Annotated in this window: 213 protein-coding genes, 3 tRNA genes and 4 pseudogenes (1 of these 220 only partly in view); 114 read left to right on the top strand and 106 right to left on the bottom strand. The window is 62.2% G+C overall.

Translation table 11 applies throughout. The annotated features are described in order from the left end of the window. The 3 genes in view from BM045_RS14800 to BM045_RS14790 are tightly spaced (at most 19 nt apart) and all read left to right on the top strand, a layout consistent with a single transcriptional unit that may run on beyond the window. Positions 1 to 32, top strand: the final stretch of a protein-coding gene (locus tag BM045_RS14800; protein WP_092184583.1) for a putative FMN-dependent luciferase-like monooxygenase. It extends 1,003 nt beyond the left edge of the window; only the last 32 of its 1,035 coding nucleotides appear in the window; the start codon falls outside the window, past its left edge; its stop codon occupies positions 30 to 32. Between the two features lie 19 nt (positions 33 to 51). Next, the gene (locus BM045_RS14795) at positions 52 to 717 is read left to right on the top strand and encodes a CMD domain protein (protein ID WP_092184581.1); all 666 of its coding nucleotides are present in this window, start codon (positions 52 to 54) and stop codon (positions 715 to 717) included. Between the two features lie 10 nt (positions 718 to 727). Next, a complete protein-coding gene (locus BM045_RS14790) occupies positions 728 to 1,333 on the top strand; it encodes an alkylhydroperoxidase domain protein (protein WP_092184579.1) in 606 nt (201 codons plus the stop codon). 58 nt (positions 1,334 to 1,391) lie between these two features. Here the strand turns inward: BM045_RS14790 and BM045_RS14785 are convergent, their stop codons facing one another. Together BM045_RS14785 and BM045_RS14780 are read right to left on the bottom strand one after the other, a co-directional pair. Further along, entirely contained in the window at positions 1,392 to 2,459 is a 1,068-nt protein-coding gene (locus tag BM045_RS14785; protein ID WP_092184577.1) for a helix-turn-helix domain-containing protein, read from the bottom strand. 261 nt (positions 2,460 to 2,720) lie between these two features. After that, positions 2,721 to 3,101 carry a PLDc N-terminal domain-containing protein gene (locus BM045_RS14780; RefSeq protein WP_092184575.1) on the bottom strand — a complete coding sequence of 127 codons (381 nt, stop codon included), beginning with the start codon at positions 3,099 to 3,101 and terminating at the stop codon, positions 2,721 to 2,723. Between the two features lie 226 nt (positions 3,102 to 3,327). On the opposite strand from BM045_RS14780, the gene BM045_RS14775 reads away from it, so the two are divergent. Further along, a complete protein-coding gene (locus BM045_RS14775; protein ID WP_092184573.1) occupies positions 3,328 to 3,984 on the top strand; it encodes an exopolysaccharide biosynthesis protein in 657 nt (218 codons plus the stop codon). A gap of 93 nt (positions 3,985 to 4,077) precedes the next feature. Continuing rightward, the gene (locus tag BM045_RS14770; protein ID WP_170848525.1) at positions 4,078 to 4,542 is read left to right on the top strand and encodes an META domain-containing protein; all 465 of its coding nucleotides are present in this window, start codon (positions 4,078 to 4,080) and stop codon (positions 4,540 to 4,542) included. On the opposite strand, the gene BM045_RS14765 is transcribed toward BM045_RS14770, so the two are convergent. The 6 genes from BM045_RS14765 to BM045_RS14740 form a co-directional block, all read right to left on the bottom strand. Beyond that, positions 4,539 to 5,006, bottom strand: coding sequence for a hypothetical protein (locus tag BM045_RS14765; RefSeq protein WP_139198810.1), 468 nt, complete (start codon positions 5,004 to 5,006; stop codon positions 4,539 to 4,541). The genes BM045_RS14770 and BM045_RS14765 overlap by 4 nt on opposite strands. A gap of 24 nt (positions 5,007 to 5,030) precedes the next feature. Beyond that, entirely contained in the window at positions 5,031 to 5,648 is a 618-nt protein-coding gene (locus BM045_RS14760) for an SH3 domain-containing protein (protein ID WP_092184567.1), read from the bottom strand. A gap of 100 nt (positions 5,649 to 5,748) precedes the next feature. Next, positions 5,749 to 6,312, bottom strand: coding sequence for a DUF308 domain-containing protein (locus tag BM045_RS14755; protein ID WP_092184565.1), 564 nt, complete (start codon positions 6,310 to 6,312; stop codon positions 5,749 to 5,751). Between the two features lie 11 nt (positions 6,313 to 6,323). Further along, positions 6,324 to 7,571, bottom strand: a complete 1,248-nt coding sequence (gene arcA / locus BM045_RS14750; protein WP_092184563.1) for an arginine deiminase — start codon at positions 7,569 to 7,571, stop codon at positions 6,324 to 6,326. 9 nt (positions 7,572 to 7,580) lie between these two features. Then, complete coding sequence (locus BM045_RS14745) at positions 7,581 to 9,014, bottom strand: basic amino acid/polyamine antiporter (protein ID WP_092184561.1); 1,434 nt, start codon at positions 9,012 to 9,014, stop codon at positions 7,581 to 7,583. A gap of 18 nt (positions 9,015 to 9,032) precedes the next feature. After that, positions 9,033 to 10,436, bottom strand: a complete 1,404-nt coding sequence (locus tag BM045_RS14740; RefSeq protein ID WP_092184559.1) for a metal-dependent hydrolase family protein — start codon at positions 10,434 to 10,436, stop codon at positions 9,033 to 9,035. A 287-nt stretch (positions 10,437 to 10,723) separates the two neighbouring features. Here BM045_RS14740 and BM045_RS14735 point away from each other — a divergent pair, with 287 nt between their 5' ends. Genes BM045_RS14735 through BM045_RS14715 form a run of 5 tightly spaced genes read left to right on the top strand, consistent with a single transcriptional unit; the run spans position 10,724 to position 16,615 of the window. Next, on the top strand, positions 10,724 to 11,719 hold the full coding sequence (locus BM045_RS14735) for a BMP family protein (protein ID WP_092184557.1): 996 nt from the start codon (positions 10,724 to 10,726) through the stop codon (positions 11,717 to 11,719). 52 nt (positions 11,720 to 11,771) lie between these two features. Then, positions 11,772 to 13,283 (top strand): ABC transporter ATP-binding protein, encoded by a 1,512-nt coding sequence (locus tag BM045_RS14730; protein WP_092184555.1) that lies wholly within the window; start codon positions 11,772 to 11,774, stop codon positions 13,281 to 13,283. Further along, a complete protein-coding gene (locus BM045_RS14725; protein WP_092184553.1) occupies positions 13,280 to 14,362 on the top strand; it encodes an ABC transporter permease in 1,083 nt (360 codons plus the stop codon). The genes BM045_RS14730 and BM045_RS14725 overlap by 4 nt, the downstream gene beginning before the upstream one ends. Positions 14,363 to 14,365: 3 nt before the next feature. After that, positions 14,366 to 15,313, top strand: coding sequence for an ABC transporter permease (locus BM045_RS14720; RefSeq protein ID WP_092184551.1), 948 nt, complete (start codon positions 14,366 to 14,368; stop codon positions 15,311 to 15,313). A 15-nt stretch (positions 15,314 to 15,328) separates the two neighbouring features. Then, complete coding sequence (locus tag BM045_RS14715) at positions 15,329 to 16,615, top strand: amidohydrolase family protein (protein ID WP_092184549.1); 1,287 nt, start codon at positions 15,329 to 15,331, stop codon at positions 16,613 to 16,615. Between the two features lie 9 nt (positions 16,616 to 16,624). Here the strand turns inward: BM045_RS14715 and BM045_RS14710 are convergent, their stop codons facing one another. Next, positions 16,625 to 17,323: a L,D-transpeptidase family protein gene (locus BM045_RS14710; protein ID WP_092184547.1), complete on the bottom strand. Its 699-nt coding sequence runs from the start codon at positions 17,321 to 17,323 to the stop codon at positions 16,625 to 16,627. Positions 17,324 to 17,590: 267 nt separating this feature from the next. On the opposite strand from BM045_RS14710, the gene BM045_RS14705 reads away from it, so the two are divergent. The 5 genes from BM045_RS14705 to BM045_RS14685 all read left to right on the top strand — a co-directional run bounded on the left by BM045_RS14705 (position 17,591) and on the right by BM045_RS14685 (position 25,812). After that, positions 17,591 to 18,301 carry a GntR family transcriptional regulator gene (locus BM045_RS14705; protein WP_092184545.1) on the top strand — a complete coding sequence of 237 codons (711 nt, stop codon included), beginning with the start codon at positions 17,591 to 17,593 and terminating at the stop codon, positions 18,299 to 18,301. Positions 18,302 to 18,490: 189 nt separating this feature from the next. Beyond that, complete coding sequence (locus tag BM045_RS14700) at positions 18,491 to 19,717, top strand: metal-dependent hydrolase family protein (RefSeq protein ID WP_170848524.1); 1,227 nt, start codon at positions 18,491 to 18,493, stop codon at positions 19,715 to 19,717. Positions 19,718 to 19,733: 16 nt separating this feature from the next. Next, positions 19,734 to 22,016 carry a penicillin acylase family protein gene (locus tag BM045_RS14695; RefSeq protein ID WP_092184541.1) on the top strand — a complete coding sequence of 761 codons (2,283 nt, stop codon included), beginning with the start codon at positions 19,734 to 19,736 and terminating at the stop codon, positions 22,014 to 22,016. Positions 22,017 to 22,060: 44 nt separating this feature from the next. Then, entirely contained in the window at positions 22,061 to 24,106 is a 2,046-nt protein-coding gene (locus BM045_RS14690; RefSeq protein ID WP_092184539.1) for a hydantoinase/oxoprolinase family protein, read from the top strand. Then, positions 24,103 to 25,812, top strand: coding sequence for a hydantoinase B/oxoprolinase family protein (locus tag BM045_RS14685; protein WP_092184537.1), 1,710 nt, complete (start codon positions 24,103 to 24,105; stop codon positions 25,810 to 25,812). The genes BM045_RS14690 and BM045_RS14685 overlap by 4 nt, the downstream gene beginning before the upstream one ends. A 35-nt stretch (positions 25,813 to 25,847) precedes the next feature. Here BM045_RS14685 and BM045_RS14680 read toward each other — a convergent pair whose 3' ends face one another. The 3 genes from BM045_RS14680 to BM045_RS14670 are packed head-to-tail and all read right to left on the bottom strand — an operon-like array spanning position 25,848 to position 27,807. Then, positions 25,848 to 26,984 carry a DegT/DnrJ/EryC1/StrS family aminotransferase gene (locus BM045_RS14680; protein WP_092184535.1) on the bottom strand — a complete coding sequence of 379 codons (1,137 nt, stop codon included), beginning with the start codon at positions 26,982 to 26,984 and terminating at the stop codon, positions 25,848 to 25,850. Next, on the bottom strand, positions 26,984 to 27,382 hold the full coding sequence (locus BM045_RS14675; RefSeq protein WP_092184533.1) for a RidA family protein: 399 nt from the start codon (positions 27,380 to 27,382) through the stop codon (positions 26,984 to 26,986). The genes BM045_RS14680 and BM045_RS14675 overlap by 1 nt, the downstream gene beginning before the upstream one ends. A 2-nt stretch (positions 27,383 to 27,384) precedes the next feature. Then, positions 27,385 to 27,807: a hypothetical protein gene (locus BM045_RS14670; RefSeq protein WP_139198809.1), complete on the bottom strand. Its 423-nt coding sequence runs from the start codon at positions 27,805 to 27,807 to the stop codon at positions 27,385 to 27,387. 28 nt (positions 27,808 to 27,835) lie between these two features. Between BM045_RS14670 and BM045_RS14665 the strand changes: the two genes are divergently transcribed. The 5 genes from BM045_RS14665 (at position 27,836) to BM045_RS14645 (ending at position 33,543) form a co-directional block, all read left to right on the top strand. After that, complete coding sequence (locus BM045_RS14665) at positions 27,836 to 29,434, top strand: GMC family oxidoreductase (RefSeq protein WP_092184529.1); 1,599 nt, start codon at positions 27,836 to 27,838, stop codon at positions 29,432 to 29,434. Positions 29,435 to 29,556: 122 nt separating this feature from the next. Then, the gene (locus tag BM045_RS14660; RefSeq protein WP_139198808.1) at positions 29,557 to 30,306 is read left to right on the top strand and encodes an SDR family NAD(P)-dependent oxidoreductase; all 750 of its coding nucleotides are present in this window, start codon (positions 29,557 to 29,559) and stop codon (positions 30,304 to 30,306) included. Further along, positions 30,303 to 31,034, top strand: coding sequence for an SDR family NAD(P)-dependent oxidoreductase (locus BM045_RS14655; protein WP_092184525.1), 732 nt, complete (start codon positions 30,303 to 30,305; stop codon positions 31,032 to 31,034). Before BM045_RS14660 ends, BM045_RS14655 begins: the two co-directional genes overlap by 4 nt. After that, positions 31,031 to 32,299: a metal-dependent hydrolase family protein gene (locus tag BM045_RS14650; protein ID WP_092184524.1), complete on the top strand. Its 1,269-nt coding sequence runs from the start codon at positions 31,031 to 31,033 to the stop codon at positions 32,297 to 32,299. The genes BM045_RS14655 and BM045_RS14650 overlap by 4 nt, the downstream gene beginning before the upstream one ends. After that, the gene (locus BM045_RS14645) at positions 32,296 to 33,543 is read left to right on the top strand and encodes an amidohydrolase family protein (RefSeq protein ID WP_092184522.1); all 1,248 of its coding nucleotides are present in this window, start codon (positions 32,296 to 32,298) and stop codon (positions 33,541 to 33,543) included. The genes BM045_RS14650 and BM045_RS14645 overlap by 4 nt, the downstream gene beginning before the upstream one ends. Before the next feature lie 92 nt (positions 33,544 to 33,635). Here the strand turns inward: BM045_RS14645 and BM045_RS14640 are convergent, their stop codons facing one another. The 11 genes from BM045_RS14640 to BM045_RS14590 are packed head-to-tail and all read right to left on the bottom strand — an operon-like array spanning position 33,636 to position 46,699. After that, a complete protein-coding gene (locus BM045_RS14640) occupies positions 33,636 to 35,312 on the bottom strand; it encodes a M14 family metallopeptidase (protein ID WP_092184520.1) in 1,677 nt (558 codons plus the stop codon). A gap of 36 nt (positions 35,313 to 35,348) precedes the next feature. Next, the gene (locus BM045_RS14635) at positions 35,349 to 36,368 is read right to left on the bottom strand and encodes an ABC transporter ATP-binding protein (protein WP_280139474.1); all 1,020 of its coding nucleotides are present in this window, start codon (positions 36,366 to 36,368) and stop codon (positions 35,349 to 35,351) included. Further along, positions 36,365 to 37,393: an ABC transporter ATP-binding protein gene (locus tag BM045_RS14630; protein WP_092184516.1), complete on the bottom strand. Its 1,029-nt coding sequence runs from the start codon at positions 37,391 to 37,393 to the stop codon at positions 36,365 to 36,367. The genes BM045_RS14635 and BM045_RS14630 overlap by 4 nt, the downstream gene beginning before the upstream one ends. A 29-nt stretch (positions 37,394 to 37,422) precedes the next feature. Further along, positions 37,423 to 38,832 carry a dihydroorotase gene (locus BM045_RS14625; RefSeq protein ID WP_092184514.1) on the bottom strand — a complete coding sequence of 470 codons (1,410 nt, stop codon included), beginning with the start codon at positions 38,830 to 38,832 and terminating at the stop codon, positions 37,423 to 37,425. Then, positions 38,829 to 40,256, bottom strand: a complete 1,428-nt coding sequence (locus BM045_RS14620) for a glycoside hydrolase family protein (RefSeq protein ID WP_092184512.1) — start codon at positions 40,254 to 40,256, stop codon at positions 38,829 to 38,831. Before BM045_RS14620 ends, BM045_RS14625 begins: the two co-directional genes overlap by 4 nt. Then, positions 40,253 to 41,434 (bottom strand): pyridoxal phosphate-dependent aminotransferase, encoded by a 1,182-nt coding sequence (locus tag BM045_RS14615; RefSeq protein WP_092184510.1) that lies wholly within the window; start codon positions 41,432 to 41,434, stop codon positions 40,253 to 40,255. Before BM045_RS14615 ends, BM045_RS14620 begins: the two co-directional genes overlap by 4 nt. Position 41,435: 1 nt before the next feature. Then, on the bottom strand, positions 41,436 to 42,665 hold the full coding sequence (locus tag BM045_RS14610) for a metal-dependent hydrolase family protein (protein ID WP_092184508.1): 1,230 nt from the start codon (positions 42,663 to 42,665) through the stop codon (positions 41,436 to 41,438). 13 nt (positions 42,666 to 42,678) lie between these two features. Next, on the bottom strand, positions 42,679 to 43,860 hold the full coding sequence (locus tag BM045_RS14605) for a M24 family metallopeptidase (protein WP_092184506.1): 1,182 nt from the start codon (positions 43,858 to 43,860) through the stop codon (positions 42,679 to 42,681). Beyond that, positions 43,857 to 44,939, bottom strand: a complete 1,083-nt coding sequence (locus BM045_RS14600) for an Ldh family oxidoreductase (RefSeq protein WP_092184504.1) — start codon at positions 44,937 to 44,939, stop codon at positions 43,857 to 43,859. The genes BM045_RS14605 and BM045_RS14600 overlap by 4 nt, the downstream gene beginning before the upstream one ends. Positions 44,940 to 44,942: 3 nt before the next feature. Then, positions 44,943 to 45,821 carry a DUF4438 domain-containing protein gene (locus tag BM045_RS14595; protein ID WP_092184502.1) on the bottom strand — a complete coding sequence of 293 codons (879 nt, stop codon included), beginning with the start codon at positions 45,819 to 45,821 and terminating at the stop codon, positions 44,943 to 44,945. Further along, on the bottom strand, positions 45,818 to 46,699 hold the full coding sequence (locus BM045_RS14590; protein WP_092184500.1) for a DUF4438 domain-containing protein: 882 nt from the start codon (positions 46,697 to 46,699) through the stop codon (positions 45,818 to 45,820). Before BM045_RS14590 ends, BM045_RS14595 begins: the two co-directional genes overlap by 4 nt. A gap of 194 nt (positions 46,700 to 46,893) precedes the next feature. On the opposite strand from BM045_RS14590, the gene BM045_RS14585 reads away from it, so the two are divergent. From BM045_RS14585 to BM045_RS14505, 17 genes are all read left to right on the top strand, one after another. Then, complete coding sequence (locus BM045_RS14585) at positions 46,894 to 48,414, top strand: carboxypeptidase M32 (RefSeq protein WP_280139472.1); 1,521 nt, start codon at positions 46,894 to 46,896, stop codon at positions 48,412 to 48,414. 14 nt (positions 48,415 to 48,428) lie between these two features. Then, positions 48,429 to 49,631: a pyridoxal phosphate-dependent aminotransferase gene (locus BM045_RS14580; RefSeq protein WP_092184496.1), complete on the top strand. Its 1,203-nt coding sequence runs from the start codon at positions 48,429 to 48,431 to the stop codon at positions 49,629 to 49,631. Between the two features lie 9 nt (positions 49,632 to 49,640). Next, the gene (locus tag BM045_RS14575; RefSeq protein ID WP_092184494.1) at positions 49,641 to 50,123 is read left to right on the top strand and encodes a VOC family protein; all 483 of its coding nucleotides are present in this window, start codon (positions 49,641 to 49,643) and stop codon (positions 50,121 to 50,123) included. Between the two features lie 5 nt (positions 50,124 to 50,128). Further along, positions 50,129 to 51,130 carry a succinylglutamate desuccinylase/aspartoacylase family protein gene (locus BM045_RS14570; protein WP_092184492.1) on the top strand — a complete coding sequence of 334 codons (1,002 nt, stop codon included), beginning with the start codon at positions 50,129 to 50,131 and terminating at the stop codon, positions 51,128 to 51,130. Between the two features lie 25 nt (positions 51,131 to 51,155). Next, positions 51,156 to 52,067 carry a polysaccharide deacetylase family protein gene (locus BM045_RS14565; protein ID WP_210185027.1) on the top strand — a complete coding sequence of 304 codons (912 nt, stop codon included), beginning with the start codon at positions 51,156 to 51,158 and terminating at the stop codon, positions 52,065 to 52,067. Continuing rightward, positions 52,064 to 52,585 (top strand): ureidoglycolate lyase, encoded by a 522-nt coding sequence (locus BM045_RS14560; RefSeq protein ID WP_092184488.1) that lies wholly within the window; start codon positions 52,064 to 52,066, stop codon positions 52,583 to 52,585. Before BM045_RS14565 ends, BM045_RS14560 begins: the two co-directional genes overlap by 4 nt. A gap of 1 nt (position 52,586) precedes the next feature. Beyond that, entirely contained in the window at positions 52,587 to 53,264 is a 678-nt protein-coding gene (locus BM045_RS14555) for a GntR family transcriptional regulator (RefSeq protein ID WP_092184486.1), read from the top strand. Next, positions 53,261 to 54,175, top strand: a complete 915-nt coding sequence (locus BM045_RS14550; RefSeq protein WP_170848523.1) for an NAD-dependent epimerase/dehydratase family protein — start codon at positions 53,261 to 53,263, stop codon at positions 54,173 to 54,175. The genes BM045_RS14555 and BM045_RS14550 overlap by 4 nt, the downstream gene beginning before the upstream one ends. Further along, positions 54,172 to 55,248, top strand: a complete 1,077-nt coding sequence (locus tag BM045_RS14545; protein ID WP_092184482.1) for a Gfo/Idh/MocA family protein — start codon at positions 54,172 to 54,174, stop codon at positions 55,246 to 55,248. Before BM045_RS14550 ends, BM045_RS14545 begins: the two co-directional genes overlap by 4 nt. After that, complete coding sequence (locus BM045_RS14540; RefSeq protein WP_244523011.1) at positions 55,245 to 56,804, top strand: ABC transporter substrate-binding protein; 1,560 nt, start codon at positions 55,245 to 55,247, stop codon at positions 56,802 to 56,804. Before BM045_RS14545 ends, BM045_RS14540 begins: the two co-directional genes overlap by 4 nt. Before the next feature lie 247 nt (positions 56,805 to 57,051). After that, the gene (locus tag BM045_RS14535) at positions 57,052 to 58,602 is read left to right on the top strand and encodes an ABC transporter substrate-binding protein (protein ID WP_092184480.1); all 1,551 of its coding nucleotides are present in this window, start codon (positions 57,052 to 57,054) and stop codon (positions 58,600 to 58,602) included. A gap of 69 nt (positions 58,603 to 58,671) precedes the next feature. Continuing rightward, positions 58,672 to 59,646 carry an ABC transporter permease gene (locus tag BM045_RS14530; protein ID WP_092184478.1) on the top strand — a complete coding sequence of 325 codons (975 nt, stop codon included), beginning with the start codon at positions 58,672 to 58,674 and terminating at the stop codon, positions 59,644 to 59,646. A 10-nt stretch (positions 59,647 to 59,656) separates the two neighbouring features. Next, positions 59,657 to 60,583, top strand: a complete 927-nt coding sequence (locus BM045_RS14525; RefSeq protein WP_092184476.1) for an ABC transporter permease — start codon at positions 59,657 to 59,659, stop codon at positions 60,581 to 60,583. Between the two features lie 19 nt (positions 60,584 to 60,602). Continuing rightward, positions 60,603 to 61,682 carry a Gfo/Idh/MocA family protein gene (locus BM045_RS14520; protein ID WP_092184474.1) on the top strand — a complete coding sequence of 360 codons (1,080 nt, stop codon included), beginning with the start codon at positions 60,603 to 60,605 and terminating at the stop codon, positions 61,680 to 61,682. Continuing rightward, a complete protein-coding gene (locus BM045_RS14515; RefSeq protein WP_092184472.1) occupies positions 61,679 to 62,404 on the top strand; it encodes an SDR family NAD(P)-dependent oxidoreductase in 726 nt (241 codons plus the stop codon). Before BM045_RS14520 ends, BM045_RS14515 begins: the two co-directional genes overlap by 4 nt. Positions 62,405 to 62,413: 9 nt before the next feature. Continuing rightward, positions 62,414 to 63,457: a Gfo/Idh/MocA family protein gene (locus BM045_RS14510; protein ID WP_092184470.1), complete on the top strand. Its 1,044-nt coding sequence runs from the start codon at positions 62,414 to 62,416 to the stop codon at positions 63,455 to 63,457. Between the two features lie 140 nt (positions 63,458 to 63,597). Beyond that, entirely contained in the window at positions 63,598 to 65,145 is a 1,548-nt protein-coding gene (locus BM045_RS14505; RefSeq protein ID WP_092184468.1) for an ABC transporter substrate-binding protein, read from the top strand. A gap of 77 nt (positions 65,146 to 65,222) precedes the next feature. Here the strand turns inward: BM045_RS14505 and BM045_RS14500 are convergent, their stop codons facing one another. Together BM045_RS14500 and BM045_RS14495 are read right to left on the bottom strand one after the other, a co-directional pair. Continuing rightward, complete coding sequence (locus tag BM045_RS14500; RefSeq protein ID WP_092184466.1) at positions 65,223 to 66,899, bottom strand: M14 family metallopeptidase; 1,677 nt, start codon at positions 66,897 to 66,899, stop codon at positions 65,223 to 65,225. 127 nt (positions 66,900 to 67,026) lie between these two features. Beyond that, the gene (locus tag BM045_RS14495) at positions 67,027 to 67,725 is read right to left on the bottom strand and encodes a phosphoribosyltransferase (RefSeq protein ID WP_092184464.1); all 699 of its coding nucleotides are present in this window, start codon (positions 67,723 to 67,725) and stop codon (positions 67,027 to 67,029) included. Positions 67,726 to 67,800: 75 nt separating this feature from the next. Between BM045_RS14495 and BM045_RS14490 the strand changes: the two genes are divergently transcribed. Next, positions 67,801 to 68,967, top strand: a complete 1,167-nt coding sequence (locus BM045_RS14490) for a M20 aminoacylase family protein (protein ID WP_092184462.1) — start codon at positions 67,801 to 67,803, stop codon at positions 68,965 to 68,967. On the opposite strand, the gene BM045_RS14485 is transcribed toward BM045_RS14490, so the two are convergent. The 8 genes from BM045_RS14485 to BM045_RS14450 form a co-directional block, all read right to left on the bottom strand. After that, a complete protein-coding gene (locus tag BM045_RS14485; RefSeq protein ID WP_092184460.1) occupies positions 68,964 to 69,866 on the bottom strand; it encodes a nucleoside hydrolase in 903 nt (300 codons plus the stop codon). The two genes, BM045_RS14490 and BM045_RS14485, sit on opposite strands and share 4 nt — an antisense overlap. Further along, a complete protein-coding gene (locus BM045_RS14480) occupies positions 69,859 to 71,658 on the bottom strand; it encodes an adenine deaminase C-terminal domain-containing protein (protein ID WP_092184458.1) in 1,800 nt (599 codons plus the stop codon). The genes BM045_RS14485 and BM045_RS14480 overlap by 8 nt, the downstream gene beginning before the upstream one ends. Continuing rightward, positions 71,655 to 73,046 carry a M20/M25/M40 family metallo-hydrolase gene (locus tag BM045_RS14475; RefSeq protein ID WP_092184456.1) on the bottom strand — a complete coding sequence of 464 codons (1,392 nt, stop codon included), beginning with the start codon at positions 73,044 to 73,046 and terminating at the stop codon, positions 71,655 to 71,657. The genes BM045_RS14480 and BM045_RS14475 overlap by 4 nt, the downstream gene beginning before the upstream one ends. Beyond that, the gene (locus tag BM045_RS14470) at positions 73,043 to 74,362 is read right to left on the bottom strand and encodes an amidohydrolase family protein (RefSeq protein ID WP_092184454.1); all 1,320 of its coding nucleotides are present in this window, start codon (positions 74,360 to 74,362) and stop codon (positions 73,043 to 73,045) included. Before BM045_RS14470 ends, BM045_RS14475 begins: the two co-directional genes overlap by 4 nt. After that, positions 74,359 to 75,420, bottom strand: a complete 1,062-nt coding sequence (locus BM045_RS14465; RefSeq protein ID WP_092184452.1) for an ABC transporter ATP-binding protein — start codon at positions 75,418 to 75,420, stop codon at positions 74,359 to 74,361. Before BM045_RS14465 ends, BM045_RS14470 begins: the two co-directional genes overlap by 4 nt. Before the next feature lie 4 nt (positions 75,421 to 75,424). Further along, a complete protein-coding gene (locus BM045_RS14460) occupies positions 75,425 to 76,216 on the bottom strand; it encodes an ABC transporter permease (protein WP_092184450.1) in 792 nt (263 codons plus the stop codon). Beyond that, positions 76,213 to 77,037 carry an ABC transporter permease gene (locus BM045_RS14455; RefSeq protein WP_092184448.1) on the bottom strand — a complete coding sequence of 275 codons (825 nt, stop codon included), beginning with the start codon at positions 77,035 to 77,037 and terminating at the stop codon, positions 76,213 to 76,215. The genes BM045_RS14460 and BM045_RS14455 overlap by 4 nt, the downstream gene beginning before the upstream one ends. 134 nt (positions 77,038 to 77,171) lie before the next feature. Further along, complete coding sequence (locus BM045_RS14450; protein WP_092184446.1) at positions 77,172 to 78,206, bottom strand: ABC transporter substrate-binding protein; 1,035 nt, start codon at positions 78,204 to 78,206, stop codon at positions 77,172 to 77,174. A 208-nt stretch (positions 78,207 to 78,414) separates the two neighbouring features. On the opposite strand from BM045_RS14450, the gene BM045_RS14445 reads away from it, so the two are divergent. Next, positions 78,415 to 80,286 (top strand): adenine deaminase, encoded by a 1,872-nt coding sequence (locus tag BM045_RS14445; RefSeq protein ID WP_092184444.1) that lies wholly within the window; start codon positions 78,415 to 78,417, stop codon positions 80,284 to 80,286. Positions 80,287 to 80,292: 6 nt separating this feature from the next. On the opposite strand, the gene BM045_RS14440 is transcribed toward BM045_RS14445, so the two are convergent. Next, on the bottom strand, positions 80,293 to 80,862 hold the full coding sequence (locus tag BM045_RS14440) for a transglutaminase-like cysteine peptidase (RefSeq protein WP_092184442.1): 570 nt from the start codon (positions 80,860 to 80,862) through the stop codon (positions 80,293 to 80,295). Positions 80,863 to 81,557: 695 nt separating this feature from the next. On the opposite strand from BM045_RS14440, the gene BM045_RS14435 reads away from it, so the two are divergent. Together BM045_RS14435 and BM045_RS14430 are read left to right on the top strand one after the other, a co-directional pair. Next, on the top strand, positions 81,558 to 82,139 hold the full coding sequence (locus tag BM045_RS14435) for a hypothetical protein (protein ID WP_092184440.1): 582 nt from the start codon (positions 81,558 to 81,560) through the stop codon (positions 82,137 to 82,139). 334 nt (positions 82,140 to 82,473) lie between these two features. After that, positions 82,474 to 83,295: a hypothetical protein gene (locus BM045_RS14430; protein ID WP_092184438.1), complete on the top strand. Its 822-nt coding sequence runs from the start codon at positions 82,474 to 82,476 to the stop codon at positions 83,293 to 83,295. 206 nt (positions 83,296 to 83,501) lie between these two features. On the opposite strand, the gene BM045_RS14425 is transcribed toward BM045_RS14430, so the two are convergent. From BM045_RS14425 to BM045_RS14410, 4 genes are all read right to left on the bottom strand, one after another. Next, positions 83,502 to 83,858: a hypothetical protein gene (locus BM045_RS14425; protein WP_092184436.1), complete on the bottom strand. Its 357-nt coding sequence runs from the start codon at positions 83,856 to 83,858 to the stop codon at positions 83,502 to 83,504. Further along, positions 83,855 to 84,481, bottom strand: coding sequence for a DUF5343 domain-containing protein (locus BM045_RS14420; protein ID WP_092184434.1), 627 nt, complete (start codon positions 84,479 to 84,481; stop codon positions 83,855 to 83,857). Before BM045_RS14420 ends, BM045_RS14425 begins: the two co-directional genes overlap by 4 nt. A gap of 94 nt (positions 84,482 to 84,575) precedes the next feature. Continuing rightward, a complete protein-coding gene (locus BM045_RS14415) occupies positions 84,576 to 88,295 on the bottom strand; it encodes a vitamin B12-dependent ribonucleotide reductase (RefSeq protein ID WP_092184432.1) in 3,720 nt (1,239 codons plus the stop codon). A gap of 633 nt (positions 88,296 to 88,928) precedes the next feature. Further along, entirely contained in the window at positions 88,929 to 89,327 is a 399-nt protein-coding gene (locus tag BM045_RS14410; RefSeq protein WP_092184430.1) for a RidA family protein, read from the bottom strand. 133 nt (positions 89,328 to 89,460) lie between these two features. Between BM045_RS14410 and BM045_RS14405 the strand changes: the two genes are divergently transcribed. Further along, the gene (locus BM045_RS14405; protein ID WP_170848521.1) at positions 89,461 to 90,054 is read left to right on the top strand and encodes a TetR/AcrR family transcriptional regulator; all 594 of its coding nucleotides are present in this window, start codon (positions 89,461 to 89,463) and stop codon (positions 90,052 to 90,054) included. Positions 90,055 to 90,058: 4 nt separating this feature from the next. Here BM045_RS14405 and BM045_RS14400 read toward each other — a convergent pair whose 3' ends face one another. Further along, positions 90,059 to 90,838 carry an APH(3') family aminoglycoside O-phosphotransferase gene (locus BM045_RS14400; RefSeq protein ID WP_092184822.1) on the bottom strand — a complete coding sequence of 260 codons (780 nt, stop codon included), beginning with the start codon at positions 90,836 to 90,838 and terminating at the stop codon, positions 90,059 to 90,061. A gap of 139 nt (positions 90,839 to 90,977) precedes the next feature. On the opposite strand from BM045_RS14400, the gene BM045_RS14395 reads away from it, so the two are divergent. From BM045_RS14395 to BM045_RS14385, 3 genes are all read left to right on the top strand, one after another. Beyond that, positions 90,978 to 91,361 (top strand): NADH:ubiquinone oxidoreductase subunit NDUFA12, encoded by a 384-nt coding sequence (locus BM045_RS14395; protein ID WP_092184820.1) that lies wholly within the window; start codon positions 90,978 to 90,980, stop codon positions 91,359 to 91,361. 41 nt (positions 91,362 to 91,402) lie between these two features. Continuing rightward, positions 91,403 to 91,798 (top strand): DUF2155 domain-containing protein, encoded by a 396-nt coding sequence (locus BM045_RS14390; protein WP_092184818.1) that lies wholly within the window; start codon positions 91,403 to 91,405, stop codon positions 91,796 to 91,798. A gap of 99 nt (positions 91,799 to 91,897) precedes the next feature. Then, positions 91,898 to 92,395, top strand: coding sequence for a GyrI-like domain-containing protein (locus tag BM045_RS14385; protein WP_092184428.1), 498 nt, complete (start codon positions 91,898 to 91,900; stop codon positions 92,393 to 92,395). Here the strand turns inward: BM045_RS14385 and aat are convergent. From aat to BM045_RS14360, 5 genes are all read right to left on the bottom strand, one after another. After that, the gene (gene aat, locus BM045_RS14380; protein ID WP_092184426.1) at positions 92,379 to 93,023 is read right to left on the bottom strand and encodes a leucyl/phenylalanyl-tRNA--protein transferase; all 645 of its coding nucleotides are present in this window, start codon (positions 93,021 to 93,023) and stop codon (positions 92,379 to 92,381) included. The two genes, BM045_RS14385 and aat, sit on opposite strands and share 17 nt — an antisense overlap. Before the next feature lie 161 nt (positions 93,024 to 93,184). Beyond that, positions 93,185 to 94,531: an acetyl-CoA carboxylase biotin carboxylase subunit gene (gene accC, locus BM045_RS14375; RefSeq protein WP_092184424.1), complete on the bottom strand. Its 1,347-nt coding sequence runs from the start codon at positions 94,529 to 94,531 to the stop codon at positions 93,185 to 93,187. Between the two features lie 10 nt (positions 94,532 to 94,541). Continuing rightward, the gene (gene accB / locus BM045_RS14370) at positions 94,542 to 95,033 is read right to left on the bottom strand and encodes an acetyl-CoA carboxylase biotin carboxyl carrier protein (RefSeq protein WP_092184422.1); all 492 of its coding nucleotides are present in this window, start codon (positions 95,031 to 95,033) and stop codon (positions 94,542 to 94,544) included. Between the two features lie 33 nt (positions 95,034 to 95,066). Beyond that, entirely contained in the window at positions 95,067 to 95,504 is a 438-nt protein-coding gene (aroQ, locus tag BM045_RS14365) for a type II 3-dehydroquinate dehydratase (protein WP_092184816.1), read from the bottom strand. A gap of 92 nt (positions 95,505 to 95,596) precedes the next feature. After that, positions 95,597 to 96,472 (bottom strand): DsbA family protein, encoded by an 876-nt coding sequence (locus BM045_RS14360; RefSeq protein WP_092184420.1) that lies wholly within the window; start codon positions 96,470 to 96,472, stop codon positions 95,597 to 95,599. Positions 96,473 to 96,617: 145 nt separating this feature from the next. Here BM045_RS14360 and BM045_RS14355 point away from each other — a divergent pair, with 145 nt between their 5' ends. Continuing rightward, positions 96,618 to 97,763, top strand: coding sequence for a pyridoxal phosphate-dependent aminotransferase (locus tag BM045_RS14355; protein WP_210185026.1), 1,146 nt, complete (start codon positions 96,618 to 96,620; stop codon positions 97,761 to 97,763). A 58-nt stretch (positions 97,764 to 97,821) separates the two neighbouring features. Here the strand turns inward: BM045_RS14355 and BM045_RS14350 are convergent, their stop codons facing one another. Next, positions 97,822 to 100,515: an Rne/Rng family ribonuclease gene (locus tag BM045_RS14350; RefSeq protein ID WP_092184812.1), complete on the bottom strand. Its 2,694-nt coding sequence runs from the start codon at positions 100,513 to 100,515 to the stop codon at positions 97,822 to 97,824. A gap of 549 nt (positions 100,516 to 101,064) precedes the next feature. Continuing rightward, the gene (locus BM045_RS14345; protein ID WP_092184418.1) at positions 101,065 to 101,598 is read right to left on the bottom strand and encodes a glyoxalase superfamily protein; all 534 of its coding nucleotides are present in this window, start codon (positions 101,596 to 101,598) and stop codon (positions 101,065 to 101,067) included. A gap of 295 nt (positions 101,599 to 101,893) precedes the next feature. Here BM045_RS14345 and BM045_RS14335 point away from each other — a divergent pair, with 295 nt between their 5' ends. From BM045_RS14335 to prfB, 5 genes and pseudogenes are all read left to right on the top strand, one after another. Next, positions 101,894 to 103,147 (top strand): N-acetylmuramoyl-L-alanine amidase, encoded by a 1,254-nt coding sequence (locus BM045_RS14335; protein WP_092184414.1) that lies wholly within the window; start codon positions 101,894 to 101,896, stop codon positions 103,145 to 103,147. A 167-nt stretch (positions 103,148 to 103,314) separates the two neighbouring features. Beyond that, a pseudogene (locus tag BM045_RS14330) lies at positions 103,315 to 105,660 on the top strand (penicillin-binding protein 1A); the annotation flags it as partial. A 176-nt stretch (positions 105,661 to 105,836) separates the two neighbouring features. Further along, the gene (locus BM045_RS14325) at positions 105,837 to 106,334 is read left to right on the top strand and encodes a peptide deformylase (RefSeq protein ID WP_092184410.1); all 498 of its coding nucleotides are present in this window, start codon (positions 105,837 to 105,839) and stop codon (positions 106,332 to 106,334) included. Between the two features lie 90 nt (positions 106,335 to 106,424). After that, positions 106,425 to 108,200 carry a methyl-accepting chemotaxis protein gene (locus tag BM045_RS14320; RefSeq protein WP_092184408.1) on the top strand — a complete coding sequence of 592 codons (1,776 nt, stop codon included), beginning with the start codon at positions 106,425 to 106,427 and terminating at the stop codon, positions 108,198 to 108,200. Positions 108,201 to 108,290: 90 nt separating this feature from the next. Continuing rightward, positions 108,291 to 109,413 (top strand): peptide chain release factor 2 gene (prfB, locus tag BM045_RS14315; RefSeq protein WP_139198807.1). Its coding sequence is split into 2 segments (ribosomal slippage): positions 108,291 to 108,359 and positions 108,361 to 109,413, totalling 1,122 coding nucleotides; the frame shifts between segments, so codons are not numbered across the junction. Positions 109,414 to 109,475: 62 nt separating this feature from the next. On the opposite strand, the gene BM045_RS14310 is transcribed toward prfB, so the two are convergent. Together BM045_RS14310 and BM045_RS14305 are read right to left on the bottom strand one after the other, a co-directional pair. Then, a complete protein-coding gene (locus BM045_RS14310; protein WP_210185025.1) occupies positions 109,476 to 110,621 on the bottom strand; it encodes a M23 family metallopeptidase in 1,146 nt (381 codons plus the stop codon). A 65-nt stretch (positions 110,622 to 110,686) separates the two neighbouring features. Next, complete coding sequence (locus BM045_RS14305) at positions 110,687 to 111,175, bottom strand: peroxiredoxin (RefSeq protein WP_092184402.1); 489 nt, start codon at positions 111,173 to 111,175, stop codon at positions 110,687 to 110,689. 214 nt (positions 111,176 to 111,389) lie between these two features. Here BM045_RS14305 and BM045_RS14300 point away from each other — a divergent pair, with 214 nt between their 5' ends. Together BM045_RS14300 and BM045_RS14295 are read left to right on the top strand one after the other, a co-directional pair. After that, complete coding sequence (locus tag BM045_RS14300) at positions 111,390 to 114,800, top strand: YhdP family protein (protein WP_170848520.1); 3,411 nt, start codon at positions 111,390 to 111,392, stop codon at positions 114,798 to 114,800. A 56-nt stretch (positions 114,801 to 114,856) separates the two neighbouring features. Next, positions 114,857 to 115,141, top strand: a complete 285-nt coding sequence (locus BM045_RS14295; RefSeq protein ID WP_092184810.1) for a ribbon-helix-helix domain-containing protein — start codon at positions 114,857 to 114,859, stop codon at positions 115,139 to 115,141. Positions 115,142 to 115,457: 316 nt separating this feature from the next. On the opposite strand, the gene tyrS is transcribed toward BM045_RS14295, so the two are convergent. Next, positions 115,458 to 116,702, bottom strand: a complete 1,245-nt coding sequence (tyrS, locus tag BM045_RS14290) for a tyrosine--tRNA ligase (RefSeq protein WP_092184398.1) — start codon at positions 116,700 to 116,702, stop codon at positions 115,458 to 115,460. 120 nt (positions 116,703 to 116,822) lie between these two features. Then, entirely contained in the window at positions 116,823 to 117,485 is a 663-nt protein-coding gene (locus tag BM045_RS14285; RefSeq protein WP_092184808.1) for an alpha/beta hydrolase, read from the bottom strand. A gap of 285 nt (positions 117,486 to 117,770) precedes the next feature. On the opposite strand from BM045_RS14285, the gene BM045_RS14280 reads away from it, so the two are divergent. The 10 genes from BM045_RS14280 to aroA all read left to right on the top strand — a co-directional run bounded on the left by BM045_RS14280 (position 117,771) and on the right by aroA (position 126,878). Then, entirely contained in the window at positions 117,771 to 118,901 is a 1,131-nt protein-coding gene (locus BM045_RS14280; protein WP_092184806.1) for a cysteine desulfurase family protein, read from the top strand. Between the two features lie 87 nt (positions 118,902 to 118,988). Beyond that, complete coding sequence (gene sufB, locus BM045_RS14275) at positions 118,989 to 120,473, top strand: Fe-S cluster assembly protein SufB (protein ID WP_092184804.1); 1,485 nt, start codon at positions 118,989 to 118,991, stop codon at positions 120,471 to 120,473. After that, complete coding sequence (locus tag BM045_RS14270; protein ID WP_092184397.1) at positions 120,470 to 120,700, top strand: hypothetical protein; 231 nt, start codon at positions 120,470 to 120,472, stop codon at positions 120,698 to 120,700. Before sufB ends, BM045_RS14270 begins: the two co-directional genes overlap by 4 nt. After that, on the top strand, positions 120,697 to 121,200 hold the full coding sequence (locus BM045_RS14265) for a cupin domain-containing protein (protein ID WP_092184396.1): 504 nt from the start codon (positions 120,697 to 120,699) through the stop codon (positions 121,198 to 121,200). Before BM045_RS14270 ends, BM045_RS14265 begins: the two co-directional genes overlap by 4 nt. 72 nt (positions 121,201 to 121,272) lie before the next feature. Then, positions 121,273 to 122,022, top strand: coding sequence for a Fe-S cluster assembly ATPase SufC (gene sufC / locus BM045_RS14260; RefSeq protein ID WP_092184802.1), 750 nt, complete (start codon positions 121,273 to 121,275; stop codon positions 122,020 to 122,022). Between the two features lie 3 nt (positions 122,023 to 122,025). After that, the gene (sufD, locus tag BM045_RS14255) at positions 122,026 to 123,234 is read left to right on the top strand and encodes a Fe-S cluster assembly protein SufD (protein WP_092184395.1); all 1,209 of its coding nucleotides are present in this window, start codon (positions 122,026 to 122,028) and stop codon (positions 123,232 to 123,234) included. A gap of 25 nt (positions 123,235 to 123,259) precedes the next feature. Continuing rightward, positions 123,260 to 124,480, top strand: a complete 1,221-nt coding sequence (locus BM045_RS14250) for a cysteine desulfurase (RefSeq protein WP_092184394.1) — start codon at positions 123,260 to 123,262, stop codon at positions 124,478 to 124,480. An 11-nt stretch (positions 124,481 to 124,491) separates the two neighbouring features. Then, entirely contained in the window at positions 124,492 to 124,902 is a 411-nt protein-coding gene (locus BM045_RS14245) for an SUF system Fe-S cluster assembly protein (protein WP_092184393.1), read from the top strand. Between the two features lie 51 nt (positions 124,903 to 124,953). Then, positions 124,954 to 125,334, top strand: coding sequence for a HesB/IscA family protein (locus BM045_RS14240; protein WP_210185024.1), 381 nt, complete (start codon positions 124,954 to 124,956; stop codon positions 125,332 to 125,334). Between the two features lie 263 nt (positions 125,335 to 125,597). After that, on the top strand, positions 125,598 to 126,878 hold the full coding sequence (aroA, locus tag BM045_RS14235) for a 3-phosphoshikimate 1-carboxyvinyltransferase (RefSeq protein ID WP_092184800.1): 1,281 nt from the start codon (positions 125,598 to 125,600) through the stop codon (positions 126,876 to 126,878). Here the strand turns inward: aroA and BM045_RS14230 are convergent. The 3 genes from BM045_RS14230 to parE all read right to left on the bottom strand — a co-directional run bounded on the left by BM045_RS14230 (position 126,875) and on the right by parE (position 132,105). Further along, positions 126,875 to 127,939 carry a GGDEF domain-containing protein gene (locus tag BM045_RS14230; protein WP_092184391.1) on the bottom strand — a complete coding sequence of 355 codons (1,065 nt, stop codon included), beginning with the start codon at positions 127,937 to 127,939 and terminating at the stop codon, positions 126,875 to 126,877. The genes aroA and BM045_RS14230 overlap by 4 nt on opposite strands. A 140-nt stretch (positions 127,940 to 128,079) precedes the next feature. Beyond that, positions 128,080 to 129,618 carry a DEAD/DEAH box helicase gene (locus BM045_RS14225; protein WP_092184390.1) on the bottom strand — a complete coding sequence of 513 codons (1,539 nt, stop codon included), beginning with the start codon at positions 129,616 to 129,618 and terminating at the stop codon, positions 128,080 to 128,082. 474 nt (positions 129,619 to 130,092) lie between these two features. After that, positions 130,093 to 132,105, bottom strand: coding sequence for a DNA topoisomerase IV subunit B (gene parE, locus BM045_RS14220; RefSeq protein ID WP_092184797.1), 2,013 nt, complete (start codon positions 132,103 to 132,105; stop codon positions 130,093 to 130,095). Between the two features lie 195 nt (positions 132,106 to 132,300). On the opposite strand from parE, the gene BM045_RS14215 reads away from it, so the two are divergent. The 3 genes from BM045_RS14215 (at position 132,301) to BM045_RS14205 (ending at position 135,447) form a co-directional block, all read left to right on the top strand. Further along, the gene (locus tag BM045_RS14215) at positions 132,301 to 132,627 is read left to right on the top strand and encodes a hypothetical protein (RefSeq protein ID WP_139198806.1); all 327 of its coding nucleotides are present in this window, start codon (positions 132,301 to 132,303) and stop codon (positions 132,625 to 132,627) included. Between the two features lie 559 nt (positions 132,628 to 133,186). Next, positions 133,187 to 134,707: an ABC-F family ATP-binding cassette domain-containing protein gene (locus tag BM045_RS14210; RefSeq protein WP_092184388.1), complete on the top strand. Its 1,521-nt coding sequence runs from the start codon at positions 133,187 to 133,189 to the stop codon at positions 134,705 to 134,707. A gap of 89 nt (positions 134,708 to 134,796) precedes the next feature. Then, on the top strand, positions 134,797 to 135,447 hold the full coding sequence (locus tag BM045_RS14205; protein WP_092184386.1) for a PilZ domain-containing protein: 651 nt from the start codon (positions 134,797 to 134,799) through the stop codon (positions 135,445 to 135,447). Between the two features lie 264 nt (positions 135,448 to 135,711). On the opposite strand, the gene glnA is transcribed toward BM045_RS14205, so the two are convergent. Both glnA and BM045_RS14195 read right to left on the bottom strand, forming a co-directional pair. Beyond that, a complete protein-coding gene (glnA, locus tag BM045_RS14200; protein WP_092184384.1) occupies positions 135,712 to 137,121 on the bottom strand; it encodes a type I glutamate--ammonia ligase in 1,410 nt (469 codons plus the stop codon). Between the two features lie 67 nt (positions 137,122 to 137,188). Continuing rightward, entirely contained in the window at positions 137,189 to 137,527 is a 339-nt protein-coding gene (locus BM045_RS14195) for a P-II family nitrogen regulator (RefSeq protein ID WP_035079039.1), read from the bottom strand. A 362-nt stretch (positions 137,528 to 137,889) separates the two neighbouring features. Here BM045_RS14195 and BM045_RS14190 point away from each other — a divergent pair. From BM045_RS14190 to BM045_RS14180, 3 genes are all read left to right on the top strand, one after another. Further along, a tRNA-Leu gene (locus tag BM045_RS14190) sits at positions 137,890 to 137,974 on the top strand. Between the two features lie 46 nt (positions 137,975 to 138,020). After that, complete coding sequence (tig, locus tag BM045_RS14185) at positions 138,021 to 139,400, top strand: trigger factor (RefSeq protein ID WP_092184382.1); 1,380 nt, start codon at positions 138,021 to 138,023, stop codon at positions 139,398 to 139,400. Positions 139,401 to 139,485: 85 nt separating this feature from the next. Further along, positions 139,486 to 140,949 (top strand): NAD(P)H-hydrate dehydratase, encoded by a 1,464-nt coding sequence (locus tag BM045_RS14180; protein WP_092184380.1) that lies wholly within the window; start codon positions 139,486 to 139,488, stop codon positions 140,947 to 140,949. Here BM045_RS14180 and BM045_RS14175 read toward each other — a convergent pair. Then, positions 140,946 to 142,202, bottom strand: coding sequence for a cytochrome P450 (locus BM045_RS14175; RefSeq protein WP_092184378.1), 1,257 nt, complete (start codon positions 142,200 to 142,202; stop codon positions 140,946 to 140,948). The genes BM045_RS14180 and BM045_RS14175 overlap by 4 nt on opposite strands. Before the next feature lie 149 nt (positions 142,203 to 142,351). Between BM045_RS14175 and BM045_RS14170 the strand changes: the two genes are divergently transcribed. The 3 genes from BM045_RS14170 (at position 142,352) to BM045_RS14160 (ending at position 143,613) form a co-directional block, all read left to right on the top strand. Further along, positions 142,352 to 142,750 carry a YciI family protein gene (locus BM045_RS14170; RefSeq protein ID WP_170848519.1) on the top strand — a complete coding sequence of 133 codons (399 nt, stop codon included), beginning with the start codon at positions 142,352 to 142,354 and terminating at the stop codon, positions 142,748 to 142,750. A gap of 341 nt (positions 142,751 to 143,091) precedes the next feature. After that, complete coding sequence (locus tag BM045_RS14165; protein ID WP_244523009.1) at positions 143,092 to 143,325, top strand: type II toxin-antitoxin system RelE family toxin; 234 nt, start codon at positions 143,092 to 143,094, stop codon at positions 143,323 to 143,325. 57 nt (positions 143,326 to 143,382) lie between these two features. Next, on the top strand, positions 143,383 to 143,613 hold the full coding sequence (locus tag BM045_RS14160; protein ID WP_092184372.1) for a hypothetical protein: 231 nt from the start codon (positions 143,383 to 143,385) through the stop codon (positions 143,611 to 143,613). Here the strand turns inward: BM045_RS14160 and BM045_RS18955 are convergent. Then, positions 143,610 to 143,771, bottom strand: a complete 162-nt coding sequence (locus BM045_RS18955; RefSeq protein WP_170848518.1) for a hypothetical protein — start codon at positions 143,769 to 143,771, stop codon at positions 143,610 to 143,612. The two genes, BM045_RS14160 and BM045_RS18955, sit on opposite strands and share 4 nt — an antisense overlap. 343 nt (positions 143,772 to 144,114) lie before the next feature. Here BM045_RS18955 and BM045_RS14155 point away from each other — a divergent pair, with 343 nt between their 5' ends. The 3 genes from BM045_RS14155 (at position 144,115) to BM045_RS14145 (ending at position 146,800) form a co-directional block, all read left to right on the top strand. After that, entirely contained in the window at positions 144,115 to 144,744 is a 630-nt protein-coding gene (locus BM045_RS14155; RefSeq protein WP_092184370.1) for an ATP-dependent Clp protease proteolytic subunit, read from the top strand. Between the two features lie 173 nt (positions 144,745 to 144,917). After that, on the top strand, positions 144,918 to 146,195 hold the full coding sequence (clpX, locus tag BM045_RS14150) for an ATP-dependent Clp protease ATP-binding subunit ClpX (RefSeq protein ID WP_092184368.1): 1,278 nt from the start codon (positions 144,918 to 144,920) through the stop codon (positions 146,193 to 146,195). A 194-nt stretch (positions 146,196 to 146,389) separates the two neighbouring features. Continuing rightward, positions 146,390 to 146,800: a DUF1801 domain-containing protein gene (locus BM045_RS14145; protein WP_092184367.1), complete on the top strand. Its 411-nt coding sequence runs from the start codon at positions 146,390 to 146,392 to the stop codon at positions 146,798 to 146,800. 3 nt (positions 146,801 to 146,803) lie between these two features. Here BM045_RS14145 and BM045_RS14140 read toward each other — a convergent pair whose 3' ends face one another. Further along, positions 146,804 to 147,886 carry a citrate synthase/methylcitrate synthase gene (locus tag BM045_RS14140; RefSeq protein ID WP_092184365.1) on the bottom strand — a complete coding sequence of 361 codons (1,083 nt, stop codon included), beginning with the start codon at positions 147,884 to 147,886 and terminating at the stop codon, positions 146,804 to 146,806. A 78-nt stretch (positions 147,887 to 147,964) separates the two neighbouring features. Between BM045_RS14140 and BM045_RS14135 the strand changes: the two genes are divergently transcribed. Beyond that, the gene (locus BM045_RS14135) at positions 147,965 to 149,077 is read left to right on the top strand and encodes a citrate/2-methylcitrate synthase (protein ID WP_092184364.1); all 1,113 of its coding nucleotides are present in this window, start codon (positions 147,965 to 147,967) and stop codon (positions 149,075 to 149,077) included. Here the strand turns inward: BM045_RS14135 and rocF are convergent. Then, the gene (rocF, locus tag BM045_RS14130) at positions 149,074 to 150,042 is read right to left on the bottom strand and encodes an arginase (protein WP_092184362.1); all 969 of its coding nucleotides are present in this window, start codon (positions 150,040 to 150,042) and stop codon (positions 149,074 to 149,076) included. The two genes, BM045_RS14135 and rocF, sit on opposite strands and share 4 nt — an antisense overlap. 316 nt (positions 150,043 to 150,358) lie before the next feature. On the opposite strand from rocF, the gene lon reads away from it, so the two are divergent. Beyond that, positions 150,359 to 152,797 carry an endopeptidase La gene (lon, locus tag BM045_RS14125; protein ID WP_092184360.1) on the top strand — a complete coding sequence of 813 codons (2,439 nt, stop codon included), beginning with the start codon at positions 150,359 to 150,361 and terminating at the stop codon, positions 152,795 to 152,797. 265 nt (positions 152,798 to 153,062) lie between these two features. Here the strand turns inward: lon and BM045_RS14120 are convergent, their stop codons facing one another. After that, positions 153,063 to 153,707 carry a TetR/AcrR family transcriptional regulator C-terminal domain-containing protein gene (locus BM045_RS14120; protein WP_092184359.1) on the bottom strand — a complete coding sequence of 215 codons (645 nt, stop codon included), beginning with the start codon at positions 153,705 to 153,707 and terminating at the stop codon, positions 153,063 to 153,065. Positions 153,708 to 153,795: 88 nt separating this feature from the next. Between BM045_RS14120 and tet(30) the strand changes: the two genes are divergently transcribed. The 5 genes from tet(30) to BM045_RS14095 all read left to right on the top strand — a co-directional run bounded on the left by tet(30) (position 153,796) and on the right by BM045_RS14095 (position 157,321). Next, the gene (tet(30), locus tag BM045_RS14115) at positions 153,796 to 154,980 is read left to right on the top strand and encodes a tetracycline efflux MFS transporter Tet(30) (RefSeq protein ID WP_092184357.1); all 1,185 of its coding nucleotides are present in this window, start codon (positions 153,796 to 153,798) and stop codon (positions 154,978 to 154,980) included. Between the two features lie 103 nt (positions 154,981 to 155,083). Continuing rightward, on the top strand, positions 155,084 to 156,283 hold the full coding sequence (tet, locus tag BM045_RS14110; RefSeq protein ID WP_092184355.1) for a Tet(A)/Tet(B)/Tet(C) family tetracycline efflux MFS transporter: 1,200 nt from the start codon (positions 155,084 to 155,086) through the stop codon (positions 156,281 to 156,283). A gap of 209 nt (positions 156,284 to 156,492) precedes the next feature. Further along, positions 156,493 to 156,765 (top strand): HU family DNA-binding protein, encoded by a 273-nt coding sequence (locus BM045_RS14105; protein ID WP_046140229.1) that lies wholly within the window; start codon positions 156,493 to 156,495, stop codon positions 156,763 to 156,765. Positions 156,766 to 156,914: 149 nt separating this feature from the next. Beyond that, positions 156,915 to 156,990, top strand: a tRNA-Val gene (locus BM045_RS14100). 254 nt (positions 156,991 to 157,244) lie between these two features. Further along, positions 157,245 to 157,321: transfer RNA gene (locus BM045_RS14095), tRNA-Asp, on the top strand. 39 nt (positions 157,322 to 157,360) lie between these two features. Here the strand turns inward: BM045_RS14095 and BM045_RS14090 are convergent. The 3 genes from BM045_RS14090 to BM045_RS14085 form a co-directional block, all read right to left on the bottom strand. Next, complete coding sequence (locus BM045_RS14090; RefSeq protein WP_139198804.1) at positions 157,361 to 158,563, bottom strand: hypothetical protein; 1,203 nt, start codon at positions 158,561 to 158,563, stop codon at positions 157,361 to 157,363. After that, positions 158,547 to 158,849 carry a hypothetical protein gene (locus BM045_RS18760; RefSeq protein WP_139198803.1) on the bottom strand — a complete coding sequence of 101 codons (303 nt, stop codon included), beginning with the start codon at positions 158,847 to 158,849 and terminating at the stop codon, positions 158,547 to 158,549. Before BM045_RS18760 ends, BM045_RS14090 begins: the two co-directional genes overlap by 17 nt. 90 nt (positions 158,850 to 158,939) lie before the next feature. Further along, positions 158,940 to 159,167: a hypothetical protein gene (locus tag BM045_RS14085; protein WP_092184351.1), complete on the bottom strand. Its 228-nt coding sequence runs from the start codon at positions 159,165 to 159,167 to the stop codon at positions 158,940 to 158,942. Positions 159,168 to 159,308: 141 nt separating this feature from the next. On the opposite strand from BM045_RS14085, the gene BM045_RS14080 reads away from it, so the two are divergent. From BM045_RS14080 to BM045_RS19190, 5 genes and pseudogenes are all read left to right on the top strand, one after another. After that, positions 159,309 to 160,016, top strand: coding sequence for a helix-turn-helix domain-containing protein (locus BM045_RS14080; RefSeq protein ID WP_139198802.1), 708 nt, complete (start codon positions 159,309 to 159,311; stop codon positions 160,014 to 160,016). A gap of 475 nt (positions 160,017 to 160,491) precedes the next feature. After that, the gene (locus tag BM045_RS14070; RefSeq protein ID WP_092184346.1) at positions 160,492 to 160,860 is read left to right on the top strand and encodes a hypothetical protein; all 369 of its coding nucleotides are present in this window, start codon (positions 160,492 to 160,494) and stop codon (positions 160,858 to 160,860) included. Then, the gene (locus BM045_RS18755) at positions 160,857 to 161,336 is read left to right on the top strand and encodes a hypothetical protein (RefSeq protein ID WP_139198801.1); all 480 of its coding nucleotides are present in this window, start codon (positions 160,857 to 160,859) and stop codon (positions 161,334 to 161,336) included. The genes BM045_RS14070 and BM045_RS18755 overlap by 4 nt, the downstream gene beginning before the upstream one ends. 138 nt (positions 161,337 to 161,474) lie before the next feature. Then, positions 161,475 to 161,834 carry a hypothetical protein gene (locus BM045_RS14065; RefSeq protein ID WP_139198800.1) on the top strand — a complete coding sequence of 120 codons (360 nt, stop codon included), beginning with the start codon at positions 161,475 to 161,477 and terminating at the stop codon, positions 161,832 to 161,834. A gap of 191 nt (positions 161,835 to 162,025) precedes the next feature. Next, a pseudogene (locus BM045_RS19190) lies at positions 162,026 to 162,190 on the top strand (helix-turn-helix transcriptional regulator); the annotation flags it as partial. Positions 162,191 to 163,388: 1,198 nt separating this feature from the next. Here BM045_RS19190 and BM045_RS18950 read toward each other — a convergent pair. From BM045_RS18950 to BM045_RS18945, 3 genes are read right to left on the bottom strand one after another with little or no spacing between them, the layout of a single operon-like run. Then, positions 163,389 to 163,562: a hypothetical protein gene (locus BM045_RS18950; protein WP_170848517.1), complete on the bottom strand. Its 174-nt coding sequence runs from the start codon at positions 163,560 to 163,562 to the stop codon at positions 163,389 to 163,391. Continuing rightward, positions 163,553 to 164,158: a hypothetical protein gene (locus BM045_RS14050; protein ID WP_092184339.1), complete on the bottom strand. Its 606-nt coding sequence runs from the start codon at positions 164,156 to 164,158 to the stop codon at positions 163,553 to 163,555. Before BM045_RS14050 ends, BM045_RS18950 begins: the two co-directional genes overlap by 10 nt. Further along, positions 164,148 to 164,315 carry a hypothetical protein gene (locus BM045_RS18945; protein WP_170848516.1) on the bottom strand — a complete coding sequence of 56 codons (168 nt, stop codon included), beginning with the start codon at positions 164,313 to 164,315 and terminating at the stop codon, positions 164,148 to 164,150. The genes BM045_RS14050 and BM045_RS18945 overlap by 11 nt, the downstream gene beginning before the upstream one ends. A 136-nt stretch (positions 164,316 to 164,451) precedes the next feature. On the opposite strand from BM045_RS18945, the gene BM045_RS14045 reads away from it, so the two are divergent. The 6 genes from BM045_RS14045 (at position 164,452) to BM045_RS14015 (ending at position 168,769) form a co-directional block, all read left to right on the top strand. Continuing rightward, positions 164,452 to 164,721: a hypothetical protein gene (locus BM045_RS14045; RefSeq protein WP_092184337.1), complete on the top strand. Its 270-nt coding sequence runs from the start codon at positions 164,452 to 164,454 to the stop codon at positions 164,719 to 164,721. 227 nt (positions 164,722 to 164,948) lie between these two features. Continuing rightward, positions 164,949 to 165,305 (top strand): hypothetical protein, encoded by a 357-nt coding sequence (locus BM045_RS14040; protein ID WP_092184335.1) that lies wholly within the window; start codon positions 164,949 to 164,951, stop codon positions 165,303 to 165,305. Positions 165,306 to 165,326: 21 nt separating this feature from the next. Next, entirely contained in the window at positions 165,327 to 165,581 is a 255-nt protein-coding gene (locus BM045_RS14035) for a hypothetical protein (protein WP_092184333.1), read from the top strand. Between the two features lie 171 nt (positions 165,582 to 165,752). Next, positions 165,753 to 166,988 (top strand): ubiquitin carboxyl-terminal hydrolase family protein, encoded by a 1,236-nt coding sequence (locus BM045_RS14030; protein WP_139198799.1) that lies wholly within the window; start codon positions 165,753 to 165,755, stop codon positions 166,986 to 166,988. A gap of 582 nt (positions 166,989 to 167,570) precedes the next feature. Next, complete coding sequence (locus tag BM045_RS14020) at positions 167,571 to 168,263, top strand: adenylate/guanylate cyclase domain-containing protein (protein ID WP_092184327.1); 693 nt, start codon at positions 167,571 to 167,573, stop codon at positions 168,261 to 168,263. Next, positions 168,260 to 168,769 (top strand): Pycsar system effector family protein, encoded by a 510-nt coding sequence (locus BM045_RS14015; protein WP_092184325.1) that lies wholly within the window; start codon positions 168,260 to 168,262, stop codon positions 168,767 to 168,769. The genes BM045_RS14020 and BM045_RS14015 overlap by 4 nt, the downstream gene beginning before the upstream one ends. A 1,070-nt stretch (positions 168,770 to 169,839) precedes the next feature. Here BM045_RS14015 and BM045_RS14010 read toward each other — a convergent pair. The 10 genes from BM045_RS14010 to BM045_RS13965 all read right to left on the bottom strand — a co-directional run bounded on the left by BM045_RS14010 (position 169,840) and on the right by BM045_RS13965 (position 178,748). Further along, positions 169,840 to 170,934 (bottom strand): phage major capsid protein, encoded by a 1,095-nt coding sequence (locus BM045_RS14010; RefSeq protein ID WP_092184323.1) that lies wholly within the window; start codon positions 170,932 to 170,934, stop codon positions 169,840 to 169,842. Between the two features lie 9 nt (positions 170,935 to 170,943). Next, positions 170,944 to 171,342, bottom strand: coding sequence for a hypothetical protein (locus BM045_RS14005; RefSeq protein WP_092184321.1), 399 nt, complete (start codon positions 171,340 to 171,342; stop codon positions 170,944 to 170,946). Next, on the bottom strand, positions 171,339 to 171,905 hold the full coding sequence (locus BM045_RS14000) for a hypothetical protein (protein WP_092184320.1): 567 nt from the start codon (positions 171,903 to 171,905) through the stop codon (positions 171,339 to 171,341). The genes BM045_RS14005 and BM045_RS14000 overlap by 4 nt, the downstream gene beginning before the upstream one ends. 131 nt (positions 171,906 to 172,036) lie before the next feature. Continuing rightward, positions 172,037 to 173,107: a hypothetical protein gene (locus BM045_RS13995; RefSeq protein ID WP_139198798.1), complete on the bottom strand. Its 1,071-nt coding sequence runs from the start codon at positions 173,105 to 173,107 to the stop codon at positions 172,037 to 172,039. A 201-nt stretch (positions 173,108 to 173,308) separates the two neighbouring features. Continuing rightward, entirely contained in the window at positions 173,309 to 174,337 is a 1,029-nt protein-coding gene (locus tag BM045_RS13990) for a hypothetical protein (RefSeq protein WP_092184316.1), read from the bottom strand. Then, positions 174,334 to 174,579 carry a hypothetical protein gene (locus BM045_RS13985; protein WP_092184314.1) on the bottom strand — a complete coding sequence of 82 codons (246 nt, stop codon included), beginning with the start codon at positions 174,577 to 174,579 and terminating at the stop codon, positions 174,334 to 174,336. The genes BM045_RS13990 and BM045_RS13985 overlap by 4 nt, the downstream gene beginning before the upstream one ends. A gap of 363 nt (positions 174,580 to 174,942) precedes the next feature. Then, on the bottom strand, positions 174,943 to 175,731 hold the full coding sequence (locus tag BM045_RS13980; RefSeq protein WP_092184313.1) for an ABC transporter ATP-binding protein: 789 nt from the start codon (positions 175,729 to 175,731) through the stop codon (positions 174,943 to 174,945). After that, positions 175,728 to 176,789, bottom strand: coding sequence for a FecCD family ABC transporter permease (locus BM045_RS13975; RefSeq protein WP_092184311.1), 1,062 nt, complete (start codon positions 176,787 to 176,789; stop codon positions 175,728 to 175,730). The genes BM045_RS13980 and BM045_RS13975 overlap by 4 nt, the downstream gene beginning before the upstream one ends. After that, on the bottom strand, positions 176,789 to 177,787 hold the full coding sequence (locus BM045_RS13970) for an iron chelate uptake ABC transporter family permease subunit (protein WP_092184310.1): 999 nt from the start codon (positions 177,785 to 177,787) through the stop codon (positions 176,789 to 176,791). Before BM045_RS13970 ends, BM045_RS13975 begins: the two co-directional genes overlap by 1 nt. Positions 177,788 to 177,824: 37 nt before the next feature. Continuing rightward, positions 177,825 to 178,748, bottom strand: coding sequence for an ABC transporter substrate-binding protein (locus tag BM045_RS13965; RefSeq protein WP_092184308.1), 924 nt, complete (start codon positions 178,746 to 178,748; stop codon positions 177,825 to 177,827). 283 nt (positions 178,749 to 179,031) lie between these two features. Between BM045_RS13965 and BM045_RS13960 the strand changes: the two genes are divergently transcribed. Beyond that, positions 179,032 to 179,883 carry a sucrase ferredoxin gene (locus tag BM045_RS13960; protein ID WP_092184306.1) on the top strand — a complete coding sequence of 284 codons (852 nt, stop codon included), beginning with the start codon at positions 179,032 to 179,034 and terminating at the stop codon, positions 179,881 to 179,883. A gap of 65 nt (positions 179,884 to 179,948) precedes the next feature. Here BM045_RS13960 and BM045_RS13955 read toward each other — a convergent pair whose 3' ends face one another. The 3 genes from BM045_RS13955 to BM045_RS13945 form a co-directional block, all read right to left on the bottom strand. Next, positions 179,949 to 180,689: an SDR family NAD(P)-dependent oxidoreductase gene (locus tag BM045_RS13955; protein ID WP_170848515.1), complete on the bottom strand. Its 741-nt coding sequence runs from the start codon at positions 180,687 to 180,689 to the stop codon at positions 179,949 to 179,951. 92 nt (positions 180,690 to 180,781) lie between these two features. After that, positions 180,782 to 181,366, bottom strand: a complete 585-nt coding sequence (locus BM045_RS13950) for a TetR/AcrR family transcriptional regulator (protein ID WP_092184302.1) — start codon at positions 181,364 to 181,366, stop codon at positions 180,782 to 180,784. A gap of 60 nt (positions 181,367 to 181,426) precedes the next feature. After that, on the bottom strand, positions 181,427 to 182,395 hold the full coding sequence (locus BM045_RS13945) for an oxidoreductase (protein WP_092184300.1): 969 nt from the start codon (positions 182,393 to 182,395) through the stop codon (positions 181,427 to 181,429). Between the two features lie 178 nt (positions 182,396 to 182,573). On the opposite strand from BM045_RS13945, the gene BM045_RS13940 reads away from it, so the two are divergent. Then, complete coding sequence (locus BM045_RS13940; RefSeq protein ID WP_244523008.1) at positions 182,574 to 183,428, top strand: AraC family transcriptional regulator; 855 nt, start codon at positions 182,574 to 182,576, stop codon at positions 183,426 to 183,428. Between the two features lie 11 nt (positions 183,429 to 183,439). Here the strand turns inward: BM045_RS13940 and BM045_RS19365 are convergent, their stop codons facing one another. The 4 genes and pseudogenes from BM045_RS19365 to BM045_RS13925 all read right to left on the bottom strand — a co-directional run bounded on the left by BM045_RS19365 (position 183,440) and on the right by BM045_RS13925 (position 185,517). After that, complete coding sequence (locus tag BM045_RS19365; RefSeq protein WP_348271256.1) at positions 183,440 to 183,640, bottom strand: sigma-70 family RNA polymerase sigma factor family protein; 201 nt, start codon at positions 183,638 to 183,640, stop codon at positions 183,440 to 183,442. Next, entirely contained in the window at positions 183,633 to 184,301 is a 669-nt protein-coding gene (gene sigJ / locus BM045_RS13935; protein WP_348271255.1) for an RNA polymerase sigma factor SigJ, read from the bottom strand. The genes BM045_RS19365 and sigJ overlap by 8 nt, the downstream gene beginning before the upstream one ends. Further along, positions 184,291 to 184,754 (bottom strand): annotated as a pseudogene (locus tag BM045_RS13930) (carboxymuconolactone decarboxylase family protein). Before BM045_RS13930 ends, sigJ begins: the two are co-directional and overlap by 11 nt. Positions 184,755 to 184,765: 11 nt before the next feature. Beyond that, positions 184,766 to 185,517: pseudogene (locus BM045_RS13925) on the bottom strand (SDR family oxidoreductase). 277 nt (positions 185,518 to 185,794) lie between these two features. Here BM045_RS13925 and BM045_RS19360 point away from each other — a divergent pair. Both BM045_RS19360 and BM045_RS19185 read left to right on the top strand, forming a co-directional pair. Next, positions 185,795 to 185,905, top strand: a complete 111-nt coding sequence (locus BM045_RS19360) for a hypothetical protein (protein WP_348271257.1) — start codon at positions 185,795 to 185,797, stop codon at positions 185,903 to 185,905. A 22-nt stretch (positions 185,906 to 185,927) separates the two neighbouring features. Continuing rightward, positions 185,928 to 186,149 carry a bestrophin family protein gene (locus BM045_RS19185; RefSeq protein ID WP_244523007.1) on the top strand — a complete coding sequence of 74 codons (222 nt, stop codon included), beginning with the start codon at positions 185,928 to 185,930 and terminating at the stop codon, positions 186,147 to 186,149. A 403-nt stretch (positions 186,150 to 186,552) separates the two neighbouring features. Here BM045_RS19185 and BM045_RS13915 read toward each other — a convergent pair whose 3' ends face one another. From BM045_RS13915 to BM045_RS13905, 3 genes are all read right to left on the bottom strand, one after another. Further along, positions 186,553 to 187,224, bottom strand: coding sequence for an AfsR/SARP family transcriptional regulator (locus BM045_RS13915; protein ID WP_170848514.1), 672 nt, complete (start codon positions 187,222 to 187,224; stop codon positions 186,553 to 186,555). 190 nt (positions 187,225 to 187,414) lie between these two features. After that, on the bottom strand, positions 187,415 to 187,897 hold the full coding sequence (locus BM045_RS13910; RefSeq protein WP_092184296.1) for a hypothetical protein: 483 nt from the start codon (positions 187,895 to 187,897) through the stop codon (positions 187,415 to 187,417). Further along, positions 187,894 to 188,613 (bottom strand): LuxR C-terminal-related transcriptional regulator, encoded by a 720-nt coding sequence (locus BM045_RS13905; protein WP_092184294.1) that lies wholly within the window; start codon positions 188,611 to 188,613, stop codon positions 187,894 to 187,896. Before BM045_RS13905 ends, BM045_RS13910 begins: the two co-directional genes overlap by 4 nt. A 393-nt stretch (positions 188,614 to 189,006) precedes the next feature. Between BM045_RS13905 and BM045_RS13900 the strand changes: the two genes are divergently transcribed. From BM045_RS13900 to BM045_RS13875, 6 genes are all read left to right on the top strand, one after another. Further along, positions 189,007 to 189,966, top strand: a complete 960-nt coding sequence (locus BM045_RS13900; RefSeq protein WP_139198797.1) for a hypothetical protein — start codon at positions 189,007 to 189,009, stop codon at positions 189,964 to 189,966. An 81-nt stretch (positions 189,967 to 190,047) separates the two neighbouring features. After that, positions 190,048 to 192,048, top strand: coding sequence for a hypothetical protein (locus tag BM045_RS13895; protein WP_092184290.1), 2,001 nt, complete (start codon positions 190,048 to 190,050; stop codon positions 192,046 to 192,048). A gap of 24 nt (positions 192,049 to 192,072) precedes the next feature. Further along, entirely contained in the window at positions 192,073 to 194,322 is a 2,250-nt protein-coding gene (locus tag BM045_RS13890; protein WP_244523006.1) for a type I secretion system permease/ATPase, read from the top strand. After that, entirely contained in the window at positions 194,322 to 195,656 is a 1,335-nt protein-coding gene (locus tag BM045_RS13885; RefSeq protein ID WP_092184288.1) for an HlyD family type I secretion periplasmic adaptor subunit, read from the top strand. Before BM045_RS13890 ends, BM045_RS13885 begins: the two co-directional genes overlap by 1 nt. A gap of 206 nt (positions 195,657 to 195,862) precedes the next feature. Further along, entirely contained in the window at positions 195,863 to 196,855 is a 993-nt protein-coding gene (locus tag BM045_RS18940; protein WP_170848513.1) for a hypothetical protein, read from the top strand. A 3-nt stretch (positions 196,856 to 196,858) separates the two neighbouring features. Beyond that, the gene (locus BM045_RS13875; protein ID WP_092184286.1) at positions 196,859 to 198,043 is read left to right on the top strand and encodes a hypothetical protein; all 1,185 of its coding nucleotides are present in this window, start codon (positions 196,859 to 196,861) and stop codon (positions 198,041 to 198,043) included. Here BM045_RS13875 and BM045_RS13870 read toward each other — a convergent pair. From BM045_RS13870 to BM045_RS13850, 5 genes are all read right to left on the bottom strand, one after another. Beyond that, entirely contained in the window at positions 198,040 to 198,552 is a 513-nt protein-coding gene (locus BM045_RS13870; protein WP_092184285.1) for a transglutaminase-like cysteine peptidase, read from the bottom strand. The genes BM045_RS13875 and BM045_RS13870 overlap by 4 nt on opposite strands. A 129-nt stretch (positions 198,553 to 198,681) precedes the next feature. Continuing rightward, positions 198,682 to 200,979 carry a Tex family protein gene (locus tag BM045_RS13865; RefSeq protein WP_092184283.1) on the bottom strand — a complete coding sequence of 766 codons (2,298 nt, stop codon included), beginning with the start codon at positions 200,977 to 200,979 and terminating at the stop codon, positions 198,682 to 198,684. A gap of 106 nt (positions 200,980 to 201,085) precedes the next feature. Next, entirely contained in the window at positions 201,086 to 201,829 is a 744-nt protein-coding gene (locus BM045_RS13860) for an amino acid ABC transporter ATP-binding protein (protein ID WP_092184281.1), read from the bottom strand. Continuing rightward, positions 201,826 to 202,506, bottom strand: a complete 681-nt coding sequence (locus tag BM045_RS13855) for an amino acid ABC transporter permease (RefSeq protein ID WP_092184279.1) — start codon at positions 202,504 to 202,506, stop codon at positions 201,826 to 201,828. Before BM045_RS13855 ends, BM045_RS13860 begins: the two co-directional genes overlap by 4 nt. 79 nt (positions 202,507 to 202,585) lie before the next feature. Further along, positions 202,586 to 203,353 carry an amino acid ABC transporter substrate-binding protein gene (locus tag BM045_RS13850; protein ID WP_092184793.1) on the bottom strand — a complete coding sequence of 256 codons (768 nt, stop codon included), beginning with the start codon at positions 203,351 to 203,353 and terminating at the stop codon, positions 202,586 to 202,588. Here BM045_RS13850 and BM045_RS18935 point away from each other — a divergent pair. Then, the gene (locus BM045_RS18935) at positions 203,352 to 203,495 is read left to right on the top strand and encodes a hypothetical protein (RefSeq protein WP_170848512.1); all 144 of its coding nucleotides are present in this window, start codon (positions 203,352 to 203,354) and stop codon (positions 203,493 to 203,495) included. The genes BM045_RS13850 and BM045_RS18935 overlap by 2 nt on opposite strands. Positions 203,496 to 203,581: 86 nt before the next feature. Here BM045_RS18935 and BM045_RS13845 read toward each other — a convergent pair whose 3' ends face one another. From BM045_RS13845 to BM045_RS13820, 6 genes are all read right to left on the bottom strand, one after another. Further along, on the bottom strand, positions 203,582 to 204,379 hold the full coding sequence (locus BM045_RS13845; RefSeq protein ID WP_092184277.1) for a DUF1684 domain-containing protein: 798 nt from the start codon (positions 204,377 to 204,379) through the stop codon (positions 203,582 to 203,584). An 11-nt stretch (positions 204,380 to 204,390) separates the two neighbouring features. After that, positions 204,391 to 205,137 carry an ABC transporter ATP-binding protein gene (locus BM045_RS13840; RefSeq protein ID WP_092184276.1) on the bottom strand — a complete coding sequence of 249 codons (747 nt, stop codon included), beginning with the start codon at positions 205,135 to 205,137 and terminating at the stop codon, positions 204,391 to 204,393. After that, a complete protein-coding gene (locus tag BM045_RS13835; RefSeq protein WP_092184274.1) occupies positions 205,134 to 205,943 on the bottom strand; it encodes an ATP-binding cassette domain-containing protein in 810 nt (269 codons plus the stop codon). The genes BM045_RS13840 and BM045_RS13835 overlap by 4 nt, the downstream gene beginning before the upstream one ends. Continuing rightward, positions 205,940 to 206,791, bottom strand: a complete 852-nt coding sequence (locus tag BM045_RS13830) for an ABC transporter permease (protein WP_092184272.1) — start codon at positions 206,789 to 206,791, stop codon at positions 205,940 to 205,942. Before BM045_RS13830 ends, BM045_RS13835 begins: the two co-directional genes overlap by 4 nt. Continuing rightward, positions 206,788 to 207,732: an ABC transporter permease gene (locus BM045_RS13825; protein ID WP_211198459.1), complete on the bottom strand. Its 945-nt coding sequence runs from the start codon at positions 207,730 to 207,732 to the stop codon at positions 206,788 to 206,790. Before BM045_RS13825 ends, BM045_RS13830 begins: the two co-directional genes overlap by 4 nt. A gap of 152 nt (positions 207,733 to 207,884) precedes the next feature. Further along, positions 207,885 to 209,378, bottom strand: a complete 1,494-nt coding sequence (locus BM045_RS13820; RefSeq protein ID WP_092184270.1) for an ABC transporter substrate-binding protein — start codon at positions 209,376 to 209,378, stop codon at positions 207,885 to 207,887. Positions 209,379 to 209,871: 493 nt separating this feature from the next. Here BM045_RS13820 and tauA point away from each other — a divergent pair, with 493 nt between their 5' ends. The 4 genes from tauA (at position 209,872) to ssuD (ending at position 213,736) form a co-directional block, all read left to right on the top strand. Then, positions 209,872 to 210,873 carry a taurine ABC transporter substrate-binding protein gene (gene tauA, locus BM045_RS13815; RefSeq protein WP_092184269.1) on the top strand — a complete coding sequence of 334 codons (1,002 nt, stop codon included), beginning with the start codon at positions 209,872 to 209,874 and terminating at the stop codon, positions 210,871 to 210,873. 90 nt (positions 210,874 to 210,963) lie between these two features. Then, positions 210,964 to 211,752, top strand: coding sequence for a taurine ABC transporter ATP-binding protein (locus BM045_RS13810; RefSeq protein WP_092184267.1), 789 nt, complete (start codon positions 210,964 to 210,966; stop codon positions 211,750 to 211,752). Further along, the gene (locus tag BM045_RS13805) at positions 211,749 to 212,585 is read left to right on the top strand and encodes an ABC transporter permease subunit (protein WP_092184265.1); all 837 of its coding nucleotides are present in this window, start codon (positions 211,749 to 211,751) and stop codon (positions 212,583 to 212,585) included. The genes BM045_RS13810 and BM045_RS13805 overlap by 4 nt, the downstream gene beginning before the upstream one ends. Before the next feature lie 5 nt (positions 212,586 to 212,590). Continuing rightward, positions 212,591 to 213,736: an FMNH2-dependent alkanesulfonate monooxygenase gene (ssuD, locus tag BM045_RS13800; protein WP_092184263.1), complete on the top strand. Its 1,146-nt coding sequence runs from the start codon at positions 212,591 to 212,593 to the stop codon at positions 213,734 to 213,736. A 1-nt stretch (position 213,737) separates the two neighbouring features. Here ssuD and BM045_RS13795 read toward each other — a convergent pair whose 3' ends face one another. From BM045_RS13795 to BM045_RS13755, 9 genes are read right to left on the bottom strand one after another with little or no spacing between them, the layout of a single operon-like run. After that, a complete protein-coding gene (locus tag BM045_RS13795) occupies positions 213,738 to 214,802 on the bottom strand; it encodes an energy transducer TonB family protein (RefSeq protein ID WP_092184261.1) in 1,065 nt (354 codons plus the stop codon). Further along, entirely contained in the window at positions 214,802 to 215,245 is a 444-nt protein-coding gene (locus BM045_RS13790) for an ExbD/TolR family protein (protein ID WP_092184259.1), read from the bottom strand. Before BM045_RS13790 ends, BM045_RS13795 begins: the two co-directional genes overlap by 1 nt. Continuing rightward, positions 215,245 to 215,931 carry a protein TolQ gene (gene tolQ / locus BM045_RS13785; protein WP_092184257.1) on the bottom strand — a complete coding sequence of 229 codons (687 nt, stop codon included), beginning with the start codon at positions 215,929 to 215,931 and terminating at the stop codon, positions 215,245 to 215,247. Before tolQ ends, BM045_RS13790 begins: the two co-directional genes overlap by 1 nt. A gap of 2 nt (positions 215,932 to 215,933) precedes the next feature. Further along, positions 215,934 to 216,365 (bottom strand): hypothetical protein, encoded by a 432-nt coding sequence (locus BM045_RS13780; protein ID WP_092184256.1) that lies wholly within the window; start codon positions 216,363 to 216,365, stop codon positions 215,934 to 215,936. Beyond that, a complete protein-coding gene (locus tag BM045_RS13775) occupies positions 216,365 to 217,189 on the bottom strand; it encodes a heme ABC transporter ATP-binding protein (protein ID WP_092184254.1) in 825 nt (274 codons plus the stop codon). The genes BM045_RS13780 and BM045_RS13775 overlap by 1 nt, the downstream gene beginning before the upstream one ends. Before the next feature lie 4 nt (positions 217,190 to 217,193). Further along, positions 217,194 to 218,297, bottom strand: coding sequence for a FecCD family ABC transporter permease (locus BM045_RS13770; protein WP_244523005.1), 1,104 nt, complete (start codon positions 218,295 to 218,297; stop codon positions 217,194 to 217,196). Positions 218,298 to 218,307: 10 nt separating this feature from the next. Then, positions 218,308 to 219,183, bottom strand: a complete 876-nt coding sequence (locus BM045_RS13765) for a heme/hemin ABC transporter substrate-binding protein (RefSeq protein WP_092184250.1) — start codon at positions 219,181 to 219,183, stop codon at positions 218,308 to 218,310. A 7-nt stretch (positions 219,184 to 219,190) separates the two neighbouring features. Then, positions 219,191 to 220,246 (bottom strand): hemin-degrading factor, encoded by a 1,056-nt coding sequence (locus tag BM045_RS13760; protein WP_244523004.1) that lies wholly within the window; start codon positions 220,244 to 220,246, stop codon positions 219,191 to 219,193. A gap of 9 nt (positions 220,247 to 220,255) precedes the next feature. Further along, positions 220,256 to 220,423: a hemin uptake protein HemP gene (locus BM045_RS13755; RefSeq protein ID WP_092184248.1), complete on the bottom strand. Its 168-nt coding sequence runs from the start codon at positions 220,421 to 220,423 to the stop codon at positions 220,256 to 220,258. A 193-nt stretch (positions 220,424 to 220,616) separates the two neighbouring features. Between BM045_RS13755 and BM045_RS13750 the strand changes: the two genes are divergently transcribed. From BM045_RS13750 to BM045_RS13725, 6 genes are all read left to right on the top strand, one after another. After that, positions 220,617 to 222,740 carry a TonB-dependent receptor domain-containing protein gene (locus BM045_RS13750; protein ID WP_092184246.1) on the top strand — a complete coding sequence of 708 codons (2,124 nt, stop codon included), beginning with the start codon at positions 220,617 to 220,619 and terminating at the stop codon, positions 222,738 to 222,740. Positions 222,741 to 222,910: 170 nt separating this feature from the next. Then, positions 222,911 to 223,714: an N-formylglutamate amidohydrolase gene (locus BM045_RS13745; protein ID WP_348271254.1), complete on the top strand. Its 804-nt coding sequence runs from the start codon at positions 222,911 to 222,913 to the stop codon at positions 223,712 to 223,714. After that, positions 223,711 to 225,558, top strand: a complete 1,848-nt coding sequence (locus tag BM045_RS13740; RefSeq protein WP_092184242.1) for a flavohemoglobin expression-modulating QEGLA motif protein — start codon at positions 223,711 to 223,713, stop codon at positions 225,556 to 225,558. The genes BM045_RS13745 and BM045_RS13740 overlap by 4 nt, the downstream gene beginning before the upstream one ends. Positions 225,559 to 225,567: 9 nt before the next feature. Next, positions 225,568 to 226,614, top strand: a complete 1,047-nt coding sequence (locus tag BM045_RS13735; RefSeq protein ID WP_092184240.1) for a glutathione synthase — start codon at positions 225,568 to 225,570, stop codon at positions 226,612 to 226,614. 156 nt (positions 226,615 to 226,770) lie between these two features. Then, complete coding sequence (gene msrA, locus BM045_RS13730) at positions 226,771 to 227,439, top strand: peptide-methionine (S)-S-oxide reductase MsrA (RefSeq protein ID WP_244523017.1); 669 nt, start codon at positions 226,771 to 226,773, stop codon at positions 227,437 to 227,439. Positions 227,440 to 227,610: 171 nt separating this feature from the next. After that, positions 227,611 to 228,165: an outer membrane protein gene (locus BM045_RS13725; protein ID WP_092184236.1), complete on the top strand. Its 555-nt coding sequence runs from the start codon at positions 227,611 to 227,613 to the stop codon at positions 228,163 to 228,165. Positions 228,166 to 228,621 lie beyond the last annotated feature (456 nt).

The following is a 228,621-nucleotide window of genomic DNA, read 5'->3' as shown; positions in this document are numbered from 1 at the left end:
CGAACACCCCACGCTTTGCCATAGCCCGCTAAACCAGCAGAGGAGCGTTCCATGAGCGCCCAGCATACCGATCTTATCGACCAAATCCTGTCCATCACGCCCGGCTCACGCCTCGACGTGCTAAGGCGCCATCGCGAAGTGGCGCGGGAAAATATCCAGAAGGCCTATGTCGCGCTGTTCCAACCCCGTGACGTAACGCAGGTCACGCTGTTGGAGCGGCTCGCAGTCGCCAGTTTTGTGGCGGGCCTGCATGGCCAGATCGTCCTAGCTGACCATTATGCCCATAGCCTGTCGCAGGCGGAGGATGGTCCGGTGCTCTCGGCGCTGATCACCGGCGAAATCGAGGCCGGCCAAACCGAGGGTCCCTATGGGATTTATCCGGCTGGTCCGCTGTCGGCCGAGAACAAGGCCGGGCCGCATTATCGGGTTGGGGCCGATGCGCGCAAATTGTTGGGCGACAAGCTCAGCGCGGCGCTCGAACATGCACACTTGCTTGTCTTCCGCCCACGCGACGCTAGCCGCGAAGCGCTGCAGGCCCTGCTTGATGCCGGCTGGAGCACCAGCGCCATCGTGACGCTATCGCAACTGGTCGCCTATCTCGCCTTCCAGGTGCGCATGGTCGATGGCCTGACCGCGCTTGCCAGCGCCAGCGAACAGCCGATTGCCGCAAATTCCGATAGCTTCACTGCCGCGCTCGCCGCTGGCAACAGTTTGTAAGGATCAGTTCATGACCAAGACCATTTCCTATCCCGACAGCACGCCACCCGCCGTTTTCACCCAGGATGAACTGGGCTGGGCGCCATGGCTGCAGCCGCTGACCGAAGCTGAGTTGACCGAGCGTCACTGGGCGGGTTTGGTCGATGCGTCGCGCTCCAAGTCGGACTATTTCATGCTGCTGGCGCATGACCCTGAAGTGCTCGAGGCGCGCACCAACGCCGACAAGGATATTTTCTACAACCCGAATGGGGGCCTGCCGCGCGCCGAGCGTGAGCTCTCCGCCACGGCGACTTCGCGCCACAATGGCTGCATCTTCTGCGCCTCGGTGCATTCGCGCTTTGCATCGACCCATTCCAAGCGCCGCGACGACGTGCAGCGCCTGCTCGATGACGGCGTGGATACCGATCTGGGCGAGCGCTGGAATGCAGTCAAGCAGGCCGCAGTGGCGTTGAGCGATACGCCCGGCCAATTTGGCGTGGCCGAGATTGCGGAACTGCGCGCGGCGGGGCTCGATGATTTTGAGATCACCGACGTCATTTCGACCTCGGCCTTCTTCAACTGGGCCAACCGCCTGATGCTGTCGCTAGGCGAGCCGGTGCCGGCAAAGGCAGCATAGTCAACGCCGCACAAGATAGGCGCCGCTGCCGGTCTCGGGAGCGGCGCTTTTTTGCACCTTAATGCAGTCGGTAGAGCAGGTCGGCGAAGGTTCCGACCGGCTCGGTATTGTTGGCCTGTGGCTGGCTTGGTGGGCGGAGGCCAAGTCGCACTTCCCGGGGGCTATAGCCGAATTCTCGCTTGAAGGCCCGGCTGAAGTCAGCGGGGTCGAGGAAGTCACGCTCGGCAGCGATGTTGACGATCGGCCGGTTGTCGGTGCCGGCCGACAGGACACGATGCGCATCGAGCAGGCGACGGCTGCGGATGTAGTGGACCACACCGCCCAGATCTTCGAACAGCCGATATAACCGCGAGCGGGAAATGCCTAGGGTGCGGCAGATTTCATCGACCCCGAGCGTTGGCGAGAGCAGGTTGGTCTGCACCAGCTCGCGGGCGCGCTCCAAGAGGGTGGCATTGATGGGGGCGGACGCATCGGCAAGCCGGTCGGGCGTTGGGGCGATGCAGGCGTCGATCATGGCGTGCGTCGCGGCCAGTATGCTCGGTATTTCGTCTTCGGTCATCCGGCGCAGCTGCCGGTCGAGATCGACCAAGTAGGCGGCGAGCAGCCGTCCCAGGCCGGAACAGAGGACCGTGTCGTCTGCGGCATCCAGGGCGCCGACACGTTCGCGGCAGAAATCGCGCGGCACGAAAATGCAGAGGCCGCTGGTTTCGGTCTTGCTGCCGGCGAGGGGACTATGCAGGGATTTGATGAACAGTGTGCCCGGATAGATTTGATTGGTGCGGCCGGGGCGCGTGGTTTCAACCGAGCCTGTCTTGACTGCGACGAAACACCAGTGATCAAGGCCCTTGCTGCGAATATGCAAGGTGTCACGGTGGAAGGTGGCGGGCGGCGTAGTCGAGCGCGTCAGGGCAAGCCGCCCCAGATCCCAGGCCTTGATCTCGACGGCATAGCCAGCGGCGGACGGCTCGGCGTCCAGTTCCATAATGGGCTGCACCATGTCGCGCCAGGCATCATATTGCAGCGCATGCGGCAGATGGCGATTGGTGAAATGGTATTGCCGGATCAGTTTCGGTGATTGCGCAAGCGGCGGCCGGGTTTCGATCGCACGCTGTGTGGTACTGAACAACTTCCCCTCCCACGCCCTGAACACTGCACAGTGGACGGATAGGCCGCCGGCGGTCGGTTGCCGGCCTATTGCGAGATGATCGATTAGTTCCGCGGCGCGTGCCCTAAGCCGGGACCGCGGCCGCGCCCAGGGCTTTCAAAGCCGCGCAAGCTGCCCTCCCGCAGCTGCGCCGAATAATTCTAGTCCCGAATTTATCCAAGGTGAATAGGCACTGCGTCCCAGCCCTATGCGATATGTCTCGACCGCTTTAGTAACGCTGTTTCAGGCCAGCGCCTTGGCCTTGATGCGGAGAAACTCGGCTTCCGAAATTGTGCCGTCGCGCAACAGGGCATTGGCTTCGGCTATTTCCGTGGCCGGGGATCGTCCGGCGACGGTGCGGATATAGGACTCCGCACCTTCACTGCTGCGCCGCGCATCCTCACGTCGCCGTCTGGCCATGCCGCCACCGCGAAACAGGATGTAAGCCAGCGCCGTCAGCATGGGCAGGACTAGCAGGGCAATCGTCCACAGCGCCTTGGCAAAGCCGCCGAGTTCGTTGTCGAGGAACATATCGATGATGATCTGAAACAGTACCATCAGATAGGAGATCAGGAAGAAGCTCCAAATGATCAGCCACAGGAAATCCCAGAAGCCCGAAAGCATTTACCCCCCCCGCACGGATTGTCATCGAGCGGCACTATAGGGCGAGGTCGCCTGGATAGCCTTGGCGGGCGGCCCATGCCTTATGCCAATCGTCTCTATCTGTGGGACGAATACGTCGGGACGGTCTGAGTAGGTCGGGGATGTGAGGCCATGTCCGGGTAGGGCAGGCGTTGTTAGCATGAGCCATGGATGAGTTTGAAGAACAGGCCTTGCCGCGACGCTTGCCATGACGGACACGGCGGCAGTTGTCCCCACACCGCTGGAGGCCATGGTGGCGGGGGTGCTGCAGCGCATCCGGGCGATGTCGGAGAATCCCGAAGCGCGGCTGAGTTGCAATGGCTTGATCGCGATTATCGGGCCGGACTCCCATGTGTTGGCCATATTGATTTTTGCCGTGCTCAACCTGTTGCCGGGGCCGCCCGGTTATAGCCTGGTCGTCGGGCTCGCGATCATGGCCTTTGCGGTGATGCTGTTGGCCCGGCGGCCGTTGCGGCTTTGGGCGTTTGTCGGTGAACGCCAGATCCCGCTGCCGATCCTGGTCAGATTGCTGGAATTCCTGGCAGGCTTCACTCGCTTAATCTCGAAATTTTCGAGGCCGCGCGCTTCGGCATTGGCGTCGCCGCGGCTGTTGCCGATGCTGGCGGTTTTGGCCTTCGGTTATGGCTTTGCCATGCTGGTGCCGATCCCTTTCACCAATACACTGCCGTCGCTGGGCCTGGCGATCACCTGCGTCGGCATGCTGAACCGGGATGGGTTGGCGGTGCTGCTGGGCACTGCCATTGCGATGATCGGCGTGGTTCTGCTGGTGTTGGTGAGCTGGGTTCTGCTGACCGTTTTGCTGGTGGTGTCAGAAGTCGTCCAGCAGGAATTGCCGGCGCTCTAGCCGTTCTGGACCCATGGCCTAGGCCCGAGGCCGCTGGGCATGTCATTGGGCGCCGCGCTTTCTATAGTGGGCGAGACAAAGAGGAGAATTGAAATGGCTTTCATCTTAGTCAAGCGGCGACACGCCGCGATCATCGCGGCTTGTCTGATGGGCCTCGGGCTTAGCCAGGCTCATGGCGACGGCAAGGCGGCTGATGCCGCGCTGAGCCTGCCGCCGGAGATTGTTGGTGTCACCTGGGAATGGCTGGGATTGCAGACGCCAAAGGACCAGATCGAGGTTGCCGATCCAGCCAGCTATAGCGTCACTTTCGCGGAGGATGGCAGCATGGCGCTGCAGGTGGACTGCAACCGCGGTTTCGGCCGCTACACGGTCAGTGCCGACAGCCGGATCAGTATCAAGCCGATCGGTGCCACGCGGATGATGTGTCCCGAGGGATCGCTGGACCAGCAGTTTGCCATCAATCTCGAACGGGTCGGCAGCTTCTTCCTGCTGGATGGCGAGCTGCTGCTGGAACAGCCGTTCGACTCCGGCACCATGCGCTTTAGAGCCGCCGACTAGAGCCGCACGGCGGTGAAGGTACGGCGGCTGACGCCGCGCACGCTGGGGTGATAGGTGCAGCGCAGTGAATTGAGCAATGGAATGCCCAATGCCTGGCCGGCCAGCCGGCTGATCAGATTGCCGGTGTGGCGGCAGTCCATGGTCGCTTCTTCCCAGGCACGCCCGCGGCCGCAGGAGGTGCGCTCAAGGTCGATGAAGATGTCGCGACCGGAGGTGTGCCAGAACAGCCGGCCATCACAGGACAGGTTGCCACCGCGCACCTGATAGCTGCCGCGCCGCTCGAGGCAGAAGGTCAGCCGATAGGGCCCGAAGAGATTTTGCGTGGCGCGGAAACAGCCGCTGACGGGAATGCCCTGCGGGTGATCGGGCACAACCACCCGGGTCTCCTGCGCTGCGATTGGCATCGCCAGCAGCAGGCCCGTGACCAGGGCCAATCTCAGTTGGTGTTTTAGACTAAGCCTCATGGCTGCCCTCCATGCCCGCTAGCGCTAGCGCACCCGGACCGAGGAAATGCTCTGCTGCATGGTGAAGTTGAGGATCGGCGTGCTGCGGTTGAAGGCGCTGCAATTGCCGAAATTGCGGTTGAGGCAAATCTCGGCCGTGGTGGAGCGGCCCTCGATCATGACCGAGCCGATGCGGCTCTCCCAGCGGCCGAGGTTGCGTTCGCTTTCGCCCTGACGCAGGCAGAAACTACGACCACGGAAATTATCGCGTTCGAAAAAGCAGGCGCGGCCCATGCCGATCGAGACGCCACCGGCGCCGATATTGATGTTGATATTGGGCCGGTTCGGGTTATCGGGGATCGGCCGTCCGCCGCCGCCCGGGCTGGCGATCAACTGGCGCAGGAAGGAATCGGAAATCCAGCCGCGATCGCGGCCGAAGTCGGAGAGGCACCAGCCGCGACTGCACCGATTGACGAAGACCTGATCGCCATTGTGCAGCACGGCGACCACGGCATAATTGGTGCCGGGCCCCGCCCGCATATTGACATTGGTGGTGGTGATGGCAGCGCCGGCGCCGACCTGTGCGACGGCCAGGGGGACCAGGGCGAAATAGGCTATCGCTATTGCGACCAGGAGCCGTCGCACCGAACTGCCGAACTGCATGTCGTCCTCCCCGGCTTACGGCAGGACCGCCGCCCGAAAAGTATAGACCCCGGCCTTGGCGACGGCATTCCCCGAGGGTCCAAAGTCTTCGCAACAGGTCTCAATCCATCGCATTGACGGCTGCGCGCTGGCGCCAGACGCCGACCAGCAGGCTGAGGGCAAAGACCACCATCAGCACGGCGATGACCTGTACCAGGATCACTGCATTGTCGACGGGCAGGGCGATCAGGGCCAGACCGAACAGGGCATAGGCACCGCCGCTTATCAGTGTTGACCACAGGCCATCGCGGGCTTTTGCGCGCGGCAGCAGCAGGGTGCAGACTTCGAGCATGCCGAGGATGATGGCCTGGATGCCGACCAAAATGCGCAAGGTGCCGACCGACAGCATGGGGATCAGCCAGGGGCTGCACAGCACCATCAGACCGGCGAGTATGGCCAAAACGCTGCGGGCGATGCCGATCCAGAAGCTCAGGTCACGCGGACCGGTGAGCCGCAGCGCCGCCATGTTGAGGATACCGTCGAGGACCAGGATCCCGCCGCCGACGAAGACCAGCAACCGCAACGCCTGTAGGGGATAAGCAAGGGCAAACAGCCCTGCAATGATGAGTACCACGCCGCGTAGGGCAGTGAGCGTGGTGGCGAGGCCGGCCGATTGGGATGGCATAGTAATCCTCCTCAAAATTCGACCGGGTCGCGGATGATCGGGCAGGTCATGCAGTGGCCGCCGCCGCGACCGCGGCCCAGTTCGGCGCCAATGATGGTGATGACCTCGATGCCCTGTTTGCGCAACAGCGTGTTGGTATAGGTGTTGCGGTCATAGGCGTAAACGACGCCCGGCGAGGCGCAGACGAGGTTTGCTCCGCTGTCCCATTGCGTACGCTCGCGCATATAGGCGGTGCCGCCGGTCTCGACGACACGGAGCTTTTTGTAGCCCAGCGCCTGACCAACTACCTCTACGAAGCTGCCTTCGTCCTTGCGCAATTCGACGCCACTTGAGTGGTCCGATGGGCGATAGGAGAAAGCTTCGATCTTGCCGACGATATCGGGATAGAGCAGCACGCAATCGCGGTCGGCGAAGGTGAACACCGTGTCGAGATGCATGGCGGCGCGCAGCTTGGGCATGGCGGCGACGATGACGCGCTCGGCCACGCCCTGCTTGAACAGTTCTGCCGCTAACTGGCTGATCGCCTGACGCGAGGTGCGCTCGCTCATGCCGATGAGAACATTGCCCTTGCCGATCGGCATGACGTCGCCGCCTTCGAGGGTGGCGAGGCCGTGATCGACCAGCGGATCGCCGTACCAGACATTCACCTTGCCGGCGAAATCTGGATGGAATTTGTAGATGGCGGTGGTGAGGATGGTCTCCTCATGCCGCGCCGGCCAATACAACGGATTAAGCGTTACCCCGCCGTAGATCCAGCAGGTGGTGTCGCGGGTGTAGAGCGTATTGGGCAGCGGCGGCAGAAGATATTCGGTGACGCCGGCCGCGTCGCGCACCAGCCGCAGCATGTCTCCGCCGTGGGTTTCGGGAAACTCCTCGGTCGAGAGCCCACCGATCAGCGTCTCGGCGAGGTCGCGAGGCGACAGGCCTTCGAGATAGGAGCGGATTTCATCGACGAGGCCCAGGCCGACCTGATCGGCGATGACCTGATGGTCGAGGATCCAGGCCTTGGCCTCGGGCACGGCGACGGTTTCGGCCAGGAGATTATGCATTTCGACCACGTCCACGCCGCGGTCGCGCATCTTGGTGATGAAGTCAAAATGGTCGCGCTTGGCATTGTCGACCCACAGCACGTCGTCAAACAGCAAGGCGTCGCAATTTGAGGGGGTCAGGCGCTGATGGGCCCGGCCCGGGGCGCAGACCAGCACCTTGCGCAATTGCCCGACTTCGGAATGTACGCCAAAACCAGTGTGGGCCGTCATGATCTCCTCCTAGAGCTGGATATAACCGGTCGCCAGCATGGTGAGGCCGGTGATGCAGCCGGCGGCCGCCACGGCAAAGACGCCCCATTCCACCGGGGTGAACAGCAGCTTCTTTTGCTCGCGCCGGGCCCAGACATAGAGAAGCGTGCCGGGCACGAAGAGCACGCAGACAAGGGCCACGAATTGCAGGCCCGCCGCGACGAACATGAAGAGCGTGTAGATGACGGCGATCCAGGCAAAGACCTGGTCGCGATTGCGTTCATAAGGGCTGTGCTCATAGCCCCGGCCACTGCGCGCCAGCAGCACGCCATAGCCGGCGACCAGCAGATAGGGCAGCAGCGCCGTGACGCTGGTCATGTCGAGCATGAAATTGAAGGCATCGGCCGACCAATAGGTCGAGATGACGAAGAGCGAGACGACGCTATTGGTGGCCCAGAGCGCATTGGCCGGCACGCGATTGCCGTTCTGGGCGGCGAACAAGCGCGGCATGTCTTCGGACTTGGCGGCGGCGAACAGCACTTCGGCGCAGATCAGCGACCAGGCGAGATAGGCGCCGAGCACGGAAATCAGCACGCCGATGGAGATGAACACCGCGCCCCAATGGCCGACCACGGCTTCGAGCGCGCCGGCGAGCGACGGCTGCTGCAGGCCGGCGATAGCGGCGCGGGGTGAATTGGCATAGGGCAGGAGGGTTACGGCGACCATCAGGCCGGTAACAGCGACGAAGCCGAGGATGGTGGCGCGACCGACATCTGAGCGTTGCTTGGCAAAGCGGGAATAGACGCTGGCGCCCTCGATACCCAGAAATACGAAGACCGTGATCAGCATGGTGTCGCGCACCTGGTTGACCAGGCTTTTCTCCGGCATGTCCAAGCCGCCGAAGAAGTTCTCGGAAAACTGCTGATAATTAAAGGCGACGACCATGGCGAGGATGGCCACCACAATCGGCACGATCTTGGCGACGGTGACGACCATGTTGATGAAGGTCGCCTGCTCGACGCCACGCAGGATCATGGTGTGGAAGGTCCAGATGCCGATCAACGAGACAATTATGGCTATCGCTGTGCTGCCGTCGCCAAACAGGTCTGGGAAGAAGCGCCCCAGGGTCGAGCCGATCAGCACCCAGTAGAAGACATTGCCGAGGCAACTCCCGAGCCAATAACCAAAGGCCGAGAGGAAGCCCATGTAATCGCCAAAGCCGGCCTTGGCATAGGCGAAGACGCCGGAGTCGATATCGGGCCGCTTTTCGGCCAGGGCTTGGAAGACGCGGGCCAGCATATACATGCCGGTGCCGGCAATGGCCCAGGCGATGATGGCACCGAACGGGCCGGTGGCGGCGCCGAAGCGGCCGGGCAGATTGAAAATGCCGGCGCCCACCATCGAGCCGACGACCATGGCCGTGAGGCTGAACAGCGAAAGTTTCTGGGTTTGTGTCGATGCCATGCGTTGCCCCGCCAATCGTCAGTTGGTGTCAGGGGCGTCGTCGAGCGTGTTCTTGTAGATGACGCCGTCCTTCATGATCAGTACGAAATTGTCCGGATCGGCCACAAGCTCGAGGTCGTCGAGCGGATTGCCACCAACCAGCAACAGGTCGGCCAGCGCGCCCTGTTCAACCACGCCAAGCTTGCCGGGATAGGGATTGCGTGGACCGGACAGCGCCAGCAGTTCGGCATTGGTGCTGGTGGCCATGATGAGAGCCTCGGCAGGCGTGTACCAGCGGATCAGCGAGGCGAGGATGGCGCCCTGCTGCTGGGCTAGCGCCTGGGAAAACAGCACATCGGTGCCCCAGGCGGTGCGGAGATGGTATTTGCGCGCCAGCTCATAGGCATGGGTGATGCCGGGGAAGACCGCGTCGGCGCCCTCGCGCTGCACCGAGCCTTCCGGGAAGCCCAGCCGCATAGCTTCGGGCAGCGGCTGCAGGCTCAGCCAAATATCCTTGTCGGCCAGCAATTGCGCCGTCTCGTCGTCCATCAGGAAGCCATGCTCGATCACCTTGACCCCGGCCTCGACGGCACGCTGGATGGCTTTTGGGGTGAAGGCGTGGGCGGTAACATAGGTGCCCCAATTGTCGGCGGCCTCCACCGCGGCTTTCAGCTCTTCAAGCGTGAATGTGGTGACATCCACTGGGCTGAACGGCGATGACACGCCGCCGCCGGCGGTTAGCTTGATCTGCGAGGCGCCCAGCATCAATTGCTCGCGCACCCGCAGACGGACCTCGTCGGGGCTGTCGGCCAGCATGCTGCCACCGACCACTTCCATCCGGGCCATGTGACCGCCAATTGTGCGCGGTAGTTCGGACAGCTGGCGGAAGTCGCCGTGCCCGCTGGTGATGGTGATCATGGCGCCGGAGGGAAAGATGCGCGGCCCCATGGTCAGGCCTTCATCGATGGCCTGCTTTAGTCCAAAGGACGGCCCACCGACATCGCGCACTGTGGTGAAGCCGCGCAGCAGGGTGTCCTTAGCCTCGTCGGCGGCGCTGATGTAATTGTAGCCGATGTCGCCGAAGATGGATTGCGCGGGATTGTTGCGGATCAGCATGGTGTGCCAATGCGCATCGATCAACCCCGGCATCAGGATCATACCGTCGCCATCAATGATGGTCGCGCCTTCTGCCGTTATGGCGTCCTCGGCGATGCGGTCGATCTTGCCGTCGTGGACCAGCACATTGCTGGGTGGCGACAGCTCAGAACTGGTGCCATCGAAAATTCGGACATTTTCGAACAGGGTGTCGCTGCGCTCCGGAGATGGTTGCGCCTGCACCGGGCCAAAGAAAAGCAGGCCGAACAGGGCCGTCGAACACAGCCAGTAGCGGCCTGACCGCCTGGCGGGCGCCGTGCGAAAACACGTCCAAGCTTGATGCGGCATGGTCCATCACCCCCATTGAGGGCAGAGGCGTTGCCGCAAGCACCGGTAACGGTCTGCCTTGGTCTCATGTGCGGGGGACTATCCCATGGGCGGCAGGGAAATGGATTGGCCCAGCCGCCTTTCTCTTGGCTTGGCGTCCCAAGGCAATGCTTGCCGCCGCTATTGACCAATTGGCGCCTGATGATAACGGGGACTGTCAAATCTTTGGCTCTTGCATGCATTACGATTTGCCTCCTAGATGGGCACAGAAGAGGCGTGGGCATTTTTTGTACAGCAGGGGAAAAGAGATGATGGATCAATTCAAGCTTGGTCGCCGTGCCTTTGTGTCGGCACTGGCCTTGGGCACTGCGATGGCGCTGTCGGGCGCCGCGCTGGCGCAGGACGTGATCAAGGTTGCGGCGGTATGGACCGTGCCGGTGGAGCAGCAATGGGCCAGCCGCCTGCACAATGCGCTGGTGGCGGCGCAGGAGCGCGGCGAGATCGAATATGTCTATTCGGAAAACACCACGGCGACCGACTATGAGCGCGTGATGCGCGAATATGCCGAGCAGGGCGTGGCGCTGATGATCGGCGAGGCCTTTGCCGTCGAAGCGCCGGCCCGCGCCGTGGCCGCCGACTATCCCGAAATCAGCTTCCTGATGGGCTCCTCGCTCCCGCCGGTCGAGCCCAACTTTGCCACTTTCGACAATTTCATCCAGGAACCGAGTTACCTCACCGGCATGATTGCCGGCGCCAAGACCGAGTCCAATGTCATCGGCATGGTCGGCGGCTTTGCCATTCCCGAAGTAAATCGCCTGATGAACGCCTTCATCGCCGGCGCGCTGTCGGTCAATCCGGAAGCAAAGTTTTCCATCAGCTTCATCAACTCCTGGTATGATCCGCCCAAGGCCAAGGAAGCGGCCTTCGCCATGGTCGATGCCGGCGCCGACATCCTCTATGCCGAGCGCTTCGGCGTCTCCGATGCCGCCAAGGAACGCGGTATCCTCGCCATCGGCAATGTCATCGACACGTCGGCCGATTATCCGGGCACCATCCTTGCCAGCGCGCTCTGGGACGGCACGCCGATGATCGACAAGGCCATTGCCGATGTGAAGGGGGGCAGCTTCACCGCGTCCGATTATGGCATCTATGCCTTCATGGAATATGGCGGCTCCAGTGCGGTCTATGACGAGGCGCTGGCCGGTGCCGACGCAGTCGCCGCTGCCAAGGCCAAGGAAGCCGAAATCCTCGACGGCAGCTTCAAGGTCGAGATCAACGACGCCGAGCCGTCGTCGACCCTCTGATCCCTTTGCCGGGCGCTTTCGAGCGCCCGGTCTCCAATGCCTGGAAGCGGCAATGACCAGTACAGACACCGTTCTCTCGCTCGAAGGCATTACCAAGCGCTTCGGCAAGCTCACGGCCAATGACCATCTCGACCTAAGCCTGCGGCGGGGCGAAATCCTGGCGCTGCTGGGCGAGAATGGCGCGGGCAAGACCACGCTGATGAATATCCTGTTCGGGCATTATGTGCAGGACGAGGGTGTGGTGCGGGTCAATGGCGAAATGCTGCCGCCCGGCTCGCCCGGCGCGGCACTCAAAGCCGGCATTGGCATGGTGCATCAGCATTTTGCCCTGGCCGAAAACCTCTCCGGCCTCGACAATATCCGGCTGGGCACCGAGGGGCTGTTTGCGCTGGGCGGCAAGGCTGCGGCGCGCAAAAAGGTCGAGCAGATCATTGCCGAAAGCGGGCTTGAGGTGGATCTCGACCGCAAGGTGGCCAGCCTCACCGTGGGCGAAAAGCAGCGGGTGGAAATCCTCAAGGCGCTCTATCGTAATGTGCGAGTGCTGATCCTCGACGAGCCGACGGCGGTGCTGACGCCGCAGGAGGCCGAGGGCCTGTTCACCGTGTTGCGGCGCCTCGCCGCCAATGGGCTGGGCGTGATCTTTATCTCCCACAAGCTGGGCGAAGTGCTGTCGGTCTCGACGCGCATCCTCGTGCTGCGCGGCGGCCGCAAGGCGGGCGAACTGGTGACGGCCGACGCGGACCGCCGCGCCATTGCCGACCTGATGGTGGGAAAGGCCGTGGCCGAGGTAAAGCGTACGGCGGCGACGCCGGCCGAGACCCTGCTCGAATTTTCCGATGTGCACCTGCGGCGGGGCTCGACGCGAGAGTCGCTGCGCAATGTGGGCTTTGCCCTGCGGGCCGGCGAGATCGTCGGACTGGCCGGTGTGTCCGGCAACGGGCAGGGCGGCATTGCCGCGCTGATTTCGGGGCTTGCCGTGCCCGACCAGGGGGCCGTGCTGCTTTATGGCGAGCCGATCACCCGCGCCGATCCGCGCGCCCTCGTCGCGGCGGGCGTGGCCCGCATGCCCGAGGATCGCCAGCATGATGGCGTGGTCGGCACGATGAGCGTGGCCGACAATATTGCCATCGAGGAAGTGCGCAGCGGCGCCTTCTCGCGCATGGGCCTGCTCGACCGCAAGGCCATGCAGGCGCGTGCGACCAGCGCCATCGCCGCATATGACATCCGCTGCCCGGGCCCCGATGCCGAAGCGCGGCTGCTCTCGGGTGGCAATGTGCAGAAACTGATCCTCGCAAGGGTGCTGGAGCGCGAGCCGCGCGTCATCCTCGCCAACCAGCCGACGCGCGGCCTCGACGTCGGCGCCCAGTCCGAAGTCCACCGCCGCATCATCGCCGCGCGCGATCGTGGCGCGGCCGTGCTGGTGATCTCGGAGGATCTCGACGAATTGTTTGCCTTGGCCGATCGCTTCCTTGTGGTGCATGCCGGGGAAGTGAGCGATGCCGGCCCGTCCGACCGGCTGGATCGCGGCGCCGTGGGTCTTCTGATGGCGGGGCAGGCGGCATGAGTTTCCGTCTCGAAGCCCGTGCCGACGCGTCGATAGCGCTCAAACTCCTGGTCTCGCTGGGGGCAGGGTTGGCCGCGCTGCTGCTGGTCGCCATTCCCGTGCTGTTTGCCGGTGGCTCGCCCTTCACCGCCTATGGGCTGATCATCCAGGGCGCCTTCGGCTCGATGTTCGCCCTGTCGGAAACGCTCAATCGCGCCACGCCACTGATCCTTACCGGCCTTGCCGCTGCGGTCGCCTTCCGCGCCCGGCTGTGGAATATCGGCGCCGAGGGACAGCTCTATATCGGCGCGCTGTCCGCGGTTTTGGTCGGCTCGGGTCTTCTCCAGATGCCGCCCATGCTGCTGATCCCCACGGTGATGATCGCCGGCTTCGTCGCCGGCGGGTTGATGATGATCATTCCGACCCTGCTTAAGCAGCGCTTCGGCGCCGACGAGGTGGTCATCACCCTGCTGCTCAATTTCGTGGTGATCCTGCTGGTGCAGATGCTGGTGGAAGGGCCGCTCAAGGACCCGCTGTCCATGGGCTGGCCGCAATCGGTGCCGCTGCTGGCCGAGGCAAAGTTCGACAAGCTGGTGCCGCGCCTGCGCATGCATTGGGGCCTGGTGGTCGGCGTCGCGGCCGCCATTCTGCTGTGGGTGCTCGTGCGCAAGACAGTGCTGGGCTTCGAGATCAAGGCGGTGGGCGAGAACCGCGCCGCGGCACGCTTTGCTGGCATTCCGGTCGATGCGACCATGCTCAAGGTGGCGCTGATCTCGGGTGGCCTCGCGGGGCTGGCCGGTGTCAGCGAGGTGGCGGGCGTCAAGGGCTATCTCTCGGCTGACCTGTCGCCGGGCTTTGGCTATTCCGGCATTGTCGTCGCCATGCTGGCGGGGCTGTCGCCCGTGGGAACGGTGTTCGCGGCGGTCTTCGTGGCGGCGGTGTTTGTCGGCGCCGACTCGATGAGCCGGGCCACCGGTATTTCCAACTATCTGGCCGATCTCGTGGTGGCGCTGTCGCTGCTTTGCGTCTTGATCGGCGGTTTTTTCCTGCGCTTCCGCATCCGCTACGAGCGGGCTGCTGCGCCGGCTGCGGGGGCATAGGCCATGGATGTGCTGCTCGACATTTTCGGTTCCGCCAATTTCTGGGCTGCCGCCATCCGCATCGCCACGCCGCTGATCTTTGGCGTGCTGGGCGCACTGATCTGCGAAAGGGCAGGGGTGCTCAACCTCGGCATCGAGGGGATATTTGTCGCTGGCGCCATGGCCGGCTGGCTGGCGGTTTATCTCGGGGCGGGGCTGTGGGGCGGGGTGCTGGTGGCGCTGGCGACCGGGGCGACCTTTGGCCTGCTGCATGCCGTACTGGCGGTGATCCTGGGCCTGTCGCAGCACGTGTCGGGCATCGGCATCACGCTCTTGGCCACCAGTCTGAGCTATTTCACCTATCGCACGGCGTTGCCGACGGTGACCTCGCCGCCGCGCATTGTCCCGTTCCAGCCGGTGAGCATTCCCGGCCTCAGCGATCTGCCCTTCTTCGGCCCGGCTTTGTTCCAGCAGACGCCGCTGACCTTCCTGGCCCTCGCTTTCGTCGCCCTGGTCGCCTTCGTGCTTTATCGCACGCCGCTGGGTCTCGCCATTCGCGCCGTCGGCGACAATCCGGCCTCGGTCGAGGCGCAGGGCCTTTCTGTACGCGGGCTGCGCATTGGCGCGGTGGTAGCCGGTTCGGCGCTGATGGCGCTGGGCGGGGCCTTCCTCACCATGTCGGCCTTCGACGCCTTCTTTTTCGGCATGGTCAATGGCCGCGGCTGGATCTGCATCGCGCTGGTGGTCTTCGCCTCCTGGCAGCCGGGCAAAGCGCTGCTCGGGGCGCTGCTGTTCGGCGCTTTTGACGCCTTCCAGATCCGACTGCAGGCCGAAATCGGCCAGGTCGTGCCGGGGCAGGTCTTCCTGATGCTGCCTTATCTCCTGTCCATCGTGGCGCTTGTGCTGGTGGCCCGCCGGGCGGACTATCCGCGCGCCCTGCTGCAGCCCTGGTTCAAGGGCCAGCGGCACTAATTTCTGAGGTACCCCGTGTTCGATCTGAAGCTCACCAATGCCACTCTTCCCGATGGCCGCACCGGCGTGGATATCGGCGTCTCCGGCGGCCTTGTCACCGCCATTGAGGCTGATCTCGGCGGCGAGGCGGGCGAGGTGATCGACGCTGGCGGGCAGCTCGTGTCGCCGCCCTTTGTCGATTGCCATTTCCACATGGACGCGACCCTGTCGCTCGGCCTGCCGCGCTTCAACGAAAGCGGGCTGCTGCTCGAAGGCATCCAGATCTGGGGCGAGCTCAAGCCGCTGCTGACCCAGGAAGCGGTGGTCGATCGCGCCCTGGCCTATTGCGATCTCGCGGTGTCACAAGGCTTGCTGGCCATCCGCACCCATGTCGATATCTGCGACGATCGCCTGCTTGGTGTCGAGGCTCTGCTCGAGGTCAAGCGCCGCGTGGCGCCCTATATCGATCTGCAGCTCGTGGCCTTTCCGCAGGACGGCTATTACCGCTCTCCCGGCGCCGTGGACCTGCTCGATCGGGCCCTGGACATGGGCGTCGACGTGGTCGGCGGCATTCCCCATTTCGAGCGGACCATGGCCGATGGCGCCGCCAGCGTCACGGCGCTGTGCCAGATCGCCGAGAAGCGCGGCCTGCTGGTGGATCTCCACTGCGACGAGACCGACGATCCACTGAGCCGCCATATCGAAACGCTGACCTATGAGACCCAGCGCCTCGGTCTTAATGGTCGCGTGGCCGGCTCGCACCTGACCTCGATGCATTCCATGGACAATTATTATGTGTCCAAACTGCTGCCGCTGATGGCCGAGGCGGGCGTCGCCGCCATTGCCAATCCCAATATCAATATCGGCATCCAGGGCCGCCACGACACCTATCCCAAGCGCCGCGGCATGACGCGGATTCCGGAAATGCTGACCTATGGCATTACTGCCGCCTTCGGGCAGGATTGCATGATGGACCCCTGGTATTCGCTGGGCCAGGCCGACATGCTGGAAGTGGCCAGCATGGGCCTTCATGTGGCGCAGATGACCAGCCGCAATGCCATGCGCCAGTGCTTTGCCGCGGTGACCACCGGCCCGGCGGAAATCCTCCATCTCGATGGCTATGGCGTCGAGGTCGGCTGCAAGGCCGACATGGTGCTGCTGCAGGCCGCCGACCCGATCGAGGCCATCCGCCTCAAGGCGACGCGGCTGGCGGTGATCAAAGGCGGCAAAGTTATTTCGAGGACCGCCCCGAGGCAGAGCAAGCTGAGCCTGACCGGCCGGCCGGAAATACTCGATCCGGCCAAGGTCGGTCCCAGGCTCTGACAGCTCGGCCTATGCCGGCAAGACGATGACCTTGGTATCGACCGGCGTCCGCGAATAGAGGTCGATCATGTCCTGGCTGAGCAGACCGATGCAACCGCTTGAAATATTGGTGCCGATCGTCTCGGGAATGCTCGTGCTGTAGATGGTGTAAAGCGTGTAGACGCCGTTCTGGTAGAGATAGAGGGTGCGGGCGCCCAGCGGATTGCCCAAGCCGGGCGCCATGCCGCCGGCATATTTTGCAACCTCAGGCTGGCGCTGGATCATCTCGCGGGGCGGCGTCCAGACCGGCCATTCCGCTTTGCGGCCGATGTAGGCGTCGCCGCTCCACAGGAAGCCGGAACGGCCGACATTGGCGCCATAACGCGTGGCAAGGCCTTCGCCTTCGATGCGGTAGACGTAGTAGTGGCTTGGATCGATGATAATCGTGCCGACGGCCTCGGCGCTGTCATAGCGCACCTTGCGGCGGTAATATTTTGGATTGATCTTGCTGACATTGACGGCCGGGATCGGGAAACGTTCGTCGGGAACCGGGCCGTAGGCTCTTTCGGCCTCCGCAAAGCTCATGCCACCAGACGTGGTGCAGGCTGCAAGCCCGATCGAAGCCAACGCCGCTGCAGAGCCCAGCAGAAACGACCGGCGATTGGACAATCCAGACGGGTTGGTCTGCTCCAAATTGCGGGCGTCGGCAATTCCATCATCGATGATCATGACTTGAAGTCTCCCATGGCCAGTGCCCAACTGTTGACGATGTCAGACGGCCCGCCTGTTTTCTGCGAAGCCGAGATTGGTCTTAGATGCGTCGCTTGGCAAGCGCGGCCGTCAAAGCAGCCAAGGACCGGCTGCATAATTATCGTTTCAGTTGTCGTTCCGGGAGGGCGATGATAGATGGTTTCTGGGTAATGCAGTGTCGGCGAGCTTATTAAATCCGCTGGATGCACTAAGATTTGGCACAATGTTGTCTGCGGAGAACCTGATTTGAGCATTGTCAGCCATGGCCTATTTGAGCTGCCGCAGCCCAAGCGCATCTCGTTGTCCGAAAGCGTCGCCGACACCATAGCCGAGGCGATCTCGACACGAATCATCATGCCGGGCGAGCGGATTGTCGAGACTGCGCTGGTGGAAAAGCTCGGCGTTAGCCGCGTGCCGATCCGCGAGGCGCTGAAGGTGCTGCATGCCCAAGGCATTCTGAACGGCGGCGGTCACCGCGGCTATCGCGTCTCGGCCTTTGACCCCGGCACCACCCAGCAGGTGATGGAAGTGCGGTTGTCGCTCGAATCCTTCCTGTTGCGCGATGCCATCGAAAACTGGCGCAGCGGCGTCGAGGACATTGCCGCGCTACAGCGCCCGATCGACGACATGAAGGCCTCCGCCCGCGCCGGCGATATCCGCGCCTCCCTGATTGCCGACCTCGACTTTCACCGCGCTATCCGCGTTGCCGCGCGCAACCCCGTGGTCGGCACGCTGTGGGACACCATCGCCCGCCATGTGCTGATCGTCTTCAACTTCGATCGCTATCGCGATGAAAACCTCGATGCCATTCCCAAGCAGCACGAGGAATTCCGCGCCCAGATCCAGGAGCAGGTCGCCCGCTCGACCACCAAGCTCGATGAGCTCTATGGCGCGCTCGAGGATCACATGCTGCTGATCGAAAGAAAAAAACGCCGCAAGCTGGCGATCGGCATTTAGCAAATCCATTACCCACTCTGTCAGGCCCGCCAAATGGCGGGCTTTTTGCTGCCCGAAAGCTGCGACAATCCTATCCGTCGCCGCGTGTCGTGGCGCCTTGCAACCGCGTATATTGTAGTACAGTATACAATTAGCGGATGGGCGGTATGGCTCGGTTCGCTCCTTATCGGCGAGCTTGCAGGCATATCGATGAAACATCTAATCCGTGCCAAAACCCTGATCGATGGCAGCGGCGGCAGCATTGAGCATGGCGCGCTGCTGTTCGAGAGCGACCGGATCCTGGCGGTCGGCCGCGCCGCTGATATCGGCGTGCCCGAGGGCGCAGAGGTCACCGATACGGATGGCACGCTGATGCCCGGCATGTTCGATGCCCATGTGCATCTGCGATCGCCCGGCACGGCCGACGAGACCGGCATGCACAAGTGGGAAATCGCCCGCATGTCCTATGCCGACATGGCGCTGCGTGCGGTCTATTACGCGCAGCAGACCCTGCGCTCCGGCTTTACCTCGGTGCGCGATCTGGCGGCGCCGGGCGGCACCATCATCGACCTGCGCAAGGCCATCGATGCCGGCTATGTCGTGGGGCCGCGCATCAAGGCCTGCGGCATGGGCCTCAGCGTCACCGGTGGGCATATGGACGAGGGCGGCTGGGCCGACCAGGTGAGCATTGCCAATATGACGGCTCCTTGCAACGGCGCTGACGGGTTCCGCCAGGGCGTGCGCGAACAGCTCAAGCGTGGCGCCGATTTTATCAAGCTCAACACCTGGGTGTCCTATCACAACAGCCCGACACGCTTCTGGCGCCAGGAAATGACCGATGACGAGATCAAGGGCGCCTGCGACGAAGCCCATGCACAAGGCGTGCATGTCGCCGCCCATACCTATGGTCCCGACGGCGTTGCCGCCTCGGTGCGCAATGGCGTCGACACCATCGAGCATGGCCACTGGATCGACGAACCGGTGATCGAGCTGATGGTCAAGCACAACACGACCTTTGTGCCGACGCTGACTATCAATGACGTCCATGCCAGCTACGCCCTGGCCAATCCCGACATGGCCGAAAAGCACAAGCGCTGGCATCGCGAGTCGAGCGCCGCCAAATGGAAGACGCTGGAGCTGGTGCGCAAGGCCGGCATTCGCGTCTGCACCGGCACCGATAGCGGCTTCCAGCTCGAGAACGGCAAATGGGGCGCCTATGAACTGATGCTGATGGTCAAGGGCGGCTTCACGCCGATGGAGGCCATCGTCGCCGCAACCTCGTCGAGCGCCGACATGATGGAAATCGACGCCGGGCGCCTGCAGGCCGGCAAATATGCCGACTTGGTCATCGTCGACGGCAATCCGCTCGACGACATTTCCATTCTGCACCAGATCGATCGGCTGACCGTCTTCAAGGGCGGCGTTGTCGTGCAATGACCACCAGCGCGGCCCAATGACCTTTCCTGACGCCCAGACCTACGACCTTTCCGGACTGCAGGCCCCGGCCAGCATCCATGTCGATCAATGGGGCATTGCCCATATCCGTGCCGGTGGCCGCCGCGACCTGTTCTTCGTTCAAGGCTTCAACGCCGCCAGAGACCGGCTGTGGCAGCTCGACATCTGGCGCAAGCGCGGGCTCGGCCTGCTGTCTGCCGATTTCGGTCCGGGCTTTGTCGAGCAGGATCGCGCGGCGCGGCTGTTTCTCTATCGCGGTGACATGGATGCCGAATGGGCCTCCTATGGCGTGGCCGATGCGAGGCAGGTGACGGAGGCCTTTGTCGCCGGCATCAATGCCTTCATCGCGCTGACGGCTGAGCAGCCGGAGCTGACGCCGCCCGAATTTGGCGTGACTGGAACCCAGCCGGCCCTTTGGGCCGCCGATGACGTGGTGCGCATCCGCACTCATGCCCTTGTCGCCAATATCGGCTCCGAAGTGGCGCGGGCCGAAATCCTCGAGGCTGGCGCACCAGCCGCCGATGCGCTGCGGCGCAATCTTGAACCGCCGAGGACGCCGGCCAAAGCTGATGGGCTCGACCTGGCCGGCATCAATGCCCGCGTGCTCGAAACGCTGCGCCTTGCCACCGTGCCTTTCTATCTCACCGATGCCCGCCTTGCCGCCAGTCCGGAAGACGCCGGCAACTGGCGGCTGGTCGACGACCTCGGCGTGGTCTCGGCTGCCGAAGGCGAGGGCTCGAACAATTGGGCGGTTTCCCCCTCGCGCACGGCGACCAGTCGCCCGATCCTCGCCAGCGATCCGCATCGCAGCTTCACCCAGCCGTCGCTGCGCTATGTGGTTCATCTCAAGGCGCCAGGGCTCGATGTCATCGGCGCCGGCGAACCGGCCATGCCGGGTGTCGCACTGGGCCACAACGAGAGTGCTGCCTTTGGCCTGACCATGGCGCCGCTCGACCAGGAAGACCTCTATCTCTATGCGATGAGCGGTAATGACTACGCCTATGGCGTCGGCCGCGAGCCGTTGACCGTCATCGAGGAGATGATCCCGGTGCGGGGCGGTTACACCATGCCGGTGCGGCTCGAATATACCCGCCATGGTCCGGTGATCTGGCGCGAGGGCAACCGGGCCGCGGCCGTGCGTTCGGTCTGGCTGGAGCCGGGCAGTTCGGCCTATTTCGCCAGCCTTGGCTATCTCGGGACGACATCGGTCGGCGACTTCCGCACGGCGCTGTCGCATTGGTCGGTGCCCTGTACCAACCATGTCTATGCCGATGTCTCGGGCACGGTGGCCTGGCAGGTTGCGGGCAAGGTGCCGGTCCGGCCCAATTGGGATGGGCTGCTGCCCGCGCCAGGCGATGGCACGCATGAATGGGCCGGCTTTCACCCCGCTGCCGTCCTGCCCGGCGAGACCAATCCCAACCGCGGCTTTGTCAGCAGCGCCAATGAAATGAACCTGCCATCAGGGGCCGAGACGCTGGGCCTGGGCTTTGAATGGTCCGAGCCCTCCCGCGCCAATCGCATCCGCGCTGTGCTCTCGGAACAGAGTTCGCATTCTGTTGCCGACGCGATGGCGCTGCAGACCGACGATCTTTCCATTCCGGCCAAACGGGTGTGCGCGCTGCTGCCTGCTAGGGCGTCGGCCTTGTTGCAGGGCTGGGATCACCATCTCGGTGCCGAAAGCGCCGCTGCGGCGCTGTTCGAGGTCTGGTGGACGCTGCATTTGCGCCCGGCGCTGCTGCGGACGCTGGTGCCGGACGCTGCGGTGCGGCTGGCGGTCAAGGCGGGTGACGCGGCCAGCCTGCTGCGCGCGCTCGAAACCGACATGCCCGTCGCCGAACGCGACACGCTGATGCTCGAAACGCTCCATGCGGCCCATGCCGACTGCGTGGCCCGGATGGGGCCGGACAGCGCCAGCTGGTCCTGGGGGCAGTTGCATCATACGCATTTCGAGCACCCGCTCACCGCCGTGTTCCCGACCATGGCCGCCAATGTCGGCCCATATGGGGTCGGCGGCTCGGGCTCGACGCCGATGGCCATGCATTATCGCGGCGACACCTTCCAGGTGACCGTCGGCGCGCAGGTGCGGCTGGTGATGGATGTCGGCGACTGGGACAAGAGCATGGTGATCAACGGCCCCGGCCAGTCGGGCGACCCGCGCTCACCCCATTATGCCGATCACGGCCTGCTCTGGGCCGAAGGGAAATTCGTGCCGCTGCTGTTTTCCGACGCTGCGGTGGACGCCGCAACCCGGCAGATCATTACACTCAAACCAAAGCGCTGAGCCGGCAACGGCACAGCACACGCAATCAGGATGGTTGGCTAGACATGTATCGTATTGGCGTCGACGTGGGCGGAACGTTCACCGATTTTACCCTGCTCGAGCAGGAGAGCGGAGAGATCCATTTCTTCAAGACCCCCTCGACCCCGCATGACCCGTCCGAGGCGATCGAGAACGGCCTGCGGGCCATGCTCGAGGAACTGAGTTTTTCGGCAGCCGATGTTGTCTATCTCGGTCATGGCACCACGGTGGCGACCAATATCGTCATCGAGCGCCGCGGGGCCAGGACCGGGCTGATCACCACCAAGGGTTTTCGTGATGTGCTGGAACTGGGCCGCCAGGCGCGGCCGTCGATCTATGACTATCGCGTCGAAAAGCCGCCGGTGCTGATCCCGCGCGATCGGCGCGTCGAGGTGGCCGAACGCGTCGGGCCGGATGGCGAGATTATTGTCGAGCTGGACGAAGCAAGCCTGCAGCAAGCCGTCAGCAAGCTGGCGGCACAGGGCGTGGAAAGCGTAGCTATTTGCTTCCTGCATTCCTACCGCCGGCCCGAGCATGAACAGCGCGCCAAGGCCGTGGTGGCCGCGGTCATGCCCGATGCCTATGTCACGCTGTCCTCGGAAATTCTGCCCGAATTCCGCGAGTTCGAGCGCATGTCGACCGTGGCGGTGAATGCCTTCGTCGGCCCGAAAATGGGCAATTACCTCCGCCAGTTCCGCGACCGCGTCAAAGGCGCCGGCGTGCCGGTGGAACCCTATACGATCCATTCCAATGGCGGGCTGATGTCGATCGACACGGTCTATGCCAATCCGGTGCGCACCTGCGTGTCCGGTCCTGCCGCGGGTGTGGTTGGCGCGGCCGAAATCGGGCGCACGGCAGGTTTACCCAATCTCATCACCTTCGACGTTGGCGGCACCTCGACCGACGTGTCGCTGATCCATGACGCAACGCCACTGTTCACCAGCGCGCGGCTGGTGGCCGGCTATCCCGTCAAGACGCCGATGCTCGATATTCACGTCATCGGCGCGGGTGGCGGTTCGATCGCGGCGATCGACGACGCCGGTTCGATGAAGGTCGGGCCGCGGTCAGCGGGTGCGGCGCCGGGGCCAGTAGCCTATGGTCGGGGCGGTACAGAACCAACCATCACCGATGCCAATCTCTGCCTTGGCCGGCTTGATGCCAATACGCTGCTGGGCGGGCGGATGCAGATCAACCTCGATGCGGCGCGTAAGGTCATCACCGACGCCATAGCCACGCCGCTGGGGTTGACGATGGAAGAGGCGGCGCATGGCATCATCCAGATCGCCAATGCCAATATGAGCCGCGCCATTCGCTCCGTGTCGGTGGAAAAAGGCTATGACATGAGCGAGTTCGCACTCTGCGCCTTTGGCGGGGCGGGGCCGTTGCATGCGGCCGAAGTGGCAGTCGAATGCGGATTGCCGCGGATTCTCCTCCCGCGCGAGCCGGGCACGCTTTGCGCCCGCGGCATGCTGCTCACCGATCTCAGCTCGGACTATGTCCGCTCCTACTTCGCCGATTGCACAGCGGAGAATTGGGCCACGGTGCTCGACCTCTTCACCACCATGGAACAGGACGGCCAGGACTGGCTCGACAAGGAAGGCGTGCCGGCCGAGCGCCGGCGGTTCAAGCGCGTGCTCGACGCGCGCTATCGCGGCCAGAATTTCGAGGTGAAGGTCGATTGCGACGGCATCGGGCCTGACGATCTCGCCGAGCTGCAGGAGCGGTTCCACGCTGCCCATGTCAAGGAATATGGCTACGATATCCGCCATCGCGCCATCCAGTTCGTCTCGGCACGGCTGCAGGCGATCGGCGAAGTGCCCAAGGCGCCGCAGGCCAAGGTGGCCGGTGGCGTATCGCTTGACGGCGCCCGCAAGGGATCGCGGCCGGTCTACATGGACAAGAACCATGGCTGGGTCGAAACGCCGATCTACTGGCGCGGCGACCTGCCCAGCGAGACGGACTTCTCCGGCCCCGCCATCATCAACGAAATGAGCGCCACCACGCTCGTCCTGCCCGGCCAGACCTGTCGCGTCGATGCCTGGGGCAATCTCATCGTGAGGACCGCAGCATGACCCAGGACCGTATCGCCGACCCCATCGCCATGGAGGTGTTTTCCAACCGCCTGCTGGCCATTGCCGAGGACATGGGCTCGATCCTCATCCGCTCTTCCTTCTCATCCAATATCAAGGAGCGCCGCGACTGCTCGACGGCGCTGTTCGACGAGAAGGGGCGGCTGATCACCCAGGCCGACCATATTCCGATCCACCTGGGGGCAATGATCGGCGCGGTGGAGGCCATGCTTGGGCGCTACAAGCTCGAAGACATGGCGCCGGGCGACGCCTTCATTGCCAATGATCCCTATCTGGCGGGCGGCAGCCATTTGCCGGATATTTCGATCATCACCCCGGTGCACCAGGACGGCAAGGTGCGCTTCTTTGCCGGCAATATCGCCCATCATGCCGATGTCGGCGGCAAGACGCCGGGCTCGACCTCGGGCACGTCGCGCTCGATTTTCGAGGAGGGCATTCGCCTGCCGATCATCCGCATCGCGCGGGCCGGAGTGATCGATGAGGATCTTCTCGAACTCATCGCCCACAATACCCGCGACCCGGAGGAGCGCCTGCTCGACCTGCGCACCCAGGTCGGCACCAATGTGCGCGGCGGCGCCATGCTAGTGCAGCTCATCGAGCGGATGGGCTGGCCCGCGGTGAAGCAGGCCATCGAGGATATTCTCACCTATACCCGCCGGCGGCTCAAGAATCGCGTGGCGGCGCTGCCCGATGGCGTCTACCGTTTCGAGCGGGCGATGGACGACGATGGTTTCCCCGGCATTCCGGTGCCGATCGTCTGCACGGTGACGATTGCCGGCGAGGAGATCGCCTTTGACTTCGCCGGTTCCGGGCCGCAGGCGCGTGGGGCCATCAACCTGCCGGACAGTGCGCTGAAGGCCTCGATCTATTATTGCGTCAAGGCGGTGCTCGATCCGGGCCTGATGCCCAACCAGGGCATTATCGACCCGATCAAGATCACCGCTCCACCGGGTACGATCGTCAATCCGACAGCGCCGGCTGCCGTGGCGGGGCGCGCGGTGACCTCCAACCGGCTGTGTGGCGCGGTGTTCGGGGCGCTGTATCAGGCCATGCCGGCCGAGCGCGTCATGGCATCGTGCAATGACTCGACCTCGGCCGTGTCGATCTCGGGCTGGCATGCCGGCCGCCAGGCGACCTATGTCTATCCCGAAAGCATGGGCGGCGGGGCCGGGGCGTTCGGCGATCGCGACGGCATGGATGCGGTGCATGTGCACACGGTCAATTCCACCAACCTGCCGGCCGAGGCACTGGAGCTAGAATATCCGCTGCTGCTGGAGGAATATTGCCTGGTGCCGGATTCTGGTGGCGCCGGCAAGCATCGCGGCGGCATGGGCATAGCCCGGCAAATCCGCGTGCGCGAGGACAATACGACCTTCTCGGCGCGCTCGGACGCCCATATCATTCCGGCGCTCGGGGTGTTTGGCGGCAAGAGCTCCAATGTCACCCGCATCCTGCGCAATCCTCACACTTATGGCGAGGAGGCGCTGCATTCCAAGGCCTCCGGCCTGACGCTGATGGCGGGCGAGATCATCCGCGTCGAGACGCTGGGCGGTGGTGGCTATGGGGATCCGGCGGAGCGGGCACTGGTCGACATTGCTGCCGACCTGCGCGAGGAAAAGATCAGCCGGGCTGCCGCCGAGCGTGACTATGGCGGCGACCGCGTCGATGCGGCGCTGAAACTGGCCTGATGGCAAGCCGCTGGCTGGATCAGCCAGCGGCCATTTTATGCGACGGTCCGGACTGCGGCGATGACCTCGTCGATCTCATCCAAGGTGAGCTGCGGCCCGATCGGCAGTCCGAGCAAGCGTCTGGCTGAGTGCTCGGTGGCCGGCAGGGTTCCGGGTCCCAGATTGTAATCGGCGAAGACCGGCTGCAGATGCATGGGCGGGGCATAGGTCAGATTGGTGGCGATGCCGCGCTCGGCGAGCCGTGCGGCGAGGCCGTCGCGATCCTCGGCCTCGATGACATAGTTGCGCCAGGCGTGCTGATAGCCGGGCATTGTGCCCGGCAAATCGATGCCGAGGCCGGACAGACCATTGTCGTAGCGGTCGGCCTGGGCGCGACGGTCGGCCAGCATGGCGGCCAGGTCGGGCAGCTTGGCGCGCAGGATGGCCGCCTGCATTTCGTCGAGCCGCTCGTTGAGGCCATGGGTCTCGTGATGCAGCCCGCCCATGCCGCCGGGACCATGCATGGCATAGTGGCGCGACCGATCCTGGCCATAGGCCGAAAGCTTGCGCATTGTTTCGGCCAGCTCGGCGCTTTCGGTCAAAGCCGCGCCGCCGCTGCCAAAACTGCCCAGATGCTTTGAGGGCGCGAAGCTGAAGCAGGTGATGTCGGCAAAGCTGCCGATCTTCTGGCCGTTGATCCTCGCTCCAAGCGCCAGGCAAGCATCTTCGACGACGACGAGGTTGTGCTGGCGGGCGATGGCCACAATGGCGACCATGTCGGCCGGGTGGCCATAGAGATCGACGGGCAGGATGGCGCGCGTCTTAGGCGTGATCGCAGCGACGAGGCCGTCCAGCGCCATGGTCTTGCTCTCGGCGTCGGTATCGACCCAGACCGGGCGGGCGCCGGTATTGTGGATGGCCGAGGAGGAGGCGATGTCGGTATTGCCGACGGTGATCACCTCGTCACCTGGACCAATGCCAAGGGCCAGCAGGGCCACCTTGAGCGCTGCGGAGCCCGAATTGACGCCGACGGCGTGACTGGCGCCGTTCCAGGCGGCAAATTCGGCTTCGAAGGCCGGGACTTCATCGCCCCAATCGAAGCGTCCACTGGCGATGACCCGGGCGATGGCGGCGTCGATCTCGGGCTTGCGGCGCTGATAGAGGCGCTGATGGTTGTGAAAGCGGACAGCCATCACCGCGCCTTGGGCAGGTAGACGATTACTTCGACTTCGACCTTCACCTCGGGCGAGCCGAGGCCGCCAATGATGATGCCGCTATGGGGCGGCCGGTGGTCGCCGAAGAACTTCTTGCGCTCGGCACTGATGGCGGGCGAGTCGGCGCGGTCGGTGAGAAACACCATGATCTTGACCACGTCCTGCGGCGTGGCGCCGATATGGGCCAGGATGCGGCCGATGTTGCGATAGACCTGCGCCGCCTGCGCCCCGGCATCGCCGATGCCGACCCATTGGCCATTTTCGTCGCGGGCAACCTGGCCAGCCACATAGGCGAAGTCGCCGGCGATGGAGACATGCTCGTAATTGGCCGCCGGGAAGACGTCGGGCGGGCTGGTCAGGGTAATGCCGGTGCTCATGGCTAGAGCCTCCTTTTTCCGGATTGGTTGGCAATCACTGCGTCAAGCAGCGACGGGTCGAAATGCGGCGATGCCTCGCGTGGGCCGCTGTCTGCGAGCTGGCGCACGCGCTCGGCGGTTTCCTTGGTGCTGTAGAAGTAGGTGAGGAGGTCCCCGTAGAGCCGTTTGAACAGAGCGGGCTGGGCCTGCTCGAAGGCTTTGATGCACTTACGGCGGCCTGAGACGGGCGTTGCGGCGAGCTGAACCAGCAATTGGTCGATCATCTCAAGATTGGCCTCAGCAAATGACTGCTTGAGATTAGAAATGTAGCCATTAATGAAGATATTATAGTCAGAACTATTAGTGCATTCAGGGATCAGTTCGGAATGCAGATATTTGATATTGCTGATGTTGATATTGCGAAATTGCTCACGTATGTCGGTCATGTGATTTCCAGTCTGCACGAGATTTGTCATGCGCGATTTGAATGCCGAGGTTGTTGTTATTGGTGCGGGGCCGACGGGCGCTGCCGTTGCCTGGCGTCTGGCCAGTCAGGGCGTGGACGTCATCTGCATCGATCGCGGTGGCTGGTTCGACTACGACGGCATCCACCGCGATGCGGCCGACTGGGAAGCGCGGCGCGGCAGCGTGCTGCATTCCAATCCCAATATCCGCCGCGGCGCCCATGATTATCCGGTCGATGACGTGGATACGCCGATCAAGCCGATGATCGGCAATGGGGTCGGCGGCAGCTCGGTCTATTGGTCGGCGCATGTGCCGCGGTTCCGGCCAGAGGATTTGCGCATCAAGACGCTCGACGGCGTCGGTGACGACTGGCCGGTCAACTATGACGATCTGGCCGAATACTATGCACTCAACGAGGACCGCTGGGGCGTGGCCACCTATCCGGGCGACCCTTCGGCAGCGCCACATGGCGAACATGCGCTGACCCTGCCGACCATCGGCGCGCATGGCCGACGTGTCGCGGAAGTGTTCGATAAGCTGGGCTGGCACTGGTGGCCGGTCGACCTGGTGGTCGGCCGCGATGGCGACGCGCCGGAAACCAGCCATTGCACCCATATCGGCCCCTGTGACCTCGGCTGCCCCAGCCGCATTCGCTCCGGCGCCGACCGCGCCTTTGCCCGCGAGGCCATTGCCGCCGGCGCGCGCTTTGTCATCGGGACGCGGGTGCTGAGGCTCGATCACGATGCGCAAGGCATGATCACGGCCGCCATCTGCCGCGATGCGGAAGGTGACTTCCGCATCAGCGGATCGCGCTTCGTCATCAGCGGCAATGGCATGGGGACGCCACGCCTGCTGCTGCTCTCGGCATCGGAAATGTTTCCAGATGGCCTGGCCAACCGGTCGGGTCTCGTCGGGCGCAACCTGATGCTGCATCCCTATGCCCGGGTCGATGCGCGCTTTGACGAGCCGGTGGGCGCCTGGGTCAGCGGCGAGAAAGCGGGTCTCGTGTCGTTCGAATTTTATGCCACGCGGGCCGAGCACGGTTTCAAGCGCGGGCTCAAGCTGCAGCTGACCGGCGGTCCCGGGCCGCTGGCTCTGGCCAAAGGCGCGGTCTATGGCGACATGCTGCCTTGGGGGGCAGAGCACCATCGGGCCTTCGAGCGGCGCTTCGATCACACCTGCGGTTTCACCGTCTGCGCCGAGGATCTGGCCGATCCGGACAACCGGATTACCCTGTCGGGCGTGCTCGAGGATGCCGATGGGCTGCCGGCACCGAAAATGACCTATGCGCTGTCGGAGAATTCCCGGAAAATTCTGGATTTCGGCATGGCGCGGGCGGAAGAGGTGCTGCGTGGGGCAGGGGCACGGGAGATCTATCGCACGCCGCTGCGCTCGGAAGCCGGGTTTCACATCATGGGCACGGCGCGCATGGGCGATGATGCGCAAAGTTCCGTGGTTGATGCCTTTGGCCGCTGTCACGACGTTCCCAACCTCTTCCTCGCCGATGCCAGCGTTTTTGTCACCTCGGCGGCGATCAACCCTACGGCTACGGCACAGGCCCTGGCGCTGCGCACGGCCGACCATATCGTGGCCACGCGGCACGCCTGAGCGTACCGCAAAGCCACTCTGACAATTTTGAGTTTGTAATACAAGCATACAGTAGACTATCCTGCTGAAGCCGATCACTTTGGATCGCGCCAAAGAGGACATTTGCCTTGAGATTGAATGGCATGGTCGCGATCGTGACCGGTGGAGCGGGCGGCATGGGGCGGGATACGGCGCTGCTGTTCGCCAGGGAAGGCGCGTCGGTGGTGGTCGGCGATGTCGATATTGATGGCGGCGCATCGCTTCTCGCCGAAATCGCGGCGGCAGGCGGCAAGGCCGTATTTCAGCGCACCGACGTGGCGGTCGAGGCGGATGTGGCGGCGCTGGTTGCCAAAGCCGAGCAGAGCTACGGCAAGCTCGACACGATCTTCAACAATGCCGGGATCGAACAGCCGGTGACGGCGTCGGACGAGATCAGCGAAGAGCTGTTCGAGCGCGTCATCGACATCAATCTCAAGGGCACGTTCTTCGGTTGCAAGCACGCCATTCCCGCGCTGCTGCGCAATGGCGGCGGCACCATCGTCAACAATTCCTCGGTCAGCGCTTTCGCCAATGTCGGCGGCAACCTGAGCTATGCGGCGTCAAAGGGTGGCATCATGTCGATGACCCGCGTCATCGCCATCGAATATGCGGCACGCAACATCCGCTGCAATGCGATCAATCCGGGCGTCATCGACACCGGCATGAACCAGCGCAACAAGGCCAAGGCCGCAGATCCCGATGCGATGGAACAGAAGTGGCGCTCGATCACTCCGTTGGGCCGGATGGGCACCGGCACCGAAATCGGCGAGGCGGTGCTGTTTCTCGCCTCGGCGCAGTCGTCCTTCGTCACCGGTATTGGTCTTGTCATCGACGGCGGAAGGATCGCGACATGAGCGGACAACTTGCAGGCAAGATTACGGTTGTTACCGGTGCAGCCCGCGGCTTGGGTCGCGCCGTTTCGCGCCTCTATGCCATGGAGGGCGCGACGGTATATGCGCTCGACATGCTGGGCGACGAACTGGCAACGCTCACCTCCGAGCCCGGCGATATCCGCACCATGCGGCTCGACCTGACGGACGCCAAGGATGTGGAGACGGTCTTCGCCGCGATCCAAGCGGAAGCCGGCCATATCGACGTGCTGGTCAATAATGCCGGCATCATTTTCTACCATCCGGTCGAAGAGGTGACGGTCGAGGATTGGGACTGGCTGCTCGGCGTCAACCTGCGCGGACCGTTCCTCTGCACCCGCGCCGTTGCGGCCGGCATGAAGGCGCGCCGAGCAGGGGCCATCATCAACGTCTCCTCCAATGCCGGGATTGTCGGCGGTTTCGAGGAGTCGGTCTATTGCGCCTCCAAATTCGGGCTGGAGGGCCTGTCGCGGTCGCTGTCCAAGGAATTCACGCCGTTCAACGTCTCGGTCAACACCATCACGCCCGGCCATCCGATGCATACGCCGATGAGCGAGACGACCTATTCGGCCGAAGTGCGCAAGATCTGGAAGGATCCGATGGAGCTGGCGCCCGCCTTCGTCCACCTGGCCCTGCAGGACGCCTCCGGCATCAACGATCAGCGAATTCGCGCCTGGGACATGGTGCTCGAACTGCAAGGAAAAACCGCATGAAACAGCTTTTCCTGGCCGACAAGGTCATCGACGGCAGCGGCAGTCCGTCCGTGGAGCAGGGTGCGGTTCTGGTCGAGAAAGGCAAGGTAATTGCCACTGGCCGGCAGGCCGATATCGGCCGTCCTGATGGCACCAATGTCATTGCCCTGGCTTCGGGATCGACCCTGATGCCCGGCCTGATCGACAGCCATGTGCACCTCGCTCATGGCGGCTCGGGCGATCCCAAGGTCCTCCGCGCCGAGAAGATGGACGTCTCCTATCCCGCCATGGCGCTGCGGGCGGCGGCTCATGCCCAGGCGTCGCTGGTGCATGGCTTTACCGGGCTGCGCGACATGCATGCGCCGGGGGGCATTGCCATCGACCTGCGCGATGCGATCGACCGCGGTGACTTGGTCGGGCCGCGGCTCAGCGCCTGCGGGCGCGGGCTGACGGTCACCGGTGGGCATATGGATCCACCGGGCTATGCCGATCATGTCAGCTTCGACAATTTCGCACATGCCTGCGACGGTCCAGACGAATTTCTCAAGGGCGTCCGCATTGAGGCGCGTCGCGGCGCCGATTTCATCAAGCTCAATACGGCGGTCGGCTCGCGCAAGGTGAAGGGCGTCTACTGGCGGCCCGAGATGAACCCGGCGGAAATCCGCGCGGCCTGCGACGAGGCGCATGCCCAGGGGCTTTACGTGGCTTCGCACACATCCGGCGGGCCACCGCTGACTGCCACGGTGGCCAATGGTGTCGACTGCGTCGAGCATGCCCATTGGATCGACGACGAATGCATCGACCTGATGGCCGAGCGCGGCACCTATCTGGTGCCGACCCTTCTGGTCAATGAGCGCAACTTCGAAGTGGAGCTGCCGCCCGGCAAGACCCTGTCCGACTGGGCCCATGCCTCGCGCGAGGCCAAGTGGGTGTCGCTGGAAAAGGCCCGCAAGGCGGGCATCAAGGTCGGCTCGGGCACCGATGCCGGCTTCATGGTGCCGCATGGCAGCATGAACTGGCGCGAACTGGCCCTGCTGGTCCAGGGTGGCTACACCGAAATGGAAGCCATCGTCTGCGCCACGCGGGTCAATGCCGAGTTGATGACCCTCAATGCCGGCCTGCTGGCCGAGGGACGCGTGGCCGACATGCTGGTGGTGGCCGGCGATCCGCTGGCCGACATTTCCGTGCTCGGCGATGTAAGCCGCCTCACCGTATACAAGGACGGTTTCAAGGTGGCCGAAGCGGGCGAGCTGATTTCTTCCTTTCCCGGCGAGGTGGCCGCATGAAACTGATCCGAGCCGACAGACTGGTTGATGGTACGGGCGCGGCCGCCATTGAAAGTGCGGCAATCCTGATCGACGAGGATCGCATCAAGGCGGTTGGCCGGGCCGCAGACATTGGCGTGCCCGAGGGCGCGGAAGTGATCGATACGGCCCCGGGCACGACGATCATCCCCGGGCTGATCGATACCCATGTGCATCTGGCCTATAGTGGGGCGGTCGACCTCGATGCGTTTCGCGTCGAGACGACGATGACGCATTATCCGGCCATGGCCCTGCGGGCGGCGCGCTATGCCCGCGAGACGCTGGAATATGGCTTTACATCGGTGCGCGACATGCATGCGCCGGGTGGCACGATCATCGACTTGCGCAATGCCATCAATGCCGGCCAGATCGAGGGACCGCGCATCAAGGCCTGCGGCCTGGGCCTGACGGTCACCGGTGGCCACATGGACCAGCCGGGCTTTGGCGATCACATGATGTTTCGCGACATGAATGCCAATTGCGAGGGGCCGGTAGGCTTTCGCGCCGGGGTGCGCGAACAGCTCAAGCGCGGCGCCGATTTCATCAAGCTCAATCCCTGCGTGGGCTCGCGCCGCGACAATCGCTATTTTCGCTTCGAGATGACCGTCGAGGAAATCACCGCAGCCTGCGACGAGGCGCATGAGCAGGGCGCCATGGTGGGTGCCCATACCTCGGGTGGCCCGCCGCTGACGGCGGCGATCCGGGCGGGTTGCGACACGGTCGAGCATGCGCACTGGATCGACGATATGACGCTCGAATATATGGCCAAGCATGGCACCTATCTGGTGCCCACGCTGGCGGTCAACGAGGCGTCCTCGGCCTATATCCTCGAACAGCCCGGCACATCGGCGCGCAGCCTCAAATGGGCAGCAGACTCCGAAGAAGCCAAGTGGGAGCGGCTGACCCGCGCCAAGCGCCTCGGGGTCAAGGTTGCCTCAGGCTCGGATGCGGGCTTCTTCCTCGACCACGGCAAGGGCAATGGCCGTGAGATCGAACTGCTGGTGCAGGGGGGCTACAGCACGATCGAGGCGATCCATTGCGCCACCGCGGTGGGTGCCGACCTGATGCAGATCGACGCCGGACGCCTGCTGGCCGGCAAGCTGGCCGACCTGATCCTCGTGTCCGGTGATCCCACGGCCGACATTTCCATCCTGCGCGACAAGGCGCGGCTGTCGGTGTTCAAGGGCGGCAGGCCGATTTCGAAACGCCTGCAACTGGCTGCATGACAAAAGGCCCCGGTTTCCGGGGCCTTTTTATCCGGACCGCAATAAAAAGGGCCCCAAACTATTCTGTTTGGGGCCAGGTCAGGAGAGTGGGCTTAATGTGGCAGCGGCACGCTGACCGTATGGGTGCCGCCTTTTTCGGATTTGCTCGTGACGGTGATCGCGGCGCCCGACGGAGCCTTGACCAGCCATTCCGCGGCCCTGGTCGTTGCCGACCATTGCTGGCCCCAGGGCGACCACGGATAGAGCCGCTCATTGCGGCCGGCCAGATTGCCGAGTTCGGCGGTGACCGGGTTCATCAACACTTCGCCGCCAGCGATGGCGATGGAGACCAGCACCGGCTTGGCCACCTTGTTGACCACGGCGACATTGGACAGGTTGGTCGGCAGGTAGCCGTGGTTGCCCACTTCGGCGCGCACCTTGTAGACGCCGTCGCTGATCGGGGTCAGCTTGACGTCGTCGACGCGGACCAGCGGCGCGGCAGCGGCATGCTTGAGGTTGAACAGCACGTTCTTGTGGCACATGTCCTCGAGCAGGAAGCCGGGCGGATTGCGATAGGTCCAGATATTGACCATGCCGCCGATCTCGATCTTGCCGAGCTGGGGGTGGTCATAGGGCTTCCAGTCGCGCCAGCCCTTTTCGGCCATATGCAGCTTTACGTAGTCATAGACCAGTTGCTGGACTTCCTCATTGCGCGGATAGAGGTTGTAGAAGCCTTCCTTGGGCACGCCGGCGGTGCGTTCCAGATCCCAGAGCTCGGTGCCGAAGGAAATGATGCCCATTTCCTCATAGGTCCAGTCCATCAACCCGCCGCGGCGGACCTTGGATTTGTCGGGCGTGAACTCCTCGTAGATCGAGACGGTCGGATAGCCGGTGATCTCGGTGCCGACCTTGCCGATCTCCTTGTAGAGATTGATGTCGGGCGCGCTCATGGCGCTGTCCGGCTTGGTCATCGACGGGCGCAGGATGATGCCGCCATGGGTGTGATAGGCGCACATGCCGCAGATATTGGGATGGTCGAGGATAAAGCGTGCCATGGCGGCGGCTTCGGGCTCGGACATGGGATGTTCGCCCGCGCCATATTCCTGGGGTGACCAGTTGGTCGGGAAGTTGCGGTTCATGTTGCCGTCGAAGGGCTTTTCGACCTTGACGTCGACGCCGTCGTAATTACGGACGGTGCCCTCGGGATACATGCGGTAATACTGGCCGCCATCCTCGCCCGGCTTGCGCTGCACCATGATGTCGGGATTGGTGGCGCTCTTTTTCCACTCGCCCTTGCTGTCGGGCACGCGCATCCAGACGATGAAGCCGTCATTGTCGATGTCTTCGGGGATCAGGCCCTCTATGCGATCAAAGCCGGGCTGGAAACGGCCATTGCCGCACCAGTTGTAATAGGGCGCCACCAGCGACAGTTCGGCGCCATCGGGATTGATGCGGGGGATGATGTAGAAGGCCTGGCTATCGACGAGCCGGGTGACCTCCTCGTCCTTGCCATATTGGGTCAGTAGGTGAAACACCGCATAGAGCGCGACGGCGCTGGTGGCATGTTCCTCGGCGTGGATTTGGCCATCGATGTAATAGCCCGGCTTGTCCAGCGCAGCGCCGGTCTTGGGATTGTTGATCTCGATGACCCAGACGTCTCGCCCCTCGAAGGACTTGGTCATCGAGGTCATGGTGGCCAGCTCGGGATAGGCATCGACCAGCTGGCGCAGGCGATCGGTCATTTCAGCATAGGTGTAGTAACGGTCGAATTTGACGTCGAGGGCAGTCATGACCAGGGTCCTTGGTAATGCAGTTCGGCAGATGGGCTAGACGCCCGCGGTGCGGATACAGGCGCTGTAATGGTCCGGCGCTACCTGCTTGAGCGGCGGCACGATGCTGGCGCAGTCGGCGATGGCGATAGGGCAGCGGGTACGGAAGACGCATCCGGATGGCGGATTGATCGGGCTCGGAATGTCGCCCTTGAGGATGACGCGTTCCTTGCGTTCGGTGATGTCGGGATTGGGCACGGCCGAGAGCAGCGCCTGCGTATAGGGATGGTTCGGTACCCGGTAGAGCGCGCGCGTCGGCGCGATTTCCATGATCTTGCCCAGATACATGACGATGACGCGGTCGCTGATGTGCTCCACCACCGCCAAGTCGTGGGCGATGAACAGCATAGTGAGGCTGAACTTTTCGCGCAGATCGTCCATCAGGTTGATCACCTGCGCCTGGATCGACACGTCGAGCGCCGACACCGGCTCGTCGGCGACGATGAACTCCGGCTCGACGGCCAGAGCGCGAGCGATGCCGATACGCTGGCGCTGCCCGCCGGAGAATTCGTGCGGGAAGCGGTTGATGTAGTCGGACGACAGGCCGACCTGCTCCAGGAGGGCAACGATGCGGTCGTCGCGGTCGGAGGGCGTGCCGATATTGTGCAGCGCCAGCGCATGACCCAGTACCGTGCGGATCTTTTCGCGCGGGTTGAGGCTGGCATAGGGGTCCTGGAAGACGATCTGCATGCGCTTGCGATAGCGGCGCATCTGCGGCTTGTTGAGGCGGTTGATATCGGCGCCGTCGAAGTCGATGGAGCCCTCGGTGGCCTGTTCGAGGCGCAGGATGGTGCGGCCGACCGTGGTCTTGCCGGAGCCGGATTCCCCGACGAGGCCCACCACTTCGCCGCGGGCGATGTCGAAGGTCACATCATTGACGGCTTTGACGTGATTGACCACGCGGTTGAGCACGCCGCCCCGGATGGGAAAATATTTCTTGAGGTTGGCCACATGCAGCAGCTGGTCGCGGCCCTTGGCCGGCTGCTCGGCGACTTTCGGATCGGAGGACATGATCATGCTGTTGCCTTCACGGTCAGGAGGTCGAGTTCGCGCCAGCGGATGCAGCGCACGCTGCGCCCGCTGTCGAGCACTTCGAGTGGCGGTTCTTGGGCGGCGCAGGCTTCGGTGGCGAAGCTGCAACGGGTGCGGAAACGGCAGCCGCTGGGCAGCTTGGTGAGGAGGGGGACATAGCCCGGGATGGTCTGGAGGCGGACCTTTGTCTCGGACTTGCCCATGCGCGGGATCGACTGCATCAGGCCCGATGTGTAGGGCATCAGTGGCTTGGTGAAGATCTCCTGCACCGTGCCGGTCTCGACCACCTGGCCGGCATACATCACCACCACGCGGTCGGCCATTTCTGCCACCACACCCAGATCATGGGTGATGAAGACGATGGCCATGCCGAGCTTTTTCTGCAGCCCTCGCATGAGATCAAGGATCTGCGCCTGAATGGTGACATCGAGCGCGGTGGTCGGCTCATCGGCGATCAGCACGCTGGGTTCGCAGGAAAGGGCCATGGCGATCATGGCGCGCTGGCGCATGCCGCCCGACATTTCATGCGGGTAGTTATTGGCGCGGCGGCGCGGTTCGGGAATGCCGACCAGCTCGAGCATCTCCACGGCGCGCTCATGCGCCTTGGTCTTGTTGACCTTCTCGTGCTGCATCACGACTTCGGCGATCTGGGTGCCGATGGTATGCACCGGATTGAGGCTGGTCATCGGCTCCTGGAAGATCATGCCGATGTCGTTGCCCCGGATGGCGCGCATCTCGTTTTCCGGGATATCAACGATGTTCCTGCCGCGCAGCTTGATGGTGCCGCGCGAAATGCGGCCGACCTTTTTGGGCAGGAGCCGCATGATCGAAAGGCTCGTCACCGACTTGCCCGAGCCGCTCTCGCCGACGATGGCAATGGTTTCACCCGGCCGCACGGCAAAGCTGACGCCGTCGACGGCTCGGACATCCTGGCCTTCACCGACGACAAAACTGGTCTGCAGGTCATCGACCTCAAGCAAGGGGGCAGCTGGATCGGCTATCTCTGTCATCCTTGGCGCTCCGGGGTTAGGGTCATGGATCAGGCCCGCATGGCAGCAGACGCCGCCCTGGTCGTGGTTGAGGGGCTGGTGTAGCGGCCCCAGCCGGCCTCGCCGACGATGCCGCCGTCAAAGACGGTGCGGCCCGCGACAAGCGTCTGCGTCACCCGACATGCAAACCGCGCGCCATAGTAAAGTTGGGCAACATCGCGGGCATGAGTGAAGAGGGTCTGCGGCGTGATTTCGGTGGTGCCGGCCATGTCCACCAGCACCAGGTCGGCATCGGCGCCGACCGCGATCCGGCCCTTGCCGGCCAGCGAAAAACGATCAGCAGCATTGCCGCTGAGCAAGGCCATTGCCTGTTCCAGCGTCACCTTGCCCTGCGCGACGGCATCAAGCATGGACGGCAGCAAGATCTCAGAGCCGGGTGTGCCGGGCGGGGCATTGAGCCAATTGGCAATGCTCGCCTGCTTGTCGGCAAAGGAGAAGGCCGCGTGATCGGTGGTGACATGGGTGATGATGCCATCCGCAATGGCCTGCCACAGCGCATCCTGGTCGGACTGGTTGCGGACCGGCGGATTGATCTTGGCAAAGACCCCGGCCTTGCGCACGTCGTCATGGGTGCGGAACAGGTAATGCGGACAGGTCTCGGCCGAAAAATCCGAGGTGCCGGCAAAGCGGCGCAGCACGTCGACGGTCAGCGCGCTGGTCACATGGGCAATGTGCAGCTTGGCCCGGGCGGCGATGTTCATGGTCAGGAGCTTGGCCACGGCCACAGCCTCTGCCATTGCGGGGCGCGCATCGAGATGGGTATCGGCATCCGCCAGGTCGCGGCCGACGAGATCTGCTTCACCGGCAGCGATGATCTGCGCGCTTTCGGCATGCACCACGATCGGCAGGCCCGTCTTGGCCGCGGCCTTGAGAGCGCGCAGCTGATCGCCCTCATCGGGGAAGGAGAGGCCGAAGAACTCGTCGTCCCGGCCTTCGGGAGCCACGGTGGTAAAGATCTTGAAGGCGACAATGCCGGCGGCCCGCATGGCCTCGACGCTGGTATCGGTCAGATCGCCCGGTGCCGCATAAAGGCCGAAGTTGATGAAGGCGTGTTCCGCGAAATGCGCCCGGCGGATTTCCACCCTCTCGGCCGAGTTGCAGCAGGGCTTTGAGATCGGCATTTCGAACAGCGTCGTCACACCGCCTGCAGCGGCGGCGCGGGTTTCGCTTTCCACCGTGCCGCGCTCGGGAAAGGCCGGGGCGCGGACGTGGAAGTGAATATCGATGGCGCCGGGCAGCAGGTGCTGTCCGCTGCCATCGATGGTGATGGTGGCATTGCCCTCGCCGCGGGGCAGGAGGGCGGCAATCCGTCCACCGGCAATACCGACGTCGAGGTCCAGCAGGCCCTCGGGCGTCAGGACCTTGGCGCCCCGGATGACACTGTCATAGCTGGCTGTCATTTCAGTCCCAGTTCTGTCAGGGCCTGGGCAACGCCATCCAGGTTGATCAAATGCATGCTGGCGTAATTGGGGGCGAGGACCACCCCATCTCCGCCGGCGCAATAAGTCGCCATCACCGAGCGATAGGCGATGTCGGGGGTCATCTTGGCGGTTTCCGCCTTTGTGCGCGGGGCATCGACGCCCAGGCCCATGAAGACCTTGGCCTTGCCTGCGACGCCCTTTACGGCATCGGCGCATTGGCCATGGACATAGGTATCCGGGTCCATGCCGGCCGCGATGACCTCGCCAAACGGGGCTTCCTTGAGGCCGAGGATCTTGTAGAGGACGGCGGCTGCCTCATCCGGATTGAAATCGCGCAGGATGGTCTTCTGGAAGAAGCCGAATTCCTTGGTGAAGACTTCGCCGGCCTGATGCTGATAGGTGATCGGCTTGACCCAGTCGGCATACATGGTCTGCTCTTCCCACGGCCACTGGGCACGGCGGAAGATGTTGAAATGGTTGCGGTTCCAGACATTGAGCCCAAAGCTCATGCCCGGCTTGCACCACTTGACTAGGCCATAGAGCTCGCGATCGAGGTCCTTGTTGCGCTCGAGCCAGAACCGCTCCCAGATCAGAGCTTCCGGATTAGCCAGCAGTATGCGGATGAAGGTGATGAAGGCGCCATCGGCAAATTCCTTGCCGTTCTTGGCGTCCTGCATGAACTCATAGAGGTTGATGAGCGCACGGCGGCAGGCTTCCACATCGATGCCGCGTTCTATCGCTTCCTTGCGGGCATGGGTCGAGAAATCGCCGGGGGCGCCACCCTGAATCAGAGTATCGAGCGGGCTGTTGCGCTCATTGCACCACATGACGCCATCGATGTCGTAATTGCGCACCTGATCCTCGACCATGGAGAGGATCCAGTTGCGATAATCGGGATGGCTGGTTGAGGGATCGGAGCCGAGGCGGCCGAAGATGTCGACTTCCATGGCCTGGGCGAGGTTGGGGATATCGACGGTATTGGTCGAGCCGTGGCCGGTATATTTGAAGAATGGCTCCATCAATTCGATGAACACCTTCATGCCGCGGTCGTGGGCGGGCTGGATCACCATATCGAGGATGTCCTTGCCCTCGAACTCTGGGTCCTGGGCGCGGAAATTCTTGATGAAGGTGCCGGAATAGAAGCGCGGGTCGGGCTCGAAATACGCGCCGCCCTTCATGGCGAAGGGTTCGGGAATGCCGTGGTCGGGCCAGCCATCGAGCTTGTGCGAGATGGAGCGGCCGGTCTTGAGGCCGAGCCAAGACACGGTGCCGAGCATCAAAACGTTAACGCCGACGCGGTCCTTGAGCGTATCGAGCACCACATCGACGCCCTCGTCGAGGAAGCTGATCGGGCTGACCTGGATGCCGACGAATTTTTCGGCTGGGTTAGGCTTGCCGGTCATGCCGCGGCCTTTCCGTGCTTGGCCATGAAGCCCTTCATGCGCTCGACGGCGTCCTTGATCTTGTCGATCGGCTGCAGGAAGGACATGCGGATGTAGGAGGGATCGTGGTCGCCGAACATGGTGCCGGGGAACAGCATGACGCCGGTCTCGCGCAGCAGTTTTTCGCAGAAGTCGGGCGTGGTCATGCCGGTGCCCGAGACGTTGATATAGACGTAGAAGGCGCCGCCGGGATTGCCGAAGGTGAGGCCCATGTCCTTGAGCGCCGGTAGCAGGTAAGCGCGGCGCGCGGCATAGTCGTTGATCATCGCCTGGATCGGTTCCTTGGGGCCGGTTACGGCAGCCAAAGCGGCAAATTGCGAGACGGTGCAGGTATTGATCGAGAGCGTGTGACGGACTTCGGTGACCTTAGTGACGAAGTCGGCTGGCGCGGCGAGATAGCCTACGCGCCAGCCGGTCATCGCATAGGTCTTGGAGAAGCCATTGAGCGTGATGGTCCGCTCCTTCATCCCCGGAATGGTGGCGATGGAGAGGTGCTCGTTCCCCTCATAGATGATCTTGGCGTAGATCTCGTCGGAAACGATGAGGATGTCGTGCTTGATGGCCAGATCGGCGATCTTGCGGATGACATCGGGCGGGGTCACGGCGCCGGTTGGGTTGTTGGGCGAGACCAAGACGAACATCTTGGTCTTGGGCGTGATGCGCTGTTCGATCTCGTTGATATCGAGAGCAAAATCGTCCTTTTCATAGGTCGGGACCGGGATCGGCGTGCCGCCGGCCAGGCCGACGGCGGTGTCATAGGTCATGAAGCGCGGCGAGGTGATCAGCACCTCATCGCCCGGAGCAATCAGCGACAGCATGATGAGCGTGATGGATTCCTGCACACCGGCCGTGACGACAATGTCATCGGCGCCGTAGTCGAGGCCATATTCGGCCTTGAGGTCGGCGGCGATGGCCTGGCGCAACTGGGGCAGGCCGGTCGGGCCGGTATAGTGATGCTGGTTCTCGTCGATGGCCTTCTTGGCGGCTTCGGTGATATGGGCGGGCGTATGGAAATCCGGATCGCCGCGGCCCATGGCAATGACGCTGGGCAGGGTGGCGGCAATGGCCAGCATTTTGCTGCGGAAAGAGCCGTCTTCCTCGACGATGCGGCTGGTCAGTTTGTCTGCAATTACGCTCATATCAATGCATCCTCTTGCCAGCGATGAACGTCATCTGAACGCGTTCCAGCGCGTAGAAATCTTCATCGGGTTTGCCGTCGACGACGATCAGATCGGCTTCCTTGCCGACTTCGACCGTGCCGATTTTCTTGTCCATTTTCGAAAGCTGGGCACCGCGAATGGTGATGGCGCGGAGCGCATCCAGCTTGCTGGTGCAGACGCCGACCTCGACCATGAATTCGAGCTCGGGCGCTATCTGGTCATGCTCGACAGCCGGGCTGCCGGCATCAGTGCCGAAGACGATCGGCACGCCGGCCTTGGCAGCGCGGACGAGACCATCGAAGCGGGTCTTGTCGGCAACGGCCTTCTGGCGCTCGGCGATCTTCCATTCGGGAATGCCGAAGGCACGGGCGATCTCGGGCTTGGACTGGATGACCAAAGCCGAGAAGGTCGTGACTATCGGGATTTTCTTGTCGAGCAGCAGCTGGATGGTCTCGTCGCTCATCGAGCCGCCGTGTTCGACGCAGTCGACGCCGAATTCGACGACGCGCCTGATGCAGGCGTCATAGGTTGCGTGGGCGGTGACGGGCAGGCGATTGCGATGGGCTTCATCGATGACGGCTTCGAGCTCGGCGTCGGTGAATTCGAGCGTATCGTGGCAGGCCATGATCTTGATGAGATCGGCGCCGCCCTTGACCTGGTCGCGCACGGCACGACGCATTTCGTCGGCGCCCGAGGCTTCGCGACAGACCCAATAGGTGTGGCCGCCGGTCTGGATGATGCTCTCGCCGGAGACCAGAAGGCGCGGGCCCGGGAAGAAACCCTGGGCGACGGCCTGTTTGGCGAAGAGATTGGCATTGTGCACGCCAAGGTCGCGCACCAAAGTGACGCCGGCGCGCAGGGACTTCAGCATATTGCCGGCGGCCTTGTAGGCGCGGATTTCTGGGCTGTCATACATGGACTGGAAAGACAGCTCATGCACGCCGTCCCACGAGAGATGGCCATGCGACTGGATGAGTCCGGGCATGATGGTCTTGCCGCCGGTATCGGTGACGGTGAGGGTCGGCGTGCCCATTTCGGACTTTTGGCCGACACGGGTGATCTTGCCGCCGATGACTTCCACGAAGCCGTCCTTGATGATCTCGTCGCCATTGGCGGTGATGATGCGACCAACCAGAATCTGGTCGACCGGCTTCTGGTCGAACATCGGCTTGGTGATCTTGGTATAGTGCCAGGCTACGGGTTCGGGCATTCAAGCACCTCTATTAGAGCGCGATGACGCGCTGTTCGATGGGATGGTCGGCTTGGAACCGACTGGGAATTTCGACGCCGTCCGGCTGAACCAGCATGGTGTTGATGGTGCGATAGCCGTCGCGCTCGGGGCGGTAAACGCCCGGCTCGTTGGAAAACACCATGCTGGGCGCGACCTCGGTCATGTCGCCGGGAGCGAGCCAAGGCGCCTCATGGCCTTCGACGCCCATGCCGTGACCGATACGATGGCGGATGGCGTCGCCGAGATCGGCGGCCTTGAGGGCATCGAGCGCCGCCTCGTTGACATCCTGGCAGCGGGCGCCGGGCTTGAGCGCGGCGACAGCCGCATCATTGCAGGCGTCCATGGCGATCATGACGCGTCGATGTTCGGCAGTTATTTCGCCAGTGAAGAGCGTGACGCCGCTTTCGGCGTGGTAACCGCCGAGGGTGGCGCCGACGCCGCAGATGATGGTTTCGCCGGCAAGCGGCTGGCGATGGCTGGTGGCGCCATGGGGCAGGGCGCAGCGCGGGCCGGAATGCACCGAGGCGGCGACAGCCAGCTTGGATCCGGCAAAGGCTGCGCCATAGTCGCGCTTGAGGGCGGCCAAGGCAAAGCCGGTGCAATCGGCATGCAGATCGAGCTCGCTGCCGCCTTGGGCGATGATGTTGCCAGCTTCAGCCAGCAGGCGTTCGAGGCAGAGATCGGCATAGCTGGCCGCGATGCGGGTCAGCACCAGTTCTTCCGCGGTCTTGATATAGCGCTGCGGTGCAATCAGGTCTTCGAGGACCAATTCATCGAGCAGGGTATTGAGCGGCGCGATCTGGCGGGCATCCAGCCCATCGATGGCGATGCGATTGGCCTTGGACTGACAGACCATCCAGACCACCGGATGCACCAGCCCGGGAAATTCCTCATAGACGCCAAGCGAGACACCCGGCGTAGGCTGGGCATTTTCCAGCTCCAGCAATGGGATGAAAAGCGTCGGCTCGCCGTCGACCGGCACATAGAGGCCGACGGGGCGCTCGTTGACCGAGAAGTGGAAGCCGCAGGCGTAGAAGACATTGGCCGGCGACAGCAGCAGCACGCCGTCCAACCCGCGCGCCGCTGCAGCCTGGAGCAGGCGATCCCGCACGGCCTGACGGAAGCTCGCGCCGAGTGGCTTGACGGGTTGGACGATCGGCAGGACCAGGGTCACAGGCGATCCTCCCGATAGGGGCCGAGCGCTTCGATGCGGGCAGAAAGGCCTAGTTCGGTACCGAGGGTGACAAGGTCCTTGAGCACGTCGTCGTCTAGCGGCACTCCGGCGGCGGATTTCTTCGCCACGCGGCGGGCTTCCTGTTCGCCGGGAATGAGGATTTCGGAAAAGCCGGGGCGCGTCGCCCGGCTTTTGACCATTTCGGAAAATTCGCCCATCCGCGCCTTGAAGGTCTCGAGCGGCATAAACCACTCGATGTCGATGGCGGTGAGGCTATGGGAGACGTCGAGCCTGGCTTGATCGGCATAGGGCGTAAGGCCAAAACCGCCGCCGGAAATGACGCCGGTTAGCACATCGGTCATGAAGGCGAGGCCATAGCCCTTATATTCGCCGATGGCCAAAAGGGCGCCCTGCATGGCGGCATTGGGGTCGTCGGTCACTTCGCCGGCGGGGGTGAGCGCCCAGTCGGTCGGCATCTTTTTGCCTTCGCGGGCATGCCAGAGCATCATGCCCTTGCCGGCCGTGGTCAGGGCAAAATCCATCACGACGGGAAAGCCGAGACTTGTCGGCGCGGCAATGCCCCAGGGGTTGGTGCCGACCGCGCCTTCGCGACCACCCCATGGCGCCATTTCGGGGCCGGCATTGGTATAAGCAATGCCGATGCAGCCCGCTTCCATGGCCTGGCAGGCATGGACCGCCGACGAGCCATAATGGGTGGAATTGCGCACGATCACCTGGCCGATGCCGCAGACCTTGGATTTTTCCACGGCCAGCTTCATGGCCTTGGCGGCCGCCACAGTGCCGATGCCGTTGTGTGCATCGACGAGGGCGAGGGCAGGGCTCTCCTTGACCACTTCAAAGGGCGCACGAGGATCGACCAGTTTCTGGGCGATCCGCTCCTGATAGCGGCGCAGGCGACGCACGCCCTGGCCGTGGCCGGGGTGGAAGCGTAGCTCGGAAAAGATCAGCGCATCGGCAAAGATGCGAGCGTCGCCGCTCGTCAGACCGAGTGCCTCGAAACCTTCCGACATGAAACGCTCAAGGCTGGGCCTGTCGACATTGGTCAGCGTGATGGCCACTTGCTATGCCTCGAGCTTGAGCAGGGCGGCAATATTGGCGGAGGCTTCGGCATAGGCGCCGAGTTCTCCCTTGGGCGCGGTCATGATCACCGTCATACCGGGGCCATAGCCGGAGCGCGGGCCATCGGTCTGCCCGACAATGCCGATGCTCATGGCGCCGCGCAGGTAACCGTGGTTGTAGCGACTATCGGTATTCTCGATGGCGACCACATCGCCGAGCTTGAGCTGGTCGAGACCGGCCTCTTTCAGCGCAGCCTTGTCGGTCGACTGCATATGCAGGCTGCCGCCTTCGCTGGTAAGGCCTGCACCGGCGCCGACTAGAAAGGCCGGCACGGTGGCGACGACGCCGAACTTGAGCACGCCATCTTCGACCTTGCTGGGCAGGACCTTGAGCAGGTCTGGCGACAGGCCCTTGCAGTTGATCGCCTCATGGCCCGTGATGGAGATGCCGGTGCCGTAGGACTTGACCAGAATCTGGTCGCCAACGGACATTTTCTTGCGGATGTCCTTGGGAAAGTGGACGATCACCTGTTCGGAAAAGCGGCCGGATTTGCCGGTGACGACGCCCTTGGCACCCTGCGCCTGGCCGGTCATGACGGTGGCCGTATTGCCCAGGCAGGCAAAGACGTTGAGGCCGCGGTTCTTCAGGTCATCGGTGCCGCGGATCGAGACGCCGGGATGGATGCAATCGGCGGCCCAGCCGAAGGCGCGGTCGCCAACCGAGATATTGTAGACGATGCCGCCCCAGGCCGGCAGCAGGAAGGGCGTGCCGTCGGCGGCGAGGCGATAGGGCTCGGCCGGCAGGCCGGGAAAGCCGGGATGGGCAATGATGCCGCCGACCGAGACGGCAACGAGATCGGCTTCGTTGAAACTGACGGTCATTTGGCGGCTCCGATACGGAAGTAGTTGGAAATGTTGGCGGTCGGGTCGATGTCGAACTCGATGCCGCCTTCGGCGCAGCTCATCAGCGTCATGATGCCCGGCCCGTGGCCGGTCATGATCGAGTCGCCGTGGATGCAGATGGCGATGGAGACGGCGCCCTCGCGATAGGAGCGGCCGAAATGGTGGTCGGCGTGGCGGATGGCGATGATGTCGCCCAGCCGCATCTGGTCGACACCAAGGTCGGCCATCAGCTGGCGATCGCCGCTCATCAGGTCCTGGTCGACATATTCGGAATTGAGTTCGGCGCCCGAGCCCATGATCTCGATCGGCAGTTCGATGGCGACGGGAAGTTTGAGTGCGCCATTGCCGCTCCGAGTCAGGCGCAGGGCCTGCAACAGCTTGGGGCTGGTCTTCTTGAATTCGACCTGCGGAAACTCATCGAGCGCAATGCCGCGGCCGAGAGCCTCGATCTGGATCTGGTCGCCGATATTGAGCAGCTCGTTGACCTCATCAGGAAAGGCGACGAGCAGGCGGGCATGCTCGCCGGTCACGGTGCCCTTAGCGCCCTTGGCGAGGCCAGACATGACAGTGGCTTCATTGCCGACGCAGCTCAGGTAATGCAGCGCCATGTCCGACTTTTCGTCCGGATGGGCGATGGAAACACCGGGCTCGACATGGTCGCCGGCCCAGCCAAAGGCGCGGTCGCCGACGCTAGCATTATAGGTCACGCCGAACATTCCGGGCAGGATGACACCCTTGCCGTCGGGATAGTGCGTGTAGTGCCCCGGACGCAGCGATGGCGTGCTGACATAGCCGCAAACTGCCATGGCGACGAGGGCGTCGGAATTGGAGGTAAGTCTCCCCAGATCGGTGCTCATTTGTGCGCTTCCACTATTTTCCAACGTCCCGTTTGCATCGCTTGACAACCACCAGATTCCCTGTCCAACATTAGCTCATTAGATTGTCGACAATCTGATAACCGACAAATGTGCACACGGATCGGGCCTCGTCAAGCACCCGATCAACAAAGCGGCAAAAACGGTCGCAAAGAAGAAGAAAGTTAGTCAGGGCAATGAGTTACGCGCAGCTTATGGAGAGTGTGGGTCAGGTGAACGACCTGCTCAACACGCAGTCGATCCTGAGCTGGGATGCTCGCACCATGATGCCTCATGGCGGTCACGAAACGCGTGGCAAGCAGTTGGCCACGCTGTCGGTTTTGACCCGCGACCTGCTGGTTTCCGCGTCGACGCGCAGCCACTTGGACAGAGCCGAGGCGGAAGTTGCCGCCATGCCTGATGAAGCTGTGGAAAAGGTCATGGTCGCCCAAGTGCGTGCTGCCATCGACTATCACCTTGCCATTCCGGCCGAACTGACCCGCAAGCGGGCTGAGCTGGGCGCCAACGGCCATGCCGTCTGGGCCAAGGCGCGAGCCGAAAGCGAATTCAGCCAGTTTGCGCCGATCCTCGAGCAGACCGTGGCGCTCAATCGCGAGATGGCAGAGGCCATTGGCTATGAGGCGCATCCCTATGATGCGCTGATGTATCGCTTCGAGCCCGGCGAAACCGTCGCCAGCCTCACCCCGCTGTTTGCCCGCCTGCGCGAGGCGCTGATCCCGCTGGTCAAGGCGATCGGCGACAAGGAGCAGCCGCGCTTCGATTTCCTTGAGCGCTTCTATCCGATCGACAAGCAGCATGAATTTGCCCTCTCGATGTCGCAGAAGGTCGGCTACGACCTCAATCGCGGGCGGCTGGATACGACGCTGCATCCCTTCGAAGTGTCATTCACCCGCAATGACGTGCGCATCACCACGCGCTTCAATCCAAATTATGTCGCGGCAAGCCTGTTCGGTGCGCTTCACGAGGCTGGTCACGCGCTCTATGAGCAGGGTGTGGACGCAGCCTATACGCGCACGCCTTTCGCTACCGACCTTGTCGGTCTTTATGCCGTGGGCGGCGTCAGTTTTGGCGCCCATGAATCGCAGTCGCGCCTGTGGGAAAACCATGTCGGCCGCAGCCGGGAGTTCTGGGCAGTCAATTTCGCCGAGGCGCAGGCCTTCTATCCCGAGCAGCTGGCCGATGTGACGGCGGAGGAATTCTTCCGGGCGGTCAATCGCTGCAAGCCGGGCCTGATCCGCGTCGAGGCCGATGAACTGACCTATGATTTCCACGTCATGCTGCGCACCGACATCGAGGCGGCACTGATCGACGGTTCGCTCAAGGTCAAGGATCTGCCCGAGGCCTGGAACGCCAAGATCAAGGAATATCTCGGTCTCGACGTGCCCAATGACGCGCTGGGCGTGCTGCAGGACGTGCATTGGTCATCGGGCCAGATCGGCACCTTCTGCAATTACACGATCGGCAATGTGATGGCCGGCCAGCTGTTCGAGACCGCGAAGCAGGATGCGACCATCGCCAGCGGCCTGGCTTCGGGCAATTACGAGCCACTGCGGGCCTACATGGTCGAGAATGTGCATCAGCACGGGCGCCGCTACATGCGCGATGAACTGCTGGTCAAGGCGACGGGCCGCAAGCTCGATCCCGAGCCCTATATTGCCCACCTCACCACCAAATACAGCGAACTTTACAGCCTCTAGGGGAGGAGAGGGTCATGGAAGCTTCAGCACTGCATGCCAATCGTCTGGCCGACCGCGTCAAGCTCAAGGACGCCCATATCATCACCCGCATGGCCGATATCGCCGAGGGGCTGACCGACGTCATCAAGCTGGGTCGCGGCGATCCCGATCTCGATACGCCAGCCCATATCGTCAAGGCCGGCCAGGACGCGCTGGGGCGCGGCGAGACCCATTATGGCCATCCGCTGGGTCTGCCGGCGCTGCGCAAGGCGATTGCCGAGAATATCAAGGCCTATGGCGGCGCCGATTATGCCGTCGACGAGATCGTCGTCACGCCCGGCGGTCAGCATGCCATGTTCGTCATCGCGCTAGCCCTGCTTAATCCGGGCGACGAAATCCTCGTGCCATGCCCGGGCTACAATCCCTATGGTCAGGCTGCTGAACTGGCCGACGCAACAGTCGTCAATATCCGCATGAGCATGGAGACCAATTTCACGCTCACCGCCGATATGGTCAAGGCCGCCATCACGCCGAAGTCCAAGGTGCTGGTGCTGATCAATCCGAACAATCCGACCGGCACGGTGACGGCGCCGGACGAGGTCGAAAAGATCGCCAAGCTGGCGATCGAGCATGACCTGATCGTCATTTCTGACGAAATCTATGCCCGCCTGACCTATGGCAATCAGCGCATCCAGCCGGTGGCCTCGCTGCCCGGCATGAAAGAGCGCACCATCACGCTGTCGGGCTTTTCAAAAGCCTATGCCATGACCGGCTGGCGCATCGGCTATTTTGCCGGGCCGCGCGAATTGATCGTGGCCATGGCCGAGATCAACCACGCCTTTGCCATTTCCGTGGCTTCCGTCAGCCAGCATGCGGCCTTGGCCGCGCTGACCGGGCCGCAGGACTGCGTCGAAGAGATGCGCCTCATCTATGACGAGCGCCGCAAGGCGCTGTGCGCCGGGCTCGACGCCATCGGCATTCCCTATGCCGAGCCGCAGGGCGCCTTTTATGTCTATGCCAATGTCGCCGCCATCGGCCTGCTGGCCAGCCAGTTCTGCGAGCGCGTACTCGCCGAGGGCAAGGTCATGGTCTACCCGGGCACGATCTACGGCGACTACACCGATGATTTCGTCCGCATGTCGCTGACCCAGCCGGTCGAGCGCATCAAAGAGGCGATGAGCCGCATCCAGACCGTTGTCACTACCATTCGAGCCGAGCGCGCCGCGCCCGCAGCCTAAGGAGCAGTCATGTCCGTTTCTACCAATCCAAACGTTCTGTCGATCAAGCACATGGCCTTCGCGGTGAAGGACGCCAAGGGCGCCCTATCGGCCTATTCCAAGTTCCTCGACGTGCCGACCGATACGGCGCTGATCGACTATCCCAAGTCCAAGAACCGCGTCGCGCTCTTTGAACTGGGCGGCATCGAATACCAGCTCTGCCAGTCGCTGGAGGAGGGGGGGCGCTTCGACACCTGGATCAAGCAGCGCAATGCCGAAGGCCTGCACCACATCTGCTACGCCGTCGACAATATCGACAAGGCCCTCGACCACGCCAAGGCGCAGGGCGCCGAGCTGCGCATCTGCCAGGCCTGCGGTGTCTACGGTTCGCATGCCCATCCCGAGGGCTTCGTGGCCTTCCTCGACAATGATGCCGGCGGCATCGAGATCGAGTTCATGCAGGTCTACACGGCCGAAGAGCTCGAGAAGTACAAGGCCGTAAAGGGTATTTGATCGCCATGTCCGAAGCTAAAACCATCACTGTCGGTACTGCCATCGCTGCTCCCGGCACCATTGTTCGCGGCGTCATTCCGGTCACCGAGCTGGCCGGCGGCACCAAGGTCGAAATCCCCCTGGTGATCATCAACGGCGCCAAGCCCGGCCCGGTGTTCTGGGTCGACGGCGCCATCCATGGCGACGAGCCGGAAGGCCCGATGGCCTGCGGAATAGCGCTGAAGGAAGTCGATCCGGCACAGCTGTCGGGCACGCTGGTCATGGTGCCGGTGATGAATGTCATGGCTTTCGAGAATTCCAATCGCGGCAATCCGCTCGATACATTTTCTTTCGACATGAACCGCATCTATCCCGGCAAGGCCAATGGCTATCTCAGCGAACGCGTCGCCTGGGCCCATTCGGAATGGATGAGCAAGGTTGCCGATCTCGAAATCTCGATCCATTCGGGCGGAGCGCATTCCTTCCTCGCCAAGGCCATTTTCGTCGACGAGACCCCCGCTTCGGTCGAACTCGCCATGGCAATGGGCGACGGCTGGGGCTGCATCATGAGTAACTTCCTGCCCAAGGGTTCGCCCATGGCGCAGATGAAGGAAATCGGCAAGACCGGCATCACGGTCGAGCTGGGCGGCCGTTCGGCGACCTCGCCTGAAAAGTTCGCCGAGGTCTCGCGACACCTGGCGGACTCGATCATCAACATCCTGCGCCATTACAAGATGTATCCGGGGCAGGCGACCTATCCGACCGATGCCACCAAGGGCCAGCAGGAGGCGCTGCTCGCCCCGGTATCGGGCATTTTCGTGCCGACACCGGGTGTCGATTTCCTCAAGCCGATGAAGAAGGGCGATAGCCTGGCAAAGATTGTCAACATCTTCGGCGACGAGCTGGCGCATCTGGTGGCGCCGGCTGACGGCATGTTCTTCGGTCTCCGCGCCTTGCCCAATGTCAACACCGGCGACTGGTGCTGCTTCTTCAACAAGGTAGAGGGGCCGCGTGCCTGGACGCCGTAAGAGGTCTGGCACAGGGGACATGCAGATGCGCGACTTCGTTGGCTACGCAGATCGACCGCCGACCATACGCTGGCCCCACAATGCCGGCGTCGCGATCAACTTCGTGCTCAACTACGAAGAGGGTTCGGAATATTCGATCGGCAATGGTGACGGGCGTTCCGAGACCGCGCTGATCGAGGTCAATGCGGCCCGCGTCCCGGCGGGAAGCCGCGATCTGGCCTCCGAGAGCATGTATGAATATGGCTCGCGGGTCGGCTTCTGGCGCATTGCTAGGCTATTCCAGGAGCGGCAATTGCCGCTGACGGTGTTTGCGGCGGCACTGGCGCTTGAGCACAATGGTGAAGTGGCCAAGGCGATCGCCCAGACCGACTGGGATATCGTGGCGCATGGCTATCGCTGGGTGGAACACTACCACCTGGATGAAGCAACCGAGCGTGAGCATATCGCCAAGGCCTATACGAGCATCGAGCAAAGCGTCGGCCGTGCGCCACAAGGCTGGTACTGCCGCTATAGCCCCAGCGAACATACCCGCCGGCTCGTGGTGGAACATGGCGGCTATGGCTATGACAGCGACGCCTATAATGACGAAGTGCCATATTGGACCGAAGTCGGCGGCAAGCCGCATCTGGTGGTGCCCTATTCGCTGGTCACCAATGACGCCAAGCTTCTGGCCGGTGGTGGCATCGAGAACGGTCAGGACTATGCGCAGTTCCTGATCGACAGCTTCGACGTGCTGCGCGCTGAGGGGCAGACCACGCCACGCATGATGTCGATCGGCCTGCATCCACGGGTCATTGGCCATCCGGGGCGTATCGCCGGACTGGTCAAATTTCTCGACCACATCGCCAACAAACCGGACGTCTGGGTGGCGCGGCGCGCCGACATCGCTGCACACTGGAAAAGCGTCATGCCATCGTCGCTTGGGGAGCGGGCATGACCCATCAGCTGCGGATCCGGCAGGACATTTCGGACGAGACCTTCGCGCCCTTTGGCACGCTGATCACTCGGCCTGCGGAAGCCGGGCAGCGCCAGTTCTATTCCGACTGGCTCGGATCCGCGTCGAGCGGACTGGCGCCGGTTTTTCACGTCAATCGGATCGAACCGGTGAGGCTGCCGGGTCGCTTGGACAAGCTCGAAAAACATCCGCATGCCGCCCAGGCCTTCGTGCCGCTCGATGTGTCCCGCTACCTTGTGACGGTGGCGCCGTCGCTGGCTTCCGGACAGCCGGACCTCAGCGCGGTGGCGGTCTTCGAACTGCCCTCCACGCTAGGCGTGATCTATGGCCGCAACGTCTGGCATGGCGGAGCGAGCGTGCTCGATCGAACCGGCTCCTTCGCCGTCCTGATGTGGCGCGGTGCAGCGGATGACGATGTTTTCCTGCCGATACCCGCCATCGAAATTTTGCCGTCGGACGACTTCCGGATCGACACCATCGCCTCTGGACAGGGACATTGAGATGATCACCGATCAGGCCGCAACAGAGATTGCCCGCATCGAAAACGTGCCGCTCCGCGTCACGGTGGCCGACATCCTGCGTCAGGCTATCGTCAACGGCAGCATGAAGCCCGGCACACCGATCATCGAAATGGCGCTGGCCGAGCAGTTGAATGTGTCCCGCGCGCCGGTGCGTGAGGCCATTCAGATCCTGGAAGCCGACGGGCTGATCGAAAGTGAGCCCTACAAGGGCAAGCGCGTCAAACCGCTGACGCAGAAGGAAGTGGAAGAACTCTACAGCCTGCGCGAGCAGTTCGAAGCCTTTGCCATTCGCCGCATCGTCGAGCGCAAGGTCGATGTCGCCGAACTCCGGCTGCATACCGCGTCGATGTTCGAGGCAGCCGAGCGCAAGGATTTTGCCGCACTGATGAGGTCGGACGAGGCCTTCCACCGTTGCCTGATCCTGTTGGCCGACCATCAGCTGATGCTGGGCATGTGGGACAATCTCTACCTGCGCATCCGCCAGATCATGGCCCTGCGCAACATGTCCAATCGCGACCTCAGCCAGGTCGCCCGCAATCATCCGCCCATCGTTGATGCCATCGAGAAGGGCGACATGATCCTGGCTATCTCGCTGATTTCCGATCACACGCGGTCGGCCTCCCAGATCAGCCCGGAAGAACTGGGGATCACATCTTGAGCCGTCGCGTCCTCATCACTGGAGCCGGTGGTTTCGTCGGATCGCATCTGGCGACAGGTTTTGCCAAGCTGGGCGATCACGTCACGGCATTCGATCGCCAGTTCGACGCGCCGACGGCAGCGCGGCTCGAGGGCATCGCGATGATCGAGGCCTCGCTGGATAGCGAAAGCCTTGGCGCACTCGGACCGTTCGACCTGGTGATCCATGGCGCAGCGCTGACCTCGACCGCTGAGGACCTTGGCATAAGCGGCACGACCCATGTCCGCAGCAATCTGCTGCCCCTATTGGATTGCCTGGAATTTGCCCAACAGGCCGGCGCAAGTCAGTTCGTCTTCATCTCCTCGTCCGGCGTGTTCGACAATACCGACAGCGACGATGTGCTGCTCGAGACCACCGTGCCGACGAGCCTGGCACCCTATGCCGTGGCCAAGCGCGCTAGTGAAATCATCGTGCAAGGTGCGGCCAGCGAGCATTTCACGGCCTTTTCCATCCGCCTGGGGCCAGTCTTCGGGCCCTACGAGGCGAGCCGGGACAGCCGCAAGACTGTGTCCATGGTGCGACGCTGGCTTGATACTGCGCGGGCAGGGGAGCCGATCGTGGTCACATCCCCCGCGACGGTCCGCGACTGGACCTTTGCACCGGACCTGGCGCCGGCGCTCAATGCCGTGCTGCGCGACCGGGTGGCGCCGCCGGCCATACTGCATTTCTCCTCACCCGAGCTGACTAGCGAAGCCGGCCTCGCGCAGGCCATCGCGGCATTGGTGCCCGGCACGCGTGTAGAGGTCGAGACGGCCGGCGCATCCCGGCGCCTGCCGATGGCCAGCATGCGTCGTGACATGGCCTGCCTCTACCCCTGGACCTCGCTGGCCAGCGGTCTGTCCCACATCATTGCGACAGAGGCCCAGCCATGACCGAGCCGCTCCGCATCATCATTGTTGGGCTTGGCGCCCGTGCCCAGTTCTGGCTGCGTGTCATCAATGCCAATCCCGATTGCCGGATCGTCGGCCTGGTCGACCCTTCCGAGGCCGCGCGCGAGCGGGCCCTGGCGCAGTGCCCGGGTGCGGTTGCCGCGGCCGATGTGGATCTGCTGTCGCAGGTTCCGGCCGATTTCGTGCTTTTGGCCACGCCGCCCGGCGGACGCGAGCGACAGATGGAGGCCGCCTGCAAAGCCAGGCTGCCGATCCTGGCCGAAAAGCCGCTGGCCGACAGTGTCGAGCTCGCCGCGCACTATGTGGAAATGGCCGAAGAGGCCGGCGTGCCACTGATGGTGGGCCTCAATTTCCGCTTCCTGCCGGTGACGCAGAAGACCATCAGCCTGTTCGAGACCGATGTGGGCAAGCCCGAGTTCGCCCGCTTCACCTACGAGCGCTGGCGCGATGGCAGGCTGGCGCGGCTCAACAAATATCCGCTGACCATGGACCAGCCTATGCTGTGGGAGCAGTCGATCCACCACTTCGACCTGCTGCGCTATGTCTACAAGTCCGAGCCGGTGCAGGTCTTTGCCAAGACCTTCAATCCGAGCTGGTCGATGTATGCCGACGACGCCAATGTCAGCGCCCTGTTCACAATGGCCAATGGCGTGATCGTCAACTACCAGGGCACCTGGCAGTCCAACTGGCAACAGCCGGGCTTTGAATGGCGCACCGAGTGCGCCGACGGCGTGGTGCTGCAGAAGGACCAGTTCGGCGACCTGCATTTCGCCCGCCAGCAGGACGAGGCCCTGACCGCCGTCGAACTGCCGGCCTACGAGCAATGGATCAACGACGCGATCGCGCTGCTCGCGGCCTTCGTCGCCACGCTGCGCGGTACCGCGCCACTGCTCTGTTCGGGGCGCGACCACCTCAAATCTCTTCGCATGGTCCAGGCCTGCATCATTTCCCAGCAGCAGGGCAGTGCGATCAACCCATCCGATCTCGAGACCAGCGCGGAGCGCGGGATTGGCCAGACTTTTACCTCCGCTCACCAGCAAAGGACGTCACTATGAAGACCATGAGACACCTGCTCATGGCGGGCACCGTAGCGCTCGTCGCGCCGATGGTTCCCACCTATGCAGCGCCGCCGGATAACACCATTGTCGTGGGCCTCTCTGCAGATGCCTCGACCTTCGACCCTGCCCAGATTTCGTCGCGCGACAATTCCAATATCGCCCGGCACATTTTCCGCACGCTCTACGAGCCGCTGCCGACCGGCGAGATCGTGCCCGATGTCGCCACCGCCTATTCGGTGTCCGACGATGGCCTCGAATATACCTATACCATCCCGACGGGCCTGACCTGCGAAGATGGCGAGGCGCTGACTGCCGAAGACGTGGCCTATTCCTTCACCCGCTCCGCCGATCCCGCCCTGGCCTTCACCGGCAATACGCCCGGCTATATCTTCACCTCGATCGACTTCAAGGGCGCTGAAGCTATCAGCGATACCGAAGCCAAGATCACTATCGGCCGCAAGAACCCCATCGCCTTCACGCTGATGACCGAAGTGATGATCCACTGCAAGGACAGCTACGAGAAGATGACGGTCGAAGAAGCGGCCGAGCATCCGGTTGGTTCGGGCGCCTATAAGCTCGTCACCTGGGATCGTGCCTCCCAAGTCGTGCTGGAAAAGTACCGTGAGCCCGGCACGTTCGACAATCTGATCTACCGTATCATCCCGGAAGCATCCACCCGCTCGGCCGAGCTGATCGCCGGCAATGTCGACATCATCACCAATGTGGCCCCCGACCAGCTCGAGGCGATCAACTCGTCGGGTACCGCCGAAGTGCAGTCCGTGCAGGGCACGCGCCGCATCTATGTCGGTTTCAACCTGCGTGAAGATTTCGCTGCCGGTAGCGAGGGTGGTGCCGCCATCCAGAAGACCGACGTGCGCAAGGCCATGCAATATGCCATCGACGTTCCTGCGATCTGCTCGCAGCTGCTGAACTTCGACTGCGAACGCGCCACCGGCCTGGTCAATCCACCCAATGGCAATCCCGATCTGGTGCCCTATGCCTATGATCCCGACAAGGCCGAGGCGATGCTCGACGAAGCCGGCTATCCACGTGGCGAAAATGGTGTGCGTTTCACCATCAAGCTGCAGGGTCCGCGCGGCCGCTACCTGAACGATGCCAACGTCGTTCAGGCTATCGGTCAGTACCTCACCGACGTCGGCATCGAAACCGAAGTGGACCTGATGGAATTCGCTTCCGTCTACGTGCCGCTGATCCGTGCCCATGACGCCGGCCCGCTGTTCTTCCTCGGCACCGGCGGTAACCTGTCCGAACCACTGATCGACATGACCGACCTGGCCACCGTCGAGTCTGGCACCAACTACACTTCTTGGGCCAACCCCGACTGGTTCGACGGCTGGGCAGAGATTGCCGAAGCCGCCACGCCTGAGGCGCAGCGCCCGATCATCAACCGCATGCTGGACGTGTTCTACAACGATCCGCCGTGGCTGATGCTCTACTTCCAGCCTGACTTCTACGGCGTTTCTGAACGCATCACCTGGGAGGCTCGCCGCGACGAACGCGTCTACCTGTGGGACGCAGCACTGGCCAAGTAAGCCAGCCGGACACGCGGTTTAGCCGCGTGTCCGGGAATGTGACGTGCATGGTTTGCGGTTGGGAAGCCTCGAACGGAAAGACGGTGCTGCTGTAAGCCCGGCAGCGAGACTTAGGGCCGGACTGGAACCCATCTCCAGTCCCATTTCTGCGAAGGCGCGTCGGGCAAAGGTCCGGCGCATCTGAACCGCCGGTAGTCCGGCTAAGAAGCCAAGATTTCGCAATTGAGCATTCTTCAGGGAAAACGAAATGAAGCCCCTCAAATCTCTCCTGCTGGCCGGTGCCGCGCTATTGGCGCTGCCCGTCCTTGCCCAGGCCGCACCGCCGGACAATACCGTCGTCGTCGGCCTCAGCGCTGAACCGTCTACCTTCGACCCGGCCCAGATTTCCAGCCGAGACAACGCCAATATCGCCAAGCATATCTTCGCGACGCTGTTCACTGTGACCTACGAGGGCGAAGTTCAGCCCTACCTGGTCGACACGACCGAAGTCAGCGACGATGGCCTGGCCTATACCTTTGGCATCAAGCCCGACCTGACCTGCGACGACGGCGAGCCGTTGACCGCCGAAGACGTGGCTTATTCGTTCAACCGGCCGGCCGACAAGTCATTGGCCTTTACCGGCAACACGCCAGGCTTCGTCTATACCACGCTGGGCTTCAAGTCCGCCGAGGTGGTCGACGACCTGCATGTCAAGATCAACATCTCGGCCCGCACCACTCTGGCGCTGGGCATGATGAGCCAAGTGTATATCCACTGCAAAGACAGCTACGAGAAGATGACGGTGGAAGAGGCTGCCGCCAATCCGATCGGCTCCGGCTCTTACAAGCTGGCTTCCTGGGATCGCGGTTCGCAGGTCGTGCTGGAAAAGGTCAAGGATCCAGGCAATTTCCAGACCATCATCTGGCGCGTCATTCCTGAAGCTTCGACCCGTACGGCCGAGCTGATCGCCGGCAATGTCGATATCATCACCAATGTGTCGCCCGATCAGGTTGGCGCCATCGACAGCTCCGGTACTGCCACTGTTTCGGCCGTCAGCGGTACCCGCCGCATCCAGATCGGCTTCAATATGACCGACGCCATGGCTGGTCAGCCCGGCGCGGAGGAGATCAAGGATCCCAAGGTCCGCTTTGCCCTGCAATATGCCGTCGACGTGCCCGGCATCTGCACCCAGCTGCTTGGCATGGCCTGCGACCGCGCCACCAGCTTGGTCAATCCGCCCAATGGCAATCCTGACCTTGTCCCGGTTCCCTATGATCCGGACATGGCCGAAACCTTGCTCGACGAAGCCGGCTATCCACGCGGCGAAGACGGCGTTCGTTTCAAGATCAAGCTGCAGGGTCCGCGCGGCCGTTACCTCAACGATGCCAATGTCATCCAGGCCATTGGCCAGTATCTGACCGATGTCGGTGTCGAAACCGAAGTCGAGTTGATGGAATGGGCATCGGTCTACCAGCCGCTGCTGCGCACCAAGGAAGCTGGTCCGCTGTTCTTCCTCGGCGCTGGCGGCGTCACCTGGAACCCGCTCTATGACATGAGCCTGTTCGCGACGCCTGAAGCCGCCACCAACTATGCCGGCTGGACCGACGAGCGCTGGTTCGACGACTACAAGCTGGCCTTGGCCGCACCGACGGTCGAGGAAGCCCGCCCGGTCATTAACCGCATGCTCAAGCTCTTTTACGACGAGGGCCCGTGGCTGCAGCTCTACTTCCAGCCCGACTTCTACGGTGTTTCCAGTCGCCTCGACTGGACGCCGCGTCGTGACGAGGAAATCGAGCTGTTCAACGCCAGCCTCAAGTAGCACCGCCTGATCGATGCGCGGCATGTCCGCCGCGCATCGCCCCTCTTTCGATGATTGGACCTTGCGAACATGTGGACCTTCATTATCCGTCGACTGATTCAAAGTCTGATCGTCGTCCTGGGTGTCACCCTCATTACCTTCGTTGCGCTGCAGATGAGCGGCGATCCGACCTATCTCTATGTCTCGGAACGCGCCACCGAGGCCGAAATCCAGCAGACGCGCGTTGCGCTGGGCTTTGACCGGCCGTTGCACGAGCAATATCTGAAATTTCTCGGCAATCTGGCGCAGGGCGATTTCGGCAACTCGCTATCCTACAAGCGCCCGGCGCTGGAGGCGGTGCTCGAGGCCCTGCCGGCCACCATCGAGCTGACCCTGTTTTCGATGATCATGGCGATCGGGCTGGCCATCCCGCTCGGGGTGTTTGCCGCGCTGTATCGCGGTACCTCGGTCGACGGTTCGATTATGACCATGGGCATGCTGGGCCAGTCGATCCCCAGCTTCTGGCTGGGTATCATGATGATCATGTTCTTCGGGCTGCAGCTGCGCTGGTTCCCGATCTCGGGCCATGTGCCCTTCATCATGCCGTTGATCCAAGGCAATGTGGTGCAAGCCTTCAGCCAGCTGCCGCAGGCGCTCTACTATTTGATCATGCCCAGCGTCGCGGTCGGCTTCTACTCGCTGTCGCGCAATGCGCGCCTCGTGCGCTCGTCCATGCTCGAAGTGCTGGGCCAGGACTATGTGCGGACGGCCCGGTCCAAGGGGATTCCCGAATGGGCCGTGGTGATCCGCCATGCCCTGCGCAATGCCTGGTTGCCTGTGGTTACGCTGATCGGCCTCGAATTCGGCTTCCTGCTCGGCGGTGTCGTGGTGGTGGAGATGGTGTTCTCCTGGCCCGGTATCGGCCGCCTGGTGTTCAACGCCATCAACCAGCGCGACATTCCCGTGGTGCAGGCCTCGGTCGTCATCTTGGCGCTGGTCTTTATCTCGCTCAATCTCATCGTCGATCTGATCTACGCCAAGATCGATCCGCGCGTGAAACTCTAGGAGCCGCACCATGGCCGTCGATACCGTAACTGCCGCCCGTCCTGCAGCACCTCCCTTGTCCAACCGCCGCAAGGAGTTTCGCCGCGCCTGGCGCAGCCTCGTCGCTGCCAAGTGGCCGCTGGTCGCGCTGTTCATCCTGCTCGGCGTGTTGTTTGCCGCAATCTTCGGGCCGGCCATCGCGCCGCTCGATCCGAACCGGCAGAACATCATGCTGCGCCTGGCCGATCCGCTGACCGCGGGCGGGCGCAACAATGCCATGTTCTATCTGGGCACCGACGGGCTCGGCCGCGATGTGCTGTCGCGCCTGCTCTATGGCGCCCGTATCTCGCTGATGGTTGGCGTCTTCGCCATCATGGTCGGCGGCACGATCGGCGTCGTCGCCGGGCTGGTGGCCGGCTATTTCGGCGGCTGGATCGACGACGTCATCATGCGCCTTGGCGACATCCAGCTGGCCTTTCCCTTCATCCTGCTGGCCATCATGTTCCTGGTGATCCTGGGGCCGGGCGTCTTCAACATCATCCTGGTGCTCGGGGTTGGGCAGTGGGTGACCTATGCGCGAATCGTGCGCGCGCAGACGCTCTCCCTGCGCGAAAAGGAATATGTCGAGGCGGCACGCGCCTTGGGCGACAGCACCTTCTCGGTGATCTTCCGCACCATCCTGCCCAATATCATGGCGCCGCTCACCGTCATCGCTTCGTTCAACGTGGCCAGCGTCATCCTGTCAGAAGCCTCGCTGTCCTTTCTAGGCCTGGGCGTTCCGCCCAATGTGCCGACCTGGGGCGCCATGTTGGCCGACAGCCGCGACCAGCTGATGGCCAACAAGTGGTGGCTGGCCGTGTTCCCGGGCCTGGCCATCGTCTGCACGGTTCTCTCGTTCAATATCCTCGGCGACTGGCTGCGCGATTTCCTCGATCCGCGCCTCAAGACGGTCGGCTGATCCAACAAGGTAAGAAAAAATGAAAGTCGGAATCATCGGCGCAAGTTTTGCGCGTGACGCCTATCTGCCTGCGCTCAAGCATGTGCCGGGTGCCGAGGTCGTTGCGATCGCCTCGGGTCGGCTCGAAAGCGCCCAGTCGGCCGCAACGGCTTTTGGCGTGCCTAATGCCTATGCCGACTGGCGGACAATGCTGGACAGTCATCGGTTCGACCTGGTGCTCATCGCCACGCCGACAGTCACCCATGCCCCGATGACGCTGGCGGCGCTGGAGCAGGGCGCCCATGTGGTCTGCGAAAAGCCGACGGCGATGGATGCGGCCGAGGCGCGCGCCATGCTCGACAAGGCGGAGGGCCTCGGCCGGCTGCATATGCTGGACCATGAAATGCGGTTCAATCCCAACCGCGCTAAAGTGGCCGAGATGATCGCAGAGGGCGACCTCGGCGAGATCCGCCACGTCAATATCGCCAATATCGGCGCCTCCTGGGCCAATCCCGCCTCGCGTCCCAAGGGCGACTGGTGGTCATTGGCCGAGCAGGGCGGCGGTCGCCTCGGCGCCAATGGCAGCCATCAGGTGGACATGATCCGCTGGTGGCTCGGTCCGGTCGCTTCGGTGGTCGGGGAAGCGCTCACCGTGATCCCCAATCGCCTGGACAAGGTGACCAACGAGCCCTGGACGGCGACGGCGGATGACGTCTCCTATTTCACCATGGCCATGAATAGCGGCGCCCGCGTCCAGGTGTTCATGAGTGGCGTTGCCGCCAATAATATCGGCAATCTGACGCAGGTCTTCGGCTCCAAGGGCACCATCCTGCTCGACAATGGCGACGAAAAGCTCCTCTACGCCAAGGCGGGCGGCAGCTTCGTGGATATCACCGTCGACGATCCCAATGCCCGCCTGCCGGGCGTCAACAAGGGCATCTGGAATGTCTCGGTTGTCGCGGCCCTGCAGGAAATGTCGGCGGCGATCGCCGAGGGGCGGTCGCTCCGGCGTGGCGCCACCTTCCATGACGGTCTGGCCAATCAGCTGGTGCTCGATGCCGTAAAGCAGTCCACCAAGAGCCGGGCCTGGGTCGACCTGCCGGCGGAAACCGGCAAATGAACCTTGGCGAACAGCGCATTGTCGTCACCGGCGCGGCGCAAGGTCTCGGCGCCGCCATTGCCCGCCGCTACGCCGCGTCCGGGGCAAAGCTTGTCCTGATGGACTACAATGCCGAAGGCCTGCAGCAGGTTGTTGCGGCCTGCGACGGACGCGCCGAAGGTATCGCTGTAGACCTGTCCGATGCGACGGCAACCCAGCAGGCCATTGACCGGGCGCTGGCCATCACCGGACCGGTGACCACGCTGGTGCACAATGCGGCGATCCTGATCGAAAAGCCCTTCGTTGATGAGGATTTTGCCAGCTTCTTCAAGACGGTAAACGTCGGTCTTCAGGCCGGTTATCAGCTGGCCCATGCCGTCTGGCCGGGCATGGTAGCCAATGGCGGCGGCGCCATGATCTTCGTTTCGTCTCGCTCGGGCATCCAGGGCTTTGCCAATGAGACGGCCTATTGCGCGGCCAAGCATGCGCTGGAAGGCTTTTCGCAATCGCTGGCGGCGGAAGGTGCGGCCGTGGGTATCCAATCCAATACCATCACGCCCGGCATGTATATGCAGACCCCGATGTCGGAGCGGAACTATTCCGCCGAGCTCAAGACCAAATGGGTCGATCCGATGATGCTGACCTCGGCCTTTGTTGCCCTTGCCGAGCGACGTCATCCCGACCTCAACGGTCAGCGCCTCAACGCCTGGGACATGTCCCAGGCCATAGACACTGCAGCCTGAGAGGCACTGATGGCATTCACCGTTCTGCAATTGGGTGCCGGTACGCGCGGTCGCATGTGGGGCAAGGTCGTTAAGATGTCCGACTGTGTCATCACTGGTGCCGTCGTCGATCCCAGCCAGGCATCGCTTGACCTCTATGCGGCTGAGAACCCCGAAACACCGGCTTTTACCAACGTGGAAGCGGCCTTGGCCGCCGGGTTTTACGATGCCGTCATCCTGGTAACACCACCGGATGGCCATCTCGCCCAGATGCGCCGCCTGTTCGACGCCGGCCTGCCTATTATGGCCGAGAAGCCTCTAGCCACCACCCTGGCCGATGCGGCTGCCATCGTCGACATGGCCGATGCATCGGGCCTGCCGATGAGCGTCGGCCTCAACTTCCGTTACCTGCCGGTCAACCAGACCATGCGCCAGTGGCTCACCGGCGAACGGTTGGGGCAGGTAGGCTTCGGGCAGTTTAACTATCGCACCAACCGCAATGGCAAACGTCCGGGCATCAACCGCTATCCTCTCGAAATGGAGCATCCGATGATGCTCGAGCAGACCATCCACCACCTGGATCTGATCCGTTTCGTGCATGGCCGTGAGGTAGAGACCATTGCCTGCCGGGAATGGAACCCGCCGTGGAGCATGTATGCCCACGATGCCAATGTGAACTGCCTGCTCGGTCTCGAAGGCGGCGTCGAGGTCAATTACCACGGCACATGGTCGGGCGGCTGGAACGTCTATAATTTTGAATGGCGCGTCGATTGCGCCGAGGGCATCCTGGTGCAGCGGAAGCTCCATTCAGACCTTGCCTATGCTCGCAGCGCCGATCCTGAACTGATCCCGGTCGAAACTGCCGAAGCTGCGCCCTATTACGACGATAGCGTGGCCTTGCTGGCCGAGTTCATCACCGCCGTCCGGAATGGCAGGCCACCACCCTGTGATGGTCGCGATCACCTGCGTTCGCTCAGCCTGTGCTTTGCCGGCATAGAGAGCAGCCAGACCGGCGCAGCGGTGACCATGGCCGATTTCTACGAGCGCAATGGTCTGGCGCGCCTTTTGAGCTAGCACACCTGCGTGCAGTCTCCCTTGACAGCATCAATCTGCCATCATCACTATCGCACTACGTTAGACATGCTAATTGTATTACAAGATTAGCGTTGCTCGGCGATGGATGACTTCTCGTGGAATGGCAAAAGGGGACGAAAATGCTCAAGAGGATAAGCGCTTGCGCGCTGCTACTGGCGGCCAGTTGCTGGCCGGCTTTCGCTCAGGCCGATGCAGGAACGCTGGTGATTGCCCAATCGGTCGATGTTGAATCGCTCGAGCCGGACATGCTCAACCAGGCGACATCGATCAATGTCGCCAGCCATCTCTGGGGTACGCTGCTCAGCGTTACGCCGCAGGGTGAAATCGTGCCAAACTTCGCCGAAAGCTATGCGTGGAATGACGAAGGCACGGAAATCTCGTTCAAGATCCGCGACGGCCTGATGTGCGAAGATGGCGAGACACTCGATGCCGAGGACGTCGTCTATTCCTTCACCCGCGCCGCCGACCCGGCCAACAAGTTCATCGGCCATACGCCCGGCTTCGTCTATTCATCGATCGGCTTTGTCGGCGCCCGCGTCGAAGAGGGCAATACGGCGGTAATGCAGCTCAAAGGCTATTCCTCGACCGTACCCGGCATGGCCGCCAAGATTTTCATTCACTGCAAGGACAGCTACGAAAAGCTGACCGTCGAAGAAGCTGCGGTCGCGCCCGTCGCCTCGGGTCCCTACAAGCTGGTCGAATGGGTTCGCGCCGACCGCGTGGTTCTGGAGAAGAACCCGAACTGGACCCTCGGTGAAGTGCCTTTCGACAAGGTGATTTTCCGCGTCGTTCCGGAATCCAGTACCCGGACCGCTGAACTCATCGCCGGCAATGTCGATATCGCCACCAATATTCCGCCCGACCAGGCCGACGCCATCGACAGCACCGGCTATGCGACGGTGAAGTCGGTCGCCGGCACGCGCCGCATGTTCGTCGGCTTCAATTTCTCCGGCGCCTTCGATGGCACCCCGGGTGGCGATGCCATCAAGAATGTCGAGGTGCGCCGCGCCCTTAACATGGCTGTCGACGTGCCAACCATCTGCCAGCAGCTACTCGGCACCGAATGCGTCCGCGCCAATGGTCCTGCGAACTTGGGCGATCCCAGCATCGAGCCCTATCCCTACGATCCCGATGCGGCTGAAGCCGCGCTCGACGCCGCCGGCTTCCCGCGCGATGCCAATGGCGTTCGCTTCACCCTCGACATGCAGGGACCGCAGGGCCGGTACCTCAATGACAGTGCAGTGCAGCAGGCCATCGCCCAGTATCTGAGCGATATCGGCGTCGAAACCACCAATGACCTGATGGAAATGACCCTGTTCTCGCCGCTGGCGCGCGAACATAAGGCCGGTCCTCTGTTCTTCATCGGGCAGGGCGGCGCCACCTGGAGCGCCATCTATGACATGTCGCTATTCCCATCGCGCGATGTGCCGGTCAATAACGGCATGTGGTTCAACCAGGAATGGCAGACCCGCTGGGACAGCCTGTCGGGCATCCGCGATCCCGAGGCGGAACGTGTCGTGGTCGACGAGATGCTCAAGATTTTCCACGACGATGCGCCGTGGATTTTCCTCTACTTCCAGCCCGACTTCTATGGTGTTTCGAGCCGTATCGAATGGGAGCCGCGTCGTGACGAAGCGATCGAGGCCTGGACCGCGAAGCTCAAGTAACTCACGACCAGCCTTAGGCAGGGCAAATGAAAGGGCCGGCTCGCGCCGGCCCTTTTTTGTCATTGCATTGGCTGGGATCAGCCGAGTGCTTGACTGACCCGATGTGTGCCGCCCTTTTCCGAAGCGGCAATGGCCGTCACCTTGGCGCCCGGGCCATTGGCCTTGACCAGCCATTCGACCGGCTTGGCAGTTGGCGACCATTGCGGGCCCCAGTTCGACCAGTTGAACTTGCGCTCGTTGCGGCCAGCCAGGTTGCCCAGATCCTGCTTCTGCGGATTGATCACCAGGCTGGCATTTTCCAGGTCCAGCGTGATGGTCACAGGCTTGGCCACCTTGTTCTCGATGGCCACGTCCGACAGGTTCGTGGGCAGATAGCCATGGTTGGCGATTACGGCCGAGACCTTGTAGAGATCGGCGCCGAGCGCTTCTACGGTGAACTTGTCGACCTTGACCTGCGGCGCCGCTGCAGCGTGCCGCAGGTTGAACATTGTGTTGTTGTGGCAGATTTCCTCGAGCAGCTTGCCCGGCGGATTGCGATAGCTCCAGATATAGACCATGCCGCCGACTTCCACCGGCCCCAACTGGGGATGGTCGAAATGCTCCCAGTCGCGGAAACCCTTTTCGCCGACATTGTCGATCACCCAGTCGAAGACCTTCTGCTGGGTATCGGCGTCGCGCGGCCCGAGATTGAGAAAGCCCTTCTTGTCGACGCCGGCGGTGCGCTCCATGTCCCACAGTTCGGTCGAAAAGCAGATGATTCCCAGTTCTTCATAGACCCAGTCCTTGAGGCTGCCATGGCGGCCCTTGGTCTTGTCGGGTGTGAAATCCTCATAGGTCGAGATTACCGGATAGCCAGTGAGCCGGGTGCCGACGCCACCGAGATCCTTGTACAGCGCCAGATCGCGCGGGCTCATGTCGGCGTCGTATTTCAGCATCGACGGGCGCAGGATGATGCCGCCATGGGTGTGATAGGCGCACATGCCGCAGATATTGGGGTGATCCAGCACCAACTTGCCCATCGCCATGGCTTCTGGTTCGGAGAAAGGATAGGCGCCCGAGCCATATTCCTGCGGCGACCAGTTGATCGGGAAGTTACGGTTCATATTGCCGTCTTCCTGCTTCTCGATCTTGACATGCACGCCGTCATAATTGCGGATCAGGCCCTCGGGATAGACGCGGAAATATTGCCCACCTTCCTCGCCCGGTTCCCGCTGCACCATGAGGCGCGGATCACGCTCGGACTTCTTCCATTCGCCAGTGGGGTCGGGCACGCGCATGTTGACGATATAGCCATCGCCATTGATGTCCTGCGGGATCAGGCCTTCCAGGCGATCTTCGCCGGGCAGGAAGCGGCCATTGCCGCACCAGGGATGATAGGGTTCCACCAGCGAGAGTTCGGCACCATCGGGATTGATGCGCGGCAGCACATAGAACACCTGGCTGTCGACCAGCCGGGTGACTTCCTCGTCTGTGCCGTAATTGGAGAGGATGTACCAGATCCCATAAAGCGCCGTTGCGCTGGTCGCATGCTCTTCGGCATGGATCTGGGCGTCGATGTAAAAGCCCGGTTTTTCCAGGCCCGGACCGGTATCGGGATTGGTGATTTCCATCAGCCAGACATCGCGGCCGCGATGCGACTTCGCGACGGAGGTGAGCGTTGCAAGCTTGGGGTAAGCCGCGGCCAGCGCCTGTAGATGCACCGTCATTTCGTCGTAGGTATAGTAGGTGTCGAAGGCAATATCGACCTTGGCCATGAGGCGTCCTTTCGAGGGGAGGGGGGCGCCTGCGAGCGCTGCGGACAGGCATGAACGACGCCTGACCCACAGAGTTTGTAATACAAGACTAAAATATACAATACGGAATTTGGTGCTCGAGAAGCGGCTACGCGACTGCGGTGCCTTCTACCTGCCAATGGTCGTTTCCAGCTTTTTCGAGCCTCGGCGAGGCGAGTGGCGCTACAACACGGTCGCGCCAATCTCTAAGGTCGGTTTGCCAGCGCGTGCCCTGCAGCATGGCGCAGCCGATGGCGACCGGGTCTATGGCAGCGGTTTTGAGCAGTTGCAGCACGGCGCTCATGGATGTGCCCGAACTGATGACATCGTCCACGACGACGATACGCTTGCCGTCGAGCAGGGGCAGGGAGCGCGGATCGAGGTAGATGGTCTTTTGCTGGTTCGGGCTGGTGATCGACGACAGGGGCGCCGACAGCTCGTCGCGATACCAAAATTTCCGAGAGGTCCCCAGGGCGACCATGCGGGCATGGCCAAGGCGACGGGCCACGTTGTTGGCCAGCGGCAGGCCCAGTGTCGGCACGCCGATGATCACATCGGGTGCATAGGCGCGCAACAGCTCGGCAAGGGCGGCGGAGATGGCATCCTCCACGGCAAAGCTGGCCTGGTTGATGATTAGCGATGCGACGGCTTTGGTGCCGTCGCCGGGCAGCACGCGAATGGGCAGCAGCAGTTGGCTTCCGTCGGGCAGGGTGGCGGGATAACTGTCGGCAAAGCCCACGGACGGCGCGGCATCATGCGATCCTGCCGGATCAATGGTTTGCCAGAATTGATGGGGGAGAAGTGGCAAAGGCGGTTTCCTTGCTGGGCGGCGGACACCGCCGGATGCTATAGCCGTGGAGCGTTTTCAAGAGCTTAGCAACCCATGACCCACGGCGACAACGATCCATTCGAACTCGAGGCGATGATCGCTCTGCGGCAGGACCTGCATGCGCATCCCGAACTGGGTTTCGAGGAGGTTCGCACCAGCCAGATCGTGGCTGACCTATTGGCTGAGGCCGGCATTGAAGTGCATCGCGGGTTGGGCAAGACTGGGGTCGTCGGCACGCTGCGAGTGGGGGGCGGGACGCGCAGCATCGCCCTGCGGGCCGATATGGATGCGCTGGCCATGCCCGAACTGGGCGAGGTGGCCTATAAGTCCGGCACACCCAATACCATGCATGCCTGCGGTCACGACGGGCACACGGTGATGTTGCTGGCGGCGGCGCGGCATCTGGCGCGGACGCGGCAGTTTTCCGGCACGGTGCATTTCATCTTCCAGCCGGCCGAGGAGGGCCGCGGTGGCGCCAAGGCGATGCTTGAGGACGGTTTCCTCGAGCGTTTCCCAATTGATGCCGTCTATGGCCTGCACAATATGCCGGGGCTGGCGACAAACGAAATGGCGGTGGTGGCCGGACCGCAGCTGGCCTCGTCGGATAGCTGGGAAGTCACCTTCCATGGCGTCGGCACGCATGGTGCCAAGCCGCATCTGGGGCGGGATGCCATGACGGCGGCGGCGCATTTCCTGACGGCCATCCACACCGTGGTGGCGCGGGTGGTCGATCCGCTGCAACCGGCGGTGGTCAGTGCCTGCGCTATCAGCGGCGGCGATTTCCGGGCGCTCAATGTCATTCCGGACGATGTGCGGATCGGCGGCACGGCGCGGGCCTATACCGCCACGGTGCGCGATCAGCTGGAGGCCGAGATCGGCAAGCTGGCGCAGGGCATTGCCGGCACCTTCGGTCTCCGTGCTAGCTACAGTTTCATGCGCCGTATTCCGCCGGTGGTGAATGACGCCGGCTCGACGGCGGCAGCGCTGGCCGCAGCGCGGGCCGCAACCGGCAAGCCCGTCGTCACCGACTTCCCGCCCTCGACGGCCGGGGATGATTTTGCCGAATTCGGTGGGCGCGTGCCGGGATGTTATGTCTGGCTGGGCAATGGTCCGGCGGTGGATGGCGCCTTGCACCACAATTCGCGCTATGACTTCAACGACGCGGCGATTGCCACCGGTGCACGCTACTGGACCACATTGGTCGAACATGAACTGCGCTAGAGCGAACCGGTCAGCCCTTTCGTCAGCAGGGCAATGGCGCCCGGCGCATCGACCGTCATGGCGAATTTCTTGTTCGGCAGGCCCGGTCGGCCGGGCTTGAGCGCACCGGCATCGGTGCCTTCTTCGAGATCGACGGCCAGGTTGCGCTCTTCGATACCGAACAGGCCGGGTTCGAGCGCATAAAGCATGACGCAGGGGTCATGCAGCGGCCGGCTTTCGCGGCCCTCGCCGAAGTAGAGGTCGATCACATCAGCGGCGATGTTGCCGGCCGTGGCGCCGCGCATGGCGGCGACCTGCCCCGGATTGGCACGGACGCGGCGGGTGACGTCGAGCGGGATGACGGTCAGGTCGAGACCGGCGCGGAAGACAATGTGCACGGCTTCCGGATCGGTGGCGAAGTTGAACTCGGAACGGGCGCCGACATTGCCGGGCTCGTCCACGGCTCCACCCATGACGATCAGCTTGCCGATGCGGGCGGCCGCTTCCGGATAGCGCATCTGCAGATGCGCGAGATTGGTTAGCGGGCCGAGCGCCAGGATATCCACGCTGCCGGCTGGTTCGGCGATCAGTTTGTTGGCCATCCACTCCACGGCGCCGGGAAGCGCTGCGACTTCCGGTTCGGGCAGCGCGAGGCCTTTGACGCCGTCCTGGCCATGCACCACGACGATATCGATCGCTTCGCGCCGCATCGGCGTATCGGCACCCATGACGACCGAAATGTCGCTGCGCTGCATGGCAGCGAGCAGGCGGCCGGCGTTGCGCGTGGTGTTCTCGATGCCAATATTGCCGGCCACCGTGGTCAGGCCCAAGATATCGAAGCGCCCGCAATTGAGGGCGAAGAGGATCGCCACGGCGTCATCGAGGCCGGGATCGGTATCGATGATGACTTTTCTATTCATAGAGCGGCGCCAATACCATTCCAGGAACCTTCACAAGGCCCTTGTCGGTGATGCGGATTTCCGGGATCACCGAGAGCGGGATGAGGTTGAAGCCCATATAGGGGATGGTGCAGCCGACCTTGGTCCAGGCCGCCTTGAGCAACTGGTTCTCGGCAGCGACCTCATGCACACGCTTGTCGGACAGTAGGCCGGCCACCGGCAGGCCGACGAAGGCGATGACCTTGCCCTCCTGCACCACGACCACACCACCCTTGGCCGCTTCGATCGTCGCCAGTGCCAGGGCCATATCTGCCTCGTTGCTGCCGGCGAGGATGATATTGTGGCTGTCATGGCCAACGCTGGAGCCGACAGCGCCGTTCTTGATGCCGAAATCCTGCAGCAGGCCATGGGCAATGCCGCCCTCGGACTTGCCATGGCGCTCGATGACGGTGACGAAGCTCAGGCTATACTTGTCGAGAACGCCCGCCCAGTCATTGGCCGGCTCGATGGCGACCTTGCGATGCGGCAGCACGATCCCCGGCATTTCGATGCCGATGGCATTGGCAGTCACCGGCTCGGTCGGCAGTTCCGGCGTGAGCTTCAGGCCCTTGGGCAGGTGGACAGTATTGTAGGCGGCTTCGGGGTAGCGGTAGCGCTGGTTGAGCGTGGCTTCGAGCACCGGCGTGACCTTGCGGTCATCGACCACCAGCTCGCCGCCATACCATGTGCTGACGGGCTTGAGGCTATCGTCGAGCAGCACCAGGTCGGCGCGGCGCCCGCCGCCGAGGCCGCCGATCTCGTCGCCCATGCCGAAGCGGGTGGCGCCATGCAGCGAGCCCATCGACCAGGCCTGGGCCGGGCTCATGCCGCAGCGGATGGCTTCGCGGACCACCCAGTCGAGACCGAAATTGAGCAGGTCATCCGCATCGCGATCATCGGTGCAGACGCAGAAGCGCTTGTGGCTGGCGCCCAGTTCGGTGATCGGCTTGATGGCTTCGACGATGGAATTCCACGGCGTCGCCGGATTGCCGCCGCGCAGGAAGACCCAGATACCGGCATCGACGAAATCATTGGCAATATTGCGGTCGATGGCTTCATGTGTATCGGTGACGCCCGAGGCAGCATAGGGCGCAACGAATTCGCGGCCATAGATGTGGCCGGAAACAGGCCGGTTACGCTTGAGCGCTTCGGCGATAATGGCATGACTGCGCGGATCGCCCATGGCGACCGGCACGAAGTCCATCTTTTCGCCCAGCGCCACGGCTTCCGGCCATTTGTCGAACAGCGCGCCGATCTTGTCGGGCGTCAGGTCGCCGCCGGCGGTTTCGAGCTTGGGCGAGGTGGCGGGGACGGTCGAGGGGACGGTGAGGAAGATCGACAGTGGCGCGAGGCGAGCGTCCTCGAGCATGGCTTCGACGCCGGCCACGTCCATGACATTGCCGATCTCGTGGCTGTCGCAGAAGATCGTCGTCGTGCCATTGAGCAGCGCCGCCTCGGCATAGGCGCAGGCGGTGACCATCGAGCTTTCAATGTGGATGTGAGGATCAACCAGGCCCGGCGCGATAATGCCACCGCGGGCATCGTAAATGGCCTTGTGCGCAGGGCCGCGCTTATGGGCGCCTGCCGGCATGACCGCGGCGATGCGGCCATTGGCCAGCCAGATTTCCCGATCCGTGGCGATGCGTTCCGAATAGGTCGAGAGCACGCGGGCGCCGGTGATCACCACATCGGCTGCAGTGCGGCCACCGGCGACTGCGGCCAGATGCGTGGTGCTGGCATGCAGCGGGGCGACGGAAAAGCGGGTCAGGGTCATTTTTCGGTCTCCGAGAACGCGGCGAGGATGCGCACCCAGGAGCGGATGCCCTTGTGGAAGCTCGACAGGTCGTATTTTTCGTTTGGACTATGAATGCGGTTGTCGAAACGGGCAAAGCCGATCAGCAGGCTTTCCATGCCGAGACGGTCCTTGAATTCCCCGAGGATCGGGATCGAACCGCCCGTGCCGGCCAGCGCAGTCTCGCGCTGCCATTCTGCGGTCAGCGCATGCCGGGCCTTGGTGAGCAACTCGCCATCCAGCGGCATGCTTTGCGCCGTGGCTGAAGCATAGGATTTGAAAGAGACGGCGCAATCGGCAGGGATCAGCGCGGTGACGAAATCGCGGAACAGCTGGCGGATACGGGCGGGGTCCTGGCCGGCAACGAGGCGGAAGGAAATCTTGGCGCCGGCATTGGCCGGGATGACGGTCTTGAAACCCTCGCCGGCATAGCCGCCCCAGACGCCGTGCACTTCGGCCGTCGGCCGCGCCCAGACCTGTTCGAGCACTGAGCGACCGGCTTCACCGGCCGGGATGGAGAGGCCTACATCGCCGAGGAATTTCTCCGCATCAAAGGGCAGGCGCTGCCATTCCTGGCGATTGGCCTCGGCCAGTTCGGAGACGCCGTCATAAAAGCCGGGAATGGCGACGCTGCCATCCTCGGCGCGGAGCTTGCCAATAATGGTGCCGATCAGCTGCACGGCATTGCGGGCCGCGCTGCCAAACATGCCGGAATGCAGGTCCCGGTCGGCCGTGGTGACTTCGAACTCCTCCGATACAAAGCCGCGCCACATGGTGGTGATGGCCGGCGTCTCGCGGTCCCACATGTCGGTGTCGCAGACCAGCATGATATCGGCGCGCAGGTCGTCGCCATGTTGTTCGAGGAAAGGTCCAAGGCTGGGCGAGCCGGCCTCTTCCTCGCCTTCGAACAGCATCGAGACCTGGATCGGCAAGGTGCCGGTGACCGCTTTCCAGGCGCGGCAGGCTTCGACGAAGATCAGCAATTGCCCCTTGTCGTCCGATGCGCCGCGACCGAGGATATAGGTCTCGCCATCCGGCTGCGGTGCCAGCGAAGGCTCGAAGGGCTGCGTGTTCCACAGGTGCAGCGGATCGACCGGCTGCACGTCATAATGCCCATAGAACAGCACATGCGGCCCGGCGACCTTGGGGCCATGGCCGACCACCATGGGATGGCCGGCGGTGTCGCGAACGGTCGCGTCGAAGTCGAGGGCGGCTAGCTGATCCTTCAGCCATTCGGCCGCGCGGCGACAGTCGGCGGCATATGCAGGTTCGGTCGAAACCGATGGAATACGGATCAGCTCGAACAGCCGCTCAAGGCTGGCGTCGAGATTGGCATCGGCCTGGGCGAGAACGGCGTCGAGTGAGGTCATAGTCTGTCTATCCGGGCCATTTCGGCCTTGAACTGGCGGGCAATCTGATTGGCATCGGCAAGGGCCTCGCCGCTGTCGAGCGTCGTCACCTGGCGGTCGCGCATCAGCCAGCGGCCGGCCACCATGCTGTCGGTGACGTCATCGGGCATGGTGGCAAAGACCAGCATGGAATAGGGATCGTAGATCGGATGCAGCCGTGGCGCCGCGAGGCTGATGCGGATCAGGTCGGCCTGCTTGCCCGTTTCGAGCGAACCGGTCTTGAGATTGAGGCTCAGCACCCGCGCGCCCTCGATGGTCGCCATGCGGATGACATCGACGGCCGGCAGCGGCTTGCGCGAGCCGGCTAGCAGCTTGGCGAACATCGACACCGGGGCGAACTGGCTGAACAGATCCAGCGTATTGCCGCTCATCGCCCCGTCACTGCCGATGCCGACCGGCAGGCCGGCATTGCGCATCTTTTCCACCGGGGCAATGCCGCGTCCGGCCTTGCCATTGGAGCGCGGATTGGTGGCGACGCAGACCTGGTGCTCGCTCATCATGGTGATGTCGGCATCATCGAGCTGCAGGCAGTGCGCGGCGATCAGATTGGGTTTCAGCAGGCCCGCATCGCGGGTCACGGCGACGGTCGACTTGCCATGGTTCTCCTGCGCCCAGTTCACCTCCAGCGTGCTTTCGGCGAGGTGCATCTGCACCGGCACGCCGGGATGATAGGCCGACCATTGCGCGATACGCTCCATGGTCTTGAGTCCGGTGGAATAGGGGGCGTGTGGCGCGATGGAGGGCGTGACCAGCGGATGGTCGCGATAGCGATCGACCAGCTCATCGACGCGGGCAAAGCCTTCGTCGAAGTCCTTGTGGTCGGGTGGATCGAAATCGGCCAGCGTCTGGCCGACAATGGCCCGCAACCCGGCGGTGTCGCAGACCTCAGCCACTTCGGTTTCGAAATAATACATGTCGGCGACGGTGGTGACGCCGCCCTGGATCAGCTCCAGCGCCGACAGCGTCGTGCCGATCCGCACCATCTCTGCCGTGACGAACTTGCGCTCGAGCGGCAGGATGTAGCGATAGAGCCGGTCATCGACATCTTCGGCCAGGCCGCGGAACACCGACATGCCCATATGGCAGTGCGTGTTGACCATGCCCGGCATGACCACATCGCCGCCGCAGTCCACCACTTCTGCGCCCGTGATGCTTGGCGGTGTGCCGGAGCCAAGGGCGGTGATGGTGGTACCATCGATCTGGATCCAGCCCGGATTATGCTCGGTCAGAGCGTCGTCGAGGGTGAGGATCCAGGCATTGGTGAGAAGCGTGGTCATTCCGGCGCGAGGATGGTGCACTGTTCCGGCACGGGGACCAGCTTGGCCGCCGCGCCGGACTCCAGCACGCGGGTCAGCGGGCCGTTGGCGATCAGCGCACCGGCCGGGGTTTCGGCCTGGTACTGGTAGGCGCGGCCGAGATAGGTGCGCAGGCCCAGGGTCGCCGGGATGCCTTCCATCGTCGCATTGTCGGTGACCTGCAGGCCATCGGCCCGGCAGGCGAGAATAAAGCTGTCGGGGATGGCGCCGAACTGTTCGAGCGGCAGCGTCAGGCGCACGCCACCGGCCATTTCGGCGGTGATCTTGGCGCCGTCGCGCTCAACGACTGCCATCGGGATCAGGTTCTCGAAGCCGACGAAGCGGGCGACGAAAGCATTGGCCGGGCGCTGGTAAAGCCGTTCCGGCGTATCGAGCTGCATAATGCGGCCAGCATGCATGATGGCGACGCGATCGGAGATCGAGAAAGCCTCTTCCTGGTCATGCGTGACATAGACCGAGGTAGTCCCATTGGCGCGCTGCAGCTGGCGGATTTCGACGCGCATATCGACGCGCAGCTTAGCATCGAGGTTGGACAACGGCTCATCGAACATCAGCAGCGGCGGCTTGATGACGAGGGCGCGGGCCAGCGCGACGCGCTGCTTCTGGCCACCGGAGAGGGCGCCCGGCAGGCGATCGGCGAGATGGGCGAGGCCGACGCGTTCCAGCATTTCCGTAACGCGTTTGGCCTTGGCATCGCCGGAGACGCCGCGTTGCTTGAGGCCGAAGCCGACATTGTCTGCGACGGAGAGATGCGGGAACAGGGCGTAGTTCTGGAAGACCAGGCCGATGTCGCGCTGGTGCGGCGGCAGGCGGGTGAGGTCGCGACCGCCCAGGGTGATGGTGCCCGAGGTGGGCTGCAGGAAGCCGGCGACAAGGCGGAGCGTCGTGGTCTTGCCGCAGCCGGAGGCGCCGAGCAGGGACACCAGCTCGCCTTCGCCGACGGCGAGCGAGAGGTTTTCCAGCACCTGGGTGGAGCCGTAGTGGGCGGAGATGGAGTCGAGGGTGAGGGACTGGGTCATGGGATCATTTGGCCAGGAAGGTCAGGCCGAGCGTACGCTCGACGATGGCCATCACGGCCACGGTGAGAAGCATCAGCAGCACCGATACGGACGCCACGGTGGGATCGAAAAACTGCTCCATATGGGCGAGCAACTGGATGGGCAGGGTGGAGAGGCCCGGTCCGGTCAGAAAGATTGAGATGGAGACGTCGTTGATCGAGGTGATGAAGGCAAGGATGAAGGCCGCAATGACGCCGGAGCGCACATTGGGCAAGAGGATCGTGAAGAAGGTTTTGAGCGGCGGCGAGCCGAGGCTGATGGCGGCTTCCTCGATGGAGAAATCGAAGGAAGCGAGCGAGGCGCTGATGACGCGGATCACATAGGGCAGAACGATCAGCGCATGGCCGAACAACAGCGAGATATAGATCGGCGAATTGAACTGCACGGCGAGGTTCTTCAGCAGCGAGAAGCCCAGCACCAGTTCAGGCACCAGCACCGGCAGGATGAACAGCGTCGAGAGCCAGCCGGGGAGCTGGATGCGGTGCCGGTTGAGCGCATAGGCGGCGGGAATGCCGATGATCAGCGCGATGGTGGTCGAGAGCAGCGCAATCTGCAGGCTGGTGACGATGGTGCGGCGGAAGGCATCGATCTGGAAGATATTCTCGAACCAGCGCAGCGACAGGCCCTGCGGCGGGAAGGTCAGATAGGTTGTGTCGCTCAGCGCCGAGCCGAGCACGATGACCAGAGGGCCGACGAGGAAGATGAACACCAGCACGGTGCCGGCGATGAGCAGGGGATGGATATTGCGGGTCATCAGACGGTCATCGGGTTGAGGCGGCGGGCCACGGCATTCATCAGCGCCACGATGGCGATGGTGATGACGACCATGACGGCGGCGATGGTGGAAGCGGCAACCCAGTCGAAGGTGACCATGGCCTGCTGATACATCAGCGTGCCCATCATCATCACCTGCTCACCACCCAGCAATTGCGGCGTGGCATAGGAGGTGAAGCTGCCGGTGAAGACCAGCACGGCGCCGACAATCAGCCCGGGCACGGCCAGGGGCAGGGTGACCTGCATGAAGGTGGCGGAGGGCTTGGCACCAAGCGAGGACGAGGCCTGGATCAGATCGTCCGGAATGGATTCCAGTACGCCGACCAGGGTCAGGATCATCAGCGGCACGAAGAGATAGACCATGGCCACGATCACCGCCCCTTGCGTGTAGAGCATCTGGAACGGCTCGGCGATCAACCCAAGATTGAGCAGCGTTGAATTGAGAATGCCATTCTTGCCGAGAATGATCAGCCAGGCAAAGGAGCGGACCACGACGCCTGTGAGAAGCGGGAAGACGGCGGCGATGATCAGGATGGATTTGAGCCACCCCGGCGCGCGCGACACCACATAGGCGGTGAGGAATCCGATCACCAGTGAGATGGCAGTCACGGCCAGCGACACCTGGATGGTGCGGAACAGCACGGTGCGGCGGAAGCCGCTGCCGAAGAAGGCGAAATAGGTGGCGAAGGGACCGGCGGGGGTGGTGAAGGTGGTGACAATGGTCGCCAGCACCGGCAGCACGAGGAACACCACAACCAGAATGGTGGCAGGGGAGGCCAGGGTCCAGCCGGCGAAACGTTTCATGGATCAGGCTTTCATTGCAAGAACCAGCCCCACCGCTGATGTCCGCGTCGCTGTTGGCGAAAAGGCATCATGGTGGGGCGGGCGCTATGCTTAGTCACAGATTGACGCGGGGGATCAACCCCCGCGTCAAAGTCTTACATGCCGAAAATTTCGTTCCAGCGATCGACCCAACCGCCCTTGGCGGCATTGAGCTTGACGTAATCGACGCGCTGCAGGCCGGCAATGACGTCGGCGCCATAGGTCCAGAGGGCAGCCTGTTCGGGCGTCAGTTCGACGGCAGTGTTGACCGGGGCATCGACGCCCTGTTCGGCCAGCTGCTGCTGGATTTCCGGCGACAGGATGAAGTTGATGAATTCATAGGCGAGCTCCGGCTCGGCCGCGCCGGTCGGGATGTTGACGGTGTTGAGCGTGGCGATCGAGCCTTCTTCCAGCTCGGCCCACTTGACGGTTGGCACGGCGGCCTGGATCTGGCCGAGGGTGAAGTCCTGCGCGATGGCGGCGGTGACTTCGCCGGTCGAGAACAGGTTGATCATCTCCGAGCCGGTATTGTAGTTCTTGACCACATTCGGCTTCAGCTCTTCGACGGCGGCAAAGGCCGCGTCTGTGTCGGTGAAGGCGTCGACGCCGGCATGCTCGCCGGCCTTGGTCACGACCATCGGGCCGGCCGTGGTGGTGATGCCCGGGAGGGTCAGCGACGACGCAAGGTCTTCGCGCCACAGATCGTTCCACGAGGTGATAGGAGTGGTCACCTTGGCTTCGTCATAGACAATGCCGACGCGGCCGATCGAATAGGCCGGGCCGTAGCCGCCCTGCGGATCCTTGGCGAGGTCGTAGATGCCGGCAAGGTTGGGGAGCTTGGCCGGATCGATCTTCTGGAACAGGCCGGCTTCGATGCCCTGCTGGCTGTAGCTGTCGGAGAAATAGGCCACGTCGACGCCAGCGCCATTGCGGATCTGGATCTTGTTGAGGCGCTCGCCATTGTTGCCGGTCTCGAACACGATCTCGCAGCCGCACTGGGCGCGGAAGGGGGCGAGAATGATGGATTCGAGTTTTTCGCCGTTAAAGCCCCACCAGGAAATGGTCAGGGTCTTGCCCTGCGCCATGGCGGGCGCGGCGGACAGCATGGCCGTGGCGGAGATCGCCAGGGCGGTGACGAGAATTTTGTTCATGGACGGCTTCCTGTTTGCGTCGGCGACGCACGGCGACGACTGGTGGAGAATGGCTGGCTTCCCGGCCGGGAGCCTATTTTTGTGGCGCTGTCACCGCAAGCCCAATGTTTGAGCTAAATGCCGCAGATGCCGGTTTATCAACCGCAATTGGCGGCACTCGACATTCCCAGTCAGCGCGGTCAAAAGATGGGGCGAATATGAGAAGGCCATTGACGTGAGCGAACTTCCCCCCGACCTGTTGATCAATGCCGCTGACGAAGTCCGGATCCGCCAGCATCTGGCGCTGGTGGCGCTGGGCAAGCGGCCGGCGACGCGCGCTGTCCGCGTCGGGCGTCTGCTCGATGTCAACGGGCGACGCTGGCATGAGGATCAGGAGATCGTGGTGTCGGGGCGGCGCATTGCCTGGGTCGGGCCGGCGGGGAAGTATCCAGGTGTTGTCGATGAGCGCGTCGATCGCAGCCATCTGAGCGCCGTGCCGGGCTTTGGCGAGGTGCACAAGCATATCGAATCCAGCCATTTGACGCCCGAGCATGAGGCGGCGCTGGTGCTGCCCTTCGGTTGCACCTGGACCTGCGAGGCGAGCCACGAATTCTCTAATGTCAACGGGCCGAAGAACCTTGAGTTCTGGCTGACGGCGCGGCTGGCTGGGTCGCCGATGAAGATCTTTCCGCTGCCCGGCTCGGCCGTGCCGCCCACGGCTTATGAATGGGGTGGTGGGCATTTCGGCTATGACGAGCAGAAGGATTTCCTCAGCAGCCAGATGATGGTGGCTGGGCTCGACGAGGTGATGGATTGGCCGGCGGTGTGGAACCCGGAGAATCCGTCCTATGAGCGGCTGTGGGGGATGATCAAGGCGACCTTCGAGCAGCGCGGTGTGGTGGAGGGCCATGCGGCGGGCATGCGGGGGATTGACGATATCAATGCCTTTGCTGCCGCCGGCATGGCTTCGGATCATGAAGCGTGGACGGCGGAGGAAGTTGCCGACAAGCTGCGGCGTGGGCTGTTCATGGAGCTGCGACCGCATTCGCTCAAGGAAATGGTGAGTGGCCTGACTGCCGATGGACAGCAGGACTGGAGCCAGTTTGCGCTCTGCACCGATGACCGCTCGGCCTCGGACACGATGAAGCTTGGCGCGACGGATCACAATGTGCGGCTCGCGATCGAGGCCGGGCTGTCGCCTGAGATCGCCATCCAGCTGGTGACGATCAATCCGGCGCGGCATATGCGGCTGACGCCGTGGGTCGGCTCGATTGCACCGGGTCGCTTTGCCGATCTGGTGCTACTCGACGATGTGGCGACGCTGTCGATTGCCGAAGTCTGGGCCGATGGTGCGCAGGTGTCGCGGGGCCGGGATTATGTCGGCGCCCTGCCGCGCATCGACTGGCCGGAGTGGGCGACGCGGACGGTCAAGATCGAGCGCGAGATGGTGGCGGCGGACTTTGCCATTGCAGCGCCCGAAGGTCGGGACGTGGTGCAGGCGGCGCTGTTGCGGCCGTTCCATTGGGCGGATGATTTCATCGCCACGGAATTGCCGGTGGTGAACGGACTGGTGCAGCGTGATGCCACCCGCAACATTACCAAGTTTGCCATCGTCGATCGCTTCTCCGGCGAGGGAAAGACGTCGGCCATGTTCTGGCTGGGGACCGGGCCACGCACAGAGGAGACGGCCCTGGCCTGTTCCATGGGGCATGACAAGCACAATATCTGGGTGGTCGGCTCGTCCGACGCGTCCATGGCCAAGGCGGTCAATGCGCTGCGCGAAACGCAGGGCGGCTGGGCACTGGTGGGGCGTGGCGAATTGCTGGCGACGGTCGGCTATGAGGTTGGCGGGCTGATGACCTGCCGGACGGCGCCGGAGCTCGATGTCGAAATGCAGGCGCTGTATCGGGCCGGTGAAAGCATCGAATGGATGTATGAGCCGACGTTTTCTCCGCGCTGGTGGCCGGGTTTTCCGGAGCGGCTGGCCTTTGCGACGCTGACCTGCGCGCCGTGGCGCTGGGTGCTGGTGGCGCCATCACCTCTGGCGCCAAACGGCTTCGTCAATGTGGCGACCGGGCAGACCCACCCGGTCGTCTGGTAGTGCTGTCTAGCGGGCGGCCCGCCAATGGCCGCTGTCGTTCATGGCCATGGTATATTGCGTGGTCAGGCCGATCGCCTTGGCGCTGGTGACGCCGGGCGTCATGCTGTCGAGCACCACCATGCCGGCATCGGTCTTGATGCCGAGTACCGCATGCCAACGGCCGTTGCGCAGCGGACCGACCATGATCACCATGGCCGAGACGGAGACGCCCGAGCCCTGCAACTGCTGGATCTTGGCCAGCACGTAGTCTTCGCAATCGGCGGTCGCGCCGGTTGGTACGCTCCAGTGATCGGAGGCGCCATAGGCCCGGTTGTCGGAGCGGAAGCTGTAGCGGGCATTCACCTGGTCATTGGTGTCGGAGAGGGTTTGTTCCAGGCCGGGGCCGTAGGAGATACGGGCCGGGCCGGCGAAGGCGGCGCAGAAATTCATCGGTTGGTCGTCCCGGGCGCACATCGCCTCCCAGCCCGCCTGGCGGATCTGGTTGAGCGGGGCGGCGTGGGCGGTGGCGGGGAGGAGGCAGGCGGCGAGGGCGATATAGACGAGCGACTTACGGCACAGGGCTGTAATATGCGTCAAATGAACACCGGGGGTGCCGATCCAGAACCGGTTTTTCCTGGTTCGATCGGGGAAGCCGACTAAAAAGCGCCTCCCATTATTGAGTGAGGCTGATCGTATACTGTCGGGTTCCGCATAGTTAACTCACGGTTAAGCATTGGGTTGCTGGAGCGGGGTTGTCTCGATTAAATATATTGGCGAACTTAATCGGTAGCGTGCTTTTTGACTGTCTATTTGAGCCAAGGTTTTCCTGTCGTCAGTTGGATGACAGTTCAACCAAGCTGTAGACTGATCTGCATCGGGTTGAGGTACAGGCGTGCAGAAGCGCCGCCTGTTGCGGATGTCATGGCCATCTTCAACCCGCCGTGAACCTTGCCTTGCGGCCCTGTTGGCCCTGGGACAAGGGCCCGAACCGGTGCAGCCGGGATCGGGCATCATGCGACTCACGGAGACGATGTGTCCAGTTCAGTCACGCCGTCGGACAGGCAGCGCCCCGCCCGTCATCCGGCCCTCCCGCCGACTGTTCGTCGCGACCGCGCAGCTGCGGGAAGATGCGAACAGGATAGTCGAGGTGAAAGGGAGCGGAGTACGTTTTCTGGCCCGCGTCTTTTCTGTCTCCCAAATGACATGGTCCGGTGACGAAGAGTGCATTGCTATCAAGCCAATAGGATGCTTGCCTGCGCGGAGACTTCCTGGACTTTGATTGCGGGGACAGCGTGCGCCAATTTATCATCTCGGTTGTCCTGGCGCTGGTTCTGACCAGTGCTGCAGCGGCGCAGGACCTTCTGCGCGAGCGGACCATGATGCTGCATGATGCGGTGCAGGGCACGCAGGTGATTTACCTCGGGCGCTCCAACAAGACCTATCTGTGGCATGGCTCCAGCGATCAGATCATTGCGGGGCGCTGGTCGACGCGGACCCTTGGCACCTATCCGGATACGATCTGCCTGCCCTATGGCGGCAGCGACTATAATCCGGTGACGGGCCGCCCCGGCCGCGACCCGGAATGCCAGCATGTCATGAAGCTGCTCGCCCTGACCTATGAGCAGGTCGATGGCGATCTATTCGGCCTGGCCACGCGCGGCGCGGCGCCATTTCCGCTCGGCGCCGGCCGAACCACGATCGGCGACCTCGCCAGCCGCACCGGCGTGGCGCTGACTGGTCCGGTGATCGGCGACGAGGGCATTGTGCGGCCGGGTGGGCCGCAGCCGACCCGCGCGCAAATGTGCATGGGGCTGAAGCCCGACATGTATGCGCGGTGTATGGATAGCGATGGGGATCCGAATACGCCGCAGTAGGGGCGGACGCTGGATGCGTCCGCTCACTCTATGTCATGCCGGCGAAGGCCGGGATCCAGCCTGAGATGCCTGGGTGAAGGATGGCCGCTTGGTCAAACCACCTTGCGGCTGGGGCACCATCCCAGGATGGATCCCGGCCTGCGCCGGGATGACATGGTAGATATTGGAAGCTCGGGTCATAGCCTTGACGAGACGAGAAATGATTGAGGACTCGCATCGCTGATGGAAGGAACGGCAAGCGTGACACGTGTGTCACGGCCAATGCGACGCCTTCAAATCTCTCTGGAGTTTAGGCGAAGGGGGGTGGGGCGGTGCGAGATCAAGGAGAGGTTCTATGAAAGATGGCTATACCCCGCCTACTGGGCCTTCAGAGGACAGCATTGACCTTCTACTCGGTGAGCTGCGTACTTTTTTGGCGGATCGTATCGGTCCCGACGAGATAATAGGAGAGAAGGTCAAAAGCGAAATTACAAAGCGAACGGCCCCCAGCGCTTACAAGAACTACGAGACATTGGAGAGTGCTTTAAGGCTCTTGTTGAGTGTGGTTTCAGACGTCTCTGTTAGAATAGTAAGGTATCAATATATTGAACGATATAGATACTTTTTCCCGTCAGAGGACCGAGAGATTTTCTTGTCTTTTATTGATCATATCTACGCGCTTCGTGTCGCTGAGATATATACCATACTTGAACGGGCAGAAGACTCTATAAGGTTTGCCGCATACGTTTCAGACAACTTGGGTCTCGGAGACTCAAAGGCGGCTAAGCGGTTCTCGAAAAAATATCGGGCCGCATTCCAGGGCAGACTGCGCGAGAGGCACAAAATCGTTCACGCTCACGAGCGCCCGTCGCTTTTGTCGAGGATACTGTCATTGCCCAGCCGCACCATGGAAAAGCCCGAACAACGTCAACTTGTTCAGGCTGCCCTTCAACAGGTAATAGATGCTTTCGCTCAGCTGCAGGAAATGATGGCGGCGGCAAAAATGGACGTTTGGCCCGAGGATCGCGTCCAGTTTCAGAAGAAATATCTGAGTGCGGTCGACGCTGAGTCAAAGGAAATGTGGGAAATATACGTTACTCATCTACGTTCAGCAGTTGGAATTGACCCCAGTAAACCGGCGCCATGTGATCAGGAGGTGCCGCGAATTCAATCATGAATATACTTGAGCCGACCAATCTCTAATAAAAGTCCCAAGGCGAGCCATATCTCGGCGCGTTATTTGTCCGCTATGCATTATTACATTTCGCGACCGTTCGACGACATCAAAAACGTTCGCGGCCCATTCTATGTCTGGGATTAGTGCCGCAAAGTGAGCATGGTTTTGACGAACGATGTTGAGAAGATTTGGAAGCATTGCAAAGTTTATGGGATCAGTTCCTCGTGGGTATGCCATCGAATCTTTTCTTCTTCGTCCATTCGGATTTTGACTTGGCCCTGAATTTTGTCCGAGACGCATGTCGTCCACCAGTTTTCACCGACCTCTTCAAGTAAAGTGGAAGAGATGAGTTCTCGAACGGAATTCTCAAAAGCAGCAATTGTCATGTATACGAGCGACATTCTCCGAGCATCGGAAACAAATCTCTCATCAAGGGCGTCCACGGCCAACAGGAATTGGAGGTCCTCGTCATCGTTGGGGGGGGCGGCCGGTACAATTCGACCCAACGCGTCCTTGGTTAGGATTGCGCGAAACACAAAACTATACGCTTGATCGTCGTTCAAATCAGATGCTCACGTAGACTTCTGAATATGGCGTCGTACACAACCGTATCGCGAGTTTCTGGTAGAATAATTTGAATATTGTAGTGCAAGCCGCCCAAGGTGGAATTGCGAGGGGGCGTGCTAAAAGCGCGACCGACTTCATCACTTGCAGGAGTAGTAGTGGGGTCTGCTTGTACGTCTGGAGTAGCCGCCGCGGGTGACTTAAAGTCAGCTAGCTTGACCAAGCTTGAATACGTTAATGCCATTTTTTCCAAAACGGACTCTGAAAACTGCCCTTGGCCTAGGGTCTTCAGCTTGTTCACAACTTCAGCTTGCGTGAGGTTTTGGGCGTTCTTGTTTACTTGGAAGAGGTCGGAATAACCCTCACGTATTCCTTCGGCCAGCACCGCGGCCGACTGTGTTTGGTCAAGAAACCTAAAATATCGATCAGTAGGTTGCCCTTCAGGACCAAGGAAGCCGATGGACTTCAAAACACCTATGATCAGCCGATCTGTGGTCGATTTGAAGTCGAGAGATTCCAAGAATTTAATGGTAAATTTGTCTGGCGCTTGGGCACCCTGAATTGCGCTCAGTATAGCAGAAAGATTTTTCGTAGAAGTAAGGTAGCTTCTCGATAGTGCCATGTAATTGCCCGATGCCTGTCGCGGTTGCTATTCGTACCTCTTTTGTTCACCAATATAAAGCCCGCGAACAAAAATTGTTCGCGGGCTGAAAATTTTAACTACATCCGGTCGTCGTCCCACACGTATCGCACTTCAGACACGTGCCGTTCCGCACCATGGTGAAGTTGTGGCACTCGGTGCACTGGTCGCCGGTGTAGCCTTTCATCTGGGCTTCGGCCCGCAGCAAGCCGGTGTCCTTGGAGGGAGGCGGGCTGGGGATGGGGCTCAGTTCGGCGGGGGCGAAGGCTGAGGGCGACAGTTGCGTGTCGACCTTGAGGGCCGTCGCGGTGCGGAGCGCCGTGACGGTGGAGGTCTGCATCGCCTGGACCGGATTGTACTGGTGATCGCCGGAGACGATCATCAGCGACTTGTTGGCGACGCGGCCGCGGGTCATGCCGCGGGAGACAAAGCGCTCGGCGGGCACCGGAGCAGGGGCCGACGCAGTGTGCGCCGGGCTCTGGTCCTCGGCCACGCCCTTGCCGAGCGAGGTGGGGCTGTCGGGATTGACGTGGGCCAGGTCGTCGCGGTCGAGATAGGAGACGGCGAGTTCGCGGAACACGTAGTCGAGGATCGACGTCGCGTTCTTGATGCGGTCATTGCCCATGACCATGCCGGCGGGCTCGAAGCGGGTGAAGGTGAAGGCCTCCACAAACTCGTCCAGCGGCACGCCATATTGCAGGCCGATCGAGATGGCGATGGCGAAGTTGTTCATCATCGCGCGGAAGGCGGCGCCTTCCTTGTGCATGTCGATAAAGATCTCGCCCAGGCGGCCATCGGCATATTCGCCGGTGTGGACATAGACCTTGTGGCCACCAACGACGGCCTTCTGGGTATAGCCCTTGCGACGGTCGGGCATCTTCTCGCGGCTGCGGATTTCCACTTCACGCTCGATGATGCGCTCGACGAGCTTTTCGGCGATCGCCGGGACGCGGGCATCGGCATTCATGGCGACGAGGTTTTCGATATGGTCTTCGTCGTCATCCTCGTCGGCGGCAGCCAGAACCGAAGAGTTCAGCGGCTGGGAAAGCTTGGAGCCATCGCGATAGAGGGCGTTGGCCTTGAGGGCCAGGCGCCAGGACAGCATGTAAGCTTCCTTTGCCTCTTCGACGGTGGCGTCGTTTGGCATGTTGATGGTCTTGGAGATGGCGCCCGAGATGAAGGGCTGGGCAGCAGCCATCATCAGGATATGCGATTCAACCGAGAGGTAACGCTTGCCGATCTTGCCGCATGGGGTGGCGCAATCGAACACCGGCAGGTGTTCGGCCTTGAGGTGCGGGGCACCTTCGAGCGTCATGGCGCCGACGACATGGAGGTTTGCCGCCTCGATGTCCTTCTTGGAGAAGCCCAGGAAAGGCAGCAGCTCGAAGGAGAAGTCGTTCATCTGCTCTTCGGTGACGCCGAGGCCCTTCAGGAAATCAACGCCTAGGGTCCACTGGTTGAAGATGAACTTGATGTCGAAGGCCGAGGCCGTCGCGGCGTTCAGCGCGGCGATCTTGTCGTCGGTAAAGCCCTTGGCGCGCAGCGTCGATGGATTGACGCCAGGCGCCTGGTTGAGATTGCCGTGGCCGACCGCATAGGCTTCCATTTCGGCGATTTCGGATTCCGAATAGCCGAGGGTGCGCAGAGCCGGGGGGGCAGCGCGGTTGATGATCTTGAAGTAACCGCCACCGGCGAGCTTCTTGAACTTGACCAGGGCGAAATCGGGCTCGATGCCGGTGGTGTCGCAATCCATCACCAGACCGATGGTGCCGGTCGGGGCGATAACGGAAACCTGGGCGTTACGGAAGCCGTGCTTTTCGCCCAGAGCCAGAGCGTTGTCCCAGGCGAGCTTGGCGCGTTCCGAAAGGTTCGCATCGATCAGCGAGGCGTGGTCGAGCGGGACCGGATTGATCGAGAGCGCTTCGTAGCCGGTCGCATTGCCATGGGCGGCATTGCGATGGTTGCGGATGACGCGCAGCATGTGCTTGGCGTTGCGCTTGTAGTCCTTGAACGGGCCCAGCTCCTTGGCCATTTCGGCCGAGGTCGCATAGGAGACACCGGTCATGATGGCGGTGACGGCACCGGCAATGGCGCGGCCTTCAGCCGAGTCATAGGGAATGCCGGAGGTCATCAGGAAGCCGCCGATATTGGCATAGCCGATGCCCAGCGTGCGGTATTCGAACGAGCGTTCGGCAATGGCGCGCGAGGGGAACTGGGCCATCATCACCGAGACTTCGAGGACGACGGTCCAGAGGCGGACGGTGTGCTCATAGGCGGCGGTGTTGAAGGAGCCATCCTCGTTGCGATAGGGCAGCAGGTTGACCGAGGCCAGATTGCAGGCCGTGTCATCGAGGAACATATATTCCGAGCAGGGGTTCGATGCATTGATCGGACCGGCTTCGGGGGAGGTGTGCCACTCGTTGATGGTGGTGTGATACTGGATGCCGGGATCGGCCGAGGCCCAGGCGGCATAGCCGACCTGTTCCCAGAGATCGCGGGCCTTGAGGGTCTTGGTGACCTTGCCGGACTGGCGAGCCTTGAGGTTCCAGTCGCTGTCATTTTCGACGGCGCGCAGGAAGTCATCGGTGACGCGGACGGAATTGTTCGAATTCTGGCCGGAGACGGTCAGATAGGCTTCGCTGTCCCAGTCGGTGTCGTAGACCGGGAATTCGATGTCAGTATAGCCCTGCTTGGCGAACTGGATGACGCGGTAGATGTAATTCTCCGGCACCAGCGCCTTCTTGGCGGCGCGGACTTCGCGCTTGAGGGCGGGGTTCTTGGCCACGTCGAAGCAATCGTCGCCTGAACCTTCGCAGTTCACGGCGGCCTTCATGATCAGCTTAAGATGCTTGGAGACGACCTTGGAGCCGGTCACGAGGGCAGCAACCTTCTGCTCCTCCTTGACCTTCCAGTTGATATATTCTTCCACATCGGGGTGATCGATATCGAGCACGACCATTTTCGCCGCACGGCGAGTGGTGCCGCCCGACTTGATGGCGCCGGCCGCGCGATCGCCGATCTTGAGGAAGCTCATCAAGCCCGACGACTTGCCGCCGCCGGAGAGCTTTTCGCCCGAACCGCGCAGGGCGGAGAAATTGGTGCCGGTGCCCGAACCATATTTGAACAGGCGCGCCTCGCGGACCCAGAGATCCATGATGCCGTTCTCATTGACCAGGTCGTCATTGACCGACTGGATGAAGCAGGCATGGGGCTGCGGATGCTCGTAGGAGCTCTTGGAGCTCACCAGCTTGTTGGTGAAGGGGTCAACGTAAAAGTGGCCCTGGCCGGGGCCGTCGATGCCATAGGCCCAATGCAGGCCGGTGTTGAACCACTGCGGCGAGTTCGGCGCCACGCGCTGGGTGGCCAGCATATAGGCGAGCTCGTCGCGGAAGGTGAGGGCGTCGGCTTCAGAGTCGAAATAGCCGCCCTTCCAGCCCCAATAGGTCCAGGTGCCGGCCAGGCGATCGAACACCTGGCGAGAATCCATTTCCGAACCATAGCGCTCGGCTTCCGGCAGCTTGGCGAGCGCAGCTTCGTCGGGGACGGAGCGCCACAGCCAAGACGGCACGGAGTTTTCTTCGACCTTCTTGAGCGCCTTGGCGACGCCGGCCTTGCGGAAATACTTCTGGGCAATGATGTCAGCCGCGACCTGGCTCCAGGTCGTGGGGATGGCGATGTCTTCGAGCTTGAAGACAACCGAGCCGTCGGGGTTGCGGATTTCGCTCGTGGCCGAGCGGAAGTCCACGGACGCGTAGCGATCCTGATCGGCAGTCGTAAAGCGACGTTCTATGCGCATAGTCGACGTATTCCCCAATGTAACAGGCACACAGGTGCCCGCGAGCCGAAATCCGGCTTCTCATCCAAATCTGTGTTGACGCTTACCAACCGAGCCCGGAACGCGGGCTCAAAATCTTGCCTGTGCCCAGGCCTGTCGCCGGTCTGATTGCCAGCGCTCCTACCCAGGGCTTATCCGCTACAGGCACTGCATCGGATCGGCTTAATCAATCTTCCGATTCAGCTTCGGCGTCAACGCGAGAAATCACAAGGGCTAGTGGTCTGGCTGCCATGCACGACAAGCACTAGTAGGGGTAATATGTGAATTACGGGGACAAAGTGCAAGGAAAACCGGCGCTTTGAGCGATCACATTGAGGCTCTTGCAGAGGCTCGGCTTTGGCCGCTCAGCCGACCGAGGAAGAGGCTCTAAAGCCGCAGGATTGCTCAACTATCGCCATCTGGCGATGGGCCTTAATCCGGGGTTTACCATGGCTGCACATGACAGAATCGCGACAGCCAAAGGGTGTCAAGCGCAGAAATTTGGGCGCGATTGTGGCTAGGGAAGATTTGACCACAAGGGATGGTGGTCACCCCATAGGTAGTGTGGCCTGCTGCCGGCAGTACTAAACGGCCGGCAGCGGGACCACAAATGGCTCAGGCGGCGGCAGGGAGCCGGGCGATGACCTTGATCTCGAAGTCGAAGCCGGACAGCCAGGTGACGCCGACGGCGGTCCAGTTGGGGTAGGGCGCTTCGGTCAGGACGCGGTTCTTGACCGCCATGACGGCGCCGAACTGGTTTTCCGGATCGGTGTGAAAGGTGGTGACGTCGACCACATCCTCTAGCGTCGCGCCGGCAGCGGCGAGCACGGCGATCAGATTGTCGAATGCCAGCTGCACCTGCCTTTCGAAATCGGGTTCGGGCGAACCATCGGTGCGGGCGCCGACCTGGCCGGAGACAAACAGCAGGTCGCCGGAGCGGATGGCGGCTGAATAGCCGTGGGCGGCGTAAAGTTCGTGACGGCCTGCGGGGAAAACGGCCTGGCGCTGGGTCATGATGCAATTCCTCTTTTCATTGCCGCGGCGTTTGGGATATCAATTCGGATACGCCGCGTATGTGAGTTGATAGTTCGCATACGTAACGTATGTCAATTCAAATACGTTCCGTATGTGAAATGGGGAAAAGGCCATGGCCGGCAAGACGCGCGCCGAAATGATGGAAGAGACGCGGCTCAAGCTGCTGCAGGCAGCGCGCAAGGCCTTTGCGGAAAAAGGCTATGCCGCCTCCTCGATGGACGAGCTGACCGCTGATGTGGGGCTGACGCGGGGGGCGCTCTATCACCATTTTGGCGACAAGCAGCAATTGCTGGCCGCTGTGGTCAATGAGATTGACGCCGAAATGGCGGCCCGGGCGCAAGAGATCGGCAGCAGCGAGGCCAATGACTGGGACGCGCTGATGGCCGAAGGCGTGGCCTATATCGAAATGGCGCTGCAGCCCGAGGTGCAGCGCATCGTGCTGCTGGATGGTCCGGCCTTCCTTGGCGATCCCGCGCAATGGCCGAGCCAGAATGCTTGCCTCAAGGCGTCGGTGGAAAAGGTCACGGGGCTGATCGAGACGGGGGTGATCAAGCCGGTCGATGCGGAGGCGGCAGCGCGGCTGCTAAATGGCGCGGCGCTCAATGCGGCGCTGTGGATTGCCGCCAGCAATGAGCCGCAAGTGGTGTTGGGCAAGGCCGCGGCGGCCTTTCGGGCGCTGGCGACTGGCATGCTGGTGAAAAGCTGAGCGGTCAGAACAGCTCGTCGAGCGTGCAATAGTAGTGGTAGCGGGCCTCATTCCAGTCGGCGCCATAGGCGGAGAGGAAGGGCGCAACATGTTCTGGGCCGCAATTGTAGATCAGGCTGCGGCAGGCAAGGGCCAGATCCTGCCAGCGATCGGCTACGCCGAGGCGGCCAACGTCGATGACGCCAGCGAAGCGGCCATCGCTGGCCATGATATTGGGCAGGCTGGCATCGCCATGGGTGACGACGAGGTCTTCGGCCGGAGGGCGATTGTCGAGCAGCCAGTCGAGCACCTGGTGCGCAGTCCAGCCGTCGCGGGCGTCATCGAAATCGCTCTCGTCAACCCGGCCGGCTTTGACATTGGCGGAGCCGCTGGACAGCTTGGCATCGAGGCGGTGATCGAAGGGGCATGTAACGGGATCGAGCGCGTGCATAGCCCTCAGACCGGTAGCCAGGATTTTCCGCAAATCTTCGGGGCGATCGACCAGGTGGGTGAGATCCGTGCCGGGCAGGGCGGTCATCAGCAGCCAGTTGAAACCAGCGTCGGCAAAGCTGTCGCGAACCTTGGCGGCTGGGACGGGCGTTTTCTCCAGCCATCGCAGGCGTCTGGTTTCGCCAGGTAGCTCGCTGAGCGGGTGAATGGCTTCGGCCTTGAGGAACAGGGCTTGTCCCTCGTCTTCAATCCTCCAGACCATGGCATCGGACCGGCCCAGCGTGATCGGCAGACGCTTGCGCAGGAAAGCCAGCCGGGACGGCAGTGCCAGTTCGTGGTTCGAAGATATGGACATGGCCCCTCCGATGATGACGGTAAAGGAGATTGTCGCTGCGGTAAAATCCTTGCCAAACACTAGGCTCGGATCATCGCCCATGGTACACCGCGACAACTCGCATATTCGACGGCGGAATCGACACGTGGCCAAACCCGGTATCAAAAAGTTCCTGAGTGAAATCTTCGTCTGGTGGAATGGCCAGACCTGGGGCACGCGGCTGTGGATCTGGCGCTTTGGCGACTATGTCGGCAGCGACGAATTCGGCAATAAATACTACCAGGACAAGAAGGCCGACCGGCGCTATGTGACCTATAACGGTTACGCTGATGCCTCGACCATTGGCCAGGGCTGGCACGGCTGGATGCATCACCGCTCCGACGTGGTGCCGACCAAGGCCGGCTATGTCGCCAAGTCTTGGGAAAAGCCGCATGAGGCCAACCTGACCGGTACGGCTGCCGCGTACCGTCCCGATGGCAGCCTGCTCAACAAGGGCGAACGCCCGCGCGTCACCGGCGACTACGACGCCTGGTCGCCCGAATAAACGCCTTGCGCCGGATCGGCCCCATTTTCCAGACCGTGATCATGTCGCTGGTCCCGTTCGCGGGACTGGCGCTGTTGGGTCTTGCCACGCCCGCCATGGCGCAGCCGATCGCCAATCCGGTGGCAAGCTTTGCCGGCCTCGACAAGATCACCGGCCGCATCACGCGCTTCGATGTCTATATCGACGAGACCGTGCTGTTCGGCGCTTTGGAAATCACGCCACGCGCCTGCTATACGCGGCCCAGCACCGAGGCGCAGAGCGTTTCGGCCTTTCTGGAAGTCGATCAGCGCAGCCTGACGGGCGTCTCCAAGCGCATCTTCAGCGGCTGGATGTTTGCCGACAGCCCGGCGCTTAATGCCGTGGATCACGCGATCTATGATGTGTGGCTGGTCGAGTGCAAAGTTTCCACTGACGTGCCGGCACCGGATCAGCGCTAGGTTTTTTCGGCTGGCTGTCGAAGCCGGACTGTTTCCCTCGTCGTCTGCAATGTTAGCCTCTTTTGAGGCTGTTTCTGTTGACGCGAGAGGAGCGCTGCAATGCTGACTTTGCCGGAAGTGGTCGAACGACCCGAACGGGCCTATGCCTTTATTCCCTTTACCGTGCGCATGAACCAGATGCAGAAGCCGGCCAATGAGGGCTTTCCGAAACTGTTCGCCCATCTGGGGCAGAGTGGCATCGAACCGGCGGGCGCCGCCTTTTACAATTATCGCCGCATCGACATGAGCGACACGCTGGATGTCGAGGCCGGCGTGGCGGTGAGCCGCAGTGGGTCGAATGGTGGCGAGGTGCAGTTTGGCACGCTGCCGGCAGGGCGCTATCTGACGGTCACCTGGCACGGCCATCCCGACAAGCTCTATGATGCTACCGCCATGCTGATCGGCTGGGCCAAGGAGCGGGCGCTGGCCTTCGACGTGCGGGAGGCAGCGGATGGCGATCACTTCGCCTGCCGGCTGGAAATCTACGAAAGCGATCCGGACGAAGAACCTGACATGGACAGGTGGGTGACGGTGCTCGAATTCAAGCTGCGGGATTGAGCCGGTCCCAGGCGGACCAGTCGCCCTCGAGAAGGAGCGCGTCGGCGAGGCGCTCCTCATAAACCGTGCGGGGGATTTCCACGCCGCCGAGCGATTCCAGGTGATCGGTGACGAACTGGGTGTCGAGCAGCGCGAAGCCGCCGACGTTGAGCCGTTCCACGAGGTGTGCCATGGCCATCTTGCTGGCATTGGTTCGGCGGTGAAACATGCTTTCGCCAAAGAAGGCGCCGCCAATGGCCAGGCCATAAAGCCCGCCTACGAGGTCCGGGCCGTCCCAGACTTCCACCGTATGAGCGACGCCACGGCGGAACAATTCGCCATAGACATTGCGGATGGTGCGGTTGATCCAGGTGGTGTCGCGATCGGCGCCGACCGTGGCACAGCCCTCGATGATCGCCTCGAAGTCGCTGTCGACGCGGACCGTGAAACCCGACTTACGGATCGCCTTGCGCAGGCTGGTCGAGAGGTGGAAGCCGTCGAGCGGCAGGATGCCGCGCAGTTCCGGGCTGACCCAGAACAGGTTTTCGTCCTCGGCGTCCTCGGACATCGGGAAGATGCCGGCACGATAGGCGCGGATGATCAGCTCGGGGGTGATCTCGATGTCAAAGGGATCTTGCCGGCGGGCCATTGTCATACCCTCTTGTAACAACCACCGGACGGTACCTCCCCCTTGACGGGGGAGGCTAGGAGGGGTGCGGACTGGGCCCGATACTGTGGCCAAACGTCCCCCTCCCTTGATCCCTCCTGCAAGGGGGCGGGTGTCGACTGCGGGACTTGCAGTCAGATGTCTTAGACCTTGTTCTCGGCCAAATACTTTTCCAGCCAGTGGATGTCGTAATTGCCAGCCAGGATGTCGGGCTCGCGGATCAGGCGCTGGAACAAGGGCAGGGTGGTCTTGATACCGTCGACGACGAATTCGTCGATGGCGCGGCGCAGGCGCTGCAGGCATTCGTCGCGGGTGCGGCCGTAGACGATGAGCTTGCCGATCAGGGAGTCGTAATAGGGCGGGATCTTGTAGCCCTGATAGACCGCCGAATCGACACGCACGCCAACCCCACCGGCCGGGTGGTAGAAGGTGATGGTGCCGGGCGAGGGGGCGAAGGTCTGCGGGTCCTCGGCATTGATGCGCACTTCGATGGCATGGCCATAAAAGCTGACATCGGACTGGCGCATGGAGAGGGCTTCGCCCGAGGCGACGCGGATCTGCTCATAGACGATGTCGATGCCGGTGATGCGCTCGGTGACCGGGTGCTCCACTTGGAGGCGGGTGTTCATTTCGATGAAATAGAACTCGCCGTTTTCGTAGAGGAATTCGATCGTGCCGGCGCCGGAATATTTCAGCTTGCGCATGGCGGCGGCGCAGATCTCGCCGATCTTGTCGCGTTCTTCGGGGGCGATGGTTGGGCCACCGGCCTCTTCCCAGACCTTCTGGTGGCGCCGCTGCAGCGAGCAGTCGCGAACGCCAAGATGGACGGCGTTGCCCTGGCCATCGCCGAGCACCTGCACTTCGATGTGGCGCGGCTTGCCGAGGTATTTTTCCATATAGACGGAATCATTGCCAAAGGCGGCCTTGGCCTCGGTGCGGGCGGTCGACCAGGCTTCGAGCACGTCTTTTTCGGTCTTGGCGACCTTCATGCCACGACCACCGCCACCGGCGGTTGCCTTGATCAGCACGGGATAGCCGATTTCCGCGGCGGTCTTGAGCGCGTCTTCATCGCTTTCGACGGCGCCGGCCGAACCGGGCACCACGGGAATGCCAAGCTCGACGGCGGTCTTTTTGGCCGTGATCTTGTCGCCCATGATCTCGATGTGATGCGCCGAGGGACCGATGAAGGTCACCTTGTGCTCGCCGAGGATCTTGGCGAAACGGGCGTTTTCACTGAGGAAACCGTAACCGGGATGTACGGCATCGGCGCCGGTGATCTCGCAGGCGGCGAGAATCGACGGGATGTTGAGATAGCTGTCCTTGGCGGAGGGCGGGCCGATGCAGACGCTTTCGTCGGCGAGGCGCACATGCATGGCATTGGCGTCGGCCGTCGAATGCACGGCCACGGTCTGGATGCCGAGCTCCTTGCAGGCGCGCAGGATGCGCAGGGCGATTTCGCCGCGATTGGCGATGAGGACCTTCTGGAACATGAGGTTCCCCTTACTCGATGACGACGAGTGGCTCGCCGTATTCCACCGGCTGGGCATCCTGGACGAGGATGCGCGTGACGGTGCCGGAGCGATGCGCCGGGATCTGGTTCATGGTCTTCATCGCTTCGATGATGAGCAGGGTCTGGCCTTCGGTGACCTTGGTGCCGACTTCGGCAAAGCTGGGCTTGCCCGGCTCGGGCGAGCGATAGGCGGTGCCGACCATGGGGGAGGTCAGGGTGCCGGGATTGGAGGCGAGGTCTTCCACGGCGGCAGGAGCTGCAGCGGGGACCGAGCCGGCCGGAGCCAATGGCGCAGCGGCAGCGGCCGGCGGCGCATAATACTGCGGTGCCTGGGTGTAAACCGGCGCTTCATTGGCATAGGAGCGCGTGACCCGGACCCGGAAATCTTCCTTTTCGATCTCGATCTCGGCGAGATTTTCCTTGTTGAGCAGCTCGGCAATGGCCCGGATCAGGTCCTGATCGTCTTGCGATGACTTGGTCATTCTTGTCGTCTCCCGCGCTGGACGCGTTGATCTCTATTTGAGTTTTTCGGCAAGCGCTGTGAGCGCCATTCTATACCCGTTGACGCCAAAGCCGCAAATGACGCCGAAGGCGACAGCCGACACAAAGGAATGGTGCCGGAAGCTTTCACGCTGATGGATGTTGGAAATATGTACTTCGGCCACCGGCAGTCCGACGCCCTTGAGCGCGTCATGGATGGCGACCGAGGTATGCGAATAGGCGCCCGGATTGATGACGATAGCATCGGCAGTGCCGCGGGCCTCGTGGATCCAGGTGATCAATTCGCCTTCATGGTTGGACTGGCGGCATTCGACCGCTAGGCCGAATTCGTCGCCGGTGCGGCGGCAAAGGGCCTCTACATCCTGGAGCGTCTCGGCGCCATAGATTTCGGGCTCGCGGGTACCGAGCAGATTGAGGTTCGGGCCGTTGAGGACGAGAACGCGCTTAGCCATGATTTTTGCCTTTTGCACCGGCCGTTCGGGCTGGCGCAAGTCCGGTTATACGAAATGCACTGAAAAGGCAAAAATCATGGCCAAAGGAGGGCTTAGCCCTCGCATTGTGTCTCGCCGCAGGCGCGCATATTGGCGATGCGGCTCTTAAGCTCGTCAAGGCCGATGGCACCGGGGATGATCTCATTGCCGATGATATAGGTCGGGGTGCCGGTGATGTTGAGCGCCTTGGCGATCTCGTAGGAGGTCTGGATTTTCCTGGCCACCGGCTCGCTGTTCATGTCGAGCTCGAGGGCAATCGGGGAGAGCCCCAGAGCGCCGGCGGCGGCGAGGGCCACCTGCTTGTCGACCTGGCCGCGGCTGGTGAACAGGGCCTCGTGAAAGCTCCAGTAGTCGACATCGGCATCGCCCACCAGCACCGCGACGCGGGCGGCATCGATGGATTCATTGGAGAGAATGGGGAATTCCTTGAGCACGACGCGCAGGTTGGGGTCTTCGGCCAGCAGGGTCGCGAGATCGGGCAGGGCGTTGCGGCAATAGCCGCAATTGTAATCGAAGAATTCCACCAGGGTGACGTCGCCATCGGGATTGCCGAGCACGACCTGGCCGGGATCGTTGAAGATCTTGTCACGCATGGCGGCGATGGCGAAGCCGGACTTCTGGCGCTCCTCGGCCTTGACCGTGGTTTCGAGCGCCACCGACATGCGCTGCAGGATTTTTGGGTCACCCATCAGGAACGATTCGATCATCGGATTGAGCGTGGCCGGATCGATCTGCGCGACGTCCTGAGCCGGAACGATGACCGGCGCTTCGGCGAGACGTTTGGCGTCATAGTCGCTGAGCGCCTGGGTGATCATGGCCTCTACCGCGACCATATCGGTTTGGGGCGCTGGCTGGTTGAGCGTGGAATAGCCCAGGGCCCCGGCCAGAATGCCCACAAGGGCCACGAGGGCAAGAGTGACGCGCGACATAGACAGCTCCCGATGCAATGGACCGCTTCTAGCAGAGGCGATGGCAGATTGGCAGCGGGGAGTGGCGAGGCCGCGCGGGCCGGCATCAATTGTAGTTGAGGGTGTCGGCGGAACGGGCTAGGCCGGAGAGAAACACGGAGCCAGCATGACCGAATTGCCCGCCGATGGACTGATGCCCTTCCACGCCATGGAAATTCTCAAGCGCGCCAAGGCGATCGAGGCGACGGGGCGGACAGTCTGCCATCTCGAAGTGGGCGAGCCCGGTGCACCGCCGGCACCGCGGGTGATCGAGGCGGTTGGCAAGGCCCTGCCGCTGGCGCAGGGCTATACCAATGCCAAGGGGCTGACAGAATTGCGTGAAGGGCTGACGGCCTATTACGCCGCCCAGCATGGGGTGACGGTGGATCCTGATTCCATGCTCTGCACAATGGGGTCGTCCTCGGGCTTCATCATCGCGTTTCACACGGCGTTTCGGCCCGGCGCGCGCATCGCAATCACCCGGCCCGGCTATCCGGCCTATGTGAATACGCTGCTGGGCCTCGGCTTCGGCATTGCCGAAATTCCGCTCAGCGCCGAAAACGGCTGGCGGCTGACCGGGGCGGATATTGCGGCGGCCCATGCCGATACGCCCTTCGAGGGCCTGCTGTTCGCCAGTCCGGCCAATCCGACGGGCGCGACGGTGGATCGGGCTGGGCTGGCCGATATCATCGCGACCTGCCAGCGGCTGGGGGTGCGGCTGATTTCGGACGAAATCTATCATGGCCTCGACTATGCCGGGCCGTCGGTCTCGGCGCTGGAGCTGACGCGCGATGCCATCGTCATCAACTCATTCTCGAAATATTACTGCATGACCGGCTGGCGCATCGGCTGGATGGTGCTGCCCGACGATCTGGTGCGCCGCGCCGAAATCCTGCAGCAGAACCTCTTCATCTCGGCGCCGACGCTGAGCCAGATCGCCGCCACCGTGGCGCTGGGCGAGCGCGACTATGCCGAGCAGCAGAAGGCCGGCTATGCCGCCAATCGGCAATTGCTCAATGACGGGCTGCATGCGCTGGGCTTTGACATTGGCGCGCCATCGGACGGGGCCTTCTATGCCTATGCCGGGATTTCACGCTTTTCCAACGATGCGATGAGCTTTTGCGAGACTTTGCTCGACGAAGCGGGCGTGGCGATCACGCCGGGGATCGATTTTGACCGCGCCGGCGGCAACCGGTTTGTTCGATTCTCCTATGCCGGGAAGCGCGAGAGTGTGGAACTGGCGCTGGAGCGGATGGGCAAGGTTTTGCGCTAGGCGCCTAAGCGAGTACCGACAAACAAAAAGGGCGGCCCGGAGGCCGCCCTTTCAATTTCTAGCCTAGACCAAGCCGGCGCTGCCACCAGCCGCCCTTCTTCTTGGGCTCCTCGGCAGGCTTGCCTTCGGCTTCCGGCTCTGCCTTGGGGGCGCTGGAGGAGACCACCACGCCTTCGGCGGGCAGTTCCTTCTTCACCCTGCGCGGCTTGGGCGCCTCGGCAGGGGCTTCTGAGGCGGGCACTGGTGCCGGTGCGGAAGTGGCCTCGGCGACAGGCGCGTCTGCGACCTCGGCAACGGCTGCCTGGGCGACTTCGGCTGCTTCCACAGCTTCGGCCTTGGGCTTGCGGGCACGCGGCTTGCGCTTGGGCTTTTCGTCCTCGGCAGCAGAAGCGGCTTCGGCGACAGCGGCGACGGGCGCGGTTTCGGCCGGGGCCGATTCAGCCGTTTCGTCGACCTTCTTGCGACGCGTGCGCTTGGGCTTTTCGGCCGGCGCGGCTTCGACAGGTGCGGCTGCCTCGGCGATCGCGGGTTCGGCAGCCTGGATGGCGTCCTGCGCGAGGAGATCCGAAGCGACCGCTTCGGTCTGGGCTTCGGTTAGGCCGTCTTCGCCAGCCGGCGAGGGCGCGCGAACGCCATCTTCGCCATCGCGACGGTTGCGGCGGCCACCACGGCGACCGCGACGGCGGCGCTTGCGGGGCTCGTCGTCACCAGCGGCTTCGCCGGACGGACGGCCCGGGTTTTCTTCTTCGCCCTCGTCTTCGTCGGTCTCGCCTTCGGCAACATTGGCTTCAACGCTTGGCGCCTGGGCAGCGCGCTGCTGCTGCGGACGCGGACCGCCTTCTTCGCGATCGGCACCGCCACGACGGCGGCGGCGACGGCGGCGACGGCCTTCGCCTTCACCGGCTTCGGCAGACGCTGCAGCGGCGGGTGCCTCTTCGGCCTCCTCCTCGTCCTCGACGATGTCGTCGTCGATATCGTCTTCGATGATGGCGCTATCGACGCGGACATGCTCGGTGACGCGAGTCTCGGCATAGGCCATGACGCGGGCTTCGCCCTTTTCGATGGCGAACTGGTGGCCGGTCATCTTGCCGTCAGCGGTGATGGTGATCGACAGCTGGTTGCGGATTTCCAGCGCGATCAGGGTGTCGCGCTTGAAGTTGAGGATATAGAGCGCGACATCGACCGGCACGCGTACGTTGATCGACTGGCCCTGGCGGCGCAGCACGTGGTCTTCGATCTGGCGCATGATCATCAGCGCCAGCGATTCGACCGAACGCACGAGACCGGTGCCGTCGCAGATCGGGCACTTGTGGGTCGAGCTTTCGACGACGCCGAAGCGGATGCGCTGGCGGCTCATTTCCATCAGGCCGAAATGGCTGATGCGGCCGACCTGGATGCGGGCGCGGTCGTCCTTGAGGCAATCCTTGAGCTTGCGCTCGACGGCCCGGTTGGAGCGGTTCTCCATCATGTCGATGAAGTCGATGACGATGAGGCCGGCCAGATCGCGCAGGCGAAGCTGGCGGCTGACTTCCTCGGCGGCTTCCAGATTGGTCTGGAGCGCGGTGTCCTCGATATTGTGCTCCTTGGTGGAGCGGCCCGAGTTCACGTCAATGGAGACGAGCGCCTCGGTCGGGTTGATGACGATATAGCCGCCGGAGGGCAGGGTAACCGTCGGCGAGAACATCGAGTCGAGCTGGGCTTCGATGCCATACTTGGAGAACAGCGGCTGATCATCCTTGTAGAGCTGCACGTTCTTCGCGTGGCTCGGCATGATCATGCGCATGAAGTCCTTGGCCTCGAGGAAGGCCGCATCGCCCGCAACGAAAACCTCGTCGATATCCTTGTTGTAGAGGTCGCGAATGGTGCGCTTGATCAGCGAGCCTTCCTCATAGACGAGGCATGGCGCCTGCGACTTGAGGGTCAGTTCGCGCACTGATTCCCAAAGGCGCATCAGATATTCGAAGTCGCGCTTGACCTCGGCCTTGGTGCGCGAGGCACCAGCCGTGCGCAGGATGACGCCCATGCCCTGCGGCACTTCAAGATCGGAGGTGATCTCCTTTAGGCGCTTGCGGTCGGCGGCATTGGTGATCTTGCGCGAAATGCCGCCGCCACGCGCGGTATTGGGCATCAGCACGGAATAGCGGCCAGCCAGCGACAGATAGGTGGTCAGAGCCGCGCCCTTGTTGCCCCGCTCTTCCTTGACCACCTGCACCAGCATGACCTGGCGGCGCTTGATGACTTCCTGGATCTTGTAGTGACGACGGTTCTGGCTCTGCCGGCGACGCTCGGGAACTTCTTCCAGCGCATCGGCGCCACCGATCGATTCGACGGGTTCGCTATTGGCCGGGGCCTGCTCGATATGGCTGTCTTCTTCAGTCTCCTGGGGATCGGCTTCGGCGTCGGGCTCGGTTACGCCTTCGGGCAGCGAGACAGTGTCTTCGGCTTCGTCGTGGTGCTCGTCCTCGGCCTCTTCGTCGCGCAGCAGGGCTTCGCGATCGGCAACCGGGATCTGGTAATAGTCGGGATGGATTTCGCTGAAAGCGAGGAAGCCATGGCGATTGCCGCCATATTCCACAAAGGCCGCCTGCAACGACGGCTCAACGCGCGTGACCTTGGCGAGGTAGATATTGCCCCGCAACTGCTGACGCTGGGCTGATTCGAAGTCGAACTCTTCGATCCGGTTACCCGATGTGACGACAATCCGTGTTTCTTCCGGGTGGATGGCATCCACCAGCATTCTCTTGGTAGCCATATTGAACTCCGCGCGCTCGCGCGCCGACAAGAGGCCGCCGGAAAACCGGCGTCCTGACTGTGGCGCTGTGCGAGGCGAATGGTTTGGGGTGTATGGCGCGCAGAAGCTCTGCCTTCATCGCGCCGGTCGATGTGGTCATGGCCGGAAGATGCTGCGTGACAAAGCGGCAATCGGTAATTTCGATCGCGTCGCGCTCTGTCCGCTTGCGGGCCATCTGACCTCTTCCTATTGGATTGCCTCTCGGCAACCGTCCGGCCCCGAAAGGCCGAAATTCGTAGTGAAGCGCTGGATTTGCCGCTTCTGAACCGGAGGTCGGGAGCTCTCTTCGATCCCTCGTCCGGCCACTCCCCGTACCACCGTCGTCGGTCCAAAAGACCTGCGCAAACTGGTTCTGCGGGAAGCATGCGCTTCACCTCTAAGCGTGTAGGGATGTTGAGACAGATTGGCAACAAGAAAGTCGAAAAGTAACCATGACAGGGGCTTGCGAGGGGCAGGGGATGTCATGGGAGGGCGGCGCGGACTGCGCCATGCCACCCCGCCAGATTTGGCCTATGTGACCTGCATGAAGCGGATACGGTTGCCAAACGGGTCGGTGACCTGGACTTCAAGCCGGCCATCCTGCTCCTCGAGGCCCGGCTTCATGTAGCGATAGTTCTTGCCGGAAAGTTCTGCGTGGAATTGCTGGATACCCTGCATATAGACCATGGCATTGCCGCCGGGCATGCTGTCGCCGGCATGTTCGGAAAGGTGCAGGCGCAGGCCGCCACGCGAGACCTGGGTATAGAGCGGGAAGTTCTCGCCATAGCGATGTTCCCAATCGACGCTGAAGCCGAGGAAGCCGAGGTAGAATTCATGCGCCTTAGCGACGTCGAAGATGCGGATGATGGGTACGGCCTGTTCGAAGGCCACGGTGTCGCCCTTTGGCTCGGCGTCGATTTTGACAGCCAGGATGTTCCAGGTGGCGAGCCCGAATTGCTGGGCGACGATTTCCAACGCCTGGCTGTGCTGGATGGTGATGCCGCTGGCGGCAAGGGCCTCGCGCAGGCTCCTAGCCATGGCTTTCGCATCGCGATAATCGCGCATGTCCGTTCCTTTCGTGGTGGCGAAAGTTCTCGTCAGTGCCCGCATTGCCGACGCCTTCGCCCGACGAATGAACGGGAAAGGACAGAGCGTGGAGGCATTCGCCATATCCCTTGCAGGACGCGGGCTGCCGGCCGCCTCCGGCCGTAGCGGGATCATAGCGCGCGTCACTGTTTTGTCAGCCCCAAAGTGATGCGTTGGCCGCAAGGGCAAATCATCGCATAAGAGCGGTCGCGCCGCAGAATCGCCCGACCATCATGGGAGATGCGGCAGACATGTTCACGGGGCCGGTCTGCGCTTGCTGAAATCCATTCGATTACTGGTTCTGCCGCTCGTGGCGGCGCTGCTGCTGGCCGGTGGCCTGCAAGCCCAGGATGCGCCGGCGGCGCCTGCCGAAGTTGCACCTGTCGCGCTGCCCAATGTGATCGACGTGCGCGTTTCGGCGACCCCGGAGCGGGCGCGGCTGATCATCGACCTCGCCGCCAAGACCGAATTTGCCCTGGTGTCGCTGAGCGAACCCGACCGCATCGCCATCGACGTGCGGGCCGCGACCTTTTCGGTGCCGGAGCCGAGCGGCAAGCCGGCCGGCGAAGGCAATATGATCAGTGATTATCTGGTCGAGCAGGCGGCGCCCGACCGGGTGCGCACCATGCTGACGCTATCGGCGCCGGCCCAAGTGCAGCAGGCCTATGTGCTCGACCCTTTCGAAGGCCAGCCGGCGCGGCTGGTGGTGGATGTCATTCCGGCGACGGCCGAGGAATTCGCCGCCAATGTGGCCCGCGATGCGGCTGCTTCGGGCACGGCGACGCCGCCGGTGACGGCGGACTCGACACCGGCTGGCGGTTCCGAACTGCCGATCGCGACGCGGCCGCTGGTGGTGATCGATCCCGGCCATGGCGGCATCGACAGCGGTGCCGAAACCGCCGATGGCATCAAGGAGAAGGACATTGTGCTGTCCTTCGCGCTGAAGCTGCAGGAACTGCTGGTGTCGTCCGGGCGGTTCGATGTGGCGCTGACACGCGAGGACGATACGTTCCTGCGGCTCGAAGAGCGCGTGGCGCTGGCGCGGACCAACAAGGCCGACCTCTTCATCTCGCTGCATGCCGACAGTTTCCAGCAGCCGGAAATTCGCGGCGCCAGTGTCTATACGCGCGACGAGAATGCTACCGACGTGCTCGATAAGGTGCTGGCCGACAACGAGAACAAGACCGACATCATCGCCGGCTTCGCTATGCCGCAGATGGCGCCGGAAGTGGTGGATATCCTGCTCGACCTGATGCGGCGCGAGATGCGGCATCAGTCGTTTGTGGCGGCGCAGGCCATCGTGCATCAGCTCGAGCCGAGCGTCGAACTGCGCCGCTTCCCGGTGCGGCAGGCCGACTTTTTGGTGCTGCAGGCGCCGGATGTGCCCTCGGTGCTGCTGGAGCTTGGTTTCCTCAGCAATGCCGATGACATGGCCAATCTGCTGCAGGGCGAATGGCAGGACCGGACCGCCGATGCGCTGGCGCGGGGGATTTCGAGCTATTTCGACAGCATGGTCCCCGACGAGTGATGTGACAATTGCGTCACGGCGCTTGGCAAGCGTTGGGCTTGCTGGCTTGTGATGCCAATTGGCGGCGCAATCTGCTATGATTCTGCGGTGAATCCGGCGCTTAGGGGCAGGCGGCGGGGTTCTGGTTTACGGCAGGCCACAGGGCTTTCCGGGAGAGATACGTATATATGTTGCGCTTGCTCGGCTGGATTTTTGGGTTTTCGATGTTCGCCGCGCTGGCCGGGGTCGGCGTGGCGGCGGTGTACCTCACCACGGTTGCTGCCGATCTGCCAGATTATACCGTGCTCAAGGATTACCAGCCGCCGGTGACCACGCGCGTGCATGCGGCCGATGGCACGCTGCTGGCCGAATTTGCCCGCGAGCGCCGGCTGTTCCAGCCGATCGAGACGGTGCCGCCGCTGCTGGTGCATGCCTTCCTTTCGGCCGAGGACAAGGATTTTTACAGCCACGGCGGCATTGCGCTGGATGGTCTGGTCCGCGCGGCGCGCGATAACCTGCTCGCCCGCATGGATGGCAATTCGGCCATTCAGGGTGGCGGTTCGTCGATCACCCAGCAGGTGGCCAAGAACTTCCTGCTCAGCTCCGAGCAAACCTGGGATCGCAAGATCCAGGAAGCGCTGCTGGCCATCCGCATCGAATCGACCTTTTCCAAGGACCGCATTCTCGAGCTCTATCTCAACGAGATTTTCCTCGGACTGAACTCCTATGGCGTGGCGGCGGCGGCGCTGAATTATTTCGACAAGGCGCTGTATCAGCTGACGCTGAGCGAAGCGGCCTATATCGCGGCGCTGCCCAAGGGTCCGAACAATTACCATCCGTTCCGTCGCCCGCAGGCCGCTATCGAGCGCCGCAACTGGGTGATCGATCGCATGGTGGAGAATGGCTATGCGACGCTGGAAGAGGCGTCCATTGCCAAGGACGAGCCGCTCAATGTCATTCCGCGCGCCGGTGGCAGCCAGCTCTATTCGGCCGAATATTTCACCGAAGAAGTGCGCCGCGAACTGGCCAAGCTCTATGGCGAGGACCAGCTGTATGGCGGCGGCTTGTCGGTGCGCACGACGCTGGAACCGCGGCTGCAGGAATATGCCCGCCGCGCGCTGATGGATGGCTTGATCTCCTACGACCACACCAAGGGTTTCCGCGCGCCGGTGGCGACGATCGAGGTGGGCGAAGACTGGGGCGCTGACGTCGCCAAGATCATTCCGCTCAGCGACGTGCCGGAATGGCAGCTGGCCGTGGTGCTGTCGATGAATGGCAATGAGGCGCAGATCGGGCTGCGGCCCGATAATCTGGCCGACAATGCCGTGGGCGACGAGCGGACCCTGGGCACGCTGTCGGGGCCGGAGATCAAATGGGTCTCGAAGCCGCTGCAGGACATCCTCAAGGTCGGCGACGTGGTCTATGTCTCGCCGGTGTCCGGCAAGACCGGCATCTATACGCTGGAACAGGTGCCCGAGATCGAGGGTGCGCTGGTGGCGATGGATCCGCGCACCGGCCGCGTGCTGGCCATGGTCGGCGGCTTTTCCTATGCGATGAGCGAGTTCAATCGTGCCACGCAGGCGCTGCGCCAGCCGGGTTCGTCGTTCAAGCCGATCGTCTATGCGGCGGCGCTGGACAATGGCTATACGCCGGCTTCGGTGGTGCTGGATGCGCCGGTGGAAATCCGCAATGGCGACGGTTCGATCTGGCGGCCGGAAAACTATGCGCAGGAATTCTACGGTCCGCAGACGCTGCGCCGCGGCATCGAGCGAAGCCGTAACGTCATGACGGTGCGGCTGGCCAAGGATATCGGCATGCCGCTGATCTCGGAATATGCGCGGCTGTTCGGCGTCTATGACTCGATGCAGCCGGTGCTGGCCATGGCGCTGGGCGCCGGCGAAACCACCGACATGCGGATGACCGCCGCCTATGCCACCATCGCCAATGGCGGCCGCAAGATCGTGCCGACGCTGATCGACCGCGTGCAGGACCGCTATGGCGTCACCGTTTACAAGCATGACCAGCGGCTCTGCCAGGGCTGTTCCAGCGAGGCCTGGACCGGGCAGGGTGAACCCACGATCATCGACAATCGCGAGCAGGTGCTCGATCCGATGACCGCCTATCAGATCACCTCGATGATGGAAGGCGTGGTGCAGCGCGGCACCGGTACCGCCGCCAAGGTGCTCAACCGTCCGGTGGCCGGCAAGACTGGCACCACCAATGACTATAAGGACGCCTGGTTCGTCGGCTTCACGCCGGAACTCGCCGTGGGCGTCTATGTCGGCTACGACCAGCCGCGCTCGATGGGTTCGTCGGTGACCGGCGGCAGCTTTGCCGTGCCGATTTTCACCAGCTTCATGGCCAAGGCGCTCGAAGGCAAGCCGGCGACGCCTTTCGTCGAGCCGTCCGGCATGACCAATGCCTGGATCAATCCCAATTCTGGCGTCAAGGCCTTCGAGGGCGAAGCGGGCATCGAGGAAGCCTTCAAGCCGGGCACCGGTCCGAACCTGATGACCTCGGTGATCGGCATCGACGTCAATACGGTGGATGCCATCCAACGCCAGCAGATGATGCAGCAGCAGTATGACTCCGGCTTTGTCAACCAGCCCGGCTTCAACCAGGGGCAGGGCGGGGGCAGCGCCCAGCTGGTCTATGATCCCTCCACCGGCCAGTGGGTTGATCCGAACCTGGGGCGTGGCGGGCTGTTCTGATGCCGGGCTTCGTGATTTTTCCGCATGCGGCGCTGAGCCTCAAGGCTGTGCCGCGACCGGTTGATGCGGCCATGCTGGAGGCTGGGGCAGCCCTCTTGGCTGCGGCGCAGGAGGTGCAGGCCTATGGCCTTGCCGCGGCGCATCTGGGGCTGAACGAGCCGGTGGTCGTGATCAGCTTTGCCGGAGACGCGGATCCGCGCGATTATCGGCTGTTATATAATCCTGCAATCCTGCAGCTGTCCGATGAGACAGAGATAGGGCCGGAAGGCTCGGTTTCGATGCCGGGTATCCAGGCGCCGGTGATGCGTGCCCTGCGGATCGAGCTTGCCTATGACGATGCACAGGGGCAGCGCCGGCAAGTTGAAATGAACGGTTTTGTGGCCCGTATTGCCCAGCATGAAGTAGATCAAGTAAATGGTCTGTTTTTTACTAAACGACTGTCCAAGGTGAAACGGGACATGGCTACGCGCAAATTCCTGAAGAGCTTGGACAAATAGGCGGAATCCACCCCGCCTAAAGGTCAGACATTCATACTTATTTAGGTACAAATACGTAGTATATTCTCGGGAAATACTCGAGGGTACGTTATGGTACAAATATCGCTATTTCAGCGTCACAATAAAAATCAGCGGTTTACAGACAAGGCGACCCTCGATGCCATCGGGCGCTCGCAGGCGGTGATCGAATTTGCCATGGATGGTACTATTCTCACGGCCAACGAAAACTTCCTCAGTGCCATGGGCTATGCCGCTGCCGAGATTATCGGGCAAAAGCACAGCATGTTCGTCGCCAAGGGCCAGGATGGCGCCGAATACCAGGCCTTCTGGGCGGGCCTGCGCGCCGGTAAATTCGATGCCGGTGAATACAAGCGCATCGGCAAGAATGGCCGCGAGGTCTGGATCCAGGCTTCGTATAACCCAGTGATAGGCGCCGACGGCAAGCCGATCAAGGTGGTGAAGTTCGCCACGGACATTACCGCAGCCAAGCTCAACTCGGCCGATACGCGCGGCCAGCTCGACGCCATCGGCAAGTCGCAGGCGGTGATCGAATTTTCCATCACCGGCGAAATCCTGACCGCCAATGCCAATTTCTGCAGCGCGCTGGGCTATCGGCTCGACGAGATCAAGGGCCAGCATCACCGGATGTTCGTGCGGCCCGAGGAGGCCAGTGATCGGGCCTATGGCGCGTTCTGGGCAGCGCTGGCGCGGGGCGAGTTTCAGTCGGCCGAATATCTGCGCATTGGCAAGGGGGGGCGGGAAGTCTGGATTCAGGCGACCTATAACCCGATCTTCGACATGAATGGCGTGCCGTTCAAGGTCGTCAAATATGCCACCGACATCACCGCTCGCAAACGTGCGGTGCAGTTGCTCGGCGAGGGTCTGGCGACGCTGGCCAGGGGCGATCTGACTGGCGATATCGACGGGCAGTTCAGCGGCGAGCTGGATGAAGTCCGCACCGCATACAATTCAACGCTGGCCAAGTTCGCCTCGATCATCGAGCGCATTCGCGACACCTCCGGCACGCTCAAGGTGGCGACCACCGAGCTTTTGGCCGGTGCCAATGACCTGTCCGAACGCACCAGCCGCCAGGCTGCGGCGATCGAGCAGACCTCGGCGGCAATGGACCAGTTGGCCTCGACGGTCAGCGACAATGCCAAACGCGCCGATAGCGCCAGCGGCAAATCCCGCAGCGTCTCCAAGACGGCCGAAGACACCGGCACGGTGATGTCGGAAGCCAATATGGCGATGGAACGGATCACCCAGTCCTCGGGCAAGATCTCCAATATCATCGGCATGATCGACGACATCGCCTTCCAGACCAACCTTTTGGCGCTCAACGCCTCGGTGGAAGCGGCGCGGGCTGGCGACGCCGGCAAGGGCTTCGCCGTGGTGGCCGTGGAAGTGCGCCGGTTGGCGCAATCGGCGGCCAGCGCATCAAACGACGTCAAGGCACTGATCGAGCAATCGGCCACCGAGGTTTCGAGCGGCAGCAAGCTGGTGGCACAGGCCACCGACAAGCTGACGGCCATGCTGGACGGCATCAAGGAAAATGAACTGCTGATCCGGGGCATTGCCCAGGCCAGCCAGGAACAGTCCAGCGCCATCGAGCAGGTCACCACAGCGATCCGCCAGATGGACGAGATGACCCAGCACAATGCGGCGCTGGTCGAAGAAACCAATGCGGCGGTTGAACAAACCCAGGCACAAGCCGGTGAACTCGACAGAATTGTCGAAGTCTTCATCACCGGCGCGCCGCAGGTGGCGCGTCAGGCCGCGCCCAAAAAGCGCGCATCGGCGCCGGCAGCACGCGTCTATCTGACTGAAGGTTCGGCCGCGCTCAAGGCCGACTGGAACGAGTTTTAGCCAGTCGCCTAGCCGATCCCGGGCCGCTGGCGGGTTGATCCTGCCGGTGGCCTCGTCTACATGCACCATCGAACAATGATGGGTAGCAATATGCGTATGGAAATCGAAAGAGCCATCGCCGAAATCGAGCAGGTTCTGACCCTGCTGAGGAGGCATCTTTGACTGGGATACTGCAGAGCTGCGCCGCGACGCGCTGACCGCCGAGACTGAATCTCCCGATTTCTGGAACGACTCCGAGAAGGCCCGCGCCAAGATGCGCGAGCGCGACGAACTCGACGTGGCCGTCAAGGCGGTGCGCGAGCTTGAAGCGGGCATCCGCGACAATTCCGAACTGATCGAGATGGGCGAAGCCGAAGGCGACGCCGATATTATCAAGGATGCCGAAGCGGCCCTGCTCGAACTCAAGCAGATGGCCAAGCGCCGGCAGATCGAGACTTTGCTGTCGGGCGAGGTCGACGCCAATGACGCCTATGTGGAAATCCATTCGGGCGCCGGCGGCACCGAGAGCCAGGACTGGGCCAACATGCTGCTGCGCATGTATACCCGCTGGGCCGAACGCCGGAAGATGAAGGTGGAAGTGCTGGAAATGCATGACGGCGAAGAAGCCGGCATCAAATCCGCCACGATCAAGGTTTCCGGCCACAATGCCTATGGTTGGCTGAAGACCGAGAGCGGCGTGCATCGTTTGGTGCGCATCAGCCCCTATGACTCCGCAGCGCGCCGCCACACCAGCTTTTCGAGCTGCTGGGTCTATCCGGTGGTGGACGATTCCATCGATATCGAAATCCGCGAAGCCGACCTTAAGGTCGATACCTATCGCGCCTCGGGCGCTGGCGGCCAGCACGTCAACACCACCGACTCGGCCATCCGCATCACCCACGTGCCCTCGGGCATTATCGTGGCCTGCCAGCAGGAGCGCAGCCAGCACAAGAACCGTGCGACGGCGATGGCCATGCTGAAATCGCGTCTCTATGAGGCCGAATTGCAGAAGCGCGAAGAGGCGGCCAATGCCCAGGCCGCCAGCAAGACCGATATCGGCTGGGGTCACCAGATCCGCAGCTACGTGCTGCAGCCCTACCAGATGGTCAAAGACCTGCGCACCGGCGTCGAAAGCGGCCAGCCTTCGGTAGTGCTGGATGGCGATGTGGATGACTTCATGGAAGCGGCGCTGGCGCAACGCGTCGGAGTGGCGACGGATGTTACTGCTGACTAGCTATCGTCGAGACTGAGATCGAAGAGAAATCCCCGCGACAGCGGGGATTTTTGTTTGTGGACTTAGCCCAACAAAGCCAGGAGCCGCTTGCCGGCGTCGATGAAGGCTTTGGGATTGATCGCCATATCGGACTTGCGCACTTCGAAATGCAGGTGCGGCCCGGTGGAGCGGCCGGTGGAGCCGACCTTGGCGATCGGCGTGCCGGTGTTGACGGTCTGACCTTCTTCGCTGAGATAGCCGGAGAGATGGCCATAGCGAGTCACGAGGCCATTGGCATGGGTGACTTCCACGGTTTTGCCATAGCCCGATCGCACGCCGACGAAACTCACCGTGCCGGCGCCTGCCGCCAAAACCGTCGTGCCGGTGGGGGCGGCAAAGTCTAGTCCGGCGTGAAAGGCACGGCCGCCAGTGAAGGGGTCGGTACGATTGCCGAAGCCGGAGCTCTGGCGGAAATTGCCACTGATCGGCATGTGGATCGGCGCAGAATCGATGCTGGCACGCGCGGCCTTGTAGCGAACCAGCGCGGCCATGACCGCATTGGCGTCATCGACCATGTTGACGCTTTCGGCGTCCGGCTGGGCGGCCAACAGCGGGCCGCCGACGCCGTCGAGTGCATCGGGCAGGGCGACACGAATGCCAAGGCCATCCAGTTCGGAGACGATGTCGCGGGTGCGCTGGGTAGCGGTTTCGGCGATGGAAGTCATGGCAAACTGGGTTTCGCCCATCATTTGCGCCACGGCTGCAGCGGTCGCGTCGACATCGGGATTGCCCGAGGCCGTGACGGGCGCCATGTCGCGCAGGTCGAGCGCGGCAGTTGGGCCCGGCGCTGCTGGCTCGATGCCAAGCTCGCCGGCCTTGTCGACCAGCACGCGCACCAGCTGGTGCTGTTCGAGCAGCACTTCCTGCTGCTGCGCCAGTTCCTGCAATTGCAGGTTCATGTCGCCGGCCTGGGCATAGCTGCGCGAATGCAGGCGATCGACCTCGACGCGCAACTGCGCGATGCGATCCTCATAGGCGGCGATGACCTGTTCGTTCTGGCCATTGAGCAGCTTGCTGATATCGGGCGCGAGCAGCACTGCCGTGCCCATCAGCGCATTGCCGACCAGCAGCACGGCAAACATGCCGTAGAACAGGGCGGGATGAATGCCCGAGCGGGGTGGCTGTGCGGCGTCGCGATCGGTACGCCCGAAACTGGCCTGGTGACGCACGCTACGAAACTCCGCGACGGCAGGAATATACTGACCGAACTATGACGGAGCGTGGTTAACAAAGCCTATTTTGCTGAGCGCTCAGTCACATGCGCCTCAAGCGCCTCCAGCATCTTCTGTGCATGGCCAAGGATGCGCGTTGCCTTGATCACCCGCGCCACGCGGCCTTCGGCGTCGATGATGAAGGATGTGCGGATCAGGCCCATGAACTCGCGGCCATAAAGCTTTTTGAGCTTCCACAGGCCGAAGGCCTCGATGGCGGCGCGCTCGGGATCGGCAGCCAGCGGCAGCTGCAGGCCATATTTGGCGCGGAATTTGATGTGGCTTTCGAGAGTGTCCGGCGAAATGCCGACCACTCTGGCACCCAACGCCGCGAAAGCGCCGGCGCGCTCGGAGAATTCCTTGTTCTCGTCGGTACAGCCACCCGAATCATCCTGCGGGTAGAAATAGAGCACCACGGGGTGGCCGCGTTCGCTGGAGAGCTGGAACGTGCTGCCGTTGTCGAGCGGCAGGGTGAAGTCGGGAGCGACGGCGCCTTTGGTCAGGTCCGGCATGAGGATGTTTACTCCTTGCCTGTAATCTCAGGCAATCTCGTGGATGCCGGTGCCATATTGCAGCCGGTATCATTGGGCAAGTGACCGCCTTCTGCGGTTGATTCTTGAGGGGCCAGCAGAGCACGGCCAAGCCTCGTTCTGGAAGCAATTGAGCGCGACAATCACTCCCGCAGACAGCGAAGCCGTCCCGTCTGCCCCGCGCAGTCGGCATCCGATGCGCCACGCTGCCAAGCTGGCGGTGTGGGTTTTCGGCATTCCCTGCGTGCTGTTGCTGGTGCTCTATCTCATTCTGCTGGTCACCCCGTTGCGCCTGCCGTTTGGCGGCGAGGCAGTGCGCTCGCTGATCCAGGCGGCCCTGCCACCCAGCAGCCAGCTGTCGCTCGGCCAGATGAACCTGGCGCTGGAAAACCGGGTCTGGCCAGTGATCCAGTTTGCGCCGGTGACCCTGACCGACAGCAAGGCCGGCTCGACCATCAAGATAGATGCGCTGGAGGTGGGTTTCTCGCCGGCCAGGGCGCTGTTTGGCCAACCGGGCGCCACCATCACGGTGGTGGGGCCGCAGGTGCAGATGGTGCAGGACCTGCTGGGGCCGCGGCCCGTTGATTTCACGCTGGAGGACGGGACGATTCCGACTGTCACGGTGTTCGAGGGTGAGGAGGCGTTTCCGACCGTCGCCATTTCCGACAAGGGCATTGATGTCAGCGGCAGCGACCAGCCCATCGCTTTGCGCTCGGACAATGACTGGCTGATCCATAATCTTGAAGCCAGCGAACAGGGCATTGCCGATATCGTCGAGCAGGCGGCGCAGGGGCGGTTTTCCAAGCTGGTGGTGCGCGACGGTACGGTGGACATGATCGACGCCGTCTATGGCCTGTTCCGGCGCTTCGAGGCGATCAATCTCGAAATCGGCCCGACGCCGGATCGCCGCAATACCCATGGCACGTTCTCGGCCAGCCTTGGTGGCCGCACCATGAGCGGCAGCCTGTCGCGCACAGTGGATGACACCGGCAATTCCCGGCTCGAAGCGGATGTGTCCAACCTCGATTTTGCGGCGCTGCTGCCCTTCATCGACAATAGCAGCAGCATGGCGGCAATGCGCGGGGCGGGGGCGCTGTCGATCGATGTCAACTTCAAGCCGGCCGGCGGCAAGCTCGTAGACGGGCGGTTCAAGATCGATCTGACCGGCACCGACCTGCGCATCGGCACCGACTATTTCGCGGTTGCCAGCACGATCATGGACGTCAACTGGCAGCCGGAACTCGGCCAGTTCATCCTGGAAGAATCGGCGCTGCAGATCGGCCAGAGCACCGCCTACCTGTCCGGCGTCTTTGCCATGGGGCTCGACCCGATTTATGGGCCGACCATTGGGCTTTCGATCAAGGCGCGCGATGTCGTCCTACATCCCGGCGACATGGACGCGCCGGCCGAGCCATTCGACAGCGTGGATTTTTCCGGCTGGTCGGCGCCGCTCTATGGAGCGCTGGGCGTGGATCTGGTGATCGCCCGCAAGGGTGACGGGACCATCGAAGGTACGGGGCGCGTGGATATGCTGCAGGCCGGCCTGGGTGTCGATATGACCATGGTCGGGCAGGGTGTCAGCGCCGACGATCTCAAGCGGCTGTGGCCCTATGTGATGAGTCGCGACAGCCGCGACTGGTTCGTCGCCAATGTCACCGAGGGCACGGTGTCCAATGCGCGCCTCAAGTTCCATTTTCCGGTCGGCTCGATTGGTGAGCCCGGAGAAAACAAGCCGATTCCCGATGGCAGCATGCAGGTGGAGATGACCGGGACCGGTGTAGCCGTACGGCCCCTGCCCACCATGACGGCCGTGGCGCTGGATGGCGAAACAAAGCTTCGACTGGACGACACCGATCTCACGGTTTCCGCCGATGGCGGCGTGTTGTCGACAACGGCTGGCGACATCCGGGTCACCAATCCAGCCGTCGTGATGGACAATTCCGATCCCGCCGGCAGCATTGTCGAACTGTCCGGCGATGTGGTCGCCACCATTCCTGCCTTGCTGGACCTGGCGAAGGAGCAGCAGCCGGACCTCCTAGCCAATGCGACGCTTCCGGTCGATCTCGAGAGCCTGAACGGCGCCGTCGATCTGGGCCTGGTTGCAACCTTTGCCCTGCCGGACGAGGGCACTGGACGCGTTCTGGACGTAGATTATGTGGTCAATGGCACGGTGGCCGGGTTTGCCAGTTCCAAGCCGATCGAGAAGCGCCGGATCGGCAATGGTCAGCTGTCGTTCAGCGCCAACCAGGACGGCTATCAGCTCGGCGGCAGCGCCGAGATCGACGGCATGCCGGCCGAGATCGAAATCGCCGGAACGCCGACCAGTGATCCAAGCTTCCGGCTGTCCTCGACTATCGATGTCGTCGACCTTGCCAAGATGGGCTTCGATGCCTCGGAATTCCTGTCGGGACGCGTGCGCTTCGTGGCGCAGCCGCTGGCCGATGGCGCCATCCAGATGGCGGTCGACCTGACCGAGGCGGCGCTGACCCTCAAGGATATCGGCATCAGCAAGGCGGTCGGGACAGCAGGCACGCTGACGGCGACGGTTACGCCGGATGGCGAGGTGACCCAGCTTAAGGATATCGACCTGTCGTTCGGTAGCGTCCGTGCCAAGGGTGATCTAAGCTATCACGCGAGCAGGGGACTGCAGGCCGCCAAGTTTAGCCAGTTCGGCGTCAGCGCCGACGATAGCGCGCAACTGGATCTGGCGCCGATCGACGGCGGCTATGCGGTATCGATCCGCGGGAGCCAGCTCGATCTCAAGCCGATGCTGCGCCAGTTCTTCGGGCTCGGCGAGGGCGCTGGTGGCGTGCAATCGACGCAGTTTGACCAGACCATCTTGCTGAAAGTGCAGCTTGACCGGGCGCTGGGGTATTATGCCACCACGGCCTTCAACGTCGATCTCGACCTGCTGCTGCGCGGCAGCGACATGCGTCGCGCCAACCTCACCGCGCAGTTCAGCGACGGCAATGGCATTTCCGTCACCACCAATCCGGCGCCGCGCGGCCGCACGCTGTCGGTGGCCTTCAACGATGCCGGAACCATCCTGCGCCTGCTCGGCGTCTATTCGCAATTGGCGGGCGGGTCGGGCAATCTGGTGCTGACCACGGACAGTGACCTCGATGCCGAGGGCGGCCAGCTGGTGATGCGCAATTTTGCCATTGTCGATGAAGCCAATGTGGTGGAAGTGCTGGGCAATCACAGCGATTCTCGCGCCGCCATCGCGCGGCAGAACCGGCTTGATTTCGATCTGGCCCAGGTGGATTTCCAGCGCAGTTCCGACCGAGTGGCGGTCAGCAATGCCATGCTGACCGGTGACACGGTCGGCGGCACGATGCGAGGCTTCATCTATACCGACCAGCGCCAATACGACCTGACCGGCACCTACGTGCCGCTGTTCGGAATCAACAATGCCTTTCAGCAAATCCCGATCCTGGGGCCACTGCTTGGTGGTCGTGAAGGCGAGGGCCTGCTCGGCGTGACCTTTGCGGTGCAGGGCCCGCTCGACAAGCCGCAGTTCCGCATCAACCCGCTGTCGGCGCTAGTTCCCGGGGCATTTCGCGAGCTGTTCGAGTTTAGGGCAAAGGCGCAGCCGGCGGCTGAATGAAGGTCGTATGACAAAGTCATACCGTCGTGCTATGGTTCGGCCAAATGAGGTGCACCATGGCGAAAGTTCAAAAACGCACATTCAGCCTGGCTGAGGATCAATCGGACTATATCGACGCCAAGGTCGCTATGGGTGGTTACGCCTCAAGCAGCGAAGTGGTGCGCGAAGGCCTTCGGGCACTTCAGCAGCGCGATGCAGCCTTAGATCGATGGCTGATCAAGCAGGTTCTACCGGTTGCCCAGGAGTTGGACGAATTTCCCGACAACGCTGTGCCCATTGAGGACGCATTTAGACGTATCGATGCCAGTATCAATGACGCTGAAGCCAAAAAGGCGTCGTAATGAAAACGCGCTCGGTCCTTCTGTCCGAGCAAGCCATCGCTGATATTCAGCAAATTAGTACCTGACTGACGAACGAGGCTTCCGCAGCAGTCGCGCGTCGCTATGTCGGGCGCATCAAAAGCCGACTTGCCAGTCTGGCTCAGGCCAGTGAACGCGGCACCGCTTGATCCGATATCAAGCATGGTCTGCGCGTGATCGGAATTCTGAACTCGACGACCGTGGCCTTCCAGGTGACGGAAACGTCGGTGCGCGTTCTCCGCGTGCTGTACGGCGGCCAGGACTGGCAATCAGCCCTGACCGCGATAGATGATACTGACTAAACCGGCTTGATGAGCGCGTGCTTCTTCTTGCCGACAGACAGCTTGATGACGCCCTCAGACAGCAGCGCATTGTCGCCAATGCTGAGCTTGTCGTCGTCGATCACCGCATCGTTAATCCGCACGGCGCCGGACTGGACGTGGCGGCGCGCTTCGCCGTTTGAAGCAGCCAAGCCAGCCGTTACCAGCGCGGCGAGAATGCCGATGCCAGAGGCCAGTTCGGCATGGGTCACCGTTGCCGTCGGCAGCGACAGGTCGATGGCGCCGGTCTCGAAGGTAGCACGTGCTGTCTCAGCCGCTTCCTCGGCCGCAGCGCGGCCGCGGATCATGGCGGTGACTTCGGTGGCGAGGCGCTTCTTGGCTTCGTTGATATCGCCTGAGGCGATGCGCGCGACTTCGTCCAGTGGCAACGTGGTGTAGAGCTTGAGGAAGCGCTCGACGTCGGCGTCCTCGGTGTTGCGCCAGTATTGCCAGAAGTCATAGGCCGATAGCAGGTCGGCGTTGAGCCAGATGGCGCCGTTCATCGACTTGCCCATCTTCTGGCCGGAGGCCGTGGTGAGCAGGGGCGTGGTCAGCGCGTAAAGCTGGGGCGTGCCAAGGCGATGGCCCAGGTCGATGCCATTGACAATATTACCCCACTGGTCCGAACCGCCCATTTGCAGTCGTACGCCGTAGCGCTTGTTCAGCTCTACGAAGTCATAGGCCTGCAGGATCATGTAGTTGAATTCGAGGAAGCTCAGCGACTGCTCGCGATCGAGCCGCTGCTTGACCGAGTCAAAACTCAGCATGCGGTTGATCGAGAAATGCTGGCCGACATCGCGCAGGAATTCGAGGTAGTTGAGCGGGGCCAGCCAATCGGCGTTGTTGACCATCAGCGACTTGGCCGGCTCACCCTCAAAGCTGAGGTAGTTGGAAAACACCTGCTTGATGCCGTCGATGTTGGACTGGATGGTGTCCAGCGTCATCAACTTGCGCGCCTCGTCCTTGAAGGACGGGTCGCCCACCATACCGGTGCCGCCGCCCATCAGGGCTACGGCGCGATGGCCGGTCTTTTCCAGCCAATGCAGCATCATGATCTGGATCAGGCTGCCGACATGCAGCGAGGATGCCGTGGGGTCAAAGCCGATATAGGCGGTGACCGTCTCGGTTGCGAAGAGATTGTCGAGGCCGGATTCGTCGGAAACCTGGTGGATGAAGCCGCGCTCATGCAGCGTCTGGAGGAAGTCGGATTTGAACTTGGTCATTGGGTGCGATCCAAAGGCCGGCCCGCGATCGGGTCATGCGGCCATCGAGAGAAGGTCGGGGCGTCCCGCGCACGGGACAACTCCGGTGATGAACTCGATCGCGTTAAATACGCTTTCTAACTAGCGCCCGCCGCCGGCAGCGATCTCTTCCCGGCGGCGGTCGAGATAGTCGGCCGAGCGTGTGGTGAGTTCGTCGATCTTGCCTTCGAAGAAATGGTTGGCGCCTTCGACGGTCTGCTGCTCGATGGTGATGCCCTTCTGGGTCTTGAGCTTGTCGACCAGCTTCTGCACTGACGATGGCGGGGCGACGCGGTCCTTGTCGCCATGAATGATCAGGCCCGAGGAGGGGCAGGGGGCGAGGAAGGAAAAGTCATAGAGGTTTTCCGGCGGCGCCACCGAGATGAAGCCTTCAACCTCTGGACGGCGCATCAGCAGCTGCATGCCGATCCAGGCGCCGAACGAGAAGCCAGCAATCCAGCAGCCGCGCGACTCGCGGTTGATGACCTGCAGCCAGTCGAGCGCCGCCGCCGCATCGGAAAGCTCGCCGATGCCATGGTCGAACATGCCCTGGCTGCGGCCGACGCCGCGCGAATTGAAGCGCAGCACGGCGAAGCCGCGTTCGGCGAACATGTAGAAGAGATTGTAGACGATCTGGTTGTTCATCGTCCCGCCGAACTGGGGGTGCGGATGAAGCACGATCGCGATCGGAGCATTGGGCTCTTTGCCGGGCTGGTAACGGCCTTCGAGGCGCCCCTCGGGGCCATTGAAGATCACTTCTGGCATGGTCTTGTTCTTCCGGCCGTTCGGCTCTGTTGGTGTGGTTTTGCGCCGGTCCATAAGGCCGCCTGACAGCTTGACTAAGCCGGTCCAGACTCCTAAAACATGGCTCGCAAAATCTAGTTTAGAATTGTTCGAAACTCGGATTTAGGCCGCACGCGGCCTGCAAGTGCGCCCCTTGTAATGAAGTTGGGCGTCAAATTTCAAGAAGTGTTTGGATTCGGCGGCGCATCGGCGCTCCGGCCCCGGCATGAAAGCTATGACCGGCGTGCATGCGCCACACGGGTAATGATGACCAGAGCGGCGATCTATCTCGATCATAACGCCGCGTCCCCGCTTCTGCCCGAAGCGCGGGCGGCGCTTGTCGCTGCCCTTGAACTCACCGGCAATCCGTCATCGGTGCACGGTCATGGCCGCGCCCTGCGCAATCTGATCGACACGGCCCGCAGCCAGGTGGCAGCCCTCGCGGGCGCCGAGCGCAAGCAGGTGGTGTTCACCGGCTCTGCGACGGAAGCCATAACCCAGGCCATCGTCGGCGGCGCGAAGGTGTTTGCCTCGACGGCTGTGGTCATCAGCGCTGGCGAGCATGCGGCGGTGTCCAAGGCGGCCGAAGCGACCGGGCTACCTGTCATCACTATCGGGCTTCTGCCCGATGGCAGCATTGATCTCGATCAACTGGCAAAAATTGTCGCCGAGGCCGAGGGTAACCTCATGGTCGCCCTGCATTGGGTGAACAATGAGACCGGCGTGGTGCAGGATATTGCCCGCATCAATGCGATCGTCGGCCCAACTCGTCACACGCTATTCATCGACGCCGTGCAGGCCTTCGGCAAACTGCCGCTGGAATTTGCCGCGTCGGCACCCGATATGATGGCGGTGAGCGGCCACAAGATCGGCGCTCCGGCCGGGATCGGCGCTTTGCTGGTCAAGGCTCATGCGGACGTGGTTCGGCTCATTCCGGGCGGCGGTCAGGAGCAGGGTCGTCGCGGCGGCACCGAAGCGGCGGCACTGATTGCGGCCTTTGGTGCAGCAGCGGCGGCGATTGCCGAACGTTATGCTGCGGCTGATGTGTCGCGTCTGACGGCGCAGCTTGAGGCTGCCTTGCCGGCCGACGCGGTGATCTTCGGCGGCAACCGGCTTGGCAATGTCACCAATTTCGCCATGCCCGGTATCAAGAATGCCACGGCGATGATGGGGCTGGACCTGATGGGCCTCTCGGTCTCGTCCGGTTCGGCCTGTTCGTCCGGCAAAGTCGGCCCCAGCCACGTGCTGGCTGCCATGGGCGTTGCGCCAGAATTGGCCGATTGCGCCCTGCGCGTCAGCCTGGGCTGGAATTCCACCGAGGCCGACGTGGATGCGTTCGTCGTCGGTTACCAATCGATCCTTGAGCGCCACAGGGCGCGGCAGGGGCAGGCGGCCTAGCCGTCACACAATTTATGCGGCTCGCGGTGACCTTGAATCGCCGAGGGGCAAATAGGAGAAGCCACAATGGCTGATGATTACGCCGATATCCCGACGCTCAAGGAAAACATCGATCGCGCTACCGTTGAGTCGGTGCGCTCGCTCGACGTGGACAAATACAAGTACGGTTTCGAGACCGATATCGAATCCGACATGGCCCCCAAGGGGTTGAGCGAGGATACCGTCCGCTTCATCTCGGCCAAGAAGAACGAGCCGCAGTGGATGCTGGACTGGCGCCTCGAAGCCTATGCGCGCTTCCTGACGCTGACCGAGCCGACCTGGGCCAAGGTGCATTATCCGGCCATCGACCTGCAGGACATGTATTACTACGCCGCGCCCAAGTCGACGCCGGCGCCGACCAGCCTCGACGAGGTCGATCCGGCTTTGCTGGCCATGTATGACAAGCTGGGCATTCCGCTGCGCGAGCGCGAAATCCTCGCCGGTGTCGAGCGCCCCAAGGTGGCCGTCGATGCGGTTATGGACTCGGTCTCCGTCGTCACCACCTTCCGCGAAGAGCTCTCCAAGGTCGGCATCATCTTTTGCTCGATCTCGGAAGCCATCCGCGAATATCCCGAGCTGGTGCAGAAGTACCTGGCCTCGGTGGTGCCGGTTTCGGACAACTACTATGCGACGCTCAATTCCGCCGTCTTCACTGACGGGTCCTTCGTCTACATTCCCAAGGGCGTGCGTTGCCCGATGGAATTGTCGACCTATTTCCGCATTAACGAAAAGAAAACCGGCCAGTTCGAGCGCACGCTGATCATTGCCGAGGCTGACAGCTATGTCAGCTATCTCGAAGGCTGCACCGCGCCGATGCGCGACGAGTCCCAGCTGCATGCTGCAGTGGTGGAACTGGTCGCCATGGACAATGCCGAGATCAAGTATTCCACCGTCCAGAACTGGTATCCGGGCGACAAGGACGGCAAGGGCGGCATCTACAATTTCGTCACCAAGCGAGGCGATTGCCGCGGCGCCAATTCCAAGATCTCCTGGACCCAGGTGGAAACCGGTTCGGCCATCACCTGGAAGTACCCAAGCTGCATCCTGCGTGGCGACGGTTCGCGTGGCGAGTTCTATTCGATCGCCATTTCGAACGGCTACCAGCAGGTCGACAGCGGCACCAAGATGATCCACCTGGGCAAGAATACGTCCAGCCGCATCATCGCCAAGGGCATTGCCGCCGGCTTTTCTGACAATACCTATCGCGGCCAGGTCTCGGCCCATGCCAAGGCCAGCAATGCCCGCAACTTCACCCAGTGCGACTCGCTGCTGATCGGCGACAAGTGCGGCGCCCATACGGTGCCCTATATCGAAAGCCGCAACGGTACGGCGGTGTTCGAGCATGAAGCCACCACGTCGAAGATCTCCGACGACCAGATGTTCTACTGCCAGCAGCGTGGCCTCAGCGAAGAAGATGCCGTGGCGCTGATCGTCAACGGCTTCGTCCGCGACGTGTTGCAGCATCTGCCGATGGAGTTCATGGTCGAGACGCAGAAGCTGATCGCCATTTCCCTGGAAGGCAGTGTGGGATGACCGACGAGACCGCCAGTCTGGTTCTAGAACACCTGCGCGCAATCCGTGCGGATATTGCGATTATCAAATCGGATGTTCGCGGTGTGCAGACCGAACAGGCGGCCATGCGTCTTGAACTCCGCGCCCTGACCCTGCGTGTTGACCACGTGGTCGAGGAAATAGCCGACACCAAGGTCCGGCTCGATCGTATCGAGCGCCGCCTTGAACTCACCGAGCCAGCTGAATGACCGAGCCGACCCGCAATCCCGTGGTTTCCCTGGCCTCCCTGGTGCTCGACGCCTGGGAGCAGGGGACGCTTTACCAGTCTGCCGATACATCCTTCGGCAAGCTGCTGGGTCTGCGCAATCTGGGCATCAGCTACAATGAAGTGCCGGCCGGCAAGTCGAGCTGCCCGTTCCACAGCCATCACGTGGAGGAAGAACTCTTCATCGTGCTGGAAGGCGAGGGCACCTATCGCTTTGGCGACGAGCGCTTTTCCTTCAAGGCCGGCGATGTGCTAGGTGCGCCCAATGGCGGCCCCGAGACGGCGCATCAAATCCTCAATACCGGCTCGGTGACGCTCAAATATCTCGGCGTCGCCAACAATGCCGAGACCGAAGTCTGCGAATATCCGGACTCCGGCAAATTCCAGGTGACGAGCCGCACCGCGGCCGACCGTCGTCTGCGCCATAGTGGCCGCGAAGGCCAGAACAATCTCGATTACTGGGATGGCGAACCAGGCGCCTGACGCCACACCGTCCCGAACCACCATTTGGCGCGCTGCGCCAGCGACTATCTGGAGACTGAAGTGACCACCCCTATCCTTGAAATCCGCAATCTGCATGCCCGTATCGAAGACCGCGAAATCCTCAAGGGCGTGAATCTCGTCATTCCCGCCGGCGAAGTGCATGCCATCATGGGCCGTAATGGCTCGGGCAAGTCGACGCTGAGCTATGTGCTGGCCGGCAAGGAAGACTATGAGATCACCGAGGGCGAAATCCTGCTCAACGGCGAGAGCATTCTCGAGATGGAGCCCAACGAGCGTGCGGCGGCCGGCATTTTCCTGGCCTTCCAGTATCCGATCGAGATTCCCGGCGTTGCCACGATGACCTTCCTCAAGGCGGCGATGAACGCCCAGCGCAAGGCGCGCGGCGAGGCCGAGATGACCACGCCCGAGTTCATGCGCCTAGTCAAGGACGCCGGCAGCCAGCTGCAGGTCGATACCGAAATGCTGAAGCGCCCGCTCAATGTCGGCTTCTCCGGCGGCGAGAAGAAGCGTGCCGAAATCATGCAGATGGCTTTGCTGAAGCCCGCGCTTTGCGTGCTCGACGAGACGGACTCGGGCCTCGACATCGATGCGCTGCAGGTCGTCTCCAAGGGCGTCAATGCGCTGCGCGCCAATGATCGCTCCATGCTGGTGATCACCCATTACCAGCGCCTGCTCAACCATATTGTGCCCGACGTGGTGCATGTGTTCAGCGATGGCCGGATCGTCGAGAGCGGCGACAAAGACCTGGCGCTGCAGCTCGAAGCCAAGGGCTATGCCGACTTCGACGGCGCGGCGGCCTGATCCATGTCCATCGCTTTTCCCGTCCGGCTGGGTGCAGCCGAAAATGCCCTTATCGACCAGCTCAAGAGCCTGGGCGCTGATGCGACCGCGGAACGGATCACCGTTGCGGGCCTGCCGACGCGCCGCGTTGAGGCCTATCACTATACCGACCTGAAACTGCTGCTGAAGGCGATCCCGCCGCTGGCGCAGGCCGCCAACGCCGCTGGCGTTTCGGCGCTGGATATTGCCGGCGCCCAGCGCCTCGCGATCGTCAATGGCGTGATCCAAGCGGCCCCGGCCGCTGTGGCTGGCGTGATCATCGGCAAGGCTGAGGGCACGGCGCTGTCGACGCGCGACGACGTCCTGGTGCATCTCAATGGTGCGCTGGTCGAGGAAAGTCTGACGCTGACGCTCGAAGGCCCAATCGATCATGTGATTCAGGTGGATCGCCGCATCGAGGGCGACGCCGCCCATGCCGCCGACTCGCTGAAAGTGTTCGTGGCCGACGGCGCTTCGGCGACCATCATCGAGACCTTCTCCGGGTCCGACGCTGCCCATGTCGGCAATCACGCGACCTATGTGACGCTCGGCAAGGATGCCCGGCTGACCCATGTCACCGTGGACCTGTCGGCCCGCGCCGTATCGCATTTTGCCACCAATGAGTATCAGGTCGGCGAGAATGCCCAGCTGCGGACGCTGGTGGTGCATGCCGGGGCCGGGCTGGCCCGTACACATCTGTTCCCGCGCTATGCGGGTGCCGGTGCGCATGGCGATATCACCGGCCTGAACCTCGTCTCTGACGGCCAGCATTCTGACATCACCATGATGGCCGAGCATGCCGTGCCGCAGACCTCGTCGCAGCCGCTGTTCAAGTCGATCGCCCGCGGACGCGGCAAGTCGATCGTGCAGGGCAAGCTGGTGGTGGCGCGCGATGCGCAGAAGACCGATGCCAAGTTCATGCATCAGGGCCTGATGCTGTCGGACGAAGCGGAAATCCTTTCCAAGCCAGAGCTGGAAATTTATGCCGACGACGTGGTCTGCGGCCACGGTTCCACTTGCGGCAAGCTCGACGAGGACAGCCTGTTCTATCTGATGAGCCGCGGCATTCCCCAGGCTGAAGCCGAGACGATGCTGGTGCGCGGTTTCCTTGAGGAACTGGTGGACCCGATCGAAGACGAGGCGCTGGCCGAGGCTCTGCATGGCGTGATCGACGGCTGGCTGCTGGGCAAGTAATCCCGGCCACGCCGCAGGAGTTGGAATGACCTTCGACCTCGAAAAAGTCCGTGCCGATTTTCCGATTCTCTCGGAAGTGATCCACGGCAATCGGCTGGTCTATCTCGATAGCGGTGCATCGGCGCAGAAGCCGGTGCAGGTGCTGGACCGGATGGATTATGCCTTCCGGCATGAGTATGCCAACGTCCATCGCGGCCTGCACACCCTGGCCAACCGGGCGACCGAGGCCTATGAGGGCGGCCGCCATGCGGTGCAGGCTTTCCTCAACGCGGCGCGGCCCGAAGAGATCATCTTCACCAAGTCGGCGACCGAAGCGATCAACCTTGTGGCGCAGAGCTTTGCCGGTCCGCGGATCGGCGAAGGCGATGAGATCGTCACCACGATCATGGAGCACCACTCCAACATCGTGCCTTGGCATTTTCATCGCGAGCGCACGGGCGCGGTGATCAAATGGATCGATGTGCGCGATGACGGCAGCCTCGACATCGATGCTTTTGAAGCAGCGTTGAGTGAGCGTACCCGTATGGTTGCGGTTACCCATATGTCCAACGTCTTGGGCACCGTGACGCCGGTCAAACAGATGATCGCCATCGCCCATGCCCGCGGCATTCCAGTGCTGGTGGATGGCTCGCAGGGTGCGGTTCACACCGTCGTGGACGTGCAGGACCTCGACGCCGATTTCTATGTGATGACCGGCCACAAGCTGTACGGCCCGACCGGCATCGGCGTGCTCTATGGCAAATATGATCTGCTGGCCGAGATGCAGCCCTATCAGGGCGGCGGCGAAATGATCGATGTGGTGACCATGGAGACGGTCACCTATAACGAGCCGCCGCATCGCTTCGAGGCGGGTACACCGCCGATCGTCCAGGCCGTGGGCCTTGGCGCGGCACTCAAATACATGACCGAGCTCGGACGCGACGCCATTGCTGCGCATGAGCATGCTGTTGCCGAATATGCACTGGAACAGCTCAGCCGGATCAACTCGCTGCGCCTGATCGGCACGGCGCCGGGCAAGGGCGGCATTTTCTCCTTCGAGATCGCTGGCGCCCATGCCCATGACGTGGCGACCATTCTCGATCGCTACGGCATTGCCGTGCGTGCCGGCACGCATTGCGCTATGCCGCTGCTCAAACGTTTCGGTGTCACCTCTACCTGCCGCGCCTCCTTCGCCCTATATAGTGGCAAGGACGACGTCGATGCGCTGGTAGACGGCATCACCCGCGCCCAGAAATTTTTCGCCTGATTGGTGACCCTATGACCGACGACATCGAAATCGACGAATCCAAGATTGCTCCGGCGCCGACCATTCCCGAGCCGCGCATTACGCCAAACGTTTCCGGCGGCCTGCCGGAAGCCGAGGTAGAGCGCATTACCACGGACCTGATCGGCGCGCTCAAGACGGTCTATGACCCGGAAATCCCGGTCGACATCTATGAGCTTGGCCTGATCTACAAGGTCGATCTGGATGATGATCGCAAGATCACCATCGACATGACCCTAACCGCGCCGGGCTGCCCGGTAGCCGGCGAAATGCCCGGCTGGGTGGAAAATGCCGCCCGCAGCGTCGAGGGCGTGCAGGACGTCACCGTCAACATGGTGTTCGATCCCCCGTGGGATGCTTCGCGCATGAGCGAGGAAGCCCAGGTCGCATTGAACTGGTGGTAATTTCGTGCGTTTCATCCTATATATCGTGAAACGCCGATAGAAAGTTTGCCGATGGCCTTCAAGCTCATGTCGCTGACAGATGCCGCTGCCGAGCGCATCACCGAGATCATCGAGGATTCCGAGACGCCGGTCATCGGCCTGCGCATCGGCATCAAGAATTCCGGCTGCGCCGGCGTGGCCTATACGATGGATTACCTGGCCGAGCCGGTGAAGGGCGACGACCACGTTGCCGACAAGGGCGTCGACGTCTGGATCGACCCCAAGGCGACCATGTATCTGCTCGGCACGGTGATGGATTTCGAAACTGCCAAGATGAGCGCCGGCTTCACTTTCAAGAACCCCAACCAGACCGGCGAATGCGGCTGCGGCGAGAGCGTCACGCTCAAGCCGGCGGATCTCAAGGCTATCGCCGAGGCTCGCGCAACGGCCTGATCACCGTTGCTTGGCACTATGCTAACCCCACCCACGATGTCACCCCGGCCTTGAGCCGGGGCCCATCCCGAGATCACGCCGCGGCCGCAAGGTCGTTCCGACGACTATCTGGCGGTAGACCAAACATCTCAGGATGGATCCCGGCTCAAGGCCGGGATGACACCGAGTTTTTGGCTGGGATATGAGCAAACGAATATTCTGCGAAGGAATATTCGTTATTATTCTTGCGAAGCGCATATCGCGCGGGCATTGATCCCGCCATCATGCTAAACCCGCCCCCGCCTGCGCTCACCATTGTCCCGCCCAACCGTCCGCTCACCGGACGCGTTTCGCCGCCGGGATCGAAATCCATCACCAATCGTGCTCTGCTGTTGGCCGCCCTGGCCAATGGCACGAGCCGATTGACCGGCGCGCTCAAGAGCAAGGACACGACCCTGATGGCCGCTGCCCTGCGGCAGATGGGTGTCACGGTGGAAGAGCCGGATGCGACGAGCTTCGTTGTCACCAGCGCCGGCCGCCTGCAAGCCCCTGCCGGCCCGCTGTTCCTCGGCAATGCCGGAACGGCCACCCGCTTCCTTACCGCCGCGGTAGCCACCGTCGAGGGCGAAGTCATTGTCGATGGCGACGACGAAATGCGCGTGCGGCCGATCGGCCCGCTGGTTACCGCCCTTCAATCGCTGGGCATCAAGGCGAGTGCGCCGACCGGTTGCCCGCCGGTGACCATTGCCGGCACTGGCAGCTTCGGTTCCGGCCGCGTCGAGATCGATGGCGGCCTGTCCAGCCAATATGTTTCGGCCCTGCTGATGGCCGCGCCCCTCGGCGATGGTCCGATTACCGTGGCGCTGACCGGCAAGGATATCGGTGCGCGTGGCTATGTCGACCTGACGCTGGCCGCCATGCGCAGCTTTGGCGCTTCGGTGGAACAGCTCGATGCCGGCAGTTGGCTGGTGCAGCCGACCGGCTATCAGGCCGCCGACCTGCTGGTCGAGCCCGATGCTTCGGCCGCGACCTATCTGTGGGGCGCAGAGGCGCTCACGGGCGGCAAGATCGATCTTGGCGTTGCTGCAGACGCCTTTACCCAGCCTGACGCCCTGGCGCAGGCCGTGATCGCGCAATTCCCCAACATGCCCGCCGTGATCGATGGCTCGCAGATGCAGGATGCCGTGCCGACGCTGGCCGTGGTTGCCGCTTTCAACAACACGCCGGTGCGCTTCGTCGGCATTGCCAACCTGCGGGTCAAGGAAACGGACCGGATTCGCGCCGTGGCCAATGAGCTCAACCGCATCCTGCCGGGTCTGGCGATGGAAGAGGGCGATGACCTGCTGGTGGCGTCGGACTCAAATCTGGCAACGAAACTGGCTGGCCGCAACGCCCGCACCAAGATCGAAACCTACCATGACCACCGCATCGCCATGAGCTTTGCCCTGGCTGGCCTCAAGCTGCCCGGCATTGTCATCCTCGACCCGGCCTGCACGAGCAAGACCTGGCCGGAATATTGGCAGATGCTCGCGGGATTGGGCGTCGAGCTGAAGCCAGAGGCTTAGGCGGCCGAGGCGCCGGTCAGGTTGGCCTGCAGCTCGCCGAGCTGGTTTTCGCTGAACACGCGATTGCGGCCGGCGCGCTTGGCAGCATACAGGCAACGGTCGGCGCGCTCGATCAGCGAGCCCGTCGTGTCATCCGAGCGGTACGAGGCAATTCCAAAGCTTGCGGTAATGCGTCCGAGCTTCTCGTTTGTGGACCGCTTGAGCAATTCCTTGGCCTGGATCGCCTTGCGGATATTTTCCGCCACGATGATCGCGCCTTCGAGATCGGTGGACGGCAGGATGGCGACGAATTCCTCGCCGCCATAGCGCGCCGCCAGGTCCTTGCCCTTGATATTGGACTTCAGCGTCATCGCCACCAGCCGCAGCACCTGATCACCGGTCTGGTGGCCATAGGTGTCGTTGAAGCTCTTGAAGTGGTCGATGTCGATGATCATCAGGCAGAGCGGCGCGCCGGTCTCGTTGGCCTCGGCAATGGCCGTTTCCATGCCCTCGTCAAAGCTCTTGCGATTGGCGATCTTGGTCAGCGGATCGAGCATGGACTCGCGCCGCACGTCATCGAGATCGCGCTGCAGCGAGGCGATGTCGTCGCGCGAAGCGGCGAGCTTTTCTTCCAGCGAGGCATTGGTGTCCTGCATATGCCGGGTTTCGGTCAGCAGGCGGTCGGCCAAGGCCTTCATGGCGTCTGGCGAGATATCCCGTGCCAGGTCGCCGCTCGCGGTCTGCAGCGAGCCGGAATAGGCATTGGCGGTGATCATGGCGCCGTCGATGGCCTCATGCACCGCCTCGATGCGGGCATGCATGCGCTCCGACACCGTCGACATGCGGTCATTGACGTCGGATTTGAGGAACTCATTGTAGAGCGTCTCGGCCAGATTGGCCGAGGGCGTGTCGCCGGCGCGGAAAATCGAATTGATGCGGTTGTTCAGGGTCGGGTTGACGCCCGTCGCATAGGTGAACAGCAATTCGTAGAATTGCGGATAGGGCGGAATCCCACTGCGCTTGAGCAGATCAAATGCCGAATTGGCATAGCCCAGCGCGCGTTTGAATTCGTGTTCAGACACAGCTGCCCTCGCGTGCCATTGCCCAATTCGGCGCCCCTTTCAGCGCGCCGCGTCCCAGTTACGAATATCGCTCAGTCACGATAAAATACAACCGTATCAATGTAATAAACGAGCCCCTACGCAAGAATAACGATGCAAATCTAGTTTGAAATGCGCGTTGGCCGCAACAAGAACGCCGGAATCGGACCGTCGTTGCCGAATGGCGACGTGCTGAACGACTCCGAATCATCTGCTTCCGCTTCGGCGCGTGTCTTGCCACGCTGCCGCTGTGGGCGCTGAGCGTTGCGTTCGGGACGGGGCGCTGCAGCAACGGGTGCCTCGGCCACGACCTCGGCTTCCATCACTTCTGACGGCTCTTCCGTGACGACAGGCGCTGCCTTGGGCGGACGCGTGCGCGAGGGACGGGCCGCCGGAGTAGCTGGAGCAGCCGCAGGTGCCTCGGCCGCTTCGCCGCGGGTGCGCGGACCACCGCGACGCGAACGGGCGGGACGGGCAGGGCGCTCGGCAGCAGCCTCTTCGCCATCGACCGCAGCGGCGGCCGAAGCTGGCCTGCCAGCGGTTTCCAGATAGTCGATCGGCTTCTGGATCAGCTTGAGGATGGCATCGAGATGCTTGCTATCGGCCGGCGCCACCAGAGTGTAGGCCACACCCGAACGACCGGCGCGGCCGGTGCGACCGATGCGGTGCACATAGTCTTCGGCATGCACGGGCACGTCGAAATTGAACACATGACTGACGGCCGGAATGTCGAGGCCGCGGGCGGCAACGTCGCTGGCGACGAGCAGGGTCAGGCGGTTGCCCTTGAAGGCATCCAGCGTTTCCATGCGGCTCTTCTGGTCCATGTCGCCATGCAGCGCGCCGGCCGAAAAGCCGTGGCGTTCCAGCGAGCGGGCGAGGGTCGCCACGTCGCGCTTGCGGTTGCAGAAGATGATGGCATTGGTCAGCCCGTCTGCGGCGCGGATCAGGTCGCGCAGCGAGGCGCGCTTGTCTTCCGGCTTGGACGAAACCTTGACCAGCTTCTGGTCGATCGTATCTGCCGTCGATGCCGCGCGGGACACCTGCACATGCACCGGATCCTTGAGGAACTTCTTGGTCAGTTTCTCGATCTGGGCATCCATGGTCGCCGAGAACAGCATGGTCTGGCGGCGCGGCGGCAGGCGATTGACGATCTTTTCGATGTCGTCGATGAAGCCCATGTCGAGCATGCGGTCGGCTTCGTCGATGACGAGGATTTCAACGCCGTTGAGCATGATCTTGCCGCGCTCGATCTGGTCGAGCAGGCGGCCGGGGGTGGCAATGAGAACGTCCACACCGCGATCGAGCTTCTTGTTCTGGTCTTCGAAGCTGACGCCGCCAATGATCAGCGCCATGGTCAGGCGATGGTTCTTGCCGTATTTCTCGAAATTCTCGGAAACCTGCGCTGCGAGTTCGCGCGTCGGTTCGAGGATCAGCGTGCGGGGCATGCGGGCGCGGGCGCGGCCGTTTTCCAGCAGATGCAGCATGGGCAGCACGAAGCTGGCCGTCTTGCCGGTGCCGGTCTGGGCAATGCCGATGACGTCCTTCTTTTCAAGAACGTGCGGAATGGCCTGGGCCTGGATCTCGGTCGGCGTCGTGTAACCGGCCGAGGTGACGGCTTCGGTTACTTTGGTGGACAGGCCAAGCGCGGAAAAATCAGTCAAGTTGGGTAATTCCACTCAGAAATGTGGCCCGGGGCCAGGTCCAGTCCGAGACATTCGAACGGTGCGCCGGGGTCTTCAGCAGTGGACCGGAAAAACGGTACGCGAACGCATCCACAACTGGGGCGGCCACCGGACGACTGCAAACCACGAAAGGCATGCAAGAAACCACGGAATGGCCCTGAGGCATATTCGGCCAGAACTGGCCGTGTTCAATAAAACAAGCCGTCAGGCAGGAAATGCTCCAGCGGCGCGGACCATATCGCAAAGGCCTTGTCTGTCAACGCTTTTGGCACGGTTAGGGTTAGCGGGAGTTCATGCGCCGTCCGATAGATCGGAGTACCCCCACCCAACCTCCCCCTGACAGGGGGAGGAGCCGATCCAGTTGGAGGCACTATTTCAGATCATCCTCGGCGGGATTCCTCCCCCTTTTCAGGGGGAGGCTAGGAGGGGGTATTCTTGCTTCTCTGATGTCGCCTAAACATCCAGATCCGTCACAAACGCCGCATTCTCCTGGATGAAGTCGAAGCGGGCCTCCGGCTTCGTCCCCATCAGGCGATCCACACTGATCCGCGTGGCTTCGATATCGTCGCGCACTTTCACCTGCAGCAGCGTGCGGCTCTTCTTGGACATGGTGGTTTCGCGCAGATGCGCGAAAGGCATTTCGCCGAGGCCTTTGAAGCGGGTCATGTCGACCTTGCCCTTGCCGGTGAATTCGGTTTCCAGCAGTTCCACCTTGTGCGGCTCATCGCGAGCGTAAAGCGTCTTCGCGCCTTGCGTGATGCGGAACAGTGGCGGCAGGGCAAGATAGAGATGCCCGGCATCGATCAGCTTGGGCATTTCCTGGAAGAAGAATGTGATGAGAAGCGTCGCGATATGGGCGCCGTCGACGTCAGCATCGGTCATGATGATGATCTTGTCGTAGCGCAGGTCGTCTTCGCTATAGCGGTCGCGGGTGCCGCAGCCGAGTGCCTGGATCAGATCCGAAATCAGCTGGCTGGCCTGCATCTTCTCGCGGCTGGCGCCGGCCACGTTGAGGATCTTGCCGCGCAGCGGCAGTACGGCCTGACTCTTACGGTCGCGCGCCTGCTTGGCCGAGCCACCAGCCGAGTCACCTTCGACGATGAACAGTTCGGCGCCTTCCTTCGCGCCTTGCGAGCAATCGGCCAGCTTGCCGGGCAGGCGCAGCTTGCGCGTGGCGCTGGCGCGGTCGATTTCCTTTTCCTTGCGGCGGCGCAGCCGTTCTTCGGCGCGCTCCACTGCCCAGTCGAGCAGCTTGCCGGCCTGGTTGGGCGAGGAGCCGAGCCAATGGTCAAACGCATCGCGTAAGGCGTTGTCGACGATGCGGGTGGCTTCGCCCGAGGCCAGCTTGTCCTTGGTCTGGCCGACAAACTCGGGCTCGCGGATAAAGACCGAGAGCATGGCGCTGCAATGGGCGAAGACGTCTTCGGCCGTCAGGATGGTGCCATTCTTGTTCTTGGTCAGCTCTGCGTAATTCTTGAGGCCGCGCAGCAGGGCCGCGCGCAGGCCGGCTTCGTGCGTGCCGCCATCGGGCGTGGGAACCGTATTGCAATAGGAAGAGACGCCGCCGTCGCCCATCGTCCAGGCGATGGCCCATTCGACGCCGCCATGCGTGCCGGGCTTGCCGTGGCTGCCGGAGAACAGCTCGTCGACGATGCGCGTTTCGCCCTCGATGCGGGCCGTCATGAAGTCCTTGAGGCCGTTGGGATAATGGAACACCGCCTTGGCCGGCGCGTCCTCGGTGACCAAGCTCTCGTCGCAGCTCCAGCGCAGTTCGACGCCGGCAAAGAGATAGGCCTTGGCGCGGGTCATGCGGTAGAGGCGCGCCGCGGAGAAATGGGCGTGTTCGCCAAAGATCTGCGGATCGGGGTGGAAGCGCGTGCTGGTGCCACGGCGATTCTGTACGCGGCCCAGCGCCTCGATCTCGCCAATCGGCTTGCCGCGCGAGAAGGCGAGGCGGTGCAATTGCTGCTCGCGCGCCACTTCGACGATCAGGCTGTCGGACAGCGCATTGACCACGGAAACGCCGACACCATGCAGGCCGCCTGAGGTTTCATAGGCCTTTGAGTCGAATTTGCCGCCGGCGTGGAGCACGGTGTGGACGATTTCGAGCGTTGAGCGGCCGGGGAATTTGGGGTGATTTTCGACCGGAATGCCGCGACCATTGTCGATGACGGTGAGGAAGCCATCGGCGCCGAGATGGACTTCGATGCGGGTGGCGTGGCCAGCGATGGCCTCGTCCATGGAATTGTCGATGACTTCGGCAAACAGGTGATGCAGTGCGTTGGAATCGGTGCCGCCGATATACATGCCGGGGCGCCGGCGGACCGGTTCAAGTCCTTCCAGCACCTCGATATCCGCGGCCGAATAGGAGCCCGGCACGCTGGCTGGCTTTGGCGCGGGCTTGACCGGCTCAGGCTGGATGCGTTCGGGTTCGGCGCCGCCGAAAAGGTCTTCTGCGTTGGACATGCACATTCCGTCTGCTGCGCCCGAATCGGGCGATTCCGCCTTCTAGCATATCCTGCCGGTTACCGGTTCCGGGCAGGGAACCTGCCCACAGATGCCGAGTTCTCCACAAAGCTGAACGGATTCTGAACGCGCAATTCCGGCGGCGTTCAGCCCGATTACGGATAATGAATGGTCGGTCCGCCCAAGGAGGCAAGAATGTCCAGATTTGCGATGATTGCCGCGACCACGCTGTTGCTCGCCACGGCTATGCCCGCATCCGCCCAGGCGCCAGGGTTCGGTGTGCTGTTCGGCGACGAGGAGAGCGACTTCTTTCCCGACTATCCCGAACGTATCACCTGCATGACCGAACGGCAGGTGCGCGACGAGGTGGCGGCCATGGGTTATTCCGATATCTCGCTCAATGTCGCGATGGAAAAGCATATCCAGGTGCGCGCCAGTCGCGAAGGCACGGTCTATCTAATCGACTTCAACTTCTGCACCGGCCGCGTGGTCAACACCATGCCGCTGCGTCGCGCCCAGTAATTCTCGCATTGGTGCAAAGTCGTCCCAAGATCGGGCGGCGGATTTACGTTCTGTTTGCCTCTTGAAAGCACTTTCTTAAACGCGTGCTGCTAGAACCGTGGACATACGGTTTTTGTCTGGAGTTTCCGTATGCGAGCCGATCGGGATCCTAGTTCTGCGTATCCGATCTCTGCCGGCTCACTCGTGTTCGGTGTTTGGCCGCATGCCGGATCAGGTATTGCGTACCGGTTGGCCAAGTTCACCGCCCCGCGTCATGGGGTTGTCGCGCTGATCGCGGCCATGTTCTATTTCCTCTGATTTTTCGGCCGATTGATTTTCGCACCTCGGGCGGCTAATGATCGCTGACGCCGTAACACCAGCAGGGAGGGCGCTGATGACTTTTCTGTTCGAGCACCGCTCTCGTGGCCCCGTTTTCGCCCTGTGGCATCAGCTGCAGGGCTGACCGCTACTGGTACGGACGCTCTTTCCTGTCTTTTCCATTCGGTTTGCCCTTCGGGCGGTCCCTGACCGCCATCCAACGGCATTTGGCGCCTCAGCGCCGCACCAGTGAGATTTAGACATGGGCTCGATCAGCCTCCGCAATGCCGGCCTTGTGGCCACAGACACACTCTTTTCCAACCTCAACTTCGTCATCGGTGATGGCGACCGCGTCGGCCTTGTCGCCGGCAATGGCCGTGGCAAGACGACCTTGCTGCGCGCCATGGCCGGGCAGGGCGAGTTGACCGCCGGCGACATCACCCGATCGCGTGGCCTGACCGTCGGCTATGTCGAGCAGGACATGCCGCCCGCCAGCATGGGGCTCACGCTCTATGACGCCGTGCTCGAAGCGCTGCCGCCTGCCGATCGCGATACCGACAGCTGGCGCGTCGATGTGGTGCTCGATGAGTTCGAAACGCCGGCCGCGATGCGTAACCGCAGGCTGACCGAACTCTCCGGTGGCTGGCAGCGCATCGCACTGATCGCCCGCTGCTGGGTGCTGCAGCCGGACGCGCTGCTGCTGGACGAGCCGACCAATCACCTTGATCTCGGCAAGCTGTTCCAGCTGGAAAACTGGATCAATCAGGCCGCTCGCAACATTCCGGTGGTGATTGCCAGCCACGACCGGCAGTTCCTCGACGCCACCACCAATCGCACGCTGTTCCTGCGGCCCGATGCCAGCCACTATTTCCCGCTGCCCTATAGCAAGGCGCGCATTGCCCTGGCGGAGCTGGACGAGGCGGCCGAGGCCAAGCGCGAGAAGGATCTTAAGGAGGTTTCGCGGCTGCGCAAGCAGGCGGCCAAGCTGACCAATATCGGCATCAACTCCGGCAGTGACCTGCTGGTGGTGAAGTCGAAATATCTGCGCGACCGCGCGGCGCGGATCGAAACGGCGGTGCTCTCGGTGCACAAGGAGCGTAGTGGCGAGATCAAGCTGGGAAATAGCGGCGCGCAGGCTCGCGTGATGCTGGCGCTGGAAAACGTCGAAGTGACCAGCCCGGTCGGCGACAAGCTGTTCCGGATTGAAAAGCTGCATGTGTTCCAGGGCGACCGGCTGGTGATTCTGGGCCGTAACGGCACCGGCAAATCGCAGTTCATCGGGCTGGTGCATCGCGCCATGCAGGGTGCCGAGACCCCCGGTATTCGCGTCAGTCCGCAGGTGGTGCCGGGTTATGTCGACCAGGCGATGAGCTTCCTGCCGGCCAAGCAATCCCCGCTCGGCTATATCACCAGCCAGTTCGACGAGGGCGACCAGCGCAGCAAGAGCTTGCTCGCTGCCGCCGGCTTTGCGCTGGAAAAGCAGGATCGGCCGATCTCGGAATTGTCCTTCGGCCAGCGGGCGCGGCTGGGGCTGCTGGCCATTCGGTTGAAACAGCCGAATTTCTACCTGCTCGACGAGCCCACCAACCATGTCGATATCCCGGGGCAGGAGGCTCTGGAGGATGAAATCCTCGCCCATGGAGCCACGGCGGTCCTCGTCAGCCACGACCGCAGTTTCGTGCGCGGGCTGGGCAGCCGGTTCTTCCTGATCGAGAAGCGGCGGCTCAGGGAAGTCGACAGTCCCGAGACCCATTTTGCCGAAATGGCCGCGGAGGGCGCATAGCCGGCCATTTCTGGGTGCAATTCGTTAGCAGTCGTTAATCTTTCCGGCGCAATATATTCTGGTCGAGAATGAAATGGGTCGGGAGCCCCATGTTTCAGCTGGGAGAGGAGAGCGTCGCGCCACCGCGCGCGCAATTCGATCGCCATGACGTCCGTTTCATCGGCGTCGTGTCGGGCCGATATGCGCTGCCGGCGCGACGCTCTGGCGTGGATGGCAAGGTCGCGATCTATGCCTGCCGGCTGTGTTCGATTTCGACGCGGCTAGCCGTGGTCGTCGGGCCGGTGGTCGGCGCTGTCGGCGAGGTGGTAACGGCGCATTTCGACGAGTTCGGCATCCTGCGTGGCAAGATCACCCGCAAGCTTCCGTCCGGCTTCGTGCTGGAGCTGATCCTGACCGAGCCGGAGCGCAACAAGCTCGGCGCCAAGGTGGTCTGGATGAAACGGCATGTGCATGGCCAGGTGCCCGACAAACGCGAGCACAAGCGCATCCTGCCGCGCGATCCCCGCACCATTCTGACGCTAGCCGACGGTACGCAGCTGCCGTGCTTTGTCATCGACATTTCCCAATCGGGCATTGCCGTCTCGGCCGAGCTCTGGCCGGGCCTCGGCACGCCGATGGCCGTAGGCAAGCTGGTCGGCCGCGTGGTGCGCCATCTCGACACGGGCTTTGCGCTGCAGTTCATCCAGGTGCATGATTTTGCCACGCTGGAAGTCCTGATGGCGCCGCCCGTGGCGCAGTGAGGCTTTCTGCCAGCTGGCTCAAGTACACGTGGGATGCTGCCCCATCCACAGTGTCACCCCGGCCTCGAGCCCGGGCCCATCTCGAGATGGGCGTTTCTTCGCAAGGTCGTCGTTCGAACCACCTTGCGGCCGTGGCATGATCTCAGGATAGGCCCCGGCTCGAGGCCGGGGTGACATCGAGTGTGTTTGGCCATGGTGCCAAAACCGCACACAAACAAAAAGGGCCCCTCGCGGAGCCCTTTTCTTATTCAAAACCACCAAGCCTTAAGCCGAGTAGTACATTTCGTATTCGACCGGATGCGGGGTCTGCTCGAACTTGACGACTTCGGTCATCTTCAGCTCGATGTAGCTGTCGATCTGGTCCTTGTCGAACACGCCACCGGCGAGCAGGAACTCGTGGTCGTTTTCGAGGGCGGTCAGGGCTTCGCGCAGCGAACCGCAGACATGCGGGATCTGCATCAGTTCCTGCTTGGGCAGCTCGTAGAGATCCTTGTCCATCGGCTCGCCGGGGTGGATCTTGTTCTTGATGCCGTCGAGGCCGGCCATCAGCATGGCCGAGAAGGCCAGGTATGGGTTGGCCAGCGGATCGGGGAAGCGGATCTCGATGCGCTTGGCCTTGGGCGACTGGCCGAAGGGGATACGGCAGGAAGCCGAACGGTTACGGGCCGAGTAGGCCAGCAGCACGGGGGCTTCGAAGCCCGGCACCAGGCGCTTGTAGCTGTTGGTGGTCGGGTTGGTGAAGGCGTTGATCGCCTTGGCATGCTTGATGATGCCGCCGATGTAATACAGCGCTTCCATCGAGAGGCCTGCATACTGGTCGCCGGCGAACAGCGGCTTGCCGTCCTTCCAGATCGACTGGTGGCAGTGCATGCCCGAGCCATTGTCGCCGAAGATCGGCTTTGGCATGAAGGTCACGGTCTTGCCATAGGCATTGGCAACCTGGTGGATGACATACTTGTAGATCTGCACGTCATCGGCAGCCTTGATCATCGGCGCGAACTTGATACCGAGTTCGTGCTGGGCCGAGGCCACTTCGTGGTGGTGCTTTTCGACAACCACGCCCATTTCGGCCATTGCCGCGAGCATTTCGCCACGGATGTCCTGCGCGCTGTCCAGCGGCGGAACCGGGAAGTAGCCCTTCTTGAGACCGATATGGTGGCCGTTATTGCCGGCTTCATAGGCGGTGTCGTTGTTGGACGGCAGCTCGGGATGGTCGACTTCGAAGCCAACCTTGAACGGGGTGTTGGAATACTTCACGTCGTCGAACATGAAGAATTCCGGCTCGGCGCCGAACACGACGGTGTCGCCGATGCCCGAGGCCTTGAGGAAGGCTTCGGCCTTCTTGGCCGTGGTGCGTGGGTCGCGCGAATAGGGCTGGTAGGTCAGGGGCTCGAGAATGTCGCAGTTCACGACCAGCGTGGACGCGCCGAAGAAGGGGTCCATGTAGTGTGAATTGGGGTCGGGCATCAGGACCATGTCGGACTCGTTGATGGCCTTCCAGCCGCCGATCGAGGAACCGTCGAACATGGTGCCTTCTTCGAACAGGTCTTCATCGACGATGGAAACGTCGAGCGTGACGTGCTGCAGCTTGCCGCGCGGGTCGGTGAAGCGCAGGTCGAGATACTTGATGTTCTCGTCCTTGATCTTCTTGAGGAGGTCAGCTCCGGTGGTCATGGTATATACCCCTGTTAGTTCGGAATGCGTGTTGTCTTAAACGGCGTGTCGTGCGCAGGCCAGCAGCCTAGAGCGCGTCGTCGCCGAATTCTCCGGTACGGATGCGGATCGCCTGCTCGATCGAGTAGACGAAAATCTTGCCGTCGCCGATGCGACCGGTCTGCGCCGCATTGCGGATCGCTTCGATCGCCTTTTCTGCCAGCTCGTCGGGGCACACGACTTCGACCTTCACCTTGGGCAGGAAGTCAACGACATATTCGGCGCCACGATAAAGCTCGGTATGACCCTTCTGGCGGCCAAAGCCCTTGGCTTCGGTCACGGTGATGCCCTGCAGGCCCACTTCCTGAAGAGCCTCTTTGACTTCGTCGAGCTTGAACGGCTTTACGATAGCCTCGATCTTTTTCATTGTGAGCCTCCAGATGTCACGTCGGCAGATATCGCACACCCGTATGCAGGGGCCGTGCCACCTCTGTACCACATGAAATATGCTTGCAAAACAAGGGGCTTAACCGGGCCTATCATGACGGTAACGTCACATTGCCAGTCGCTCGTGGTCAAAATATAGTCATTTTGCACATTTTATGTGCATAATTTGCCCGCATCAGGCAGTTGGCGCGACAGGAAATGGCGCATTTGACGGCAACGGCAGGTTGGATGGGCTTCGATCCATGCGGCATTTGGCAAACCCCCGCAAATCGCCACTCTAGGCTTTGACGGGCTTTCCATCTTCATATAGATGCAACGCCAACCCGGCCAACGGGTCCTTTTGCGGGTGTGGCGGAACTGGTAGACGCACTGGATTTAGGTTCCAGCGCCGTAAGGCGTGGAGGTTCGAGTCCTCTCACCCGCACCAATTATAGGGCCTGGCCCTGACATCAATGAATACGGGACACAACCGAATGCAGGTTACCGAAACCCTCAATGAAGGCCTGAAGCGCAAGCTGAGCGTGACCATTCCGGCCGCCGACCTCAATACGCGCCTGGACGCCAAGCTCGAAGAACTCAAGGGCCAGGCCAACATCAAGGGCTTCCGTCCCGGCAAGGTGCCGCTGTCCCACATCCGCAAGCAGTTTGGCCGTTCGGCCATGTCCGAAGTGATGACCGACGCGATCAACTCGACCGTCTCGGACACGCTGGACGAGCGCAAGGAACGCGCTGCTGCCCAGCCCAAGGTTGACCTGCCTGACGATCAGGCCGTTATCAACGACGTGCTCGACGGCAAGGCCGACCTGGCCTTTGAAGTCGAATATGAAGTGCTGCCGCCTGTTACGCTGATGAACCTCGAGGGCATCAAGCTCAACAAGCCGGTGATCGACATCACTGACGATGAAGTCACCGCCGAAGTGAACCGCGTCTTCGCCCAGAACCGTGGTTACACGGACAAGGGCGATGAGGGCGTGGTCGAGACCGGCGATCGTCTCGGTCTTTCCTTCGTCGGCAAGATCGACGGCAAGGCATTCGATGGCGGCACGTCCGACCATGCGCACCTGACCGTTGGCGCCGGTGAATTCATCCCGGGCTTCGAAGAGCAGCTCGTCGGTATGAAGAAGGGCGAGACCCGCGAAATCGACGTGACCTTCCCCGCCGATTACCAGAGCGCAGAGCTGGCCGGCAAGAAGGCCCAGTTCGAAGTCTCGATCCTCCATGTCGATGGCCCGAACACCGGTGAGCTGAACGACGAATTCGCCCAGCGCCTCGGCGTCGAGAACGTCGAAGCCATGCGCGCCGCCGTCAAGACGCAGATGGAAGCCGCTCTCGGCACGATGAGCCGCCAGCACATCAAGCGCCAGATTCTCGATGCCCTCGATGAAGGCCACAAGTTCGACGTTCCGGCCCAGCTGGTCGATGCCGAGTTTGCCACCATCTGGCAGCGCGTCGAGCATGAAGTGCAGAGCCACGGCCGGTCCTTCGAAGACGAAGGCACCACCGAGGAAGCTGCGCGCGAGCAGTATAAGAAGATCGCCGAGCGCCGCGTGCGCCTGGGTCTGGTCGTCGCCGAAATCGGCAACCAGAACGATGTAAACGTGACCGAGGAAGAGCACCAGCAGGCGTTGATCGCCGAAGTGCGTCGCTTCGCCGGCCAGGAACAGCAGGTCTACGACTATTACCGCAAGAACCCGCAGGCTCTTGCCGGCCTGCGCGCCCCCGTGTTCGAGAACAAGGTCGTCGACTTTGTGGCCGACAAGGGCGCCATCACCGAGGTCAAGATGGGCCGCGAAGAACTCGCCAAGCTGATCCAGGCCGACGAAGACGAAGTTCCGGAAGAGCACCACCACTAAGCTCTTCCAAGACTAATTGAAAAGCCGCCCAGAAATGGGCGGCTTTTTGCTGTCTGGCTGCCGTTAAGCCATTGAAGGAAATGCCATGACCCATGCTCCCGCCGATATCCTGCTGACGCCAAAGGAAATGGCGGCGGCCGACCGGCTGGCCGGGGTGAGTTCGCTGGCGCTGATGGAGGCGGCGGGCAAGGCAGTCGCCGAGGCGATTGCGGAACGCTATTACCAGCGCTCGGTGCTGGTGCTGTGCGGGCCGGGCAATAATGGCGGCGATGGTTTTGTGGTGGCGCGGCTGCTCAAGCAGAAGGGCTGGCCGGTGCAGGTGCGGTTGATCGGCGCCCGCAATGCGCTCAAGGGCGACGCGGCGGCTATGGCGGCGCAATGGACCGGGCGGGTCGAGGCACCGACGGAAAAGGATATCGAAGGCGCCGATCTCGTGGTCGATGCACTGCTCGGGGCAGGGCTCGATCGCGATGTCGAGGGCGATTTCGCTGCGATCATCGCGGCGGTCAATGCCAGCAATCGTCCGGTGGTCAGCATTGATGTGCCGAGCGGGCTGGACGGGGCCACTGGCGCCTTGCGCGGCACGGCGATGATTGCCGATATGTCGGTGACCTTCTTCCGGCTCAAGCCGGGTCACCTGCTGCAGCCCGGTCGCGACCGCTGCGGCGAGGTGGTGCTGGCCGATATCGGCATTGCCGAAAGCGTGCTGGAGGCGATCGGCGCGAAAGCCTGGCAGAATACGCCGGGCCTCTGGGACATTCCCGAAGCTGAGAATGAGGCCAACAAGTTTCATCGCGGGCATGTCGTGGTGGTTTCCGGTGGGCCGTTGCAGACCGGCGCGTCCCGGCTCGCTGCCATGGGCGCGTTCCGTGTCGGGGCCGGGCTGGTGTCGCTAACCGGCTCCGAGGCGGCCCTGATGGTCCATGCCAGCCACGTCACGGCGGTCATGCTGAAGCCGGTCGCGGACCCAGCGGCGCTGAGCGAACTGCTGTCTGACAAGCGTATCAATGCCGTGGTGATCGGGCCGGCCGCGGGGCAGGGGCAGACCACGGCGGACAATGTGCTCGCCGTGCTGAAATCCGGCACTGCAGTGGTGCTGGATGCCGATGCGCTGACCAGCTTTGCCGGAAAGTCCGAAACGCTGTTTGCAGCCATCAAGGCGGACACCCGCCCTGTGATTCTCACCCCGCATGAAGGCGAATTCCAGCGGCTGTTCGGTGACGTGCCCGGCGGCAAGCTGGACAAGGCCCGCGCTGCGGCGGCTCATTCCGGCGCCATCCTGATCCTCAAGGGCAGCGATACCGTTATCGCCAGCCCCGATGGCCGCGCCGCGATCAATGCCAATGCGCCCGCTTGGCTCGGCACGGCCGGTTCGGGCGACGTGCTGGCCGGGATGGCGGCCGGATTGATGGGGCAGGGCATGGACGGCTGGGAAGCCGCCTGCGCCGCGGTGTGGCTGCATGCCGAAGCCGCCACCCGCTTCGGCGGCCCGGGCCTGATCAGCGAAGACCTGCCGCTACTAGTCCCCGGGGTTTTGGCGAGCCTCTAGCGCCAGCTCACCATCAGCTTTTCCAGCCCGTGGAAGTGGTACACATTGTTGTACCGCGGCTGCTCGGCCAAGCGGAGTTTCGGTAGCCGCCGGAACAATTCGCCAAAGGCCACCTGCAGCTCGATACGCGCCAGAGGCGCGCCGACGCAGAAGTGGATGCCGGCGCCGAAGCTGACATTGGCGCCGTCGCTGCGGAAGGGGTCGAAGCTATTGGCATTGGCGAAGCGCTGGGGATCGCGATTGGCGGCGCCCAGCATCAGGCCAATGACGTCGCCCTTGCGCAGGTTGATGCCGTTATATTCCACGTCGCTCAGCGCATAGCGTGTGAACATATGCAACGGCGCATCGAAGCGCAGGCATTCTTCCGCCGTGGCTTCGATCTGCCCAGGCGTGGCAAAAAGCGTAACCGGATTGATACCGCTTTCGAGAATGCTCTTCACGCCATTGCCGGTGGTGTGGACGGTCGCCTCATGCCCGGCATTGAGCAGCAGGATTGCCGTCGACATCACTTCCTCGTCGCTCAGCACGTCGCCACCGCGGTCGGAGGTCAGCATGTGGCTGAGCAGGTCTTCGCCCGGCTGCTTGCGCCGTTCCTTGATCGCTTGGCCGACGAAATCCATGAAATCCTGCGATGCCTGGTTGGCATCGAGTTCGGTCTCCTTGCTGACGCCGAACATATACATGGCCACCATGCGGTTGGACCAGGCGAGCAGGTCCGGCGCGCTTTCGGCCGGCAGGCCGATCATTTCGGCGATGATGATGGCCGGGATCGGCGCGGCAAAGGCCTTGATCAGATCGACGGAATCTTCCCCCTCGAAGCGGTCGATCATCTCATTGGCGAGCCTGACGATGCGCGGCCGCAATTGCTCGACATGTCGCGAGACAAAGGCCCGGTTGACCAGCGTGCGCAGCCTGGTGTGAGCGGGCGGCTCGAGGTTGAGCAGTGAGTGCTTCTCGGTCAAATCGAAAGCGGCGGTATGGGCCTTGGGTTCGGGTAGGCCGATTTCCTCGCGCGTCGCGACATGCAGGATTTCCCGGCCAAAGCGCTTGTCGCGCAGCAGGGCGCTGACATCCTTGAAACCGGCGAAGCACCAGTGGCCATATTGATCCCAGAAAAAGGTCGGATCGCTGGCATGCAGCTGGTCGTAAAAGGCATAGGGATTCTGGAAAAACACCGGATCGCGCGGCTCGGCGCTGGCGCGGCGATGGGCTGGAACGTCGGTGACTGGCTTGATCTGGAGAATAGCGCCCATGAGGAGTCCAATTGCGGTTTGCTCCACCATAGGTGCGCCGTCGCGGGCTGCAAACGCTCTCTGGCAGGGCGCCGAGAAAATGTTGCAAAACTTAGTCGAACGCCTCGGTGCCGGCCCGTCGCTCCCATGTTCAAGCAAGGAGAATGACCATGAAATTCCTCTGTCTCGTGCATTTCGCGCCGGGCGCCTTCGATGGCTTTGCCCCCGAGGACGGGCGGCGGCTCGATGACGCCACCATAGAGCACGACCACAAGCTGCGCCAATCCGGCCACCTCCTCATTGCTTCGCCGCTGACCGATCCAGACGAAGCCGTCAGCATCGACCGACGCACCCGCCTCAGCGTCGCCGCCACCGATGGCCCCTTCGCCGAAGCCAACGAAGTGATCGGCGGCTTCATCCTCGTGGAGGCCAGGGACATGGCGGAGGCCAGGTCGCTGTTTGATGACGACCCCATCGCCGCCTATGGCAGGCTGGAAATCCGTCCGCTGATGCAGGCGCATCGCCACAGCGAGACGGGCGAAGCGCGGCCGGATTTTGAGGCGCTGTGAGGACTTGCAGCACGGAGCGGTCAAAGGGCCGCTCCGTTGAAGCCAGACCAGGAACTCTTTATATACCCGGCATGCAGGAGGTTCTGATGACTAAGTACCGTTCAGCTACCAGAGGGCCTATACGAGCATCGGAGGACGGTCGCCAACGAAGCTGGCCGCACAGTCGATGAAGTTATCCTTGCAGCCATCGCGGCCCATATCGAGGATATGGAGGATATTCGTCGCGCCGAGGAGGTGCTGCAGAAGCGTGCTGATGGAGACGACAAGACCTACTCGATGGACGAAGTGAGCCGGCAGCTTGGCCTCGACGGTTAAGTTCGACAGGCACGCGATAAAGGATTTTGAACCGGCTCCCTAACACGGAGCAGCTACGCATTCGCTCATATTTCAACGAAGTTGTCGCCACTTCCGCCGATGCACGGTCGATTGGCGCAGCGCTCAAGCGCTCCCGTTTCGGTGAATTGTGGCGTTACCGCGTTGGCGATTATCCCATAATTTGCCAGATCATCGATGCACGGCTGGTCGTTCTGGTGCTCGAGACGGGGCATCGCAGCGCAATCTATCGTGCCCGATAGGCTTGCCTCAGGCGAAAAATACGCTAGTGCATCGGGCAAACGTATTCGGAGCCAAACATGAGCGACCTGAGCCTCTCCCAGGCCATCGACAATATCTATACGTCCATCAAGGCCAATAACGAGGACCTTGATCTGCATATCGCGGCGCTGAAGGCCGCGATGGCCAAGGAAGGCGTCAAGGAGGCCGTGTTCGAGCCGGCCAAGCTGGCGCAGTCGAACCGGCAGGGCCGCAAGATCATGCAGGCCTATTTCAAGAAGAAGGGCGTCGCCGTCGCCTTCTCGGCCTAATCGAGACGGCGGCCGACGGAGCGGGCGTAGATGACGGTGCCGATCAGCGTCGCGACGCCGATGGCAAGTCCCTGGATCAGGTTGTCATTGGCGCCGTGGATCATGACGAGGACGGCGCAGGCAACGAGGCCGGCATAGATGGCTGGTTTGGTTTTCATGGTGACTACCCCTGTTTACCGGCACCATAGCGGCCAAGCGTGGACGGAGGCTGAGGCAGATCGATAAAATGCCATCTATCTGGCACGGCATCGGAACCCGATCGACAAGCGCGATCAATCACCCTTCGCTCACATCATGCGATGCGCCTATTGAAGCCTGCCGCAATGCCGCCTATCTGTGGCTTTACCCGCTCTTAAGGCGGCATGGGCTGGTATCGGCACCGGTCGATTCTATTCTTTCGGCATGATCCCCGGACCCCCGGCAGCCACGATCGGGCAGGGATCATGTTTCATCAAGCAAGGCTGGCCAGGTCCGCGATTGGGCACAGCTAAGGGGCATCACATGCGGGATCCGCACGACATCTACATGAACACGCTCGTTCCCATGGTTGTGGAACAGTCCAACCGCGGCGAGCGCGCCTTCGACATCTACTCGCGCCTCTTGCGCGAGCGCATCATTTTCGTGACCGGCGTGGTCGAGGACAACATGGCCTCGCTGATCGTCGCGCAGCTGCTTTTCCTCGAATCGGAAAACCCGAAAAAGGAAATCGCGCTCTATATCAATTCGCCCGGCGGCGTCGTGACGGCTGGTCTGTCGATCTACGACACCATGCAGTTCATCCGTCCGGCCGTCGCAACCATGGTGATGGGTCAGGCCGCGTCGATGGGTTCGCTGCTGCTGGCAGCCGGCGAAAAGGGCATGCGCACCTCGCTGCCAAACTCGCGCATCATGGTTCACCAGCCTTCCGGCGGCTATCAGGGTCAGGTCACAGACATCCTGATTCATGCCAAGGAAGTCGAGGGCTTGAAGCGTCGTCTTAATCAGATTTATGAGAAGCACACCGGCCGCACCTATGAGGAAATCGAGCGGGCTCTCGAGCGCGACAATTTCCTCTCGCCGGAAGAGGCCAAGACCTTTGGTCTGATCGACAGCATCCACGAAAAGCGCGCTGCACCCGAAGGCGCTGCATAATCGGCCCTGTGTTAATCACAATGCCGATGCGCCGTGGACTGTGATCCAAGCGCAATTGCTTCAAGCCGGATCGGTCTTTAGGATCGGTTCGGCTTAGACTTTCTTTAGGCTCGAGCGTTACGGTTTCCGATAACGCTTGGTTTGGGGGGCGCTCGGCCCCCGGGAGTGACTGGATGTCCAAAGAGACAACGAACGGCGAAACCTCCAAGAACACGCTTTATTGCTCGTTCTGCGGGAAATCCCAGCATGAGGTTCGCAAGCTGATCGCCGGTCCGACCGTGTTCATCTGCGATGAATGCGTCGAGCTGTGCATGGACATCATCCGCGAAGAGAACAAGACCTCGATGGTCAAGTCCTCCGATGGCGTGCCGACACCTGCCGATATCTGCAAGGTGCTCGACGACTATGTCATCGGCCAGTATCGCGCCAAGCGCGTGCTCTCCGTGGCTGTCCACAACCACTACAAGCGCCTGCACCATTCGACCAAGAACCAGGATATCGAACTCTCCAAGTCGAACATCCTGCTTATTGGACCAACCGGTTCGGGCAAGACGCTGCTGGCCCAGACGCTGGCCCGCATTCTCGACGTGCCCTTCACCATGGCCGATGCCACCACCCTCACAGAAGCCGGCTATGTCGGCGAGGACGTGGAAAACATCATTCTGAAGCTGCTCCAGGCTGCAGACTACAATGTCGAAAAGGCTCAGCGCGGCATCGTCTATATCGACGAAGTCGACAAGATCTCCCGCAAGTCCGACAATCCGTCGATCACCCGCGACGTGTCGGGCGAAGGCGTGCAGCAGGCCCTGCTCAAGATCATGGAAGGCACCGTGGCTTCCGTGCCGCCGCAGGGCGGCCGCAAGCATCCGCAGCAGGAATTCCTGCAGGTGGACACAACGAACATTCTGTTCATCTGCGGCGGCGCCTTTGCCGGTCTCGAAAAGATCATCTCGGCGCGCGGCGAAGGCTCGGGCATCGGCTTTGCGGCTACCGTTAAGGACCCCAACGACCGTCGCGTCGGCCAGGTGCTGGCTGACGTTGCGCCGGAAGATCTGGTGCGTTTCGGCCTGATTCCGGAATTCATCGGCCGTCTGCCGGTTCTGGCGACCCTTGAAGACCTCGACATCCCGGCGCTGATCGAAATCCTCTCTGCCCCCAAGAACGCCCTGGTGCGCCAGTACCAGCGCCTGTTCCAGATGGAAGAAGTCGAGCTGACGTTCCACGAGGACGCCCTCAAGGCGATCGCCGAAAAGGCAATCGAGCGCAAGACTGGCGCCCGCGGGTTGCGCTCGATCATGGAAGCCATTCTGCTCGACACCATGTACGACCTGCCATCGCTCGAAGGCGTGGAAGAAGTGGTGATCTCGGAAGAAGTGGTGAAGGGCAAGGACGTCCGTCCGCTCTACATCTACTCCGAACGCAAGAAGGACGATGCGCCGGCAACGGCGTAACTTCGAGCCGTCCCGAAGGGGAAATCGCTCCGGCGGAGCGATTTTAGGCGAGAAGGCCATGAGGGCTATGCCCGAATGGCGAGAAGATATGAATTGAAGACGCCGGGCCTTTGGGTCCGGCGTTTTTGTTTCCGAACCCTGTCGATTCCAGCAATGATGCTTCGTCGTGTCACTAGCAAATAAGGACGAAGAGCATGGCGACGCAGGGCAACACCGACAAGCCGGTCACCGTGGACGATTACAATGCCATCCAGTCATCCGGCGACCGGGCTCTCTGTGACCTGCTCCGGAAGGTGATCGATGAAGCCTTGCCAGACGCTGAGAACAAGATCTGGCATGCCCATCCGGTATGGTTCCTCGCTGGCAATCCCATCGTGGGCTACAGCAAGCTCAAGGGCGGCGTCCGCCTGCTGTTCTGGAGCGGACAGTCCTTCGAGGTGCAAGGCCTCGAACCCGAGGGCAGCTTCAAGGCGGCTGAGAAGCGCTACACCGCCTCGGATCAGATTGACGTGGAGCAACTCAACACCTGGCTCGGACAAGCCAGGTCGATCCAGTGGGACTATAAGAACCTAGTCAAGAAGCGGCGTCTTGACCGCCTCACGTGACGTTTAGGCGGCCACTTTTGGCACCGGCCCGACATAGACCGATTTCGGCCGGATCAGCCTTCCACCCAGCGCCTGCTCCCGCGCATGGGCGATCCAACCGCTCACCCGGCCCATGGCAAAGACGCAGGTGAAGGCGTCACGGGGAAAGCCGAGGGCTTCGAGCAGCAGGGCGGTGTAGAATTCAACATTGGTTTCCAGCGGCCGGTCGGGCTTCTTGCGCTTGAGCAGGTCGAGCGCGGCCTGTTCGACCGCCTCGGCCAGGGCCAGCCGACCCGGTTCGATGGCGCCCGAGGCCGACAGCATCCGCACGGCACCCTTGAGCGCATCGGCGCGCGGGTCGCGCACGCGATAGACCCGGTGGCCAAAGCCCATCAGGCGCTCACCACGCGCCAGCGCATCATCAAGCCAGGCCGGGGCGTCCTGCAGCGTGCCGACGCCGTCCAGCATGTCGAGCACCGGGCCGGGAGCGCCGCCATGCAGCGGCCCCTTGAGGGCGCTGAGGCCGGCCAGCACCGAAGAGGTCAGCCCGGCCTGGGTGGAGGCCACGACGCGGGCGGCAAAGGTCGACGCGTTGAGGCCGTGGTCGACGACGGTGACGAGGTAGCGGTTGAGGGCGGACGCCTGCTCCTTGGTGGGGATCGTGCCGGTGAGCATGCGCAGTGTGTCCTGGGCATGACCGAGGCTAAAGTCCGGGGCAATGGGCTCCAGACCTAGCCGCAGGCGCAGCAGGGCGGGCGTGAACACCGCGGGAGCAGCGACAAGGCGCAGGGCGGTGCCGATATCTTCGCCGTCGCCCAGCCGCGCCATCAGGGCGCGCAGGCCATCCACGGGTGACAGGGCGACAAGCTCAGCGTCCGCAGTCGCGGCATGGCCGAACACCTCCACCCGCGCGTCGCCGAGGGCGCGGGGAAGATCGTGAGAGACGGTTAGAAAGCCGTCGAACAGCAGGCCAACCATCTCCTCGTAGCTGCTGGTTGTGACCAGTTCGTCCAGCGATATGCCGCGGATCACCAGCCGACCGTTGGCTCCGTCCACGTCGGACAACACGGTTTCGGCGGCGATGACGTCTTCGAGACCTGAATTCATCTGGTTCTCCTCTGCTTGTTGCCGCCCAAGGTAGGCGTGCTAACATTGACGTCAATCTTGACTCATTGGATCAATGTCATGGACTGGATGACGGCATCGGAGGCATTGGCGCTCCTCGGCACCCAGCCGCAGACGCTCTACGCCAATGTCAGCCGCGGCCGCATCAAGGCGCGACCCGATCCGGCCGACAGCCGGCGCAGCCTCTATCGCGGAGAAGATGTCCGCAGGCTGGCACAGCGGGGGTCGGGGCGACGCAAGCAGGAGACGGTGGCCAGCGAGGCCATGCGCTGGGGCGAACCGGTGCTGCCGACGGCGATATCGACGGTGCGCGATGGACGCCTGCTGTATCGCGGCCAAGATGCCGGCGCGCTGGCCGAGACGGCGACGCTGGAGCAGGTGGCCGCACTGCTGTGGCAGGCGCCAGTCAACCTGCCGGCGGTCGAGACGGTCGGGCAGGGCCTTACTGCAGCCTTTGCGGCGTTGGCGCGCCACGCCGCCGTTGCGCCCGCCGCACCGCGCTCCCCCATCGCATTGGCGCAGGATGCCAATGCGATTTTAGCCGAACTGGCACAGGCGCTTGCGGGGGCAAGCGTCAGTGATTGGTTACATGTCCGGCTGGTGAAACGCTGGAACCGGCCGGGTGCCGCCGACGCTATTCGTCGCGCGCTAGCGCTGCTGGCTGACCATGAGCTCAACACCTCCACCTTCGCCGCCCGCGTCACGGTGTCGACCGGCGCCTCGCTGTGGTCGGGCACGCTGGCGGGTCTAGCGACTTTGCGCGGGCCGCGACATGGCCTGGCCTCGCCGGAGGTTGCGGCGCTGGCCGAGGATATCGGGCACCAGGATTTTCCCGAGGAAGCCCTGCGCGACTGGCTCGGGGAAGGGCGCTATCTGCCCGGCATGGGGCATCAGCTCTATCCTGATGGCGATATCCGCTGCCGCGCTTTGCTGGAAAGCTTCGAACTGCCGTCGGAGTTTGCCGCCTATCTCGCCGCTGCGCGATCGCTGTCCGGCGAAGAGCCCAATGTGGACTTCGCCCTGGCCGCCATGGGCGCGCGCTTCGACCTGCCGAGTGACGCCGGTATCACGCTCTTCGCCTTGGGCCGTGCCGTGGGCTGGCTGGCGCATATGATGGAACAGGTCACCTCGGGCGAACAGATACGGCCGCGGGCCCGGTATGTCGGGCTCTAGTCTTCGTCGGTGACGAATTCCATCGGCCCGGCCGCTTCGCCCATGACCGAGCGGCCGAAAAGGCTGGCCACGAGGTCCACCAGCAGCGTCGCGCTGGCGCCGCCGTGGTCGAGGAAGGGGTTGAGTTCCACCACGTCGAGCGAACCGACGAGCCCGCTGTCATGCAACATTTCCATGATCAGATGCGCCTCGCGATAACTGAGCCCACCCGGCACGAGCGTGCCGCCACCGGGCGCAATGGCCGGGTCCATGGCGTCGACATCCAGGCTGACATGCAGATGCCCGCCGGCGGCCTTGACCCGGGCCAAGAGCGTGCGCATCAGCGCGACCACGCCCAGCTCGTCGATCTTGCGCATGTCGAGCACTTCGACGCCCCGCGCATTGAGCAGCTTGCGCTCGTCGCGATCGACCGACCGCGCGCCGATGATCGAGACATGGCGCGGATCGACTTGGCCCAGCCAAGACCCCTTGTAGCTGTCATCGAACCCCGGCTCACCGCAGAGCAGCGCCAGTGGCATGCCATGCAGGTTGCCGCTCGGCGATGTCTCCGGTGTGTTGAAATCGGCATGGGCGTCGATCCACAGCACAAAGACCGGCTTGCCGCTGCCCGCACAATGCCGCGCCACGGCCGAAACCGTGCCCATGGCGATGGAATGATCGCCGCCGAGAAACACCGGGAAATGCCCCTCGCTCAGAATCGCCAGCCCCTGGTCGCTGATCCGCGCCGCCAGGTCGAGCACGTCGTTGCGCCGCTCCTCCGGCAGGCGCTGGCTGGCCGGGCTGGCGCCGAGCGGCGGATGCGGGCGGCGCAGGTCGCCGTGATCGACCACGTCATGCTCGAGCTCGATCAGCGCCTCGGCGAGGCCAGCCACCCGCAGTGCTTCCGGCCCCATGCCGCAGCCGCGCACCGAGGCGCCGGCGGCCGTGGCGATGCCGATGAGGTCGATGCGGCGTGGTTTGATCATGCTGGGTCCCTTGCTGTTGGGGACCATGATGACGATATGCGTGGCGAGGGCAAGGCGCGATCCCAGCGATTGTGATCAGCCTGCAAATTCGCCTGCAACATCCACTCTGCAGCCAAGGCACACAGGTGTTTCCGGGCGTTTCGCATATCTCCTGTGCGTTTGTCAGTTAACCTTCACAATTGTGCAAAGGTTGACTTGTGAACCCCATAGGCGGACCTATTTATTAACCGGAATCAGCGCAGCCTTTACGACTGTAGCTGTCTATACGGGCGCGCTACCCGATCCTTCCCCCCGCGCGCCCCGGAAAGGATACGAGATGACGGACGTCACCCCCGCCACTGGCGATGCAAGCCGGGACCGGGTTTACCCAGTTCTTCCCCTGCGTGATATCGTCGTTTTCCCCGGCATGATCGTGCCGCTGTTCGTCGGTCGCGAGAAGTCGGTCAAGGCGCTTGAAGAAGTCATGCGCGACGACAAGCATATTCTCGTGGTGACCCAGAAGAACGCGCAGGACGACGATCCGGCCCCGGACCAGATTTACGACACCGGCACCATCGCCACCGTTCTGCAGCTGCTGAAACTCCCCGACGGCACCGTCAAGGTGCTCGTGGAAGGGCTGAGCCGCGCCACGATCGATCGCTACCTGCAGACCGTCGATTACTTCGAAGCCGAAGCCTCGGTCCTGCCTGAGCCTGTGGAAGATGCCACCGAGCTTGAGGCGCTGTCGCGTTCAGCCACCACCGAGTTCGAGAGCTATGTGAAGCTCAACAAGAAGATCTCGGCCGAGGTCGTCGCTGCCGTCGGGCAGATCGAGAACCATTCGAAGCTCGCCGATACCATCGCCAGCCACCTCGTCATCAAGATCAACGAGAAGGAAGAGCTGCTGTCGACTCTGTCGGTCGCCGAGCGCTTCCAGAAGATTCTCGGCCTGATGGAAGGCGAGATCGGCGTCCTGCAGGTGGAAAAGCGCATCCGCAGCCGCGTCAAGCGGCAGATGGAAAAGACCCAGCGCGAATACTATCTCAACGAGCAGATGAAGGCGATCCAGAAGGAGCTGGGCGATGGCGAAGAGGGCTCCAACGAGATCGCCGAGATCGAGGAGCGCATCGCCAAAACCAAGCTGAGCAAGGAAGCCAAGCTCAAGGCCGAAGGCGAGCTCAAGAAGCTCAAGTCGATGAGCCCGATGTCGGCCGAAGCCACCGTGGTGCGCAATTATCTCGACACGCTGCTCGGCCTGCCCTGGGGCAAGAAGAGCAAGGTCAAGCGCGACCTGGTCCTGGCCGAAAAGGTGCTGGACGAGGACCACTATGGCCTCGAGAAGGTCAAGGAACGCATCCTCGAGTATCTGGCTGTGCAGGGCCGTACCGGCACGTTGCGTGGTCCGATCCTCTGCCTCGTTGGCCCTCCGGGCGTCGGCAAGACCTCGCTGGGCAAGTCGATCGCCAAGGCGACCGGCCGCGAATTCGTGCGCATGGCGCTCGGTGGCGTGCGTGACGAAGCCGAAATCCGCGGCCACCGCCGCACCTATATCGGCTCCATGCCCGGCAAGGTGATCCAGTCGCTCAAGAAGGTGGGTAAATCCAACCCGCTGTTCCTGCTCGACGAGATCGACAAGATGGGCCAGGACTTCCGCGGCGATCCGTCGTCGGCCCTGCTCGAAGTGCTCGACCCGGAACAGAACAACACCTTTGCCGATCACTATCTCGAAGTGGATTATGATCTCAGCGACGTGATGTTCGTGACGACCTCGAACACGCTCAACATCCCCGGCCCGCTGATGGACCGCATGGAGATCATTCGCCTCTCGGGTTACACCGAGCAGGAGAAGCATGCGATCGCCAAGCAGCACCTGATCCCGGAAACGCTGAAGGAAAACGGCCTTGCCCATGGCGAGTTCGAGCTTTCCGACGCGATGCTGACCGCCCTGATCCAGCGCTACACCCGTGAAGCGGGCGTGCGTAACCTCAAGCGCGAACTCAGCAAGCTGATGCGCAAGGCCGTGACCGAGATCGTCAAGACCAAGGTCAAGACCGTGGTGATCGACGAAGAGAAGCTCACCAGCTTCCTCGGCGCCGATATCTACAAGCATGGCGAGATCGAAGCCGAGAGCCAGGTTGGCCTGGTGACCGGCCTCGCCTGGACCTCGGTTGGCGGCGAGCTGCTGACCATCGAAGGCGTGATGACGCCGGGCAAGGGTCGGATGACCGTGACCGGCAACATCAAGGAAGTGATGAAGGAATCGCTGACCGCGGCAACGGCCTATGTCCGTTCCCGTTCGATCGATTTCGGCATCAAGCCGCCGATGTTCGACACGCGTGACATCCACGTCCACCTGCCCGAAGGCGCCACCCCCAAGGATGGCCCGTCGGCTGGTATCGGCCTCGCCACGGCCATCGTTTCGGTGATGACCGGCATTGCCGTGCGCAACGATGTCGCCATGACCGGCGAGATCACGCTGCGGGGCAGGGTGCTGCCGATCGGTGGCCTCAAGGAGAAGCTGCTTGCAGCCCTCCGCGGCGGCATCAAGACCGTGCTGATCCCCGAGGAAAATGTGCGCGATCTCGCCGAGATCCCGGACATCGTCAAGGAAGGCATGACCATCATTCCTGTCAGCCGCATGGACCAGGTCATCGAGCATGCGCTGGTGCGCAAGCCCGAAGCCATCGAGTGGAACTTTGAGGAAGCCGCTGCTGCGGCTGCCGTCTCCACCACGGTGGAAACGCCCGAAGACAACACCACGGGCCTGCCGCACTAAGCGGGTTGGATTGAATGCGAAAAGCCCGGCAGCAATGCCGGGCTTTTTGTTTTTGTGCCTCTCTCACCACCCACGATGTCATCCCGGCCTTGAGCCGGGATCCATCCCGAGATTGCGGGACTGCCGCAAGCTGGTTCGTTCGATCGACCTTGCGGCAGTGGAATGATCTCGAGATGGGCCCCGGCTCAAACACCGGCCAGATTCCTCCCCTATCAGGGGGAGGCTAGGTGGGGGTATCCAAGGAAGACTCGGACGAGGTCTGTCCTCACCCCTTCGCCCGCAAACTCGCCTGCATGCCGTCGACCATGTAGCGCAGCCCGCGTTCGAACACCGCTTCGGTATTGATCGTTCCGACCTGCACCAGCGACTTCAGCGCCTCGGCCAGCACCGGAAACGGCGCCACTTCGGCCGTCAGGTCGGTCAGCACATTGGCCTGATCTTCCAACAGGTCGCGTTCGCGCTCGCCCTGTTCCTCCAGCACATAGCCGACCACATAGCGCGTCACCGCAATGGCGACGCCAAAGGCCTCCGACGGGCTGAACCCCGCATCGACATAGAGCTTCAGCACGCGCTCGGTATCGGCAAATTCCGCCACCGACGGCCGGGTGCCGGCGGTGAGGCGGGCGCCGTCGCGCACCGCAAGCAGCGTCGCCCGCATGCTGCGGGCATTGGCGAAGGTGAAATTGACCCAGTCCTCGCCGGCCACCGGCAGGCGGCGGGTGTGGTAGCGCGTCAGCATGGCGCTGTTGACCGCATCGAGCAGCGCCGACTTGTTGGCGAAGTGCCAATAGAGCGCCGGCTGCTGCACACCCAGCCGCTCGGCCAGCTTTCGCGTCGATAGCTTGTCGATGCCCACCTCGTTGAGCAGCGCCAGCGCCTCGTCGACGATCCGGTCACGATCCATTGCCATCAAACAGTCCTCTTGACTTATCACCGATAAGGGTCTTATCGCCGATAAGTAATTTATCACCGATAAAATTCTATCCGGACACGCCATCATGAACAAGGCCCTCTTCGTCATTCTCGCCACCGTCGCGCTGGACGCCATCGGCGCCGGGCTGATCTTTCCTATCCTGCCGGACCTTTTGGCCGAGGTGACCTCGGGGGGCGATTTCGGCCTGCTCTATGGCACCATGCTCGCCGTCTATGCGGTCATGCAATTCGTCTTCTCGCCGGTGCTCGGCGCGCTCAGCGACCGTTTCGGCCGCCGCCCGGTGCTGCTGCTGTCGCTGGCGGGTACGCTGCTCGACTATCTGGTGATGGCGCTGTCGCCGCTCGGCTGGGTACTGGTGGTGGGCCGCGCCATGGCCGGCATTACCAGCGCCAATATGGCCGTGGCATCAGCCTATATCACCGACATCACTCCGGCCGAGCAGCGGGCGCAGCGCTTTGGCCTCGTCGGCGCGGTGATGAGCATGGGCTTTATCGTCGGGCCGGTGATCGGCGGCGTGATGGGCGCCTGGTGGCTGCGCTCGCCCTTTCTCGTGGCGGCGATGTTCAATGGCCTGAACCTGCTCGTCGCGCTCTTCGTGCTGCCGGAAAGCCACGCCGGTAAAGCCGGAAAATTCGATCTCAAGGAGCTCAATCCGCTGCGGCCGCTACTCTGGCTTTGGGATTTCAAGCCGCTGCTCCCGCTGGTCACCGTTGCCGTGGTGTTTGGCCTCGTCGCTGCCGTGCCCGGCACCATCTGGGTGCTGTATGGCGCCGAGCGCTTTGGCTGGGATTCGGTGCATTTGGGCCTGTCGCTCTCGGTCTTCGGCGTCAGCGGCGCCCTGGCGCAGGCTTTTCTGGTCGGGCCGCTGTCGCGGCGCTTCGGCGATCTGGGCATGCTGATGATCGGCCTCGCCTTCGACGAGCTGGCCTATATATTAATGGCCTTCGCCGACCAGAGCTGGATGGGCTATGCCGTGGCGCCGCTGTTTGCTCTCGGTGGCGTCGCCATGCCGGCGCTGCAGTCGCTGCTGACCAGCCGGGTCAGCGACGAACACCAGGGCCAGCTGCAGGGCGTGCTGGCCAGCTTGATGAGTCTCGCTGGCATTGTCGGGCCGGTGCTGACCACCATGGTGTTCTTTGCCACGCGGGATATCTGGATTGGCACCATCTGGATCGTCGGGGCAGGGCTGTATCTACTGGCCTCGCCGCTGTTTGCCACGGTGCGGCAGGAGAAGACGGCGTTGGTTTGATCCTCCTGCCTAAACCTGTCAGCACCTGCCGCCATAACCGGACACCGCCTGTCACGCCGCTGTGATAGGCTGTCCCTTCGGCGCCCACCTGCAGGACTTTCCCGTGAACAAGGCTCTCGTCGTCATTCTCTCGGCCGTGGTGCTCGATTCCATCGGCATCGGCCTGATCTTTCCGATCCTGCCCTCCCTGCTGCGCGATGTCGGGCACACGACCGAGGTCGCGACGCTGCTTGGGCTGATGCTGGCGCTCTATTCGGCCTGCCAGTTTCTGTTCTCGCCGATTCTGGGCGTGCTTAGCGATCGTTTCGGCCGCCGGCCGGTGCTGCTGCTCTCATTGGCCGGCGCGGCAATCGACTATCTGGTGATGGCCTTTGCGCCGGAGCTGTGGCTGCTGGTCCTCGGCCGCGCCATTGCCGGCATCACCAGCGCCAACATGGCCGTGGCCACCGCCTATATCACCGACATTTCCAGCGAAGACGAGCGGGCCCGGCGCTTTGGCTATTTCCACGCCATGTTCGGCATCGGCTTCATCATCGGCCCGGTGCTGGGCGGCATTCTGGGCGATATCTGGGTGCGGGCGCCGTTCCTGCTGGCGGCGCTGCTCAATGGCGTCAATTTCGCCCTGGCGCTCTTCGTGCTGCCCGAATCGCGCAAGGGCCAGCGCGGCGCGGGCTTTACGCTGGATACGCTCAACCCCTTCAAGCCGCTGCGCTGGGCGCTGACCTTCAAGGCGTTGATTCCGCTGATGGCGATCTTTGTCATCCTCAACTTCGTCGGCACCGTCTATGGCACAGCCTGGGCGGTGTTCAGCGAGGACAGCTTTCAGTGGAGCGGGCTGATGATCGGCCTGTCGCTGGGCGCTTTCGGCATCTGCCACGCCCTGGCCCAGGCTTTCCTCACCGGCCCGGCCGTTGCCCGGCTCGGCGAGCGCTGGGCACTTGTCGTCGGCATGGCGTTCGAGACCGGCGCCATGCTGTCGCTGGCCTTTGTTGCCCATGGCTGGGTGCTGTTCGCCATGGCGCCGATCTTTGCCCTGGGTGGCATCGGCATGCCGGCGCTGCAGTCGCTGGCGACGCGGCAGGTCGATGCCGACCGGCAGGGGCAATTGCAGGGCGTGCTGGCCAGTCTCGTCAGCCTTGCGGCGGTGTTCGGACCGCTGTTTTTCAGCTTCATCTACTATAGCCTGCGCAGCAGCTGGCCGGGCGCGATCTGGCTGGTTGCCGCGGGTGTTTACCTGCTTGCGCTGCCGCTAATGCTGGGAATCAGGCGGCTGCCAAAACCCTTGCCGGAGGGCGCCAAATAGCCGCGGCAGCATGTGCAAAGCCCGGAAAACCGGCGAAAAACTCCAATCCGGTCTTGCCGAGCCTTTTTTTCCGGTCCATTAACGTTGCTGCACCGTCCGGCCTCGTGAAAAGCCCGGAAATCCTTGCCTTTCGTTCAGAATCGACCAAGGGTTGCCGCGTTTTAAGGATTCGCCAGCGAGGGCGGACAAATCCACTGTGAGGAAACGCTATGAACAAGAACGATCTGGTTGGCGTCGTTGCCGACAAGGCTACGATCACCAAGGCACAGGCCGCTGAAGCGGTTGACGCAGTGTTCGAGGCAATCACCGGTTCCCTGAAGGCTGGCGAAGAAGTTCGCCTCGTCGGTTTCGGCACGTTCGCCGTGTCCGCACGCAAGGCATCGACCGGTCGCAACCCGGCCACGGGCGCTGAGATCCAGATCCCGGCCTCCAACCAGGCCAAGTTCAAGCCCGGCAAGGGCCTGAAGGACGCGATCAACTAAGATCGCCTCTATTACGCTTCAGATGGGCCCCGTGCGCTTGCGCCGGGGCCTTTCGTTTGCCGGTTAGGCGCTGCCGGGAATTTGCCGGTTGACGACAGCCGGCCATGGCCCTAATCAGGGCCACCTTGCCAAGGCCCATCGGGTCCGGCGGGCGATTAGCTCAGTTGGTAGAGCGCCTCGTTTACACCGAGGATGTCGGCGGTTCGAGTCCGTCATCGCCCACCATTCACCATTCCATGCCGTCGATGCTAACAGTGTGTTAGCCAAGTGTGAAACCGCGCTGGCTTTCGGGCAGGGCGCGCTATCTTCATGCACCGCATCAGCAAACGCTGGCTAATGGCTGGCATGAAACGACTTTTCCACAGGCTGAAGCGACATTCTTGAAAATGTCACGTGGAACGTCTTTTGGTCGCTTGACTTGCCGATAGGGGCTGGGTAAACGACACCCACGTTGCGCGGATGACTTGTTCGCAAGCGCTGCGGGAGTAGCTCAGTTGGTTAGAGCGCCGGCCTGTCACGCCGGAGGTCGCGGGTTCGAGCCCCGTCTCTCGCGCCATTCCTTTCAATGACTTAGAAGGAATGGCGGGATCGAGTTTCAACTCTCCCCGTTGGTCAGTTTCAACTTTTTGAACTCGTTTCGTTCCTCCCCTAGCTTTTTACGTCCTATTCTCCTAGCGTCATCCGCAGCGCGGACGGCCGCGATATTGACTGGCATGTAGGTCGCCTGGAGCTTTTTGTTCTCGTCGATGCTGTTGCCCATTTTGGCCGACAGCGACTCGACAGATGCACCACCCGCGTTGGCCTCGACCGCGCCAGAGCGACGTGCATCCATCAGCCGCCTCTTGTCGTCCGGGCCGAAAACCCGTAGACGGACATCGCCAAAATCCGAAACCAACGAGTCCTTTGTGTAAGGAACGCTGTTGCGGGGACGGCCACCCTTCGACGTCGGTGCGTATCCCTTGGTGCGGAATATCGGCGCCTCCTCATGCAGGTCATAGGGCAGGGAGCGGATGTAAGCCTCAACCAGACGCTGCGTGCGCCTGGACAGAGTGCCTATGGCGTTCTCGCTGGTTTTGGCACGCTCTATCAAGAACACCAAGTCGCTGCCGCTGGTGGCCGCCTGCGAGGGCGTGAGGGTGCGAACATCGACTGGTGAGAAGCCGGTGTCCCACGCAACCGCTATTATGCATGCAAGTCCACCATAGCCATTGCGCCAGGCATCCTTCACCAGCCGCACCACTTCGAACTGGCGCCACGTCTGTGTGCGACCCGCGATCGACTTCTTGCGGATGGAGAGAGAAGGGTCTTGGCCAGCCACGCAGAATTTGAGGGCGGCCAGAACCTTATACAGTGCCCGCCATGTCTTCATGGCCCGGCCAGCCTCGCCGTCACCTTTTATGGCGCACAGGTGGGCATACCAGCGGTCCAGCAGCTCGAACGTAATCTTGCTGGGATTGTCGCGGCCGAATACCGGCTCGATAAATTTCCACCCGCGCTCCCAATCTTCTTGAGTGCGGGGCGGTTTGCGCTTCCACTCATTGCTGCGCTTAAAGCGAGCAAACCCATCACCGACACTATTGGATGGATAGAATTGTCCGGTAATCGGCTCGTTACCCTTACGTGCCTTCTGGTAGCGCGCCTCCCACTGGTAGGCCAGCGCTTTCGCCTCCGGACCATGCAGGCCCAGAGCGACAGTCTGAAAGCCCATCGCCTTCATCGAAGGCGTGGGCATCCAATACGCATACTTGCCTTTGCGCAGAACATAGTGGGGAGGTCGCTCGTCAGCCAAGGCGGGCAAGCCTCTCTTCAAACCCTTCATGTGGGTCTGACTCACTGTTGGAGGAAGGCAGCAGACCCGAAGCGCGGTCCATCCACAGGTCCATTGCCTTCAGGTCGTAGAATCCCGTAATGCGGTTCGCGCGTGGCAAGCCGGCGCCTTCCAATGCGGAAAGTTTTTCGCAAAACTCGGATGGCGTCAGACCCAAACGGCGCGCCGCCTTTGAGGCAGGCACCATCCGAGGATCCACGCGGAACCTGACAGAACTCGATTCTGGATTGTCGTTTGCTGCGTTCGTTGTTGCCATGGTCTCGGCTCCAGGAAAGGGAACAGGCGGTCGGCGGGGGAGGGATGGGGTGCACCTTGTGGGCGGCCAACCGCCTGATTACGCACGAGCTCAGCGTGGCTGTTTGCTCGGGAAGGGTTCGGAAAAGGCCTTCTGAAATTCGCGCTCGAGCGTGCCGATCTCATCCAGGGCGGCATCAGCTAGACGGAAAAGCGCTGACGCAGCGCGCTCGTCAAAAGCATTGCCAGACGAAAGCGCTCCGGTGATGGCGATCAAATAGTCCCGAACGAACGCAATACGCGGTTCGGCGTCAACGAGGAAATCCTCTGCAGTTGTCATTCGGTGGCCTCCGGTCGAGCGCCATATGCCTCGACTTCTATCGACACCATTACACTCGATTAATCAAGAGTCAAACTATCGATAGAAAAAGTGTCGATTAATCGGTAGGAGTGTCGTGCAGTTGATTGCAAGGAATAGAGAATGGCGAAACCCGGCGAATTGGCTATGTTGATCGCGGACATTTTTGGGGCTGAGGAGCCGACCGTTCGGCAACAAGCCCGCGTGCTTCGTGATGCCGGACTGATGTCGAAGGAGAAGGCTGGCCGCGGGCTGGGGTCCCTTACTTCCCGTGACGCTGCCCATCTCCTCATTGCCGCTGCGGGAACCAGATCCGTTGCGAAAAGCGTGGCGCTGCTCGATCGGCCGGGCCGCTTGGTATCTGGTGACGGGAAGTGGTCGCCCGGTTTCGTTGAAATTGCCGAACTCAAAAGGCTTGCGAGCGACCACACGTTCGCCCAGGCGCTTGAAGCGCTCATCGACTCTGCCGTTAGTGGCACGCTTCAGGCCGCGGCGCAGGCGCTAGAACAGGGCTCTGTCGATTTGATCCACGATCTCTCACCATTACTAAACATCGAGGTCACCATCTATGGCCCCACCCCACGTGGCGCTATTCTGATTGAAGAACTCGTCACAGAAACCGAAGGCGGCCGTTATCGCTACCGAGACCATTTTGAACGGCATTTCTATGGCAGCAGGCCAGTGGGTACCAAGACCGGGAACCTGGCGCGGATGGATGTTCCCCGGCCAGATGAAATGGATTCGGATTTGCGAACCGCAGCGACGTTTTCACTCAGAACAATTGCGTCGATAGGACAACTTCTATCTAGGGACCGATCGGCTCAGACCTAGCTTCGATATGCTTCAGATGACCATCGGACCATTGATCCGATGACTTCCGGATAAGTGTTGCAGAACTCCATATCTCCGGCTCAACTTGAGGAGGTAACGGGGGCGTTTGAGGGGGTACCTCCATCGGAGTGATGGGCCGATGGTAGTTCAAGCAAGCGAACACGCTTATCAAAGTGTTGTCCACAATATCGTTGAGCGTATCTGCGCTTATCGCAAAAAGTGGCTTCCCAGCGAGCGTCGGCCACGCTTCGCTATCTACTATGATCATTGCCCCCACAACACCTCTCCGCCTGTCGGTCGCACTCGAGCACGCCTACCCGTTCGGCGGAATGACGGTATCCGGCCTGCGTCTTGAGGCGTCGCGGGGGAGACTGACGATCGATGCGCGCCGGCTGTGGTCGCGAACTGCCCTAGAGAAGGCATTTGCGGCCTTGCCTGGCGATGACAGCGACCAGGATGATGAGTGGGCGGTGTCATGAACGGGCCCGACCTACGACCTGAAGTTCGAGTCGCCTACATAAACCCCGACGGCACCATCGACACCACTGGCCAGGAGGCGTTCGGGTATTACGAGTCGCTACCCTGCCCCGGTGACGTCATCGTTGAGGCGTCTCTTCTGGACGGAGCGCCAGAGGCAGTGGTCGTCGTCGGCCGGCAGCTGATCATTCCAGATCCTCAGGAGCCACGGTGGTGGATTATCGTCCGTCCGGCGTCCTCTGGCTACTGGCGTGACGTTTGGCAACTGGACGTCGAAACGAACCAAGCCTTTGCCGAGATGCGAGAAGAGCAGAGCCGAGAGTTCGAGAAGAGTCTGCGTGCCGCCAAGCGCAAAAAGCCGAAATGAACGCCCTCACACTAACCCGCCTCCAAGCCGCCGAACTCTGCGGACTGTCGCCGTCGGGCTTTGATGTCTGGGTTCGCCGCGGCATCGTCCCGCCACCTATAATGGGCACGAAACGATGGAGCCGCGTTCAACTGGAACGAGCACTAGCCGGGCTGCCGTGGGTGCCGCCTGAAGCCAACGTGAACCTGCAAGACCGCGGCCAAGCCGAATATGAGGCATGGAGTGCGGACAATGACGAGCGAGACAAGCACCGCCCGCTTCACGGTCTGAACCAGCGGGAGGAAAGAACGCTAAGGTCGCTCGTGAAACTTCAAGTTTCCAATGGCCGGGACATCGCAGGCGCTGGACTTGCAACCTTCGATGCTCTTTGCAGCAAAGGCCTTGCTCAACGGGTGACACAAGGCTGGGAGCCAACGGTGGAAGGCATCACGGAGATAGGGCGCACGGACACTTGGCTGAACTGGCATAAGCGCTGATCGCACTGAGGTCGCCACGCCGGCGAGACGCAGCGATGTGCCGTCGGTAACCAGTTCAAACCCAATTTCCTTGACACCTAGCCCGCATGTTCCTATTTTGTTCTCAACGATCTTAGCAAGCCAATGAGGAGAACGAACATGCATTTTCAGCAAATTGCCTCGAGCGGATCCACCGGCTACGGGATGACCATGGCTTGCAACGGCGTATTTCTAATGCCGGCCTATGACATTGAGAACGACTGCGCAGCAGAAGACCTCTGGTATATGGTCCACCACAGCAGCATGGAAACGTTGGCAACGCTGACTACATCACCTGACCGTGCGCTCAAGATAGCGATCGAGATTGCAAACTTGCGGGAATGGACAGAAGTCGAGGCGCCAGAGTTGTCCGGAAAAGATTTTACTGAATTGCTTCAGAAGTTTGCTGGCGAAATTGAGCCACCAGAACGAAGCTCCCATGACTGGGAAGAGTATGTTCCCTACGGGTCCGCCGCCTGAAGATTCTATGCTTGTCAGAAGCTGCACAAGTAGATTTTAGATAGGCTACGCTGGAATAGCCTGGTACTGGTGCGTATTATTTCGTATCTCGTACTTATTGACAACGCTCCTTAACCAATAGGTAATACCCTCGTTAGTGTTTCACTTAACTCTGGGGGAGATTGTGAACAGTGAAAGATGTATTTCTCGAGCTAACAAGCCGAGAGCGTGATGTTGCTCGTCTGTTGCTTCGAGGGTTAAGTAACAAAGAGATGGGCAGAGCTCTCAATATCTCCAGTAGGACGATAGAGGTTCATCGACAAAGGATATTCCTGAAGCTAGACGTGCGGAATGCAGTTCAATTGGCACGTATAGTTTCGGAAAACAGCGATGAGACATCGGCTATCTCGGGAGAACAAACAGAAGATCTGGTTAAAATGCTAGAGCAAGCGCCGTCAACGTCCGAGCCTAGCGTCACAGACCGCGTGCTGGGCGCCGCTCTGTTGAAAATTGAAAGAATTCAAACTCAGCTGGATGAGATCGCTGAGCGTTTCAGGCTTATGACGACAACTTCAAAAGAGTGACTTTGTTTCAGTCTTCAATAAGGCCGTGATACCGCTGACAGCGCCGCCCAATGCAGCGCGACGCTAACGGACAACCTAGGCACCAGAACAGCAATACTGCTTGCCAGCGGCCACGGCTGACGTTGCAATGCTGGCGCCAGCCACAACTGGCCCGTTGAGGTTGTTGACTCGGGTTCGAGCGCGCAAGATTACAGGGATAACCTGCAGCAAATGGACAGACCACCGACCATCGACCAACACCAGGTACGCGAACAAAAGCGCCTCGAGCAGATGCTTGCTGAGCTGGACGCAATACCGGCACAACGCAGAATAGATGAGCTGGCCGACGAGCGTACAGATACCGTTCGCGGGTTGATGCGTGACATCAGGAAAACTGGCCTAGACACCAGGCGGTAAGCATGCCGTTTGGGCTGTCCGCAACTAACAATTGGCGGCACCGTTACCGCGTCAACAACAGCAGCCCAGCTGCGCGATCTCCAAAATCCTGACCCCGGCGACGCCCCCTCGCCAGGGTCGATTTTTAGCTGACGACATTCACAACTAAGCGAGACGAAGACGAAGGCCATTGCAGCGACTTGATTGACGCCTCCTCTACCCGGCGAGGAGAATAAAAATGCAGGTCAACGTCCTAGTCCGAGATGGTGCTGACGCAGAAGCGACACCTTTACTCGTATTGCCTTTCGGTCCGAGGGGATCAATTCCGGAGCACTTGAGAGCAATGCGCTGGCGAGAACTGGCCACAGCTACCACGGACGATCGATTGCTGTGGCCCGGTCAGACGAGGATCGAAGCCGATATTGAATGCGATGGCTACTCGTTTCTTGCCATCTAAAACTGGTGCAGGGTGGAGCCCGCTCAGTGCCGCGTTTATCCGCCTTCCGATGTGCTGCTGCAGTTCTTGGCTGCTCTGTGCCGCAGGTGCAATTGGAGGCTTCATCCTGATCGGACTGGCCGCCATTTTTGCATGAGATGGGTCAGCGCTGATGCTTAACTAGGATGCATCTGGCTGGCTTGGCAGCGGATCCCAATCGTCGCCGTTCCACACCTGGCGCGCGTCTTCTGGTGGGAAGGGCACCTCGATGGATCCGGCTGGAGGCTCGGCACCGCTAAAGCCGCCCACATAGCCGCCAGCAGCGGTGCGAAAATATTTTGTCGTCACGCCCATGCTCGTGCCCCAAAGTACCAATTGGCCCCGGTTCCGATCGCAGTGGCGCCTGTGGTTTTGTGGTTGAACACAAACCCATTGCTCCCAAACCGCACGAGCAGGTTCGTTGAGCCGCTGTATTCGACGGCAAAGCCATAAACGCTGCTGGCTCCGTCCCAGTTATTATGGGGCGCCTCGATAATGTCTGCGGCAGCGTAACCGGCGGTGGCTGTGTGGCAGATCAGGTATGCCGACGTCAGTTTGGGCGCTACGCCCAGACCATGAGCCAGAGTAAGCGCGCCACCACTGACAATCACTTGAGCGCCGCTGTTGTACTCTTTCGTGAACGGAGCACTGGCCCACTCGGGCGCGGTTAGACCAGCGTTCTGGCGGAGCACTTGGCCGGCCGTCCCCTTGGGCAATCGAGTAATGATTTGGCCGGCGCTAACGTAAAGCAAATCGCCCTCAGCAAGGGCGGCAGTTCCGCCCTCTGCAAAACCGCGAACACGGTCTGCTGTTGCCTTTCGGCTGTTCAAGCCTTGGACGAGATGGAATCTCTCTGCGCCGGTAAGCGGTAGGGTTGCGGAGGCGAGATCATCAATTGTCTTATTTGCCATTATTCGTCACCTCTGCTTCATCGCCCTCGAGAACAAGCCTGTGGTCTGCTAAGTCGCCCTCGAGCAAAATTTCGCCGACCTGCTCGTAGTCCTCGTAAATAGGTAGGCCGAGCGAGCTCGGCGCCTTGGGTTTGTCAATCTCAGTCTTGGTCGTCATGGTGCCTCCATGGCAAAAAAACCCGGCGCGATGGCCGGGTTGTGGTTGATGAAAGCCCGCGCGAGACGGGCGGTGGGTGGTTGATTGAAAAAGGTCTTTGGAGTCGCCACATACGCATCAGACGGAGGGCTGTGCGATGGATTGGCTACTGGACTTGATGCGCGACTTGGATGTCTCGCCGTTCTTCGCGTTTTTCGATGCAGCATCATCGACGGTGGCAGGCCCTCTTAAGAAGGCTGTTGGTGCGAGCGCCGAAATTACCGCTAATGCCGGTTGCGGCATTGCAGAAAGCACGCAGGAATCGCTGTCGCGTGTTCAAGACTGGCCGGAGGTCGCAGAGCTGCTGCCTCCGTTCGAACCTACTCAGATCCACGCAGACATGGGCTGTGACTTAGAGACCCGTTAGACCGGCAGAGGCAGGCCGCATCCTTCTCTCAGCGTTACCAGAAATGGCTTTGGTGAGCAGGTCGCCCGACACTGCAGGGGACGACACCTGTGTCGATTTCTGTCCCGGCTAGAAATTTGGGGCCGTTTTCGTCGTCGAGAAATCCCAATGATTAATGAGGCGCAAACAATTCCGCTTGTGCGAGGTTGATTTGTCATGCTTACTCAGCCCATTACTGGGGGAATTTCATGTACTGTAAAGTTGCAATCGCGCTTGGCGCGATAACGATGCTTGTTGCCTGCGCAAAGGCTCCGGAGTCTATTGCGCCTTCCTACGTCTCCGAGATTCCCTATCAGTCTTACTCATGCGCCCAGCTCGGCCAGGAAAAGGCTCGTCTTGAGCAAGCCTATACTGTGACCGCCAAGGCACAGAACGATGCACGCACCGGTGACGCCTGGGGTGTCTTCCTCATCGGGATGCCTACCTCGAGCCTGTCTGGGGGCAACGTTGCTGCGGAGGTAGCAAGCCTCAAAGGGCAGATGGTTGCAGTCGACAAGTCGATCATTACGAAGAACTGCCGGTCGTTGCCTGGTGCTCCAGCATAGATTTTTGACGCGAGGTATCAGATGAACAGGTTACTTGCCGACACACTTGGGGTTTTGAACGGCGTTCTAGCCATCGTGATTATCTTGGGGGGCGCAGTAGTGGGGATGGGCAGCACGTTGGGAGCTGGCAACCGCATCGTTGGTCTGGCCATTGGCTCGGTGGCCGGTTTCTTCATTGCGGGCGGTCTGTGCGGTCTCATCGCATTCTTGGTGCTAATCGAGAGCCACCTCCGAGATATCGCCGACGCCACGACGCAGAGCGGTGCACGAGACTAGTGCCAGCCACTCTTTATCGTATATCGACTACTCCATATCCCGGCCCTCTTGCCATTCACCATGGCGGGGTCGGCCAATGTATCGTGACCTCAGAGCCGCACACTTGAGCTCAAGAACAGATGTGTGCTTTGGGGGGAAATGGACACATCTAGCAGGGCATGCCACTCATAATTGGTCAAGAATCAAGCGGTGGTTGAGTTGGTTGACTATGCCTCAAAGATCCACCGCATCGTGTCCGAATTATCGGATCAGTCAGACTTCGGACGCCGCCGCGCATACGAGCGTTTACGTTCAATTTTGACCGTCGAACTTTCGAAACTGCCTCATCTTTCACACAAGGAAAGAGTGAGAACGCGCTTCATGTTGGAGCAGGAGATCCGAGAGGTAGAGTATCGAATTGTGATACTCCGATCGGATGCAATGGTGGCGCCCGCATCATTTTCGACTGCTGACAAGGAGTCCGTTGCCTTAATGCGCGGCGAACTGGAATTCATTCTGCGTGGTGACACTGCCCAGATGAACGCAGGCCCTACCTACGATGTAATTGATGGCAAGCTCGCTCGGCTTCCACAAACTGCCCCCCTTGCCGAAGTTAACAAGCAGCGAATAGTTCACATGAGGCTTGCCGCAAGCTCCTCGTTGCTCGCAAATTTACTCGAAAAGTCAGCAAACCAGTATCCGGTACTCTCGAGAATCGCGGGCGAGTACAACGATCTGTTGGGAGCGGATACCTCCAAGCTGGACGTCACATCCCTTTGGTCCGTAGGTACGGCATTGGCTAACTTACATGGAGCCTACAAGAGCCAAGATGCATCCAAAACGCTCGCCACGCCTTTAGAGCCAGACTGCGCCGCAATGCTTGAGAGCGTGGTGCGTGAACACGGCGCGTTCATTATGGGTTTTGACGTGGCTCGCGACCTGATTGAGCGGGCAGACCAGTTTGCGATGAACACGGACCTGCTGAAACACTTACAGAAGACCGGTTCCGGCTTGTTGGACGAGCTGGCTGATAACAAGGAGCTCATCGCGCCAAAGACGCTCCTCGTTCACCGGTCTATCCGAGATGCAGCGAGCGAGACTGGATGGTCTTATGGCCGAAGTGGTTTCGACGCCTACATTACTGTTCGCAACGCGGTTGGGTCTATCATCCGTGCTTCCGTGGGATCCGACGTGAGCATGCTGAGCTTCTACGGCCTAGCCTCAGCCACCGCAGACATGCAAGGCTTGGCCACCAGAGAGTTTTTAGCTAATGGCGCTTCGATGCTGTTGGCACACGGGCCTGCGCTGCAGGCATTCTTTGCGCACTCGGTGGAATTCGCGTCGTATATTACCTGGGCGCTTGACCTACTTGAACGAGACCGCAGATTGAAAATAGACGTTATGCGGACCAAAGTATCAGCCCATTAGCTGAAATACTTGTCGGCTAAACTGTCTCCTTCTTCTTCAACAGACGGCATCTCCACTCGCTGAGCATCGGCTGGCGTTGCGCCAAGCTGGCCAAGGCATAACCGTAGCAGGTTCATGGCGGTGACCGAAGCCGCGCCGGATTGAAGCTGGGCCATCAAGTTAGCAGTGATGCCAACGATTCCAGAGTGAGAGCGGTTCAGCCAGGGCAGCGTGCTAGCAAGGTCATCCCAGGCGGCGCCCTGGTCGGGAGTTAACCAGTTGGGCGGTGGACCTAGTGGCTCGGCCGTGCCTGCCGTATTCGAGCCGCCTTTGTAGCGCGCTGGGTGGTTCAATATAGCGCCAGTGGCGCGCGCTTTCGCGATCGGCGTTCTTGGCCGAGGCATAGGACCTCCTGGGTCAGATTCCTGAATTGGCGGGATGTGCGCGTTGGGGGGCGAGCGGTAGCCAAAAGGCGTGGGCGCTGGAGTTTGAGACACCCACCCCTTATACGGCCCGCGCAGGTCGATTGACGGTGAATACCTAAAAGAACTTCGAAAGATTTCTGAGCGTTGCTGCTATGTATCTTTCGTAGGAGAATGTGCAGTGGCAATCGCTGAAGACTTGAAGGAACACGTCAAAAACACTTTCAGACTGCAATGGTCGACCTCAGGGGGCTCCGTAGTTCCTGACGAAACCAAGGTCACGCTGTCCAACACGGGTGTTTATATTGATGCGACAGTTCTTTACGCGGACATGGCGGATAGCACCAAGCTTGTCGACAGCGAGACAGCTGAATTCGCCGGTGAAATATACAAAACCTTCCTCAATTGCGCGGCCCGCATCATCAAGTATCGGGACGGGACTATTACGGCGTACGATGGTGATCGCGTCATGGCCGTATTTGTCGGCGGGTCCAAGAATTCGAATGCCGTCAAGGCGGCTCTGAGTATCAATTGGGCAAGGCTACAAATTATCCAACCAGCACTGGATGATCAGTACGGTGCTGGACGATACACGGTTCACCATACCGTTGGTGTTGATACTTCAAAGCTGCTAGTCGCAAAGGCGGGTGTGCGAAACTCGAATGATCTCGTTTGGATCGGGCGCGCCGCGAATTGGGCTGCGAAGCTAACCACCCTCGATCACGGTACGCCGACGCGTATTACCGGTGAGGTGTATGACCAGATGTCCGAGGAAGCGAGGACAGCCAATGGCGTCAACATGTGGGATCAGCGCAGCTGGACCGCCATGGCTAACCATCGAATCTATGGCTCCACTTGGCGTTGGTCGCTATGATTATCAAGCGTGACCTAGAAGAGTGCGAACGTCATTTGGACCGGGTGCAATCTTTCGTACCACGAGTGGACACGAGGGTCTCTGCACTCTTCGCCATTTCAAGTGCCCAGGCGGCTGTTGCCGCCCTCAATCTGCAAGTCTTTGACTTGACCATTTGGTGGATAGGATTGCCGGCTGCACTGTATTTCTTCACGTTGGCATGGACCTTGTGGCATTTGTATTGGTGCACCCATCCAACATTGAAGGGGGGCGCTGGGTCCCTAGTGTATTTTGGTGAGATCGCAAAAAGGACGGAGACCAACTTCATTGCCGATTTTGGCGGCGCGTCAGCGGAAGATATCAAAAGGGACGTTCTTGCCCAGACTTGGCGCAATGCCCAAATTGTCTCGGAAAAATATGGACACCTGAAGTTTGCCTCGGCAGGAATTGCTGCGGGGCTCTTTCCTTGGTTGGCCATTTTGCTCGCCGCAACCGCGCAACGAGGGATACTCCCAACGTTCAGCTAGAGAACGTATTAGTCACACCATCGCGACCCGCATTGAATCCGCCGCCGAACTCACCATCTAACACTCAACCAGTGCGCGATGCCCCACGCGGCACTGGAATATGAAAGGCCCTGGCGCTTAACAGCAGCCGGGGCCCTTTCTTTTGATAAACAATCAAACTGACTGAGAAAAAGTCCACGTGAGATGGCAAGCGGTGTGGGCGAAATCCTGAAGTTGCGACTTTGCCTAACACCTATGCAGCTCCTACAGCGCGTGGCATTGCTAGCGCACTGAGGGGGCAAGATGCATCGATTCACCAAACTACTGTTGTCTGTTGTTTTCATATCGGGGGCGGCAGTTTTTCCCGCCTCTGCTATATGCATTTCGCCAAGCTTCTACGAAACACCTCCAAATATTTACCTACCCTCTAAGCCGAGTGTACCGTACTGTTTAGGTGAGTATTCATACACGCAAAAGCATTCGTGTGAACCTTATGAAATTGAAGCGTACTTTGACGACGTCGAAGAATACATCGATGAGTTGAATAATCATCACGCAAGCTTAGTAGACTATGCAAACGCCACAGCGGATCACGCCAACGACTACCTAAATTTTGCTAAATGCGAGGCAGAAGAGGTTTCTACCCAACACGAATGAATGGTGTGCGTGGCTAGATTCGTCACGCGTAACGCGCGCGCCGGTGATGGCTTAAGCCATGCTGCCCACAATAAAAGAGCAGGAGTGAAGGCTTGATCAGGCGCTCGACTCGGCAGAGCGTCAAGCCGTCGGACCTGAGGAGGATTTGATGGCGAAGAACGAGAAGACTTCACCCAAGGCTGCAACTGCAGCTAGCAAGACAATGTCAGGGACAGGGTCAAAGAAGGATAGCAAAACAGCTGCCGCTTCAGCGCTATCCCAAACACCTGACAAAGGGAAAAAGAAGTAACTGTGATTGAGTATGGCCCGGCGCTGCCTAAGCAGGGGACTCGCCGGGCCAGTGCCGTGATGACGGGCGGTTGGAACCGTTGGGCCGGCGGGCCTCCCGTCATCTTCAGGACTGAGCTAGCCCCCTCAAATCCCCGCCGTGTTCCTTAGTCTGCGAAGCTGCCGTGCACGAAGCTTTCAGGGCGATAAACCGCAAGCGCTAGGCGCGATTCAATGCGGGCCGTCGCTAGATTCCTCTCGAAGTCATCGACGTTCTCGGTCGAGATTTCGAGCGTTTCTTCCTGTCGCATGAACACCTGGCCCGCAATGTTGAAAGCTCCGACGAGGAATTCGCCCGAGTTCATTACGGTGCTGTCGATGACGGGAAGTTTCCACAGACGGTTCTCCCCGCCCTCCACCACATTGACGTAAATGTACCGGCCATCGGCGTCTTTCGTGAGTTCAAGTTGCGCTAGATCATCGGGGTTGAGCACGATACCGGAGGCGCGATATTCAGCCTTGCGCACCTGAAGGATGGCCAGTCGAAGACGATCAATCCGCGTTGCATCCTGGGGGACGAAGGCCGGAGCAAACTGCGTTGCCTGAGGGATGAGGCCAAGGATATTTGCACCTGTGCCGTCACCGCGTAGTAGCTGCTGCTCCTCTTTCAACTTCAGTCCGTACTTGCCGCGGGTATCGATCATGCTGACGACGGCGGGGCCGTCATCCAACATCTGCTTGGAGATCTTGAAAAGGTGAGCGATCGTCCGAACTGGCGCGTTGGCCATATCGAAAGTTAGGTCCGAATACGGCTTCTGCGTCGTCTCGGCGACTGGCGCCGCGTTATTCGCGAAGCCGGTTTCCTTAACATATTCGATGTTGTTCGAGCTCGTGCGGCCGGGGGCGAGCAGATCCCGAATGGTCATCACGCGCTCTGGCGCCGTGATGATGCCGGCCTGGCGGTCAGCCTGAATTAACGACGTGCCAGCAGAACGACCCGCGCCCACAGTGGAGTTTGCCGTGGTGATAGCAGCGGACTCAACTGCAACCTTTGCACGTGCTCGGCCGCCGTTGAACTGCTTGAAGTCGGGGTGATCGACGAGCTTCTGTGCGATGGACTCGACGAAGGAAGATCCACCAGGGTCGCGCTCGTTGGCAGCACGCTGCTCGAGCTCTCGGACACGAGTCTTCAAATTGTCATTGTCGGCAGCATGCTGCTTACCAAGATCGGTGATAAGGGCGGCAAGATCAGTATCGTTCATCAGTAATCCTTAGGGTTCATAGCCGGCAGCGATAATCGCCCCACAAGCCGCTCGACTATCCGAGAGGGCTTTGATGCGGGCGCTTGCGAGCGCTGCTGGCGTTACGGTTTCTGGCGTAGTGGCTGGGGGAGTGCGACCAAGCGCATTGAAGAGTGCCGACCGCGCTGCGGTCATCTTTTCGCCTTGCACCATTGTGTCTTCCGCGCTGAGCTGCGCGAAGTTTTCGTTCATCGTGCGCCAAACGACTTCTCGTTCTCGCTTCGTGGCGGGCATTGAAACGTGAAGCGGATCCACGCCTCGCATGCCTGCTGAGACCTTGGCCAAGAGCGCCAGTTGCTCTGGATCTGTCGGCAAGGCGTAGAAACCAGGATGGCCTGGTACCTCGCTTAGTGGCTTGAAATTGGTCATGCTGATCCTGGACTGGAGAATGCCGCCGACAGGTCCAAAGAACGGCTTGCCGAGGCAAGCGCGACTATGGTGTTGGCGTTGTGTGGAGAATGGCCGGAAAACTCGAGACCGATCGCTGCCAATGTGCGACCGGGCACGATCACGTGCTTGCCGGCACTGTCGGTCGGTGGTTCGGGGCCATACCTCACATGCGTGCCACCAAGTGTCATCGACACAGAAGGGGGCTCAAGCCGGAGTACCAAGTTGCCGGTAACCGCACTGGCTAGCGCCGGCCCATGCGAAAACATGTCGGTGAGCGCATCGCCGAAGCGTTTGCCATGCTCGTTCTCAAGGGCAGCGAACTCGCGCACCGACTGGCTAGCATTCGCGAGCCCACGATCGGTAACCACGGCAAGGAATAGGTTTGTGAGCTCGATGGCGCCCAGGTCGGGTGGGTATCTGCGCGAACCCTCTGAGGTGGGGAGCAAGTCCGCTTCAGAGGCCCGTTGGACGAGGCTATCGGTTCGACCGCGTGCCACTGCGAGCCGGCGCGCGACGATTTCTGCCGCAGCGCTTTTACGCATGGGCTTCTCCTATTTCTTCAAATTCTGGATTGGAATGCGAAAAGAAAAGCCCGCCGAAGCGGGCCTGTAAGTTGAGGCTGAGGAACCCTCTTAATAATGTACGCTGCCAGCCACCCTTCTAGGGTACTCGGTTAGGCTGCTATTTGATCCAACGCTGCATCAATGGCTTTGACCGCCCAGCGCCTAGCGTACTGGCCGGTGTAGCCAAACTCGGTGCCGATCTGTTCAGCCGTCATTCTGGTAGTGGCAAGGTCCAGAACCACTGCCGTGTCTTCACCTAGTTTCGCCCGAACACGACGTGCCGTGCCGGTACGGGCAAGCTCCGCCTCAATGGCGGCGGCGTCCAACATGCCGCCGGATCCACCGGTGCTCGCCACAGTCCCGCCGATGAAGTAAGCGCCATGTGCCACGACAGCCTTTGCATCTCGCTTGACCGACGGCATCACCCTGGTGTTCGCGATTGCCTCATTAAGCACGCGCTCGGCCGCCAGTGCTTGATCTGTTCGGTCCCACCGGCGGCCTCCGTCAAAAGCAAGCCATTGCGAGGGGAAGGGCGATCCTGGGCGGTCTAGGTATCGCGTGATGTCCGCCGCGGACCGCACCTTTTTTGCCCCACCCTTAGGCCCGGCAAGTTTCATTTCCGCACGACGTTCTATGCCGTTTCGGTCGAACCACCCGACAATCTCATCTTTGCCGACGGGCAGTTTGCTTTTGCTGCGGTGCTTGCCAACGACCAACTGGTTTTGGTGGCGCTCCAGCTTGCTCCAAGCGCCATACGAAGATCGTTTGCATCGAACAGATACACGCCCTGAAGCAGACATGAGCTCATTGACCGTAGGGCGAATGTCCAACAGCAGGTCTACCGCTAGCTTTTCGGCTGCATCTGGCGGCTGCGCAGCATTCGCCTCGTCCTCTTTCGCCTGGTTATCGTTCGCTGCCTGTATGCTGTTCGGTATTTGCAGGGCCCGCGTTGAGTTGATCCACCACGCCATGGCTACAAGGCGACGCTGGTCGCCGGCCTTACTCAATCGAGCAAGCGTTGGGCAGCCCAACACCTGCGGGATGTCGGAATCGTTTTCTGGCATGGGAAGACTGGCCAGCCATGCGCGGCGCTCCGATAGATCAGCGAAGCTAGCTGCAGGACGTGGTTGATTGTCATTAGCCGGCACAAAGCCGTCCGGCGCGGTGAGCGCAAGTGTCATGGAATGTTCCTCGGGTTTTGGTCGGCTCTTAATGGCCGATTCAGAGCGCGAAGCGGCGCTCTGTGCGCATTGTTGGTGGAGTTCGGTTGCTTGCTAGGCAACTCTTCACGGTTGACCCTCGCGCGCCGTACGCGCGTGCGCGCGCTGCGCGAGAGCATTTCCTGTAATTGCATGTGTGCGAGGTTATGGGGCCGGTGTAGGTCACCCAGGGCAGGCGACTTTTGATGGTGTCCGGCTTGCCGCAGCTCCAGCGACAAGATTTTTTGCCCATGGACGTTCGCCGGGTGGAAGGGTCGGTCCCTTTGCAGGCGTCCCGTTATCGTTCTTGGGCAGCATCGTGAACGCCTCGAGCGCGCTGATATAGGTCATGTCATTCTCACTGCCGAAGGCCCAGACACGAACTCCAACCAGGTCTTCGGTTGCTCCAATTTCGCACAAGAGCTCGGCGTACTTGACCAATTCGACCCAACGGCTGTCCGGCTCAAAGCCAGTGAGCGGATCGAAATCGAAATAGTCCGTGACGGTGTCGCCTTCATCAGACTCCAGGTCGATCGCAACGAAGTCCGGCTCGTCGTCATCGGCGGTGATTAGATCTGCAGCAACAATCGTCCATCTCTTAGGGAGTGGGAAAGCGACCGGCGTGGCCGCAAGGCCTACGCCCGGGTCGTCTTTCTCATCTCCCTCTTTAGTAAGCCCTTTAAGCGGGCTACTTAAGAGGGATTCGTTCTGTGGCTGCTGAACGCTATCGTCCGTAGTGTTCTCTGGCCGTAGAGCACCCTCGTTCTGTGGCTGTAGAGCGCTCTGTGGTTGTAGAGCGCTCGGTGATGATAGAGCGCTCGGTGGCTGTAGAACGCCAAGTCTGCCTGAGGCATAAGCTGATGCCGCATATGCCCAGTTCGGGACATAGGTGGTGGGGGCCTTGCCAGAACCCACTTCCCGAGTGAAATAGCCCCATTCAACCAAATCGGTTGTGGCAGTCTTGATACTGCCATGAGTTAGCCGGGTGGCCGTGGCCAGATAGCGATAACTCGACTCTCCTTTCCCCCTCTTGTCGAAGTAAGCCTCTAGAATAGGCCACGCCACCTGGGAGTGGATCATCCTTGATCGGCTGTCCTGGATAATGGCGCCTAGAATGTACCAGCGCGCCACGATTCCGTCGGGTGACGACAGCTCTGGGGGCTTCCCGGATGGGGTGTTTGTTACGACCGCCTTCTTCTGCGGCCGCTTCATGCCGCCACCAGAGCGTCGACCGCCATGACCGTCAAACGCTCGGCCAGCTCTGGCGAAAATGACGCTGCAAGGTTCTTGCCAGCATAGGGGGCAGATATCCGATGGCGGCCGTCCCGCATGCGCAAGACACGCAGTTTATATAGCCTGATATCTGGCGTTACCTCGACGTCGATCAGGCCGATACAAACATGGCCGGAACGATCGCCTTCGTCGGCAAGGGGGTGCGATTGTATGAGCTTCATGAGACTCCGTTACCGCCCGTTTGGGGCGCATGGGTTGGCGACCGCGTCATGCGGTGCTGGGTATTCTGGGTAGGCAAATGAATAGAAGTCGCGGGCAAGGGGAGTTTCAACTAACGAGCCGATTGGGGCCGGTTCCTGCCTGAAAGAAGTTGAAACTGGCGTTGATCGACATAGAGAAGCGCCGGCCTGTCACGCCGGAGGTCGCGGGTTCGAGCCCCGTCTCTCGCGCCACCTTCCCCCTTCATAGCATTGAAGATTTCGGAATGGTGGCGCCGGGCGAGATGCCCTACGCTCTCCTACACTTTCCCACTCTGTCTTTGTATAATTCGTGCAGCCAACGGCCTGTTGCTGCTGGGTATTTGCCTAAGCCCGCGTGTCGTGCGGGACCACCATGGGATTGCCGGTCACTGGATCGGGTATCACCTCGGTCTCCAGCCCAAACACCGCCGAAACGGTTGCAGCCGTAATCACTTGGGCGGGCGAGCCGGCCGCGAGGACCTTGCCGGCCTTCATGGCGATGATGTGCGATGCATATCGCGCCGCGTGATTGAGGTCATGCAGGACCGCCACAATAGTGCGCCCAGCGGCGTTGAGCTCGTGCAGCAGATTGAGCACATCCATCTGATGCGCGATGTCGAGGTAAGTGGTTGGCTCGTCCAGCAAAATGAGCGGCGTCTGCTGCGCCAGCACCATGGCGATCCAGACCCGCTGCCGTTGCCCGCCGGACAGATGCTCGACGCGCCTGTCAGCAAGCTCGGTGACATTGGTGAGGCGCAGGGCGTCATCGACCGCCTGGCGGTCCTCAGCCGACCATTGCCGCAACAAGCGCTGATGCACATAGCGGCCGCGCGCTACCAGTTCCGCGACCGTGATGCCTTCCGGCGCGATGGCCGTCTGCGGCAGCAGGCCAAGCCGCTGGGCGATCTCGCGCGGGGCAAGGCTGGCGATCCCCTTGCCATCCAGAATCATTTGCCCTGCCGCCGGCGCGAGCAGCCCCGCCATGGCGCGCAGAAGCGTGGACTTGCCGCAGGCATTGGGGCCAATGATCGCGGTGAACGAGCCAGCGGGAATATCGAAGGTGAGGTCCTCGACGATGACGCGCTTGTCGTAGGAGAGGGTCGCCGCCTGGCTGCGCAGGGGTGGAGCAGTCATGTCGTTCTCCGGGCTTCTCTGACCAGCAGCCAGACGAGATAGAGGCCGCCAGACACCACCGTCACCACGCCGACCGGCAGGGTGAGCGGAATGACATGCTGTGCGACCAGGTCGGACACCAGCAACATTAATCCGCCGACGACGCCGGTGGCGCCTAGCGGGATCTCTGCGGTGCCTGCCAGTCGCCGGGTAATTTGCGGTGCCGATAGGGCGATAAAAGCAATAGGGCCGGATACCGCGGTCACGGCGCTGACCAGCCCGATGGCGATGACGATGGCCGCCAATCGCGCCGGTCCTATCGCCGCGCCCGTCGAGGCGGCGGCATCGTCGCCGAGCGAAAGCTGCCGCAAGGGTGCACTGACGGCCGGTACCAGACAGAGCAGCATCATGATGCTGAAACCGGTGGGGATGAGCGTGGCGGGCGTGATGCTGTTGAGCGTGCCGGCGCCCCAGGCGGAGGCTAAGAGGGCAACGTCGAGGTCCACCCGCAGCAGCAGCCAGGTGTTGAGCGAGGCCAGCATGGCAGAGACGCCGATACCCACCATGATGAAGCGGAAGCCCTGCAACCCATCGCGCAGGGCCAGCAGATAGATGATTGCGGCCGCGGCCAATCCACCCGCTAGCGATCCCGTCACCAACATGGGCCAGCTGCCACCCAGGAAGACGAGGGCGAGGATCATGCCGCTATAGGAGCCATTGGCGAGGCCCATGATATCCGGACTGGCCAATGGATTGCGGGTGATGGTCTGAAACAGGGCGCCAGACACCGCCAGCGCCGCGCCGAACAGCACGGCGGCCATGGCGCGGGGCAGGCGCCATTCGAGTACCACCGTCCGGACCAGGGCCTCGCCCCGCCCGAGGAAGACATCCATGACTTCCGAGATGGTCAGGGGAAAATCGCCCAGCAAAACAGCCAGGATCATCAGGATGATGACCAAGATGCCAGCGCTGGCCGCGACCACAGCAGCACGCCTGTCGAGGAGAATATTTGTCCGGTCGTGACCGATGACCAGCAGGGACGGTGTTGGGCCCGTGCGGAGCCTGTTTTCCAGTTTCATCACAGGCCGGTCGCCTTGGCGCGGCGGACGAGGCCGATGAGAAGTGGGGCGCCAACGAAGGCGGTGACGACCCCAACAGGCATTTCACTGGGCGGAACGGCGATGCGTCCGACGATGTCGGACAGCAACACCAGGCAAGGTCCAAACAGCAGTGAGCCCATGACGATCTTGCGCTGATCGACACCGACGGCCCAACGCACGATATGCGGCACGACCAGCCCGACGAAGACCAGAGGCCCCGCAATCGCCGTAGCGCCGCCCGCCAGCAGGGTGACCGCGACCAGAACGAAGGCCTGTGTCCGGCGTATATCCACGCCCTGTGAACGGGCGACATCGGAGCCAAGGCTGATGGAGTTCAGCCCCGGTGCGACCAAGGCGGCAATGACGACGCCGCAGATCAGAAATGGCAGGACCGGTAGCAGCACGCTGAAATCGCGCTCCAGCAGACTGCCAGCGCTCCAGCCGCGCATGCGCTCGAAAGCGTCGGGATTGGTCAGGGTCAGCCCGGTGGTCAGACCCGAGAGAACGGCACCCAGCGCCACGCCGGCCATGGTCAGCCTGACCGGCCCGGCGGTTTCGCCACCAGCGGAGCCAATCGTATAGACCACGGCGGTCAGCACCAACGCGCCGAGGCAGGCGAGCCAGACATAACCGGCCGGGGACGAGATTCCGAAAAAAGCGATGCCGACCGCCACGAAGAAGGCCGCGCCCGCATTGACGCCGAGCAGGCCCGTGTCGGCCAGAGGGTTGCGCGTATAGGACTGCACCAGCGCGCCGGCCACGCTGAGGGCGGCGCCGACCATCAGCCCTGCCACAGTGCGCGGCACGCGCTGCGTCCAGATGACATAATTGGCCTCATTGCTGCCATTGCCTCGCACGGCATCCAGCACGGCGTGCACCGGGACCGGATTGGCGCCGACGAGGATCGACAACACTATCACCGCGGCTAGCAGCACGATCGTAGCAAGGATGCAAAGCGGAAAGGCAAGGGTGCGCATGCGCGCATCCCTTGCCGGAAGCGTGGTCAGAGGCATGTTACTCGGCAGACAGCGCCTTCTCGATGTCGTCGAGGACGGCCATGCCGCCCACCGAGCCCACGCCGGAAATCCAATAGGCCGAGTCAGCGGCAAACAGTTTCGGGAAGGACGCTTCATTGGCGCGGATCGATGCCGGGATGGCATCGGCAGCACTTGGATCGGCGGCCGCTACGAAGACGTAATCGGCCGTGGCGTCGAGCACCAGTTCAGGCGAGATATCGGATGAAATGGCATCATCCCAATCGCGGTCGGGGATCTTGAAGCCGACGCATTCCAGCGTGCTGCCAGCGAACGAGCTTGGCGCATAAATGCTCAGCACGGTGTCACGCGGACGGATGAACTGTGCGGTCTTGCCTTCGACATTGTAGCGCTGCTTGATGTCTTCGCAACGCTGGTCGTATGCGGCCAGCAGCTGGTCAGCGCCGGCGGTCGACCCAAGGGCGTTGGCAGTGAACTGCAGGTTATCGCGCCATGGATCGGTCTGGGTCGCCATGAAAACGGTCGGCGCAATGGCGCTCAGCTGATCGTAATAGGCGGAATGACGCGTCTCGGTACCGATGATCAGGTCGGGGAGCAGGGCGGCGATGGCCTCGAGCTTGAGCTCCATGAAGGTGCCGACCACGGTAATGCCGGCGGCCTCTTCGCCGAGATATTTCGGGATGCCGGTCGACGCATTCAGCGTTGGCGAACCGACCGGAACAATGCCCAGCGCAATGGCGGTATCGAGCTGAACCGGCTCGAGCACCACGACGCGCTGCGGCTGCGACGGAACTTCAGTTGCACCGCGGGCATGCGTTACGACATGCGTTTCGCCGGCAGCCAAAGTCGCTGTGGTCACCGTGCCAAGCAGGGCGACGGCGCCTGCCAGGGCCAGAAACGTGCGAAAGCCCGACGGCAGCGACAGCGCATTCGATTGGGACATTGAGGAAACCTTCCGTGACGTGAATTCAGATCTGAGGGCAGGGCGCTGGCAGAGCCGATCGCGACGCAGATGCGTGACAGCGACCCAAGCGAAGGCTTCAGAGCATAGGGCGAATTCAAAGTCTAGTTTCCCAGTCATCTTTTTAAGCTCTGACGTCTGTCATGCGGATGTGGAAAGTCCCGAATGCAACCGCGCCGAAAGATGATTGTGCGGCTCAGGTTGACTTGCGGTCCCGTGCTGGAGCATTCATGGCGCCACGCCTTTGCTCCGACCGATTGTTTCAATGCGCCAGTTTTGCACGGATCATGCCATTGCCTGCGGCGAACCCCTTACGGGCACCGCGGCCCTTGCCGAGCGCCACCTGTTTGTGCGCTGGCCCAAGGGACAATGGCGGCGGCCGCGGTTTGAGAGCGTTGGTCTGAGCGAGGAATTGCGCAGCCAGATGAAGGCGGCCTCCGGCAATGGACGCTATGTCGGGCTGGTGGATGGTGAGCATCTCGAACTGCTGTCATTCCCAGACGCATCCAGCATTGTCCCGCGCGACCAGGAGCATGCCGCAGCGCTGATCGAGCAATGGCGCGATGGCACTGGCCTTGATGGCACGCCGCTGCGCCGGACTGTGCTCTGCTGCACCGATGCGAAGACCGATGCCTGCTGTGCGCGCTACGGCTTTCCGGTGTTCAAGGCGCTCGCTGCCGCTGCACCGGATTTTGGCATTGATGTGCTGCAGTGCACCCATATTGGCGGCTGCCATTTTGCGCCTTCCGTCATCGTCATGCCGGATCGGCAGCGCTACGGCCGCCTGACGCCGGCAAACGTGCCGGAATTCCTGGCCACGCTCGCTCGCAAAGAGCTCTATCTGCCTTCCTACAAAGGCAACCCGGCGCTGGACGAAATCGAACAATCCGCAGAGGCTGCCGTCCGACACTGGGCACAGGGCCGGGTCGATCTCGCGGAGATCAAGGTGGCGCAGGTCACGATGCATTCCGACGTCAAGGCAACGGTCGAAGTGGAACTGAACGCCGAACGGCTGATCGTCCGGGCAGATCGCCAAAGTTTTCCTGTCTACGGCAATTGCCGGGACATGGATGCCGAGCCGAAAGACAAGCTCAGGTGGGTGGCGACCATCGCTTGAGTCATGGATTTTATGAGACATTGCTGCCTCGCCGCGTTGCGTCAATGGCGAGGCAGCGTCTTAGACTAAGCCGTCATGGCGCCGTCGATGGTTAGCGCGGCCCCATTGATGAAGCCGGCATCCGGACCCGCGAGGTAGGCCACCAGCGCTGCAGGTTCCGAAGCATGCGCCATGCGACCGGCCGGCACCCGGCCGATGATGTAGTCTTCCATGCCCGCCGTCATGTCAGTGGCGGTTGGGCCCGGCTGAATGGCGTTGACGGTGATGCCCCGTGGCGCAAATTCATGGGCAAGCGACCGCGTCATCGCGGTGAGCGCCGACTTGGACAGGCCATAGACGCTGGCGCCGGGCACGGCCGCACTCACCGCGACATTGCTCGAGACATTGATGATGCGGCCACCCGATTGCATATGGCGTCCCGCCTCCTGCATGGCAAAGAAGGGTGCGCGCACATTGATTGCAATGGTTCGGTCGAAGTCGGCCTGGGTAAAATTGTCGAGCAGGGCATGCGCGAGAGTGCCGGCATTGTTGGCCAGGATGTCGAGACCGCCGAGCCGATCGACCGCCTGGCGAATGGCGGCCTGTAAGGCCGCCGGATCAGCGCTGTCGGCCTGGAGCGTGACGACTGTGCTGCCGCTGGCGGTGAGTTCGTCGACAAGGCTTTGGGCGGCATCCGGGCTTGCCGAATAGGTGAAGGCCACCTTGGCGCCCTGTTCGGCCACCTTGCGAACGATGGCGGCACCAATGCCGCGTGAGCCGCCGGTGACAATGGCTCGTTTGTTGAGAAGAGGAAGAAATGCCGACATGAGGTTTCTTTCGTCAGGCATGGAGAGATATTTTCTGGACTGATTAGTCCAAAATTGGGTAGGCTTGTTGATGAGGTGGAGCTGGCCGGCGGCTACATGGCCGAGAGCGCCTTCATGGCAAAGTCGGCGACGCCGGCCAGTTCGTCACGGTCTGCGCCGGCCTGTGCGCGGACAGTCAGCCCCTGCAGGGTTGCATAGAGAAAGCTCGCGGCAACGGTGGCGTTCAGTGTCTTTGACAGGTCGCCCCGTGCCTTCGCAGCCTCGATCAGGCCGGCCAGCAAAGTCTCGACGCTGGTCGCCGTGCCGCGGGCCAGGGCGGTCACTTCCGGCTGGGCGTGGCCGAAGGCAGTGGTGGCATTGATGCCCATGCAGCCGCGTGCATTTTCCTCGGCGCTGCGCCGGGTGAAAATCGCGAGGAAGCCATGCAAAACCTCCAGCGGGGAGGGATTGTCACCCAGGTGATCGAAGAAATTCCTGTTGTCGAGCTTGTGGTAGGTCCGCAGGCTTTCGAGGAACAGCGACTGCTTGTCGCCGAAAGTGTCATACATTGACTGGCGACCGATCTTCATGCCCTTGAGCAGGTCTTCCGTCAATGCGCCCTCATAGCCCTTGGTCCAGAACACATCCAGTGCTCCGGCCAGGGCTGCGTCGCGATCGAATTCCTTGGTTCTTGCCATAGACCTCAATTAGTTATTCTGGACTGAGGAGTCAAGAATTGCGACGGGAGATATGTCGGGTCAGCTGATCGATAGTCCCGTCATGGCTTCCGAAACAAGCCATAGCCGCTCGGCGAGGGCTGGATCGGCAGCCCACGGGGCTACGCCTTTGCGGCCGGATCCGGCCGTGTTGACGGCGGCAATGTCGCAGTCTTCGAAATAGACGCTACCCAACCCGTTAAGTTGTGGGCTCGTGGCGGCCCAGACCGCCGTTGCAGCCGCCTGCTGCACGGTCTTCATGCCGCGAGCGGGATCGACGCGCAGATTGCCATTCTCGTCGCGTGCGTCGAAGCCGGCAATCTCTTGCTCGGAGAGCTGCCGCGCCAGCCCGGTGAGAACCTGGCCCGGGTGCAAAGAGAGGGCGCGTATGCCTGCGGCCCTGCCACGCTTGTCGAGAGCGAGGGCAAACAGCGCATTGGCGGTCTTGGACTGGCCATAGGCCACCCATTTGTCATAGGGGCGCGTCAGGAAGTCGATGTCGTCGAAGTCCACGCCGGCGATCTGGTGCCCGCGGGAGGACACCGCGATGACGCGGGCATCGCCGCTGCGGACCAGGGCAGGCCAGAGTGCGACGGTGAGGCGGAAGTGTCCGAGATGATTGGTCGCGAACTGGCTTTCGTGGCCATCCGCATCACGCGACAATAGCGCGGCCATGATGCCCGCGCCGCTGATCAGCATGTCGATGGGGCGAGTGCTATCGACGATCCGCTGGCCGAAAGCGATAATTGAGGCGGCATCGGACAGGTCCAGCCGCTCGATCTCGACATTGACAATGTCAGCCAGGGCGGCTGCGGCCCGATCGGGATCACGCGCCGGAACAATCACTTGCGCGCCTGCGCTGGCAAGGGCTCGTACGGTTTCAAGGCCGATGCCGGAATGGCCCCCAGTAACGATTGCCGTCTTGCCGGACAGGTCGATGCCGCTGACGACCTCCGCGGCTGTGCTGGCGGCTGAAAACGGCGAGCCGATGGGATGTTGATGCTGGGTCATGAAGTGGTCTCCACTGGTAATGACACTGCATATGGCCTATCTCCCTAGACAATCCAGCCAGCGAAATCCGGAATACTATCGTGATCGTCCAAACCATGCCCGGCGATGCCCTGTCCTCGGTGCTCAATACCATCAACGCGGTGGCGCTCTGCTCGATCAGCCTGGCGGCGGGGGGCGATTGGGGCATTCGGTTGCCACACCGGCCAATATCAAGTTCAACGTGGTGCGCCGCGGTGGCTGCTGGCTGCTTACTGCGGATCAGGCCCCAGTTCAGCTGGAGGCCGGCGATTGCTTTGTCGTCACCAATGGCGCCTTCGATCTGGCCAGCGCGCCGGACGCCAGACTGACCGCAGCTCGGGATGTGTTCGCCAACGCCGGCGTGGCGGCGCAATTCGGCGATGGCAGCGACTTCGCCATTCTGGGGGGCAGTGTGCGGCTCGATACGGTGGATGGCGTGCTGCTGTCCGACGCCTTGCCTCGCATCCTGGTGATCAAGGGCGGCGCGGCGGCGGCGATTGGCTGGCTGCTCGACCAGCTCGATCGCGAGTGGGATTCCGGCGCGCCTGGAGCACAGTTGATGTGTAATGATTTGCTGCGTCTGGCCTTCATCCACGTGCTGCGTGCCCATCTCACGCAGCGTGCCGCCGATGATGCCGGCTGGCTAAGCGGGCTCACCGATCGCCACATTGCGCCGGTGCTACAGGCGGTGCATGCGGAACCCGAACGCAATTGGACGCTCAGCGAGCTATCGCGGCTGGCCGGGCAGTCGCGGTCGAGCTTTGCCGCTCGGTTCAAGCTGCGTGTCGGTGTCGCGCCACTGGATTATCTGACCCGCTGGCGTATGCGCTTGGCCGCCGGGAAGCTGCGACGGGGTGCAGAGCCGGTGTCCAGCATCGGCGCAGCTTTGGGCTATCGCTCCGACAGCGCCTTCGGCGCCAGCTTCCGACGAGTTTATGGCACGTCGCCGGCACGCTATCGCACGGAGCAGCGGATAAACTCCGCGGCAGTCGAAGCTGCTTCCGCAGATCACTGAATGCCCTGCGCTCAGCCATCGACATGGGTGAGTTTGTCGGGATTGCACATCATGTAGATGGCGGTGATCTTGCCGTTTTCGATGGCGAAAGCGGTGGTTTGCAGGATGGCGCCGCGTTCGCGGCTCACATAGCCGGGCAGGCCATCGATCCAGGCGGGGCGGATGAACTGGGTCCAGCCGGGGCCCAGCTTGCGATAGAGCCCGCTATACATGCGCAACACATGATCCAAGGCCGACAATGGGGCGCAGGAAGGCGAAGACCTTGCCGCCGCCATCGGAATGCAGAACCACGTCATCGGCCAGGAGCGAGCGCAGCGCGGTGACGTCGCCGGTATGGGCGGCGGAAAAGAAGGCTTCTGCGATGCGGTCGCCATCGGCGCGGGCGACGGGGAAGCGGGGACGGGCTTCCTGCACATGCTTGCGGGCGCGCGAGGCAAGCTGGCGCACGGCGGGGGCGTCGCGGCCGAGCGTGGTGGCGATTTCGTCGAGCGGCTGGCCGAAGACGTCGCGCAGCAAGGCGGCGCGTTCGAGCGGGGACAGGCGTTCCAGCGTGATCATCAGCGTCATGGTCAGCTCGTCGGTGTCGATGCCGGGCTCTTCTGGCTCGATGATCGGCTCGGGCAGCCAGCTGCCGACATAGAGCTCGCGCCGGGCGCGGGCCGATTTCATTTCATCGAGGCAGAGCCGGGTGACGATGCGGGCGAGGAAGGCGCCGACATTACTGACCGCGAACTGGTCGATGTTGGACCAGCGCAGCCAGGCATCCTGCACAATGTCCTCGGCGGCAGCGCGGCCGCCGAGCATGCGATAGCCGAGACGCACCAGCCGGGGCCGATGCATCTCGAAGAGGTCTGAAGCCTGGTTAGGCGTCATAGGCACACTCGGGGAATGGAGGGGGCACGGCAAAGCCGACCTGGAGGCGGTTCCAAAGGTTGATGGCGCCGATGGCGAGGGTCAGGTTGACCTGTTCCTCCGGGGTGAAGGCGGCTTCAAGGATCTCGTATTCGGCCTCGTCGATGTCGGTTTCCGACAGGCGCGTCGGCGTTTCCGTCCAGGCGAGGGCCGCCCGCTCGCGCCGTGTAGTGCGGCGCCTCGCGCCATGCGTCCAGCAGGTATAGTCGCATTTCGCTTTCACCGGACTTGCGCAGGGATGTTACGTGAAGGTGGATGCAATAGGCGCGGCCATTGATCTGGGAAGCGCGCAGCTTGACCAGCTCCAGCAGGGGTGGTTTCCAGAGTACTCGCCCTGAGGTCCGCTTCAAGCGCCATCATCGCCTTGATGGCGGCCGGGGCCTTGGCGAGGTGATCGTCCAGTCTGGCTTTCATCGGGGCGCCTCTCACCGCGGGGTCTGGCTGGCGAGCCAGTCGGCATAGCCGATGGTGCCGAGGCGAGCCGTGCCGCGCGGCAGCAGCGTGTCGTCATTGAGGCGAGCGCCGAAATAGGGGGCTTCCGGGGTGCCGATGACGGCGCGGGCGTCGCCGACATCGCACAGGTATTGGGTGAGGAGATCGGACATGCGGACCTTTTCGGGGCTGGCGATTTCAAGGGTGCCATTGAGCTGGGCGGCAAGCGCGATATCGGCCATGACGGCGGCCACGTCGGGCGAGGCGATGGGCTGGATGCAGGCAGTCGACAGCGTGATCGCGCCTTCGGCGCCGGCCGACTTGGCGATGCCGCTGAGGAATTCGTAGAACTGGGTGGAATGCACGATGGTGTAGGGAATGGGCGAGGCCTTGATCAGGGCTTCCTGGGCCTCTGCTTGCCGCGGAAGTAGCCGCTGTCGCCGAGATCCTGCGTGCCGACGACCGAGAGCGCCACGTGATGGCGAACGCCGGCGGTGGCTTCTGCGGCCAACAGGTTGCGCCCGGCGGTCTGGAAGAATTCGAGCACGGCGTCTTCGAACGAGGGCGAATTGGCCAGATCGAGCACGACATCGGTGCCAGCCATGGCGGCCGCGAGGCCTTCGCCGGTGATGGTATTGACGCCCGAACTGGGCGAGGCGGCGATGACCTCATGGCCGCGATCGAGGAGGATGCGCACGGTCTTGGAGCTGATGAGGCCGGTTCCGCCGACGACGAGGATTTTTATGGTTTTTGCCTTTGCTGACTGACGCTGGGCCGCGATTGGCGACGTCTTCAGCAGCAAGACGAGCTGTCATGGGGGGGTGTGACATGGGCCGCTAAAAAGAATTTGCCTGGCCCATGTCACACACTCAGCCCGGGTCTCGTCTTGGATGCATCAACCTTGAGTTCGGGGCATCAAATGCACGTCGGAAGATCCTACAGGTCGGTCGAATTCGCGCTCTGGTCGCGCGGCAGTATCATTTTCATGGTGGTGGTGAGCCTAGCAGGCGCGCTGCGATCGCATCAAGAACAGTCCCTATCCACGCCAATATGCTATTGTCAGCTCGATGTTCGTGGCGATCTTCTGCACGCTGCTGCCCTTTGGCGCGGTGTGCCGGTGTTCGCCGAGATGAGCCGACTGGTGGCGTGTGGAGCGTGATCTCGATCTGGCTGACCGTGCCGTTCAGCTCGCTGCTGGGCTGGATGTATATGTCGCTCGACCAGGTGGGCGAGAGCACGTCCAACCCGTTCGAGGGCGGGGCCAATGACGTGCCGATTTCGCAAATTTGCCGCGAAATCGAAATCGAACTGCGCTCGGCGATGGGAGAGGTTGATTTGCCTGCGCCGTTCTTGCCGCGCAACGGCATTGCCACCTAACGGCGCTGGTCGTCATCGGACTTGTGTCAGCGCCTGGCTGCTCGTCTCTAAGGAAATGACAGGGCGCCAAGGTGCGGTGTTTCGTAGGGCGAAAAGTCTTGCCGCGATCGCTCTAAATCAGGTCAGCAGGCGCCATAGCAACCAGACGATGCATATGAACAAGAGCCATGCACCCAACGCGAAAATGGCAATAGCGGCCAGTCGTGGCACAGAGCCATGCTTCCTCGCCATTGTCGAACTTTGGATTGTCGAAATTCTCGCCATCACATCCCCCGTCGACTGTCTGAGCATGCCGCCAACAACAGCGACGCTAGAATAGGCAGGGGGGCGAAGACAATTGACCGGACCCTAGCTAGTTTGGCGTAGCTTATGCCGCTCTCGATGCCGGCATCGATACGCATCGCTAGGTCACCAATTGCCGTTGCAGGCGTTGGTAAAGCTCTTGCGTCTCTAGCGACGGACTCACGCCCAACTCGCGCTGCAGTTGGTCTCTACAGCGGTTGTAGTAACTGTGAACCAATGACGCTTCGCCGCGGCGTGCCGCCTCGATCATCAACTGCCGGTGCGCTTCTTCATTGTAAGGATCAATCGCCAGAATCTGCATGGCGCAAGATGAACGCTGCGCCGGGGACAGAGTGTGGTCCTCAGTCAAGGCTGCGCCAAGCTCTTCGAGTACGCGATTGCGCAGGTCATTACGGTTGGTTTCCAGCCAGTCCTCGAACTCGCTGCTGGCGGGCGGCAAGTCTGACAGCAGGTCGCCATTGTAGAGCCGGCAGAGGTCAACTGCCCGTCCGCCATAGGAGGTCCGGAGAATGTTGCGCAGCGCAAGCAGGTCGCAGTCCACCTCGGCGGTCGATTTCAGCAACACCCGGCTTGTGTCCATGCTGATCAGATCAAACTGCAGACTCTGCTGTAGCTGTCGAATGCGGGCGAGGCTCTGTCGCAGATTGGCAGAGGCCGCACCATCCGGTGCATCGGCCCAGAACAAATCGCCGAGACGGGTGCGCGACACGACCCCACTGCTCAGGGCCAGTACGGCAGTGATGCGGTAGAATGCCGAGGGCACGCGTTCCATCTGTTCTCCGTCAACTGTCAGAGAGCAAGAGTTCAGAAGCGTTACATTTACTCTCGATTGCAAAGATCTATCGACCGTATGCATGGCAATATTTCTCACTCCCCAAATTAATTTCCCGTTCCGAACTTAATTTGCGTCGGGAATTATATTGCTAGGAAGCGCACCTATGCTTGAATGTTTCAAATCAAATTTATGCACTAATTTGATGGAGCCGTAAAAACTCCCATATCTGACGATTGACGCTGCCGATATTGTCGATTGCATGCCTTATGTTATCGATTTCATTATCATCGATGGCGTCGACCTTGCCATATTTCAACTGGTCTTCCGTATCTCCAATTCGCATTAGCTGCGTGTAGCCATGCGTGCCGCTCGGGTCGAACGAATAGATGCAATGGTTGTATTTGTTCCGCAGGCGCGATTCGGCCTTTAGCCTGCCGGTAATTTTCAGTGTTTCGGCTCTGGTCTCGGCGTGGGTTGACCTCATCTTCGCCAGCCGGTCGATCAGGTCCAGCCTGGCGCGCGTGGTGTTAAGAGTCAGGAACACCACGATGGCGCTCTCTTTCGACGTCTTCATAAGGTGGGCGATCAAATAGATCAGCATGCTCTCGGTATTGGTCCAGCTGTAATTCAGCCGGCCAACCAGAAGAAGAATGTTTTCCATCCTGGTCATTGCTTAAATCCCTCATCTGAGAAGATGGGGGCAGGCGCACGAAAAAGGGCGGCTGCCTGAGTCCGGTTGTGGACGTGCAGCTTGCGGATCAAGTTATGCACGTGAACCTTGACCGTATGTTCCGAAAGCTTGAGGCGATCGGCGATCAACTTGTTCTGCAGGCCCTGTGACAGCAGTCCAAGCACCTGTTGCTCGCGTCGGGTCAGGCCGCCTCGCAACTTCTCGGGAATCTCGAGGCCGGGCGCTGATATAACGGATGGTGGCGGGGCTGAGCGCCTTGCGCTCGGATGATAGCTGCCGCCGCTGAGCAGTACGGTCACCGCTGCGAGCCAGACATCGAGCTCGAGGGTCAACGGCAGAATCCCGTTCGCCCAGTCAAATCGATGGCCGTCGGCCAGAGTATCGACACTTGGTCCGGTGATGAGTCCCGCCGCGGCGTCGGGAAAATGCCGTTGACTACGCGTGGCCGTGTCGGTTTCTGCGGAGTCGGCTATGTAGGTGAGGACCAGGCTGACATTGGTGCGATTGCTTAGAGGGCCGCAACCTTCGGCCAGCAGTACGTCATAGGCCCTGAACCGTGATCGAAGGGCATAAACAAGCCCCTGAAACAGTGCAGTTGTCGGGCCGATCACCAGGATGCAACGCCGCGCTGATTGCGCTTTTACATTGCCATCCGGGTTTCGGTCCGCCGGTCTAAACTCCTCACGATATCCCATTACGCTCCCCTCTAGTTATATCGGCTTAAAAATTCCTTGTATACGAAGTGTTTACTGTATTGCCGTGACTCAGGCGTGATTCGTAGAAGACGTTGACGCCTCGATCACGTCGAGTTCTAGGTAAGTAGCGCTGACCAAAATCCATGGATGTAAGTAAGGTTAATTTTGTTGCTAACGCCGTTGCAGCAAATCTCACAATACGGCGTATGACTGGCAAAAATGAAGTAGACCTATCGATCTATCCGCCGGACTAAATATTTCTATTATCTTATGCTTGGACTGGCGCCGCCCCATGCTGTGGATGCCTGTCGATCCCGGCAGGTAACACCAGGGCCGCCCATAGCCTCATTTGAAATGAGTTGAGGCTCGGTCTCCTGCATGGAGGAAACGATCATGTCTTACGGCAACAACAATGCTCCGGCCTCGAACGACACCGATATCGACATCAGCAAGTCGTTCAACGAATACGATTCCGAAGTCAAAATCGATGACTCTTACAACAAGAGCTTCGACTCGCATGACAACAACAGCCGCAATCTGAACAACAACCAGACGTTCAACGTTGACAAGTCGTCTGATGATGATGTGTCGATCACCAAGAACAGCACCGAGAACAAGTCGGCCACTGAATCGTTCAACAAGACCGATATCGACACCGACATCGACGAATCGTTCAACACCAAGACCGAAAACAAGGTCGAGGATTCGCACAACACCAAGAACGAGACGGATATCGACGACTCCTACAACACGACCACGTCGAACACCAACCTCAACGTGGCTCTGGAAAACGCGCTGAACACCCACAAGGTGGATGACTCGTACAACACCAAGGTCGAGAACTCGCACAATACCAAAAACGAGACCGACATCGACGACTCGTACAACTCCACCAAGATCGACATCGACAGCAAGATCGAAGACGCCTTCAATGACTATGACAATGCCTTCAACGACCACAGCGTGTCGTATGGCAATATCGACGTCGACTTCGAAGGCCTGTTCAACGGTGCCTTCAGCGGTGGTGGCAATGATGCCGGCTTTGCCGTCAGCCAGATCGCCAACATCCTCGATGCTGACCAGCTGCAGAACGTGCAGTACCAAGGCCATGGCACCTTCTCGCTGAACGGTGGTTCGGGCGACGTGGAATATGCTGGCAAGGACAGCTGGGACTGCGTCGACGATCCGTTCGGTGGCAATACCTCTGCTGACACTAGTTTCGTCCAGACCGGTTCGGCCTTCAACTTCGAAGTCGTGCTGGGTGCGAACCTGCAGCAGAACGCCATCGACAGCGTCGTCGTCGGCGGCAACATGGACAACGACACCACCACCACGAGCGGCGACAGCTTCTAAAAACCTGATCTCCAAACAACTGGTCCGCGCACGCGCGGACCTTCTTCCTTCGCTCGCGGGCTCAATGGTGGGGAGGCAACCATGTTCGTGCAGAATGACAGCGTGTCGGAAGTCATCGCCCACTTCATCGGGCATTTCGAGCTGGCCACCGAACAGGCCCGGCTTCGTATCGAACACCAGAAATTTCAGCATGAGGCGCGGGGAGTCGGCGAGGGCGAACTGCCCTACCGGCCGACCGATTTCAACCAGAGGCTCGACCTCGATCCCTATATGTCTGGCGTCAGCTACCGGCCGCCGGTCGAAGCCCTGCGCGGGTTTGATCGCCCCAATGGCCAGGACGCGGGCGACGCGCTGCGACCCGGTCCAGACGCCGGCTTTGCCGGCCTGCCGGATGATCTCGATCTGCCTGGCTTTCGGCCGGTGCGCATTGGCGGCGAGCCTGGTCCGCTGGAAGGGCCGATCCAGGGTTCGGTCGCCATGGTCGCCGAACAGAAGGCCATTCTCTATGACGATGACATCATGGTCATGCCGGGTGGGGTGCATAACCTGTCATTGGATGCCGTGGATTTCGGCCGTTACGACATGATGGTGGCAGACGCCGCCAATGTCGCTGCCGCGCTCAAGGGCCTGACGCTGCCTGATGGCGGCGCCGGCATTGCCGAGTTCATCACCGCGGCCGCTGAAATCGCCGAGGCTTATGACAGCCCGTCCGACGACGTCGTGGTAATCAAGGGCGAGGCTGTCGGTGGTATGCATGTCGATGGCGAAGTGGTCGACGAGCTTCCCGAGCTTGACGACCATCTGCCAGAGCATCTGACCGAAGACTATGACGGCTCGACGGCTGTTGTCGTAGAAGGCGAGGGGGCGAACGAGCTGGTCATTTCCCAGACGGGTAAGAGCGGCACGATGGATGTCGATGCGGGGGGCAATTCGGCCATTAACGCCGTGGGCATCGTCAATGCCGGCATGGCGCCGACGTTCCTTGCGGTGATGGGCGACTATCACGATTTCAACGCCATCATTCAGACCAATATCTGGAGCGACTGGGACGTCACCCGTATCACCGACGGCCATAACGCCGCGACCGCGAGTGGTACGCTTGGCTTCAACATCGCCAATGTGATGCACGAAACTCGCGACGCCGCCGGCGACCGGGCCGACGCAAAGCCCGATGTGTTCCCCGGTAACTGGATGGTCAGCGTCATCCAGGGCGATGTTACTTTCCTAAGCTGGATCGACCAGTTCAGCTTCAAGTCCGACAATGACATTCTGGTGCTCACCGCCTCGGGCAGTACCACCACCATCACGTCGGGCGAAAACCTCAGCCTAAATGCCACGACCTTCGGCGACCTGGGGCTATACTACGATCTGGTGATCATCGGCGGTAGTCTCTACGACGCCAACATCATCTGCCAGACTAATGTGCTCTATGACGATGATGCCGTATCCATCCTGATGGGCGGCAATGATACGGCCAGCGTCTCCACCGGCGGCAATCTGCTATGGAACCAGGCATCGATCACCAATGTCGGGCCGGCGGCATGGGAGCATGGCGTGCCGGACAGCTATCGCGACGCGGCGGATACGCTGTCGAGCGGTGGCCGCGACATGCCGGATTCGGTCAGGCATGAGGCGACGATGGAGGGCTTTGCCGGCCTTCGCGTCCTCTATATCTCCGGCAATGTTTATGACCTGCAATATGTCAAGCAGACCAATGTGATCTGCGACGCCGATACGGTGGCCATCGCGGCCGACCTCGCCGCCAATGGCATTACCATGGATTGGGATGTCAGCACCGGCAGCAATGCCCTGGTCAATGTCGCGACCATCCACGATTTCGATAGCATTGGCGCCAAGGGCTATGTCGGCGGCGAGGTCTATTCGGACGCCATCCTGATCCAGGCCGAACTGGTCATGCCCGCTCACTCTGACGGTCAGCATCCGCTCGATAGCCTGGTCTCTGAAGCCGTGGCTTTCCTTGTCGATGCCGAGGACCTGCCGGCGCTGCCCGAAGGCACGTCCATTGCCGCCATCGCCAGCGATGCCCCACCCGTAGACGTCATGCAGTCGGTTCTGGCCTGACACGGCCGTTTCAAGGTTTTTCCTATGTCCAACGACCGTAGTCTTTATCCCGACGACGATCTCGACCAGCGCCTGCATCACGATCCGGAAGAGGCGGCCGCAACGCCGCTCGATCGGGCCATGCAGGATATCCATTGGGCCGCCGCCGAGCTGGAGGCGCTGGCCGACGACGAGGCCCGCCGGGAGATCGAAGCCGAAGAGTATGCCGAGGCCGAGCAGGAGTTGACCGAAGAGTTGGTTGACGCCGACGTCTATCAGCCGGATGACGAAGAGCCGGTCGCAGAGGTTCAACGCGATCTGGAACCGGTAGCACCACTCTCACCGGCTGCTGTTCACGCCGCTGCCGCAGCACAGGCCACTGCACCGCGCGCCGAAGCACCGCGCAGCGAATTTGCCGATCGGGTAACGGCGCCCAAGGCTGCCATTCCGCCGATGATCGACGCAGAGCCGGGCCCGCTGGGCAAGCCCAGGCAGACGGTCAGCGGTGGCACCAATGGCAAGCCACCGACCGGGTCAGGTGGTGGTGGCGGAAACTTCCATCGTCGTTCGCAAGCGCCCAATATTGCCGAGAGCTTCCAGAACGGCCTCAATGCGGTCAAAGGCAATCTCGTCATCGTCATGGCCTTCACCGTCGTGCTCAACGTGCTGGTGCTGGCCATACCGCTCTATCTGTTCCAGATCTCGGACCGCATTCTGACAAGCCGCTCCATCGATACGCTGGTCATGCTGACCATTCTGGTCGTCGGCGCGGTTATCCTTCAAACCGTGCTGGATGCTGTCCGCCGCTCGATCCTGATGCGCACGGCGGTGGAGGTCGAGGTGCAACTCGGTGCGCCGATCCTCAGCGCCGCAGCACGCGCCTCGCTGCATGGCAATGGCCGCGAATATCAGGTGCTGGGCGACCTGCAGCAATTGCGCGGTTTCATCACCTCGGGCACGCTGCTCTCCATGCTGGATGCGCCGATTGCGCCGATGTTCGTGGTGGCGGTGTTCCTGATCCATCCCCATCTCGGCTATATCGTCATCGGCGCCGCGCTGACCCTTTTGATATTGGCGACCATCAACCAGCGCACCACGGCAAAGCCCTTCGCGGAGGCAAATACGTTCCTCAGCCGGGCGACCTCGCATCTCGACTCCATGTCGCGCAATTCCCAGATCATCAATGCTCTGGCGATGATCCCCGAGGCAGTGCGCATCTGGGGCCGCGATACCGCACTGTCGCTACGCGCACAGGTCAAGGCGCAGGACCGCAATGTGGTGATCTCCAGCTTTTCCAAGGCTTGCCGCCTGCTGACACAGGTGATCATCCTGGGTTGGGGCGCCTTCCTCGCCATCGAAGGGCAGATGACCGGCGGCATGGTGATTGCCGCCTCGATCATCGCAGCCCGCGCTTTGACCCCGATCGAGGGCGCCATCGAAGGCTGGAATGCCTTTACCCAGTTCCGCAATTCGCTGCGACGCATTCGTGCGCTGCTGCAATCCTCACCGCTCAATTTCGAGCGCCTCCTCTTGCCTGAGCCCAAGGGCCGCCTGGATGTGGAGCGCATCCTCTTTGTTCCGCCCCCGAACAAGGCGGTGGTACTGAACGGCATTTCCTTTTCGCTGCAGCCGGGCGAGTCCCTCGCGGTGATCGGCAATTCCGGCTCGGGCAAGACCACCTTGGGCAAGCTGCTGGTGGGGTCCATCCTGCCGACCTCTGGCTGCGTCCGCCTCGACATGATGGACCTGCGCAACTGGGACCAGCGCCAGTTTGGCGAAAGCATCGGCTATCTGCCGCAGGACGTGCAGCTGTTCCCTGGTTCGATCAAGGCCAATATCGCCCGCATGCGCGATGATGTGCCGGATCAGGCGGTCTATGATGCGGCCGTGCTGGCCGATGTGCATAGCCTGATCGCTTCCTTCTCGCAGGGCTATGAAACCTTTGTCGCCGCCGATGGCGCGCCTTTGTCGGGCGGGCAGAAGCAGCGCATCGCCTTGGCCCGCGCCTTCTTCGGCAATCCGAAGCTCGTGGTGCTCGACGAACCCAACTCAAACCTCGACTCGCAGGGTGAGGCGGCGCTGGCCAAGGCGCTGGTGCATGCCCGTAACCAGAAGATTACGGTTGTCACCATCACCCAGCGGCCGGCCCTGTTGCAGCATGTCGACAAGATCCTGGTGCTCAACAATGGCTCGGTCGGCATGTTCGGCACGCGCACCGAGGTGCTCAAGGCCCTCTCGGGCAGCAGCATGCAAAATCTCAATCCCGGCAAGCCGGCCCTTGGAGAGACCCCATAATGGCAACCCAGATCGCCAGCCTTGATTGGTACGAAGATGTGCCACGCTCCATCCGCCGGCAGACCGCGCTGGGCATGCTGCTGGTCGTGGTGCTGGTGGGCGGCTTTTCGGCCTGGGGCTTTACCGCTCCACTGGCTGCCGCCGTGATCGCCTCGGGCTCCTTCGTGGCCATTGGCGAGAACAAGATCGTGCAGCACCTTGAGGGCGGCATCATTGAGTCCATCCTGGTGCGCGAGGGCGACCAGGTGGGCGAGGGCGATATCCTGATCAAGCTCAATGAGACCGAAGCCAAGTCCAATGCGCGCCAGCTGTTCATCCGCTGGCTGCGGCTCGAGGCAATCCTCGAGCGCCTGCAGGCGGAATCGCGCGGCGCCACCGAATATGGCGTGCCGGCCGTGTTGGCCGAGCAGATGTCGGATCCCGAGGTGGTGGCGATCGTGCAGAGCCAGCAGGAGAATTTCAACGCCGGCCGGGCCAAGCTGAGCAATGAGACCGAGGTGCTCGAGGACAATATGCTGGCTCTCGGCTATCAGCGCGACGGCCAGCAGGCGCAACTGGAGTCGATGCGGTCGCAGGAGACGTTGCTGCTTGCCGACCTGACCAACCGCTCATCGCTGCTGGAAAAGGGCCTGGTGACGCGCAGCTCGATCAACCAGCTGGAACGCGCCGTGGCCGATGCCCAGGGTGACATTGCCAAGCTCGAAGCCGATATCCAGGCCGCCGATGCGCAGATCGCCCGCTTTGTCAAAGAGATGATCCAGCTGCGCGACGCCTCACAGCAGGCCTCGCTGGACGAGCTGCAGTCGGTGGAGGCCGAACTCGACGCGGTGCGCGAGCAGATCCGCCAGGCCGACAATGTGCTGGATCGCACGACGGTGCGGGCGCCGGTGGCCGGCACGATCGTGCGGCTGTTCTATCATACTGCCGGCGGCGTCATCGAAACCGGCAAGCCGATCATTGAAATCCTACCGGCCGATGTACCATTGATCATCGAAGCGCAAATCCCGCGCATGCAGATCGACGAAGTCCATCGCGACCAGCCGGCCACGGTGCGCCTCACGGCGCTCAACCAGCGCACCACGCCGATGCTGGAGGGCGAGGTCTACTATGTCTCGGCCGACTCGATAACCGATACGACCGGGGCATCGCGCGACCGCGAGGTCTATCTGGCCCGCATCAGCCTGTCGCAGGCCCAGCTCGACCGGGTGCATGGCTTCAGCCCGACGCCCGGCATGCCAGCCGAGGTGTTGATCCAGACGCATGAGCGGACGTTTTTTGAATATCTGGTCAAGCCGATCGCCGACAGCATGGCGCGCGCCTTCCGGGAATACTAGATCGATTTACCTAGTTGTACGTACTAAACCAATACTATCCATTTGGTTCCTAGTCATATTGTGTACGATTTAAAGCAAGATCATCCAAAGTATCTTATGATCTGCGCGATCTTGTTATCAGTAAGTGCATTCTATGACCGATTGGACAGACTTCGGATCTGAGGCATTTGAGATGACGGGTCACGCTCTTTAAACAGGAGCGAAAAATGCAGATTAAGATCTTTGCTGGGGCGGCCTTGGCGCTAGCCTTGTCCGTCATCTCTGGGCCGGTTCAGGCCCAACAGTTCTCCACCGTCGCGTCGGTGTTGCGCGAATGTCCCGACATTCCACGGGCAAACAACTGCCTGCCGGTTGCCCGGGCCTTCATCTCTCCCCCGAACAATCCGGACGATCAGCAGATTATCACGCTGGTTGTCAGCATCGCCCAGGCAGCAGACCTGCCGCGGGTACCCCGGCCGGTTTGCCTCAATGCTGCCGATGGCCTGCGCGTGCTGGCCGAGGGTGCCAACCGCCAAAGCACGGCGCAGCAAATCCTCGACATTGCGAATTCGCTTTGCCTTGGCATCCGGACAGCGGCCATTCCCGTCGCGACCACCAGCGATTCCGACGATTCCAATGACAGCAGTTCAAGCAGCGGGAACTCTGCTGCGGTTGTCCCCCCGCCCAGCAGTGGACCTGTCGATCCCGGCAATGGCGGATCTGGCAACGGTGGCTCCGGCAACGGCGGCTCTAATGGCGGATCCAACGGTGGGAACGGCGGATCTAACGGCGGCAATGGTGGCCACAACGGCGGCAATGGTGGCCACAACGGCGGTAATGGTGGCCACAACGGCGGTAATGGCGGCCACAACGGCGGTAATGGTGGCCACAACGGCGGTAATGGCGGCCACAACGGCGGTAATGGTGGCCATAACGGTGGTAATGGTGGCCATAACGGTGGTAATGGTGGCCATAACGGTGGCAATGGCGGCCACAACGGCGGTAACGGCGGCCACAACGGCGGCCACAACGGCGGCCACAACGGCGGTAACGGCGGCCACAACGGCGGTAACGGTGGCCATAACGGCGGTAACGGTGGCCACAACGGCGGTAACGGCGGACACAACGGCGGTAACGGTGGCCACAACGGCGGTAACGGTGGCCACAACGGCGGTGGCCATCATGGTGGCGGTCACGGCGGCTGCGGTTGCGGGAGCTGATGGATGCGCCAATCCGGCAGCAAAGGTAGCGGGAACCTGGCGTTCCCGCTGCGCCTCGACAGGCTGGGCTGGAGCGCGGTGTTATTCGTGCTCCAGTCGCTAACCGCCTTCACCTGGGCGGAAGAGCCCTATGCGCCCTTGACCCGATGGGATGAACCCTCCGGCGGCCAGCTCAATATTTCGGTCTTCGTGTTCCGCGACGCCAATCGAGATGGCATCTATGATCTCGGTGACCGGCCAATGTCGGGCATTATCGTCGATGCCACGGGCCTCGGACCAGCCAGTTCGACGGAGTCCAACTCCGCCGGCTTTGCCAATTTCAAGATGTCGGGGAGCAATGTAAATGCCGACATCCTGTTCGCCGGACGTTACCAGTTCAGCACGCTGGTCCCACCGCATTGGCAGTTGACCACCGGCAATGTCGAGCAGTTTACCGAGTTCGAGATGATGCCGGGCTCGCCCGCCGACATCGTCGCCAAGCCGCCGCTGTCACCAGTCGGCCTCGCGCCGGACCTTAGCATTTCCGGTCCGCTGCCCGCGCTGGGCGATGGGGAAGCATTGGAGCTGACGATGCAGGGCGGCCAGACAATAGAAATAGCGGGTGATGACGGCCATTTTTCTGCGCCGGTCGAACCGGGTAGCTGGCGCTTTACCAGCGGTGACGCGGGCACGGCGGTCGAGGTAAAGGCCATCCCCGTTCTTCTCGGCGACACCTGGTGGGAAGAGCCGGTCATCGAGGCAGCAGCGGACACGCTGGTGACTTTCGACGATCTGCAGTCTGAGGGCGTGCTGAAGGTGCCCTCGGGCTATTCGGGCCTGAACTGGGATAATTTCGTCATGACGCAGCAGAAATTCTACGAGCCGGCGGGCTATCGAAACGGGGCCATGTCCGGTGAATTCCTTGCCTATAACGGCTCGGGCCATCCTGCCGCGATCAGCAGAAAAGTGCCCTTCGACTTCGTCGGCGGCGCCTTTGGCATTTCCACCTTCCAGGCGGAAGGCGAAACGTTGACCATCACCGGCTGGCGGGGTGAGGAACAGGTCTATCAGCAGAAGGTCACATTGTCGGCCTTGGGCCCGGTTTATCTCGCGGCCGAAATGAGGGATGTGACACGGCTGGATTTTGCCACGGCGCGTTATTGGCAATTTACGGCCGACGATCTGGAATTCCGTATGGGTGCGCCTTAACGGCTCCAGACCATAGGGTCGGGGCCGGAGGCGGCGATGATGCGATAGGCGGTCTTGCCCAAGGGCAGGACCTGACCGGCCAGATTGTCGAGTACGAGATCGCCGGTGTCGGTCTTGATGATCAAGATGGCATGATCCTGATTGGTGCGCGTCTTGACATAGGCCAAGCGCAGGGCACTGGGGGGCAGGCCCCCTTCGATCAATGCGCGACGCTTGCTCAGCGCATAATCCTCGCAGTCCCCGGAGGAAACGCCGACGCTCCAGATATCGGCGCCGGCGTCATTGCGCGGCTGGATGGCACGATTGATCTGCGAATTGACGTGGGTGATCTGCACCAGCATGGCTTCCGTCAGCAAAACCTTATGGCTGCCGCCGCCCTGGCATTCGGCGGGAAACTGCAGGCACATGATCTGGAAGCCGACCGGCGCCGGCGCCGCGGCGACCGGCCCGATCGACAGGCTCACAACAGCAAGCGCGACGCTGGCGGCAAGTGCTTTGATGCGAATCATCGGTTCCGGGTCCCTTAATCTGTCCGCTTAAGGGTGCCACGCAGGGATTGCTAAAGCTTTTTCACAGCTCCGCGCAATCTCCACACCAAAGTAGCGAAGCGCTAACAGTGGTGACTGCGGGGAGTCACGCTATTTCTTGCGGCGCATGGCGTCGTTGAGCATGTCGCCGAGCGAGCCGGTGCTGCGTGGGGCTTCCTGCGGTGGGCGCTGATTGGCACGGAGCGGCTGGTCGCGGGGACGTTCGCGTGTAGCAGTGGTGGCGATTTCTTTGCGCATGGTGAGGCCGATGCGCTTGCGGGGCACGTCGACTTCCATGACGCGGACTTTCACCACATCGCCGGCCTTGACGACCTCGTGCGGGTCCTTGACGAATTTGTCGGCCAGCTGGGAGACATGCACCAGCCCGTCCTGGTGCACGCCGATATCGACGAAGGCGCCGAAGGCCGCGACATTGGTGACGGTGCCTTCCAGCTGCATGCCGGGCACAAGATGCTTGATGTCATCGACACCGTCGGCAAAGGTCGCGGTCTTGAAGGCGGGACGCGGGTCGCGGCCGGGCTTTTCCAGCTCGGCAAGGATATCGCGCACGGTGGGCAGGCCGAAGCGGTCGTCGACAAAGCTCTTTGGATCAAGGCCGGACAGGGCGGACTTGTCGCCCATGATGGTGCGCAGGTCACGGCCGCAGGCGGCGACGATCTTGCGGGCAACGCCATAGGCTTCGGGGTGTACAGAAGAGGCATCCAGCGGCTCTGCGCCGCCGGTAATGCGCAGGAAGCCGGCGCTCTGCTCGAAGGTGCGCTGGCCGAGGCGGGGGACTTCCAGAAGTGCCTTGCGGGAGCGGAACGGGCCATTGGCATCGCGATGGGTGACGATGGCTTCGGCGACTGATGGGCCGAGGCCGGAGATGCGGGCGAGCAGAGGTGCCGAGGCGGTGTTGAGATCGACGCCGACGGCGTTCACCGCATCTTCCACCACCGCATCGAGCGAGCGGTTGAGGCGGGCTTGGTCGACGTCGTGCTGATATTGGCCGACGCCGATCGCCTTGGGCTCGATCTTGACCAGTTCGGCCAAGGGATCCTGCAGGCGGCGGGCGATGGAGACGGCGCCGCGCAGCGAGACGTCGAGGTCTGGGAATTCGGCGGCGGCCAAGGCTGAAGCGGAATAGACCGAGGCGCCGGCCTCGGAAACGATGACCTTGGTCGGCTTGGGCGCCGGCAGGCGCTCGATCAGGTCGGTGACCAGCTTTTCGGTCTCGCGGCTGCCGGTGCCATTGCCGATGGCGATGAGCTGGACGCCATGCTTCTTGATCAGCGCCTGGATGGCGGCCTGCGCGCCGATGACGTCGTTGCGCGGCTGCAGGGGGTAGATCGTTTCGGTATCCAGCACCTTGCCGGTGGCGTCGATCACAGCGATCTTGCAGCCGGTGCGAATGCCGGGGTCAATGCCCATGGTGGCGCGGGCGCCGGCGGGGGCGGCCAGCAGCAGGTCCTTGAGATTGCGGGCAAAGACCTGAATGGCTTCCACCTCGGCGCGCTCGCGCAGTTCGACCATCAGGTCGATGGAAAGCGTGACGCGCAGGCGCGTGCGCCAGGCCCAACCGGCGACGTCGCGCAGCCATTGATTGCCCGGTCCGGTGCCCTGCGCATCGAGCGCGCCGGCGACCAGGCGCTCGGCAGGTCTGATCGGATCGGTGACATCGGCATCGACCTCGATATCGAGGCTGAGGAAGTCCTCGTCGCGGCCGCGCATCATGGCGAGGGCACGATGGCCGGCGACTTTGTTCCAGCGTTCGGAATGCGCGAAATAGTCGGAGAATTTGGCGCCGGCCTCTTCCTTGCCCTTGGCAACCTTGGCGCTGAGCATGGCCTTGTCGCGCATATAGCTGCGCAGCTGGCCGAGCAGGGCGGCATTTTCCGACAGACCCTCGATGACAATGTCGCGGGCGCCTTCCAGCGCTTCCTTGGTGCCGGGCACTTCGTCGGTGATGTAGGCTTCGGCCAGACGCAATGGTTCGGCGCTGCGGTTGGCGAGGATGGCTTCGGCCAGCGGGCCGAGGCCGCGCTCGCGAGCGATTTCGGCCTTGGTGCGGCGCTTGGGCTTGAAGGGCAGGTAGAGGTCTTCCAGCTCGGCCTTGGTGGCGGCGCCCATAATCGAGGCGGTCAATGCCGGCGTCAGCTTGCCTTGTTCGTCGACGGATTTGAGAATTGCCGCGCGGCGGGATTCCAGCTCGCGCAGATAGGTCAGGCGCTCGGCGAGCAGGCGCAGCTGGGTATCGTCGAGACCGCCGGTCACTTCCTTGCGGTAGCGGGCGATGAAAGGCACCGTGGCGCCGCCGTCGAGCAATTCCACCGCGGCGCCCACCTGGTCCGGGCGGGCAGCGACTTCGGTGGCGATCTGGGCGGCAATGCGGGCGTCGAGTGCGGACATGAATCTACTTTTCGGTTCGGCTGACGCGACCATAGTCGCCCCGGGCCGGGCGGCACACCCGGCACGGGACGATTTCCTCAATTGTGAGAGTGGCTACCGCGGCTGGTCAGCCGGTCAGTGACGAGACGAAGCGCTGCGTGCGCGGATCGACGGGCTTGCCGAAGACCTGTGCAGAGGGGCCGGTTTCGACGATGTCGCCGCCGTCAAGAAACAGCACATTGCCGGCAATGGTGGAGGCCAGGCGCAGGTCATGCGTCGCCATCAGCATGGTGGTGCCTTCGCGCGCCAGCTGGGCCAGCACTTCGACGACTTCGGCGGCAAGCTGTGGGTCGAGAGCCGAGGTGGGTTCGTCGCAGAGCAGGACTTTTGGCGACGGCGCCAGTGCCCGGGCGATGGCGACGCGCTGCTGCTGGCCGCCGGAGAGATTGGCCGGCCAGGCATCGGCCTTGGCGATCATGCCGACCTTGTCGAGCAGCGCCATGGCACGCTGGCGGGCATCCTCGCGCGACCATTTGAGCACGGTGAGCAGGCCTTCCATGACATTTTCCAGCGCCGTCAGATGCGGGAAGAGCTGGAAATTCTGGAACACCATGCCGGTCTTGCGACGCAGTGCCAGCACATGGGCGCGATCGACCTTGCGGCCCGGCTCGAAGGTGACGACAGCATCGTCGATGCGGACCTGGCCGGATTGTGGGGTTTCCAGCAGGTTGACGCAGCGCAGTAGCGTGCTCTTGCCGCTGCCGGAGGGGCCGATCAGGGCGGTGACGCTGCCTTCGGGGACGGTCAGGCTGACGCCCTTGAGCACTTCGGTGCCGTTGAAGCTTTTGTGGATGTTGTCGACGGCGATCACGATGCAGCCTCCATGTAACCACCATAGCGTGAGAAGCGCTTTTCGACGCGGGCCTGCAGGCTGGACAGCACCGAGCTGACCACCAGATAGATCAGCGCGACCTCGACATAAAGGATCAGAGGTTCGTAACTGGTAGCGACGATGCGCTGGCCGGCGCGGAACAATTCGGGGACGGTGATGGCGGCTGCCAGGGACGTGTCCTTGACCAAAGAGATGAAGGTATTGGACAGCGGCGGCACGGCGATGCGGGTGGCCTGCGGCAGGATGGTGCGGCGCAGCGCCTGGCTCCAGGTCATGCCGATGGAATAGGCGGCTTCCCACTGGCCCTTGGGGACCGAGAGTAGCACGGCGCGGATGATTTCCGAAGTATAGGCGCCGACATTGAGGGTGAAGCCGATCAGCGCGGCCGGGAAGGCATCGAGCACGATGCCGACGCTGGGCAGGCCGTAAAAGATCAGGAAGAGCTGCACCAGGAGCGGCGTGCCACGAATGATCCAGACGTAGAAGCGGACCACCATCGCCAGGGGCTTTGGCGCGAACAGCCGGGTGATGGCGGCGACGAAACCGACGGCGAGGCCCAGGGCAAAGGAGAGCAGGGTCAGCGGAACCGTGAAGAGCAGGCAGGCCCAGAGCAGGGAGGGCAGCGACTCGATCATCAGGGAAAGCCAGGGCGGCATTGCGTTTCCATCAGTTCAAAAGAAGAAGGACCGGACGACCTGGTCGCCCGATCCTTCTAAAGGCTTGGTGGCTCAGGCGCTACTGGGAGACGTCTTCGCCAAAATACTTCTGGGAAATCTCGGCATAGGTGCCGTCGGCTTTGATAGCGGCCAGCGCTTCGTTGATGGCAGCGAGCAGTTCCGGCTTGCCCTTGGCCAGCAGGACGCCGGAGAAATCGGCGTCAGCGGCCGTGGCGACGACCTTGACGTCGGCGTCGGGCTGCTGGGTCTTGAAGTCGAAAAAGCTCAGGCTGTCATTGATGGTGGCATCGGCGCGGCCCTGCAGCACCAAAGCGACCGACTGGTCAAAGCCTTCGGTGGCGACGAGTTCTGCGCCATATTCCTGGGCCAGCTTGCCGAAATTGCTGGTCAGGGTCTGGGCCGACTTCTTGCCGGAGAGGCTTTCGAAGCTGGTAATTTCGGTATTGTCGCCACGCACCACGAGGGCGGCCTTGGAGGCGATATAGGGTTCGGAGAAGTCGTATTTGGCCTGGCGATCGGCATTGATGCCGACCTGGTTGATGACGACATCATAGCGATTGGCGTCGATACCGGCGATCAGACCATCCCAAGGGCCTTCGACGAATTCTGCCTCGACGCCGAGTTGCTTGGCGACAGCGCGGCCGATTTCAACGTCGAAGCCGACCAGTTCGCCGCTGGCGTCATGGAAGGTGAAGGGGGCGTAGGTGCCTTCGGTGCCGATGCGCAAGGCGCCGGCCGACTTGATGGTCTCAAGCGCAGACTGGGCGAAGGCTGGCGTTGCGACGGCCAGAATGCCGGCTGCCAGAAGCCATTTGGAAAATTTCATGCTTGTCTCCTTGGTGGCCGGTTTCACTCGCAATCCGGCCTTATTGGCGGGCAAATTGCACGTCCGCGAGCAAGGTTTCAACGGGTTGGATGGATGTTTTCCTGGGGCGCTGGCGGCCGATATGCGGATGCTGCAATCATAGACTTTCGTAGCGCTGCATTGCGCCGGTGACGCCTGCAGAAGCATGACCTTGGGCGGTGGATTCCGGCGCCGAAGGCCTATTTGGTCTCAGTGGCTGTCGGGCAGGCGCTTTTCGCCGGCTTCGATGCGGATCGGCAGCACGTTTTCGGCCGGGGGCAACGGGCAGACGGCGTGTTCAGTGAAGGCGCAGGGCGGGTTGATCGCCTTGTTGAAATCGAGCGTGATGGTGGTGTCGGTGACGTCTTCGCCGAAGACGAAACGCGAGGCCGGATAGGTCGAGTCGCGCGAGGTCAGGTCGCGGATGACGAATTGCGGCGATGTCGCCGTGCCATGCGTGGCGAAGAGTTCGTAGCGCTGCCCGTCGATGGCGAACACCGCCTTGTGGGTGGCTTCAACGTCGGTGGGAATGGACTTGCTGGTGTCCACTGTCATACCCTTGGGCGTTTCCAGCGACACCCATTCGGCCTCGATGCGCCATTTCGGATCGGCCGGGAAGGCGTCGATACCGGTCAGCGCGGCGGGTGCTGCAGAGGCGGTGTCGCGGATGCGCAGGGCGTTTTCGCCGTTGAGCGTGGTGACTTCGCAGAGCAGGTTTTCGACGGTGAAACGCGGCGGATTGTATTTGGCGAGGGCCAGCACCTGCGGCACGCCGTTGACGGGCGTGAAGGTGACGGTGCCATTGTCGTCCTGGGTGATGGAGCCGGCATGGGCCGGGCCGGACGAGAGGACGAGGTCATTGTCGGCGGCGCTGCCAAAGGTGACTGTGCCGGTTTCGAGCCAGAAGCGGCCGATGATGTTGAGCCAGCCATTGGGACCCTTGAGGTCGGCGAGGCGCTTGACGTTCCAGGCGTCGAGCTGGGCGAGATAATCGGTGGGTGCGGCCATGATGGGCTCCTTCAGGCTGGCATGCGCGGCACGCTGGACAGCAGCCGCTGCGTATAGGGATGTTGCGGATTGGTCAGGATGGGCCTGGTGGCGCCGGCTTCGACTATGCGGCCCTGTTCGAGGATGACGATCTTTTCGCACAGCGCGGCGACAACGCCGATGTCATGCGAGACGAAGACCAGGGTCATTTTGGCGCTGAGCTGCTTCAGTAATTCAACGATGCGGATGCGGGTCGAGAGGTCTAGCGCGCTGACCGCTTCGTCGGCGAGGAGGAGTTCGGGCCCGGCCACGATGGCGCGGGCAATGGCGATGCGCTGGCGCTGGCCGCCGGAGAATTCATGCGGATAGCGCGTGAGGATATCGGGTTCGAGACCGACTGAGACCAGTGCATCGATGACCATCTGGCGGTGATCACCGGCGATCTTCAGCGAACGCAGCGGTTCGGCGACGATGGAGAGCACGGTCTGGCGCGGATCGAGCGAGGAATAGGGGTCCTGGAAGACCACCTGCACCTGACGGCGATAGGCGCGCATGAAGGCGGCATTGCGCGGATCAAGCGCGGCGCCCTTGAAACTTATGCTGCCGCTGTTGGGGCGGGTCAGGCCGAGCAGCAGGCGGAGCAGGGTGGACTTGCCGGAGCCGGACTCGCCGACGAGTCCAATGCTGTCGCCGGGCTGGATATCGAGCGATACCCCGTCCAGAACCGTCTTGGTGCTGGAATAGCCGAAGCTGACGTTGTCGAGTTTGAGGAGGCTCATGGGGCGTCTCCCAGAGCTGCATCGAAGGCGTGCGCGGCAGCGACCAGCGATTGGGTATAGGCATGCTGCGGCTGGGCGAAGACGTCACGGACCGGGCCGGTTTCGACCACTTCGCCCTGGCGCAGCACCACGACGCGATCGACAATGCCGGCAACGACGGGCAGGTCGTGGCTGATGAATAGCAAAGCCATGTTGCGCTCGCGGACCAAGCGGTCGAGCAGGCGGAGGATTTCGGCCTGCGTGGTGACGTCGAGAGCCGTGGTTGGCTCGTCGGCGATCAGCAGGGCCGGACGGCAGGCGAGCGCCATGGCGATGGCGACGCGCTGGCGCTGGCCGCCGGAGATCTCATGCGGATAGGCGCGGGAGATGCGCTGGGGATCGGGCAGGGCGACATCGGCCATCAGGGCGAAGATGGCGGCATCGAGCGCCGTGCCGGTGAGGCGCTGGCCGTCGCGGGCGGCGCGGCGGCGCAGGGGTTCGGCGATCTGCTTGCCGATGCGCATCAGCGGGTCGAGGGCGGTCAGCGGTTCCTGGAACACCACGGCGACAGCGGTGCCGCGCAGCTGATTGAGCTGGTGTTCGGAGGCGCCAATCACCGGCTGGCCAGCCAGGGTGATGTTGCCCGAGGCGCGGATATTTGCCGGGAGCAGGCCGGTGGCGGCCATGGCGGTAAGGGACTTGCCAGAGCCGGATTCGCCGATCAGGCCGACACGTTCGCCTAGGGTGATGGTGAGGTCGACGCCGGAGAGCAGGCGGGTGGCTTCGGTATGCAGCGAGAGCTGGCGGATATCGAGAACAGCACTCATCGGGCGCGCCTAGTGGGATCGATCGTATCGCGGAGGCCGTCGGCGAGGAGGTTGATGCCGATGACCAGCGAGACCAGGGCAAGGCCGGGGGCGATGGCGCCGATGGGGGCGGTATAGACCGTGCCCTGGGCTTCCTGCAGCAGGCGGCCCCAGGAGGCGTTGGGCGGCGGCGCGCCGAGGCCGAGATAGGAGAGCGAGGCTTCGGCAATGACGGCAAGGCCGAACTGCAAGGCGAAGCTGACCGACAGCGTCGGCCAGATATTGGGCAGGATGTGGCGGAAGACCACGCCGAGCCATGAGGTGCCGGAGGTGCGGGCGGCGGTGATATAGTCCATCAGCAGCACGCGCTTGGTCAGGATGCGGGTCAGCCGCGCGACGATGGCCGATAGAGCAATGCCGAGGGCAAAGATGGCCGAGCCGAGGTTGGCAGTATCGGCGGCCGCGACCACCAGCATGGCAATAAGAAGCGTCGGGAAGGCGATCAGGATGTCGAGGGTTGCGGCAAGGGCATCGTCGAGCAGCTTGCTGGCAAAGGCGGCGAGCAGGCCGAGCGTGACGCCGATCACGGCGCCAATGGCGACGGCGCCGGTGCCGACGATCAGAGCGATGCGCGAGCCGATCATGATCTGGGTGAGGAAATCGCGGCCGAGGCGGTCGGTGCCAGCCCAGTGAAGGAGGGATGGTGCCTCCAGTCGGCCACCGGTCATGCCGGCGGGATCATAGGGCGTCCAGACCAGCGTCAGCAGGCCGGTGATGATGTGGAGCGTCACCAAGGCCAGGCCAACCCAGAGGGTCAGGGAGACGAAGCGACGGCGTTTGGGCGGGGCGATCTGGTCCACGGTTGTCATGATGTGGCCACCCGCTCACGCAGGCGGGGATCGATGAGGCGCTGCAGCAGGTCGGCGGCGAAGCCGATGAGCAGGACCAGCAGGGTCGAGACGAAGAGCACGCCTTGCACATTGGGATAGTCGCGCTGCTGGATGGCGAGCAGCAGCATGGAGCCGAGGCCGGGCAGGGAGAAGACGCGTTCGATGACGACGGCGCCGAGGAAGGTGCTGGCGAGTTCGATGCCGAGGATGGAAACCACCGGAACGGCACCATTGCGTAGGCCGTGGCGGATCAGGGCTTCGGGGAAGGAGGCGCCGAGCGCGCGGGCGGTGCGAATGTAATCGCTGCCCAGAACGTCGAGCGTGGCGGCGCGGACATAGCGCAGCAGCGAGGCGGCCATGACCAGGGAAATCGTGATGACTGGCAGGATCATAGCCGTGACGGCTTCGCCCCGATTGGCCCAACCCTTGAGGGGGAAACCGCCAGAGGGGAGGAGGCGGAGGTTGATGGCGAAAAGCGTCACCAGCAGGATACCGACCCAGAAAACGGGAATGGCGATGCCGAGCTGGGAGATGACGGAAATGGCGGCGCCATACCAGCGGGCCGAGTGGACGGCGGCGATGACGCCGAGGGGGATGGCGATGACGAGGGCCAGGGCGAAACCGAGCAGGGTCAGCGGCAGGGTGACCGAGAGACGATTGCCGATTTCATCGAGCACCGAGGCGCGGCTGACAAAGGAGGTGCCGAGGTCGAAGCGCGCGAGGTTGCCGATAAAACCGAGGAACTGCAGCCAGATAGGCTGGTCGGAACCGACCTGGGCGCGGGCGGCGGCGATCTGTTGTTCCGTCGCCCCGACACCGAGGAGCGCATTGGCGGGGTCACCGGGCAGCAGGCGCAGCAACAGGAACAGCACCACGGCCGCGATCAGCAGGGACAGGAAGAGGATGGCCAGCCGGCGTATTGTATAGGCGAGAATGGGACGGTCTTTCGAAAAGCCATGGGGCGCGTGAGCGATCTCTAGCCCAATGGCGAGGGCCGGACAAATGGCGTTTGCGCCATTCACCCGACCCCCGAATGCGTTAGCAGACTGTTAGCGTTGAGCGCCCATACGCGTCATTCGGCCTTCTCGATGTCATAAGCGAAGAACTGCGAGTTCAGGCCATTGACCGGGTATCCGGAAACATTGGCGGCCGAGACGACGATCTGCGGATAGAGGTAGAGCCAGTTGCTGGCTGCGTCCTCGGCGATGATCTCGTTGGCTTCCTTGAGCTTGGCCGTCTGCTCGTCGACCGAGCCGGCAGCTTCTGCATCGGCAACCAGCTTGACCACCTCGGGGTTGTTGTAGCCCCAGTAGAAGTCAGGGTTGCCGTAGAAGACGATATCGCGGTGGTTGACGTGCTCCTGCAGCGTCGCCTCGAAATTCTTCTCCTGGTAGATCTTGGTGTACCATTCGTTGGCGGTGATGACGTTGATGTTCACCGTGACGCCGATCTTGGCATATTCGGCCTGGAGGAACTGCGCGACGATCGGGTGCGGATCGTAGTCGGGGGTGTCGAGGGTGAACTCGAAGCCATCGGGATAGCCGGCCTCGGCCAGCAGCGCCTTGGCGCCTTCGACGTCATAGGCGTCGACGCCGGTCAGATCGACATACCAGGGATCGGTCGGCGGCACGAAGGAGCCGATCAGCGTACCATAGTCGCCCCAGATGGAGTTGAGCAGCTTGGCCTTGTCGGTGGCGCGGGCCAGAGCCTTGCGGACCTTGACGTTGTCGAAGGGGGCGACGCGGTCGTTATAGGCCAGCAGTTCCTTGGTGGTGGAAGCGCCTTCGGTGACGGTATAGGCGGAATTGCCGCTGAACTGGGCCAGCGAATCCGGGCTCTGTACGGAGGTGATGACATCCACCGCATTGGTCAGCAGCGCATTGTTGAGTGCGGTGGCGTCAGTGAAGTAGGTGTAGATCACTTCGCCATTGCTGGGGGCATCGCCCCAATAGCCGTCGAAACGCGACAGAGCAAGAGCCGAACCGCGGCGCCATTCTTCCAGCGCGTAGGGGCCGGTGCCGTCTTCGGTCGCCGTGATGTCAGCGGCAGCGTCGTTGACGATCCAGACGTAGGAGAGGTTGTAGGGCAGCGAGATCGAGCGGGCCGACAGAGTGATGACCACGGTCTTGTCGTCAGGCGTCTCGATGGAGGTGATGGTCGAGAGGCTCTTCTTGCGCGAGCTCTTGGAGGTCTCGGCGGTGACGCGTTCAATGGAATACTTCACATCGGCAGAGGTCAGCGGCTCGCCGGAATGGAAGGTGACGCCATCCACGAGGGTAAAGGTATAGGTCAGGCCATCTTCGCTGACCGTGTAGTCAGCCGAGAGCTTGGGCTCGACAGAGCCGGCATCGGTCAGCTGGAACAGGGCTTCATAGACATTGCCGTTGAAGGCTTCGTTGATGCCTTGGCCGGCTCCGGCGGTGTTGTCGAGATTTTGCGGCTCGTAGAGCGAGCCGATGCGGATGGTGGCGTCGGCATCGAAGCCCTGCGCGAAGGCGGCGGGGGATACGGCGACGCTGGCCAGGAGAGCGGCAACCAGCAGGTTGCGACGGGAAACGAGAGACATGAGACAGTCCTGTCAGGTGGGCGGGCCATGCAAATTGCATACACGGCCTCTTGGGAAGAGAAATATCCGGTCCCGGCCGAAAACCCCATCACTTTGGTAGTCTATAAATTTGTCTTCAGACGCCTTGTTGAAATGGCTTTCTCGGTCAGGCGCAGGCGTTGAAAAGCCATTCCACGCTCTGGGAAATCCCGCATTTTCGGGGCGGACACGCGGTAGGCGATGTCGCGCTGAAAGCGAGCAAATCCGGGACAGCTTTCTCCCGATGGGCCTATGTCAGTCTCCAAAAGCGAAAATTTTGCGCCTTGAAACAAAATGCCCGCGAAGGCCGATGCGCGGCAAGAGCCTTTCCCGGAGTGCCAGAAGGTTAGCACGCTACTAACTCGATCAAGTCAGTAGGGTAATGCACTGTGATGTCACGCCGGTGCTGAGCAGCGGCGACACATTCATCTGGGGGCGGCGGCCTATCCTTGAATAGCGCCGCGGGAGATACCGAATGACGATCGCAAGACGCAGTCTATTGTCGCTGGCGCTGGCCGGCATTGCCTTCTCGGGTTTTGGCGCCTCGGCGGCCCATGCCGTCGATCTGCGCATCGGCTGGCAGCCGATCGTCGAGCCGAGCCGCGTGCCGCAGGCCGATGGGACCTATGAAACGGCCACCGGCGCCACCGTGACCTGGAACCGCTTCGAGGGCGGTGCCGATGTGATCGCCGCGATTGCCTCGGGCTCGATCGACATCGGTTATGTCGGCTCCAGCCCGCTGACCGTAGCGGCCAGCCAGCAATTGCCGATCGAGACGATCTTTGTGGTCGGCAATATTGCCGAGGCCGAGGCGCTGGCGGTCAAGGGCGTGACCAAGCCTGAGGAACTGGCCGGCAAGAAGATTGCCACGCCCTTCGTTTCGACCGCGCATTACAGCCTCCTTACGGCGCTCAAGCATTGGGGCGTCGATCCGGCATCGCTGGAAATCCTTAACCTGCGGCCGCCGGAAATTGCAGCGGCCTGGGAGCGCGGCGATATCGATGGCGCCTATGTGTGGGATCCAGTGCTTACCCAGATCAAGTCGACCGGTGGCACCGTGCTTGCCGATAGCGCTGATGTTGCCGAATGGGGCGGGCCGACCTTTGACGCCTGGATCGTGCGTAAGGATTTCGCCGAAGCCAATCCGGATGTGGTCAGCGCCTTCGTCAAGGTGACGGGCGATGCCTATGCCGCCTATCTGGCTGATCCCTCTGCATGGGGTGCCGACTCCGAAGAGGCCAAGAAGATCGCCGATCTCTCGGGCGCCAAGGCGGCGGATGTACCGCTGCTGCTCAAGGGCTATGTCTTCCCCTCGCTTGAACAGCAGGCCAGTGCCGACTTCCTCGGCGGCGGCACGGCTGAGGCCATTGCGGCAACCGCCACATTCCTCGTCGAGCAGGGCCGTATCCCTGCTGCGCTACCCGACTACACCGGCGCGGTGACCACAAAATATGTCGAGGCCGCGCTCGGCCAGTAAGTCACACCGATCGGGTGCCCTCCTGTCGCCCGATCACTTGCGCTGCCGCCTTTCCCTGGGGCGGCAGCGTCCCTGTTTTCTGGAGCTTCTATGTCCGAGCTGCGCCTCAATGCCGTCAGTTTCGCCTATGAGCACGCACCCGGCGCCGCAAGGGTGCTGGATCGCGTAACGCTGGGCGTGGCCAAGGGCGAATTCGTCGTGGTGCTGGGCCAGTCGGGTTCGGGCAAGACTAGTCTGCTCAACCTGGCGGCCGGGTTTCTGGAGCCGACCGAGGGCCGGGTGACGCTGGACGGTAAGGCGGTGTCCGGGCCATCGGCGGATCGCGCTGTGGTGTTTCAAGATGATGCGCTGTTCGCATGGTCCAATGCGCGGGACAATGTGGCATTTCCGCTGCGGCTGCGTGGTGCTTCTCGCGACGAGCGCAAGCGCCGGGCCGATGCGCTGCTGGCCGATGTCGGGCTGGCCGGTCAGGGCGGCAAGGCGATCTGGGAATTGTCGGGCGGCATGCGGCAGCGGGTCGGTATTGCCCGGGCGCTGGCAGCAGAGCCGGAGTTTTTGCTGATGGACGAACCGCTCGGGGCGCTGGACGCGATGACGCGCGACCAGATGCAGGAATTGCTGCTCACGATTTGGAGCCGGTCCAATACCGGTGCCTTGCTGATTACCCATTCGGTAGAAGAGGCGCTGTTTCTCGCCACCCGCGTGGTGGTGCTGGCGGCGCATCCGGGGCGAATTGCGCTGGAGCAGAATTTCGATTTCGGCCGGCGGTTTTTGGCCGGCGAGAAGGCACGGGCGCTGAAGTCCGAGCCTGAATTTGTCGCAGCGCGCGAGGCGCTGATCGCGGCCATTCATGATCCAGCCTATGCGGTGGCGGCATGAGCGTGATTGCTGAGAGCGGAGCGGTGCAACGGCCCGAGGGTGAGCGCAAGCGGGCGCGGCGTCTGCGAAAGCTGCTGCCGTTGTTTGCCGGCCTAACCGTAACCGCGGCGATACTGGTGATCTGGCATGTGGCCAGCACCTCTGGATGGGTATCGCCGGTGTTTCTGCCGCCGCCTGCGGCAATTGTCGCGGCGCTGGGCCGGTTGATCCAGGTGGGCTATGTGGATTCGACGCTTTTGCAGCATGTTGGCGCGAGCCTCGGTCGGGTGTTTTCGGCGCTGTTCTTTTCGGTGCTGATCGGCGTGCCGGCGGGACTGGTGATTGCCACCAGCCCGATCGGGCGCGGCGTGCTTGATCCCGTAGTGGAATTCCTGCGGCCGCTGCCTCCTCTGGCTTATCTGCCGCTGGTCATCATCTGGTTCGGTATTGGCGAGACCTCCAAGGTTCTGGTCATCAGCCTCGCCATGGCGCCGGCCATCATCATTTCGACGGCCGCGGGTGTGCGGTCGGCGTCGAAGAACCAGGTCAATGCGGCGCGGGCCTTTGGTGCGACGCCGCTGCAGCTGTTGCGGCATGTGCTGCTGCCCGCCGCCATTCCGTCAATCCTGACCGGCATTCGCATCGCGCTGGGCGCCGGCTGGACCACATTGGTGGCGGCCGAGCTGGTCGCGGCCGGCCGGGGGCTGGGCTATATGATCCAGTCGGCCGCGCAATTTCTTGTCACCGATGTCGTCATCGCCGGCATCCTCGTCATTTCGGCCATAGCCTTTGCCTTCGAAGCGCTGCTGCGCTTCGTCGAGCGGCGCTATGTGCCCTGGTCGCGTAACCCGTGAGTGTCATGAGCAAAAACCTCGATTTCTTCTGGTTCATTCCGACGCATGGCGACGGCCGCTATCTCGGCTCGGGCGATGGCGAAAGGCAGCCGGATTTCCAGTATTTCAAGCAGATCGCCCAGGCGGCGGACCGGCTTGGCTATCAAGGCGTGCTACTGCCGACCGGGCAGAATTGCGAGGAGTCGTGGATCACGGCGACCGGTCTGGCGACGGTGACGGATCGGCTGAAATATCTTGTGGCGCTGCGGCCCGGCGTGACGCTGCCGACCTTTGCGGCGCGGCAGGCGGCGGCGCTGGACCGGCTGAGCAATGGACGACTGTTGCTCAATGTGGTGGTGGGCGGCAACCCGGTGGAGCTGGCCGGCGACGGCGTGTTCCTGCCGCATGGCGAGCGCTATGAGCAGGCCGGGGAATTTCTCAGCATTTTCCGCCGGCTGCTGGCCGGCGAGACGGTGGATTTCAGCGGCAAGCATTATCGCGTCGAGGGCGGGCGGCTGGATCAGCGCACGGTGCAACAGCCGCATCCTCCGATCTTTTTGGGGGGCTCATCCGATGCCGGGCAGGATCTGGCGGCCGAACAGGTCGACACTTACCTGACCTGGGGCGAGCCGGTGGTGCAGGTGGCCGAAAAGGTCGCGGCGGCGCAGCGCAAGGCGGAGGCCAAGGGGCGCAAGCTGCGCTTTGGCATGCGGCTGCATTTCATCGTGCGCGAGACCGAGGAAGAAGCCTGGCGAGAGGCGGATCGGCTGATCAGCAAGGTGTCGGACAGCCAGATCGCGGCGGCGCAGGCGCGGTTTACCCAGCAGATGGATAGTGTCGGCCAGCGCCGCATGTCGGAGCTGCATGGCGGCGATCGAAACAAGCTGCTGGTCGGACCAAATCTCTGGGCCGGGGTCGGGCTGGTGCGCAATGGGGCCGGTACGGCGCTGGTCGGGACGCCTGAACAGGTGGCGGAGCGGCTACGGGAATATCAGGCGGTCGGCGTGGATCTGGTTATCGGCTCTGGCTATCCGCATCTCGAAGAGGCCTATCGCGTTGCGGAGCTGCTGTTCCCGGCGCTGGGGCTGGGCGGCAAGCTCGAGACGCTGGTCGAAAGTGTCAGCAATGAATTTGCCGTCGGTTTCCATGGCAAGGCGCAGGTGGCGATCTAGGCTAGCCGCCGAAGGCCAGCGGCAAGTCGAACACCCATGAGGCGCGGTTGGCGGCCGGGGGAATGCCGGGGAAGGGCGCGGCGCGGCTGACGGTGGCGAGGCCGGCCTGGTCGACGGCGCTATTGCCCGAAGAACGGCCGATGCTGATGTCGGTGACCTGGCCATTTGCCAACACGGTGAAGCGAACGACCACCTCACCGCTCGGGCCGCTGTTGCTGCGGAGGGCCCGGCGCAGTTTGCGCAGCACTTCGCTGGGATATTTCGCCACTTCGGCATCGCCGCCATTGCCCGAACCGACCTGCGGCGCGGCGCTGCCGGCTGAGGCGACGGAATCGGCATTGTTGCGGCCGCCATTGCCGGCAGTGCTGGGCGGCGGGGTTGTCGCCGGGCGCGGCGTGGCCTGCTGGGTGGGCTGGGGTTTTGGCGGTTGCGGCTTGTGCACGACCGGGGCGCTGGGGCGTGGGCGGCTCAGCGTCTGGGGGACGGGCGCGAGTTTGACGTCTTCGCTGGAGATCGGCTCGATGGTTTCGGAGGGCGCCGGGGCGACGGGTTGGCTGGTCAGGCTGCTGACGGCCGTGGAGCTCAGCATGGCCATTTCCATCGTGGATTGCACGGGCTGGACAGGCTCGGGCTGTGGTTCGGTGATTTCGAGGGCCGCGGCTTCGAGCGGCTCGGCGGATTCGGCGGCCAGGGGTTCGGCGGTGGCCTCGATCACCGGCTCTGCCGTTTCGGGCGGCAAGGGCTCGACGGAAGTCTCGGTGACCGGCTCTTGGGTTTCGGGCTCGACGGCTTCGACGGTCTCGGTGATCGGCTCGACGGTTTCGGCTTCGACCGGATCAAGCACCGGCGGCGTCGTGCTGGCGGCGCCGGAGGAGACCATGTCGGCCGTGGCATCGCTCTGGATGACCTCGGTGGCATTGGCTGAAACCGAGGACATGGTGACAATGCTGACGCTGACCGATTCTGCGGCGGGCGCATCCTCGGGCGCGGGCCAGGCAAAGCCGATCAGCGCAGCGCCAAGCACTGCCGCATGGACCAGGGCGGAACCGGAAAGCGCGCGCTGCATCAGGGGCTCGACTGCCGCTCGGTGATGAGACCGATCTGGCCATAGCCGGCCGCCGACAGCGCGCCCATGACTTCCATGATGGCGCCATAGGCGGCGGTCGCGTCGCCGCGGACATAGATGCGTTCGTCGGTACCTTCCACCACCAGGGCTTCCACGGAAGAGACCAGCGTATCCAATGTGACCGGTTCGCTATCGATGGTGATGGCGCCGTCGGGGGTGACGGTGACGGTAATCGGCTTGCGTTCCAGCGGCATGGCCTGCGCCTGGGTCTGCGGCAGGTCGATCGGCACACCCATGGTCATCAGGGGGGCCGCGACCATGAAGACGATCAGCAGCACCAGCATGACGTCGACCATCGGCGTGATGTTGATATCGCTGATGGCCTGGGTGCGAGCGCGGCCGCGCTTGCGACCGCCCTTGGAGCCGCCAACGGACATGCCCATCAGGCTTTACCCGCGTCGAGCTGGCGCGACAGGAGCGCGACCAGCCGGTCGGCAAAGGCTTCCAGCCGGCCGATCAGCTTGCCGGCGTCGGCGTTGAGCTTGTTGAAGGCAATGACGGCCGGGATGGCGGCGAGCAGGCCCAGCGCCGTGGCGAGCAGGGCCTCGGCAATGCCGGGTGCGACGACGGCGAGGCTGGTGTTTTCGGCCGAGGCAATGGCGGTAAAGGCATTCATGATGCCCCAGACGGTGCCGAAGAGGCCGATGAACGGGCCGGCAGAGCCGATGGTGGCGAGAATGCCGAGGCGCTTTTCGAGCTCGGCGCTCTCTTCATTGACGGCTAGGTCGAGCGCGATTTCGAGCCGGCTCTGCAGACCGCCGGCCGTGGCGGCCTGCTGGGCGTGGCTCTTGTCCCATTCTTCCATGGCGGCGAGGAAGACGGCGGAGAGACCGGACGCTTCGGTGCCGGCATAGTCGGTGCGCAGCTCCGCCAGCGGTTTGCCGGAGGCGAAAGCGCGGTCGAAGGCAGCCATGTCGCGGCGCGCCTTGCCATAGGTAGCGACGCGATTGGCGATGATGGCCCAGCACCAGACCGAGGCCAGCAGCAGGCCGATCATGATGGATTTGACGATCCAGTCGGCCTGCAGGAACAGGGCCCAGATGGAAAAGCTATGCGCGGCGGTTTCCATGATCAGATACCGAAGGTGACGTCGAGGCGGGTATTGGTCTTGAGCGCGTCGAGGCAGATGCTGGGCGGGGTGATCTCGCCCTCGCAGGCGCTGATGTCGTTGACGAGCACGCGGCCGAGGTTCTCGCAGGCAAGGCCGGCGAGCTGGAACTGCAGCACCTTGGTCTTGCCATTGCTGAGGTCCTTGAAATCCAGGGTGACGATGCGGTCGATGGCGCCATTGGGGTCGAACAGCGCCAGTTCCACGGCGGCGCGGTCGAGCTGGCCGCCCAGCTCATTGGTGGCGAGGAAGCTGACGCGGCAACCGGCCTCGGTCGGTTGCAGGGCATTGAGCTCCAGCGTGAAGGCGGGCGCGGGGGCTGCGGTTTCCTGGGCGAGGACGGGCGCGGTCAGAAGCGTAAGGGTCAGCAGGGCGGCGAAGGGGCGATGGGTCATCAGGCAACCTTGGGGATGGAAGCGGGCGCCGCGTGGCGACCGGCGGACTGGGGGAGAACGAAGGGCATGCCGGCGGGCGGGGTGGCGCCGACGCTGAGCCGGCAATCGAATACCGTTTCGATCAGATCGTCAGTCAGCACCTCGGCCGGCGTGCCGTGGCCGGCGACGCGGCCCTCGCGCAGGGCGACGATGGAATCGGCATACATGGCAGCCAGGTTGAGATCGTGCAGGATGGCGATGACGCCGCCGCCGGCATCGGCATAGCGACGGGCGACATCCATGATCATCAGCTGATGCTTGACGTCGAGGCTGGAGACCGGCTCATCGAGGAAGAGATAGCGCGGGGCGCCGTCGAGTACGGGCGTCCAGACCTGGCAAAGCACCCGGGCCAATTGCACGCGCTGCTGCTCGCCACCGGAAATCTCCCCGTAATATCGCCCGCCGAAACCGGCGAGATCCACCGAGGCCAGTGCCATTTCGGGCAGGCGCTTGTTCATCGACAGCGGCACGCCGGAGCGGCCGGCGGTCAGGCCCATGGAGACCACTTCATAGACGGTGAAGGGGAAGGGCAGGCTGCTCGACTGCGGCAGCACGGCCCGCAGCGCGGCGGCCTGCACCGGCGACATGTCCATCAGATCATGGCCGTTGATGCGGACCGTGCCGGTATAGGCGTTGTCGCGGCACAGCGCCTTCATCAGCGTGGATTTGCCGGAGCCGTTGGGGCCGATGACGGCGGTGATGGCGCCGGGTGCGGCAGAGAAGGAAATGTCGTGCAGGATCTGGCGATGGGCGAGATGGACCGACAGGGCGCTGACTTCAATCATGGCATCACCAGGCAAAGGCCGCGCGCTTGCGCAGCAGGATCCAGAGGAAGAAGGGGCCGCCAAAGGCTGCGGTGATGATGCCGATCGGCAGTTCGGCCGGCGCCACGATCAGCCGGCTGATGGCATCGGCCATCAGCAGGAACGAGGCGCCGAGCAGGGCCGTGGCCGGCAGCAGGTAGCGATGGTTTGGGCCGATGATCAGGCGCAGCAAATGCGGCACGACGATGCCGACAAAACCGATGCCGCCGCTGACGGCCACCGAGGCGCCAGTGGCGCCGGCCACGGCGACAATGGTCATCAGCTTGAAGCGCTGCACTGGCACGCCGAGATGGGCGGCCGTGGCTTCGCCCAGGGTCAGGGCATTGAGACCCTTGGCGAGGAAACCGGCGGCGATCAGCGAGGCGATAATGATCGGGCCGGAGGCGGCCATCTTGGTCCAGTTGGCGCCCGATAGCGAACCGAGGCCCCAGAAGGTCAGGTCGCGCAGCTGGCTGTCGGTGGCGACATAGACCAGCACGCCGGTGATGGCGCCGGCCAAGGCCGCGATGGCAATGCCGGCCAGCAGCATGGTGGCAATGGCGGTCTGGCCGCTGCGGGTGGCGACGCGGTAGAGAATGAAGGTGGTGATCAGCCCGCCGACAAAGGCGGCGATCTGCAGGCTGTAGATGCCGAGCAGACTGGTCAGCGGCGCCAGCATGGTGGTGCCCAGCACGATGATGCCGACGGCGCCAAGCCCGGCGCCGGCCGAGACACCGACGAGGCCGGGATCAGCGAGAGGATTGCGGAACAGGCCCTGCATCAGCAGGCCCGAGACGGCGAGGGCGGCGCCCACAAGGGTGCCGAGCAGCATGCGGGGCAGGCGGATATTGTAGATCACCGCATGGTCGCGCAAAGCCTGTTCTGCATGCTCCGGCACGACGCCGAACCAGGAGCCGATAATGCTCCAGGCGGACGCGCCGGAGGCGCCGGTGGTCATCGAGACCACCATCATGACCAGCAGCAGGACGGCCAGGACGACGATGGCAAGGCGCCCGAGATTGCTGCGATCACCCGCCGCCCTTTCGGGCGACGCGCCATCGTGCTCGAACATGGTTGCTGCACTCGCCATCGTCCGGTTCCTAGTTCGCGCCGTAGAGCAGGTCGAAGACTTCGCCGGCGGCCGCCGCCGTGCGGGGACCAAAGCCCAGCAGATAGGCGCCTTCGATGCGATGGAAGGCGTGGTTCTGGCCGGCGGGGGTCAGGGCGATGGCGGGGTTGGCCGCGAGGTCGGCGTCGCTTGCGCCGTGGTCGCCACCGCGATCCATCATCAGGATGACGTCGGGCGCGGCGTCGATGATGGCTTCTTCGGTGAGGGCCTTGTAGCCGGAGTATTCGTCGATGGCGTTGACGGCGCCGGAGAGGGCGATGATGCCGTCGGCAGCGGTGCCGGTGCCGGAGGCCTGGATCTTGCCGCCTTCGGCCGAGAGGATGAACAGCACGCGCTTGGGCTCGGTCACCACATCGGTGCGGGCGGCCAGCTCGGCAAACTGCTGTTCGATTTCAGCGGCAAAAGCTTCCGCCTTGTCGGCGACGCCCAAGGCCTGGCCCACGGCGCGGATCTTTACCAGCACGCCATCAGCCGAATAGCTTTCGGGCACCGTCTGGTACTCGACGCCGGCATGGCTGAGCACTTCGAGGGCTTCGGGCGGGCCGCTGCCTTCGATGACGAGGAGGGCAGAGGGGCTAACCGACAGCACGCCTTCGGGCGCCAGCTGGCGCATGTAGCCGACGTCTGGCAGGGTCAGCGCGGCTTCGGGGAAGAGCGCGGTCTGGTCACGGGCGACCAGCTTGCCCTCTTCGCCCAGCGCATAGATGATTTCGGTGAGCGAGCCACCGATGGAGACGAGGCGCGAGGTATCGGCGAAGGGCTTGAGCTCCTGCGCCGAGGCGCCGGAGAGGCCGAGGGAGAGCGTCAGGAGAGCCGCGCCGGCAAGGCGTGTAGTGAAAAGCGACATGGTGACCTCAGGCAGCGTTGGACTGGTTGTGGAGGGGCAGCTGTTCGACGGCAGAGCGCCAGGCGGCGCGCTCGTGATTGCCTTCTTCGCGCTTGCCGAAGAACTGGATGATCAGCTCGCGGTTGGCGTCATAGACTTCCACCGAGGTGATGTGACCGTCGCTGGTCGGCTTGCGCACGGCCCAGACCGAAGCGATGTGGTCGAGACGCAGGTGGAGATGGAAGGTGTCGTCCATCACGTTGAGCCAGGGACCCATCGGCTTGACCGTGGTGATCGGCCCGGCGTGAATCTGCACGCAACCCTGGTTGTTGACGAAGACCATGATGGGCAGGTCGCTGCCGGCGACGGCCGAGAACATCTGCTCCACGGCCGTTGCGTCGAGCTGCCAGGCGAGATCTTCGCCGACCAGCTCCAGCGCGTTGAGGCGGTGCAGGTTGAGCTTTTTCAGCATGCCGAAGAACTGATGCGTATCGGTCAGCGCCTGCCACTGCTCGCGCAGGGCGGCGACATCGGCGGCTTCGCCGAGGGCGGCGACGGGGGCTGCCGGCGTGGTGGTGATGGTATCGGTCTGCTCGGCGTGGCGCAGGTTGGCGACCAGCAGCGACCAGGCCTCGAGATTGGTAGCCGGGCGGGCATGCACCTTATGCACGGCATGACCCTGGGCATCGAAGAACTGCAGCGAATGGCGCACGGCACCGTCTTCGCCAGCCTTTTCCACGGCAAAGCCAAAGGCCCAGCGCGAGGGGAAGATGCGCAGGTCGATCTGCTCGCCCAGCACCATGGAAGCCATGGGGCCGATGACGACCTTCTCGTAAGGACCGATCTTTTCGTGCACGGCGCTTTCATTGCGGGTCAGCGCCATGACCTCGCCTACTGCGGTGAGGCCATTGAGCAGCACGCCGACATCGGGGTTGAGGCGGATGGCCGAGCGGCCGACTTCGGCGGCAACCAGCTGGGCTTCGGAAATGGAATGGATGCGGGCGAAGTCGCGTTCGCGCATTTCCGGATGCTGGGCGCGCAGGCGGCGGATGTCGTCGGCAGTCTTGGCAGCGGTTTCAGTCAATTCGGGCCCCTATTTGGTCAGGATCAGCTTGTCTTGGCGGGTGACCCGCAGGCGGTACTGTTCGCCGTGGTGCTCGATGACCACTTCCGTTTCGCCATGAAAGAGCGCGTCGCTCGCAATCACCTTGCGGGCACCAGCTTGGCGTGAAGGGAGCGCGGGCTCATCGTCGACGGGCATAAATAGTCCTTTGAGATCATACTCATACGAAGACGGTGAGAAGGTTCCGTGCAAGACGCATAAAACTTGACTTCCATAGACACCTTATTTACTCAGCGCAATAGGTGATCACGAAAGTCATATTCTGACGCGGTCGCAGCGAGCCAGCCAACCGCCAGCCAGCACAAAGAATTCAAGAAAACTGGAGTTTGAAATGGGGCTGGTACAATCGCGTGCCGTCGCACTGATGTGCGGCGTGGCGTTGGGGGCGGTTGCGCTGCAGGGGGCTGCGGCACAATCGAATGTGAATACGACCAATGTGACGTTGCTCGAGCGTCTGGTGATTGGTGCCGGCGCGCCCAAGGTGGCGATCAACACGCCGCAGGCCGTGACGGTCGTCAGCCAGGCCGACATCGATCAGAAGCAGGCCAGCTCGACTGGCGAAATCTTTGACGAAATCCCGGGCGTGACTATGGTCGGCTCCGAGCGCGTGCTCGGCGAGTCGTTCAACATCCGCGGTATCGGCGCTGCCGAAACTTCGGGCGACGAAGCGCGTATCGCGATCACTGTCGACGGCGCCAAGAAGTTTTACGAACAGTACCGCATGGGTTCGTTCTTCTCCGATCCCGAGCTCTACAAGCAGGTCGAAGTGCTGCGCGGGCCGGCGTCCTCGACGCTTTATGGCGCTGGCGCCATGGCTGGCGTGATCAACTTCACGACCAAGGATGCCTCGGACTTCATCCGTGATGGCCAGACCGGCGCTATCCGCGTCAAGGGCAGCTACAATTCCAATGGCAATGGCACGCTGGTTTCGGGCCTGATCGCCCACCAGATCAACGAGACCTTCGAAATTCTGGCCACTGGCAATTTGCGTCAGTCGGCGGTGCAGACCCTGGCCAATGGCGGCACGCTGCCGGGCTCGGAATTTTCGGCGTGGTCGGGCCTGGTCAAAGGCACGATGCATCTCGATGACGAGCAGGTCGTACGTCTGTCCTACCAGCAGTGGGCCACCAATGCGCTCAAGCAGGACTACGCCCAGACCGGCACCATTCCGCTGACCAATCCGCAGAATTTTGGCCAGATTGATCGCAACGTGGCCGATAAGACGGCTGTGCTGAGCTACGAAAACCCGGCGTCCGACAACGACATGCTGGATCTCAAGGTGCAGCTGTCCTATTCCGACACGACCGTTGCCCAGCGCAATCCCACCGTCAATATCGGCACGATCGGCGCTGCCGATTACGGCTATGGTACGACCCAGCTCAACGCCCAGAACACCTCGAAATTTGCCGGCGAAGGCTGGGAGAATTTCCTGACCTATGGCGTGCAGGCAAGCCATCAGGTTCGTACGGCAGCGCCTGTCGGCGGCGGCGTAATCACCACGCATCCTGAAGGCACGTCGACCAATGTGGGCGTCTTTGCCCAGTCAGAACATACAATCAACGATGCGCTGACCCTGATCGGTGGTGCACGCCTCGACTATTCTAATCTGGTGCCGAGCTCGGCGCTGACCACCACGACGCCGAATAGCCAGTGGGCGTTCTCGCCCAAGCTGGCGGCTCTCTATGCCTTTAGCGACAACTTCAATGTCTTTGGCTCGGTGGCCCATACCGAACGCATGCCGACGCTGGACGAAATGTTCCAGTATTCTGGTACGCGTACGGCTAACCTGAACCTGCGCAAGGAATCGTCCGACAATTTCGAACTGGGTTTCGGCACCACTGCCTATGACCTTGTGGAAGACGGCGACTCGCTCGGCTTCAAGGCGACCGGCTTCTATAACAACATCACCGACGGTATCCGCTCCAACCCGCGTACAGCCAATGCGCCGTATTTCGTCAATATTGCCGGAATGCGCATCTGGGGCGTCGAACTTGAAGGCGCCTATGAGTCCGAGCAGATGTTTGCCCGGTTGGCCTACACGTTCACGCGTGGCGACTACACCCAGCCATTCGTCGGTGCCGGTGGCACTGCTGCAACCAATGCGTCCAACACGCGCAATGTTGGCGATCCGGTTGATACTCTGCCGCAGGACAAGATTGTCGCCACGATCGGCGGCCGTCTGCCGGAATACGATATCGAGTTCGGCACCAAGGTTACCCTGGCCGCCAATCCGATCGTAGCGGTTGACACTGTGCCGGCGTCTGCCAAGCCGACCGGTTGGGCATCGGTCGACGTGTTCGCCAGCTGGAAACCGGAAGGCGGCCAGTTCAAGGGCCTCGAGGCACAGTTCTCGGTTGAGAACATCTTCGACGCCGACTACCGCGAGAACCTCTCGATGGACCGCTCCAAGGGTCGCACGTTCAAGGTCACCCTAGCCAAGCAGTTCGACTACTAAGACCTCAAACTTCTCAGACCAAATCCGGCCAGCAGCCTTCGGGCTGCTGGCTTTTTCGTCTGTGGGACCAGGTCATGGATGGAACCGCAGCGGCCGGGTTCCGTTGACCTTCGCGATCACCAAGCGTCACCATGATCATTCCAGACCCAACACGTCCGCCGGAGGACGAATTGCAGCTTGCGCCGGAGGAGGCTGACCTCTGGTCCATGCATCGTGCTGCGTCGCCGTTGATCGGCACCGCTGTCCACAATGGCCATACGGTTCGTAGCGATCTCGTCGGGCTGATGGCGCTGGATGCGGCGGGGCGGTTGCGGGAGGAAGATCCGTTTACCGAATATACCATTCGCGATATGCCGAACCGGGTGGTTTTTCATCGCTCGCGGTTCGAGATTGATCTCAATCGGGCGCGGGATGGCGCGGTTTACTTGACGCCGGAGCAGGCCTGGGGGCTTGAGGTTTGGGCGGAGCTGCCGGGTGCCGAACTGGTAGCGGCGTCGTTACGGATTCACGATGCCTATTATGCGTCACTCAAGCACATGCTTAGCCAGATCGAGGCAGAGTTCGGCGGGTTCGTGCTGCTCGACATGCATAGCTATAACCATCGCCGCAATGGGCCGGATGGCGCGCCGAGCGATCCCGCCGAGGCGCCCGTGATCAATATCGGCACGTCGTCGATGGACCGGGCGCGCTGGGCCGATGTGCTGGACCCGTTCATCGACAGCCTGCGCAGTTTCCAGTTTCGCGGGCAGGGGATGGATGTGCGCGAGAATGTCGCCTTCCAGGGCAAGGGCGAGCAGACGCGGTTTGTGCATGAGCAGTTTCCCACAACCGGCTGCGCCATCGCGGTCGAGTTCAAGAAGGTGTTCATGGACGAGTGGTCCGGAGAACCGGATCGCGAAGCGCTTGTCGAGTTGCGCCGGATGATCACCGCATCATTGCCGGTGTTGCTGGCAGCGCTCAGGGCGCGCGGATGAGCGGGTCATCGGACGAGAGTTTGCTGAGCGAGCTTGCGGCGGCGCTTGCGGCCGGGCAACCCATCCGCAAGGATTTTGGCCGCGGCGAGCGGCTGCATATCGATCGGCCGATGCCGTTTCTTGTGGTGCAGGTGGGCCGGGCGCGGCAGCCGGCGGCGCGGGACATTGTCACCGCCAGCTCGGCCTATCTGCTTGTCGGCAATCTCAAGCTGGCCAAGGCGATCATCGCTTTGGTGGAAGCGGAAATGCGGCAGCAGTTCGGGGCGTTTTTCGTGCTCGATGTCGGCGAACTGGAGCGCGACCGGCTGGCTGGCGACGCTGACTATCTGCCGCCGTTCGAAATGACGCTGTCTGCCTCGGGCGATGCCGGGGCGCGGGCGGCGGCGGCGGCCTTCAGTGCGGCGACGGAGAAGGTGCGGGCCAAATTCCGCACGCCGCAGATTGCGCGGCCGAGCCTTGCCGATGATATGGCGGCGAAGCTGGCGCGGGTTATGCCGAAGCTATCGGTAATGACGCTGCGCTTTGCGCCGATCTATCGTGTGCCGGAATCAGATGCGGTCTATCCGCAGCTGCGCGAGCAACTGGTGGCCAATATCGTCGATGCGGGTCTGCAGGCCGCTGCGGCGTTTGCGGAAAGCACCAAGAGCCTTGCCATTTCCACGCACCGAGCGCTGGGGCGCCGGGCCTTCATCGATGCGGTGAGCCGCGCCGACAAGGCCGTGGACGAGGTGGCGCAGAGCTTTGACTTCTTGCTGGCCGTGACCCCGATCAATGCCAAGGCGGCTTGGGACGAGTTTTCGAACTCCGGCTTCGAGCGGGCGCCGACGCTGCTATATCGACCGCTAACGGTGGCTGTGGACCAGCAGAAGAAGCGGCTGTTTTCCATCGGCCTCGATCATTTCGAGGACCCGGTGCTCACGACGCTCTACCGCGAAAAGCAGCAGGAGCTGGATCTGCAGCTGACGCTACTGGCGGCGCGGGAAACGCCGCGCTTTGTCGAGCTGGGGCGGGCGCTTTATGGGCGGGTGGAGCCTGCTCTGCTAACGGCAGCGCAGGCGATTCTGGATGGCACCAAGTCCGAGCGTGGCAAGGGGCCGGGCGAGGATGCGGACGTGGCCTTCCTCGAGCGGCGCGCCAAGGCGATGATCAAGAGCTATGCCGGGGAATCAGCGCAGTTCGACGCGACGGTGGAACTGCGCGACGACCTGCCGGGCGGCATGATGGTGTCGGGCGGCAAGCTGCTGATTGCGCGCAGTACGGTGATGGCCAAGACCCGCGTGGAAGCGTTGCTAAGCCACGAAGTTGGCGTGCATCTGCTGACCTATTTCAACGGTTCGGCCCAGGGCTTGCGGCTGTTTCGCTCGGGTCTAGCCGGTTATGAAGGCGTGCAGGAAGGCCTTGCCGTGTTGGCGGAATATCTGGTCGGCGGAATGACGCTGGGCCGGTTGCGGCTGATTGCGGCTCGGGTGGTCGGTTGCGCCATGATGCTTGAGGGCGCCAGTTTTCCGGAGTGCTATCGGCGCATCCGGGAGCTTGGGCTGGCCGAGAGTTCGGCGTTCAACCTGACCTTGCGCGTCTACCGCGGCGGCGGGTTGGCCAAGGATGCGGTCTATCTGCGCGGGCTGCTGGAAGTGCTGGCGCATTTGCGGTCGGGCGGTGCGCTCGATCCGTTCTGGATGGGCAAGATTGCCGCCAGCCATTTCCGCATCATGCAGGAGCTCGGCACCCGGGGCTTGCTCAAACCACCTCAGCTTACCCCTGCCTTCCTTTCGCATCCGCAGGCCAATGAACGGCTGAAGAAGGCAAGGGCAGGCATGAATCCGGTCGAAATGATCGGCAGCTAGGAGCGTCACATGCGCATTGCATTCTTCGTCAATTCGATCGAGGGCGAAACGGTCAATTATTCGACCACTCACCTGGCTCTGGCCGCGCTCAATCGCGGGCATGAGATCTGTTATCTGACGCCGGGCGATTTCGTGCTGCGGCCGGATGACAGCCTTGCGGTGCGGGCGCTGACGCTGCCGTCGAATAAATACAAGAAGGCCGAAACCCTGTTCAAGGACCTGCAGGGCGGCGAGACCAGGGTCGAGCCGATCGACATCAGCGAGATCGATGTCCTGTTGCTGCGCAATGACCCGTCGGAAGATGCGGCGGACCGGCCTTGGGCAGCACAGGTCGGGGCGATCTTCGGGCGGCTGGCGGCGGCGCGGGGCGTCATCGTACTCAATGATCCCGATGGGCTGATCCGGGCGCAGAACAAGCTCTACTTCCAGGAGTTTCCAACCAGCGTGCGCCCGGAGACGCTGATCTCCAAGAGCATCGACGAGATCAAGGCCTTCATCGAGAACCAGAAGAAGGGCGTGATTTTGAAGCCCCTACAGGGTTCGGGGGGCAAGAATGTCTTCAAGATCGCCTCGCCCAAGGATTCCAACCTCAACCAGATTTTCGAGGCGGTGAGCGGGGAGGGCTATCTGATTGCGCAAGGGTTTATGCCCGAGGCATCGGCGGGCGATGTGCGGTTTTTCCTGATGAATGGCCGGCCGCTGCAGCGTGATGGCAAATATGCCGCCTTCCGCCGGGCGCCAGCCAAGGACGAGATTCGCTCCAACATTCATGCCGGCGGCAGTGCCGAGACCATCGAGGTCACCGACACCATGCTGCGGATTGCCGAAACGGTGCGGCCCAAGCTGATCCAGGACGGCATGTTCCTGGTGGGGCTGGATATCGTTGGCGACAAGCTATTGGAAATCAACGTGTTTACGCCGGGCGGGCTCAACAATCTGTCGCTGATGTATGACGTGGATTTCACCCAGACGGTGATCGCGGCGCTGGAGGAAAAGGTGGCGATCAAGGCGGCCTATGCAAGTAGTATCGGCAATCGCGAGTTGGCGACGCTATAGGCGGCTTCAAGTCCGCGTGATGCGGGTGATCCGCGGTAACCGCGGGCGCATATAGGACGAATAGGTGAGCATATCGCCCCCTGAGGATTGCCCATGGCCCGCTCTGCTTCTGCCGCCGTCGCCCGCATTCAGCCCCGCCGCAGCGTGCTTGCGGCCATGCTGCTGCTTCCCGCACTCGCCTTCGGCCTGTGGAACCGGCCTGCGCACGCCGAGGAAAAGCCTGTCGAAATTCCGGCGCCGGCCATCGCACTGGCCGAGACGGGCACAACGGCGACCGCCGTGTTTGCCGGCGGATGTTTCTGGGGTGTGCAGGGCGTGTTCCAGCATGTCACCGGCGTCAAAAACGCAGTGTCCGGCTATGCCGGCGGCAGCGCCGAAACCGCCACTTATGATCTGAGCAGCACCGGGACGACCGGCCATGCCGAGACGGTGGAAGTGACTTATGATCCTTCGGTGGTTAGCTATGGCGAGCTGCTGCAGATCTATTTTTCGGTGGCGCATAATCCGACCCAGCTGAATTATCAGGGCCCCGATCACGGCACGCAGTATCGCTCCACAATCTTCCCGGTGGATGACGCGCAGGCCGAATTTGCCAAGGCCTATATTGCCCAGCTCGATGCGACGGGCCTGTTTGGCGCGCCCATCGTCACGACGATCGAGCCGCTCAAGGCCTTCTATCCGGCCGAGCAGTATCATCAGGATTTCCTGACGCTGAACCCGACCTGGCCCTATATCGTCTACAACGACCTTCCTAAGATCGCGGCGCTGAAGAGCCTGTTCCCCGACGCCTATCGCAACGAGCCGGTGTTGGTCGGCACGCTCTAGGATGAACTTGGCGTTGCCGGGGTTGTGATACTTCGGCAACGCTTGTCACCTGCCGCATTTTGGCCGCTGGAGGGTCAGGTTTTCGCCGGTTGAGCCGCGCAGAACCTTGGCGGAACGGACGCGATCAGCTCGCGTTGTTCAGACCACGGGTCGACTTGCAGGGAGACGGCGATGCGCTTGTTCAAAATCATCACGCTGACAGCGTTGGGCAGCACGGCTTCCATGGCCGGCGCCTTTGCGGCAGACCTGATCACCGTCCCCACCAGCACGTCCCCTGTCGAAATGCCGATCTATGACGATGCGGGTTTTGACTGGAGCGGTTTTTACGCTGGTGTCTATGGCGGCGCGCAGAATGGCACGACCAGCGGCACGCAATATGGTCTGGGTGTCCAGGCCGGCGTCAATGCGCAGTTCGACTTCTATCTGCTGGGTGCCGAAGTCGCCGTCCATGGCCTGACAGGCGGCACGACGGCCGAGACCAGCTACGGCCAAATTCTCGGCCGTGCGGGTCTGGTGGTCAGCGATGACGTGCTGGTTTATGCGGCCGGCGGCTATGGCATCGACCTCGGTCCGCCCGATGAGCAGGACCTGTTGCTGGGTGGGGGCGTGGAACTCGCCGTGACCGATAGCATCTCGGTTGAAGCGCAATATCTGCACGGCTTTCCGCTCAATGGCGGCGGCAATGCCAAGGACCAGTTCACGGTCGGCGCGAACTTCCACTTCTAGTCCGAACCGACTTTTTATATGACGAATCGCGGCCCTGTATTTGCGGGGCCGTTTGCATTTTGGATGGCCTTTTGAGCGACTCAGTGGGGCCCGGTTTGCACCACCGCAGCGCCGCAAAGATGAGTCCAATTCGTGCAATTTGTATCAAACTGGGTCAAATGCGCGGCAATGCTGCAACACCTACCCCTAATTGGTCACTCCAGCTTAGCCAAACTGCCCAATTTAGGGGAGCCAAGGGTTGCGTCGCGCGTTGGGCTGATGCATCTAGTCGATCGACTACGGTTAACTCTATGGGAGTGCAAGATATGTTCGCACGTTCGCTTTCTCTCGGTGTGGCTGCTGCCGCGCTGCTCGTCGGTGGTGCTCAGGCAGCCGACCTCATCATCCCGACCACGCCAGAGCCGATCTATGAAGCTGCTGGCTTCAACTGGGAAGGTCTCTATGCAGGCGTTCGCG

Source organism: Devosia sp. YR412 (genome assembly GCF_900110945.1).
GTDB lineage: Bacteria > Pseudomonadota > Alphaproteobacteria > Rhizobiales > Devosiaceae > Devosia.
The sequence above is the reverse complement of the archived record's forward strand: the minus strand, read 5'-3'. Positions and strand labels throughout refer to the sequence as shown.

Coding starts and splice junctions, on each gene's coding strand:
- BM045_RS14795 (WP_092184581.1), top strand. CDS start 52: ATGAGCGCCCAGCATACCGATCTTATCGACCAAATCCTGTCCATCACG.
- BM045_RS14790 (WP_092184579.1), top strand. CDS start 728: ATGACCAAGACCATTTCCTATCCCGACAGCACGCCACCCGCCGTTTTC.
- BM045_RS14780 (WP_092184575.1), bottom strand. CDS start 3,101: ATGCTTTCGGGCTTCTGGGATTTCCTGTGGCTGATCATTTGGAGCTTC.
- BM045_RS14775 (WP_092184573.1), top strand. CDS start 3,328: ATGACGGACACGGCGGCAGTTGTCCCCACACCGCTGGAGGCCATGGTG.
- BM045_RS14770 (WP_170848525.1), top strand. CDS start 4,078: ATGGCTTTCATCTTAGTCAAGCGGCGACACGCCGCGATCATCGCGGCT.
- BM045_RS14765 (WP_139198810.1), bottom strand. CDS start 5,006: ATGAGGCTTAGTCTAAAACACCAACTGAGATTGGCCCTGGTCACGGGC.
- BM045_RS14760 (WP_092184567.1), bottom strand. CDS start 5,648: ATGCAGTTCGGCAGTTCGGTGCGACGGCTCCTGGTCGCAATAGCGATA.
- BM045_RS14755 (WP_092184565.1), bottom strand. CDS start 6,312: ATGCCATCCCAATCGGCCGGCCTCGCCACCACGCTCACTGCCCTACGC.
- arcA (WP_092184563.1), bottom strand. CDS start 7,571: ATGACGGCCCACACTGGTTTTGGCGTACATTCCGAAGTCGGGCAATTG.
- BM045_RS14745 (WP_092184561.1), bottom strand. CDS start 9,014: ATGGCATCGACACAAACCCAGAAACTTTCGCTGTTCAGCCTCACGGCC.
- BM045_RS14740 (WP_092184559.1), bottom strand. CDS start 10,436: ATGCCGCATCAAGCTTGGACGTGTTTTCGCACGGCGCCCGCCAGGCGG.
- BM045_RS14735 (WP_092184557.1), top strand. CDS start 10,724: ATGATGGATCAATTCAAGCTTGGTCGCCGTGCCTTTGTGTCGGCACTG.
- BM045_RS14730 (WP_092184555.1), top strand. CDS start 11,772: ATGACCAGTACAGACACCGTTCTCTCGCTCGAAGGCATTACCAAGCGC.
- BM045_RS14725 (WP_092184553.1), top strand. CDS start 13,280: ATGAGTTTCCGTCTCGAAGCCCGTGCCGACGCGTCGATAGCGCTCAAA.
- BM045_RS14720 (WP_092184551.1), top strand. CDS start 14,366: ATGGATGTGCTGCTCGACATTTTCGGTTCCGCCAATTTCTGGGCTGCC.
- BM045_RS14710 (WP_092184547.1), bottom strand. CDS start 17,323: ATGATCATCGATGATGGAATTGCCGACGCCCGCAATTTGGAGCAGACC.
- BM045_RS14700 (WP_170848524.1), top strand. CDS start 18,491: ATGAAACATCTAATCCGTGCCAAAACCCTGATCGATGGCAGCGGCGGC.
- BM045_RS14695 (WP_092184541.1), top strand. CDS start 19,734: ATGACCTTTCCTGACGCCCAGACCTACGACCTTTCCGGACTGCAGGCC.
- BM045_RS14690 (WP_092184539.1), top strand. CDS start 22,061: ATGTATCGTATTGGCGTCGACGTGGGCGGAACGTTCACCGATTTTACC.
- BM045_RS14685 (WP_092184537.1), top strand. CDS start 24,103: ATGACCCAGGACCGTATCGCCGACCCCATCGCCATGGAGGTGTTTTCC.
- BM045_RS14680 (WP_092184535.1), bottom strand. CDS start 26,984: ATGGCTGTCCGCTTTCACAACCATCAGCGCCTCTATCAGCGCCGCAAG.
- BM045_RS14675 (WP_092184533.1), bottom strand. CDS start 27,382: ATGAGCACCGGCATTACCCTGACCAGCCCGCCCGACGTCTTCCCGGCG.
- BM045_RS14670 (WP_139198809.1), bottom strand. CDS start 27,807: ATGACCGACATACGTGAGCAATTTCGCAATATCAACATCAGCAATATC.
- BM045_RS14665 (WP_092184529.1), top strand. CDS start 27,836: ATGCGCGATTTGAATGCCGAGGTTGTTGTTATTGGTGCGGGGCCGACG.
- BM045_RS14660 (WP_139198808.1), top strand. CDS start 29,557: ATGGTCGCGATCGTGACCGGTGGAGCGGGCGGCATGGGGCGGGATACG.
- BM045_RS14655 (WP_092184525.1), top strand. CDS start 30,303: ATGAGCGGACAACTTGCAGGCAAGATTACGGTTGTTACCGGTGCAGCC.
- BM045_RS14650 (WP_092184524.1), top strand. CDS start 31,031: ATGAAACAGCTTTTCCTGGCCGACAAGGTCATCGACGGCAGCGGCAGT.
- BM045_RS14645 (WP_092184522.1), top strand. CDS start 32,296: ATGAAACTGATCCGAGCCGACAGACTGGTTGATGGTACGGGCGCGGCC.
- BM045_RS14640 (WP_092184520.1), bottom strand. CDS start 35,312: ATGACTGCCCTCGACGTCAAATTCGACCGTTACTACACCTATGCTGAA.
- BM045_RS14635 (WP_280139474.1), bottom strand. CDS start 36,368: ATGATCATGTCCTCCGATCCGAAAGTCGCCGAGCAGCCGGCCAAGGGC.
- BM045_RS14630 (WP_092184516.1), bottom strand. CDS start 37,393: ATGACAGAGATAGCCGATCCAGCTGCCCCCTTGCTTGAGGTCGATGAC.
- BM045_RS14625 (WP_092184514.1), bottom strand. CDS start 38,832: ATGACAGCCAGCTATGACAGTGTCATCCGGGGCGCCAAGGTCCTGACG.
- BM045_RS14620 (WP_092184512.1), bottom strand. CDS start 40,256: ATGACCGGCAAGCCTAACCCAGCCGAAAAATTCGTCGGCATCCAGGTC.
- BM045_RS14615 (WP_092184510.1), bottom strand. CDS start 41,434: ATGAGCGTAATTGCAGACAAACTGACCAGCCGCATCGTCGAGGAAGAC.
- BM045_RS14610 (WP_092184508.1), bottom strand. CDS start 42,665: ATGCCCGAACCCGTAGCCTGGCACTATACCAAGATCACCAAGCCGATG.
- BM045_RS14595 (WP_092184502.1), bottom strand. CDS start 45,821: ATGACCGTCAGTTTCAACGAAGCCGATCTCGTTGCCGTCTCGGTCGGC.
- BM045_RS14590 (WP_092184500.1), bottom strand. CDS start 46,699: ATGAGCACCGATCTGGGGAGACTTACCTCCAATTCCGACGCCCTCGTC.
- BM045_RS14585 (WP_280139472.1), top strand. CDS start 46,894: ATGAGTTACGCGCAGCTTATGGAGAGTGTGGGTCAGGTGAACGACCTG.
- BM045_RS14580 (WP_092184496.1), top strand. CDS start 48,429: ATGGAAGCTTCAGCACTGCATGCCAATCGTCTGGCCGACCGCGTCAAG.
- BM045_RS14575 (WP_092184494.1), top strand. CDS start 49,641: ATGTCCGTTTCTACCAATCCAAACGTTCTGTCGATCAAGCACATGGCC.
- BM045_RS14570 (WP_092184492.1), top strand. CDS start 50,129: ATGTCCGAAGCTAAAACCATCACTGTCGGTACTGCCATCGCTGCTCCC.
- BM045_RS14565 (WP_210185027.1), top strand. CDS start 51,156: ATGCGCGACTTCGTTGGCTACGCAGATCGACCGCCGACCATACGCTGG.
- BM045_RS14560 (WP_092184488.1), top strand. CDS start 52,064: ATGACCCATCAGCTGCGGATCCGGCAGGACATTTCGGACGAGACCTTC.
- BM045_RS14555 (WP_092184486.1), top strand. CDS start 52,587: ATGATCACCGATCAGGCCGCAACAGAGATTGCCCGCATCGAAAACGTG.
- BM045_RS14545 (WP_092184482.1), top strand. CDS start 54,172: ATGACCGAGCCGCTCCGCATCATCATTGTTGGGCTTGGCGCCCGTGCC.
- BM045_RS14540 (WP_244523011.1), top strand. CDS start 55,245: ATGAAGACCATGAGACACCTGCTCATGGCGGGCACCGTAGCGCTCGTC.
- BM045_RS14535 (WP_092184480.1), top strand. CDS start 57,052: ATGAAGCCCCTCAAATCTCTCCTGCTGGCCGGTGCCGCGCTATTGGCG.
- BM045_RS14530 (WP_092184478.1), top strand. CDS start 58,672: ATGTGGACCTTCATTATCCGTCGACTGATTCAAAGTCTGATCGTCGTC.
- BM045_RS14525 (WP_092184476.1), top strand. CDS start 59,657: ATGGCCGTCGATACCGTAACTGCCGCCCGTCCTGCAGCACCTCCCTTG.
- BM045_RS14520 (WP_092184474.1), top strand. CDS start 60,603: ATGAAAGTCGGAATCATCGGCGCAAGTTTTGCGCGTGACGCCTATCTG.
- BM045_RS14515 (WP_092184472.1), top strand. CDS start 61,679: ATGAACCTTGGCGAACAGCGCATTGTCGTCACCGGCGCGGCGCAAGGT.
- BM045_RS14510 (WP_092184470.1), top strand. CDS start 62,414: ATGGCATTCACCGTTCTGCAATTGGGTGCCGGTACGCGCGGTCGCATG.
- BM045_RS14505 (WP_092184468.1), top strand. CDS start 63,598: ATGCTCAAGAGGATAAGCGCTTGCGCGCTGCTACTGGCGGCCAGTTGC.
- BM045_RS14500 (WP_092184466.1), bottom strand. CDS start 66,899: ATGGCCAAGGTCGATATTGCCTTCGACACCTACTATACCTACGACGAA.
- BM045_RS14490 (WP_092184462.1), top strand. CDS start 67,801: ATGACCCACGGCGACAACGATCCATTCGAACTCGAGGCGATGATCGCT.
- BM045_RS14485 (WP_092184460.1), bottom strand. CDS start 69,866: ATGAATAGAAAAGTCATCATCGATACCGATCCCGGCCTCGATGACGCC.
- BM045_RS14480 (WP_092184458.1), bottom strand. CDS start 71,658: ATGACCCTGACCCGCTTTTCCGTCGCCCCGCTGCATGCCAGCACCACG.
- BM045_RS14475 (WP_092184456.1), bottom strand. CDS start 73,046: ATGACCTCACTCGACGCCGTTCTCGCCCAGGCCGATGCCAATCTCGAC.
- BM045_RS14470 (WP_092184454.1), bottom strand. CDS start 74,362: ATGACCACGCTTCTCACCAATGCCTGGATCCTCACCCTCGACGACGCT.
- BM045_RS14465 (WP_092184452.1), bottom strand. CDS start 75,420: ATGACCCAGTCCCTCACCCTCGACTCCATCTCCGCCCACTACGGCTCC.
- BM045_RS14455 (WP_092184448.1), bottom strand. CDS start 77,037: ATGAAACGTTTCGCCGGCTGGACCCTGGCCTCCCCTGCCACCATTCTG.
- BM045_RS14450 (WP_092184446.1), bottom strand. CDS start 78,206: ATGAACAAAATTCTCGTCACCGCCCTGGCGATCTCCGCCACGGCCATG.
- BM045_RS14430 (WP_092184438.1), top strand. CDS start 82,474: ATGAAAGATGGCTATACCCCGCCTACTGGGCCTTCAGAGGACAGCATT.
- BM045_RS14420 (WP_092184434.1), bottom strand. CDS start 84,481: ATGGCACTATCGAGAAGCTACCTTACTTCTACGAAAAATCTTTCTGCT.
- BM045_RS14415 (WP_092184432.1), bottom strand. CDS start 88,295: ATGCGCATAGAACGTCGCTTTACGACTGCCGATCAGGATCGCTACGCG.
- BM045_RS14410 (WP_092184430.1), bottom strand. CDS start 89,327: ATGACCCAGCGCCAGGCCGTTTTCCCCGCAGGCCGTCACGAACTTTAC.
- BM045_RS14405 (WP_170848521.1), top strand. CDS start 89,461: ATGGCCGGCAAGACGCGCGCCGAAATGATGGAAGAGACGCGGCTCAAG.
- BM045_RS14400 (WP_092184822.1), bottom strand. CDS start 90,838: ATGTCCATATCTTCGAACCACGAACTGGCACTGCCGTCCCGGCTGGCT.
- BM045_RS14390 (WP_092184818.1), top strand. CDS start 91,403: ATGTCGCTGGTCCCGTTCGCGGGACTGGCGCTGTTGGGTCTTGCCACG.
- BM045_RS14385 (WP_092184428.1), top strand. CDS start 91,898: ATGCTGACTTTGCCGGAAGTGGTCGAACGACCCGAACGGGCCTATGCC.
- aat (WP_092184426.1), bottom strand. CDS start 93,023: ATGGCCCGCCGGCAAGATCCCTTTGACATCGAGATCACCCCCGAGCTG.
- accC (WP_092184424.1), bottom strand. CDS start 94,531: ATGTTCCAGAAGGTCCTCATCGCCAATCGCGGCGAAATCGCCCTGCGC.
- accB (WP_092184422.1), bottom strand. CDS start 95,033: ATGACCAAGTCATCGCAAGACGATCAGGACCTGATCCGGGCCATTGCC.
- aroQ (WP_092184816.1), bottom strand. CDS start 95,504: ATGGCTAAGCGCGTTCTCGTCCTCAACGGCCCGAACCTCAATCTGCTC.
- BM045_RS14360 (WP_092184420.1), bottom strand. CDS start 96,472: ATGTCGCGCGTCACTCTTGCCCTCGTGGCCCTTGTGGGCATTCTGGCC.
- BM045_RS14355 (WP_210185026.1), top strand. CDS start 96,618: ATGACCGAATTGCCCGCCGATGGACTGATGCCCTTCCACGCCATGGAA.
- BM045_RS14350 (WP_092184812.1), bottom strand. CDS start 100,515: ATGGCTACCAAGAGAATGCTGGTGGATGCCATCCACCCGGAAGAAACA.
- BM045_RS14345 (WP_092184418.1), bottom strand. CDS start 101,598: ATGCGCGATTATCGCGATGCGAAAGCCATGGCTAGGAGCCTGCGCGAG.
- BM045_RS14325 (WP_092184410.1), top strand. CDS start 105,837: ATGCCGGGCTTCGTGATTTTTCCGCATGCGGCGCTGAGCCTCAAGGCT.
- BM045_RS14320 (WP_092184408.1), top strand. CDS start 106,425: ATGGTACAAATATCGCTATTTCAGCGTCACAATAAAAATCAGCGGTTT.
- BM045_RS14305 (WP_092184402.1), bottom strand. CDS start 111,175: ATGCCGGACCTGACCAAAGGCGCCGTCGCTCCCGACTTCACCCTGCCG.
- BM045_RS14300 (WP_170848520.1), top strand. CDS start 111,390: ATGCGCCACGCTGCCAAGCTGGCGGTGTGGGTTTTCGGCATTCCCTGC.
- BM045_RS14295 (WP_092184810.1), top strand. CDS start 114,857: ATGGCGAAAGTTCAAAAACGCACATTCAGCCTGGCTGAGGATCAATCG.
- tyrS (WP_092184398.1), bottom strand. CDS start 116,702: ATGACCAAGTTCAAATCCGACTTCCTCCAGACGCTGCATGAGCGCGGC.
- BM045_RS14285 (WP_092184808.1), bottom strand. CDS start 117,485: ATGCCAGAAGTGATCTTCAATGGCCCCGAGGGGCGCCTCGAAGGCCGT.
- BM045_RS14280 (WP_092184806.1), top strand. CDS start 117,771: ATGACCAGAGCGGCGATCTATCTCGATCATAACGCCGCGTCCCCGCTT.
- BM045_RS14270 (WP_092184397.1), top strand. CDS start 120,470: ATGACCGACGAGACCGCCAGTCTGGTTCTAGAACACCTGCGCGCAATC.
- BM045_RS14265 (WP_092184396.1), top strand. CDS start 120,697: ATGACCGAGCCGACCCGCAATCCCGTGGTTTCCCTGGCCTCCCTGGTG.
- sufD (WP_092184395.1), top strand. CDS start 122,026: ATGTCCATCGCTTTTCCCGTCCGGCTGGGTGCAGCCGAAAATGCCCTT.
- BM045_RS14250 (WP_092184394.1), top strand. CDS start 123,260: ATGACCTTCGACCTCGAAAAAGTCCGTGCCGATTTTCCGATTCTCTCG.
- BM045_RS14245 (WP_092184393.1), top strand. CDS start 124,492: ATGACCGACGACATCGAAATCGACGAATCCAAGATTGCTCCGGCGCCG.
- BM045_RS14240 (WP_210185024.1), top strand. CDS start 124,954: ATGGCCTTCAAGCTCATGTCGCTGACAGATGCCGCTGCCGAGCGCATC.
- aroA (WP_092184800.1), top strand. CDS start 125,598: ATGCTAAACCCGCCCCCGCCTGCGCTCACCATTGTCCCGCCCAACCGT.
- parE (WP_092184797.1), bottom strand. CDS start 132,105: ATGTCCAACGCAGAAGACCTTTTCGGCGGCGCCGAACCCGAACGCATC.
- BM045_RS14215 (WP_139198806.1), top strand. CDS start 132,301: ATGTCCAGATTTGCGATGATTGCCGCGACCACGCTGTTGCTCGCCACG.
- BM045_RS14210 (WP_092184388.1), top strand. CDS start 133,187: ATGGGCTCGATCAGCCTCCGCAATGCCGGCCTTGTGGCCACAGACACA.
- BM045_RS14205 (WP_092184386.1), top strand. CDS start 134,797: ATGTTTCAGCTGGGAGAGGAGAGCGTCGCGCCACCGCGCGCGCAATTC.
- glnA (WP_092184384.1), bottom strand. CDS start 137,121: ATGACCACCGGAGCTGACCTCCTCAAGAAGATCAAGGACGAGAACATC.
- BM045_RS14195 (WP_035079039.1), bottom strand. CDS start 137,527: ATGAAAAAGATCGAGGCTATCGTAAAGCCGTTCAAGCTCGACGAAGTC.
- tig (WP_092184382.1), top strand. CDS start 138,021: ATGCAGGTTACCGAAACCCTCAATGAAGGCCTGAAGCGCAAGCTGAGC.
- BM045_RS14180 (WP_092184380.1), top strand. CDS start 139,486: ATGACCCATGCTCCCGCCGATATCCTGCTGACGCCAAAGGAAATGGCG.
- BM045_RS14175 (WP_092184378.1), bottom strand. CDS start 142,202: ATGGGCGCTATTCTCCAGATCAAGCCAGTCACCGACGTTCCAGCCCAT.
- BM045_RS14170 (WP_170848519.1), top strand. CDS start 142,352: ATGAAATTCCTCTGTCTCGTGCATTTCGCGCCGGGCGCCTTCGATGGC.
- BM045_RS14160 (WP_092184372.1), top strand. CDS start 143,383: ATGAGCGACCTGAGCCTCTCCCAGGCCATCGACAATATCTATACGTCC.
- BM045_RS18955 (WP_170848518.1), bottom strand. CDS start 143,771: ATGAAAACCAAACCAGCCATCTATGCCGGCCTCGTTGCCTGCGCCGTC.
- BM045_RS14155 (WP_092184370.1), top strand. CDS start 144,115: ATGCGGGATCCGCACGACATCTACATGAACACGCTCGTTCCCATGGTT.
- clpX (WP_092184368.1), top strand. CDS start 144,918: ATGTCCAAAGAGACAACGAACGGCGAAACCTCCAAGAACACGCTTTAT.
- BM045_RS14145 (WP_092184367.1), top strand. CDS start 146,390: ATGGCGACGCAGGGCAACACCGACAAGCCGGTCACCGTGGACGATTAC.
- BM045_RS14140 (WP_092184365.1), bottom strand. CDS start 147,886: ATGAATTCAGGTCTCGAAGACGTCATCGCCGCCGAAACCGTGTTGTCC.
- BM045_RS14135 (WP_092184364.1), top strand. CDS start 147,965: ATGGACTGGATGACGGCATCGGAGGCATTGGCGCTCCTCGGCACCCAG.
- rocF (WP_092184362.1), bottom strand. CDS start 150,042: ATGATCAAACCACGCCGCATCGACCTCATCGGCATCGCCACGGCCGCC.
- lon (WP_092184360.1), top strand. CDS start 150,359: ATGACGGACGTCACCCCCGCCACTGGCGATGCAAGCCGGGACCGGGTT.
- BM045_RS14120 (WP_092184359.1), bottom strand. CDS start 153,707: ATGGCAATGGATCGTGACCGGATCGTCGACGAGGCGCTGGCGCTGCTC.
- BM045_RS14105 (WP_046140229.1), top strand. CDS start 156,493: ATGAACAAGAACGATCTGGTTGGCGTCGTTGCCGACAAGGCTACGATC.
- BM045_RS18760 (WP_139198803.1), bottom strand. CDS start 158,849: ATGGCAACAACGAACGCAGCAAACGACAATCCAGAATCGAGTTCTGTC.
- BM045_RS14085 (WP_092184351.1), bottom strand. CDS start 159,167: ATGACAACTGCAGAGGATTTCCTCGTTGACGCCGAACCGCGTATTGCG.
- BM045_RS14080 (WP_139198802.1), top strand. CDS start 159,309: ATGGCGAAACCCGGCGAATTGGCTATGTTGATCGCGGACATTTTTGGG.
- BM045_RS14070 (WP_092184346.1), top strand. CDS start 160,492: ATGAACGGGCCCGACCTACGACCTGAAGTTCGAGTCGCCTACATAAAC.
- BM045_RS18755 (WP_139198801.1), top strand. CDS start 160,857: ATGAACGCCCTCACACTAACCCGCCTCCAAGCCGCCGAACTCTGCGGA.
- BM045_RS14065 (WP_139198800.1), top strand. CDS start 161,475: ATGCATTTTCAGCAAATTGCCTCGAGCGGATCCACCGGCTACGGGATG.
- BM045_RS18950 (WP_170848517.1), bottom strand. CDS start 163,562: ATGGGCGTGACGACAAAATATTTTCGCACCGCTGCTGGCGGCTATGTG.
- BM045_RS14050 (WP_092184339.1), bottom strand. CDS start 164,158: ATGGCAAATAAGACAATTGATGATCTCGCCTCCGCAACCCTACCGCTT.
- BM045_RS18945 (WP_170848516.1), bottom strand. CDS start 164,315: ATGACGACCAAGACTGAGATTGACAAACCCAAGGCGCCGAGCTCGCTC.
- BM045_RS14045 (WP_092184337.1), top strand. CDS start 164,452: ATGGATTGGCTACTGGACTTGATGCGCGACTTGGATGTCTCGCCGTTC.
- BM045_RS14040 (WP_092184335.1), top strand. CDS start 164,949: ATGTACTGTAAAGTTGCAATCGCGCTTGGCGCGATAACGATGCTTGTT.
- BM045_RS14035 (WP_092184333.1), top strand. CDS start 165,327: ATGAACAGGTTACTTGCCGACACACTTGGGGTTTTGAACGGCGTTCTA.
- BM045_RS14015 (WP_092184325.1), top strand. CDS start 168,260: ATGATTATCAAGCGTGACCTAGAAGAGTGCGAACGTCATTTGGACCGG.
- BM045_RS14010 (WP_092184323.1), bottom strand. CDS start 170,934: ATGAACGATACTGATCTTGCCGCCCTTATCACCGATCTTGGTAAGCAG.
- BM045_RS14005 (WP_092184321.1), bottom strand. CDS start 171,342: ATGACCAATTTCAAGCCACTAAGCGAGGTACCAGGCCATCCTGGTTTC.
- BM045_RS14000 (WP_092184320.1), bottom strand. CDS start 171,905: ATGCGTAAAAGCGCTGCGGCAGAAATCGTCGCGCGCCGGCTCGCAGTG.
- BM045_RS13995 (WP_139198798.1), bottom strand. CDS start 173,107: ATGACACTTGCGCTCACCGCGCCGGACGGCTTTGTGCCGGCTAATGAC.
- BM045_RS13990 (WP_092184316.1), bottom strand. CDS start 174,337: ATGAAGCGGCCGCAGAAGAAGGCGGTCGTAACAAACACCCCATCCGGG.
- BM045_RS13985 (WP_092184314.1), bottom strand. CDS start 174,579: ATGAAGCTCATACAATCGCACCCCCTTGCCGACGAAGGCGATCGTTCC.
- BM045_RS13980 (WP_092184313.1), bottom strand. CDS start 175,731: ATGACTGCTCCACCCCTGCGCAGCCAGGCGGCGACCCTCTCCTACGAC.
- BM045_RS13975 (WP_092184311.1), bottom strand. CDS start 176,789: ATGAAACTGGAAAACAGGCTCCGCACGGGCCCAACACCGTCCCTGCTG.
- BM045_RS13970 (WP_092184310.1), bottom strand. CDS start 177,787: ATGCGCACCCTTGCCTTTCCGCTTTGCATCCTTGCTACGATCGTGCTG.
- BM045_RS13965 (WP_092184308.1), bottom strand. CDS start 178,748: ATGTCCCAATCGAATGCGCTGTCGCTGCCGTCGGGCTTTCGCACGTTT.
- BM045_RS13960 (WP_092184306.1), top strand. CDS start 179,032: ATGCGCCAGTTTTGCACGGATCATGCCATTGCCTGCGGCGAACCCCTT.
- BM045_RS13955 (WP_170848515.1), bottom strand. CDS start 180,689: ATGTCGGCATTTCTTCCTCTTCTCAACAAACGAGCCATTGTCACCGGC.
- BM045_RS13950 (WP_092184302.1), bottom strand. CDS start 181,366: ATGGCAAGAACCAAGGAATTCGATCGCGACGCAGCCCTGGCCGGAGCA.
- BM045_RS13945 (WP_092184300.1), bottom strand. CDS start 182,395: ATGACCCAGCATCAACATCCCATCGGCTCGCCGTTTTCAGCCGCCAGC.
- BM045_RS19365 (WP_348271256.1), bottom strand. CDS start 183,640: ATGTATAGCGGGCTCTATCGCAAGCTGGGCCCCGGCTGGACCCAGTTC.
- sigJ (WP_348271255.1), bottom strand. CDS start 184,301: ATGACGCCTAACCAGGCTTCAGACCTCTTCGAGATGCATCGGCCCCGG.
- BM045_RS13915 (WP_170848514.1), bottom strand. CDS start 187,224: ATGGAACGCGTGCCCTCGGCATTCTACCGCATCACTGCCGTACTGGCC.
- BM045_RS13910 (WP_092184296.1), bottom strand. CDS start 187,897: ATGACCAGGATGGAAAACATTCTTCTTCTGGTTGGCCGGCTGAATTAC.
- BM045_RS13905 (WP_092184294.1), bottom strand. CDS start 188,613: ATGGGATATCGTGAGGAGTTTAGACCGGCGGACCGAAACCCGGATGGC.
- BM045_RS13900 (WP_139198797.1), top strand. CDS start 189,007: ATGTCTTACGGCAACAACAATGCTCCGGCCTCGAACGACACCGATATC.
- BM045_RS13895 (WP_092184290.1), top strand. CDS start 190,048: ATGTTCGTGCAGAATGACAGCGTGTCGGAAGTCATCGCCCACTTCATC.
- BM045_RS13890 (WP_244523006.1), top strand. CDS start 192,073: ATGTCCAACGACCGTAGTCTTTATCCCGACGACGATCTCGACCAGCGC.
- BM045_RS13885 (WP_092184288.1), top strand. CDS start 194,322: ATGGCAACCCAGATCGCCAGCCTTGATTGGTACGAAGATGTGCCACGC.
- BM045_RS18940 (WP_170848513.1), top strand. CDS start 195,863: ATGCAGATTAAGATCTTTGCTGGGGCGGCCTTGGCGCTAGCCTTGTCC.
- BM045_RS13875 (WP_092184286.1), top strand. CDS start 196,859: ATGCGCCAATCCGGCAGCAAAGGTAGCGGGAACCTGGCGTTCCCGCTG.
- BM045_RS13870 (WP_092184285.1), bottom strand. CDS start 198,552: ATGATTCGCATCAAAGCACTTGCCGCCAGCGTCGCGCTTGCTGTTGTG.
- BM045_RS13865 (WP_092184283.1), bottom strand. CDS start 200,979: ATGTCCGCACTCGACGCCCGCATTGCCGCCCAGATCGCCACCGAAGTC.
- BM045_RS13855 (WP_092184279.1), bottom strand. CDS start 202,506: ATGCCGCCCTGGCTTTCCCTGATGATCGAGTCGCTGCCCTCCCTGCTC.
- BM045_RS18935 (WP_170848512.1), top strand. CDS start 203,352: ATGCTTGTCTCCTTGGTGGCCGGTTTCACTCGCAATCCGGCCTTATTG.
- BM045_RS13850 (WP_092184793.1), bottom strand. CDS start 203,353: ATGAAATTTTCCAAATGGCTTCTGGCAGCCGGCATTCTGGCCGTCGCA.
- BM045_RS13845 (WP_092184277.1), bottom strand. CDS start 204,379: ATGGCCGCACCCACCGATTATCTCGCCCAGCTCGACGCCTGGAACGTC.
- BM045_RS13840 (WP_092184276.1), bottom strand. CDS start 205,137: ATGAGCCTCCTCAAACTCGACAACGTCAGCTTCGGCTATTCCAGCACC.
- BM045_RS13835 (WP_092184274.1), bottom strand. CDS start 205,943: ATGAGTGCTGTTCTCGATATCCGCCAGCTCTCGCTGCATACCGAAGCC.
- BM045_RS13830 (WP_092184272.1), bottom strand. CDS start 206,791: ATGACAACCGTGGACCAGATCGCCCCGCCCAAACGCCGTCGCTTCGTC.
- BM045_RS13820 (WP_092184270.1), bottom strand. CDS start 209,378: ATGTCTCTCGTTTCCCGTCGCAACCTGCTGGTTGCCGCTCTCCTGGCC.
- tauA (WP_092184269.1), top strand. CDS start 209,872: ATGACGATCGCAAGACGCAGTCTATTGTCGCTGGCGCTGGCCGGCATT.
- BM045_RS13810 (WP_092184267.1), top strand. CDS start 210,964: ATGTCCGAGCTGCGCCTCAATGCCGTCAGTTTCGCCTATGAGCACGCA.
- BM045_RS13805 (WP_092184265.1), top strand. CDS start 211,749: ATGAGCGTGATTGCTGAGAGCGGAGCGGTGCAACGGCCCGAGGGTGAG.
- ssuD (WP_092184263.1), top strand. CDS start 212,591: ATGAGCAAAAACCTCGATTTCTTCTGGTTCATTCCGACGCATGGCGAC.
- BM045_RS13795 (WP_092184261.1), bottom strand. CDS start 214,802: ATGCAGCGCGCGCTTTCCGGTTCCGCCCTGGTCCATGCGGCAGTGCTT.
- BM045_RS13790 (WP_092184259.1), bottom strand. CDS start 215,245: ATGGGCATGTCCGTTGGCGGCTCCAAGGGCGGTCGCAAGCGCGGCCGC.
- tolQ (WP_092184257.1), bottom strand. CDS start 215,931: ATGGAAACCGCCGCGCATAGCTTTTCCATCTGGGCCCTGTTCCTGCAG.
- BM045_RS13780 (WP_092184256.1), bottom strand. CDS start 216,365: ATGACCCATCGCCCCTTCGCCGCCCTGCTGACCCTTACGCTTCTGACC.
- BM045_RS13775 (WP_092184254.1), bottom strand. CDS start 217,189: ATGATTGAAGTCAGCGCCCTGTCGGTCCATCTCGCCCATCGCCAGATC.
- BM045_RS13770 (WP_244523005.1), bottom strand. CDS start 218,297: ATGGCGAGTGCAGCAACCATGTTCGAGCACGATGGCGCGTCGCCCGAA.
- BM045_RS13765 (WP_092184250.1), bottom strand. CDS start 219,183: ATGTCGCTTTTCACTACACGCCTTGCCGGCGCGGCTCTCCTGACGCTC.
- BM045_RS13755 (WP_092184248.1), bottom strand. CDS start 220,423: ATGCCCGTCGACGATGAGCCCGCGCTCCCTTCACGCCAAGCTGGTGCC.
- BM045_RS13750 (WP_092184246.1), top strand. CDS start 220,617: ATGGGGCTGGTACAATCGCGTGCCGTCGCACTGATGTGCGGCGTGGCG.
- BM045_RS13740 (WP_092184242.1), top strand. CDS start 223,711: ATGAGCGGGTCATCGGACGAGAGTTTGCTGAGCGAGCTTGCGGCGGCG.
- BM045_RS13735 (WP_092184240.1), top strand. CDS start 225,568: ATGCGCATTGCATTCTTCGTCAATTCGATCGAGGGCGAAACGGTCAAT.
- msrA (WP_244523017.1), top strand. CDS start 226,771: ATGCTGCTGCTTCCCGCACTCGCCTTCGGCCTGTGGAACCGGCCTGCG.
- BM045_RS13725 (WP_092184236.1), top strand. CDS start 227,611: ATGCGCTTGTTCAAAATCATCACGCTGACAGCGTTGGGCAGCACGGCT.